The organism is Dehalococcoides mccartyi (genome assembly GCF_001889305.1).
GTDB lineage: Bacteria > Chloroflexota > Dehalococcoidia > Dehalococcoidales > Dehalococcoidaceae > Dehalococcoides > Dehalococcoides mccartyi_A.
On record NZ_CP013074.1, the window covers coordinates 57,672 to 283,048 of the forward strand.

General features: G+C 47.9%; 249 protein-coding genes, 5 tRNA genes, 2 rRNA genes, 3 pseudogenes and 1 riboswitch (2 of these 260 cut by a window edge). Of the genes and pseudogenes, 145 read left to right on the top strand and 114 right to left on the bottom strand.

Translation table 11 applies throughout. The features are described from left to right. Window positions 1-1,633, bottom strand: partial view of a proton-conducting transporter membrane subunit gene (locus ASJ33_RS00275; RefSeq protein ID WP_041331609.1) — the 5' portion only. Its footprint begins 302 nt before the window's first position; 1,633 of the gene's 1,935 nt are visible here — the first part of the coding sequence; its start codon is at window positions 1,631-1,633; the stop codon falls past the left edge of the window. A 278-nt stretch (window positions 1,634-1,911) separates the two neighbouring features. Between ASJ33_RS00275 and ASJ33_RS00280 the strand changes: the two genes are divergently transcribed. Both ASJ33_RS00280 and ASJ33_RS00285 read left to right on the top strand, forming a co-directional pair. After that, on the top strand, window positions 1,912-2,343 hold the full coding sequence (locus ASJ33_RS00280; RefSeq protein WP_023652899.1) for a methylglyoxal synthase: 432 nt from the start codon (window positions 1,912-1,914) through the stop codon (window positions 2,341-2,343). Window positions 2,344-2,478: 135 nt separating this feature from the next. Beyond that, on the top strand, window positions 2,479-2,721 hold the full coding sequence (locus ASJ33_RS00285; RefSeq protein ID WP_023652900.1) for an FmdB family zinc ribbon protein: 243 nt from the start codon (window positions 2,479-2,481) through the stop codon (window positions 2,719-2,721). Between the two features lie 74 nt (window positions 2,722-2,795). Here the strand turns inward: ASJ33_RS00285 and ASJ33_RS00290 are convergent, their stop codons facing one another. From ASJ33_RS00290 to ASJ33_RS00305, 4 genes are all read right to left on the bottom strand, one after another. Beyond that, complete coding sequence (locus tag ASJ33_RS00290) at window positions 2,796-4,163, bottom strand: mechanosensitive ion channel family protein (protein WP_023652901.1); 1,368 nt, start codon at window positions 4,161-4,163, stop codon at window positions 2,796-2,798. A gap of 60 nt (window positions 4,164-4,223) precedes the next feature. After that, a complete protein-coding gene (locus tag ASJ33_RS00295; protein ID WP_411814592.1) occupies window positions 4,224-4,715 on the bottom strand; it encodes a TetR/AcrR family transcriptional regulator in 492 nt (163 codons plus the stop codon). A gap of 194 nt (window positions 4,716-4,909) precedes the next feature. Next, window positions 4,910-5,899, bottom strand: coding sequence for an SDR family oxidoreductase (locus ASJ33_RS00300; protein WP_023652902.1), 990 nt, complete (start codon window positions 5,897-5,899; stop codon window positions 4,910-4,912). Then, window positions 5,896-6,885 carry an NAD-dependent epimerase/dehydratase family protein gene (locus ASJ33_RS00305; protein WP_023652903.1) on the bottom strand — a complete coding sequence of 330 codons (990 nt, stop codon included), beginning with the start codon at window positions 6,883-6,885 and terminating at the stop codon, window positions 5,896-5,898. Before ASJ33_RS00305 ends, ASJ33_RS00300 begins: the two co-directional genes overlap by 4 nt. Window positions 6,886-7,330: 445 nt before the next feature. Between ASJ33_RS00305 and ASJ33_RS00310 the strand changes: the two genes are divergently transcribed. The 7 genes from ASJ33_RS00310 to ASJ33_RS00340 all read left to right on the top strand — a co-directional run bounded on the left by ASJ33_RS00310 (window position 7,331) and on the right by ASJ33_RS00340 (window position 11,191). Further along, window positions 7,331-7,972 (top strand): peroxiredoxin, encoded by a 642-nt coding sequence (locus ASJ33_RS00310; protein ID WP_023652904.1) that lies wholly within the window; start codon window positions 7,331-7,333, stop codon window positions 7,970-7,972. Between the two features lie 9 nt (window positions 7,973-7,981). Next, window positions 7,982-8,203, top strand: coding sequence for a hypothetical protein (locus ASJ33_RS00315; RefSeq protein WP_023652905.1), 222 nt, complete (start codon window positions 7,982-7,984; stop codon window positions 8,201-8,203). Between the two features lie 132 nt (window positions 8,204-8,335). Next, a tRNA-Arg gene (locus ASJ33_RS00320) sits at window positions 8,336-8,412 on the top strand. Between the two features lie 169 nt (window positions 8,413-8,581). Then, on the top strand, window positions 8,582-8,791 hold the full coding sequence (locus tag ASJ33_RS00325) for a hypothetical protein (RefSeq protein WP_023652912.1): 210 nt from the start codon (window positions 8,582-8,584) through the stop codon (window positions 8,789-8,791). 200 nt (window positions 8,792-8,991) lie between these two features. Beyond that, the gene (locus ASJ33_RS00330) at window positions 8,992-9,372 is read left to right on the top strand and encodes a zf-TFIIB domain-containing protein (RefSeq protein WP_041331610.1); all 381 of its coding nucleotides are present in this window, start codon (window positions 8,992-8,994) and stop codon (window positions 9,370-9,372) included. A 41-nt stretch (window positions 9,373-9,413) separates the two neighbouring features. Next, window positions 9,414-9,980 carry a LemA family protein gene (locus tag ASJ33_RS00335; RefSeq protein ID WP_012882700.1) on the top strand — a complete coding sequence of 189 codons (567 nt, stop codon included), beginning with the start codon at window positions 9,414-9,416 and terminating at the stop codon, window positions 9,978-9,980. Between the two features lie 17 nt (window positions 9,981-9,997). Continuing rightward, window positions 9,998-11,191: a M48 family metallopeptidase gene (locus tag ASJ33_RS00340; RefSeq protein WP_041331611.1), complete on the top strand. Its 1,194-nt coding sequence runs from the start codon at window positions 9,998-10,000 to the stop codon at window positions 11,189-11,191. Window positions 11,192-11,272: 81 nt separating this feature from the next. Here the strand turns inward: ASJ33_RS00340 and cysE are convergent, their stop codons facing one another. The 14 genes from cysE to tatA all read right to left on the bottom strand — a co-directional run bounded on the left by cysE (window position 11,273) and on the right by tatA (window position 21,532). Then, window positions 11,273-11,965, bottom strand: coding sequence for a serine O-acetyltransferase (cysE, locus tag ASJ33_RS00345; protein WP_041331612.1), 693 nt, complete (start codon window positions 11,963-11,965; stop codon window positions 11,273-11,275). Window positions 11,966-11,992: 27 nt separating this feature from the next. Beyond that, window positions 11,993-12,337: a divalent-cation tolerance protein CutA gene (gene cutA, locus ASJ33_RS00350; protein ID WP_023652915.1), complete on the bottom strand. Its 345-nt coding sequence runs from the start codon at window positions 12,335-12,337 to the stop codon at window positions 11,993-11,995. A gap of 4 nt (window positions 12,338-12,341) precedes the next feature. Next, on the bottom strand, window positions 12,342-13,250 hold the full coding sequence (gene nadA, locus ASJ33_RS00355; protein ID WP_041331613.1) for a quinolinate synthase NadA: 909 nt from the start codon (window positions 13,248-13,250) through the stop codon (window positions 12,342-12,344). 125 nt (window positions 13,251-13,375) lie between these two features. Next, a complete protein-coding gene (locus tag ASJ33_RS00360; RefSeq protein ID WP_023652918.1) occupies window positions 13,376-14,041 on the bottom strand; it encodes a class I SAM-dependent methyltransferase in 666 nt (221 codons plus the stop codon). Next, the gene (locus ASJ33_RS00365; protein WP_023652919.1) at window positions 14,038-15,111 is read right to left on the bottom strand and encodes an AIR synthase family protein; all 1,074 of its coding nucleotides are present in this window, start codon (window positions 15,109-15,111) and stop codon (window positions 14,038-14,040) included. The genes ASJ33_RS00360 and ASJ33_RS00365 overlap by 4 nt, the downstream gene beginning before the upstream one ends. 225 nt (window positions 15,112-15,336) lie before the next feature. Next, window positions 15,337-15,783 carry an RrF2 family transcriptional regulator gene (locus ASJ33_RS00370; protein ID WP_012882707.1) on the bottom strand — a complete coding sequence of 149 codons (447 nt, stop codon included), beginning with the start codon at window positions 15,781-15,783 and terminating at the stop codon, window positions 15,337-15,339. A 198-nt stretch (window positions 15,784-15,981) separates the two neighbouring features. Next, window positions 15,982-17,016 carry an FAD:protein FMN transferase gene (locus tag ASJ33_RS00375; protein WP_023652921.1) on the bottom strand — a complete coding sequence of 345 codons (1,035 nt, stop codon included), beginning with the start codon at window positions 17,014-17,016 and terminating at the stop codon, window positions 15,982-15,984. A 76-nt stretch (window positions 17,017-17,092) separates the two neighbouring features. After that, entirely contained in the window at window positions 17,093-18,286 is a 1,194-nt protein-coding gene (locus ASJ33_RS00380; protein WP_023652922.1) for a 4Fe-4S binding protein, read from the bottom strand. A gap of 190 nt (window positions 18,287-18,476) precedes the next feature. Further along, window positions 18,477-18,599: a hypothetical protein gene (locus tag ASJ33_RS08595; protein ID WP_023652923.1), complete on the bottom strand. Its 123-nt coding sequence runs from the start codon at window positions 18,597-18,599 to the stop codon at window positions 18,477-18,479. Next, a complete protein-coding gene (locus ASJ33_RS00385) occupies window positions 18,563-19,714 on the bottom strand; it encodes a 4Fe-4S binding protein (protein ID WP_041331616.1) in 1,152 nt (383 codons plus the stop codon). The genes ASJ33_RS08595 and ASJ33_RS00385 overlap by 37 nt, the downstream gene beginning before the upstream one ends. A 154-nt stretch (window positions 19,715-19,868) precedes the next feature. After that, a complete protein-coding gene (tatC, locus tag ASJ33_RS00390) occupies window positions 19,869-20,657 on the bottom strand; it encodes a twin-arginine translocase subunit TatC (RefSeq protein WP_012882711.1) in 789 nt (262 codons plus the stop codon). After that, window positions 20,654-20,941 carry a Sec-independent protein translocase subunit TatA/TatB gene (locus tag ASJ33_RS00395; RefSeq protein WP_023652925.1) on the bottom strand — a complete coding sequence of 96 codons (288 nt, stop codon included), beginning with the start codon at window positions 20,939-20,941 and terminating at the stop codon, window positions 20,654-20,656. The genes tatC and ASJ33_RS00395 overlap by 4 nt, the downstream gene beginning before the upstream one ends. 66 nt (window positions 20,942-21,007) lie before the next feature. Continuing rightward, on the bottom strand, window positions 21,008-21,244 hold the full coding sequence (locus ASJ33_RS00400; protein ID WP_012882713.1) for a twin-arginine translocase TatA/TatE family subunit: 237 nt from the start codon (window positions 21,242-21,244) through the stop codon (window positions 21,008-21,010). Between the two features lie 90 nt (window positions 21,245-21,334). Then, window positions 21,335-21,532 carry a twin-arginine translocase TatA/TatE family subunit gene (tatA, locus tag ASJ33_RS00405; RefSeq protein ID WP_012882714.1) on the bottom strand — a complete coding sequence of 66 codons (198 nt, stop codon included), beginning with the start codon at window positions 21,530-21,532 and terminating at the stop codon, window positions 21,335-21,337. A gap of 226 nt (window positions 21,533-21,758) precedes the next feature. On the opposite strand from tatA, the gene folP reads away from it, so the two are divergent. From folP to ASJ33_RS00450, 9 genes are all read left to right on the top strand, one after another. Beyond that, window positions 21,759-22,607, top strand: coding sequence for a dihydropteroate synthase (folP, locus tag ASJ33_RS00410; RefSeq protein WP_041331617.1), 849 nt, complete (start codon window positions 21,759-21,761; stop codon window positions 22,605-22,607). Beyond that, window positions 22,598-23,128: a 2-amino-4-hydroxy-6-hydroxymethyldihydropteridine diphosphokinase gene (gene folK / locus ASJ33_RS00415; protein WP_023652927.1), complete on the top strand. Its 531-nt coding sequence runs from the start codon at window positions 22,598-22,600 to the stop codon at window positions 23,126-23,128. The genes folP and folK overlap by 10 nt, the downstream gene beginning before the upstream one ends. Continuing rightward, entirely contained in the window at window positions 23,128-23,499 is a 372-nt protein-coding gene (queD, locus tag ASJ33_RS00420; RefSeq protein ID WP_041331618.1) for a 6-carboxytetrahydropterin synthase QueD, read from the top strand. The genes folK and queD overlap by 1 nt, the downstream gene beginning before the upstream one ends. 123 nt (window positions 23,500-23,622) lie before the next feature. Continuing rightward, the gene (recA, locus tag ASJ33_RS00425; RefSeq protein ID WP_012882718.1) at window positions 23,623-24,636 is read left to right on the top strand and encodes a recombinase RecA; all 1,014 of its coding nucleotides are present in this window, start codon (window positions 23,623-23,625) and stop codon (window positions 24,634-24,636) included. Between the two features lie 88 nt (window positions 24,637-24,724). Continuing rightward, entirely contained in the window at window positions 24,725-25,369 is a 645-nt protein-coding gene (locus ASJ33_RS00430) for a regulatory protein RecX (protein ID WP_041331619.1), read from the top strand. A 68-nt stretch (window positions 25,370-25,437) separates the two neighbouring features. Further along, on the top strand, window positions 25,438-27,021 hold the full coding sequence (gene rny / locus ASJ33_RS00435) for a ribonuclease Y (protein WP_023652930.1): 1,584 nt from the start codon (window positions 25,438-25,440) through the stop codon (window positions 27,019-27,021). Between the two features lie 11 nt (window positions 27,022-27,032). Then, window positions 27,033-27,803, top strand: coding sequence for a TIGR00282 family metallophosphoesterase (locus tag ASJ33_RS00440; RefSeq protein WP_041331620.1), 771 nt, complete (start codon window positions 27,033-27,035; stop codon window positions 27,801-27,803). Window positions 27,804-27,805: 2 nt separating this feature from the next. After that, window positions 27,806-28,669 (top strand): PHP domain-containing protein, encoded by an 864-nt coding sequence (locus tag ASJ33_RS00445; protein ID WP_023652932.1) that lies wholly within the window; start codon window positions 27,806-27,808, stop codon window positions 28,667-28,669. Continuing rightward, complete coding sequence (locus ASJ33_RS00450; RefSeq protein ID WP_023652933.1) at window positions 28,666-29,364, top strand: glycerol-3-phosphate acyltransferase; 699 nt, start codon at window positions 28,666-28,668, stop codon at window positions 29,362-29,364. Before ASJ33_RS00445 ends, ASJ33_RS00450 begins: the two co-directional genes overlap by 4 nt. 29 nt (window positions 29,365-29,393) lie before the next feature. Here the strand turns inward: ASJ33_RS00450 and ASJ33_RS00455 are convergent, their stop codons facing one another. From ASJ33_RS00455 to ASJ33_RS00465, 3 genes are read right to left on the bottom strand one after another with little or no spacing between them, the layout of a single operon-like run. After that, complete coding sequence (locus tag ASJ33_RS00455) at window positions 29,394-30,065, bottom strand: endonuclease III domain-containing protein (RefSeq protein WP_041331621.1); 672 nt, start codon at window positions 30,063-30,065, stop codon at window positions 29,394-29,396. After that, on the bottom strand, window positions 30,047-30,490 hold the full coding sequence (gene tsaA / locus ASJ33_RS00460) for a tRNA (N6-threonylcarbamoyladenosine(37)-N6)-methyltransferase TrmO (protein ID WP_023652935.1): 444 nt from the start codon (window positions 30,488-30,490) through the stop codon (window positions 30,047-30,049). The genes ASJ33_RS00455 and tsaA overlap by 19 nt, the downstream gene beginning before the upstream one ends. A gap of 54 nt (window positions 30,491-30,544) precedes the next feature. Continuing rightward, window positions 30,545-31,792 (bottom strand): homocitrate synthase, encoded by a 1,248-nt coding sequence (locus ASJ33_RS00465; protein WP_012882726.1) that lies wholly within the window; start codon window positions 31,790-31,792, stop codon window positions 30,545-30,547. Window positions 31,793-31,952: 160 nt separating this feature from the next. Here ASJ33_RS00465 and ASJ33_RS00470 point away from each other — a divergent pair, with 160 nt between their 5' ends. The 8 genes from ASJ33_RS00470 to ASJ33_RS00505 all read left to right on the top strand — a co-directional run bounded on the left by ASJ33_RS00470 (window position 31,953) and on the right by ASJ33_RS00505 (window position 36,993). After that, window positions 31,953-32,444, top strand: a complete 492-nt coding sequence (locus ASJ33_RS00470; protein WP_041331622.1) for an HIT family protein — start codon at window positions 31,953-31,955, stop codon at window positions 32,442-32,444. A gap of 144 nt (window positions 32,445-32,588) precedes the next feature. Further along, window positions 32,589-32,861 carry an AbrB/MazE/SpoVT family DNA-binding domain-containing protein gene (locus ASJ33_RS00475; protein ID WP_041331623.1) on the top strand — a complete coding sequence of 91 codons (273 nt, stop codon included), beginning with the start codon at window positions 32,589-32,591 and terminating at the stop codon, window positions 32,859-32,861. Continuing rightward, window positions 32,858-33,172, top strand: coding sequence for a YbjQ family protein (locus ASJ33_RS00480; protein ID WP_041331627.1), 315 nt, complete (start codon window positions 32,858-32,860; stop codon window positions 33,170-33,172). The genes ASJ33_RS00475 and ASJ33_RS00480 overlap by 4 nt, the downstream gene beginning before the upstream one ends. A gap of 16 nt (window positions 33,173-33,188) precedes the next feature. Further along, window positions 33,189-33,380 carry a PLD nuclease N-terminal domain-containing protein gene (locus ASJ33_RS00485; protein WP_012882730.1) on the top strand — a complete coding sequence of 64 codons (192 nt, stop codon included), beginning with the start codon at window positions 33,189-33,191 and terminating at the stop codon, window positions 33,378-33,380. 3 nt (window positions 33,381-33,383) lie between these two features. Continuing rightward, window positions 33,384-34,325, top strand: coding sequence for an ABC transporter ATP-binding protein (locus ASJ33_RS00490; protein ID WP_023652940.1), 942 nt, complete (start codon window positions 33,384-33,386; stop codon window positions 34,323-34,325). Next, window positions 34,322-35,083 (top strand): ABC transporter permease, encoded by a 762-nt coding sequence (locus ASJ33_RS00495; protein WP_023652941.1) that lies wholly within the window; start codon window positions 34,322-34,324, stop codon window positions 35,081-35,083. The genes ASJ33_RS00490 and ASJ33_RS00495 overlap by 4 nt, the downstream gene beginning before the upstream one ends. 34 nt (window positions 35,084-35,117) lie before the next feature. Continuing rightward, window positions 35,118-36,458: an InlB B-repeat-containing protein gene (locus ASJ33_RS00500; RefSeq protein WP_041331629.1), complete on the top strand. Its 1,341-nt coding sequence runs from the start codon at window positions 35,118-35,120 to the stop codon at window positions 36,456-36,458. A gap of 91 nt (window positions 36,459-36,549) precedes the next feature. Then, window positions 36,550-36,993, top strand: coding sequence for a PPC domain-containing DNA-binding protein (locus ASJ33_RS00505; RefSeq protein WP_023652943.1), 444 nt, complete (start codon window positions 36,550-36,552; stop codon window positions 36,991-36,993). Window positions 36,994-37,158: 165 nt separating this feature from the next. Here the strand turns inward: ASJ33_RS00505 and ASJ33_RS00510 are convergent, their stop codons facing one another. The 5 genes from ASJ33_RS00510 to ASJ33_RS00530 form a co-directional block, all read right to left on the bottom strand. Then, the gene (locus ASJ33_RS00510; RefSeq protein ID WP_012882735.1) at window positions 37,159-37,326 is read right to left on the bottom strand and encodes a desulfoferrodoxin FeS4 iron-binding domain-containing protein; all 168 of its coding nucleotides are present in this window, start codon (window positions 37,324-37,326) and stop codon (window positions 37,159-37,161) included. 32 nt (window positions 37,327-37,358) lie between these two features. Continuing rightward, the gene (locus ASJ33_RS00515; protein WP_023652944.1) at window positions 37,359-37,568 is read right to left on the bottom strand and encodes a hypothetical protein; all 210 of its coding nucleotides are present in this window, start codon (window positions 37,566-37,568) and stop codon (window positions 37,359-37,361) included. 124 nt (window positions 37,569-37,692) lie between these two features. Further along, window positions 37,693-37,768, bottom strand: a tRNA-Glu gene (locus tag ASJ33_RS00520). A gap of 49 nt (window positions 37,769-37,817) precedes the next feature. Beyond that, entirely contained in the window at window positions 37,818-38,843 is a 1,026-nt protein-coding gene (gene argC / locus ASJ33_RS00525; protein WP_041331630.1) for an N-acetyl-gamma-glutamyl-phosphate reductase, read from the bottom strand. A 55-nt stretch (window positions 38,844-38,898) separates the two neighbouring features. Further along, complete coding sequence (locus ASJ33_RS00530; protein ID WP_023652946.1) at window positions 38,899-40,602, bottom strand: cation:proton antiporter; 1,704 nt, start codon at window positions 40,600-40,602, stop codon at window positions 38,899-38,901. A 154-nt stretch (window positions 40,603-40,756) separates the two neighbouring features. Between ASJ33_RS00530 and ASJ33_RS00535 the strand changes: the two genes are divergently transcribed. Then, on the top strand, window positions 40,757-41,530 hold the full coding sequence (locus ASJ33_RS00535; RefSeq protein ID WP_041331631.1) for an MBL fold metallo-hydrolase: 774 nt from the start codon (window positions 40,757-40,759) through the stop codon (window positions 41,528-41,530). 51 nt (window positions 41,531-41,581) lie between these two features. After that, complete coding sequence (locus ASJ33_RS00540) at window positions 41,582-43,414, top strand: TIGR03960 family B12-binding radical SAM protein (RefSeq protein ID WP_041331632.1); 1,833 nt, start codon at window positions 41,582-41,584, stop codon at window positions 43,412-43,414. A 70-nt stretch (window positions 43,415-43,484) separates the two neighbouring features. Here ASJ33_RS00540 and gyrA read toward each other — a convergent pair whose 3' ends face one another. Both gyrA and ASJ33_RS00550 read right to left on the bottom strand, forming a co-directional pair. Beyond that, a complete protein-coding gene (gene gyrA, locus ASJ33_RS00545) occupies window positions 43,485-45,914 on the bottom strand; it encodes a DNA gyrase subunit A (protein WP_041331633.1) in 2,430 nt (809 codons plus the stop codon). Window positions 45,915-45,917: 3 nt separating this feature from the next. Further along, the gene (locus ASJ33_RS00550) at window positions 45,918-46,724 is read right to left on the bottom strand and encodes a tetratricopeptide repeat protein (RefSeq protein ID WP_023652950.1); all 807 of its coding nucleotides are present in this window, start codon (window positions 46,722-46,724) and stop codon (window positions 45,918-45,920) included. 213 nt (window positions 46,725-46,937) lie between these two features. Between ASJ33_RS00550 and ASJ33_RS00555 the strand changes: the two genes are divergently transcribed. Beyond that, the gene (locus ASJ33_RS00555; RefSeq protein WP_012882743.1) at window positions 46,938-47,156 is read left to right on the top strand and encodes a NifU family protein; all 219 of its coding nucleotides are present in this window, start codon (window positions 46,938-46,940) and stop codon (window positions 47,154-47,156) included. A gap of 56 nt (window positions 47,157-47,212) precedes the next feature. Here the strand turns inward: ASJ33_RS00555 and ASJ33_RS00560 are convergent, their stop codons facing one another. The 3 genes from ASJ33_RS00560 to ASJ33_RS00570 all read right to left on the bottom strand — a co-directional run bounded on the left by ASJ33_RS00560 (window position 47,213) and on the right by ASJ33_RS00570 (window position 49,950). Continuing rightward, the gene (locus ASJ33_RS00560; RefSeq protein WP_012882744.1) at window positions 47,213-48,430 is read right to left on the bottom strand and encodes an aspartate kinase; all 1,218 of its coding nucleotides are present in this window, start codon (window positions 48,428-48,430) and stop codon (window positions 47,213-47,215) included. A 112-nt stretch (window positions 48,431-48,542) separates the two neighbouring features. Beyond that, window positions 48,543-48,746, bottom strand: coding sequence for a hypothetical protein (locus ASJ33_RS00565; protein WP_012882745.1), 204 nt, complete (start codon window positions 48,744-48,746; stop codon window positions 48,543-48,545). A 22-nt stretch (window positions 48,747-48,768) separates the two neighbouring features. Further along, the gene (locus ASJ33_RS00570) at window positions 48,769-49,950 is read right to left on the bottom strand and encodes a cofactor-independent phosphoglycerate mutase (protein ID WP_041331634.1); all 1,182 of its coding nucleotides are present in this window, start codon (window positions 49,948-49,950) and stop codon (window positions 48,769-48,771) included. A gap of 72 nt (window positions 49,951-50,022) precedes the next feature. Between ASJ33_RS00570 and ASJ33_RS00575 the strand changes: the two genes are divergently transcribed. Further along, window positions 50,023-50,100: transfer RNA gene (locus tag ASJ33_RS00575), tRNA-Pro, on the top strand. Between the two features lie 2 nt (window positions 50,101-50,102). Here ASJ33_RS00575 and mazG read toward each other — a convergent pair. Continuing rightward, the gene (gene mazG, locus ASJ33_RS00580; RefSeq protein WP_041331635.1) at window positions 50,103-50,897 is read right to left on the bottom strand and encodes a nucleoside triphosphate pyrophosphohydrolase; all 795 of its coding nucleotides are present in this window, start codon (window positions 50,895-50,897) and stop codon (window positions 50,103-50,105) included. A gap of 112 nt (window positions 50,898-51,009) precedes the next feature. Then, the gene (locus ASJ33_RS00585) at window positions 51,010-51,708 is read right to left on the bottom strand and encodes a zinc metallopeptidase (RefSeq protein ID WP_041331636.1); all 699 of its coding nucleotides are present in this window, start codon (window positions 51,706-51,708) and stop codon (window positions 51,010-51,012) included. Window positions 51,709-51,846: 138 nt separating this feature from the next. Between ASJ33_RS00585 and rpsT the strand changes: the two genes are divergently transcribed. From rpsT to ASJ33_RS00600, 3 genes are all read left to right on the top strand, one after another. Then, on the top strand, window positions 51,847-52,113 hold the full coding sequence (rpsT, locus tag ASJ33_RS00590; RefSeq protein ID WP_010937308.1) for a 30S ribosomal protein S20: 267 nt from the start codon (window positions 51,847-51,849) through the stop codon (window positions 52,111-52,113). A 100-nt stretch (window positions 52,114-52,213) separates the two neighbouring features. Then, window positions 52,214-52,858, top strand: coding sequence for a transcriptional repressor LexA (gene lexA, locus ASJ33_RS00595; RefSeq protein WP_012882749.1), 645 nt, complete (start codon window positions 52,214-52,216; stop codon window positions 52,856-52,858). A 14-nt stretch (window positions 52,859-52,872) separates the two neighbouring features. After that, window positions 52,873-53,454 carry an aldolase gene (locus ASJ33_RS00600; RefSeq protein ID WP_041331637.1) on the top strand — a complete coding sequence of 194 codons (582 nt, stop codon included), beginning with the start codon at window positions 52,873-52,875 and terminating at the stop codon, window positions 53,452-53,454. Here the strand turns inward: ASJ33_RS00600 and fmt are convergent. After that, window positions 53,451-54,398: a methionyl-tRNA formyltransferase gene (fmt, locus tag ASJ33_RS00605; RefSeq protein WP_023652959.1), complete on the bottom strand. Its 948-nt coding sequence runs from the start codon at window positions 54,396-54,398 to the stop codon at window positions 53,451-53,453. The genes ASJ33_RS00600 and fmt overlap by 4 nt on opposite strands. A 283-nt stretch (window positions 54,399-54,681) precedes the next feature. Between fmt and dnaA the strand changes: the two genes are divergently transcribed. The 3 genes from dnaA (at window position 54,682) to nadD (ending at window position 58,223) form a co-directional block, all read left to right on the top strand. Beyond that, a complete protein-coding gene (gene dnaA / locus ASJ33_RS00610) occupies window positions 54,682-56,016 on the top strand; it encodes a chromosomal replication initiator protein DnaA (protein ID WP_041330305.1) in 1,335 nt (444 codons plus the stop codon). A gap of 330 nt (window positions 56,017-56,346) precedes the next feature. Continuing rightward, window positions 56,347-57,621, top strand: a complete 1,275-nt coding sequence (gene obgE / locus ASJ33_RS00615; RefSeq protein WP_041330307.1) for a GTPase ObgE — start codon at window positions 56,347-56,349, stop codon at window positions 57,619-57,621. Further along, window positions 57,609-58,223 (top strand): nicotinate-nucleotide adenylyltransferase, encoded by a 615-nt coding sequence (nadD, locus tag ASJ33_RS00620; RefSeq protein WP_041330309.1) that lies wholly within the window; start codon window positions 57,609-57,611, stop codon window positions 58,221-58,223. The genes obgE and nadD overlap by 13 nt, the downstream gene beginning before the upstream one ends. An 81-nt stretch (window positions 58,224-58,304) precedes the next feature. On the opposite strand, the gene gyrB is transcribed toward nadD, so the two are convergent. Then, window positions 58,305-60,233, bottom strand: a complete 1,929-nt coding sequence (gene gyrB / locus ASJ33_RS00625) for a DNA topoisomerase (ATP-hydrolyzing) subunit B (protein WP_041330311.1) — start codon at window positions 60,231-60,233, stop codon at window positions 58,305-58,307. A 203-nt stretch (window positions 60,234-60,436) separates the two neighbouring features. Next, window positions 60,437-62,623 carry a RelA/SpoT family protein gene (locus tag ASJ33_RS00630; protein ID WP_012881365.1) on the bottom strand — a complete coding sequence of 729 codons (2,187 nt, stop codon included), beginning with the start codon at window positions 62,621-62,623 and terminating at the stop codon, window positions 60,437-60,439. Between the two features lie 110 nt (window positions 62,624-62,733). Between ASJ33_RS00630 and hisS the strand changes: the two genes are divergently transcribed. Continuing rightward, window positions 62,734-64,008, top strand: coding sequence for a histidine--tRNA ligase (gene hisS / locus ASJ33_RS00635; protein WP_236886605.1), 1,275 nt, complete (start codon window positions 62,734-62,736; stop codon window positions 64,006-64,008). After that, window positions 64,005-65,168: a saccharopine dehydrogenase family protein gene (locus tag ASJ33_RS00640; RefSeq protein ID WP_041330315.1), complete on the top strand. Its 1,164-nt coding sequence runs from the start codon at window positions 64,005-64,007 to the stop codon at window positions 65,166-65,168. The genes hisS and ASJ33_RS00640 overlap by 4 nt, the downstream gene beginning before the upstream one ends. Here the strand turns inward: ASJ33_RS00640 and ASJ33_RS00645 are convergent. Beyond that, entirely contained in the window at window positions 65,165-65,803 is a 639-nt protein-coding gene (locus ASJ33_RS00645) for a glycerol-3-phosphate acyltransferase (protein ID WP_072555458.1), read from the bottom strand. The genes ASJ33_RS00640 and ASJ33_RS00645 overlap by 4 nt on opposite strands. 20 nt (window positions 65,804-65,823) lie before the next feature. Further along, on the bottom strand, window positions 65,824-66,744 hold the full coding sequence (locus tag ASJ33_RS00650) for a branched-chain amino acid transaminase (protein WP_041330317.1): 921 nt from the start codon (window positions 66,742-66,744) through the stop codon (window positions 65,824-65,826). A gap of 126 nt (window positions 66,745-66,870) precedes the next feature. On the opposite strand from ASJ33_RS00650, the gene ASJ33_RS00655 reads away from it, so the two are divergent. Beyond that, complete coding sequence (locus ASJ33_RS00655; RefSeq protein WP_041330319.1) at window positions 66,871-67,725, top strand: DUF3800 domain-containing protein; 855 nt, start codon at window positions 66,871-66,873, stop codon at window positions 67,723-67,725. Between the two features lie 7 nt (window positions 67,726-67,732). Here ASJ33_RS00655 and dinB read toward each other — a convergent pair whose 3' ends face one another. From dinB to pyrF, 3 genes are all read right to left on the bottom strand, one after another. Continuing rightward, the gene (gene dinB / locus ASJ33_RS00660; RefSeq protein WP_041331642.1) at window positions 67,733-68,905 is read right to left on the bottom strand and encodes a DNA polymerase IV; all 1,173 of its coding nucleotides are present in this window, start codon (window positions 68,903-68,905) and stop codon (window positions 67,733-67,735) included. Then, the gene (locus ASJ33_RS00665; protein WP_023651688.1) at window positions 68,905-69,093 is read right to left on the bottom strand and encodes a DUF951 domain-containing protein; all 189 of its coding nucleotides are present in this window, start codon (window positions 69,091-69,093) and stop codon (window positions 68,905-68,907) included. The genes dinB and ASJ33_RS00665 overlap by 1 nt, the downstream gene beginning before the upstream one ends. A 71-nt stretch (window positions 69,094-69,164) precedes the next feature. Next, the gene (pyrF, locus tag ASJ33_RS00670) at window positions 69,165-69,977 is read right to left on the bottom strand and encodes an orotidine-5'-phosphate decarboxylase (protein ID WP_023651689.1); all 813 of its coding nucleotides are present in this window, start codon (window positions 69,975-69,977) and stop codon (window positions 69,165-69,167) included. A 147-nt stretch (window positions 69,978-70,124) separates the two neighbouring features. On the opposite strand from pyrF, the gene ASJ33_RS00675 reads away from it, so the two are divergent. Genes ASJ33_RS00675 through ASJ33_RS00685 form a run of 3 tightly spaced genes read left to right on the top strand, consistent with a single transcriptional unit; the run spans window position 70,125 to window position 73,018 of the window. Next, window positions 70,125-70,820 carry a GIN domain-containing protein gene (locus tag ASJ33_RS00675; RefSeq protein ID WP_023651690.1) on the top strand — a complete coding sequence of 232 codons (696 nt, stop codon included), beginning with the start codon at window positions 70,125-70,127 and terminating at the stop codon, window positions 70,818-70,820. Window positions 70,821-70,858: 38 nt separating this feature from the next. Continuing rightward, window positions 70,859-71,653, top strand: a complete 795-nt coding sequence (locus tag ASJ33_RS00680) for a GIN domain-containing protein (protein ID WP_023651691.1) — start codon at window positions 70,859-70,861, stop codon at window positions 71,651-71,653. A 51-nt stretch (window positions 71,654-71,704) separates the two neighbouring features. Next, window positions 71,705-73,018 (top strand): bifunctional folylpolyglutamate synthase/dihydrofolate synthase, encoded by a 1,314-nt coding sequence (locus ASJ33_RS00685; protein ID WP_236886607.1) that lies wholly within the window; start codon window positions 71,705-71,707, stop codon window positions 73,016-73,018. On the opposite strand, the gene ASJ33_RS00690 is transcribed toward ASJ33_RS00685, so the two are convergent. Continuing rightward, window positions 72,998-73,213 carry a hypothetical protein gene (locus tag ASJ33_RS00690; RefSeq protein WP_041330323.1) on the bottom strand — a complete coding sequence of 72 codons (216 nt, stop codon included), beginning with the start codon at window positions 73,211-73,213 and terminating at the stop codon, window positions 72,998-73,000. The genes ASJ33_RS00685 and ASJ33_RS00690 overlap by 21 nt on opposite strands. 13 nt (window positions 73,214-73,226) lie before the next feature. Then, the gene (locus ASJ33_RS00695; protein WP_012881376.1) at window positions 73,227-73,490 is read right to left on the bottom strand and encodes a hypothetical protein; all 264 of its coding nucleotides are present in this window, start codon (window positions 73,488-73,490) and stop codon (window positions 73,227-73,229) included. A 301-nt stretch (window positions 73,491-73,791) separates the two neighbouring features. On the opposite strand from ASJ33_RS00695, the gene dtd reads away from it, so the two are divergent. Together dtd and ASJ33_RS00705 are read left to right on the top strand one after the other, a co-directional pair. Beyond that, on the top strand, window positions 73,792-74,253 hold the full coding sequence (gene dtd / locus ASJ33_RS00700; RefSeq protein ID WP_041330326.1) for a D-aminoacyl-tRNA deacylase: 462 nt from the start codon (window positions 73,792-73,794) through the stop codon (window positions 74,251-74,253). Window positions 74,254-74,304: 51 nt separating this feature from the next. Next, window positions 74,305-74,733, top strand: a complete 429-nt coding sequence (locus tag ASJ33_RS00705; protein WP_023651695.1) for a Fur family transcriptional regulator — start codon at window positions 74,305-74,307, stop codon at window positions 74,731-74,733. Between the two features lie 51 nt (window positions 74,734-74,784). On the opposite strand, the gene ASJ33_RS00710 is transcribed toward ASJ33_RS00705, so the two are convergent. Further along, window positions 74,785-75,537, bottom strand: a complete 753-nt coding sequence (locus ASJ33_RS00710) for a hypothetical protein (RefSeq protein ID WP_041331644.1) — start codon at window positions 75,535-75,537, stop codon at window positions 74,785-74,787. Between the two features lie 102 nt (window positions 75,538-75,639). Between ASJ33_RS00710 and ASJ33_RS00715 the strand changes: the two genes are divergently transcribed. After that, complete coding sequence (locus ASJ33_RS00715) at window positions 75,640-76,026, top strand: PH domain-containing protein (RefSeq protein ID WP_023651697.1); 387 nt, start codon at window positions 75,640-75,642, stop codon at window positions 76,024-76,026. 80 nt (window positions 76,027-76,106) lie between these two features. On the opposite strand, the gene ASJ33_RS08455 is transcribed toward ASJ33_RS00715, so the two are convergent. The 9 genes and pseudogenes from ASJ33_RS08455 to ASJ33_RS08645 all read right to left on the bottom strand — a co-directional run. After that, window positions 76,107-76,247: a hypothetical protein gene (locus ASJ33_RS08455; protein WP_010935833.1), complete on the bottom strand. Its 141-nt coding sequence runs from the start codon at window positions 76,245-76,247 to the stop codon at window positions 76,107-76,109. Window positions 76,248-76,303: 56 nt separating this feature from the next. Continuing rightward, window positions 76,304-78,691 carry a DNA internalization-related competence protein ComEC/Rec2 gene (locus tag ASJ33_RS00720; protein ID WP_041330328.1) on the bottom strand — a complete coding sequence of 796 codons (2,388 nt, stop codon included), beginning with the start codon at window positions 78,689-78,691 and terminating at the stop codon, window positions 76,304-76,306. Then, window positions 78,688-79,188 carry a helix-hairpin-helix domain-containing protein gene (locus ASJ33_RS00725; RefSeq protein WP_023651699.1) on the bottom strand — a complete coding sequence of 167 codons (501 nt, stop codon included), beginning with the start codon at window positions 79,186-79,188 and terminating at the stop codon, window positions 78,688-78,690. The genes ASJ33_RS00720 and ASJ33_RS00725 overlap by 4 nt, the downstream gene beginning before the upstream one ends. A gap of 165 nt (window positions 79,189-79,353) precedes the next feature. Next, complete coding sequence (locus ASJ33_RS00730; RefSeq protein WP_041330329.1) at window positions 79,354-80,019, bottom strand: potassium channel family protein; 666 nt, start codon at window positions 80,017-80,019, stop codon at window positions 79,354-79,356. Between the two features lie 4 nt (window positions 80,020-80,023). Beyond that, a complete protein-coding gene (locus ASJ33_RS00735) occupies window positions 80,024-80,428 on the bottom strand; it encodes a potassium channel family protein (protein ID WP_023651701.1) in 405 nt (134 codons plus the stop codon). 3 nt (window positions 80,429-80,431) lie between these two features. Beyond that, the gene (locus ASJ33_RS00740) at window positions 80,432-80,860 is read right to left on the bottom strand and encodes a universal stress protein (protein WP_012881384.1); all 429 of its coding nucleotides are present in this window, start codon (window positions 80,858-80,860) and stop codon (window positions 80,432-80,434) included. A 76-nt stretch (window positions 80,861-80,936) separates the two neighbouring features. Beyond that, window positions 80,937-82,382: a TrkH family potassium uptake protein gene (locus ASJ33_RS00745; RefSeq protein ID WP_041330331.1), complete on the bottom strand. Its 1,446-nt coding sequence runs from the start codon at window positions 82,380-82,382 to the stop codon at window positions 80,937-80,939. 3 nt (window positions 82,383-82,385) lie between these two features. Then, the gene (trkA, locus tag ASJ33_RS00750) at window positions 82,386-83,750 is read right to left on the bottom strand and encodes a Trk system potassium transporter TrkA (RefSeq protein WP_012881386.1); all 1,365 of its coding nucleotides are present in this window, start codon (window positions 83,748-83,750) and stop codon (window positions 82,386-82,388) included. 322 nt (window positions 83,751-84,072) lie between these two features. Continuing rightward, window positions 84,073-84,305: pseudogene (locus tag ASJ33_RS08645) on the bottom strand (cation transporter); the annotation flags it as partial. A gap of 143 nt (window positions 84,306-84,448) precedes the next feature. Here ASJ33_RS08645 and ASJ33_RS00760 point away from each other — a divergent pair. Next, window positions 84,449-85,078: a DUF47 domain-containing protein gene (locus tag ASJ33_RS00760; protein ID WP_023651703.1), complete on the top strand. Its 630-nt coding sequence runs from the start codon at window positions 84,449-84,451 to the stop codon at window positions 85,076-85,078. Further along, window positions 85,071-86,072 carry an inorganic phosphate transporter gene (locus ASJ33_RS00765; RefSeq protein WP_023651704.1) on the top strand — a complete coding sequence of 334 codons (1,002 nt, stop codon included), beginning with the start codon at window positions 85,071-85,073 and terminating at the stop codon, window positions 86,070-86,072. Before ASJ33_RS00760 ends, ASJ33_RS00765 begins: the two co-directional genes overlap by 8 nt. Here the strand turns inward: ASJ33_RS00765 and ASJ33_RS00770 are convergent. Both ASJ33_RS00770 and ASJ33_RS00775 read right to left on the bottom strand, forming a co-directional pair. Continuing rightward, window positions 86,069-86,686 (bottom strand): guanylate kinase, encoded by a 618-nt coding sequence (locus ASJ33_RS00770; RefSeq protein ID WP_023651705.1) that lies wholly within the window; start codon window positions 86,684-86,686, stop codon window positions 86,069-86,071. The genes ASJ33_RS00765 and ASJ33_RS00770 overlap by 4 nt on opposite strands. Continuing rightward, window positions 86,667-86,957: a DUF370 domain-containing protein gene (locus ASJ33_RS00775; RefSeq protein ID WP_010935846.1), complete on the bottom strand. Its 291-nt coding sequence runs from the start codon at window positions 86,955-86,957 to the stop codon at window positions 86,667-86,669. The genes ASJ33_RS00770 and ASJ33_RS00775 overlap by 20 nt, the downstream gene beginning before the upstream one ends. 208 nt (window positions 86,958-87,165) lie before the next feature. On the opposite strand from ASJ33_RS00775, the gene ASJ33_RS00780 reads away from it, so the two are divergent. Then, a complete protein-coding gene (locus tag ASJ33_RS00780; protein ID WP_041330332.1) occupies window positions 87,166-88,014 on the top strand; it encodes a sulfide/dihydroorotate dehydrogenase-like FAD/NAD-binding protein in 849 nt (282 codons plus the stop codon). Next, window positions 88,007-89,404 (top strand): NADPH-dependent glutamate synthase, encoded by a 1,398-nt coding sequence (gltA, locus tag ASJ33_RS00785; RefSeq protein WP_041330333.1) that lies wholly within the window; start codon window positions 88,007-88,009, stop codon window positions 89,402-89,404. The genes ASJ33_RS00780 and gltA overlap by 8 nt, the downstream gene beginning before the upstream one ends. On the opposite strand, the gene ASJ33_RS00790 is transcribed toward gltA, so the two are convergent. The 4 genes from ASJ33_RS00790 to ASJ33_RS00805 form a co-directional block, all read right to left on the bottom strand. Further along, window positions 89,401-89,613 (bottom strand): hypothetical protein, encoded by a 213-nt coding sequence (locus tag ASJ33_RS00790; RefSeq protein WP_041330334.1) that lies wholly within the window; start codon window positions 89,611-89,613, stop codon window positions 89,401-89,403. The two genes, gltA and ASJ33_RS00790, sit on opposite strands and share 4 nt — an antisense overlap. 110 nt (window positions 89,614-89,723) lie before the next feature. Continuing rightward, window positions 89,724-90,257, bottom strand: coding sequence for a nuclear transport factor 2 family protein (locus tag ASJ33_RS00795; RefSeq protein WP_023651708.1), 534 nt, complete (start codon window positions 90,255-90,257; stop codon window positions 89,724-89,726). 70 nt (window positions 90,258-90,327) lie between these two features. Next, the gene (locus ASJ33_RS00800; RefSeq protein WP_041330335.1) at window positions 90,328-90,936 is read right to left on the bottom strand and encodes a class I SAM-dependent methyltransferase; all 609 of its coding nucleotides are present in this window, start codon (window positions 90,934-90,936) and stop codon (window positions 90,328-90,330) included. Between the two features lie 10 nt (window positions 90,937-90,946). Continuing rightward, a complete protein-coding gene (locus tag ASJ33_RS00805; protein WP_041330337.1) occupies window positions 90,947-91,141 on the bottom strand; it encodes a superinfection immunity protein in 195 nt (64 codons plus the stop codon). A gap of 141 nt (window positions 91,142-91,282) precedes the next feature. Between ASJ33_RS00805 and ASJ33_RS00810 the strand changes: the two genes are divergently transcribed. Both ASJ33_RS00810 and ASJ33_RS00815 read left to right on the top strand, forming a co-directional pair. Then, window positions 91,283-91,654: a metallopeptidase family protein gene (locus ASJ33_RS00810; protein ID WP_023651710.1), complete on the top strand. Its 372-nt coding sequence runs from the start codon at window positions 91,283-91,285 to the stop codon at window positions 91,652-91,654. Between the two features lie 131 nt (window positions 91,655-91,785). Beyond that, the gene (locus ASJ33_RS00815; protein ID WP_041330338.1) at window positions 91,786-92,232 is read left to right on the top strand and encodes a C-GCAxxG-C-C family protein; all 447 of its coding nucleotides are present in this window, start codon (window positions 91,786-91,788) and stop codon (window positions 92,230-92,232) included. Here the strand turns inward: ASJ33_RS00815 and ychF are convergent. Together ychF and ASJ33_RS00825 are read right to left on the bottom strand one after the other, a co-directional pair. After that, window positions 92,229-93,332: a redox-regulated ATPase YchF gene (gene ychF / locus ASJ33_RS00820; RefSeq protein ID WP_023651712.1), complete on the bottom strand. Its 1,104-nt coding sequence runs from the start codon at window positions 93,330-93,332 to the stop codon at window positions 92,229-92,231. The two genes, ASJ33_RS00815 and ychF, sit on opposite strands and share 4 nt — an antisense overlap. A 21-nt stretch (window positions 93,333-93,353) precedes the next feature. After that, a complete protein-coding gene (locus tag ASJ33_RS00825; protein ID WP_023651713.1) occupies window positions 93,354-93,596 on the bottom strand; it encodes a hypothetical protein in 243 nt (80 codons plus the stop codon). A gap of 129 nt (window positions 93,597-93,725) precedes the next feature. Here ASJ33_RS00825 and holA point away from each other — a divergent pair, with 129 nt between their 5' ends. From holA to ASJ33_RS00910, 17 genes are all read left to right on the top strand, one after another. Continuing rightward, complete coding sequence (gene holA / locus ASJ33_RS00830; protein ID WP_041330340.1) at window positions 93,726-94,754, top strand: DNA polymerase III subunit delta; 1,029 nt, start codon at window positions 93,726-93,728, stop codon at window positions 94,752-94,754. Window position 94,755: 1 nt separating this feature from the next. Then, window positions 94,756-95,367, top strand: coding sequence for a VTT domain-containing protein (locus ASJ33_RS00835; RefSeq protein WP_041330342.1), 612 nt, complete (start codon window positions 94,756-94,758; stop codon window positions 95,365-95,367). Window positions 95,368-95,400: 33 nt separating this feature from the next. After that, window positions 95,401-96,405 carry an ROK family protein gene (locus tag ASJ33_RS00840; protein WP_041330344.1) on the top strand — a complete coding sequence of 335 codons (1,005 nt, stop codon included), beginning with the start codon at window positions 95,401-95,403 and terminating at the stop codon, window positions 96,403-96,405. A 121-nt stretch (window positions 96,406-96,526) separates the two neighbouring features. After that, window positions 96,527-99,142, top strand: a complete 2,616-nt coding sequence (alaS, locus tag ASJ33_RS00845; protein ID WP_041330345.1) for an alanine--tRNA ligase — start codon at window positions 96,527-96,529, stop codon at window positions 99,140-99,142. 46 nt (window positions 99,143-99,188) lie between these two features. Further along, window positions 99,189-99,590: a Holliday junction resolvase RuvX gene (gene ruvX / locus ASJ33_RS00850; protein ID WP_052465183.1), complete on the top strand. Its 402-nt coding sequence runs from the start codon at window positions 99,189-99,191 to the stop codon at window positions 99,588-99,590. 20 nt (window positions 99,591-99,610) lie between these two features. After that, a complete protein-coding gene (gene tgt, locus ASJ33_RS00855; protein WP_041330348.1) occupies window positions 99,611-100,789 on the top strand; it encodes a tRNA guanosine(34) transglycosylase Tgt in 1,179 nt (392 codons plus the stop codon). Between the two features lie 91 nt (window positions 100,790-100,880). After that, window positions 100,881-102,023 carry an iron-containing alcohol dehydrogenase gene (locus ASJ33_RS00860; RefSeq protein ID WP_023651720.1) on the top strand — a complete coding sequence of 381 codons (1,143 nt, stop codon included), beginning with the start codon at window positions 100,881-100,883 and terminating at the stop codon, window positions 102,021-102,023. Window positions 102,024-102,288: 265 nt separating this feature from the next. Beyond that, window positions 102,289-105,239: ribosomal RNA gene (locus ASJ33_RS00865) — 23S ribosomal RNA — on the top strand. A 100-nt stretch (window positions 105,240-105,339) separates the two neighbouring features. Next, window positions 105,340-105,457: ribosomal RNA gene (gene rrf / locus ASJ33_RS00870) — 5S ribosomal RNA — on the top strand. Window positions 105,458-105,637: 180 nt separating this feature from the next. After that, window positions 105,638-108,112: an ATP-dependent Clp protease ATP-binding subunit gene (locus ASJ33_RS00875; RefSeq protein WP_023651721.1), complete on the top strand. Its 2,475-nt coding sequence runs from the start codon at window positions 105,638-105,640 to the stop codon at window positions 108,110-108,112. Window positions 108,113-108,234: 122 nt separating this feature from the next. Continuing rightward, window positions 108,235-108,624, top strand: a complete 390-nt coding sequence (locus ASJ33_RS00880; protein ID WP_023651722.1) for a hypothetical protein — start codon at window positions 108,235-108,237, stop codon at window positions 108,622-108,624. 62 nt (window positions 108,625-108,686) lie between these two features. Next, complete coding sequence (gene radA / locus ASJ33_RS00885) at window positions 108,687-110,075, top strand: DNA repair protein RadA (protein WP_012881409.1); 1,389 nt, start codon at window positions 108,687-108,689, stop codon at window positions 110,073-110,075. Beyond that, a complete protein-coding gene (locus ASJ33_RS00890) occupies window positions 110,062-110,745 on the top strand; it encodes a 2-C-methyl-D-erythritol 4-phosphate cytidylyltransferase (RefSeq protein ID WP_023651724.1) in 684 nt (227 codons plus the stop codon). The genes radA and ASJ33_RS00890 overlap by 14 nt, the downstream gene beginning before the upstream one ends. 5 nt (window positions 110,746-110,750) lie before the next feature. After that, window positions 110,751-111,224, top strand: coding sequence for a 2-C-methyl-D-erythritol 2,4-cyclodiphosphate synthase (ispF, locus tag ASJ33_RS00895; protein ID WP_023651725.1), 474 nt, complete (start codon window positions 110,751-110,753; stop codon window positions 111,222-111,224). A 3-nt stretch (window positions 111,225-111,227) separates the two neighbouring features. Then, a complete protein-coding gene (cysS, locus tag ASJ33_RS00900) occupies window positions 111,228-112,601 on the top strand; it encodes a cysteine--tRNA ligase (protein WP_041330349.1) in 1,374 nt (457 codons plus the stop codon). A 107-nt stretch (window positions 112,602-112,708) separates the two neighbouring features. Next, window positions 112,709-112,784, top strand: a tRNA-Ala gene (locus ASJ33_RS00905). Window positions 112,785-112,818: 34 nt separating this feature from the next. Next, a complete protein-coding gene (locus ASJ33_RS00910; protein ID WP_041330381.1) occupies window positions 112,819-113,778 on the top strand; it encodes a tyrosine-type recombinase/integrase in 960 nt (319 codons plus the stop codon). 1 nt (window position 113,779) lies between these two features. Here the strand turns inward: ASJ33_RS00910 and ASJ33_RS00915 are convergent, their stop codons facing one another. Next, a complete protein-coding gene (locus tag ASJ33_RS00915) occupies window positions 113,780-114,301 on the bottom strand; it encodes a hypothetical protein (protein ID WP_041330383.1) in 522 nt (173 codons plus the stop codon). Between the two features lie 197 nt (window positions 114,302-114,498). On the opposite strand from ASJ33_RS00915, the gene ASJ33_RS08385 reads away from it, so the two are divergent. Further along, on the top strand, window positions 114,499-114,672 hold the full coding sequence (locus ASJ33_RS08385) for a hypothetical protein (RefSeq protein ID WP_155760387.1): 174 nt from the start codon (window positions 114,499-114,501) through the stop codon (window positions 114,670-114,672). 84 nt (window positions 114,673-114,756) lie between these two features. Then, complete coding sequence (locus ASJ33_RS00920; RefSeq protein WP_041330385.1) at window positions 114,757-115,179, top strand: hypothetical protein; 423 nt, start codon at window positions 114,757-114,759, stop codon at window positions 115,177-115,179. Between the two features lie 40 nt (window positions 115,180-115,219). On the opposite strand, the gene ASJ33_RS00925 is transcribed toward ASJ33_RS00920, so the two are convergent. The 11 genes from ASJ33_RS00925 to ASJ33_RS00975 form a co-directional block, all read right to left on the bottom strand. Continuing rightward, window positions 115,220-116,371, bottom strand: a complete 1,152-nt coding sequence (locus tag ASJ33_RS00925; protein WP_041330386.1) for a hypothetical protein — start codon at window positions 116,369-116,371, stop codon at window positions 115,220-115,222. A gap of 134 nt (window positions 116,372-116,505) precedes the next feature. Then, window positions 116,506-117,156 carry a hypothetical protein gene (locus ASJ33_RS00930; RefSeq protein WP_041330388.1) on the bottom strand — a complete coding sequence of 217 codons (651 nt, stop codon included), beginning with the start codon at window positions 117,154-117,156 and terminating at the stop codon, window positions 116,506-116,508. Window positions 117,157-117,343: 187 nt separating this feature from the next. Continuing rightward, window positions 117,344-117,889 (bottom strand): AAA family ATPase, encoded by a 546-nt coding sequence (locus ASJ33_RS00935; RefSeq protein WP_041330389.1) that lies wholly within the window; start codon window positions 117,887-117,889, stop codon window positions 117,344-117,346. Window positions 117,890-117,892: 3 nt separating this feature from the next. Then, window positions 117,893-118,219 carry a hypothetical protein gene (locus ASJ33_RS00940; RefSeq protein WP_041330391.1) on the bottom strand — a complete coding sequence of 109 codons (327 nt, stop codon included), beginning with the start codon at window positions 118,217-118,219 and terminating at the stop codon, window positions 117,893-117,895. Then, entirely contained in the window at window positions 118,220-118,798 is a 579-nt protein-coding gene (locus ASJ33_RS00945) for a hypothetical protein (protein WP_041330392.1), read from the bottom strand. Beyond that, window positions 118,791-119,021: a hypothetical protein gene (locus ASJ33_RS00950; RefSeq protein ID WP_041330393.1), complete on the bottom strand. Its 231-nt coding sequence runs from the start codon at window positions 119,019-119,021 to the stop codon at window positions 118,791-118,793. The genes ASJ33_RS00945 and ASJ33_RS00950 overlap by 8 nt, the downstream gene beginning before the upstream one ends. Further along, the gene (locus ASJ33_RS00955; RefSeq protein ID WP_041330395.1) at window positions 119,021-119,317 is read right to left on the bottom strand and encodes a hypothetical protein; all 297 of its coding nucleotides are present in this window, start codon (window positions 119,315-119,317) and stop codon (window positions 119,021-119,023) included. The genes ASJ33_RS00950 and ASJ33_RS00955 overlap by 1 nt, the downstream gene beginning before the upstream one ends. Further along, on the bottom strand, window positions 119,317-120,903 hold the full coding sequence (locus ASJ33_RS00960; RefSeq protein WP_041330397.1) for a hypothetical protein: 1,587 nt from the start codon (window positions 120,901-120,903) through the stop codon (window positions 119,317-119,319). The genes ASJ33_RS00955 and ASJ33_RS00960 overlap by 1 nt, the downstream gene beginning before the upstream one ends. Window positions 120,904-120,981: 78 nt before the next feature. Beyond that, complete coding sequence (locus tag ASJ33_RS00965; protein ID WP_148311288.1) at window positions 120,982-121,344, bottom strand: hypothetical protein; 363 nt, start codon at window positions 121,342-121,344, stop codon at window positions 120,982-120,984. 27 nt (window positions 121,345-121,371) lie between these two features. Continuing rightward, window positions 121,372-121,764: a single-stranded DNA-binding protein gene (locus tag ASJ33_RS00970; protein ID WP_052465185.1), complete on the bottom strand. Its 393-nt coding sequence runs from the start codon at window positions 121,762-121,764 to the stop codon at window positions 121,372-121,374. A gap of 38 nt (window positions 121,765-121,802) precedes the next feature. Then, window positions 121,803-122,060 carry a hypothetical protein gene (locus tag ASJ33_RS00975; protein ID WP_041330401.1) on the bottom strand — a complete coding sequence of 86 codons (258 nt, stop codon included), beginning with the start codon at window positions 122,058-122,060 and terminating at the stop codon, window positions 121,803-121,805. A 159-nt stretch (window positions 122,061-122,219) separates the two neighbouring features. Between ASJ33_RS00975 and ASJ33_RS08650 the strand changes: the two are divergent. The 4 genes and pseudogenes from ASJ33_RS08650 to ASJ33_RS00990 form a co-directional block, all read left to right on the top strand. Then, window positions 122,220-122,360, top strand: a pseudogene (locus ASJ33_RS08650) (helix-turn-helix transcriptional regulator); the annotation flags it as partial. A 9-nt stretch (window positions 122,361-122,369) separates the two neighbouring features. Continuing rightward, entirely contained in the window at window positions 122,370-122,858 is a 489-nt protein-coding gene (locus tag ASJ33_RS00980; protein WP_236886608.1) for a S24 family peptidase, read from the top strand. Window positions 122,859-122,871: 13 nt separating this feature from the next. After that, a complete protein-coding gene (locus ASJ33_RS00985; RefSeq protein ID WP_041330404.1) occupies window positions 122,872-123,777 on the top strand; it encodes a hypothetical protein in 906 nt (301 codons plus the stop codon). Window positions 123,778-124,031: 254 nt separating this feature from the next. Next, the gene (locus ASJ33_RS00990; protein ID WP_052465186.1) at window positions 124,032-127,316 is read left to right on the top strand and encodes a DEAD/DEAH box helicase; all 3,285 of its coding nucleotides are present in this window, start codon (window positions 124,032-124,034) and stop codon (window positions 127,314-127,316) included. A 605-nt stretch (window positions 127,317-127,921) separates the two neighbouring features. Here the strand turns inward: ASJ33_RS00990 and ASJ33_RS01000 are convergent. Then, window positions 127,922-128,854 carry a hypothetical protein gene (locus ASJ33_RS01000; protein WP_041330406.1) on the bottom strand — a complete coding sequence of 311 codons (933 nt, stop codon included), beginning with the start codon at window positions 128,852-128,854 and terminating at the stop codon, window positions 127,922-127,924. Window positions 128,855-129,254: 400 nt separating this feature from the next. Here ASJ33_RS01000 and ASJ33_RS01005 point away from each other — a divergent pair. Then, window positions 129,255-130,094 (top strand): annotated as a pseudogene (locus tag ASJ33_RS01005) (tyrosine-type recombinase/integrase). A gap of 173 nt (window positions 130,095-130,267) precedes the next feature. Here ASJ33_RS01005 and ASJ33_RS01010 read toward each other — a convergent pair. The 6 genes from ASJ33_RS01010 to ASJ33_RS01035 form a co-directional block, all read right to left on the bottom strand. After that, complete coding sequence (locus ASJ33_RS01010; protein WP_012881457.1) at window positions 130,268-130,576, bottom strand: ferritin family protein; 309 nt, start codon at window positions 130,574-130,576, stop codon at window positions 130,268-130,270. Window positions 130,577-130,762: 186 nt separating this feature from the next. Then, window positions 130,763-131,899 carry an NTP transferase domain-containing protein gene (locus ASJ33_RS01015; RefSeq protein ID WP_023651793.1) on the bottom strand — a complete coding sequence of 379 codons (1,137 nt, stop codon included), beginning with the start codon at window positions 131,897-131,899 and terminating at the stop codon, window positions 130,763-130,765. Continuing rightward, entirely contained in the window at window positions 131,900-132,589 is a 690-nt protein-coding gene (locus ASJ33_RS01020; RefSeq protein WP_041330408.1) for a hypothetical protein, read from the bottom strand. A gap of 22 nt (window positions 132,590-132,611) precedes the next feature. Next, window positions 132,612-135,824 (bottom strand): molybdopterin-dependent oxidoreductase, encoded by a 3,213-nt coding sequence (locus ASJ33_RS01025; RefSeq protein ID WP_041330410.1) that lies wholly within the window; start codon window positions 135,822-135,824, stop codon window positions 132,612-132,614. Continuing rightward, a complete protein-coding gene (gene nrfD, locus ASJ33_RS01030; RefSeq protein WP_012881461.1) occupies window positions 135,817-136,998 on the bottom strand; it encodes an NrfD/PsrC family molybdoenzyme membrane anchor subunit in 1,182 nt (393 codons plus the stop codon). Before nrfD ends, ASJ33_RS01025 begins: the two co-directional genes overlap by 8 nt. Window positions 136,999-137,018: 20 nt before the next feature. Then, the gene (locus ASJ33_RS01035; RefSeq protein WP_023651797.1) at window positions 137,019-137,957 is read right to left on the bottom strand and encodes a 4Fe-4S dicluster domain-containing protein; all 939 of its coding nucleotides are present in this window, start codon (window positions 137,955-137,957) and stop codon (window positions 137,019-137,021) included. A 475-nt stretch (window positions 137,958-138,432) separates the two neighbouring features. Here ASJ33_RS01035 and ASJ33_RS01040 point away from each other — a divergent pair, with 475 nt between their 5' ends. Next, window positions 138,433-139,419 carry an Mrp/NBP35 family ATP-binding protein gene (locus ASJ33_RS01040; RefSeq protein ID WP_041330411.1) on the top strand — a complete coding sequence of 329 codons (987 nt, stop codon included), beginning with the start codon at window positions 138,433-138,435 and terminating at the stop codon, window positions 139,417-139,419. Between the two features lie 95 nt (window positions 139,420-139,514). Here ASJ33_RS01040 and ASJ33_RS01045 read toward each other — a convergent pair whose 3' ends face one another. Further along, on the bottom strand, window positions 139,515-139,880 hold the full coding sequence (locus tag ASJ33_RS01045; protein ID WP_012881464.1) for a hypothetical protein: 366 nt from the start codon (window positions 139,878-139,880) through the stop codon (window positions 139,515-139,517). Window positions 139,881-140,026: 146 nt separating this feature from the next. Next, window positions 140,027-140,866 carry a DegV family protein gene (locus ASJ33_RS01050; protein WP_012881465.1) on the bottom strand — a complete coding sequence of 280 codons (840 nt, stop codon included), beginning with the start codon at window positions 140,864-140,866 and terminating at the stop codon, window positions 140,027-140,029. Between the two features lie 193 nt (window positions 140,867-141,059). Between ASJ33_RS01050 and ASJ33_RS01055 the strand changes: the two genes are divergently transcribed. Together ASJ33_RS01055 and ASJ33_RS01060 are read left to right on the top strand one after the other, a co-directional pair. Further along, window positions 141,060-142,364, top strand: a complete 1,305-nt coding sequence (locus ASJ33_RS01055) for a LemA family protein (RefSeq protein WP_041330413.1) — start codon at window positions 141,060-141,062, stop codon at window positions 142,362-142,364. A gap of 68 nt (window positions 142,365-142,432) precedes the next feature. After that, window positions 142,433-144,352, top strand: coding sequence for an endonuclease/exonuclease/phosphatase family protein (locus tag ASJ33_RS01060; RefSeq protein WP_023651802.1), 1,920 nt, complete (start codon window positions 142,433-142,435; stop codon window positions 144,350-144,352). A 72-nt stretch (window positions 144,353-144,424) separates the two neighbouring features. Here ASJ33_RS01060 and ASJ33_RS01065 read toward each other — a convergent pair whose 3' ends face one another. The 9 genes from ASJ33_RS01065 to ASJ33_RS01105 all read right to left on the bottom strand — a co-directional run bounded on the left by ASJ33_RS01065 (window position 144,425) and on the right by ASJ33_RS01105 (window position 153,592). After that, complete coding sequence (locus tag ASJ33_RS01065; protein WP_023651803.1) at window positions 144,425-144,907, bottom strand: HyaD/HybD family hydrogenase maturation endopeptidase; 483 nt, start codon at window positions 144,905-144,907, stop codon at window positions 144,425-144,427. A gap of 2 nt (window positions 144,908-144,909) precedes the next feature. Then, window positions 144,910-146,490, bottom strand: a complete 1,581-nt coding sequence (locus ASJ33_RS01070; RefSeq protein ID WP_023651804.1) for a nickel-dependent hydrogenase large subunit — start codon at window positions 146,488-146,490, stop codon at window positions 144,910-144,912. A gap of 30 nt (window positions 146,491-146,520) precedes the next feature. After that, window positions 146,521-147,585, bottom strand: coding sequence for a hydrogenase small subunit (locus ASJ33_RS01075; RefSeq protein WP_012881470.1), 1,065 nt, complete (start codon window positions 147,583-147,585; stop codon window positions 146,521-146,523). A gap of 53 nt (window positions 147,586-147,638) precedes the next feature. Beyond that, entirely contained in the window at window positions 147,639-148,442 is an 804-nt protein-coding gene (locus tag ASJ33_RS01080; RefSeq protein ID WP_012881471.1) for a 4Fe-4S dicluster domain-containing protein, read from the bottom strand. 787 nt (window positions 148,443-149,229) lie between these two features. Beyond that, window positions 149,230-150,303 (bottom strand): ABC transporter permease, encoded by a 1,074-nt coding sequence (locus ASJ33_RS01085; RefSeq protein ID WP_041330415.1) that lies wholly within the window; start codon window positions 150,301-150,303, stop codon window positions 149,230-149,232. Beyond that, complete coding sequence (locus ASJ33_RS01090; RefSeq protein ID WP_041330417.1) at window positions 150,300-151,358, bottom strand: ABC transporter permease; 1,059 nt, start codon at window positions 151,356-151,358, stop codon at window positions 150,300-150,302. The genes ASJ33_RS01085 and ASJ33_RS01090 overlap by 4 nt, the downstream gene beginning before the upstream one ends. Continuing rightward, on the bottom strand, window positions 151,355-152,221 hold the full coding sequence (locus ASJ33_RS01095; protein ID WP_041330419.1) for an ABC transporter ATP-binding protein: 867 nt from the start codon (window positions 152,219-152,221) through the stop codon (window positions 151,355-151,357). Before ASJ33_RS01095 ends, ASJ33_RS01090 begins: the two co-directional genes overlap by 4 nt. Beyond that, window positions 152,221-152,871: a TetR/AcrR family transcriptional regulator gene (locus ASJ33_RS01100; protein ID WP_041330421.1), complete on the bottom strand. Its 651-nt coding sequence runs from the start codon at window positions 152,869-152,871 to the stop codon at window positions 152,221-152,223. Before ASJ33_RS01100 ends, ASJ33_RS01095 begins: the two co-directional genes overlap by 1 nt. 178 nt (window positions 152,872-153,049) lie before the next feature. Then, complete coding sequence (locus ASJ33_RS01105; RefSeq protein ID WP_041330422.1) at window positions 153,050-153,592, bottom strand: DJ-1 family glyoxalase III; 543 nt, start codon at window positions 153,590-153,592, stop codon at window positions 153,050-153,052. Window positions 153,593-153,885: 293 nt separating this feature from the next. On the opposite strand from ASJ33_RS01105, the gene oadA reads away from it, so the two are divergent. Then, window positions 153,886-155,649 (top strand): sodium-extruding oxaloacetate decarboxylase subunit alpha, encoded by a 1,764-nt coding sequence (oadA, locus tag ASJ33_RS01110; protein ID WP_023651810.1) that lies wholly within the window; start codon window positions 153,886-153,888, stop codon window positions 155,647-155,649. Then, window positions 155,639-157,135 (top strand): acetyl-CoA carboxylase biotin carboxylase subunit, encoded by a 1,497-nt coding sequence (locus ASJ33_RS01115; protein ID WP_012881478.1) that lies wholly within the window; start codon window positions 155,639-155,641, stop codon window positions 157,133-157,135. Before oadA ends, ASJ33_RS01115 begins: the two co-directional genes overlap by 11 nt. Here the strand turns inward: ASJ33_RS01115 and ASJ33_RS01120 are convergent. Next, window positions 157,132-157,419, bottom strand: coding sequence for a 2TM domain-containing protein (locus ASJ33_RS01120; RefSeq protein ID WP_034376909.1), 288 nt, complete (start codon window positions 157,417-157,419; stop codon window positions 157,132-157,134). The genes ASJ33_RS01115 and ASJ33_RS01120 overlap by 4 nt on opposite strands. 132 nt (window positions 157,420-157,551) lie before the next feature. Next, window positions 157,552-159,354 carry an FAD-dependent oxidoreductase gene (locus ASJ33_RS01125; protein WP_041330426.1) on the bottom strand — a complete coding sequence of 601 codons (1,803 nt, stop codon included), beginning with the start codon at window positions 159,352-159,354 and terminating at the stop codon, window positions 157,552-157,554. Window positions 159,355-159,589: 235 nt separating this feature from the next. Beyond that, a riboswitch (cobalamin riboswitch) is annotated at window positions 159,590-159,782 on the top strand. A gap of 113 nt (window positions 159,783-159,895) precedes the next feature. On the opposite strand from ASJ33_RS01125, the gene ASJ33_RS01130 reads away from it, so the two are divergent. Both ASJ33_RS01130 and trpD read left to right on the top strand, forming a co-directional pair. After that, window positions 159,896-160,927: a zinc-dependent dehydrogenase gene (locus ASJ33_RS01130; RefSeq protein WP_041330428.1), complete on the top strand. Its 1,032-nt coding sequence runs from the start codon at window positions 159,896-159,898 to the stop codon at window positions 160,925-160,927. Window positions 160,928-160,939: 12 nt separating this feature from the next. Next, window positions 160,940-162,064 (top strand): anthranilate phosphoribosyltransferase, encoded by a 1,125-nt coding sequence (gene trpD, locus ASJ33_RS01135; RefSeq protein WP_041330430.1) that lies wholly within the window; start codon window positions 160,940-160,942, stop codon window positions 162,062-162,064. Between the two features lie 136 nt (window positions 162,065-162,200). Here trpD and ASJ33_RS01140 read toward each other — a convergent pair whose 3' ends face one another. The 6 genes from ASJ33_RS01140 to ASJ33_RS01165 form a co-directional block, all read right to left on the bottom strand. Next, window positions 162,201-165,389 (bottom strand): PAS domain S-box protein, encoded by a 3,189-nt coding sequence (locus ASJ33_RS01140; protein WP_041330431.1) that lies wholly within the window; start codon window positions 165,387-165,389, stop codon window positions 162,201-162,203. A gap of 79 nt (window positions 165,390-165,468) precedes the next feature. Continuing rightward, window positions 165,469-166,860, bottom strand: coding sequence for a cobyrinate a,c-diamide synthase (locus ASJ33_RS01145; protein ID WP_034376901.1), 1,392 nt, complete (start codon window positions 166,858-166,860; stop codon window positions 165,469-165,471). Between the two features lie 39 nt (window positions 166,861-166,899). Further along, window positions 166,900-167,316, bottom strand: coding sequence for a secondary thiamine-phosphate synthase enzyme YjbQ (locus ASJ33_RS01150; RefSeq protein WP_023651817.1), 417 nt, complete (start codon window positions 167,314-167,316; stop codon window positions 166,900-166,902). Then, a complete protein-coding gene (locus ASJ33_RS01155; RefSeq protein WP_012881486.1) occupies window positions 167,309-167,680 on the bottom strand; it encodes a response regulator in 372 nt (123 codons plus the stop codon). The genes ASJ33_RS01150 and ASJ33_RS01155 overlap by 8 nt, the downstream gene beginning before the upstream one ends. 85 nt (window positions 167,681-167,765) lie before the next feature. Continuing rightward, window positions 167,766-168,158: a response regulator gene (locus tag ASJ33_RS01160; RefSeq protein WP_072555467.1), complete on the bottom strand. Its 393-nt coding sequence runs from the start codon at window positions 168,156-168,158 to the stop codon at window positions 167,766-167,768. Window positions 168,159-168,300: 142 nt separating this feature from the next. Next, window positions 168,301-168,873, bottom strand: coding sequence for a rhomboid family intramembrane serine protease (locus tag ASJ33_RS01165; RefSeq protein ID WP_034376899.1), 573 nt, complete (start codon window positions 168,871-168,873; stop codon window positions 168,301-168,303). A gap of 106 nt (window positions 168,874-168,979) precedes the next feature. On the opposite strand from ASJ33_RS01165, the gene ASJ33_RS01170 reads away from it, so the two are divergent. After that, window positions 168,980-169,939: an ornithine cyclodeaminase family protein gene (locus ASJ33_RS01170; RefSeq protein WP_041330433.1), complete on the top strand. Its 960-nt coding sequence runs from the start codon at window positions 168,980-168,982 to the stop codon at window positions 169,937-169,939. 3 nt (window positions 169,940-169,942) lie between these two features. On the opposite strand, the gene ASJ33_RS01175 is transcribed toward ASJ33_RS01170, so the two are convergent. Both ASJ33_RS01175 and ASJ33_RS01180 read right to left on the bottom strand, forming a co-directional pair. Then, entirely contained in the window at window positions 169,943-170,155 is a 213-nt protein-coding gene (locus ASJ33_RS01175; RefSeq protein WP_023651820.1) for a hypothetical protein, read from the bottom strand. 85 nt (window positions 170,156-170,240) lie between these two features. Beyond that, on the bottom strand, window positions 170,241-170,660 hold the full coding sequence (locus ASJ33_RS01180; protein ID WP_023651821.1) for a type II secretion system protein: 420 nt from the start codon (window positions 170,658-170,660) through the stop codon (window positions 170,241-170,243). Between the two features lie 134 nt (window positions 170,661-170,794). On the opposite strand from ASJ33_RS01180, the gene ASJ33_RS01185 reads away from it, so the two are divergent. From ASJ33_RS01185 to ASJ33_RS01225, 9 genes are all read left to right on the top strand, one after another. Beyond that, on the top strand, window positions 170,795-171,487 hold the full coding sequence (locus ASJ33_RS01185; RefSeq protein WP_041331655.1) for a response regulator transcription factor: 693 nt from the start codon (window positions 170,795-170,797) through the stop codon (window positions 171,485-171,487). Between the two features lies 1 nt (window position 171,488). Beyond that, on the top strand, window positions 171,489-173,234 hold the full coding sequence (locus ASJ33_RS01190) for an ATP-binding protein (protein WP_041330434.1): 1,746 nt from the start codon (window positions 171,489-171,491) through the stop codon (window positions 173,232-173,234). A gap of 211 nt (window positions 173,235-173,445) precedes the next feature. Further along, a complete protein-coding gene (locus ASJ33_RS01195; protein WP_012881494.1) occupies window positions 173,446-173,880 on the top strand; it encodes a methylglyoxal synthase in 435 nt (144 codons plus the stop codon). Window positions 173,881-173,922: 42 nt separating this feature from the next. Then, entirely contained in the window at window positions 173,923-174,780 is an 858-nt protein-coding gene (locus ASJ33_RS01200) for a phosphate ABC transporter substrate-binding protein (protein ID WP_051903720.1), read from the top strand. Between the two features lie 72 nt (window positions 174,781-174,852). Next, window positions 174,853-175,713, top strand: coding sequence for a phosphate ABC transporter permease subunit PstC (gene pstC, locus ASJ33_RS01205; protein ID WP_034376893.1), 861 nt, complete (start codon window positions 174,853-174,855; stop codon window positions 175,711-175,713). Continuing rightward, window positions 175,706-176,557 (top strand): phosphate ABC transporter permease PstA, encoded by an 852-nt coding sequence (gene pstA, locus ASJ33_RS01210; protein WP_034376892.1) that lies wholly within the window; start codon window positions 175,706-175,708, stop codon window positions 176,555-176,557. Before pstC ends, pstA begins: the two co-directional genes overlap by 8 nt. Next, window positions 176,558-177,313: a phosphate ABC transporter ATP-binding protein PstB gene (gene pstB / locus ASJ33_RS01215; RefSeq protein WP_041330437.1), complete on the top strand. Its 756-nt coding sequence runs from the start codon at window positions 176,558-176,560 to the stop codon at window positions 177,311-177,313. An 11-nt stretch (window positions 177,314-177,324) separates the two neighbouring features. After that, the gene (gene phoU, locus ASJ33_RS01220) at window positions 177,325-177,990 is read left to right on the top strand and encodes a phosphate signaling complex protein PhoU (protein WP_023651828.1); all 666 of its coding nucleotides are present in this window, start codon (window positions 177,325-177,327) and stop codon (window positions 177,988-177,990) included. Between the two features lies 1 nt (window position 177,991). Beyond that, window positions 177,992-178,408, top strand: a complete 417-nt coding sequence (locus ASJ33_RS01225) for a low molecular weight phosphatase family protein (protein ID WP_023651829.1) — start codon at window positions 177,992-177,994, stop codon at window positions 178,406-178,408. A 50-nt stretch (window positions 178,409-178,458) separates the two neighbouring features. On the opposite strand, the gene ASJ33_RS01230 is transcribed toward ASJ33_RS01225, so the two are convergent. Beyond that, window positions 178,459-179,010 (bottom strand): GNAT family N-acetyltransferase, encoded by a 552-nt coding sequence (locus ASJ33_RS01230; protein WP_041330439.1) that lies wholly within the window; start codon window positions 179,008-179,010, stop codon window positions 178,459-178,461. Window positions 179,011-179,324: 314 nt separating this feature from the next. On the opposite strand from ASJ33_RS01230, the gene ASJ33_RS01235 reads away from it, so the two are divergent. Genes ASJ33_RS01235 through ASJ33_RS01250 form a run of 4 tightly spaced genes read left to right on the top strand, consistent with a single transcriptional unit; the run spans window position 179,325 to window position 183,299 of the window. Continuing rightward, window positions 179,325-179,792 carry a complex I 24 kDa subunit family protein gene (locus ASJ33_RS01235; RefSeq protein WP_010935950.1) on the top strand — a complete coding sequence of 156 codons (468 nt, stop codon included), beginning with the start codon at window positions 179,325-179,327 and terminating at the stop codon, window positions 179,790-179,792. A 1-nt stretch (window position 179,793) separates the two neighbouring features. Continuing rightward, entirely contained in the window at window positions 179,794-181,047 is a 1,254-nt protein-coding gene (locus ASJ33_RS01240; protein WP_012881503.1) for a complex I 51 kDa subunit family protein, read from the top strand. Then, window positions 181,035-182,756, top strand: a complete 1,722-nt coding sequence (locus ASJ33_RS01245) for an NADH-dependent [FeFe] hydrogenase, group A6 (RefSeq protein ID WP_023651831.1) — start codon at window positions 181,035-181,037, stop codon at window positions 182,754-182,756. Before ASJ33_RS01240 ends, ASJ33_RS01245 begins: the two co-directional genes overlap by 13 nt. Window positions 182,757-182,795: 39 nt before the next feature. Then, window positions 182,796-183,299, top strand: a complete 504-nt coding sequence (locus ASJ33_RS01250) for a hypothetical protein (RefSeq protein WP_041330441.1) — start codon at window positions 182,796-182,798, stop codon at window positions 183,297-183,299. A gap of 175 nt (window positions 183,300-183,474) precedes the next feature. Here ASJ33_RS01250 and ASJ33_RS01255 read toward each other — a convergent pair whose 3' ends face one another. From ASJ33_RS01255 to ASJ33_RS01270, 4 genes are all read right to left on the bottom strand, one after another. Further along, window positions 183,475-184,308, bottom strand: a complete 834-nt coding sequence (locus ASJ33_RS01255; RefSeq protein ID WP_023651834.1) for an alpha/beta hydrolase — start codon at window positions 184,306-184,308, stop codon at window positions 183,475-183,477. Window positions 184,309-184,314: 6 nt separating this feature from the next. Next, window positions 184,315-184,575 (bottom strand): DUF5661 family protein, encoded by a 261-nt coding sequence (locus ASJ33_RS01260; RefSeq protein ID WP_012881507.1) that lies wholly within the window; start codon window positions 184,573-184,575, stop codon window positions 184,315-184,317. A 139-nt stretch (window positions 184,576-184,714) separates the two neighbouring features. Further along, the gene (locus tag ASJ33_RS01265) at window positions 184,715-185,437 is read right to left on the bottom strand and encodes a M48 family metallopeptidase (RefSeq protein ID WP_041330443.1); all 723 of its coding nucleotides are present in this window, start codon (window positions 185,435-185,437) and stop codon (window positions 184,715-184,717) included. Next, window positions 185,434-186,327, bottom strand: a complete 894-nt coding sequence (locus tag ASJ33_RS01270) for a DMT family transporter (protein WP_041330444.1) — start codon at window positions 186,325-186,327, stop codon at window positions 185,434-185,436. The genes ASJ33_RS01265 and ASJ33_RS01270 overlap by 4 nt, the downstream gene beginning before the upstream one ends. A gap of 94 nt (window positions 186,328-186,421) precedes the next feature. Between ASJ33_RS01270 and ASJ33_RS01275 the strand changes: the two genes are divergently transcribed. The 3 genes from ASJ33_RS01275 to ASJ33_RS01285 all read left to right on the top strand — a co-directional run bounded on the left by ASJ33_RS01275 (window position 186,422) and on the right by ASJ33_RS01285 (window position 188,187). Next, window positions 186,422-187,456 (top strand): GntG family PLP-dependent aldolase, encoded by a 1,035-nt coding sequence (locus ASJ33_RS01275; RefSeq protein ID WP_041330445.1) that lies wholly within the window; start codon window positions 186,422-186,424, stop codon window positions 187,454-187,456. Window positions 187,457-187,567: 111 nt separating this feature from the next. Further along, complete coding sequence (locus ASJ33_RS01280) at window positions 187,568-188,056, top strand: carboxymuconolactone decarboxylase family protein (protein ID WP_041330448.1); 489 nt, start codon at window positions 187,568-187,570, stop codon at window positions 188,054-188,056. A 55-nt stretch (window positions 188,057-188,111) separates the two neighbouring features. Continuing rightward, window positions 188,112-188,187: transfer RNA gene (locus tag ASJ33_RS01285), tRNA-Val, on the top strand. On the opposite strand, the gene ASJ33_RS01290 is transcribed toward ASJ33_RS01285, so the two are convergent. The 3 genes from ASJ33_RS01290 to ASJ33_RS01300 are packed head-to-tail and all read right to left on the bottom strand — an operon-like array spanning window position 188,175 to window position 191,081. After that, window positions 188,175-189,728 carry a recombinase family protein gene (locus tag ASJ33_RS01290; protein ID WP_072555469.1) on the bottom strand — a complete coding sequence of 518 codons (1,554 nt, stop codon included), beginning with the start codon at window positions 189,726-189,728 and terminating at the stop codon, window positions 188,175-188,177. The two genes, ASJ33_RS01285 and ASJ33_RS01290, sit on opposite strands and share 13 nt — an antisense overlap. A gap of 24 nt (window positions 189,729-189,752) precedes the next feature. Next, window positions 189,753-190,682: a hypothetical protein gene (locus ASJ33_RS01295; RefSeq protein ID WP_072555471.1), complete on the bottom strand. Its 930-nt coding sequence runs from the start codon at window positions 190,680-190,682 to the stop codon at window positions 189,753-189,755. 3 nt (window positions 190,683-190,685) lie between these two features. Continuing rightward, window positions 190,686-191,081, bottom strand: a complete 396-nt coding sequence (locus ASJ33_RS01300; RefSeq protein WP_012984054.1) for a helix-turn-helix domain-containing protein — start codon at window positions 191,079-191,081, stop codon at window positions 190,686-190,688. A gap of 200 nt (window positions 191,082-191,281) precedes the next feature. Here ASJ33_RS01300 and ASJ33_RS01305 point away from each other — a divergent pair, with 200 nt between their 5' ends. The 37 genes from ASJ33_RS01305 (at window position 191,282) to ASJ33_RS01490 (ending at window position 212,363) form a co-directional block, all read left to right on the top strand. Then, window positions 191,282-191,482 (top strand): helix-turn-helix transcriptional regulator, encoded by a 201-nt coding sequence (locus ASJ33_RS01305; protein WP_236886641.1) that lies wholly within the window; start codon window positions 191,282-191,284, stop codon window positions 191,480-191,482. 119 nt (window positions 191,483-191,601) lie between these two features. Beyond that, the gene (locus tag ASJ33_RS01310; protein WP_072555475.1) at window positions 191,602-192,582 is read left to right on the top strand and encodes a hypothetical protein; all 981 of its coding nucleotides are present in this window, start codon (window positions 191,602-191,604) and stop codon (window positions 192,580-192,582) included. Between the two features lie 49 nt (window positions 192,583-192,631). Then, window positions 192,632-194,827 carry a DUF3854 domain-containing protein gene (locus ASJ33_RS01315; RefSeq protein ID WP_072555477.1) on the top strand — a complete coding sequence of 732 codons (2,196 nt, stop codon included), beginning with the start codon at window positions 192,632-192,634 and terminating at the stop codon, window positions 194,825-194,827. A gap of 242 nt (window positions 194,828-195,069) precedes the next feature. Further along, on the top strand, window positions 195,070-195,291 hold the full coding sequence (locus ASJ33_RS01325) for a hypothetical protein (RefSeq protein WP_072555481.1): 222 nt from the start codon (window positions 195,070-195,072) through the stop codon (window positions 195,289-195,291). A 4-nt stretch (window positions 195,292-195,295) separates the two neighbouring features. Then, window positions 195,296-195,643, top strand: a complete 348-nt coding sequence (locus tag ASJ33_RS01330) for a J domain-containing protein (protein WP_236886610.1) — start codon at window positions 195,296-195,298, stop codon at window positions 195,641-195,643. Further along, complete coding sequence (locus ASJ33_RS01335; protein ID WP_236886611.1) at window positions 195,640-196,566, top strand: ATP-binding protein; 927 nt, start codon at window positions 195,640-195,642, stop codon at window positions 196,564-196,566. The genes ASJ33_RS01330 and ASJ33_RS01335 overlap by 4 nt, the downstream gene beginning before the upstream one ends. Before the next feature lie 57 nt (window positions 196,567-196,623). Further along, a complete protein-coding gene (locus ASJ33_RS08600) occupies window positions 196,624-196,758 on the top strand; it encodes a hypothetical protein (protein ID WP_257786074.1) in 135 nt (44 codons plus the stop codon). Next, window positions 196,740-197,561 carry a hypothetical protein gene (locus ASJ33_RS01340; RefSeq protein ID WP_072555483.1) on the top strand — a complete coding sequence of 274 codons (822 nt, stop codon included), beginning with the start codon at window positions 196,740-196,742 and terminating at the stop codon, window positions 197,559-197,561. Before ASJ33_RS08600 ends, ASJ33_RS01340 begins: the two co-directional genes overlap by 19 nt. Continuing rightward, entirely contained in the window at window positions 197,554-197,832 is a 279-nt protein-coding gene (locus ASJ33_RS01345) for a hypothetical protein (protein WP_072555485.1), read from the top strand. Before ASJ33_RS01340 ends, ASJ33_RS01345 begins: the two co-directional genes overlap by 8 nt. Beyond that, window positions 197,825-198,073, top strand: coding sequence for a hypothetical protein (locus tag ASJ33_RS01350; protein WP_072555487.1), 249 nt, complete (start codon window positions 197,825-197,827; stop codon window positions 198,071-198,073). The genes ASJ33_RS01345 and ASJ33_RS01350 overlap by 8 nt, the downstream gene beginning before the upstream one ends. Next, the gene (locus tag ASJ33_RS01355) at window positions 198,073-198,249 is read left to right on the top strand and encodes an AbrB/MazE/SpoVT family DNA-binding domain-containing protein (RefSeq protein ID WP_072555489.1); all 177 of its coding nucleotides are present in this window, start codon (window positions 198,073-198,075) and stop codon (window positions 198,247-198,249) included. Before ASJ33_RS01350 ends, ASJ33_RS01355 begins: the two co-directional genes overlap by 1 nt. A 240-nt stretch (window positions 198,250-198,489) precedes the next feature. Next, window positions 198,490-198,702, top strand: coding sequence for a hypothetical protein (locus ASJ33_RS01360; protein WP_011928712.1), 213 nt, complete (start codon window positions 198,490-198,492; stop codon window positions 198,700-198,702). Window positions 198,703-198,831: 129 nt separating this feature from the next. Further along, window positions 198,832-199,044 (top strand): hypothetical protein, encoded by a 213-nt coding sequence (locus ASJ33_RS01365; protein WP_041330466.1) that lies wholly within the window; start codon window positions 198,832-198,834, stop codon window positions 199,042-199,044. A gap of 43 nt (window positions 199,045-199,087) precedes the next feature. Beyond that, a complete protein-coding gene (locus ASJ33_RS01370; protein WP_041330468.1) occupies window positions 199,088-199,285 on the top strand; it encodes a hypothetical protein in 198 nt (65 codons plus the stop codon). Window positions 199,286-199,318: 33 nt separating this feature from the next. Then, window positions 199,319-199,906: a hypothetical protein gene (locus tag ASJ33_RS01375; protein ID WP_072555491.1), complete on the top strand. Its 588-nt coding sequence runs from the start codon at window positions 199,319-199,321 to the stop codon at window positions 199,904-199,906. A 17-nt stretch (window positions 199,907-199,923) separates the two neighbouring features. Next, window positions 199,924-200,451, top strand: coding sequence for a hypothetical protein (locus ASJ33_RS01380; protein WP_072555493.1), 528 nt, complete (start codon window positions 199,924-199,926; stop codon window positions 200,449-200,451). Further along, window positions 200,448-200,621 carry a cytosine permease gene (locus tag ASJ33_RS01385; RefSeq protein ID WP_072555495.1) on the top strand — a complete coding sequence of 58 codons (174 nt, stop codon included), beginning with the start codon at window positions 200,448-200,450 and terminating at the stop codon, window positions 200,619-200,621. Before ASJ33_RS01380 ends, ASJ33_RS01385 begins: the two co-directional genes overlap by 4 nt. After that, window positions 200,618-201,172 carry a hypothetical protein gene (locus tag ASJ33_RS01390; RefSeq protein ID WP_072555497.1) on the top strand — a complete coding sequence of 185 codons (555 nt, stop codon included), beginning with the start codon at window positions 200,618-200,620 and terminating at the stop codon, window positions 201,170-201,172. Before ASJ33_RS01385 ends, ASJ33_RS01390 begins: the two co-directional genes overlap by 4 nt. Continuing rightward, window positions 201,172-201,639, top strand: a complete 468-nt coding sequence (locus ASJ33_RS01395) for a hypothetical protein (protein WP_072555499.1) — start codon at window positions 201,172-201,174, stop codon at window positions 201,637-201,639. Before ASJ33_RS01390 ends, ASJ33_RS01395 begins: the two co-directional genes overlap by 1 nt. After that, window positions 201,640-202,032 (top strand): hypothetical protein, encoded by a 393-nt coding sequence (locus ASJ33_RS01400; protein ID WP_072555502.1) that lies wholly within the window; start codon window positions 201,640-201,642, stop codon window positions 202,030-202,032. A gap of 10 nt (window positions 202,033-202,042) precedes the next feature. Further along, window positions 202,043-203,197, top strand: a complete 1,155-nt coding sequence (locus tag ASJ33_RS01405; protein WP_072555504.1) for a choice-of-anchor R domain-containing protein — start codon at window positions 202,043-202,045, stop codon at window positions 203,195-203,197. Window positions 203,198-203,208: 11 nt separating this feature from the next. After that, entirely contained in the window at window positions 203,209-203,892 is a 684-nt protein-coding gene (locus ASJ33_RS01410) for a hypothetical protein (protein WP_155760389.1), read from the top strand. Between the two features lie 9 nt (window positions 203,893-203,901). Further along, window positions 203,902-204,630, top strand: coding sequence for a hypothetical protein (locus ASJ33_RS01415; protein WP_072555508.1), 729 nt, complete (start codon window positions 203,902-203,904; stop codon window positions 204,628-204,630). Window positions 204,631-204,693: 63 nt separating this feature from the next. After that, window positions 204,694-205,950 carry a S8 family peptidase gene (locus ASJ33_RS01420; protein ID WP_072555510.1) on the top strand — a complete coding sequence of 419 codons (1,257 nt, stop codon included), beginning with the start codon at window positions 204,694-204,696 and terminating at the stop codon, window positions 205,948-205,950. After that, the gene (locus ASJ33_RS01425; RefSeq protein ID WP_072555512.1) at window positions 205,950-206,276 is read left to right on the top strand and encodes a hypothetical protein; all 327 of its coding nucleotides are present in this window, start codon (window positions 205,950-205,952) and stop codon (window positions 206,274-206,276) included. The genes ASJ33_RS01420 and ASJ33_RS01425 overlap by 1 nt, the downstream gene beginning before the upstream one ends. A 2-nt stretch (window positions 206,277-206,278) precedes the next feature. Then, window positions 206,279-206,665: a hypothetical protein gene (locus ASJ33_RS01430; protein ID WP_072555514.1), complete on the top strand. Its 387-nt coding sequence runs from the start codon at window positions 206,279-206,281 to the stop codon at window positions 206,663-206,665. 10 nt (window positions 206,666-206,675) lie between these two features. Then, entirely contained in the window at window positions 206,676-207,278 is a 603-nt protein-coding gene (locus tag ASJ33_RS01435; protein ID WP_072555516.1) for a hypothetical protein, read from the top strand. Window positions 207,279-207,286: 8 nt separating this feature from the next. Further along, window positions 207,287-207,757: a hypothetical protein gene (locus ASJ33_RS01440; RefSeq protein WP_072555518.1), complete on the top strand. Its 471-nt coding sequence runs from the start codon at window positions 207,287-207,289 to the stop codon at window positions 207,755-207,757. Then, the gene (locus ASJ33_RS01445) at window positions 207,757-208,431 is read left to right on the top strand and encodes a tyrosine-type recombinase/integrase (protein WP_236886612.1); all 675 of its coding nucleotides are present in this window, start codon (window positions 207,757-207,759) and stop codon (window positions 208,429-208,431) included. The genes ASJ33_RS01440 and ASJ33_RS01445 overlap by 1 nt, the downstream gene beginning before the upstream one ends. A gap of 3 nt (window positions 208,432-208,434) precedes the next feature. Further along, on the top strand, window positions 208,435-208,638 hold the full coding sequence (locus tag ASJ33_RS01450; RefSeq protein ID WP_072555520.1) for a hypothetical protein: 204 nt from the start codon (window positions 208,435-208,437) through the stop codon (window positions 208,636-208,638). Beyond that, complete coding sequence (locus ASJ33_RS01455) at window positions 208,635-209,027, top strand: hypothetical protein (protein WP_072555522.1); 393 nt, start codon at window positions 208,635-208,637, stop codon at window positions 209,025-209,027. The genes ASJ33_RS01450 and ASJ33_RS01455 overlap by 4 nt, the downstream gene beginning before the upstream one ends. A 9-nt stretch (window positions 209,028-209,036) precedes the next feature. Then, window positions 209,037-209,273, top strand: a complete 237-nt coding sequence (locus ASJ33_RS01460; RefSeq protein ID WP_058292349.1) for a hypothetical protein — start codon at window positions 209,037-209,039, stop codon at window positions 209,271-209,273. Beyond that, window positions 209,270-209,572, top strand: coding sequence for a hypothetical protein (locus tag ASJ33_RS01465; protein WP_072555524.1), 303 nt, complete (start codon window positions 209,270-209,272; stop codon window positions 209,570-209,572). The genes ASJ33_RS01460 and ASJ33_RS01465 overlap by 4 nt, the downstream gene beginning before the upstream one ends. 1 nt (window position 209,573) lies before the next feature. After that, on the top strand, window positions 209,574-209,879 hold the full coding sequence (locus ASJ33_RS08655) for a YkgJ family cysteine cluster protein (RefSeq protein ID WP_072555526.1): 306 nt from the start codon (window positions 209,574-209,576) through the stop codon (window positions 209,877-209,879). Further along, window positions 209,872-210,177, top strand: a complete 306-nt coding sequence (locus ASJ33_RS01475) for a hypothetical protein (RefSeq protein WP_072555528.1) — start codon at window positions 209,872-209,874, stop codon at window positions 210,175-210,177. The genes ASJ33_RS08655 and ASJ33_RS01475 overlap by 8 nt, the downstream gene beginning before the upstream one ends. Continuing rightward, on the top strand, window positions 210,177-211,826 hold the full coding sequence (locus ASJ33_RS08535) for a DUF192 domain-containing protein (RefSeq protein WP_236886613.1): 1,650 nt from the start codon (window positions 210,177-210,179) through the stop codon (window positions 211,824-211,826). The genes ASJ33_RS01475 and ASJ33_RS08535 overlap by 1 nt, the downstream gene beginning before the upstream one ends. A gap of 81 nt (window positions 211,827-211,907) precedes the next feature. Next, entirely contained in the window at window positions 211,908-212,363 is a 456-nt protein-coding gene (locus tag ASJ33_RS01490; RefSeq protein ID WP_236886614.1) for a hypothetical protein, read from the top strand. Window positions 212,364-212,418: 55 nt separating this feature from the next. Here ASJ33_RS01490 and ASJ33_RS01495 read toward each other — a convergent pair whose 3' ends face one another. Beyond that, the gene (locus ASJ33_RS01495; protein ID WP_072555533.1) at window positions 212,419-215,733 is read right to left on the bottom strand and encodes a toll/interleukin-1 receptor domain-containing protein; all 3,315 of its coding nucleotides are present in this window, start codon (window positions 215,731-215,733) and stop codon (window positions 212,419-212,421) included. Window positions 215,734-215,999: 266 nt separating this feature from the next. Between ASJ33_RS01495 and ASJ33_RS01500 the strand changes: the two genes are divergently transcribed. The 7 genes from ASJ33_RS01500 to ASJ33_RS01530 all read left to right on the top strand — a co-directional run bounded on the left by ASJ33_RS01500 (window position 216,000) and on the right by ASJ33_RS01530 (window position 220,766). Then, a complete protein-coding gene (locus ASJ33_RS01500) occupies window positions 216,000-216,605 on the top strand; it encodes a hypothetical protein (protein ID WP_072555536.1) in 606 nt (201 codons plus the stop codon). 143 nt (window positions 216,606-216,748) lie between these two features. After that, complete coding sequence (locus ASJ33_RS01505; RefSeq protein WP_072555538.1) at window positions 216,749-218,008, top strand: DNA polymerase III subunit beta; 1,260 nt, start codon at window positions 216,749-216,751, stop codon at window positions 218,006-218,008. Between the two features lie 326 nt (window positions 218,009-218,334). Continuing rightward, window positions 218,335-218,523 carry a hypothetical protein gene (locus ASJ33_RS01510; protein ID WP_072555540.1) on the top strand — a complete coding sequence of 63 codons (189 nt, stop codon included), beginning with the start codon at window positions 218,335-218,337 and terminating at the stop codon, window positions 218,521-218,523. A gap of 68 nt (window positions 218,524-218,591) precedes the next feature. Beyond that, a complete protein-coding gene (locus ASJ33_RS01515) occupies window positions 218,592-218,927 on the top strand; it encodes a hypothetical protein (protein ID WP_072555542.1) in 336 nt (111 codons plus the stop codon). 55 nt (window positions 218,928-218,982) lie between these two features. After that, a complete protein-coding gene (locus ASJ33_RS01520) occupies window positions 218,983-219,300 on the top strand; it encodes a hypothetical protein (protein WP_072555544.1) in 318 nt (105 codons plus the stop codon). A 40-nt stretch (window positions 219,301-219,340) separates the two neighbouring features. After that, window positions 219,341-219,826, top strand: a complete 486-nt coding sequence (locus tag ASJ33_RS01525) for a hypothetical protein (RefSeq protein WP_072555546.1) — start codon at window positions 219,341-219,343, stop codon at window positions 219,824-219,826. A gap of 148 nt (window positions 219,827-219,974) precedes the next feature. Further along, a complete protein-coding gene (locus ASJ33_RS01530) occupies window positions 219,975-220,766 on the top strand; it encodes a DNA-methyltransferase (protein ID WP_072555834.1) in 792 nt (263 codons plus the stop codon). Window positions 220,767-220,884: 118 nt separating this feature from the next. On the opposite strand, the gene ASJ33_RS01535 is transcribed toward ASJ33_RS01530, so the two are convergent. Genes ASJ33_RS01535 through ASJ33_RS01545 form a run of 3 tightly spaced genes read right to left on the bottom strand, consistent with a single transcriptional unit; the run spans window position 220,885 to window position 223,484 of the window. Beyond that, complete coding sequence (locus ASJ33_RS01535; RefSeq protein ID WP_072555548.1) at window positions 220,885-222,342, bottom strand: hypothetical protein; 1,458 nt, start codon at window positions 222,340-222,342, stop codon at window positions 220,885-220,887. Window positions 222,343-222,355: 13 nt separating this feature from the next. After that, window positions 222,356-222,937, bottom strand: coding sequence for an HNH endonuclease (locus ASJ33_RS08510; protein WP_072555550.1), 582 nt, complete (start codon window positions 222,935-222,937; stop codon window positions 222,356-222,358). Continuing rightward, window positions 222,927-223,484: a hypothetical protein gene (locus tag ASJ33_RS01545; protein WP_155760392.1), complete on the bottom strand. Its 558-nt coding sequence runs from the start codon at window positions 223,482-223,484 to the stop codon at window positions 222,927-222,929. Before ASJ33_RS01545 ends, ASJ33_RS08510 begins: the two co-directional genes overlap by 11 nt. 128 nt (window positions 223,485-223,612) lie before the next feature. Here ASJ33_RS01545 and ASJ33_RS01550 point away from each other — a divergent pair, with 128 nt between their 5' ends. Beyond that, window positions 223,613-224,659 (top strand): hypothetical protein, encoded by a 1,047-nt coding sequence (locus tag ASJ33_RS01550; protein ID WP_072555554.1) that lies wholly within the window; start codon window positions 223,613-223,615, stop codon window positions 224,657-224,659. A 287-nt stretch (window positions 224,660-224,946) separates the two neighbouring features. Then, a protein-coding gene (locus tag ASJ33_RS01555) for a hypothetical protein (protein ID WP_072555556.1) crosses the window boundary here: on the top strand, window positions 224,947-225,377 show its 5' portion. The gene runs 379 nt beyond the window's last position; 431 of the gene's 810 nt are visible here — the first part of the coding sequence; its start codon is at window positions 224,947-224,949; its stop codon lies beyond the right edge, outside the window.

A 225,377-nucleotide genomic window follows, 5' to 3' on the forward strand; every position in this document is an offset into this window, starting at 1 on the left:
AGCGGGGGGTGGGGCGGATATATCCGCAAGCCCAGGTCTCACTCCGGCGGCTTTCCCGGGGGGAAAACAGCCTGACCATACCGAAGACCAAAACCCCGAATATAACCAGCACCAGGCCAACCAGTGACATATCCGGTAAGTCAAAACTGTAACCTGCCATTTCGAATATAGGAACAGTAAAAAGACCCAGCACCAGACAGGCAACTGCCAGTATAGCCGGCCCTATAATCATACTTTTTGAAACTTCCTTGGCAGAAGCCGCTTCCTGACTGCGGGGCATAGCCAGAAAGACCTCCCCAAAAGCCTTTACAAAACAGGCTGCCGCCAAAGCCGAAGTAAGTGCCAGTATGGCCAGCACACTGAAAAGAAGTATCTTTATACTGCTTTCGGCCAGAGAGAAGGACTGGAAAAAAGACTCAAAGAGCATCAGCTCACTCATAAAACCATTGAAGGGAGGCAGAGCGGATATGGAAACCGCCCCAACCAGAAAGATAACCGTGGTATAGGGCATAAGTTTCACCAGCCCGCCCATTTTTTCAATATTGCGGTCACCTACCGCAATCACCACCGACCCGGCAGTCATAAACAGCAGACTTTTAAAAATGGCATGGTTCAGGCTGTGAAATAAGGCCGCACCGAGTGCCAGCATAGCCATAGTATCCAGCCCGTAGCAACCAAAAATAACATACAGGCCAATACCCATCATAATAATGCCGATATTTTCTATACTGCAAAAAGCCAGCAGCATTTTAAGGTCATGTTCTTTAAATGCATAGATAATGCCGAGCAAGGCACTTATCATCCCCAGCAGAAGTATTGATACCCCCCACCATATTTCCGGGCTGAGAATATCCGTAAGGAAACGTACCAGACCATAAACAGCCACTTTGAGCATTACTCCGGACATAAGGGCGGAGACGTTGGAAGGACTGGCAGAATGGGCATACGGCAACCACTTGTGAAGGGGTATGATACCGGCCTTTATCCCAAAGGCCAGAAATGCCAGTATAAAAACAAAGCTCTGAATACCGGACGGCGCACCGTCAAGGCTAAGTTCAAAACTGCCGTTTTGGATATACATAACCACAGCCATCATCATCAGGAAAACAGTGCTTAGCTGGGTAAGCACAAAATAATAGACGCCGGCCCGCTGGGTAAATACCCCCTGATAATCATTCATCATCAGGAAAAAGGAGCTAAGCGCCATTATCTCCCAGAAGAATAACAGACTAAAGGTATTGGCTGAGGCCACCACCCCAACCATGGAAAGTATGAAAACACTCATAACAGCTGAAAGCAGGTTGGCACGTTCGTTGGAAGACAGGTGATGGTTGTATCCCAGAGAGTATATTGCTACACAAAGCGAAATAAGGCTGATTATTATGACAAAAAACGATGCCAGATGGTCAAAATGAAAGGCTATGTCCAGCCCGGGTGCGATACTCCAGAGGAGAATATCAAGCGGACTGCCGAAAAATACCGGTAAAGACCCGCAAATCAGGCATACCGCAGCCGTTATAATCAGCCACAGCACCGCCTGCCAAACCTTTTTCCTGCCGTGATTTAACACTATGCCCGTCAGGGCAGCAGCAAGAAGTAACCCCCCGCCGCCAAGCAATAAACCCGCTGTCATTTTAAAATACAAATCCTCGTAAAAAGATAAAGAGCCCCTGTAGGCTCCTCTATTCTATCTCTATGTAAATAGTAGATTTATATTCTAGATATTGCCCTGTCCAAAGTCAAAACACTCCCAAAGCTGGGCTGCCTTAAACTATTTTACATAACGGAATATACCTTAAACAGCCCCTCAAATTTAACACAATCTTAATATCCGCTTAGCAGTGGCTTAATAATGTGATGCTAGAATCACACTTACAGTAAGTGACGAGACACCCTCGGGAGTGATATGAAGTGGAAGAACCAAAGATTACTCTGGGTCTCATTGCCCATAATAACTGCAAGAAAGACATGTTGCAGCTGATTACGTCATATGCCCACTTGATGAAAGGGCATCACCTTATTGCCACGAAAAGCACCGGCGAGCTTATCCGCAAACACACCGGACTGCCGGTGATACTCAAGGAAAGCGGCCCTGATGGGGGTGAACTGCAACTGGGGGGATTTGTAGCCAGCGGTATAATCAAAGCCGTAGTCTTCCTGCGAGACCCGCTGAAACGTAAAAGCCATGAACCGGATGTTACTGCTCTGATGCGGGTATGTGATGCTCATAATATTCCGCTGGCTACTAACAGAGCTACAGCTGCCTGTGTTCTTCATATGGCACTTTTCCACCCCGAAAAGCTGGATGATACACCAACCGAAGAAAGCCGTAATGACCGTTGATTATTTCATCTGCCCGTCATATATACTGCCTGCATGAGATATTTCCCGCACAACCCTGATAGGGGAGGCAGCACTTTACAACCATGTTCTATTTTTCTAAAATACTCTATACAAACGTTCTGGAGAGATATAAGCATGGCAATATATGAGTTTAGTTGCCCCAAGTGCAACCATGTTCTTGAAATAAACCTGAAGGTAGATGACAGGGATACCCCCCAGACCTGTCCGGAATGCAAGACAACCGGGTGTAAACGCAGCTACAGCAGTTCGGTAACCACCCGTTTCCCCGGTGATGCCAGACCAAACAGAAGCGGTACTAAATACAAAACACCTGAAAAAAAGGTCATCCACCTGAGTAATCTGAATAAACCCCGATAATTCCTTCGGGCAAAACGCAAATCAGGCAGTCTTTTGAAGACTGCCTGATTTTTATTTACCAAATAAAACTGTAACTACTCTGATTCGGTATCAATATCCGGGTGTTCTTCATTCGGCACCTTGGGAATTTGAACTTTGGTAGACGGCAAAGCATTGCCGAAAAATACCTTGGTATGCGGCCAGGGTATTTCAATATGCTCACGGTCAAAAGCAAGTTTTATCCGCTTGCGGAGCTCGCCTTTGATTGCCCACTGAGTACCAGGTTTGACATCACCCAAAACTTTTATATCTACCCCGGAATCACCCAGTTTATTTACACGGAGTACCCCGAGTGAATTTTTAACTACGGATTTACTCCATTCGGGCTCACTGGTGAATTCGGCACATACCTTGTTTATAACATCTATAGCGTGGTTTATATCTTCCTGATAGCCGATACTGATATCGAAATTAACACGCGAAAGGTATTTGGTGTAGTTGCTGGTTATCCGTATTTCGCCGTTGGAAACCACGTGAACTACCCCATCCAGGTCACGCACGATAGTACGGCGTAAATCTATAAATTCCACCTCACCCACCACATCCATTACCTTTATGACATCTCCCACTGAATACTGGTTTTCCAGTATTATGAACAAACCTGAAAGGTAGTCTTTTACCAAACTCTGGGCACCGAAACCGATAGCTACACCCAGAACGCCAACCCCGGCCAGTATCGGCCCGATATCCAGCCCCACCTCGGACAGGGCTACAAAAGCCCCCATGGCCACCACTACAACTTCGGCAGTGGAAACAGCCACCCCGATAAGGGTATCAGCCCGCTTTTTAGCCTCTTCTTTAGGTTTGGCAATCCCTCCAAACATTATCCCGCGGATAAGCGCCGGCACACCACGGCTGACGGCATACACACCGGCAATAATAAGACCTATGATAAGTAACAGCTTAACTCCGTGAGTACCCAGCCAAACAGTCAACCCGTCTGCAGCCACTCCGTATACGTTTATACCAGCAACAACCAGCATCAGGAGTGCCAAAAATGGCACGATGAAACGAAGGCTGTCTATAATATGGTCGTTTACCTTTGACTTGGCCTTGCCGGGTATTTCGGTCTTAAGCCAGCTAAGCAACCCCTCTATAAGTCCTGCCCCAATCCACAGGGTCAAGGCCACCATCAGTAATTCCAAAGCTTTGGAAATCTGTTTGCCAAGTTCGACTTCAATAGTCAGGTTTTCAGCTATAATATATAAAGCAATACACCAGATAATCAGCAAAACCGGCCAGCGGATTGATTTAAGCTCATTTCTAAGCAGGCTTAACTTTTTTTCTTCATCTTTACGGATAAATTTAGAAAATAACTTATTCACCAGCAGGAATAACGCCAGAGCCACAGCCGCCACAATAGCCAACATAACCAGACTATCCAACGTAAATTCAATCAGCATAGGGGTTTCTTTCCACTCCGAATTTCTATATCTACAGCCAGATTATACTCCAAAACTCTGCTAACCGCGCAAGCCGTGGATAGCCACCGAGATAACCTCCGGCATAAGATGGGGTTTGTTCAGCATTCTTTCAGCGATATTAGGTATGGCATACACACCCCGTCTGACTATCTGGTAATAAAAGAAAAAACCCTGCAGGCTGAGGTCCGGCCTGATATACCCGCCGGCTTTACCTTCGGCCAAGAGCTTGCCGATAAGATTGTCCCGCTGCTCTCCCCAGTAATCATCAATATACTCCTGCACTACCGGATAACGTTTAGCCGAAGTCTCCATAAGTTCACCCTGATACTGCTGGGTAAAGGCCTCCTGACTGAAAAACAAAGTCTCCAGCTTTTCCTCAAACGGCATCTTTGCCTCTATTATCCTACGGTAACTGTCTAGGAGATTGTCCAGAAAGACTTTAAATATTTCCTTTATCAGTTCTTCCTTGTTTCCGAAATGGTTATAGACCGTCACGGGTGAAACACCCGCCTGCCGGGCTATTTCCGGTATGCAAACCCGGCTAAAGCCGTGCTGCTCAAATAATTCAAGGGCAACCTTCAGGATAGCTTCTTTGCTCTGGGTCTTGCGTTTTTCAAATCCGTCCATATTTCACCGGTTTTTATTATTTTTATTAATAGTATACAAAATATAAGATTAAACACAAGCCATTAAGTATATAAATTTATAAAACTTGTATACCAACTTCAATCACCTAAATAGCCCATAGATTTAAACCACAAATAGGCGTCTGCCAGAGATTCCTCCGCCAGACGGGGGGAAAACCCAAGCACTGTGCGGGCTTTAGCCGAACTGATATTGGCATTACTCTGCAGTACCTCCAGTGAGTAAGAGGTAAAAAGAGGAGAACGGCGGGTTAGACGATAATACGGATAACTTATATAAGCCCCCAGCTTGGCAAGGGTATAAGGAACTTTGAAACGGGGAGGGCTAACCCCGCTAAGCCTGCCCAGTATCTCAAACAAGCCCTTGATGCTGACATACTGTCCAGAAAGTATATAGCTCTGCCCGTTCTGCCCCTTCTCAAAGGCGGCTATCATACCGGCAGCCACGTCCCGTACATCGACAAAATCGTAACCGCCGTCTACATAGGCTTTCAGTTTTCCGCCAGCGTAATCCAGCAAAACTCTGCCCATTTCAGATGGAGTGTAGTCATACGGGCCTATAACCCCGCTGGGACAAACTATAACACCTGAGAGCCCGTCAGATAGCCTCTTAAGCACCTCTAGCGCCCCCTGAGCCATACTGCGATTATATCCCGGCGGGAAATGAGACGGATGATAACCCTGCTCTTCGGTAAAGGCCGCACCCGGCGGAGGTTCAGACAAGGCATGGATTGAGGAGGTGTAAAGCAAGCGGGTTACCCCGCACTCCAGACAGGCATCCGCCATATTGGCTGCCCCGTTTACATTGGTATGGTAAAGCTCTTTTTCCTGCCCCGGCACTATGGAAACTATACCTGCCAGATGAAAAGCTGCCTGACACCCTTTCAGTCCGTCCAGAACAGAGGAATAAACAGTTACATCACCCTCCACCCGCTCAATATCCAGCCCTCTGATAGCCTGTGCGGCATCTCCCGGTTTGATTAAAGCCTTTACCCCGTAGCCTGATTTTATCAGCTCCCTGACCAGTACGTTGCCTATGCGGCCGGAAGCCCCGCTTACTAATACTTTCATTGCGGGGTTTCTTCCGGCGGGATTTCCAGACAGGCATCTACCGTTTCTTTCAGAGCGGTATCCAATCCGCCTTGTCCATATCCCAAGGCTTTTCGCGAAAGAGCAGGGTCAAAGAAGGTATTGCGTGTCTGCAAAGTTATATAACGGACAGGATCAAGCCCTGATTCCCGCCCCTGCAAACGATGCAGGCTTTTGATACCAAAAGCAGCCAGACGCAGAATAAAACCCGGCAAATGAATAACCTTTTTGGGTTTACCCAAGATTACGCCTAACTTGGAAAGCAATGCATCCCAGCTTAGGTTTTCGTCACCCACCAGATAGCTGTGCCCCGCCTGCCCTTTTTCCACCGCTCCAGCTATAGCTTCTCCCACCCTTGCCGCCGAAACACAGTTTGTACCGCCGCGGGGATAAAAAAGCCACCAGCCGGAATTAAGGTATTTTATTAAGGGTCTCCAAAGGGGAATCCGGCCGGGCATCCTCCCGAATATATAAGGCAGACGCAAGCCGCAGATAGCCATTTCATTTCCGCCCAACTTAAAAATAGCTTCTTCCTGTTCAAGGCGGCTTTCAATATACGGGTGGTATTCACCAAGGCGCAAATCCGGCCAGAGTTTGGCAAAGTGGCAGAAATACGAGCCTAAAAACACACCCCTTTTTACCCCGGCTTCTTTGGCAGCAGAGAAAAAATGGAGGCAGTCTTCAACATTAGCCTTGTGGAAAAAAAGATATGCAGGCGATTTGGGAACTATCCGGTCATCAGCACCGGCGGCATAGACCACCGCATCCTGACCTTTAAGCATAGCCAGTAGCATGCCGTGATTAAGATTGCGGATATTTGAAAAAAACACCTCAACCGATGGGGAAAATATATGGTCTGAAGGCATGGGCGGCAAAGCCACTACAGATACCTGATGCCCCCGGCGTACCAATTCCAGTACTGCATGATACCCCAGAAAGCCGGTTCCGCCTACTACAAGCACCCTCATATTTGCCTCCTGCCCAGTTTTTACCAGCTCCGTCTATAACATAACCTATACCTGTCAACCAAGTGCTGCCCCGTCTGGTTTTAACCCACCCGTTATACTTTTAAACACCACTTTTATATCTTCCCCGAGGCATTTCATAAGAAATGCGGCAAAAACTGGAAGGCTAATACCTGTACCAAGTAACTTTAGCAGCCTCCGCAGGGAAATGCAGTGGATTAAGTCTAGCAGAGCCGTAGCTGGGTTAAATACGTGCAACTACGTAATTTTGACGCCGTTTTACCTGATAATAAGTATAAAAGTTCAAGTCACTTTGAGTATGACTTAAACACCCCTCTGTCAGGCAGATGATACCGGTGCTACACTATAAAGAGGGTGTTTAGTAAACACCCTTTAATCTGCAATAGTCTAAGGCAGATATTCAGGTGAACTAAAACAGGAGGACAAGATGGAAGAAGTAACCTACGCCATGCCCCGTATCGGGGATATAGCACCCCCGTTTGAAGCCTTGACTACTCACGGTGTTTTGAAACTGGAAGATTTCAAAGGCCAGTGGCTCATTATCTTTTCCCACCCTGCAGATTTTACTCCTGTCTGCACCACTGAATTTATTGCCTTCTCCGAGATTTACCCAGAATTGAAAAAACGTGAGGTCGAACTGCTTGGATTAAGCGTCGACAGCAATTCATCCCATATTGCCTGGGTAAGAAATATTGAAGAAAAAACCGGAGTAAAGATACCCTTCCCCATTATTGCCGACCTGAACAAAGAAGTGTCTTTTGCTTACGGCATGATTCACCCCGGACAGAGTAAAACCGAAACTGTAAGGTGTGTATTTATACTTGACCCCGGCCAGAAAATACGCCTCATCATGTACTACCCAATGAACGTAGGACGAAATATGCGGGAGATTTTGCGGGTGATTGACGCACTCCAGACTGCTGACGAAAACAAAGTAGCTCTGCCGGCTAACTGGCATCCCGGTGAAAAAGTAGTAGTGCCGCCGCCTTCTACCCAAGAAATGGCTGAAGAAAGAATGGGGCAGGGGTATGAATGCATAGACTGGTATTTGTGCAAGAAAAATCTCTAGGAGAATAAAATGCCCTGTTTTGAATCTGACGGAACTCTGAGCGCCAGCGGCCGACAAACACTGAAAGCCATAAAGGAACATCCCGGCACACCCGAAGAAATAGCTCCTTTTGCAGGTCTGCCTTTGTATCGGGTCAGAAGCGGGGTACGCTCCCTGACTGAAGCAGGTCTGGCCGAAGAAAAAGAAAGCAAATATCACCTGACACCCAAGGGCAGTAAGCTGCTTAGCTAGAAACAAGTAGAAGTTATACATGCCCGTTATTCTCTTGAAGCGGGCATGTATTTTACCTGAATGGACCGACACCTGCTTGCCGGGCAATTGCCCGCCTTGCCAATTTTCAGCTATAATATGATTTTGTTGCGTGCCCCTGTAGCTCAGCAGGATAGAGCAGCGGTTTCCTAAACCGCGTGTCGGGCGTTCGAATCGCCCCAGGGGTACCACTTTCTGAAGCTAAAAAGCCCCTTTTGACGGTGTTTTTCCGCAAGGGACTTTTCTTTTTGCAGGTCTTTTGCTAATCACTTTTCCGAATACAATACTATCTATTGCCAGCAGGCATTTTTTGTGCTTAAATTAGTCACGATAGTGTTTTATTTAAGAGGTCAATCTCAAATGAACAAACTGGCTTTGCTTCTGGCTATACTCGGGGGTATATGTTTGGTGTTGGGTTTCCTGACCGCCTTGGAAATAATTCCGCCGTTGGTTGCCAGCGGGCATTTTTTTGGCCCAATAAGCAACACTACTATCGGCATGGGCGGCATGTCTGTTATCCTGCTGCTAGGTTGTATAGCCTGCCTTATTGCCCGCCGAAACCAAACTTAGCCTGAACCCTGTTTTATAAAAACTGCTGCCGCAGCCTTTTTAAGAGCCAGTCACCCTGTTTATTCTTCAATAACGCCATTTATTATTTAGCCGCATGCATTCACCCTGCTTTCTCCAGCTTTGATTATCAACTATCCGCCCATTGACAAGAACATATGCCTATCCATACACTAAGAGACACGTTATATAAGGAGAAGTCTATGATTTGCCCGGCTTGCTCTAAAGATATGCTGGTAGTAGAGTACCGCGAGATAGAGCTGGACTATTGCCCAGCCTGTCACGGGGTTTGGTTTGATGTCGGAGAACTTGGTTTGCTGCTGAATGAAGTAAATCTGAGTACTGTCCAAAAGACAGAGGAAATAACCGATAGCCATGAGGCAAAACGCCACTGTCCCATCTGCCGCCGTAAGATGAAAAAGACTGCCCTGTTAAAAGACCCCCTTCTCATAACAGACGACTGTCCGTCGGGACATGGCATGTTTTTTGACGGGGGGGAGGTGGACCAGCTTATTACCCGCTTGAGTAAAGATACCAACCAACCGGCAGTGGATTTCTTGAAAGAAGTCTTTAAAGCCAGATAATCAGATAATTTTTAGTATACAAAGAACATAGGGAGGAAAATATGTGGATTGCACTTATAGTTATTCTAGCACTGTTACTGATACTGGGACTGTGGTTTGCCGGTGTATACAACGGACTGGTAGGCCTGCGGAACCAAGTCAAAAACGCCTGGGCACAGATAGATGTCCAGCTAAAAAGACGCTATGATTTAATACCCAACCTGATTGAAACAGTCAAAGGCTACATGACCCATGAACGGCAGACCCTTGAGTCTGTGACCAATGCCCGTAATCTGGCCCAGCAGTTATCCACTTCTACCAGTGTGGAAGCCAGAGCCAAGGCCGAAGGTGAGCTGTCTTCCGCCCTCTCACGCCTGCTGGCAGTAGTTGAAAACTATCCCAACCTGAAAGCTAACCAGAACTTTCTGGCTTTGCAGGAAGAACTGACCTCTACTGAAAACAAGATAAGTTTTGCCCGCCAGTTTTACAATGACTCGGTTATGAAATATAACAACCAAACCCAAATGTTCCCCTCAAACATTGTGGCCGGCATGGCTAATTTCAAGGCCAGCGAATTTTTTGAGGTCAAGGTAGAAGAGGAACGCCAGGCTCCCAAGGTAAAGTTTTAAACAGGATTTAAACCGATATGTGGGAACAGATACAATCCAATAAAACCCGTTCCATTATGCTGGTTATCGGTATGGGGCTTATTTTGGTAGCTCTGGGCTACGCTCTGGGCATGGCCTTTACCGAAAATGGTCTGGTGGGACTGGTAATTGCCCTTGTCCTGTGGGGAATTATGAATCTGGTAGCCCTGACCCAGGGCGACAGTATTCTTCTGGGCATGGCTAATGCCAAGGAGATAAAACCGGCTGACCATCCGCGCCTTTACAACGTGGTGGAGGAAATGAAGATTGCCTCCGGGCTGGATACCATGCCCAAGGTATATATCATTGATGACCCCGCCTTAAACGCCTTTGCCACCGGACGGGACAAAAACCATATTTCAGTTGCCATTACTTCCGGACTGCTGCAGAAGCTGAACCGTGATGAGCTGCAGGGTGTGATAGGGCATGAAATGGCCCATATCAAAAACCGGGATGTCTCACTGATGGTATGGTGCAGTATCCTTTTGGGGACTATAGTTATTTTAGCCCAGTACGGCTCACGGATGTTTATTTTCGGCGGAGGGTCACGCCGTTCTTCCTCAAACGAAGGGGGCGGCGGCGGGGCTCAGGCTATCTTGATGGTGGCGGCACTGCTGCTTATTATACTGGCACCCTTGTTTGCCCAGCTGATATATTTTGCCATTTCACGCAAACGCGAATATCTGGCAGATGCGTCATCTGCCCAGTATACCCGTTACCCGGAGGGGCTGGCTTCCGCCCTTGAAAAGCTGGGGGCTTCTACCGCACAGCTGCGCTCAGCCAACCAGGCTACCGCCCCCATGTATATAATTAACCCCTTCAGGGCCAAGGGAAAAGCCGCCGCTGACCTGACTTCCACCCATCCCCCCATAAGCGAGCGGATACGGATTCTGCGGTCTATGAACGGAGCTTCCTACCACAACTATGATGAGGCCTTTAAACAGGTAAAAGGCGGACATGTTATACCGCCTACCGCTATCAAGCTTGACCACGCCGAGACTATACGGGAGGCTTCGGACGAAGGGCCTTTGGCTACTGAAATCGGCCGCGCCCGCGAAACCTCAAATGCCCTCTGGAATATGAATAAATACCAGACGGTAGATTGTGACTGCGGGGTCAGGCTGCGTATCCCACCCGGCTTAAAGGGGCAGGAAATACAGTGCCCGCACTGCGGCAAAACCCACCAGACCTGATAAATGAGCTGTTAGACCGAAATATTAAAGGGGCGTAAAACCGCCCCTTTTTATTGTATCCGCAAAATCTCTTTTAAAAAGTCAGAGGTTAAACTCTTTCATAATCTCACGTATCTGCCCGCGAAGCTCATCCTGAGGCACTTTCAGCCCGCTGTTTTTTTCAAGCTGGGCAAGCCTGTCCATCAGCTTTTGCTGTTCGGCCAGCACCACTTTTAAGGCATCCGCTACCGGATCCGGCAGCTTGCCGTGTTCCAAATCAAGAACCATACGGCGTGATTCTTCAACTACCCGCCCCGGTATACCCACTACAGTTGCCCCGGCCGGAACGTCCTTGGTCACTACCGAACCTGCCCCGATTTTTGCCCCTTCACCCACGGTAATGCCGCCCAGGACTACCGCACCTGTGCCGATAACCGCATTACTGCAGATAGTAGGGTGACGTTTACCTTTGGATAAACTGGTGCCGCCTAAGACCACGCCCTGGTACATAAGCACGTCATCACCAATTTCAGAGGTTTCACCAATAACTACACCCATCCCGTGGTCAATGAAAAAACGCTGGCCTATTTTTGCCCCCGGATGAATCTCAATGCCGGTGCAGAACCGTCCGCAATGAGAAAGCCAGCGCGCCCAGAAATGGAGCTTGTGCCGCCAAAGCCAGTTTGCCACCCGGTGAAACCAGAGGGCATGCAAACCGGGATAACAAAAAAGAACCTCTGCCACACTTCTGGCAGCCGGGTCTTTGCTGAAAACGTTTCTAATATCTTTTATCATTTAAGCACACATTATAGCACCCATTGGCTATTCCGGAATATCCGGCGGGGCAGAAAGTTCTTTATCCAGCCAGTCCAGATATTCCGGGCTACCCCCGGCTACCGGCAATGCCAATATTTCGGGGTTTTCATAGCTGTGAACCTCATGTACTACCTCTATAAGGGAATCCAGCATGGACTGGCGGGTTTTAACAATAAGCAGGCTTTCGGCTGATTCCTCTATTTTCCCTTGCCACCAATACTGCGAGTTTACCCGCGGAACAATGCTGACGCAGGCCGCTTTGCGCTGGGTAAGCAGCACCTTTGAGATAAGGGCGGCTTCCTCTGCATCTTTGGCGGTTATGAAGACTACCAGGAATGAATTTGCCTTCACCCTTTTAAGTCACCTTCAGCATTCGTTCTACCGCACCCACTGCCTTACGCCGGATTTCCTCCGGCACACTTACCACTGCCTGCATATTTTCCAGACTGGCAAGCAGCTTGGGCAGGGTGGTCATTTTCATATTAGCGCACACAGCCTGTTCAGATACCGGTATAAAGAGCTTGTCCGGATTTTCTTTACGCAGGCGGTAGAGCATACCTATTTCTGTGCCTACAATAAGCTCTTTGACGTCTGCCCGGGCAGCATAAGATACCATCTGCCCGGTAGATAAAACCTGGTCCGCTAAAGCAGTTACCTCAGGCCGGCTTTCAGGATGGACTATTACTTTAGCTTTTGGGTAGTGTTTTCTTAAGTTTAGAATATCTTCGGGCTTTATACGGGCATGGCAGGGGCAATAACCCGGCCAGCTTATTATCTTTTTGCTGGTGCGTTCTTTGACAAAAGCCCCCAGATACTGGTCAGGCACAAACAAAACCGTATCTGATTTCAGGCTTTCCACCACTTTTACGGCGTTAGCAGAGGTACAGCAGATATCAGACTCCGCCTTGACCTCCGCAGTAGAGTTAACATAACAAACCACCGGCAGACCTGGATAACGGGTTTTAAATTCCCTGAGTTCTGCCCCGCTTATCATATCCGCCATGGGGCAGCCGGCCTTTGGCTCAGGTGCAAGGACTGTCTTTTCGGGGCTGAGGATAGCAGCTGTTTCAGCCATAAAGTGAACCCCGCAGAAAACTACCACCTCGGCATCAATATTGGCCGCCTTACGGGCCAGTTCCAGCGAGTCACCCACAAAGTCCGCCGCATCCTGGATTTCTCCAAGCTGGTAGTTGTGGGCCAGTATAACGGCCTTACGCTCTTTTTTCAGCTCCGCTATCTTGTGCGAAATAAGCTCTCTGTACATATATCTGCCCCTTACGGCCTAATTTTACCACCCGAAGGATATAAAAACCTATATTATATGGCAAACCCGGCTAAACTCTATGGTTTGCAGCCGGGCTGGTTTATCTGAAGCAGTACAATTTCAGGCTAAAGCGGTTTACGCGCCTGAATAATCTGGAACATGCCTAAAAGACGCTGGCGGCGGTTAAGGATTTCAAACCCGCCATCCTTTAGTTCACCGCTTAAGACCCCCGGCTGCATCATCTGGTAGGCCGGCAAGCCCTCAAATACACGGATAAATACCCTGATACCCAACCCACCGATACCCTGGGGAAGATTATAGTCCAGCACGTTGAAAACACCCCCCGGTTTGAGCACTTTATAAATCTGTTTAATTGCTTCACGGCGGATAGGGGTGGGCATTTCATGCAAACCGTAAGATACGAAAGCCTTATCGAAAGTACCCTCAAGGAATGGCAGATTGTCACCTGAGGCTTGACGGAAAACCACAGGCATGCCCGTTACTTTTTCTTTGGCTCTGGCCATCATATCCGGGGATAGATCAACACCTGTTACCTGACCGTCTTTTAATTTTCCGGCTACCAGACGGGTAGTTGCACCTGTGCCGCAGCACATGTCTATGATATTGTCACCGGGTTGAATATTGGCCTCATCTACAAACTTGCGGCGAAAGCGTTCTTCGCCGCCGAAGGGTATAAAAAGTACACGTGTTAAAAAGTCGTAAACTTTAGAATAACGTTTCCAGTAATCTGTCTTGTAATAGGAGGGCGGGGTAACTTTGTCCTGCATCATTTTTTGCCTTCCAGTTCATTATACTTTTCCAGAGCATTATAAAAGGCCTTCCAGAACGGGTCAACCTGCGGATGAATAAGAGGCTTTACCTGCCCGTTTTCAACCAGTTTCATACCGCTGCCTGAGGGTGTTATTTCACCGGCTACCGAGGCTTTGATACCCTTGGCAGACATAGCTGAAAGGATTTCTTCCGCCCGGTGGGCACGGCAGGTAAGCAGCAGAGTGCCTTCGCTTATGGAAGCATACGGGTCTATTCCAAACAGGGTGCAGATTTCCTTCACCCCGTCTTCAACCACAATCTTGTCTTTTTCTATGGTAACACCCAGGCCGGCGGCTTCGGCTATTTCATACAACCCCCCCCAGATACCGCACTCTGTGGCATCATGCATGGCAGTTACCCCGTTATCCCGGACACCCACGGAGACAGCTGCCAGAGCATCTTCCACCACGCTCATTTTATAAAAAATACCCTGAGATTTCAGGCTGAAATCAGCCCCGAATTTTTTGGACAGATAACCGGGGAACATGGCCGCAAAAATACCGCAAGCTTCTATAGCCGGCCCTTTGGTAATAATTATTTTGTCTCCGGGTTTTACAAATTCGGGGCCAACATACTGGTTTAGTTCACCTTCGCCGATTACAGTTGCCCCGCCAACGAAAGGGTAATTGCAGTTTTCATATCGGGCGGTATGCCCGGTTACTATAGATACACCATTTTGGGCACATTGGTCATGGATGACCTGCCAGACCAGACTCAGCTGGTCTTTGGTAATACCCATAGGCAAATTAAGGTCTATGGTAAGGTATTTGGGTTTTAAACCTGAGGTAACCGAATCTGAAAGGAGGATATGTATGGCAAACCAAGCCGCTCTCTCCCAGCCGTATTCGGGCACGATAAAGACCGGGTCTGTGGTCAGGGAAACAGCCTTGCCTCCCATATTGACTACAGCGGAATCAACCCCGCTCCTGGGACCTATAAGCACATCCTGTGAAGCCGCCCCAAGCCTGGGATATATAAGTTCCCTGAAGATGTCCGGCGATATTTTACCTATTTCAGGCATTTCAGGCATATTCATTTGCTCCTTTATGATACTGGTTACAGGGGATACAGATATCGGTAAATTATACCTGAAATATCTCCCGAGACCAATTCTGCCCGAAAGACATGAAAAACAGCCACATTTTAATACCCTGAAAACCAAATTTCCGGCAGGTTATTTTAGAAATATCCTTACCGGAAATAGGACACTGTTTTAATTAAAAGGGATACCTGAAATACTAGCTGCAGGGGATTTTTAAATGCTCAGCTCCAGAGGAACTTCAGGTGAACCGCTTTCTTTCCACTGCTGTACCAAATTCTCCAAATTGATAGAATCCAGAATTTCATCTGTGGCTTTTTTAATCTTCAGCCAAACATTGCGGGTAATACAACCTTCACCGCGCCAGCAAACTCTGGGGTCATCCACACACTCTGAAGGGGAGGTAGAGCCTTCGGTAGCTTTTACTATATCACTCAGTCTTATTTCTTTGGGATCTCTGGCCAGTACAAAACCGCCATTTGCCCCGCGGACACTTCTAACCAATCCAGCTATCCTCAAGGGAATAAAAAGCTGGGCCAGATACTGTTCGGATATTTTTCTCCGCTGGGCGACATCACGAATCAAAATAGGGCCTTCACCGTAATGAACCGCCAGGTCAAACATGGCTTCCATGGAATGCCTGCCACGGGCTGACAACTTCATTGCATTAGCCTCCAAAAACTAACCACTAATAGTAGTATTATTTTTATTAATAAGATTAGGAAACACGTTTATGCTATATGAATAATAAATTTTTGTCAAGAAAAAGGCAATTCTGGGATTAAACAAATGCTATAAAAAATGAGGTCTCCCTGACTTTTGGTCAATTGTCCTCATTTTAATAATACCTTTATCAATGAATCAGGTACCGAGATGTTCGCTAAGGACACGGTAACCGCTGGTTGTATAGCTCTTCAGGTCTTTATCTATCAGCAGAGCTTCTGCCCCGTCCAAACTTTCCAGCAGTTTAAGGGTCTCGTCTACCCCCATTACCATAGCAGCAGTAGCTAAAGCATCCGCCAGCAGGGTATCACGGGCAATGACCGTGGCACTGCACAATTGCTGCGGTGAAAAACCAGTGCGGGGATCAATGATGTGGTTATACTTGTAATCCGGAGTGAATGCATTTTCATAATCACCGGAAGTGGCCATGCAGGCATTTGAAGACTGGATAACATCATAGTAACCGGTATACGCTCTGGGGTGGGTGATACCCACTTTCCAAGGCTGGCCGTCTTCGCGCATGCCCTGAAGAGCCAAATCTCCGCCGGCTTCAACTATTATCTGGCTGACGCCGCGTCCGCGCAGATAGGAGGTTGCCATATCTACAATGTAACCCTTGGCAATACCATCAAGAGTAATAGCCATACCGTTCCTGCCCAAGACTATATCTTTGCCCTTGATAGACATTTCACGGTAATCAACCAGGTATTTTACTTCATCAAGCTGAGAAGAAGAGGGAGGCAGCTTGGTTTTAGCGAAGCTGTCCTGACAAAGGTCCAACGCAGGCAGTACTGTGGGATCAAATGCCCCGCCGCTAAGTTCGGCACAATACTGGGCACTGGAAAGGACCGAGACAAATTCGCTTGAAGCGCCTATAGCCTGACCGCTTTTGTTCAGGCGGTAAAGTTCTGAGGTAACATCAAAGCGGTTAAATACAGAAGACAACCGTTCAATTTCAGCAAAAGTATCGTTAACCTTGGCTTTGGCATTGTCCTGGCTACTGTCTATCAGAGTAATTGTGATATATGTACCCAAAAGAGCTTTGGTCTCAGAATACTGACATTCAGCCGCAGAGGTTATCAGCTCTTTAACACCCAAACCTCCGGCAGCCAAAACCCCAGCTCCCACGGCCGAAATCCTGATAAAATCTCTTCTGGTTAATTTATTCTTCACGTTATTATCCTCCACGGCACTAAACATCCAAAAAATCATGTCCGGTGCTGTAAAAACTTATGCTTTTTATTTTTAGCTATTTGCTGGAAAAATTCTTAACCAGCCCAATAGTGCTTTTCCGTATTTTAAGTATTATATCCATGGTAGCGCCTACAGGGCAGAGATAATGACACCAAAAGTCATGTATGAAGAGAGACACGCCCAGAGTAGCTATAACCAGAAGCCACTGGTCCAGCGCACCCTTCAGACTAAAGATGGTATTCCATGGCTCAAATACTGCCATTTGAGGGGACTGGAAAACTAAAACCAACACTACTATCAGCCAGAGAATGACATAGCGGGTGTTACGCATGGCAAGCTGAGTGCGGGTAATGGGACGGGTACGGCCGCCGCCGATAAAGTTAAGGCCTTCCTGGATGGCAGAGAATGGGCACATCCAGAAACACCACAGGTTTTTACCGAAAACGAGCGCAGCCCCGATAATACCGAACACCATAAGATAGAGAAGCATATTGCTCTGCCAGCTGGGAGCAAAGCCGGTGGGGAAGACGATAAAATTCACCAGGCTTAACGGCACAGACAGCCAGATACCGAATACTGCCAGCCCTATCAGCAAACTCATATAACGCAGTACATGTACCTTGCGTAAAGCAGGCACCATCCGCAGGGCAAATACGGACACAATGCCGGCAATAAAGAATACCTCGGCCAGCCCGAAATTAATAGGTTCAGGGGGGACGGGGTAGGGGTTGCCAAGCTGTTCGGAGAGTATCAGACGGCCTTCGCGGACACCAGTATCAACACCGGTTGAGGAACGGGTAGCCCCGGAAACCGCGTTTATATCTTCATTAAGCTGTAAAGGATCCTGATAAGAACGTCCGATAAACTGGGAAAAATAATCATTGGCGGCAAGTCTGTTGTACCAGGCAGGGGTATCGTTGGTTTGGGGTACATCCATTGCCAAAATAACGCCTTCGTTGCTCCAGGCAACTACAACCGTCATAGGGCCAGCATAACCCAAACCCTTGCCGGAAGTAACATAAGCAATCTGATTGCCGGCAGAATCAAGGGCGGCAAAGAGATAAAGATCATCTGATGCACGGTCAGCCAGTTTTTTAAAGCTGGAGGCTTCAGGGATAACTTTTGATAGATACTGCTCAACATCAGGCGAAGCAGAAACCTTGCCTATCACTCCGGCTATAACTACAGAGATAATGGCAAATATTATAAGCGCTTTTTTACCGTGTAGTTTCCAGAAACTGCTCTGCATTTAATGACCGCCTCACTTTCTGAGACACCTTGCTACTCGTCCATGTACCCCAGAAATGAATGTTTATTAACGACTATTATCAGATAAATAATTCACTGATAATAGTACAACTAAATAGTAAGTTTATCACGCATATATTTTGTTGGCAAGCTCAGGCGGGTACCAGAGACTCCCGTTTAAACCTGAAAATTCAGTCTATCAGCCCTGACGCTTTTACAAATATGACTACCAGACTGAACAGCGCACAGAATGACACCATGACAGTCAGAAATATATCTATCGCCTTGCTTTTTTCTTTAACAGGCTTTTCCATTTATTCCCCACCCATTTACGCACCTTGATTATTATATCCAGTGAAGCCCCTACAGGGCAAAGATAATTGCACCAGAAATTGTAGAACAGCAGAGCACCTACCAATGTGGCTATCATGAGTATCCATTCCTGGAAATCCCCTTTCAGGCTGAAAAGTAAATTCCACGGCTCAAAACCTGATATATTTGGCGCTCTGAATATAAACACCAGCATCAATGCCAACCAAAGCAGCGAGTAGCGAACCCACTTAAAACGTTTCTGGGCATTGGCGGAAGGTGAGACACCTTCTCCGATAAAATGAAGACCTTCCTGAACAGCAGAGAAAGGGCACATCCAGTAACAGTAGTAATTTTTGCCGAAGAGAATAGCCAGCCCCAGTATCCCCCAAACTACAATATAAAAGATTATGAACTGCTCAAGGCTGGGGGCATAACCTACCAGAAAACTGGAGATATTGTTCAGGCTAAGGGGTACTGAAAGCCAGATACCCACTATAAAGAAGCTGTAGGCAAGAGCCAGATAACGGGCATATTTGGGGTTTTTAAACGGCCTGAAAGTGCGCACCCAGAAAACAAAGACCAGCCCCAAACATACCAGCAACTCCGGTAAACCGAATTTTATACCGGGCAGGGGGTCTTTATAGTCCGAACCCAGCTCTTTTACTATCAGAAGCCGCCCGGCCTTGACAGCCATGGCTACCCCGTTTGAAGAAACAGTAGACCCTGAAACAGCATCTATATCTTCGTGTATCTGGATAGGTTCTTCGTAACCGCGGCCTATATATTGTTCAAAAAAATGTCTGGCTTCAAGAACCCGCCACCAGGGAAGGTCCTCGTGCTGAACGGGAACTGATATCTGCTGGATAATACCGTCAAGACTCCAGTCAAGGGCAACCAGCAGAGGGCCGCCGTAACCCTGTCCCTGTGAAATAGTAACGTAGCTTTCCATCTGGCCTTCATCGTCCAGTATGCCGTAAAGCACACCCTGACTGGTAGCCATCAATTCGGTATATTCGGAATCTGCAGACACAACCTGAGGAATGTATTCCTTGTAGCCTAAATCCTGGTGGGTAAAACCATACAAAGCGGCAAGCCCCAAGCTTAACAAAGCCAGCAATGTAACTATCCTGCTGCGATTTGAAATAACCCTATTGAAATATTTCAATCATTTACCCTTCAAACCGGGTATATAAGGAGAGAGGCTTTATTCAAACCTCTTTAAATACACCTAGTTTACTCTAATCTATTAGAGAAATTCAAATCGTCAAGGATTACTTAGACTCGCTTACTTCCCTCTTCTTGCGGTAAACCAGTTTGGACAGCCAGATGGATATCTCATAAAGAACTATAAGCGGACCGGCCATAATAGTCTGATTTACAGGGTCAAAGGTAGGTGTAATGAGAGCGGCAATGACAAAAGCGATTACTACCCAGATTTTGCGTTTGGAGGCCAGCCACTGGGGAGATACTACGCCCAGTCTTGCCAGCACCATAATAATGAAGGGGGTCTCAAATATGAGTCCGAGCGCAATAAGTATTCTGGTGACTACATTCATATAGTCTTTTATACCAACCACAGTGAGCACAACATCATCGCCCCAGTGCAACAGTATGTTTAAAGCAGGCGGCAAAGCCACATAGTAGGCGAAAGCCAAACCAGCCAGAAACATTACGGTTACAGCCGGTATGGCAATAAAAATAAACTTCTTTTCGTTGCGGTTTAGTGCCGGAGTAATAAAGGCAATCAGTTGATACAGTATGTAAGGGGAAGCAATAATGAAGCCTGCCCAGAGCGATACGTTAAAAAAGACCGAAGCATATTCCATAACACCCAGCTGGGCCGGTTTGAAATCAGGACCGCCGGGGGCAGTTAAAAAGCCTATTATGGGGGTAGCAAAGAAAAAGGCCACCATAACACCCATCACCAAAGCTATTATGCCGCGAGTAAAACGCTGGCGAAGCTCGTTAAAATGCCCACCGATAGGCATTTTGCCCTTGGCTTTAGCTTCTTCCGGTGGTTCCTCTTCTTCTACTTCAGGAGTCTCGTTTTTGCTGCTCACGCTTTACCACCGCTTCCGGGTCCGTTTAGAAAATTTTCAAGTGATTTGGATTTGCTGGTGGTACTGGTAGAACTGCCGGTTTTCTTTTTACTGGGAGAAGCCAGATTTTCAGCATCTATAGCTCTGGTAAAATCTCTGGTCATTTCACCGGTTACCTTGCGGAACGAATTAACGAACTGTCCGATTTGGCGGGCAAACTCAGGTATCTTGCCGGGCCCGAAAATAAGGGTGGCCACAATAAGCACGATAATAATTTCACCGAAGCCGATTCCCAGAAAATCCATAATTTAACGCCTTAATCCAAATTACTAGCGAATTTTACTTTTTAGCCTTATACAAGATATAAGGGCTTAAGACTCTTTTTTAGTCTCAGCTATCTTTTCATTTATTTTGGCGGAAACTGCATCATCCTCAAGTTTTTTAACAACCTTCGGTTTGGGAGTTTCTTCTTCAAAGTCGTTCTTCTTGCGGATATTGTGCAGGGCTTTACCCAGTGATTCGCCGATTTTGGGAATACGGCTGGCACCAAAAACCACCACAATCAGAAGTACGATAATAAGTATCTCTATTGGGCCAATCTTAGGCATAGCCTACCTCCTATTTAAAACCTTTTAAAGGTTCACAAAACAAATCCCTTCGTACATGCGGGGAAGGGGATTATCATGATTATATTTGGTCTATTCGGATTTTTCAGCAGGCTTGGTTTCTTCCTTGGTTTCTACTTCTTCTTTTTCTTCTTCACCGGATGAAGCTTTTCTGAAATTCCTGATACCTTTGCCGATAGCATCGCCAACCTGAGGAAGCTTGCCTATACCAAACACCACTACAACCAAAAGAACAATGATAAGTATTTCCATAGGACCGATCTTAGGCATGTGTAACCTCCTAAATTAAACCTGAAAATGAGCTTTTGATGAGGCTAATTGCAAGTATAACAAACACTCACAACCAACGTTCTATGATACTCGCTAAAATTTAGCTTGTCAAACTACATAAAAAATTAGTTCAAACCCAGCAATGCTCGAAAATTGCGGCTGGCTTAGAGCTTTTTCTTGCTCCCCGGGGCATTTGCTGAGATAATCATCACAGAGGAAAATGGTGATGAATTTACCCGTTGGAAAACCCGAAAGCAGCTGCTTCGGCACAAAGCGGTTTGGCTGGGGGGAGCGCACCTATATAATGGGCATAGTAAATGTCACCACTGACTCATTTTCAGGTGACGGACTGGGTGCCGACCCCAAAGCGGCACTTGAGCAGGCCCGCCGTTTTGCCAAGGAAGGGGCAGATATACTGGATATCGGCGGTGAAAGTACCCGCCCGGGCAGCCAGCCGGTAAGCATGCGGGAAGAACTGGATAGGGTAATACCGGCGGTCAGGCTTATTTCCCGAAATCTGGATATACCCGTAAGCGTAGATACCTACCGGTATGAAGTGGCGGAAGAAGCCCTGAAAGCCGGTGCCTGCATAATAAATGATGTCTGGGGGTTAAAAAAAGACCCTTCCCTTTTTGAGTTGGCAGCCAAAAGGCCTGCCGGCTGGGTAATAACCTCCAACCAGCGGGAAAACCCGGCAGAAGATATAATGGCGACAGTCACCCGTGAACTAAGAGAAACTGCCCTGAGGCTGCTTGGCTTGGGTGTACCCGCCCAAAATATTATTATTGACCCCGGGGTGGGGTTCGGCAAAACTCTGGAGCAGAATCTGGAAATTGTCCGCCGTTTGTCAGAACTGAGATCCCTTAATCTGCCTATACTGCTGGGCACTTCCCGCAAGTCCCTTATAGGGCAGGTGCTGGACACCCCGCCGGACGAAAGGCTGGAAGGGACGGCCGCCACTGTTGCCCTGGGTATAGGGGGAGGGGCGGATATTGTAAGGGTGCATGATGTCGCCTATATGAAACGGGTCTGCCGGATGAGCGATGCTGTTATAAGAGGTAAAATATGGAAATAATCTATTTGGGGCTTGGGTCAAACACAGGTGACCGGGAAAAATATCTGAAAGATGCCCAGACCCGTCTTTCGGGAAAAATCATTATTAGAGGCCTTTCATCAATATATGAAACCAAACCGCTGGACTGCCCTCCCCAGCCGGATTTTCTGAATATGGTGATAGAAGCCCATACAGAGCTTTCACCTGAAGACCTTCTGGCGTTTATCCAAAAGGTGGAGACAGAAATGGGGCGAAGCCCCAACAGCCATAACCAGCCCCGTATAATAGATATAGATATCCTGCTGTATGGACAGAAGCGCTTAAATACTCCCGCCTTGACTATACCTCATCCACGCCTGACTGAAAGAGCTTTTGTAATGCTGCCACTTCTGGAACTGGCAGCTGATTTTATCTATCCGGGCAGCCGCTTGAGCCTGTCAGACTTGCTTGAAGAACTGCCGCCCGGCCAGTCTATCCGCCTGTTTTCCCGCCTGCCGCAGGATGGCCCGGATAGGGAAGAAGATGATGAGGAGGACAATTAATGTATTACCTGAGCGTAAAAAGGCATTTTGAAGCCGCCCATTTCCTCAGGGGATATAAAGGCAAGTGTGAAAACCTGCACGGCCACCGCTATGAAGCAGCCCTGAAGGTAAGGGTAAGCAAACTGGACGAATGCGGTATGGGGGTTGATTTCAAGTTGCTCAAAACCAGTCTGAGTGAGGTTTTGCAAAGCTACGACCATACCTGCCTGAATGACTTGACACCCTTTGACAGCCAAAATCCCTCAGCTGAAAATATAGCCAAAGATATATATAACAGACTCAAACCGGTTATCACCAAGAATGGCGCAGAGCTTTATGGGGTAGAGGTCTGGGAATCACCGGACAGTTCTGTGCTGTACCAGCCTGACTAACCCCACCCTTGACTAAAGGTCTGGACAAGACCGTTTTCACGCACGCCAAAGGGCTGAAAAGTCAAGGGCTTATTGTAGAATAACTTACTATATGCTATCATTTTGACTAGAAAACGAGGCGAAATGACCACGGAAAAAGATAAGGCACTGGAACTCACTGTCGGTATAATAGAAAAACGTTTTGGCAAGGGTTCAATAATGAAACTGAGTGACCCTTCCTTCCGGCAAACAGTTGAGTTCATCCCTACAAGTTCACTGGCACTTGATATTGCCCTGGGCGTTGGCGGAATTCCCAGAGGACGGATAGCTGAAATATTCGGCCCTGAAGGCTCCGGCAAGACTACTCTTGCCCAGCATATTATTGCCCAAGCCCAAAAAATGGGCGAAAAAGCCGCCTATATAGACGTGGAACATGCCCTTGATCCTAAATACGCTTCAACCTGCGGGGTTAATCTGGATGAGCTTTTAATATCTCAGCCGGATACCGGTGAGGAAGCGCTTGGTATTGCCGAAGAGTTGGTGAGAAGCACCGCCATAGGGGTTATAGTGATTGACAGTGTGGCAGCGCTGGTACCCAAAGCCGAAATAGAAGGCGACATGGGTGACTCACATGTAGGTTTGCAGGCCAGACTTATGTCTCAGGCACTGCGGAAATTGACCTCTTCCATCGGGCAAACCAGAACGGCCGTTATCTTTATAAACCAGTTGAGAGAAAAAGTGGGTGTCATGTTCGGCAATCCCGAAGTCACCCCCGGCGGCCGGGCGCTTAAATTTTACAGTTCGGTGCGTATAGATCTAAGGCGCATAGAAACCATCAAGCAGGGCACCATAGCAGTTGGTACACGCGTAAGAGCCAAAGTGGTAAAAAACAAGGTTGCTCCTCCTTTCAGGACAGCCGAGTTTGATATCATGTTTGACTCTGGTATCAGCCGCGAGGGCAACCTTATTGATTTGGGCGTAACCAGTGAAGTTATAAGGAAAGCAGGGGCTTTCTTTTCCTACGGTGACATTCGCCTGGGGCAAGGCAGAGAGAGCGCCAAAAACTATCTGGCGGCAAATCCAGATCTGGCGCAGGAAATTGAAGAAAAAATACGTGCCTCAGCAGTCACCCTTTGCAGTATTGGCGATGGCGATTAATCCCTAGCTTTACGTAAAAAGGCAGTCGGTTTGTATTTTGGGGCTGAGGCAGAATATGTCTCGGCTTTGTCTTTTTTTGGGGGATTATATGCCAAGCATAACGGCAATAAGAAAAACCCGAGGTACTAACCAGAGGTGCAAAATATCTCTGGACAACAAGGATTTCTTCAGTCTGTCTCATAGTGTGTGTGAAAGGGAAGGCCTGAAAATAGGTCAGGAACTGAGCTTAAGTCAGATTGAAACTCTGAAGCTCATAGATAATTGCCAAAGCTGCTATGAGGCAGCCATGGGCTATTTATCTTATCGCCCGCGCAGCCAGTCTGAACTGGCCCAAAAACTGGTGCGGCGGGGGTTTAGCAGTCATGATATTGATTCCATACTAGCCAAGCTGAAAGAACAAGGATTGGTAAATGACCAGGCTTTCGCCCAGTTCTGGAATGACAACCGCCAATCATTCCGTCCCCGCAGCCGCAGCTTGACTTCACTGGAACTCAAGAGAAAGGGTGTATCCAGCGAGATAATTGAAAACGTGGTAAGCACAGTTGATGAATTGGACAGTGCTTACAGGGCAGCCATAACCAAGGTGAAAACCCTGCCCAAAGATAATTACCACCTGTTCCGCCAGCGCCTCAGCCAGTATTTGCTGCGCCGCGGATTCGGTTATGAGGTAATTAACCGCACCGTTTCCCGTCTGTGGGATGAATATGGAAACGGCTCAACAGACGAATTTTAGGTCTTAGATAGTCACGGCTCTCTGATACCCCCGTTGAAGAGAGCTTCTAAAGAAAGGGGTTTACATATATGTTTGAGTTTTTCATGGAGACAGCGCCGACAACAACTACCGGCCTGCCTTTGTCTGCCATTCTGGCAATCTTTTTTAGTTTTATTATAGGTATTGTATTCGGCGGCATGGCCCTTTTTGTATTCAGGGGCTTTATAATGAACCGCCAGCTCCGCATCGCCCAGCGAAAAGCAACCAAAATGCTGGCTGACTCTAAAACGGAAGCTAAAGATGTGCTGGTGGAAGCCAAACACGAAGCGGACAAGGTCCGCAATTCCGCCGAGTCTGAGCTTAAAGAACGCCGTTCTGAACTGGCTAAACAGGAAAACCGGGTTATGCAGAAGACCGAAGCCCTGGACCGTAAGCTTGAAAATCTTGAACAGCGCGAACAGTCTTTGACCAACCGGGAAAAAAGTATTGACGAAACCCAGTCTCAGATTGAAGAAATACGCACAGCCGAACTGAAACGTCTGGAAGAAGTGGCCAACATGACTACTGAGCAGGCCAAATCAAGTCTGCTTGAAATGCTGGAAGGTGAAATGCAGCAGGAGACCTCCCGCCGCCTGCGTGAGTGGGAGATAAAAATAAAAGCCGAAGCAGATGAAAAAGCCCGCGAAGTTGTTTCCCAGGCTATCCAGCGTTGTGCCTCTGATGTAGTTACCGAAACTACCACCAATGTCGTACCCTTGCCAAGCGATGAAATGAAGGGCAGGCTGATTGGCCGCGAAGGCCGCAATATACGGGCTCTGGAGCAGGCCACCGGCGTAGACCTAATTATAGATGACACTCCGGAGGCAGTTACTATCTCCAGTTTTGACCCGGTAAGGCGTGAAGTTGCCAGACAGGCACTTTCAAAACTTATCATCGACGGGCGTATTCATCCGGCCCGTATTGAAGAAGTGGTAACCAAAGCCAAAGAGGAAGTAGAAGCCGCTATGATAGCTTCCGGCGAACAGGCCGCTTATCAGGCAGGCGTTCACGGACTGCGGCCCGAAATAATCAAAGTAATGGGACGGCTGAAATACCGCACCAGTTACGGACAGAATGTTCTTCAGCACAGTATAGAGGTAGCCCAGATGTCCGGTATGATAGGCAGCGAGTTGGGTGTAAATGTTACCCTTGCCAGACGGGCCGGCTTCCTGCATGACATAGGCAAAGCGGTTGACCGTGACGTGGAAGGCACCCATACCCAGATAGGTGCGGATATGGTTAAACAGTGGGAAAAATCACCCGAGGTTATCAAGGGTGTGGCTGAACACCATTTTGACACTCCCACTGTCTCCATCTGGGGTTTTATAGTATCCGCCGCAGACGCCATTTCTTCGGCCAGACCCGGCGCCCGCCGCGAATCACTGGAAAACTATATCAAACGCCTCAAGGCCCTCGAAGAAATTGCCGACAGCTTCAAAGGGGTTGAAAAATCCTTTGCCATACAGGCCGGGCGCGAAGTGCGCATCATGGTTAAACCTGACGAGATTGATGACCTGGGTGCTATGCGGCTGGCCAGAGATATTGTCAAGAAGATTGAAGACGGGCTGGAGTACCCCGGACAGATTAAGGTTACCGTTATCCGGGAAACCAGGTCCGTAGACTTTGCCAAGTAAAGCGGGTAGTGATGAAAATACTGGTAATCGGTGATGTTATCGGCAAGCCGGGGCGGGATGCCCTGCGGGATATCTTGCCGGGGCTGAAACAGGAATACAAGATAGACTTCACCATTATAAACGGAGAAAATACGGCCGGGGGGATTGGCATAACCCCGGCCACTGCCCAAGACCTTATTTCGGCCGGGGCAGACGTAATCACCACCGGCAACCACGTCTGGAAGCACCGTGACATAGCCACGGTAATGGAGGATGAGAGCCTGCCGGTTATCCGCCCCTTAAACTACCCTCCGGGCGTACCCGGACAGGGTTATGTCCTTAAAGACAAGGTTTTAGTGGTAAACCTAATGGGGCGTACCTTTATGTACGATATAGACTGCCCATTCCGCAGTATTGATGCTTTGCTTTCCAAGCTGAATTTCAAACCGTCCGCTATTATTGTAGATTTCCATGCGGAAGCCACCTCAGAAAAAATGGCCCTGGGCTTTTATCTGGACGGACGGGTAAGTGCCGTTCTTGGCACCCATACCCATGTGGCCACCTGTGATACCCGTTTGCTGCCTAAAAACACCGCCTATGTCAGCGATATAGGCATGGTAGGACCTATTGATTCCATAATAGGGGACGAACCGGATTCGGTTATCCAGCGTTTCCTGACCGGCATACCCGGCCGCCTGAGTGTAGCCCAGGGCAGGGTGATGCTGAATGCCGTAGTAGTCACCGTCAATACCAAAACCGGACTGTCCACAGGTATAGAACGCATTTACCGGGAGATAAGCTAGAAATGTCTTCCAAAGTAGACCTGCATATTCACACCACCGTTTCAGACGGTGTCCACTCACCAGAGAATATTGTTGCCAAAGCCGCCAAAGTTAATATGGAGTATATTGCCATATGTGACCATGATAATCTGGGCGGGGTTGGCATTGCCTTAGAAGCTGCCCGGAAGTACCCCAAACTAAGGGTCATACCCGGCGTAGAGATAAGCACCGACTACAGCGGCGGGGATGTCCATATTCTGGGGTACTTTGTAGATTACAAGGACCCTTTTCTGAATGAGACTCTGACCGAAATGCGCCGCTCCAGAGTGGAACGCGCCCGTGATATGGTAATAAAACTTAACGGCCTGGGTATGGAAATAAGCTGGCAGAGGGTTTCGGAAATTGCCGGCGAAGGCACGGTGGGGCGTCCGCATATTGCCGCTGCTATGCTTGAAAAAGGCTATATCCAGAACATGGGCGAGGCTTTTGACAAGTTCATAGGGCGGGGAGGGCCTGCCTATGTAGAGCGGATAAAAATGAGCCCCGAAGAGGCGGTTCATCTGGTACTTTCCTGCGGGGGCATACCGGTCATGGCTCACCCCCTGACTATAATGGACCACGAACCCATGGTGGAACGGCTGGTAAAGGCCGGGCTGCTGGGCCTTGAATGCCACTACGGGGGTTTCAACCCCCAGCAGATAGACGGGCTGGTAAAGCTGGCAGCCAAACACAACCTGCTCACTACCGGCGGCAGCGATTACCACGGTCTGGACGAACTTACTGAAACACCCATCGGCGAGGCGGAAGTACCCATGCAGGATGCCAAAAAGCTGATTGCCAAGGCCCGCCAAATAAAGGCCAAAGGGCTGGCGGAGGATATGGAATGAGCCTTGTATTTATAATCATGGCTATAGCCGGTTATCTGGTAGGGGCTATCCCCATGGCCTACCTGCTTTCCCGCTGGCGCAGGGGTATAGATATACGCCGTTACGGCAGCGGCAATGTGGGAGCTTCCAATGTGATTACTACTGCCGGCAAGAGACTCGGTCTGGCCGTTTTTGTGTTTGATGTTTCAAAAGGGGCTGTTATGATACTCATGGCCGGCTCTTTTGGGCTGGCACTCTGGCAGCAAATAATAGTCGGCCTGTTTACCATTGCCGGGCACAACTGGCCGGTCTTTCTCCGTTTTAATGGAGGGAGAGGTATTGCCACCTCTTTGGGAGTAGCTCTGGTGATGGCACCGGTTCCGGCCTTAATAGCTTTGGGAACAGCACTTGCCTTCGGCTTTTTCAAAAAAATGGCTCCTGGGGTGTTTCTGGGGGTAGGGGCATTGCCGTTTATGTCCGGGTATTTTTACGAATTCTTTGGAGTACGGGAATACCAGACCATTACCTGGGGTTTCATAGGTATTTTTTTTATTATGATTGCCCGCCGCCTGATGGCACCTGACAGTGAATACTCGCATACCGTTTCCAAAGCCGAACTGGTATTTAACCGCATTTTTCTTGACCGGGATATTAGAAACCGCTCTGTCTGGATAAACCGGAATTCTTCTGTTGCTGAAGAAAGCCCTGGCGCTTAATAATCGCGGGCTTCAACTGCAGAGAAAATTTATCCGCTGGAGCTAAATTTACAGACAGCTTTTAGTACACACCCTTTGCAAACAGGCTTGACCCTGCAATGCTCTTTGGCGTGCCTGACTATGAGAGCATGGTATTCGTTATAAAGAGCGGCATCAGCGGCCAGATTTGACGTAAAAAGCCCTTGAAGACGGTCATAGCCAGCTTCCTTTTCCGCCAGACCCAAACGGCTGAAAATCCTTCGGGTATAAGCATCTATAACAAAAACGGGTTTCCCGCAGGCATATAAAAGAATGGAGTCTGCTGTTTCCTCACCTACACCCCACACTCCCAGAAGTTCCTTGCGAAGAGTAGTGCCATCTGAATATGGCAGTTTATCAGCCTGTCCGCTATAACTGGCCTGAAGCCAAGCTGATAAGGCTTTCAGTTTACGGGCTTTTACATTAAAGTAACCTGATGAACGGATAGCTTCGGCCAGATAGTATTCATCTGCCTCCAATATAGCTTCCGGTGAGAGCAGGTCAGCCGCTTTTAATCTTGAAATGGCTTTTTCTACATTTGTCCAGGCGGCACTCTGGGTAAGTACTGCACCCGCCATCATCTCAAAGCGGCTTTCAGCCGGCCACCAATGCTGAGGGCCGTATTTTTTTAACAGACAGCGGTATATATCAGTAAGACTTGGGGTTAAACTGGCTTGATCCAAGGTGCTATCATCGCCTCTTTATCAGAATCATAATCCATTATAAAAGGTTTGATATCTAAAACCGGCGTACCGTTTATGGCATCCAGCCCTTTGACTTTAAGTACATTGCCTTTATGCTCAAGCAGTCTGACCAGCGTCTTAGCGATAGGATTCGGGCGGAAGGGAGAGCGGCTGGCAAAAACTCCTATTTTACCGAATTCCTTTTGACCTCTGGGATAAACAAGGAGTGTCATACCCTCGGGCTGTGACTGATGGGGAGACCAAATAATATTAAGGTGGGAAAATTCCTCTATACGCTCAAGTCCCTCAGCCAATTCCAGATTTATATGTATTTCCGAAACCACATCCCCCCATTTAAAAGTCTGGGCAGGCTTTGCGGTAATAGTATTTACAATAGTGCCTACAGGTCTCATTTGTATATTCATCTTACCCTCCAAATGAAAAAGGGGATTTAAAATCCCCTTTTTAAATCCGGCTTTTTAGTCATTCATAAGCGGTGTCAGGGTAAGCAAGCGGCGGCTTATCTCCGGATATTTGGCAATAAAGATAAGCTCATCCTCCACCAGAGGTTTATGGGCCTCTACGTTGGCATAACGTACCAGTTCCAGTATCTTGTTAGCCTCATCTTTATCTTCGGGCAGTTCTACAGACATATTGCCCATAACGTGGCGGAAGCCTGAGATGCCGCTGTACTGGCCGGCACATATTTCACGCCCGGTTTCCACCATCAGGGCTTCGCCCCGTCCCAATTCCTCGTAGCCGTAAAGCTCGTAGTTCTGGGAGTCTTTGATAACACCGTCAGCATGTATGCCGGAGGCATGGGCAAAACAGTTGCGTCCCACACCCGGCTGGTTAATAGGTATCTCCACATCAAAAGCATACGAAGCAAAGCGGGCTATCTTCCAGGCTTTGGAAAGGTCTACTTCATGGCCCAGCTGATATTTTTCACCAAAACCCTTGGATTTAAGAACAGCCAGCAAGAAAGCCACCAGATCCGCATTTCCCGCCCGTTCGCCAATTCCGTTTATAGTGGTATTTACGTATACATCCTGACCGCCATCAACCACGCCCTTGGCACCGGCCAGAGAATTGCCTATAGCCATACCCAAATCACCGTGGCAGTGAATCTCTATGGGCATTTCCACTTTTTCTGACAGAGTACGGGCAGTTTCATAGATGGTAAAGGGGTTGTCATAACCCAGAGTATCACAATAACGCAGACGGGCAGCACCCGCTGCTTTGGCGGCCTTGCCGAACTCAATCAGATTTACTATGGAAGTGCGGGAAGCATCTTCGGCATTTACACCCACTGTCTCAGCACCTTTGGCATAAGCGGCATTGACAGCTACAGTCATATCATCAATTATATCGGTAAAAACCTTGCGCCCCTGAAACTTGCCGTTTATCATCTGTTCCGAAGTGGATATGGACAAATTCAGATGTTTAAGGCCGGGTGCCCGGCGAAAAGCCAGATCTACATCAGCCACGATAGCCCGTATCCAGCCTTCCAGACGCAGATTCTTGATAACGCCCATTTTGGCCAGCTCAAGGTTGGCTTCAACATAACCGCGCTCATGTTTGGTGGTGGGAAAACCGAACTCAGACTGGAATATACCCATTTCATCCAGATACATATTTATCAGGGTCTTTTCCAGCTTCGAAAGGCCGAGACGAGCCGTTTGGACACCGTCTCTGTTGGTTACGTCAATTATAAAAATTTTTCCCACGTAATTATACCCCCTGTAATAGATGCGCTAAATAAAACATTTTATCATAGCCTGCTTCACCTCACAAACTCCCATATCTATTTTATTTATTATATGATTCAAAAAACCTTTGACTTAGGTGATTTTTACGTTTAAAATCATAAACAGACAAGGAGCTGGCATGGATAATTTATGGGCACCCTGGCGGGCAAAATATATAGAAAAAGCAGTCAAAAACGAAGATAGCGGCTGTATATTCTGCACTTTTCCGGCTGAAAGTGAAGACCGGAAAAACCTGATACTTTTCCGCGGCAAATACAACTTTGTTATCCTGAATGCCTTTCCTTACAATGCCGGACACCTTATGGTTGTACCCTTTCGCCATACTTCCGCCCCGGAGGAGCTTCCCGAAGAAGAACGCAATGAGCATTACCGTCTGGTCTGCCGGGCGGTCGCCATCCTCAAAAATGAGTACAAGCCTGAAGGCTTCAATATAGGCATGAATCTGGGACGGGTAGGCGGTGCCGGTATAGACAAACACATCCACACTCATATTGTGCCCCGCTGGAACGGGGATACCAACTTCATGCCGGTCATAGGCCAGACCAAAGTCCAGAATGAATCCCCGGCAGATACCTACCGCCGCCTTAAACCCGGCTTCCAGTCCGTTTAAATAAGCCCGTTTTTATAAGCTAACCTTAGCTGCTTTTTAAAAAATCTGCTCATCAGGTATTGCCTTTTAGTAATACTTGTTATACTATTCATACTAGTAGGATATGTATTATTATCCCCAGATATTTAAACGGGAGGCAGTGGAATGAACCCACAACAGATGGAAATTTTTTACGGTTCGGGTTCGGTGGGAGCTAAGGGGCAGATAGTCATACCGGTAAAATTCCGCAAAATATTCAATATCCACCCCGGAGACCAGGTGATTTTCATGGGAAACCCCCAGCAGAATGCTTTTGCGGTCATGAGGGCTGACCAGCTGTCTGCCATGCAGAGCCAGCTGGACCAGGCAAGAGCCCAGATACAACGGGCTAATGCCGAATTGGGAAACGAAACAAAAAAGGAGACCAAAACCAAATGATACTTACCAATACCGAAGATGTAGCCGGACGCAAGATTATCAAAAACCTGGGGCTGGTAAAAGGAAATACTATTCGCGCCAAGCATCTAGGCAAAGATATCATGGCCAGCCTGCGCAGTATTGTGGGCGGTGAAATTGAGGAATATACCCAAATGCTGGATGAAGCCCGGAATGAAGCTTTAAAACGCATGGAGGCTGAAGCCAAGGAAAAGGGGGCTAATGCTATTATCTGCATCCGCTTTTCAACCTCGGCGGTTATGCAAAACGCTTCCGAAGTAATGGCCTACGGCACAGCCGTAATAGTGGAATAAAAGGCGGGAAAATAAAATGGATATTAACTGGGCACTTATTGCACCCTTGATTGTCCTCCAGCTGATACTGCTTATTATAGCGGTAGTGGATTTAGTCAAACGCCCCAAAGTCCGCTGGAATAACAAGTGGGTCTGGGCAGTGATAATTGTATTTGTAAACATTATAGGCCCGATAATCTACCTGACTCTGGGCAGGGAGGAAGACTAAACCTTGGATGCCATACTTTGCCAAAAGCTGACCAAGAAATTCGGTGGTTTTACCGCCCTGGACGGGCTGGACCTTGCAGTTGAAAAAAACCGGGTTTTTGGGTTTTTAGGCCCGAACGGGGCAGGTAAGACTACCGCCGTCCGGATGCTGACCGGTCTTTCCCAGCCAACCTCCGGCAAGGCTTACGTATCCGGCGAGGAGGTAACACCACGAAACCTGTCACTCCGCTCCAAGATTGGCTTTCTGCCGGACGTACCTGCCTTCTACGGCTGGATGACAGGACGTGAATTTATGCTTTTTTCAGGTGAACTCCACAAATTAGCTCCCAAAGATAATAATCTGCGGGCAGATGAACTGCTGGAGCTGGTAGACCTTAAAGAGGCCGGCAAACGCCGGGTGGGCGGGTACTCTCGGGGCATGAAACAGCGGCTGGGTATTGCCCAGGCCCTGGTAAATAAACCCGAAGTGCTCTTTATGGACGAACCCACCTCTGCCCTTGACCCTATGGGGCGGAGAGATGTGCTGAACCTTATTGAGCGCTTAAGCGGGGACACCACTGTTTTCATGTCCACCCATATACTTTCAGACGTGGAAAGGGTATGTGACCGGGTAGCTATTATAAGCGAAGGCAAACTGATAACATCCGCCAGCGTGGAGGAGCTTAAACGCAAATACTCCACTTCGGCTTTTGAGATACAGTTTGAGGAAGAACCCACCCCCATTCTAACCCAGCTTCTGAAAATGCCTTATGTCAAAACAGCCGAGGTACGAACCGAAGGTGACCTGAAGGTGGTGTATGTTCAGGCCAGTGACCTTGCCAAAGCCAAAACTGAAATACCCAGCATAATTGCCCAAAGCGGGCTGACCCTGACCCATTATGAACTTACCACCCCCAGTATTGAAGATGTATTTATCCAGCTTGTAGGGAATGGTGCGAAGGCATGAGCGGACTGATACCTTTATTTAAAAAAGAACTGAAGGAGCAGTGGAAAACCTATAAGGCACTTATAGTAGCCATTGCCTTTGCCTTCTTCGGCATATCCACCCCGCTCATTCTGGCCTACCTGCCCCAGATTATTGAGATGAGCGGGCAGGGGGGCGACATCCCGGTAGTTATGCCTGACCCCACTCCCCTTATGTCCATGCAGGAGTTTGGACAGACCATGCTTCAAGTAGGCGTGCTTATCTGCATACTGATTGCCATGGGTGCAATTTCCGGGGAACGGGAAAAAGGAACTGCCATGCTGACTTTGTCCAAACCTGTCAGCCGCGGGGCATTTGTAATGTCCAAGTATCTGGCCCTTGGGTTGCTGGTACTTGTTTCCATGCTGTTTAGCGCCGGACTATGTTACTGGTACACCGTTATGCTGATAGGAGACTTTGCATTTATGCCATTTTTGGGCAGCACTATGCTTATGACCCTGTTTTTGCTGCTCTGTTTGGCAGTTACCCTGTTTTTCTCCAGTTTCTTTAAAAGCTCACTGGCTGCCGGCGGCACTGCACTAGTACTCCTAATAGCCCAAGGTTTGGCTACCCAGCTGCCCTGGATAGGCAAATATCTGCCCGGCAACCTTTCCAGCTGGTCAGCGCGGATTCTTTCAGACAGCGGCGACCCAGCCTGGGGAGCACTGGTTGTAAGCATAGGCATTATTGGTATTTGCTTGTATTTCGCCCTTATCAGGCTGGAAAGAAAAGAGTTATAATAGGGGGAGAAAATGCGGAGAAAGGTGGAAGGATATGGCTGAAAAAGAGCTTAACCCTGAACCCGAAAATTCCAGAGAACCCCTTGACGAAGACTTTGAGCCTGTAGGCAAAAATATAGAATCTTCCAAAGGAACCCGTGATACCGAAGACGAATATAAAGAACCTCCGCTGGAGCCTGAAACTCCGGCGGAGGTTTCACAATCAGAAAAAATACCCGGCTATTACTTTTATCGCCGCAAAAAGGCTCAAGCCAAGGTAAAGAGCAAGCACTCCAAAATGCCTGCTTGGTTTAACATAAGCCTGGCGGCACTGATTGTACTGGGCATAATATTCGGCGGCTGGGGACTTGCATCCGGGCACTTCCCTCCTTGGGGTATGAGTGTTGATGTCTCCATTTCCCCGGTGGGCGGAGGAAAGGTAAACTTAAGCCCGGACAAATCTTCTTACAGCAGCGGCTCAAACGTAAACTTAAATGCTGTTGCAGCTGCCGGTTACCGGTTTGACCACTGGAGCGGAGATTTGAGCGGCAACAGTCCGTCCGTAAGCCTCAGCCTCAATTCATCTAAAAATATTGTGGCTAACTTTGTAAGGCAGTTTCAGCTTAACATAAGCACATCCCCTCAGGCCGGAGGCAATCTAAGCACAATAAGCGGCAATTTTGATGCAGGAACTATCATAGACATAACAGCTAATCCTATGCAGGGTTACCGTTTTGACCATTGGAGCGGAGACATAAACGGTACCAACCCCACAATCAGCTTCATAATGGACACAAATAAAAATATTGTGGCCAATTTTGTGCCCCTGCTTCTGCTTACCATCAGTATCACCCCGAATGCTGCCGGTATTGTCACTCCCGAAGGGAATTACTTTGATTACGGGGCCAGTATCACCCTGACAGCCCAGGCTGCTCCCGGCTACCAGTTTATAGGCTGGACAGGGGACCTGACCACTAATTTAACTACAATTAACATTACTATGGATAAAAACTATACCTTAACCGCCAACTTTGCACCTGTTATTCAGACAGTATCTCTGGTTATGCCCAACCGTATCGGTGAATCCACCTGGATAAGCTGGAGCAAAGAGCTTTTAAAAGACCAATATATAGTTATCAATTCCAGTCTGGCAGGTGCATTTAATTTATCTGACTCAAGCCACCTCTGGCGGGTAGAGGTATTCCGCCCGGATGGAGAACATATTGAAAACTGGTTTGGCGACTACTGGCTGAACCCGGAACATGTCTTTGCCTTTACCGCCCAGATAAGCGGCACCTATATGCTGAAAGTATCCCATTACAGTTCATTTATAAAAGACTTAAATATGTCGTTCAGTCCCGGAGGCTGGGTAATAACCGGCTATTCCTGGAGCTGAAGCAAAGTTTATCAGTTCATTACTTCAGACCGGTATAGATGGAAAACTATGCCGGTCTTTTCGTTCACATCTATAACCTAAGGAGAGAAGAATGAAAGCCAGTCAGGGAAGTATAGGAAGAGTATTTATAATACGGCTGGAAGACGGTGACAAAGTACCATCCTGCCTGGAAGATTTTGCCCTCACCCAGCATATAAGCCATGCCCAGGTAGTTCTGATTGGCGGTATAGAGGGAGGTCAGGTAGTGGTAGGGCCGCGCCAAAGCCGTGAGTACCCGCCTGAGCCGGTTCTGATACCGCTTGACGGAGCACATGAAGTGGCCGGGGTAGGTATAATAACGCCCGACGAAAGCGGTAACCCCAAGCTGCATATCCATGCCGCTCTTGGGCGAATGGGTAAAACTACTACCGGCTGCCTGAGACCTGGGGTAAGTACCTGGATTGTGGGCGAAGCGGTTATGTATGAAATACTGGGGGCAAAGGCTGCCCGCCGTTTTGATGAAAAAACCCGGTTCAATCTGCTGCAACCCGAATAACCGCTGCCAAAGCCCATACCGGTGTCTTTTCCGTGAAGGATAGATTAACTTGATTTGAACAGCAGGTTATAAAAACATTTGTCTGCCGGTTGTGGCTGGTTGGCAGAAAAGTAGCGGAGACCTGCTGTTCCGCTTGAAAACTTGATAAACACTGAGAATCAAAAGTTATTCACCGCTGGAATCAGGCAGGTTTACCGGGGCTTTATATGAATCTTCTATCCGTTTCATTTCCTGCCCGCAGCAGACCAGCGTACCGCCGCCCACCTTGATAACCCGCACAATATTGCCGCATATATCGCATTTGTAGGTTTCACCCAGCTGTTTTACACCCATTCCCGGAAGCCTCCGTTTCGTTAAGAATACAGCTAGTCTTTTTTAACAGGTTTGATAATTATTTCTTCTTCGTATTCTTCGGGTTCGCGGATAAGTTTGAAACCCAGCAGAAACAGCCCCATGAAAAGTATCCCGCCCACAATAAAGAGCGGCCAGTAAAGTATACCTGCCAGCATGACAAAGAAACACACCAAGAGGACAATAGTATAGGCTACAACATGTGTACGAAAGTATTCCAGCATATCTGTTACCTCCCGTTAAAGGACTGTATGTATATATTATACCAGTCCGCTTAAGAAACATAGCCGGGAAATAAACCATATTTAACCTGCTGTAGGTTAAATATAAGATAACCGAGGAATAAATTGGTACCCCCAAGGGGATTCGAACCCCTGTTGACGGCGTGAAAGGCCGCTGTCCTGGGCCTCTAGACGATGGGGGCACACAGGGTAATCAGTATAGCAAAACTGCAGGTGGCTGGCAAACTGAAGCTATGGCAGGGCTGCCATAGCTTCCAGACCTGCACTTTCATCCAAGCCCAGCATAATATTCATATTCTGTACAGCCTGCCCCGCCGCACCTTTTACCAGATTATCTATGCAGCTTATAACTACCAGCCGTTCATTCAGGGCATCTACCACCGGGTGAATAAAGCACATATTGGTACCGCGGGTATAACGGGTGTGGGGCGGCTCGGCGGTTATCTTCACAAAAGGCTCATCTTTATAAAAACGGTGGTAAATCTCTTTGACTTCTTCGTCTGTAACCGGCCGTTTCAAACGGGCATAGGCACTTGAAAGTATACCCCGGCTCATGGGTATTAGGTGAGGGCAAAAAGTAATCCGCGGGATTACCCCTCCACCAGCGTAAGAAAGTTCCTGAACTATCTCCGGCTGGTGGCGGTGAGAGCCAACAGAATAAGCGCAAACATCTTCGTCTGCTTCACAAAATATATTTTTGGCAGTAGGGGTCCTACCAGAACCGGAAAGCCCGGACTTGGCATCTATAATAGCACTTGGCTCTATCAGATCCATTTTAAAAGCAGGGGTAAGCCCAAGTATGGCAGAGGTGGGGTAACAGCCCGGATTTGCCACCAGACGGGCGCTGGCAATATCCTTACGCTTAAGTTCAGGCAGACCATACACCGCTTCGGGAAGAAGCTCCGGGCAGGGATGCTCAAACCCGTACCATGCCTGATAAAGTGACGGGTCTTTCAGCCGGAAATCAGCGCTGATATCTATTATCCGTATTCCTTTTGCGAGCAAATCCGACACCAAGACCGCCCCTTCCTTGTGGGGCAGAGCCATAAAGACAATATCCACCTGCCCTTCCAGATTTTCGGTAATAGGCAGATTGAGACGGTGAAGGTAAGGAAATGCATCCGAAAGCTTTTTGCCGGCCAAACTCCGCCCGGTTACCGAACAAAGCTCTACCGAAGGGTGACTTGCCAGAATACGGGCAAGCTCCAGCCCTGCATAACCGGTTACATTTATAATACCTGCTTTATATTTCTTCATCTGCTTATCCCTTTAAAAGATGTTAAAAGTATAACATATCCGGCCGAAGCCGAAGCTACTCATTTTTACCCATATTCCGCAGGCTGTTTAAAATGTACTGGATTTCAATGGTAGTCATACCGAAGCGGTGCATGGCATGGCGTGAAAGTTCCAAACCTACCTCAAACTCAGGCTGGACTACCTCGCTGACACCCATTTGTTTGAGTTTTGCAGCCTGAGTGTCACTGGTCACCCTAGCTACTATATCCAGCCGCGCATTTATCTTGCGGGCATTTTTAACCACCTGTTCGGTATCCGCAAAACCAGGCATAGCACAGATGAGCAAACGGGCTTTCTCTAAACGGGCAAACCTGAGTATTTCGGGATTGGCGGCATCTCCGTATATGGCAGGTGCTTTCTGGCGGCGAAGTTCGGCAATGGTTTGGGGGTCTAAATCTATAACCAGAAAGGGGAAATTGCGGCGGTTCATCACCCGGGTCAGAGTCTTGGCAACACCCCCCTGCGAACAGATAACCGCATGGTTGGAAATGTCTAAATCCATAAACTCCGCCTGCCCGGAGGTACGCAGGCTGACCAGTTTGCTTGCCAGCGGCCACTGGCTGACCTTTCTGTAAGCCGCACCGCTGAAACTTAAGGCAAAAGGGGTGATTATCATGGTAATAACGGCACTGCTGATGGTAATGGCATAAATACTGTCAGAAATAACTGATGATGCCAGACCCACCCCGGCCAGTACAAAGCTGAATTCACCTATCTGCATCAGACCGATACCGGTAGTAAATGAGGTCTGGAAAGTATAGCCGAACAGCCATGGCACTACCCCGGCCACCAGACTCTTGATGACCAGCAGGAAGACAACTACCAGCAGAACCAAGCCCATATTCTCCACTGCAAAATTAAGGTTTGCCAGCATACCCAGAGAAACAAAGAACAAAGCCCCGAAAATATCCCTAAGGGGGATTATATCTGCCAGTGCCTGCTTGGCATACATGGATTGCCCAATAAGAAGCCCTGCTATAAATGCACCTACTGCCGGTGAAAGACCCAGCGCAGTTGCCCCCATGGCCGCCCCCAGAGACAGGGTGATAACAGACAGAAGAAAAAGCTCATGGGAATGGGCAGCCACTCTACCCAGCAGACGGGGGAAAACCCAAAATCCCAAAGCAAACATAACCAGAATAAAAGCCGCCGCTTTGGCAAAGGCAACACCTATTGTCAGGCCGACGTCTCCGCCTTCACTCCCCAAAGCCGGTAAAATAATCATCAGGGGAATAAGGCAAATATCCTGCACCAGCAGGATGCCCAGCATCACCCGCCCGTGAGGGGCTTCCGCCTCACCTCTGTCCATAAGTATTTTAAGGACTATCAGGGTAGAGGAAAGCGAGACCATAAACCCGAAGAAGATAGAGGCATTTATATCCCAGCCAAGGCCTCTGCCCAGCAAAAACCCAAACCCGGCGGTAACAATTATCTGGATAAGACCGCCCAGCACCGCCACTTTTCCCACCCGCTTCAGCTCATCCAGCGAAAAATCAAGACCAAGGGTAAAAAGGAGCAGAATAACCCCGACTGTAGCCATGGATTCAATAACGCCCGGAGACTGCACCAAACCGAAACCGTTTGGGCCTATGGCTATACCAGCCCCCAGATAACCCAGAAGAAGCGGCAGTTTGAAACGGCGTGCCAGTAAACCGGCCAGAACGGCCGCTATAAGCACAATAATTAAGTCCAACCCGAAGCTGGAGCCTAATTCTTCCAAAGCCCTCTCCTTATTCGGGGAAAATCAGGGATGCAATATTCTAACACATAGACCCGTACTTTCTACACAAGCTCTTGTAACTGATGTCCCAAGATAACCAAAATATTTTATGAATTGGCATTTGGGGAAATAATGTCTATACTAAGTGTTTGATATGAACTATACCGAAGAAACCAACAGCCTCACTTTTCTGGGTACAGGCGGTGCCAGATTTATGGTCAGCCGTCAGATACTGGCTTCGGGCGGCATCTGGCTGAACCTTGACGGCAAACGGTTCCTGATTGACCCCGGCCCGGGCAGTATTGTGCAGGTATGCCGTTTGGGTTTAAACCCGGAAAACCTGAGCGCTATCCTTTTGTCCCACCGCCATCTGGACCACTCCGGTGATGTAAACGTGATGATAGAGGCCATGACCCAGGGCGGCTTTAACAAAAACGGCCATTTTCTAGCCCCTGAAGATGCCCTGGATAATGAACCGGTTATATACTCGTATCTAAGGCCGTTTTTAAATAACCTGACTGTGCTTGAGGAAGAACACGAATACAATCTGGACGGGATAAAGGTTTTCACTACCCGGCGTCATCAGCACCCGGTGGAAACATACGGATTTATATTTGAATCTTCCAATCACCGCATAGGTTTCGTAAGCGATACCCGCTATTTTGAGGAAATACCCCAAATCTACGCAGGCTGTGACGTTCTGATAATAAATGTTGTTCTTAGGGAATCTATAGAACGTATTTACCATTTGAGCATAGCTGATGCCGCCAGACTGATTACAGGGGCTAAACCCAAAACAGCCATACTTACCCACTTCGGTCTGCAGCTTTTCCGGGCAGACCCGGCCAAGATGGCAGCCAAAGTTGAAACCGAAACCGGTATACCCGTCATAGCCGCTGTAGATGACCTGCTTTTCAAGCTGGAATAATGCCCGTAAACAATTTATTTTTGCCAGAATTCGCCCCAGAGAGGAACGCTTTTGAACTACCCCGAACATATTCTCCATCAGGTTGAAAAACCCGGCCGCTATACCGGCGGGGAATGGAATTCCGTTTGCAAGGAATGGTCTAAAACCCCGCTTAAGGTTGCCCTGAGCTTTCCCGATACCTATGAAATAGGCATGTCCAACCTGGCCATACCCCTGCTTTACGATATTTTAAACCGCAACACCGATATTCTGGCCGAAAGGGTTTTCAGCCCCTGGCTGGATATGGAAAACCTTATCCGTGAGAGAAAACTTCCCTTTGTCAGTCTGGAAAGCGGCCACCCCGTAAAAGAGTTTGATATCTTGGGTTTTTCACTGGGGTATGAGCTTACCTATACCAATATACTGAATATGCTTTCTCTGGCAAGCATACCCATGCTTGCCGCCGAAAGGGGAGGGGATTTTCCGCTGGTGATTGCCGGCGGCAGCTGCAGCCTCAACCCCGAACCTCTGGCAGATTTTATAGATGCTTTTGTAATAGGTGATGCCGAAGAGGCAATACAAGACCTGTGCCAAGCCGTCCTTGATGCCAGAAATTATAACCTTAGTAAAGACCAAATGTTGCGGGAACTGGCCAAAATCCCCGGTATTTACATACCCTGCCTGTATAAGGCCGAATATAACCCTGACGGTACTTTGAAATCCATCACCCCCACCACACCTGAAGCACCTCCCGTAATAAACCGCCGCATTTTGCCCGCTTTGCCGCCGCCAACCGTAAAACCGGTAGTACCGTATATAGAGGTGGTACAGGACAGGGGAGCGGTGGAGATAAGCCGCGGCTGCAGCCGGGGTTGCCGTTTCTGCTCTGCCGGCATTATTTACCGCCCGGTCAGGGTACGCCCGGCGGCAGAGGTTGTAAGTGCCGTTGAAGGCATAATGGATAACTGCGGTTATGATGAAATTTCCTTGCTTTCGCTGAGCTGCTCGGACTACCCGGGTATTGAAAATCTGGTAAAAACCCTGGCGGAAAAATACGCAGACAAACACCTGGCCCTATCACTGCCCAGTTTACGCCTGACCCCAGATTCGGTCGGGCTGGTAAACGTGCTGGCGGGTGGGCGTAAAAGCGGGCTTACCTTTGCACCCGAAGCAGCCAGCGAGCGTCTCCAGCGGGTTATAAATAAACTTACCTCTGAGGAAGAGCTGTGTGATACCGCCTGTACTGCCTTTGAAAGCGGCTGGACCAGCTTCAAGATGTATTTCATGATAGGATTGCCGACTGAAACTGACGAAGATGCCGCCGCTATCTGCCAAATGGCAGGCAGGGTAAATGCCCTATCCCGCGGCGCTCCCGGACGCCGCCCCCAGATACGCCTGAGCCTGGCCTCATACGTACCCAAAGCCCATACCCCATTTCAGTGGGAAGCCCAGCTGGATGAGGAATCCCTCTACCGCAGGGCGGATATAGTAAGGCAGGGGCTGAAACGCTGGGGAATAAAGGTTTCCTGGTCTGATACTAAAATGAGCCTGCTGGAAGCCGTGTTTTCCAGAGGAGACCGCCGTCTGGGCAAAGTGATATATACCGCCTGGCAAAAGGGTGCCAAGTTTGATGCCTGGAGTGAGTGCTTCAATTTTACCCTTTGGCAGGAGGCTTTTGATGAATGCAGTTTAAGCCCCTCGTTCTATGCCCACCGCAAACGCCCGCTTGACGAAACGCTGCCCTGGGGGCATATAAATGCCGGGGTAAGTGCCGAATTCCTGAAAAAGGAATATGCCCGCTCAGTGGAAGGGCAGGATACGCCTGACTGCCGCGAAGGCAAATGCCATGCCTGCGGACTGGAAAAAACGGTAACCGAATGTAACAACCGCCTGCACAGAAAATAAACAGCCAGGTAAAACGCCAATAAAAAAGGGGGCTTTAAAGCCCCCTTTGTGTTTAACAGTAATATTTCAGCTAAAAAGTAGCCACCGCAACCACCCGGTCGCCTTCCTCAAGGCGCATTACCCTGACACCCTGAGTGGCTCTGCCCATGATGGGTATGCCATGAGAGGGATCTTCTTCTTTGACCTGAGTACGGGTAACCATGCCGTCAGCGGAGATAAGCATCATCTGGTCAGTCTCGCTGACTACCTTTGAGGCCACAACCTCACCGGTTTTGTCTACAACCTTGAAGTTTATAACCCCGCTGCCAGCCCGGTGCTGCTGGGGGTATTCCTCTATGGCAGTCAGTTTGCCGGCACCATTTTCGGTTACAGTTATTACCAGCGTACCCTCCTGGGCAACGTCCATACTTACTACTTCGTCCCCTTTAGAAAGGACTATAGCCTTGACACCGCCGGAAGCCCTTAGGCTGGTACGGAGTTCGCTTACCGGGAAACGGATAGACTGCCCCAGACGGGTAGCCAGCAGAATATCTTTTTCCTCAGTAGTTTCAACCGCCGCCACCAATTCATCCGAAGTAGCCAAATCCATGGCTATCAACCCTGAAGAACGGACTGCGGTAAACTCCTGAAGTGAGGTCTTTTTGATTTCACCTTTATTGGTAGCCATCAGCAGGAAATGGTCTGCCGGGAAGCTCTTTAAGTCCAGTATGGCGGTTATCCGTTCGTCCTGTGTAACAGGTATCAGGTTTACGATAGCCGTACCCTTGGCAATGCGGGAGGCATCATCAGGTATATCAAAACAGCGCAGGCTGAATACCTTGCCCCGGTTGGTGAAAAAGAGCAGGGTATCATGGGTATCTGAAACTGAAAGGAAACGGACTGCATCTGCTTCGCGGGTGGGCATACCCATTATGCCGGTACCGCCGCGGTGCTGCAGGCGGAATACATTAGCCGGCACCCGTTTGATAAAGCCCCTTTCACTCAAAGTAACTATAACATCCATATGGGGTACCAGATCTTCCTCACGGAATTCTATAACACCCTGATTGGAAATCTCGGTGGCACGGGACTGGCCATAGCTCCCTCTAAGGTCTTTGGCGTCTTCTTTTACCAGAGCATAAATCTTTTCAGGGTGAGACAGCAAATCTTCCAGATAACCTATGCGTTTCATAAGCTCGGCGTATTCGTCCAGTATCTTCTGGCGTTCCAGATTGGCCAGACGGCGAAGCTGTAAATCCAGAATAGCTTGAGCCTGGATTGCTGAGAAATCAAACTCAGCCATCAGGTTTTTGCGGGCTGTATCACCGTTTTCGGAACTGCGGATAATGGCAATAATACGGTCAATAAAATCCAGCGCCTTTTTAAGACCTTCCAGTATATGGGCGCGGTCTTTGGCGGCTTTAAGTTCAAACTGACTCCGACGGGTGATAATAAGGTGGCGGAAGTCTATAAAGTTTTTAAGCACTTCTTTCAGGCTGAGTACCTGCGGCTGACCGTCTACCAGCGCCAGCATGTTTACAAAGAATGAGGTGCGCATGTTGGTATGTTTGTAGAGGCTGTTTAAAACCTGCTGGGGTTCGGCATCACGTTTAAGTTCAATAACTACCCGCATACCCTGCCGGTCAGATTCATCCCGCAAGTCAGAAATGCCTACCAGCTTTCGGTCCTTGACCAATTCGGCAATCTTGGCTACCAGTTCGGCCTTGTTTACCTGATAGGGAATTTCGGTAACAAATATAGCCTTGCGGTTGTCCACTTCGCCGATATGGGCCTTGGCTTGTATAACAATTTTGCCTTTACCGGTAGCATAGGCACTCTTTATACCGTCAGTGCCCAGTATAGTCCCGCCGGTAGGGAAGTCCGGTCCGGAAACAAACTGCATCAGTTCATCTACGCCGCAATCAGGGTTGTCAATAAGGTAGCAGATGGCCTGGCAGAGTTCCGCCAGATTGTGGGGAGGTATATTGGTTGCCATACCCACCGCAATACCTGAACTGCCGTTCATAAGCAAATTGGGTATACGGGCCGGAAGCACAGTGGGTTCTTCCAGCGAGGAATCGAAGTTGGGCATAAAGTCTACGGTATTTTTATCTATGTCAGTCAGCAGCTGTTCAGCTATCTGAGCCAGGCGGGCTTCGGTGTAACGCATTGCAGCCGCGGGGTCATTATCCACGCTGCCGAAGTTTCCCTGACCATCTACCAGCGGATAGCGATAGGAAAATGGCTGGGCCATACGTACCATAGCGTCGTAAACAGAAGAGTCACCATGGGGATGATATTTACCTAAAACTTCACCCACGATACGGGCACTCTTTTTATACGGGGTATTATGCTTCATGCCCAGGTCATTCATAGCATAGAGAATGCGCCTCTGTACCGGTTTCAGACCATCCCGCACATCCGGCAAGGCACGTGAAACGATTACACTCATAGCATAATCAAGGTACGAACCCTTCATTTCATCTTCTATATTTATCGGCCTGGTGTTACCTGTTACCATATTCTAAACCTCCAGATCACCCTCGTTTTCATCATCAGTATATGTCTGGCTTTCAGCCTCAGCTTCTTCTGCCATCAGTTCAGTTTCATCTACTTCTATCTCGTATCCGCCTTCTTCCTTGTCACTCTCATCAGGCTCGGTGCCGGCAGAGCTCTTGGAAAGCCCTCTGGACGAGAATGAAGGTATACCCATCTGCGAGGGATGCTGGAAGGTTTCCCTGATAATAACCACCAGTTTTTCTTCATTGGAACTGATGACGGTGGCTGAATATTTATTGCCGCCCTTCATCAGTTTTATCAGCCGCTTGGAAGTAGGTATATCAACCATACCCAGCACTTCCCCGCCGCAGTTTTCCACCCACAGATTCGCACCGTCTATCCGCAGACAAAGCTGGTCACCAGCTACGATTCTGGCCAGTACCCCTTTGGGAGCCAGACGGGTCAGGTTTATTACCCCGGCTTTGCCGATTTCTTCAAGAAAATCCTGGGGCTGAACCCGGTGAATGACCGGCCCAGCCGTTGTATTTTCCTTGCTGAGTACTTCCAGCCGGTGCAGATTTTTTTCAGCTATTACATTATAAGGATCTATTTCTCTGGCACGGGTATAGGCAGCAATAGCCTCCGGATAAATAGCCAGCTCCAGATAGGCCCGCCCCAGACGGTTAAATGCTTCCACATCATTCGGGAACTGGTCAATAATTTTTTTATTAACCTCCACCGCCTCTTGCCAGCGTCCTTCCATGGCTAAACTTACAGCCTGTTTACTGCTCTGGCGCTTGAGTCTTAGCTGTTCCTCTTCTTGATATGCCATAGATTCCTCATTTTTAGTTATTTGCTAAACGAGTAGTTATTTTACTGTATGCTAAACCCGTCTACAAGTATGAGAAACCCGTTATCTGGTTATTATACTCCAAATAGCTTAAAAATTCGCTTTTCAGGCGGGCAAATTGACACCATTTCTATGCTATGGTACTGTAATTTATAGGTGTTTTAATAATTTTTATACTGCTGGAAGGAGCTACTAATGCTGGAAAAAGTAGAAGCCGTTCTGGATAAAATCAGACCGGCCCTGGAAGCCGACGGCGGCAATGTTGAACTGGTAGATGTTGTGGACGGAGTAGTAAAAGTAAAACTGGTTGGCGCTTGTGCCGGCTGCCCCATGTCTACAATGACCCTGAAAAACGGCATTGAGCGTATCCTGAAGCGCGAAATACCCGAAGTCAAAGAAGTAGTGGCTGCCTAAAGCAGCCACTCTCTTTTTATACAGATTAAATCTTTCGTTTATATCCTTTGAAACCTCTAGTCTTTTTCCATCTCAAAGGCTTTGTGTATAGCCCTTACCGCATCTTTTACCTTGTCTTCTTCTATAATGCAGGTTATGCGAATTTCCGAAGTGGAAATTAGCAAAATATTTATACCGGCATCTGACAAAGCTTTGAACATGCGGGCGGCATAACCGGGGGCATTTAACATACCCGTACCGATAATACTGACTTTACCTATCTTGGAATCACTCAGCACTTCTCTGGCCTGAATTTCCTTGGCAATAGGACCTATAACCTCCAGCGCCTTGCCCAAATCTGACTTGGTTACTGTAAAGGTGAGGTCTGTTATATGGTCCTGGCTGGAGTTCTGGACTATTGTATCCACGCTGACTCCGGCTTTGGCCAGAGGTGCAAAAAGACCGGCCGCTATGCCCGGCTTGTCAGGCACCCCTAGTATGGTTATCTTGGCAACCTCAAAATCATGGGCTATACCGCTGACCTTGTTTCGTATTTCCATATTTTCCCCTCCATGTATCAGTGTGCCGGGATTTTCATTAAAACTGGAAGCTACCAGAATAGGTATATTGTACACCTGACCTATTTCCACCGCTCGCGGGTGCATTATTTTTGCCCCGTAAGACGAAAGTTCCAGCATTTCTTCATAACTTATTTCCGAAAGACGCCGGGCATCCGGTATCAGGCGGGGGTCAGCGGTATAAACGCCATCCACGTCTGTATAACGTTCGCATCTGCTGGCACCCAGACTAGCCGCCAGAGCAACCGCAGTGGTATCAGAACCGCCACGCCCCAGGGTGGTAATATCCTGGCAGTCCGAAATACCCTGAAAACCGGCCACGATGACAACCCTGCCTTTGTCCAGCTCTTCATGAATACGCTTGGGGTCAATGCCGGTGATTCGGGCTTTTGAATGAGCCGAATCTGTGCGTATACCCGCCTGCTGGCCTGAAAGGCTAATCGCATCCTGCCCCATATTTTTAAGCGCCATAGCCAACAGGGTGCTTGAGACTATTTCACCGGTAGAAAGCAAAACGTCCATTTCCCGCGGTTCGGGACAGTCATTAAGCTTGTGGGCAAGGGCAATCAGGTCATCTGTGGTGTCTCCCATAGCCGAAACCACCGCCACTACATCGCTGCCCTTCTGGCGGGCGGCAATAATCCGCTTGGCTACGTGTTTAATTCTTTCAGCATCACCAACCGAAGTGCCGCCGTATTTATGAACTACAATTGCCATACTAAACCCCAAACAATCTGTTTATATTTTGCCTGTCCGTTTTGTTGACTGCGCAGGCTTAAAAGCCGGATTTTGTCCTATATTATAAACCTTTAGCCTGAAAATAAAAGGCTCAGGCGCGGCTGCCCCACCAAAGAACAAACATGATTATCACCAAAACCACCGCCCCGACTATAATCCAGGTAAAAAGGCTGCGTTCCACGCTCTTGCGGCGGGCATTTCCAGCCAGCCGCCTGCGGGTGCAATCCACACAGGTACAGGCCGGGGGATGCCCGTTGTACATGGCGTTCCGGTATCTGTCATCTTCTCTGGGCATATTTATCTACCTCTAACTAAATCTACTTGAGAAAAGTCTGCATCAGATTGCAGCCCTTTTCAAATATTATACCTGTTTTAGCCGCTTCTTTCTCTGTAAAGCGGTAGACACCGTTAGAGGCAAAACCTTTGCCCCACATCAGGAAGGGTACCGGCTCTGCCACATGGGTTTTAAGTTCAAGCGGGGTAGGGTGGTCCGGCGTAACCAGCACCCGTATATCTCCGGGATAAGCCAGAAGCTGGCCAACCATAAGCTCATCTATAAGCTCTATTGCCTTTACTTTATCTGCCAGGCTGCCGGCATGACCGGCTTCATCCGGCGCTTCTACATGGATTACCGCCAGGTCATTATCCCCAAGTGCCAAAAGGCCGCCCCGCATCTGGCCGGAAAAATCATTGTTAAGGCCGTCTGTTATGCCGTTTAATTCCAGTATTTTCATATTCATCATAATACCCAGCCCCCGCAGCAAATCCACACCTGAATTTAAAACTGCATCCAGCCCGTAAGCCTTTTTGAAAGAGGGCATGGGCGGGATAGGGCCGCTGCCCCAAAACAGCCAGATGGAATTAGCCGGCAGTTTACCCTGACTCTGGCGGCGGAGGTTTAGCGGGTGGTCTTTGAGTATCTGCTGGGAGGAGCTGATAAGCTGGTTTAAAATAAGGCTGCCCTCACCCTGCGGCAAATACGGGGATACCTCACGGTCGGAAATATCGTGGGGAGGGGTGCAGAGCGCTTTGGCCGTATCACCCATGCCCTTTAGTTTAAGCAGGTGGCGGTAATTTACCCCGGGGTAAAACTTTACCCGCTCACTGCCAAGCTCTTTGGCTACTGCCTCAAGCAGTTCGGCAGCCTCTTCGCTGGAAATATGCCCGGCCGAGTAACTGGCCATTTTGCCGTCTATTACAGACACCAGATTACAGCGGAAAACAACCTCGTCAGGGGCAACATCTACCCCCATGCTGACCGCCTCTATAGCCGCCCGCCCTTTATAATATATTTCGGGGTCATACCCCAGCAGGGACATGCAGGCACAGGCAGACGAAGGCTCCATTCCATGCGGCACATTGGCACTTTGGCCCATAAAGCCGTTTTTGGCCATTTTATCCAGATTGGGGGTGCGAGCCAGTTCCAGTGCGGTTTTGCCGCCCTGTTCCTTAAGCCCCCAGCCGGAAGCACCGTCAGTAATAAGTACGCAATATTTCATTTTATTTAACCCCTGCTTGCTTTAGCTTCAAGTTGCCCTTATAAGCAATTGTCTCTATAATAGTAAATCTGGCGGGGCGTAGCGCAGCCTGGTTAGCGCGCAGCGTTCGGGACGCTGAGGCCGGAAGTTCGAATCTTCTCGCCCCGACCATTCTAATCTGCTTTTTCCCCGTTTTCTTTCTTTTTAGCCGCCTGCCAGAGTTCATTCTGCTCGGTAAAGCTCAGTTTAGATATATCTTTGCCCATGTTCCGGCAAAGTTCTTCCATGTGTTCAAAGCGGCTGTAAAAACGTTTATTCGCCCCCCTGAGGGCAGACTCCAAATCTATACCCTGTCTGCGGGCATAATTGGCCAGGGTAAAGAGTATATCCCCGAATTCCTTTTCTTTTTCAGAAAGGGTAGGGGCAGAGCCGTATTCGGCTATTTCTTCTCCCAGCTTTTCCAGCACCCCTTCGTCTTCTTTCCAGTCAAAACCCACTCTGGCCACCCGTCCCTGTATTTCCTGACTGTAACTCAGAGCCGGCAGCTGTTTGGGTACACCGGAAAGCATGGGCTTGTCATGACCGCGTTCAGTCTTTTTAATCTCCTCCCAGTTATGCAGAACTTCAGCCGGAGACGTAAATTTAGACTGACTGAATACATGGGGATGGCGGCGGATAAGCTTGGTATTTATAGCCTCTATCACGTCACCCATGTTAAACTCTTTGGCTTCAGCGCCGATTTCAGCATGGAAAACTATCTGGAGGAGCAAATCACCCAGCTCACCGCAAAAACGCCCCGTGTCTTCTGCGTCCAAGGATTCCAGCACTTCATAGGTTTCTTCAAGCAGGCTGTCCCGCATGGATTTATGGGTCTGCGCCCTGTCCCAGGGACACCCCTCCGGACTGCGAAGCATATGCAGAATCTCCTGCAAACTTTCAAAACTGCGCAGGTCTTGCGGCTGTTTCATGGCATACCCCCTAAGACTACTGGTGTGATTATACGTTTATAACCCTTAGCTTGACAAGAAAAAGCCCCGCTTTAGGGCGGGGCTTTGAATGGATAAGCGTCGGATTAAATATTTAGTCTCTCCGCCCGAACCCTACCAGCATAAGCACAAAATAAAGCAGCTGGCCTACCGCCTGAAGCAAAGCCGCCACGTAAGTAAGGGCTGCCGCACCCAATACTGCTTTGACCCCAGCTGACTCTCTGACCGAAACCAGTGAGCCGCCGCTAAGCATAGCCATGGCCCTGCTGGAAGCGTTAAACTCCACCGGCAGGGTAATGAGCGAAAATATTACCGCCACCGCAAATAAAGCAACCCCCGCCCAGGCAACCGGAAGCCCGAAGGACAAAGAGAAGCCATACAGGAACAAACCCACCAGTACCAGAATGAAACCGAACTGACTGCCGAAACTGGCCACCGGGAAAAGGGAATTACGGACTTTCAGGGGGGCGTAAAACTCCCTGTCCTGAACGGCATGGCCTACTTCATGGGCAACAATACCTATAGAAGCCACCGAAGCGGTATTAGCTACTTCGGGAGACAGCCTGAGTACCTTGGCTCTGGGGTCATAGTGGTCTGAAAGCTTGCCCTTGGTAAGCTCCACCTGAACATTTCCCAGCCCGTGTTCGTCCAGCAGCCGTCTGGCCGCCTGAAGACCGCTGAGACCGGCCAGATTGCCCACTTTGGAATATTTTTTAAAAGAACTGCTTACCCGCCACTGGGCATACAGCATCAGCGCCAGGGGAGGCAGCATAAACAGCAGATACAAAAACATGATATGCTCCTTAGGTTACATAAATATATTATATTTTAACAGAAATATCCCAGCCGATAAAGGCGGTGTGCCTGCGGTTGCATTTGGGTTGCATATTTGCTATATTCCATAGGTACATTTTATTGGAGGTAGACTCACTTGCCTAACACAAAATCTGCGGAAAAAGCTTTGCGCGTAGCAGATGCCAACCGTCAGGAGAACCGCCGGGCCAAGAGCCAGGTAAAGACCAGCCTGACCAAGGTCAAGAAACTGGTTGACGCCGGTTCGCTAACCGAAGCTGAAGCCGCTGCTGTGTCCGCTCAGAGCACTTTAGATAAGGCTGCCGAAAAGGGCATTCTTCACCCCAAAAACGCCGCCCGCCGCAAAAGCCGCCTGATGAAAAAGCTCAACCAAGCCGCTAAATAACTCCGCTTTTTATTTGCGTTTTTCACCTTCCTTTGTGTATTGACAGGGAAGGTGTTTTTGATTTATTATGTAGAACAAGTGTTCTTATGCGGGGACAGAGTTGACTTTGAAACTGACCACCAGACAGCGGGCTATGATAGATTTTATTGCCCGTTTCCGCCGCCGTTACGGATATCCCCCCAGCATACGGGATATTGTAAACGGCTGTAATATCAGCTCTACCTCTGTGGTTGATTATAATCTGAAAATCCTGCAGAAAATGGGGCTTATCCGCCGTCAGGCTGAGATATCCCGCGGGATTGAGCTGGTGGGCACGGAAGAAACCGAAGAAGGGCGTATAAGCATACCGGTTATCGGCCAGATTGCCGCCGGCATCCCCATACCCGTTCCCGAATCAGACAGCTTTGCGGTAGTCACTTCTGACGAAAATATAGAGGTGACCGAAGACCTTACCCGCGGCCGGGAGAATATCTACGCTTTGCGGGTTAAGGGCGTCTCCATGATAGAAGATTTGATAAATGACGGAGACCTGGTAATAATGCAGCACACCCAAACAGTGGACAACGGCGAAACGGCTGCTGTCTGGCTGAAAGACCAGAAAGAAGTCACCCTGAAAAAGGTTTATATGGAACCGGGCAGGGTGCGCCTGCAACCGGCCAACCGCACTATGCCGCCCATATATACCCAGCCGGATAATGTTGAAATACAGGGGCGGGTTATAGCTGTAATCCGCCAGATGGATTAGGGGACAAGCCGGCTTTGAATAGACAAATACCCCCTGAAACCCTGAACTGGTTTATACAGGCCGGAAAACTGCTTTTCAGCAGGGGGCTGGTTTCTTCGCACTCCGGCAACCTTAGCCAGAGACAGCAGGACGAGCTTTACATAACCAGAACAGGCAGTTCGCTGCCCCTCTTTGCCGAAACAGACCTGATACTTACAGGTATAGATTATGATGACCAGTTTACCCCACTTGCTTCAAGTGAACTGCCGGTACACCGGGCTATTTACCGCCGCACTTCCGCCAAAGCCATAGTCCATGCCCACCCGCCGTATGCGGCCGCCCTTTCCCTGCTTGAGGCGGAAATAATACCGGACTGCGGTGAGGGACTTTATTGTATGGGGGCTATACCGGTTATCGGTTTCGGGGAGAGGGTTCACCCCGGCGGTATGGCGGAAGAAGCAGCCCAGGCACTTGAAAATCGCAAGATTATAGTAGTAGCCGGGCATGGCAGCTTTGCCATAGGGGAAACTATTGAAGAAGCCCTGAAATACACCTTTGCTTTGGAAGAAATGTGCCAGGTGACTTATTTAGCCCGCCAGCTGAAGCGGGCTTGCTAAACCCCCAGATAAGCCCCGTCAAAGTGGCGCTGACCGCGCAGGAAATCTGCCGCAGAGCAGGCGGCTTTGCCCTCCAGCTGAAGCCGGATTATCTCAAGCTCTCCCGAAGCTGAGCCGACCATTATTCTGTCACCTTCATAAACCCTGACCTGAGACGACTGTAAGCCCAAACCCAGATTTTGGGGGCTTGCTTCCAGTATTTTCAGGGTCTTTTGATTATATAAAGTAAAAACACCCGGCCAGGGGAAAAAAGCCCTTACCCGCCGTTCAATTTCCGCTGCCGGAGTCTGCCAGTTTACCTGCCCCATTTCCTTAGTGACCATACCGAAATAAGTGGCCTTTGCATTATCCTGAAGCTCCGGCTGGGGCAAAGAGGGAATCCGGCTTAATAACTCTAAAAGCAGACAGCCGCCGATAAAGGCCAGTTTGTCAGCCAAAAGCGGTGTGGTATCTTCCGGGCGGACAGGTATCGCAGCCCGGGAATAAACCGGCCCGGTATCCAGCCCGGCTTCCAGTTTCATCAGGGAAACGCCGGCCCATTCGTCACCCCCCAGCAGAGTTGCGGCCACCGGGGTTGCCCCTCGGTAACGGGGCAGCAGGGAGGGGTGGATATTTAAGACCCCGTATGCGGGTATATCCAGCACCGTCTGGGGCAAGATAAGGCCATAAGCCGCCACTACTATTACATCCGGCTTAAGCTCACTTAAGACTGCCTGCTCTTCAGGTTTCTTAAGGCTTTGGGGCTGGTAAACCGCCAGTCCGTGTTCCAGTGCCAGTGCCTTTACCGGGGGAGGACAAAGCTCACGCCCCCGCCCGGCCGGACGGTCAGGCTGGGTATAAACCCCGCAGATATCATATCCTTCGACAAGGAGCATCTTAAGCGGAGTAAGGGCAAATTCGGGGCTGCCCATAAAAACAATCCTGAGTTCATTCATCACCGCCATTGTAACACCGCCTAATTACCATAACAACTTTATTTTGATTTATGCACCTATGAGGGCAGAAAGAGGCTAAAAACAGACATATCAGTGAGATTTGGAGAGTAAGGGAGTGTCAAGTGACCTTCTATCCCTGCCACAGGCACCTTGCTTGTTGTCAACCGCCATTGTTACTATTTATCTAGTCTTTAACAGATTGGTACTTATTCTTACAGGGGTGGATCATTTTCATGGTAGAGTGCTTACCCCCTTGATTTCAAACACGGTTTAATTACTGGGAGGGATATTTTTGTCTATTCGGCCTGCACAAGAACTGTGGGAAACAGCCCTGGGGGAAATTGAACTTCAGGTAAACAAGCCCAATTTCCGCACCTGGTTTGCCAAAACTGTCGGCCTTAAGTACGATGGCAGTGAGTTTATTATAGGCGTTCCCAATACTTTTGTAGCCGAATATCTAGAGATCAATCAGCGTTCGCTGATTGAAAAAACCCTGATAAATATTACCCACAGCCCGGTTGAGCTGGGTTTCCAGCTTGTCCAGTCCGCTCAGGTACAGGCTAGCGCTCCCCAAACAGCCAGAGAGAAAACTGTTTCGCCCTTTAACCCCCGTTACACCTTTGAATCCTTTATAGTGGGCTCCTGCAACCGCCTGGCTCATGCCGCTTCGCTGGCCGCCGCCCAGAATCCCGGCAAGAGCTACAACCCGCTTTATATCTATGCGGCAGCCGGTTTAGGCAAGACCCATCTTTTACAGGCTATCGGCCATCTGGCAAACTTAAACCGCCGCAAGGCCCTGTATGTCAGCGGGGAACAGTTTACCACTGATTTTATATCATCTATCCGAAACGGCCAGACAGAAGAGTTCCGTGCCCGCTACCGGGATGTAGATTTATTGCTGCTGGATGATGTCCAGTTTATCGGCGGCAAGGAGCAGACCGAAGAATGCCTGTTCCATACCTTTAATGACCTGCATAACTCCAACCGCCAGATAGTTATTTCAGCGGATTCACCCCCAAAGTCACTGCCCCAGCTGGCCGAAAGATTGCGTTCCCGTTTTGAGTGGGGGCTGACTATTGAGATTGAACCGCCTGATGAAAAAACCCGCTTTGAGCTTTTACAGCTTAAAGCCGAGCAATCCGGTGCCGAACTTAATATGGATACCCTGGAGTATCTGGCACAGGAAGTAAAGCATAATATCCGTGAATTGGAAGGCAGCCTTAACCGGGTGCTGGCTTATGCCCGCCTGTTAAGGGCAACCATTACCCCTGATCTGGCCGCCAGAGCCCTTTCAGATATCGGCTCACGCCCGATCAGGGAAAACAGCCCTCTCCGTCCCGGTAATATAATTTCAGCCGTATCCCAGGTATTTCAAGTACCGACAACCGAACTTTTGGGTGCCGCCCGTGACAAAGATACGGCTCTGGCCCGTCAGTTTGCCATGTTTATGCTTAAGCAGCAGAATTCGGCCTCTCTGGTAGAAATAGGCCAGTCTTTGGGGGGAAGAAGCGCTTCCACCGTCAGCCACGCCTGCGATAAAATCCAGCTGGAGCTGGAAAACAGCGCTTTTCTTCGCCTGAAAATGTCTGAGGTTCAAAACCACCTTTCCCAGCAGCGTCTTCCTTGATACCTGTAATCCGCTGTTTCTTGCCGCCCCTTCCGCAGTTGATAGTTTCCCCTTAATAACAGGCTGTTTGCCAAACGCTTTTGCCGGTTTTTCTATTATTTTTAGACAGTAGTTCTATAACTTTGTTATATTTTTCGATAACTGGACTAAATTTTCTATAACTTTACGGGAACTCTGCTTTGGAAAACGCACTCTGTGCTTAAAATAGAGTTTTTACTCGTAAAGCCTTATTATTAGTATTTCTGATATACTTAAAAAACAAACAAGTTAAAGTTAATGGGATTTCGATAACCGAAGAGTTTGATAACTTTTTAGATAAGGTGTTTTGATATGTTTGACAGAGTAGAGATAAGGATAAAGGCTGGAGATGGCGGCAGCGGCAAGGTCAGTTTCCGCCGTGAAAAATTCGTTCCTTACGGCGGGCCGGACGGGGGCGATGGCGGGGATGGGGGCAATGTATATCTGGAAGCTGATTCCGGGCTTTACAGCCTTTTAAATTTTAAGCATAAACGGGTGCACAAGGCGGCCAATGGCGAGAATGGTATGGGCAGCCGCTGTACCGGCCACAACGGGGCTGACCTGGTGATAAAAGTGCCGGTTGGTACGGTTGCTACTATTGTGGAAGAAAACGGCCAGAAACGGGTTCTGGCTGATTTGGCCGCTGACGGAGACTGTACTCTGATAGCCCGCGGGGGACAGGGCGGACTGGGTAATACCCACTTTGTTTCATCCACCAACCAAGCCCCCATGCTGGCTCAGAAAGGCCAGCCGGGCGGCGAATATGAGCTGATATTGGAACTGAAACTGATTGCCGATGTGGCTATTATCGGCTATCCGAATGTGGGTAAGTCTTCACTGCTTTCACTGCTTACTGCGGCCAAACCCAGGGTGGCTAACTACCCGTTTACTACACTGTCACCGGTGATGGGTGTAATTCAAAGGCCGGAGGGTGCCTTTGTTATGGCGGAAGTACCCGGCCTTATTGAAGACGCCCATCTTGGCAGGGGGCTTGGTCATGACTTTTTGCGTCATATTTCCCGTACCCGCATGGTTATCCACCTGCTGGACGGGACTTCGGATAACCCCATAGACGATATGATAAAGGTCAACAGCGAGCTGTACCTTTATGACGCCTCTTTGTCGGAACGTCCACAGGTGGTGGCGGTAAATAAAATAGATGACGAACTGGTACAGCTTAGACGGGAAGAGTTGACAGAGATCTTTAAAGAAGCCGGGCTGGAGGTATTTTTTATTTCTGCCCTGACAGGCGAAGGGGTGGAGGTGCTTTTAACTAAAGTAGCTGAAAAGCTGGCTATTCTTAAAGCGGCAGATGCACCTGAAACAGAAATTGACCATGAAATCAAGGTGTTCAGGCCTGCCCCCAAGGGAAAAATGGGTTTCCGTATAACCCGCCTGGAAGACGGCTGGCAGGTTGAAGCGCCTGAAATTGAACGTATTATTGAGCACTCTGATATTGAAGATTTGGAGGTCAGGCGGCAGATAATGGTGCTTCTAAAACACCGGAATGTCCAGCAGGCTTTAATAAAGGCCGGGGCAGTTATCGGCCAGAAGATTATAACCGGCAGGATGGAATGGTATCTTTAAAAACAGGCATATTGGGGGGGACTTTTGACCCCATTCATACCGGCCACCTGATACTGGCAGAAGAGGTAAAAAAGAGGCTGGGGTTGGATGAGATTATTTTTATACCCACCGGCCAACCATATTACAAAGCGGACAAGACTATCAGCCCGGCAACAGACCGCCTAAACATGGTTAAACTGGCTATATCCGGCAAGCCCTATTTCAGGGTTATGGATATTGAAATAAAACGAAGCGGGCCTACCTATACGGCAGATACTTTAAACGACCTGAAGCTTATTCTGCCCGAAAAGACCGAACTTTACTTTATATTGGGCTGGGATAATCTGGAGGCTTTGCCGCGCTGGCATAAAGCTCCGGAAATAATACGGCTCTGCCAGCTGGTGGCTGTACCCCGGATAGGGCAGGTGAAACCGGATGTAGACGAACTGGATGATAAACTGCCCTGTTTGCAGCAGAGCCTTATTATGCTGTCCAAGCCGGAGGTAGATGTCTCTTCGTCTCTGGTAAGGGAAAGGGTGGAAAACGGACAGGGCGTGGAACATCTGGTGCCTGAGGCAGTGGCTGCTTATATCAAAGAGCACGGTCTGTACCATAGGCAATAAAGCCGCTATTTTAACGTCAGACAAAAAATAAGGGGCGTCTTAAGACGCCCCTTAGCTGTTTTCAAAGGCTTTATTTCAGCCTTAGATATCCAGATTCTTAACTGTTTTGGAATGGGACTGGATAAAGGCCTTGCGGGGAGCCACTTCACCGCCCATCAGCAGGTTAAAAATCTGGTCAGCCTTGGCGGCATCTTCCACTTTTACTTCAAGCAGGGTGCGGCTTGCGGGATCCATGGTAGTCCTCCAGAGTTGTTCGGCACTCATTTCACCCAGACCTTTATACCGCTGGATATCTACTTTGGTGCTCTTGGTTTGGGAAAGCAAAGTTTCTTTTTCGGCATCATTGTATACCCAGTGTTCGGTGCTGCCTATTTTTATTTTGTAAAGAGGCGGCTGGGCAATGAACAAATGGCTTTCGGTGATAAGGCGGGGCATATGGCGGAAGAAAAAGGTCAAAAGGAGTGTCCGTATATGTGAGCCGTCCACGTCAGCATCTGTCATGAGTACCAGGCGGTTGTAGCGCAATTTTGCGGGGTCAAAATCATTATCTATGCCTGCAGCCAGAGCGGTAATGATAGCCCTGATTTCTTCGTGGGCCAGCATCTTGTCCGGTGAGGCCTTTTCTACGTTTAAAATTTTACCCCGTAATGGGAGTATAGCCTGGAAGCGGCGGTTACGGCCCTGTTTGGCTGAACCACCGGCCGAGTCACCTTCTACCAGAAAGAGTTCACACAGTGAAGCATCCCGTTCCGAACAATCCGCAAGCTTGCCCGGCAGGGTGCCTGTATCCAGAGCACTCTTGCGGATAATAAGATCGCGGGCCTTGCGGGCGGCTTCACGGGCCTTGGCGGCGGTGATACATTTTTCTAATATGCGTTTGGTATCATCAGGGTGTTCTTCCAGATAAAGGGAAAGCTGTTCGGCAACGGCGCTTTCCACGAAGCTCTTTATTTCAATATTGCCCAGTTTGCCTTTGGTCTGTCCTTCAAACTGGGGTTCGGGCAGTTTGACGCTGACAATGGCTACTATGCCTTCGCGCACGTCATCACCCATCAGGTTCGGGTCTGTGTCTTTAAGGAATTTTGACTTGTGGGCGTAGTCATTGAAAGCCCGGGTCAGGGCGGAACGGAAACCGGTAAGATGAGTGCCGCCGTCAATGGTATTTACACAGTTGGCAAAGGTAAGGGTAGAATCCGAGTAGCCGTCATTGTACTGGATGGCTACTTCCAGAATGGTGCTGTCTGATTTTTTGGTTATATAAATGGGCTGGCGGTGGCGCACTTCGCGATTGCGGTTTAAGTGACGGACGAAGCCGGTGATACCGCCCTCAAAATAATACGTACGCTCCTGGTCAGATTGTTCGTCATAAATATATACTTCAAGCCCTTTGTTGAGGTAGGTTATTTCCCGCAGGCGGTCGGTTAGGATCTCAAAGTCATATTCCGTAGTGGAAAATATCTGTGAATCCGCTTTAAATATAGTGGTGGTGCCGGAACCGTCTGATACACCTATTTCTTCCAGCGGGGTGCTGGGCTTGCCGCGTTGGTAGCTTTGCTGGTAGATTTTGCCGTTGCGCCTGACCTTGACCGTAGTCCATTCGGCCAGAGCGTTTACTACTGACGCACCTACCCCGTGCAGACCGCCGGATACCTGATAGGTCTTGCCGCCGAATTTGGCACCGGCGTGGAGTACGGTCATAACCGTTTCCAGGGCGGAAATCTTGGTTACGGGGTGAATGTCCACCGGGATACCGCGGCCGTTGTCTTCAACGCTGACGCTGCCGTCTTTAAACATGATAACCTTAATCCGGTCGCATACCCCGGCCATAGCTTCATCTACGCTGTTATAAACAATTTCATAAACCAGGTGATGCAAACCGCGCTGGTCAGTAGAGCCGATATACATGCCCGGTCTTTTGCGGACAGCGGCCAGACCTTCAAGTACCTGGATATCACTGGCGGTATAGTTTTCTGAATTTGCACCCGGTTTGGCTTTATTTACATCTAACATAATTTCATTTCATCCTGTGGCTTAAAATACATAAAGGAGAGGAGGCAGAGATAAAGGCTCCGTGAAAAGAGACAAAAAAAGAGAGGTTTCAGAGGTGGATTTTGACAGACTCTAAAAGCTTTCATTAGATATCCAATTATAGCACAGAGGGTTAAAGGGGTAAAGAAATCAGCTACAGGCCAGCTTTGGACGGCAGCTGAAAATCAACCGGACCTTGAGCCGTCAGTACCCACCCGGTTGATACTGATTATGCCGCGTATACCCTCCAGTTTGGCCATTAATCTGGTCAGCTGGGAAAGGCTTTTTATCTGGGCTGTCATGGAAAGAGTGGTAGTTTTATCGTCATTTTCAGTTACGGTCATGGAAAGGATACTGATTTTCTCTTCGGCTACCACAGTAGAGACATCCCGTACCAGACCTACCCTGTCCCATGCCTGAATACGCATAGATGCCGGATAAAGTTCCTCTTTGGGCATACCCCAGTCTACGCTCACCAGTCTCTCCCTTTCTTCCTCGTGGAGAATATTGTGGCAGTCTTGGCGGTGTACTGTAACACCCCGGTTACGGGTTACATAACCTATTATATCGTCACCGGGTACAGGGTTGCAGCATTTGGCAATATTGGTTAAAAGAGAACCGGTGCCCATCACTGAAACACTGCTCTGGGAGGAAGGCTTGGCCGTCTGGAGAGGGGGTGCGACCACCCGCGGCTGCTCCTGCTGGCTGAGGAGTTTCATGGATACCTGATGGACTGAAACTGCTCCGTAGCCTATAGCTGCCAGAAATTCATCTGCATTTTCGTATTTGAAGGCTTTGGCCAAAGCCTCACGGTCAACTGTTTTTATGCCGATATGCTTAAGCTCTTTTTCCAGCAGCTCCCGTCCGCGTTCCAGGTTTTCAGTCCGTTCCTGTTTCTTGAACCAGGCCAGTATCTTTTCGCGGGCGTGATGGGTTTTTATATAACCCATATTGGCATTCAGCCAGTCACGGCTTGGGCCGCGGTCCTTTTTGGTGGTGACTATTTCCACTACCTCACCGTTTTTAAGCTGGTAGTCCAGCGGTACCAGCCGCCCGTTTGCTTTGGCACCTATACAGCGGTTGCCCAGTTCGGTATGTATACGGTAGGCAAAGTCTATGGGGGTAGCCCCTTTGGCCAGGTCTTTTATTTCGCCTTTGGGGGTAAAGACAAAGACCTGGTCGTTGAAAATATCGGTCTTGACGGATTCCAGAAATTCTTCGGCACCGCGCATATCCCTATGCCACTCAATAAGCTGTCTCAGCCAGCCGATACGGTCTTCAAAGTTTACGTCTTCTTTACCGGCGGTTTTATAACGCCAGTGGGCGGCCACACCGTATTCGGCAATATGGTGCATCTGGTAAGTGCGTACCTGAACTTCAAGCGGGGTAGTGCCTAAACTCATAACGGCGGTATGCAGGGACTGATAGCCGTTCGGTTTGGGGTTGGCTATATAATCATCAAACGCACCCGGTATGGGGTGCCACAAACTGTGCACAATGCCTATGGCATGGTAACAGTCCGGGATGTCATTTACCAGCACCCTCAGGGCGAGTACGTCATAAATATCTTCAAACTGTTTGCCCTGGGAGGCATATTTTTCCATTTTCTGATAAATGCTGTAAAGGTGTTTGGGGCGGCCGGAAAGTTCCACCTTCAGCCCGTTTTTCTCAAATTCGCTCTGGAGAATGGCACTTACATGTTCAATATAATTTTTACGCTGGGCAAGTTTTGAATCTACCAGATTGGCTACCTGGCGGTAATGGCGGGGGTCAAGGTAACGGAAGGCCAGGTCTTCAAGCTGCCATTTCAGCTCCCATATGCCTAGGCGGTGAGCAAGGGGGGCGTAGATTTCCATAGTTTCTTTGGCAATACTGCGGCGTTTTTCAGCCGAAAGTGCCTGAAGGGTGCGCATATTGTGAAAGCGGTCTGCCAGTTTTATAAAGACCACCCGCAAATCTTCGGACATGGCCACCAGCATTTTGCGCAGGTTTTCAGCCTGACGCAGACTGGCATTGCCGCCGGGGCGGCGGGCGTCTTCTATAGCCGGACCAAGTGCCAGCTTGCTCAGTTTGGTTACCCCGTCAACCAGTTTGGCTACGTCTGGACCAAACTTTTTATCTATCTGCTCCAGACTGATGTTGGCATCTTCGGGTACGTCATGGAGCAGGGCAGCCGAAAGGGTAGAAACGTCCAGCTGGAGGTCAGCCAAAGTCAAGGCTACATTTAAGGGGTGTTCAATAAAGGGTTCGCCGGATTTGCGCATCTGGCCGGTATGGGCTGCGGCGGCATAGTTATAGGCTTCCTCCAGAAAAACCAGTTTTTCCGGGGGAAGGTATTTGGATGCCTTTTCTTTAAGATCGGCGAATTCCATCTTGAAATACCGCCCTTGGTTTAATAACTAAAAGTATAGCGCACTGGCAGCGGTGTGTACAAAATCTGGCGTCAGACCTAACTAAAGGCTATAATAGAGAACACTTACAGTTGAAGGAGACAGATAGCTTGTACCAGTCACCCAGAGGTACAGAAGATATACTGCCTGAAGACCAGCCTTACTGGCATTTTGTCAGGCAGCAGGCCGCCCGTATTGCCGCTCTTTACGGCTACCAGCAGACAGATACACCCGTTTTTGAAGATGCCGGGCTGTTTGTGAGGAGTGTTGGCGAGGGGACAGATATTGTTTCCAAGGAAATGTATACCTTTGAAGACCGGGGCGGAGACAAACTGACTTTGCGGCCTGAAGGGACTGCCCCCATTTGCCGGGCTTACCTTGAGCATGGCATGCAGACCCGCACCAAGCCGGTCAAGCTTTATTATCTTAGCTCTATTTTCCGTTATGACCGCCCCCAGGCCGGGCGTTACCGCCAGCACCACCAGTTTGGTTTTGAGGCTATAGGCGAGGCTGATGCTTCGCTGGATGCCGAAGTTATAGAAATGGCCTGGCGTCTTTACAATCTGCTGGGTATCAATGACCTTTCGCTGGAGTTAAACAGCATAGGCTGCCGTGAGTGCCGCCCTGCCTATATTTCGGCACTTAAAGCTTATTACCAGAGGTATGAGGGCAAGCTTTGTTCAGACTGTAAAACCCGTCTGGATAAAAACACCCTGCGTCTGCTGGACTGCAAGCGGGAGGAATGCCAGTGCGTGGCTGAAAATGCTCCCCGCAGCGCAGATTACCTTTGCCCGGACTGCCTTGCCCACTATAACCGTCTGAAGGAGTGCCTGATGGTAGTGGATTTGCCCTTCCATGAAAATTTCCGTCTGGTAAGGGGTCTTGATTACTACAGCCGCACTGTTTTTGAAATCCAGCCCAGTATAGAGGGCGCCCAGAGTACCATTGGCGGCGGCGGGCGTTATGACGGGCTGATAGAACAGCTTGGCGGAGAGTCTACCCCGGCCATAGGTTTTGCTACCGGTATTGAGCGGATTATTTTAAATCTGAAGCGGCAGGGTATTACCCCGCCGTCATTGCCTTCCCCTTCGGTTTTTCTGGCCTATATGGGAGAGGCCGCTTCTCTGGCTTCGGTTGCTTTGGCATCAGACCTGCGTAAAGCGGGTATAGGTATATATCAGACATATGCCCAAAAGAGTATCAAAGCTCAGCTCAGGCAGGCCAACAGTCTGGGTGCAGATTGGGCTGTGATACTGGGTGAAGAAGAACTGAAACAGGGTTGTGCCGTCCTTCGGAATATGAAAGAGGTCGGTCAGGCAACCATACCCCTTGACCAGCTGATTTGTGAGATAAAAAAGCAGATATGACAAAGAATATACTAATTATAGGCGGTTACGGCAATGCCGGCAGCTGTATAGCTATGCTCCTCCTTCAGGAGACAGATGCCCGTATTTTTCTGGGAGGCAGGAATCTGGAGAAAGCCAAGTATATAGCCGAAGGCCTGAACCAGTTGGAAAACATCCAGCGGGTAGAGGGTGTAAAGCTCAATGTGGAAGACCCCCAGAGCCTGAAAGAGGCTTTCTGCGGTATGGACATAGTGGTGGTGGCTTCCAATACGCCCGAATATGCCCGCCAGATTGCTTTTGCCGCTTTGGAAGCTAAAGTTGATTATATTGATATCCAGTATTCAGATCGCAAGCTGCATCAGCTGAAGCTGCTCTCCCAGAAGATAAATAATGCAAATCTCTGCTTCATAACCGAGGCCGGCTCGCTACCGGGTCTGCCTTCGGCTTTGGTGCATTTCAGTCACCAAGATTTTACTACCCTGGAAAAGCTTTCGGTGGGGGCTATTATCTGCCAGAACTGGAAATCAGCCATATCTGAAGAGCGCACCAACGAAGTGATGCGTCAGCTTTCCGATTACCAGCCGTATGTTTACAAGGATTACCATTGGAAACGTCTGGGCTGGTTTCGCCCCGGCACTTCGCGTACCTTTAATTTCGGGCCTTTCGGTCGTTTTTCCTGCGGCCCTATGACACTTGAAGAAATGCGTTCGCTGCCCGGTATGTATCCAAATCTCAAGGAGCTGGGTTTTTATCTGGGCGGATTTAACTGGTTTACCAACTGGATAAGCATACCCCTTTTGAACCTTGGGCTTCGCTTTTTAGGCAAAGAGGCCAAACGCTCTTTGGGCAGACTGGTGGTCTGGGGACTTCGCAATTTTGACAGCCAGCCTTACGGTATGGCTATTAAAGTTTCCGCCAGAGGCGAACGGGGCGGGGTAAGGGAACGGCAGGATATATTGCTTTCCCACAAAGATGCATATATGTTTACGGCTATACCTCTGGTAGCCTGCCTTAAACAGTATATAGACGGCTCTGCCCGCCGTTCCGGCCTGCATTATATGGGACATCTGGTAGATTCCAAGCGTCTGGTGGCAGATATGGAAAAAATGGGTATGACCATCCGTTTTCAAACCCAGCTGATGGACAAACCTCCGGTAGAACGCCCCCGGGTAGAAGCCTAACTGCCCTTATCCGGCCGTTTCCAGTGGTCAACTATCAAATTGCGGCGGTTAGCCGGGTCACGCAGGCTTTTCCTGTTGTCCAGTACGAACTTGATGCCTATCATCAAAAAGAGCAAAACGGATATCAGGGTAGCAAATTCGGAATAGCTGCCGTACCAGACTAAAAATGGCAGGCTGAAAAGAGCTATTCCTGTGGCCAAAGCTACGTTTCGGGTAATGGCTAAAGGTATAAAAACTAAAAGTGCCAGTATAAGCAGTTGTTGGGGAAGCCCGTACACAGGCAGTAAAAAGAGCATTGCCCCGAAGGCAGGCCCCAAACCTTTGCCGCCTTTGAAATCCAGCCAGATAGGCCAGTTATGGCCGATTACCGCTGCAAAGCCGGTCAGGATAACCCACTGGGTGTTTTGGGCAAGCAGGTAATAGGAAACTGAAACCGCCAAAGCGCCTTTGGCCATATCCATCAGCGCTACAGTAATGCCGGCTCCCGCGCCTACTTCGCGGAAGGTATTTAAGCCGCCCACATTCCCCCCGCCCAACTGGCGTATATCCCGCCCGGCTATGCGGCGGGTGATCAGATAAGCAGAGGGGATGGAACCCAGCAAATATCCTATCAGGAGTGACAGAACGGTATACATAGTGCCCTCCCAAGGGTTATTTACAGGTTATAAACCGGGGTGCACCAGCTTGAATATTTGGCTATATTGCCCTTTATGGCTTCAAAATATAAATCTTTAAGTTTAGCGGTTAAAGGCCCGATTTCGCCGTTACCCACCTTACGGTGGTCAATTTCGGAAACGGGGGTTAAATGGGCAGCTGTGCCGGTAAGGAAACATTCCTCCGCCATATAAAGCTCTACCCGGTCAATGCTTCTTTCAAGCACCTCCAGCCCCAGCTCTTTTTCGGCCAGTTCCATAACAGAGTTACGGGTAATGCCGTCCAGTATGCTGTCACAGATGGGCGGGGTGATAAGCTTTCCCTTTCGGACTATAAACAGGTTTTCGCCGCTGCCTTCGGAGACATGCCCGTCAGGGGTCAGCATGATACCTTCGTCAAAGCCGTTTTCCACGGCTTCGGTCTTGGTAAAAGCGTTATTCAAGTAGATGCCGGTTGATTTCAGCTGGGGAGGCATGACGTTATCGTCAGGGCGGCGCCAGGTGGAGACACAGCAGTGGCAGGTGTCCTTGTCTATATATCTGCCCCAGGGTATGGCCACAATCAGCAAATCACATTCCAGATTGTGCAGCCTGACCCCGAAGGTTTCGGAACTTTTATAAGCTAAAGGGCGGATATAAATATCTTCCTTGAAGCCGCACTTTTTTATAAGGTCAATAGTTATCTTGCAAAGTTCGTCCACAGTATAAGGCAGGTTCATCTTGAGCACTTTGGCACCGGTCAGCAACCGGTTATAGTGCTCCTTCAGGCGGAAAATGTACATCTGCTTCTTTTCATTATTCCAGTTGCCGCGGATACCTTCAAATACCCCGGTGCCGTAGTGCAGGGCGTGGGTCATTACCCCTATCTTGGCATCCTCCAGCGGTATTATCTGTTTTTTAAAGTAAGCATATGACGTTCCCATATTGCGGACTCCTTTCTTTGAAAATAGATTATAGTCCGCCCGGTATTAAAGGACAAGCCGCGTTTGGCTATGGGATTAATCAGGGGAAGTTGAAAGTATTTGTTAGATTGCAAATTAGGACATATAATGGTTTCCATGGAAACTTGTTTGATATTTTCTGATGAAGCAGGCACTTGTGGTGGTAATGACAGCAATATTCATTGTAAAAATACGCCTTTTTATGTGAGAGCTAATTTAATTGTTAATACCAATAATTGGAAAAATATTTATGCTGGATACGAACAATTATTTAAGGAAATGGGTTTTCCATCGAATAAAGAGGTTAAATGGTCAGAGATAAGTGAATATATTACTCAAACAAAGAAAAAATCTTCGGCTATTAATAAATCTCTAGAGTACTTAAAGAATTATAGCTATGATAGTTTATTGGGTTTTACAATAAGTTGCTTAAATTTACTCAAAGACAATGATGTAAAAGTAATATTAACAATAAGTTCCAATGAGAATGTGAAATTTAGTACAGCAGACATGATAAACTATCATATTATAAATGCAATGGAACGGCTGGAAATGGTACTTACTAATAAGGATATTCTTGGATTGTTGTTTTGTGATTCTCTTAATAAGAATGATGCTAATGGTATTAGCGAGGCTTATAAAAACCAATTTGAGAATCCCCAATTTATTAAAAAATATCGACATATATTTGACAGTATTATGTTTCTAGATTCGGACAAAAACTGTTGCATACGACTTGTGGATTATATTTGCGGAATAACTAATGGAATGCTTAAGGGATTTGAAACAAGTCAAAAGTTATTCTTAAAAAATATTTATCCTTTAGTTATTAAGAGCCCAGTTAATAACCCTTTTGGTTATGGTATAAAAATTATTCCTGATGACTCGAAAATGAAAATAAAACAAATTTTTGTTAAGTGCGGCGTTGTATCGGATAATATTTCAAACTCACAAATGCTTTAGGCATAACTTAAAACATATCTTTCAGCTTGTAAGTCCGCCCTGTTTGGACTGAACCAAAGCCGTATTTCTGGCGGATTTTATCCAGAGAGGCATCCAGTTTTTCCAGCCGGGCTCTGGCCGGGTCTATTTCCAGCTGTTTTTCCGGGCCGCAGAAATCACTTATGCCCACTCCCAGCAGCCTGACTGAGCGGCGGTCTGAATCCAGTATGCCGTTCATCAGTTTGAGGGCGGTTTGGAATATTTCCTGATTGCCTGAGCAGGGGTGATTAAGGTGTTTTTGGCGGGTAAGGGTTGTAAAGTCTGCGAAGCGTATTTTTATCTGAACTACCCGTGTTTGTTTGCCACGTTTACGCAGGGTGGCGGCAATTTTTTCAGACAGATAACCCAGCTTTGCTTCCAGAAAGGTAAGATTTCGGGTATCAGTCTCAAAGGTGGTTTCACGGCTGATAGATTTGGCTTCGGCAGGCATTTCAACCGGGCGGTTGTCTATTCCCTTGGCGGCATTTGAAAGGTATGGGGCGTATGCACCCAGACTGCTTTTTAAAAATGAAGCAGGCAGCGCAGCCAGCTTACCTAGAGTATCTATACCCAATGATTTCAGATGCTGTTCGGTTTTTTTGCCTATGCCCGGCATTACGGATATATCCAAATGGGCTAAGAAAGCAGCTTCTTCACCTGCAGGTACTTCACACTGTCCATTGGGTTTGGCATGTTCGGTGGCTATTTTGGCCACTACTTTGGAGTTGGCAATGCCGATACTGGCGTTTATACCCAGTTCAGCTGTGATGCGGCGGCGGATTTTACAGGCCATTTCGCCAATACTGCCGTGCAGGGATTCAAAACCGGTTACTTCAAGATAGGCTTCATCCAGCCCCATCGGCTCAAGAAAGGGTGAGAAGTCTGAGAGTATTTGCATGAATTTTCCCGAATACTCACGGTAAAGCTGGTGGGTGCCTTCAATAAATATAGCCTGAGGGCAGAGGTGTTTGGCGGTAAGAAGCGGCATTCCCGAATGGATACCGAGTTTGCGGGCTTCATATGAAGCGGCCGCCACCACGCCCCGCCGTTCGGGTTTGCCTCCTACGATAACCGGTTTACCTTTGAGCTCAGGGCGGATGGCCTGTTCCACTGAAACAAAAAAGGCATCTAAATCCGCATGCATTACCCGCCGGATGGCCATCATTCACCGCGCTTTATCAGACATTTAACCTTTTTTTCAAATAAGGGACGGGGTAACAGCAGATGGTGGCTGCAACACAGACAGGTAATACCTATGTCCGAGCCCGCAAAATCCACCTTCCAGTCCGTGCCGCCGCAGGGGTGGGGCTTACGCAGCTTGTATACATCTCCGGGGAGTATTTCCAGCATTTTACTTCCATGGGGCAGGTGCATTTATCCGGTGTACAGATTGATATAAAAGCAGCTGCCACTTCCGTATATTAAAAACGTTTCCTGTAATGATTTATGGCATCACGCATCTGGTTGGCGGCTTCGGCTGCTCCTTGGGCGAATTCACTGCCGCTTCGGGCATAAAGTATGCCGCGGGAAGCACAGATAAGAGCCAATTCGCCGTTGGGGTTAGTTCCGTTTTCTACGGTAGCTTTCAGATCTCCGCCCTGAGCGCCTATGCCCGGTATAAGAAAAGGCAATTTGGGGTAGCTGAGGCGGAGATTTTTCAGCTCTTCCTGCTGGGTTGCACCCACTACCAGCCCTATATTCTCATAGCGGTTCCACTGTAAGGCCTTGTCTGCCACTACTTCATACAGAAAGCGTTTTTGTCCCAGATATTCGGTTTTGAGCATCTGAAAATCTGTTGAGCCCTGGTTGGAAGTGCGGCAAAGAATAAATATGCCCTTATCCTGATATTCAATAAACGGTTCAAGGGAGTCATATCCCAGATAGGGGCTGACTGTTACGCCGTCACAGCCCAATTCGTCAAATACAGCTCTGGCATAGGCTTTTGAGGTGTTGCCTATATCTCCCCTTTTGGCATCCGCTATGGTCAGAAGTTCCGGCGGAATAAGATTGCAGGTTTCGGATAACATTTCCCAGCCCTGTTTGCCCAAAGCTTCGTAAAAAGCCAGATTTAGTTTGTAGCCGCAGACAAAAGGTGCGGTGGCGGCGATAATCTCGCGGTTAAATTCCAGTGCCGTCATGCCCACCGGCATAAGTTTCGGGTCAGGGTCTAATCCCACGCAAAGAAGGCTTTTATTTCTGTTTCCAGCCTGTTTCAGTTTTTCTAAAAACTTCATGTGTTAAGTCCTCTGGAAAGGATATTATCAACAGTGATGCCTTACAGTCAAGAGAATAAAGTCAGTAACTTTGTTCTCCGGTATATTTAAATGCCCTTTACAGGGTGGTAACATAAAACGGGAGAATAAACATGGAGGTATATGTCCATGAAGAAGGAATTTGCGAATAAAGATTTTCGGCGGATAGAGGCCGGGCATGGTTTTGAGATAAACCTGATACGGGCAGATAGTTTTGAAATATGGCTGGACGCACCTGAGGACGGGTTTAAGAATATTGAAATAAAACAGGAGGGTGATAAACTGTGGCTGATGTACAGCCCCAGTATTTTCAGCCTGAAAAACCTGCTGCCGGGCTGGTATCTGCCCAGAGCTACGGTAAAGATGCCCCTGTTAGGCGGGCTTTACGTAAACGGGGCAACCCGAGCCAGACTGGAAGGCTTTGATACCGACGGAAAACTGGAAATACGGCTAAGCGGTGCCAGTCAGCTTGAGGGTGAAGTGAGGGCCGGAGAAGCCTTGATAAATGCTGAAGCGGCTAGCGAGATAAAGCTCAAGGGTGTTTTCAAAAAACTGAAGCTGGAACTGGAGAGCGGCAGTAAGGTGCAAATGGAAGGCTGGGCGGAGGAACTGGAGGCAGAAGCCATAGGAGTAAGCCGTATTGCACTGGACGGTATGGTCTGTAAGCATGCCAAAGTAAAACTGGAAAATGCCAGTCAGGCAGAACTGCGGGTTGAAGAAGTGCTGAACGTGAAACTGAATGGTGCTTCCGAATTAAAATATGCCGGAAGCCCATGCTTCAACGAAGTGGAAATAAAAGGTTCATCCAGCCTGAGCAAAAACTGATAAAATGGTATAATCAATCTCCTTCAAGGAGGTTTCAGGTGAAAAAAGCAGGTCTGTTGTGGTTGTCTATATTTCTTGTATTAACACTTGCTTTGCTTGGGGGAGGGTGTATTCCGGGGGTTGACGGATTTATTACGGGCAACGGTGCGGTAGAGAGCCGGGCCTTTGATTATACTGATTTCAACCGGGTAGAAATATCAAATGTTATTACGGCTGATATCTCCTGTTCAGATTCTTTTGAAATATCTGTTTCAACCCATGAAAATATTTTTGAATATCTGGAACTGGAGAAAAGCGGTCAGACTCTTAGGATTGGTCTGAAAGACCACTTCAGCTTTACAAATGTAAAAATAGAGGCCAGTATCTGCCTGCCGGAGCTGGTGGGGCTGAATATTTCAGGTGCTTCCGAGGCTGTTGTAAGCGGATTCAATTCAGTGAATGATTTTACGGCTCTGGTTACCGGCGCTAGCCGCCTTGCTCTGCGTAATATGAGGGTAGGGCAAAGCAGTTTTTACATAAACGGTGCCAGTGTTGCCAGCGGAGATTTGGTTTGCGGCAATGCCGGTATAGAGGTGTCCGGGGCTTCCCGCTTGGAACTTTCGGGGCAAGGCGGTGATATAAATGTGCTGGCTGAGGGTGCCAGCACTGTTAATCTGGAAAAGTTTCTGGCGGCAAGTGCCATAGTTGAGGCTGCCGGTGTAAGCAATATACGGGTATACACCAACGGTGATTTGTACATAAAGGCCAGCGGTGTCTCTTCGGTAAAATATTTCGGTACTCCGGTTATCAAAAATATAGATATCTCGGATATTTCTTCAGCAGGCAAAGGTTAGGGGGATACTCTGGAAGAGAGTTACCGGCAGGCTTTAAACTTTATACTGGGGTTGACAGATTATGAATCTGCCACCAGCCGGGCGGCTGCCAATTATGATCTCAGGCGGGTGGTGGAGCTTTTAATGAGGCTCAGAAACCCTCATATGGGTATTCCGGCTGTTCATCTGGCCGGTACCAAGGGCAAAGGCAGTACGGCTGCCCTGATTGCTTCGGTTATGTCTGTGGCCGGTTACCGTACCGGTCTGTACACTTCGCCCCATCTGCTGGATTTCCGCGAACGTATTCGTCTGGATGGCAAGATGATTTCCAAAGCCCATTTGGTGCGGCTGATGGCTTCCATCAGCCCTCTGGTAGAAGAAATGAATGACCATGCCTATCTGGGTAAGATAACTTCGTTTGAGGTTATGACTGCTCTGGCGTTTGAATTTTTCCACCGCCAGCAGGCTGCTTTTCAGGTAATTGAAACCGGGCTGGGTGGCAGGCTGGATGCTACCAATGTTATTACTCCCAGCCTTTCTGTTATTACCCCCATAAGTCTGGACCATACCGAAGTGCTGGGTGATAGCTTGGAAAAAATATCTGCTGAGAAAGCCGGCATTATTAAACAATCTGTGCCGGTGGTGTCTGCCGCCCAAAGACCGGAAGTTATGGCAGTTATCCGCGAACGCTGCTGTAAAACCCAGTCACAGCTGATTGAAGTGACTGACGGCTACAAGGCCGAACTGTTAGGTTACACTGCCCAAGGTCAGTCACTCAAACTTAGCGGTCGTCAGGCTGAATACCGGCTGTGTCTGCCGCTTTTAGGGCATTACCAACGTCAAAACGCCCTTACCGCCCTGGCATCTCTGGAGACGCTGGTAGAAGAGGGCTTTAAAATAAGCCCCGAAGATATAACCGAGGGGTTCAGGCGGACTAAATGGCCAGGGCGGTTTGAGGTCATCAAGGGAAATCCGCTGCTTGTTATTGACGGCGCCCACAATCAGGAAGCTGTTGCTGAATTGCTGCTTTCGCTCGAAGAATATCCTGCTGCCGTTAAAATAGAAAAAGAAAAAAGGGTGCTGGCTTTCGGCACTTCCTTTGATAAAGATGCCGGTGCTATGGCGGATTTGCTTTCCGGGTATTTCGGAACAGTGATACTGACCCATTCCCTCCACCCGCGGGCTATGAAACTGGATTTGCTCAGAAAAGCCTTTGAAGGACAGGGCATGAAAGTGCTGGAAGCAGGCGGAGTGACAAAAGCTCTGGAAACGGCGGGGGAGATAACCCCGTTGGACGGCCTTATATGTGTTACCGGGTCTCTCTTTGTGGCCGCTGAAGCTTTAAAAGGGCAGAGCCAGCCCTGCTTAGGAACTGGCTCTGAGTAACTCTATCAGTTTACTTTTCTTGTCCGGATAGGGGATAACCTCTTCCTTCAGTTTTTTCCAGGTCTCCGGGCAGCTTTTGTATTCTATTCCCAGAAACTGGTGGATTATTTTATCCAGTTCCTCTCGTTTTTCTCCCTGCGGGTCTACCCCGGCGGCCAGAAAAATATCCCCTATATGCCTGAAATAGCAGGACATGGTTTGCTCCTTGTTAAGGCAGTTCGGCAAATACGTTGCTTAATGCCTCGTCCGGCAGCATATTCTCCAGTACTTTTTCCATAGCCATAGTATGGCTGCACATACCCCAGGCGGCAAAGAAATTACAGGTGCAGTGCCATTTACCGTTAATATATTCGGTGGTGTGGATATCGTTTTCTCCGCGGAACTGGACGGATAGCTGGTTAAACCTTATGCGGTCTTTCTCTTGGGCATAGCGTTTGGCTTTTTCTATTTTGCCTATCAGGCTAGACTGCATTTCGCCACCTCCTAAAATATTAAAGGCACTGGTCAAAGCTGACCGGTGCCTTATACCCGAAGTTTATTTAAATGATAAAAAATGAGAATTTTCAGCATCTGCTCTCACTCTCGCTTTTACTATATACATTGTAATCCCTGCGTGTGCCGGAAGTCTATAAGTAATAACACCAGATGCCGTCTTATAGCGAGTTTGTTTGTGCCTGATAGCTCTCTGTAAATAGTTATTTCTCCATTATACTTCTTATTTCGTTTTTGCCAGCTACATGGTTTAAAATAGAACGGCAAGGAGGCAGGAGTGCATGAAAGCGGTAATCCAGAGGGTTAGCCGGGCATCTGTAATGGTAGGCGGAGAGACCGTGGGCGAAATAGGGCCGGGTTTGGCGGTGCTGCTGGGCGTGGCCGAAGGGGATACGGAGGCAGATGCCGAATACCTGGTATCCAAGATAATAAACCTGCGGATATTTGCTGATGGCGAAGGCAAGTTTAATCTGTCTTTAAAAGACCTTTGCCGTGAGCTGTTGGTGGTCAGCCAGTTTACCCTTATTGCCGATACCCGAAAGGGCCGCCGCCCCAGTTTTGTTGAGGCCGCCCAGCCAGAGGAAGCCGACCGTCTATATAACTTGTTTATCCGCCTTTGCCGTGAAGAAGGTGTGCAGGCGGCAACCGGGAAGTTCGGGGCTATGATGATGCTGGAAATCCATAATGACGGCCCGGTGACTATTATTCTGGACAGCCGTGACCGTTTGAACCCCCGCCAGTAGAGGCAGTTGCAAGCAGTTGCAATAATAAGCTCTAACTGCTAAACTAGCTGTATGCATAAACAAAATTCTATAGCCGGTGAACTGGCAAATGACGGTTTTCGCCTGACCCCCCAGCGGGTGCTTATTCTGGAAGCTCTGGATATGGCTGAAGGGCATATGAGTGCCGAAGATATCTACGCTGAGGTGGGGCAGGAATACCCCAATATAAATATTTCCACTGTTTACCGCACCCTGGAGCTTTTAAAGGGGCAAGGTCTGGTGCTGGAAACAGACATGGGTGACGGGCGTTTACGCTACCATAGTGTCAATAAGGGTTCACGCCATTATCTGGTTTGCCGTAAATGCGGAAAGATAACCGACTTGAGCGAAGATATGGTCAGAGAGCAGGAGCAGAGTATCTTAAAAAAGTATGGCTTTGCGGCTGATTTTAAAAATCTGGTTATTTACGGACAGTGCCAGAAGTGCGGTGATTCGGCCTGAGAGCCGGGTTTTTGGTATCGGATATATTCACCGCCTTTAAAAGGCGGTTTTTTATTCGTGTATAACCGGGTTGGGGCTGGGCTGGAAGGGGTGGGTGCGTAGCACCAGTGAGTACAGATGAGGATACTGGGATTTTAGGTGGATAAGGTATTTTATCCACTGGTTAAGCAGCAGGGCATACATACGCTTTACATCATTGGCAATATGGGCTTTGTCAGTTTCCGGCAGATTTTCAAGACTCTGGCGGGCATCCAGTTCCTCTCCCAGATGAAAACTTGCCCAGAGCAGGTCGGTAAAATCATCTTTTTCCAGCAGGTTAGGGTTTTCAAGCAATGTCAGCATAAAAGAGCGTTTGGCGTCCAGCAGGTTTTTAAGGTGCTGAAGGTCCAGTTTGCCGGGGTTCGGCATATGGCTGAAATGGGCAGAGTAAGTAAGCGCTTTTTTAAATTCGGCATTTGACCAGTTTTTATCTACTGCCATCTGGGAAGAAATCTGCTCAGGGTTATCAAAGCTGTCCAGCAGTTTTCCCAGCAGGGCATTGCCCAGTTCGCTGTAAAAAGCCCCCACCACCATGTTCATTTTTTGGGAAAGGGCGTGTTTTTCCCGGCTGGTAAGAATACGCTCAATCACAACTACGACCAGAAAAACTTCCAAAGGGATAAAAGCCAGATCCCCCAGCATATAGATAAATATATGGTGGCTGTCCTGAAAAATAAAGTAATGGAGAAGGTACAGCATGGTTGAAGCCGTAAAGCTTATTATGGCTACGGCAATGATAAAACGGCTGAGCTTACGGTTTTCCATAGGGTTATTTAACTTGATAGCCGCCTGCTTGTCAATATATACAGGATTGACCGCCCTTACCCCCTCAATTACAATGTTGCCAGACCAAAAAAGGAGGCTGATATGGCAAAGCATGCACCCGATATGGCGGTGGATAAAAAAGAACAGCTGGAGCAGATTGAAGGTATCTGCCTGCCGGATGAGCTTATTCATGCTGTTTTTGACCTTAAAGGGCAGGGCACCGGATTTATCGGCCTGACCAGCAAGCGGATAATTTACTATGATAAGGAGTTTGCCAAAAAGGCTAAGGCTATTGTTAGTATACCTTACAGCCGGGTGACAACGGTGGGCAGTGAAGACAAGGGCGGGTTTATATTCCGCAAGGGTTTTATGGTGAGTGACAAGCTCTATGTGGGTGTATCTGGGCAGGAGGTCAAAGAGTTTGAATTTCGGGGCGGGGACAAGGCCCATCAGGCTCACGATATTATCATGACCTATGTGCTTGATTAAAAAAATAGGCAGGGCGAACGTTCACCCTGCCATATAATAAACTTGCCCGCATGCAGGACAAGCAGACCAGGCTAAAGCGGTTATCTTAAGCCGTAATAGTCGGCCTGCAGGCTTGCACGGCTTCTGTTCCAGAGGTAGGCATATTTGGCCTTGGGGGGCATAAAAAGCCACTTGAACTGGAAAATGGTGCGTTCAATTTGCTCAGCAATTCTGTTAGCCATTTCATTTCTCCTTTCCGGTGTTCGTTACTTAATATAACGCAACGGGCAGGGAAAGGTTACGGCTGAAAAATATAAAGGCTTTGGCCGTCAGTGGCAAAATCCAGGCTGCCCCATATATCTGTGCTGTAGATACGGTTTTCGGCTATGACCAGGCTCAGGCGGGACAGGGTTTCGGGGTGGGGGTGTCCGTAGCGGTTGTCCGCACCAGCTGAAATCAGCCCGAAAACGGGCGATGTTACATTTAAAAACTCTGTACTGGAAGAATATTTTGAGCCATGGTGGGTTACCTTCAGCACAGTAGTATTCTCAAGCAGGCGGTTGGTTATTAGCTGGTATTCTGCGGGGGTTTCAATATCGGCACAAAAAAGGTAGTTTATCTGCCCGCAGCTTAAGGTCAGCACGGTGCTTTGGTTGTTGTCCCTATCCGCTTCTTTACTGAGTAACCCTTCAAACGGGCTTATTACTTCCAGAACCGCTTTGTTCGCCAGAGTTATCTGCATACCTGTTTCGGCAGTTCTGGCCGGAATAGCCTTTTCTTCAATCAGGTTTTGATAGTTTTGGTAAAGGGCGTCCTGACTTTGAGTTTGAGGCAGGAGTACCTCAGTTACGCTGTAACGTTCCAGCACTTCCAAAAGCCCGCTTAGGTGGTCTGAATCAGGGTGGGTCAGGATAACCATTTCTATATTGCGGTCAAAAAACGGCAGGTGTTTATCCAGTTCATTGCAGAGGGCTTGGGGGCTGGGGCCGCCGTCTATAAGTATATCCTGATTCTGGTACTGGATAAGTATGGCATCACCCTGCCCCACATTCAGAAAGTAAACGTGCATTTTCTGGTCAGCTGACGGGTTCAGGCCGAAAGAAAATACCAGCACCGGTACGGCCATGCCTGCCAGCACCCAGCGCAGTTTAATTGCCAAAGACGGGTTGGCATGTAGGCGGGCGGGGATTTTCAAAAAGTGTTTGTATGCCCGGTAAAGTACCACCAGCAGGAAATAGTAAATACCCATCAGTATTGCCCCCGGGCGGATACCGGCTAAGAGCATGCCCGGAAGTGAGGCGGTCAGGGATACTACTGTAAGCATATAGCGGCAGGGCAGCCAGGTCAGGTAGCCCATAAACACCGCCCCGGCCGGAAAGACCAGCCCCAGCAGGGCAGTTAGAAAAGACAGTACTATAATAAACGGCATGGCCGGCATGGCCAGCAAGGTAGCCACCGGCCCAATAAGGGATATATTTTCAAAATAATAAAGCAGCACCGGCCAGATACCGGCAATAGCGGCCAGGGAAACCCCCAGCCCGTCCAGCACTATACCCAGAGCTGTCCTGAGTATGCCTTCGGAAAGGCCGAAACGCTCTAGCAGCCTGAGGTTGAGTTCCTTTAGCACAGGGTAAACCAGTATCAGCCCCAGCATAGACATGAAACTGAGCTGGAACGAAACAGACCACAGGATGGAGTGTGAAAAGGCCACCATAACCGCTGCCGCCAGGCATAAGGCGGGCATGGCATTTTTCTGCCGCCCCAGCAGCTCGGCGGAAAGAAATATACTGGCCATAATCACTGCCCTGACTACCGGCGGGTCAAAACCGCTGAGCAGGGAGTACCCCCAGATAAGTATCAGGGTCAGGTATATATAAATATAGCCCCTTTTGCCCAGTACCCAGCCCAGAGCCGTAAGGAGTATGCCGGAGAGTATGCTTAAGTTAGCCCCGGATATAGCCAGCAGGTGGGTAGTGCCGGATATACTGAACTCTGTCTGGATATCTTCGGGTATGCCGCTTCTCTCACCCAGCAGTATTCCCTTAGCTAGCGAGGATTCAGGTTCGGGCATAGCTTTGCTAAGGCTGTCAGAGAGGCTCTGGCGAAAGCTGAATATAGCTGCCATTACCGGGTTTCCGTTCCCCTCTGACAGGAGGGTTATTTCAGGGTAGACCATGACCGAGTATATCTGCTGGTTTGCCAGATAGGCTTTGTAATCAAACCCTTCAAAGTTTTCCGGGGTTTTTAAATATCCGTTTATCTGAATTTCTTCGCCGTAGTTGTATTCGGAGTAGCTTGGCAGGGTCAGAAGGATATTTCCGGATACATTCTGCCAGCCGTACGTGGTTGCAATGCTGCTTACGTTCAGTACTATCAGGCTGGTGCGGTCACGGTTGTCAGGGTTTTCGGTTATTACGCCCTTAAGTTCCAGTTTACCGCTGTCATTATAGTAGCTCAGCTGGGAAGGGTCTGAATTGGTGTTAATCTGGCTGTCCGAAAGTAAAATCCCGCCGGAAAGTGCCAAAACACCCAGACTAAGGCCCAGCAGCAGGCGGTATCTTTTTCTAAAGATAAGCCAAAACCCGCCTAGCACTGCTGCCAGCATAATAAACGGCAAGACAGGCAAACCCAGGCGGCTTAAAGCCACCCCGCCAATTAGCCCCAGACTGATAAGGCTGATAATCACGGCATATCTGCCGTTTCAAAAACACATATCAGGTCTTTTATCTGGTCATAAAGGCTCTGGCTGAAGCCGGGAATCAGCATCAGTTCCAGAGTATTTTTAAAGCCCCCGTTTTGGTTGCGGTAGGTGATAATATCGTTTGCCCTTGCTTCGCCTATGCCTGGCAGGGCAACAAGCAGCCAGATTTCCGCCCGGTTCAGATCTATTTTCTGGGTTGAAGATACTGATGCAGGCGGATTGAAACTGAGGTAGATAGTTGTAAGCTCTGAGTTATCCATTAATCCGCCTGCGGCTTCAAGCAGGCTCTGAAGGGTATCCCGGGTGTTTCCGGGGTAAATACCCGGCAGCTTTATATTGCCCGAAATACTTATCTCAAGCTGGTTCTGGCTAATCTGGGAGGGAGTGTATACTTCAAGCGGTGCAGTTTCCGAACATCCCTGGGCGGTTATAAGTGAAAGGGCAAGTCCCAGTAGCAGAGCAAATTTTTTGGTTACCTTCATATGTCCTCCCGAAGCTGAAAAGAGATATAAATGTTTCTAGGCTATACCAAAAGGATTTGCCCGTCAATATATCCGGATAGAAAGCCGGAAAGGCCTGAGGTTGAAATTTGGGATGAACAAAAAAGCAAGGTTTGAAATGCTCAGAGCAGAAAAATGAGGGAGGCTTTAGGCGGTGGAGGTCAGGATATCACGTATCTCAGCTTCGTTAACAGCCGAAGTGACTATCATAAACTGGTCACCTGCCTGAATAGTGGTTTCGGGACGGGGCAGTATCGGCTTGCTGTCCTTGCGGACTATCAGAGAGATAATGGTTTGGGGTGGCAGTACCAGATCGTGTATCTGCTTGCCTACCGTTAAGGCATTTTCAGGTATGCGTATATCTATAATTTCAAGGTCTTTGCCGTGTAAGGTTAAGAGGTGGGTCATGGCATGGCTGGGAACTTCATGTTCAATATGCTCCAGGATAATATTGGTGGAATTTACAGTGGAGTCTACTCCCAACTGTTTGAAAACAGACTCGTTCTTGGGGTTTCTGACCCTAGCAATAGTGCGGGGCACATTAAACTTGTATTTGGCAACCTGACAGGCTACCAGATTGTCTTCGTCATCTCCGGTTACGGCAATAAGCAAATCAGCTCTGGAAGTACCGGCCTCGGTCAGAACAGCGGTTTCGCAGCCGTCACCGTGCAGGCAGACACTGCCCATTTCTTTGTTGATACCGTCACACAGGGAGGAGTTTTTTTCGATAAGAAGCACCTCGTGCCCGTCATTAAGGAGGGCTTTTAAAAGGTAATAACCCAAACGTCCGCCGCCAATTACTACAACATACATAGATTTATTCCTTGCCTTCTATCTTGTCTTTGAGCATTTGGGCGAAGATAGTGGTTGGGCTTATGGCATCCAGCCCAAGCAGGGTGTAAAGGTCACGGCGGAGGGGGTCATATATGCGGCATACCACTTTTGGTACGTTGAAAATCTTTTTGGCTATCTGGGCGGCCATAATATTGCGGTTGTCACCCTGAGTAACGGCTACAAAGGCATCTGCGGTTTCAATGCCCGCTTTCTTCAGGGATTCTTCATCCATGCCATTGCATAAAAGGGCTGTACCCTTGAAATCTGCCGGCAGGCGGCGGAAGCTATATGCGTCTACATCCAGCGAGATAACTTCGTTGCCTTCTTTATCCAGCATGGTGGCCAGCTGGGCGCCAACCCGCCCGCAACCCATTATGACTACTTTCATCTTCTACACCTTGCGCTGATGATAAACTATTACCCGGCAGGGAGCGTTTTGGAGTATATAGGGCAGTACATCGCCCATGCAAAACTCCCCGAAACGGGTTTTATAGCTAAGACCTATCAGTATAAGGTCTATTTCTTTTTCTACAGCTTCGTCAATAATGGCATTGGCTACTTCGCGTGCCTGAAGAAGGTCTGTTTCCAGTTTTACACCCTGTTTTTCAGCTATTTCTTCGGCTTTGGCCAAAATGCCTTCAGCCTTGGTTATGGCAGATGAAAGCTCGGCGTCGAGAGGTAAAGCCCGTTCAACCGGAATAATATGAACAGCAAATACCCTGGTTTTGCCGGAAACTTTGGATATAGTGCAGGCTAAGCTTATAGCCTCTTCGTCAGTTTCCGTGCCGTCTACAGGTACCAGTATACGTTCAAATTCCATAGTTTATCGGATAGCCCCTCATTTCCATAAAGTCCATTATAAACTGCAGTTTAATACTTTACAACTAAGGGGGTACTTAACGCCAGCGCCAGAAGGCCGGTACGAATAAAACCAGCAGGGTGAAAAGCTCTATTCTGCCCACCAGCATGGCTGTAAGCAGCACCACTTTGCCGATGCCGGGTATATCCGCATAGCTGGCCATGGGGCCGACAGTGCCCAGCGCCGGACCTATATTTCCCAAACAGGAGGTAATGCTGGATAGGGCGGTAACAAAGTCCAACCCTATAGCACTCATTATCAAAAAGCCTGCCCACAGGGTGGCAAAGTAGAGTATAGTCAGGCCTACCGAACGGGAGATAAGCTTGTCCGAAATAACATTACCGCCTATTTTAATTGGTATAACGGCGTTGGGGTTGAAGGTAAGCAGGATACGGCGGTAAGTGTATTTAAATAAAACCAGCAGCCGGATTACCTTGAGGCCGCCCCCGGTGGAACCGGCAGATGCGCCTACTACCATAAGCACCAGTAAAATAGCCTGCGAGAAGTGAGGCCACTGGGCGAAATCGGCGGTAGCAAACCCGGTGGTAGTCATAACCGAGGCTGTCTGGAAGCTCGCTTGGCGCAAGCCCTCAAAAATATTTATGCCGGCATTAGCTACCAAGTCCCAGTTTATAAGGAGTATGCAGCCTACCAGAATACCTATGTATAACTTGAACTCCGGGTTGCCGAAGAATTTGGCGGGACGGCCTTTCCAGAGCAGGTAGTAATAAAGTCCGAAGTTTACCCCGCTGGCTACCATGAAGAAAATGAGTATAAGCTCAACTGCCAGATTGTTATACACTCCGATACTGCTTACGGGTGCGAAACCGCCGGTAGGGGTAGTAGTCAGGATAATATTAAAGGCATCAAATCCAGGCAAGCCGGCAATCACAAGGGCTATAAAGCCGGCTACCGTAAAACCCAGATAAAGCAGCCACAATGTCCTTGCGGTATCACGGATACGTGAAGTCAGCCGTTCCTGCTGACCGGGTGTTTCGGCTTCCATAAGTTGGGAAGCACCGATACCCAGCATGGGCAATATGGTCACAAACAGCATGATAATGCCCAAGCCGCCTATCCATTGGGTCAGGGAACGCCAGACAAGTATGCCCTGAGGCAGGTTTTCTACATTGATAAATACACTGGCACCAGTGGTAGTCAGACCGCTCATAGCTTCAAAAATACAATCTATGACACTGGGCAGAACCCCTGAAATGATAAAGGGAAGCGAACCGAAAAGAGCGGCCATAATCCAGCTTCCGGCTACGATAGCCAGAGATTCACGCAGGCTGATACGCCTTTCGGTTATAGGGGTGAAACGCCACATCAGAAACCCGGCGCTAAGGGTAACTATAATGGAAATGCCGAATGCCAGCTGGTCCGGCCCTGCATTTATCAGACTGAAAATAAAGGGGATAAACATGAAGCCGCCCACGATGGCAACAACCAGCCCCAGGTAATGGAGAACGTTATTTATTTTCATGGCTTATTTAAACAGCTTCTCCACGTCATGCAGAACATTTAGCTGGGAGACAACAATAACATGGTCTCCGGCATGGATAACAGCTTCATCAGGAGGGATGATAACCTGATTGTTCTGGACAACCGCCCCTATGGTGGCTTCCTTGGGTATATCCAGCTGGTTAACCTTTTGGTTTATAATGCTGGCCTGCGGGCTGACTACAAATTCCACCGCTTCCAACTGGCCGCTTTCCAGCAATGCGGCGGCAATAGCTCCGCCGGAAAGTACAAAGTGGGCTATTTTGCGGGCGGTAATAATCGCCGGAGAACCGGCAACATCTATATCTACAGCTTCGGCCAGCGGTATATAGGAAGGTTTGTTGATAACGCTCAGGCTTCGGTCCACGCCCAGGTTTTTAGCTACCAGACAGCTTAAAATATTGAATTCGTCATTTTCGGTAGTGGCTACAAAGGCATCTGCTGAAGGTACGCCCTGTTCGGTCAGAAAATCCCGGTCGGTAGGGTCTCCCCTCAGGACCACTGCTTTTTCCAGCCGGATAGCGGCTTTCTGGCTTTTTTCCTCATCAGGTTCTATCAGCTTTACATCAACGTCATGGTCTGCCAGTCCTTCGGCTACCAGCAAACCTATCTGGCTGCCGCCCAGTATGAAAACGCTATGGGCAGGGCGTTGAATAGCGCTAAACATCCGTCCCAGATAATCCATATTGTCACGTTCGGCAACTAAGTAAAGAGCATCTTCATTTTCTAAAACCAGTTCAGGTTGGGGTACGAGGAGGGCTTCTTTACGGGCGATGGAAGCGACCACGCAGGGTTTAATAAAATTTAACTCACCAAGGGTTTTACCGGCCATGGGTGAGCCTTCAATAGTAAAGTTCCGTATCTGAACCAGACCGTTAGCCAGCTGTTCCACCGGAGTCGAATAAAAACTGGACAAAATACCCAGTATCTCACGGGCCATTTCAACTTCGGGATTTATAAATACATCTATCCCCAGTGACTTGGGGCGGATAATCCGTCTGGCAGACAGGGTGGACTTGGCGGGAGGTATAAAATAACCGGTGTATTCGGAATTGCGGATTCGGGCGGCTGTAGTGGCGGCACCCATCTCTTTGGCAATGAAGCAGATAACCATATTGGTTTCGTCACGGTCTGTTACCGCTAAAACCAGATCTGCCCTTTGAACCTCGGCATCACGCAGTATGCGGGGAATGGCGGCATTGCCGAAAATAGTTTTAATGTCCAGCTGCCGGTTAAGGTATTCAACAGCTGTTTCAGACTGTTCAATAACTACCACTTCGTGGTCTTCTACGACCAGCATGGAGGCTATATTAAAACCTACCGTGCCGCCGCCGGCAATCACAATATACATTTTCTAGTCTCGCTGTTTGCTTATAGAGTTTCTGAATTGTTTCAGATGGCTTATAAGCGAACTAATCCGGCTTTTCTGTTTTCTCTCCACCCGGAAAACCTGATGATGACAATGTTCACGGCGAGAGATGGGTTTAAGTATTTCTTCTTTTAGCATATTCTCAAAAATATATTTCTATAATGGCACCTAGGTTACCTAATGGTCAAGTGTATTTTTCAGGCTTAGGCATTTTAGGCAGTTGCAGGGCTGCTGTCAAATAATAGATATTTTCAGCTTTGAGTGACATTTTAATGGTGTTTATGAGAATGAGGTTGCTGATATATTTCCAATTGGCAGGGCGTTTTGCCTGCATTAAAGCAAAATAACTCAGGGAAAGGGCTAATACATCCGTCAGGACATTTCCGGCATCGCTTAGCAGAGCTAAACTGTTAGATGCCAGCCCTCCGATAAATTCGGCGAAGAGGATAATGCTGGAAAAATAATTCCCAGTCTCAGCTTATTACTGACCGGCATGGGGTTTTCAGAGGCAATTTTATTACTTGAGATGAAGGGCATAAGTCAATAATAGCAGAATTATTATAAACCTTAGTGTTGGCGGGATTTGAGCTTTTTCTTGATTTTGACCACCCAAGACCCTATCATATATATCGTAATGAAAGAAAAAATAAATGAGATGCCGTGTTGGCATAGGAGGACAGTTGCCTAAAATCAGTATTATTCCAAGGGAGGAAAAGTTCTTTGACTTGCTTGAGATGAGTGCAAAGAACATGGTAAGTACTGCCCATGAATTAGACGAATTGGTTAATAACTGGGTAGATGTGGATGACAAAGTTGCCCGTATAGCAGATTTGGAACACGAGGGTGACAGTATTGCCCACCAGATTATAAACCTTCTCCACCGAACATTTGTTACCCCTTTTGACCGCGAAGATATTGCTTTGCTTGCTCACACTATGGATGATGTTACCGACTTTATTCATTCGGCAGCGGATTTCATGTTTATTTACAAAACCGGGCGTCCCGGTGAACGTGCCAAAGAATTAGCTGGCATTATTGTGCTGGCAGCCAAGGAAGTTTCACTGGCTGTGCCGCATCTTAGGTACAAGTCTGAGATGAAGCAGGTTATTGCCCATTGCGTAGAGATAAACCGCTTGGAAAATATGGCGGATGTGGCTTTCAGGGCAGCTTTGGGAGAGCTTTTCACGGATTCAAAGGACATGGCAAACATTATCAAGTGGCGTGAGATATTTGAACATATGGAAACGGCCACTGACAGGTGTGAAGATGTAGCCAATGTTCTTGAGGGGGTTGCTCTGAAGAATGCCTGATGCCTCGTTTATTCCTTATCTTCTTATTATTCTTTTAGCTATAGGCTTTGCTTTTGTAAACGGTACTAATGATACGGCCAATGCTATTGCCACTGTGGTAGGTACGCGTGTTTTGTCTCCACGCAAAGCCATAATAATGGCAGCGCTTGCCAATCTTGTGGGTGTTTTTACCGGTACGGCTGTTGCCCGGACTATCGGCAAAGGCATACTGGGGCCTGAGTCACTTACCTACGAAACAGTTATTGCCGGACTTGTAGCCGCAGTCATTTGGTCTACTGTGGCTACTCGCAAAGGTCTCCCGGTCAGCCTGACGCACTGTCTGGTGGCTGGTCTAGCCATGGCCGGGGTTGCTATGGCCGGGGTTGGGGCGGTAGATTGGGGCATTCTTTTAAAAATTATTGCAGCTGTGGGTATTGCCCCCATTATGGGTATGGCAGGTGGTTACCTGCTTATGGTTGCTCTGCTCTGGATATTCAGGCGGAGTGTTCCCTCCAAGACGCATGGCCTTTTTTCTCATCTGCAGATATTTTCAGCCGCTTTTATGGCTTTCAGCCACGGGCGGAGTGACGGACAGATGCCGATGGGTATTATTGCACTGGGCACGGTGCTTTATACCGGCAATGCCGGTCTCTGGGATGCGATACCTCTTTGGATTATTGTTCTTTCGGCTTTGTCCATAAGCGCCGGAACGGCTATTGGCGGCTGGAGGGTTATCCAGACAGTAGGTGTGCGGATGACCAATTTGCGGCCAATAAACGGGTTTGCGGCTGAAACTGCTGCTGCTACCGTTATCCAGATAGCCGCTTCAATCGGCATTCCTGTTTCCAGCACCCATGCCATTTCTTCGGCTATCATGGGGGTGGGAGCTACCCGCAGGCTTTCAGCAGTGCGCTGGGGTGTGGCGGGAAATATAGTGGGAGCATGGCTGCTCACCTTTCCTATTTGCGGCGCTTTAGGCTTTCTGGTAGCCGGTTTGTTTAAGCTTGTGTTCTAGAGTTCAATAGAACGGGGATGTATGCGGCAGTGTTCGGCTGCAATAATAGACATAATTTCCCGGACAGCATTATCAATCTCCCCCTCTGGGTTGACTACCACGTAGTCAAAGTCGGGGAGTTTTTCTATTTCAAGCGGGGCTGTAGCCAGCCGCCGCTTGAGGGATTCGGGTGACTCCGTCAGGCGTTGTTCCAGACGGCGGGTAAGCTCTTCCATATCCGGGGGCATCAGGAAAATAAATACCGCATTCGGGACTATTTTTTTAATGCTGGCCGCACCCTGTACGTCCACCTTTACAATAACGTCAAAACCGCGGGATAAAGCCTGCCTGATAGGTGCTTTGGGTACACCGTAAAAATTTCCGTATACATTCGCCCATTCCAGCAATTCATTCTGCCCGATAAGCTGCTGGAACTCCGAAGGTTTGATAAAATTATAGTCAACTCCCTCAGTTTCGGTTTCCCGTTTGGGGCGGGTGGTAGTAGTGACAACATAAGTCAGAGGCAGTTTACGTTCTTTCATGCGGGCCAGAACTGCATCTTTGCCTACGCCGGAAGGACCGGAAACAACTAACAGCAGGGGTTTTTCAGCCTTATTAAAGTTCCAGTTTGTCATCAACCAGCTCAGGCTTTACCGCACCGCCGCGGCTAATAGAAAGGCGTCCGGTAATGGTTTCAGGGGCAAGCGCCGCCAGTACGATATGCCCGCTGTCAGTAAATATAACCGCCTTGGTCTTGCGGCCGTTGGTCATGTCTATTAAAAAGCCTTTAGTCCGGCTTTCCTGTATAATACGTTTAATAGGGGCGGAACTGGGCGGGGAAATGGCAATAACCCTGTTCATGGCCAGAATATTGCCGAAGCCGATATGGACAAGTTCAATAAACATGCTATTTCCTTAATGCTTAATAAGGCAACCAGAGGTAAAACGCTTAATATATTATAACTTTATCAAGCTAAATTCAACTGGGTCTGGTTTGAAGTAAGGCGTCATTTAATGATAAATTATCATAGGTTTTTATATTTACCTGTAAATCGGCACTAATACTCATAGATGCTTCTGGGTTTTGTCCAGCGGTATACTGGCAAGGAGAGGTATGTATACGATTGTTGAGCGGCAGGATTTGTTGCCCAAGGTACACTTGCTGAAGATACAGGCACCTAAAGTAGCGGCTGCGGCTGCTGCCGGACAATTTGTGATTTTAAGGATTGATGCTGAGGGAGAGCGTTTCCCTCTGACTATTGCGGACTGGGACGTTAAGGCGGGCACGGTTACGGTTATTTACATGGAGATAGGGGCATCCACCCGCAAGCTGGCCAAACTGGGTGCTGGTGATGCCATACTGGATTTTGCAGGCCCTCTGGGCAAACCTACCGAGATTGAAAATTTCGGGACAGTGGTCTGCGTAAGCGGCGGCTTTGCCATGGCTACTATTGTACCCATTGCCAGGGCTATGAAAGAAGCGGGCAACCGGGTGATAAGTGTGGTGGGTGCCAGAAGCAAAGATTTGTTTTTCTGGCATGACCGCCTGGAAAAATATTCGGACGAAATGATAGTCTGCACTGATGACGGTTCTGCCGGTATCAAGGGGGTTGTTACCGAACCCCTGCGTGACCTCCTTGCCTCCAGTACTAAAGTGGACCGGGTAATAGTGATAGGCCCCAGTGTCATGATGAAATTCTGCTCAAAAACCACTCAGCCTTTCGGGGTTAAAACTATTGTGAGCCTAAACCCCATAATGATAGACGGAACGGGTATGTGCGGCTGTTGCCGGGTAAGCCTGGACGGGCAGACCCGTTTTGCCTGTGTGGACGGGCCGGAGTTTGACGGACACAAGGTAGACTGGGATGGGCTGCTGGTACGCCAGAAATCTTACGTGGCCGAAGAGGCTGTGGCCGCCGAGAGATGCCGCTGTAAGGAAGAGGGGTGCGGAAGCCATGGCTAAAGCTGGATTGAACAGAATGGATATGCCTAAACAGGCAGTTAGCGACCGTATTCAAAATTTTTCCGAAGTGGCCACCGGCTACACCCCGGCTGATGCCCATACTGAAGCTGCCCGCTGTTTGCAGTGCAAAAAGCGTTACTGCGTAGAGGGTTGTCCGGTGAATATAGATATTCCGGAATTTATTTTGGCTTTGCGGGATGGGGATATGCCTGAAGCTGCCCGTATACTTAAAAAGACCAACAGTTTACCGGGGGTCTGCGGCAGGGTATGTCCCCAGGAAACCCAGTGCGAACAGGCCTGCATACTAAATAAAAAAGAAGCCTCCATAGCTATAGGCCGTCTAGAGCGTTTTGTGGCTGACTGGGAACGTGAACATTCGGCTGAAGTTAATTTGCCTAAGAGCCTTAAACCAAAGAGCGGTAAAAAGGCGGCGGTGGTGGGTGCAGGCCCGGCCGGACTTACGGCGGCGGCTGAGCTTGCCCGTTTAGGGCATGATGTTACCATGTTAGAATCTCTGCATACGGCAGGCGGGGTGCTGATGTACGGCATACCCGAATTCCGTTTGCCCAAAAACATAGTGCAGGGTGAGATAGAATACGTAAAATCTTTGGGAGTAAAGCTGGAGTTAAACTCGGTGGCAGGGCGGCTGTTTTCTCTGGATGACCTTTTTAAGCAGGGATTTCAGGCTGTTTTTCTGGCAACCGGGGCAGGCTTGCCCCTTTTCCTGAATGTACAAGGTGAAAACCTAAGCGGGGTATATTCGGCTAACGAATTTTTGACCAGAGTCAACCTGATGAAGGCTTATAATTTTCCATCCTCAGATACGCCGGTTAAAAAGGGCAAAAAGGTGGCGGTGATTGGCGGCGGAAACGTGGCCATGGATGCCGCCCGCTGTGCCTTGCGTCTGGGGGCGGAAGAGGTAAGTATCATCTACCGCCGTTCGGAGCTGGAACTGCCGGCCCGCAAAGAGGAAGTGGACAATGCCCGCGAAGAGGGTATCAAATTTCATTTTCTGACCAGCCCTGTCCGCTTTTTGGCTAACGAACAGGGGCAGGTGCGGGCTATGGACTGCCAAAAAATGGAGCTTGGCGAACCTGACGCCAGCGGCCGTCGCCGTCCTATACCGGTGGATGGCAGTGAATTTGAAATGGATATAGATTTGGCCGTTATTGCCTTGGGTACACGCCCCAATCCACTGGTCATGCAGTCCGCCCCGGATTTGCAGGTAAACTCAAACGGTACTGTTCTGGCTGATATAAACGGACAGACTTCGCACCGGGCAGTTTGGGCCGGCGGAGATATCGTAACTGGCTCTGATACTGTTATAAGTGCTATGGGAGCGGCCAAACGTTCAGCGGTTGTTATAGACGAATATCTCAGAAGCCTTTAATTCCGGCGGCTCAGCAGTAACATAATAAATATTACCAGTACCCACTTCCAGACATACTCCAAAGGGTCAGATGTAAGTTTGATTACCAGACTCAGGTTTTGGTCAAGTGAGGCTGTAATCTGGCTGATAAAGCTGTGCCAGGCCGGTATAAAGCACAGCACCAGCATGGCAAATACATAACAGAGCAGGGCAGAGCGAAACACGTTCATACCCCAACCGCCTTTCTTTCGGGCAGAGGCTGTCTGCCTGTCTGCCGTACCGTTTTAAAGAAAAACCCCCGCCTTTGTGACGAGGGTTTGATTTGTCCACAAAGGTTGGTTTACATATAGTTCCATTCGGGAGGGGCATCTTCGCCCTGTTCGGGTTTTGCAGCTTCATTTTCAGCTGCGGGTTTTGGTTCTTCGGCCGGCTTTTCGGCTTCAGGCTGGGGGGGAGGTCCTTCGGGGAATTCAAGTTCCGTAGGAGCAGACAAATGCATACCGCTCCAATGCCAACCGTTGTCTGCCTTTTCCATAACTCCGCTTAAGTAAAAATCAAAATCCTTCTGGTTTTCCCCGTTTTTACAGGTATAGGTTACATGGGTATCCAGCCAGGCAACCGGGCCGTTGCCTTTGATAGTAGTAAACCCATATTTAAATTTTACCGGAGTGGCTTTGTCCAACAAGGTTTGCATCCAGCGTTTAAAACCATTCTGCCCAAGGCCGACATTGTCAGGGCAGGGCCCCACGGTGAGTACATTGGGTTCGCTTTCTACCAGTGCTACCAGTGCTTCCATGTCTTTGGTTTCAATGGCTTCTTTCATGGCATCCAGTACCTGGTTAATCTCTTTGCGGACTTCGGGGTCTATCTTCATGTTAAGTCTCCTTGGATATTATACGGCTCTGATACTCGGCCATTATTTTTATAGCATTTGACTGTTTCTGTCAACTGATTTTAGCTTTGGTAACTGTTAACAGACCATAACTGATAGATTGGGTATCTTCGGTTTTGATATTCAGTTTTTCAAGCAGGGCGGGCACGCCGCCGTTTTTCAGATAGTGGCGGAAATTACGGTAGTGGTCGCCGCCGGCTATACGTTCTATAGTTCTTATCACCCAGCCGGGAAAACTGGCCGGTAGGGGGCAGGTGTAGTCAGCTATCAGTATATAACCTTCGGGTTTGACCACCCGTTTCATCTCAGCCAGTATCTCCATGCGGGTTTGGGCGGGTTTGTCATGGAGTGCCAGTGTGGTAGAAGTATAATCAAAGCTGGCATCTGTAAATGGCAGGTGGCGGGCATCTGCCTCGGTAAAATAACTGGCCGCGGGTGGGGCAGGGTCATAAAGGCGGCGGGAGAGACTCAGCATATCAGGGCTGAGGTCCAACCCAAAACCTAAAATACCCCGTCTGCGGTATTCGCCTACCTGGGCACCCGAACCGGAACAAACGTCCAGCACCCGTTCGCCCGGTTTTATGCCGCCGAATTCGAGTATAAAACGTCTCACGCCCCGCAGAAAAGGGTCTATGACAGTTGAGTAGTTTATTCCCAACATAACGCAGGGGCTACTTTTTTACTGACCAGACCAGGGCGATTACCCAGCCGATAAAAGTCCAGCCGAGGAGGAAATTCAGCAGGAAGATGGCCAGAGTATTGCGGCGGTGATTGGCTAGGGAGATTATGGTAGGCAGGAAATAAAATGCCAGACTGATTGCAAAAGAGATAAGCCCGAAAATTCCGCCAAAGAAAAAATCAAACACTTTAATACTCCTTGATAATTTAAAATAGTTATTATGAAAAGATTAGCCTAAAGAAGGGTTATTTACAAGACAGGGGGCAGCTTTTGACCGGAGCGGCGTTTCGGGCTGTTATTTCGGTTGAGTTCGGGATATTATAAAAATATGGATACTGAACAGTTTAAGCACATAGTAGCCGAAGCAGTGGATAGCCTGCCGGAGGAATTTTTAGAGTTGCTGGATAATGTTGAAATAATGGTGGCTGACCGCCCCAGCCGTATCCAGCGCCGTAATCTGGATATGCACCGGGGTGAAGAGCTGCTGGGACTTTACGAGGGCGTTCCCCTGACCGAACGCCATGCCTCTTATGGTATGGTTACCCCTGACCGCATTACTATATTCCGGCTAGCCATACTGGATATGGTTAAGACTGAAGAAGACATAAAAAATGAAGTCCGGCGGGTGGTCAAGCACGAAGTTGCCCACCACTTCGGCATAAGTGACGAACGGCTGGAGGAAATGGGCGGCCCGGTTTAGGTTTCAGCCGTTTTTTAATATGATAGTGCGGTGAAGATCTGCCCGGCGAAGTGTTTTTAAGTTGCCTGCAAAATAAGGTATATTTATATTTTATGCTCTTTACAGACATATATTTCAGGAGAATAAAATCCATGAGTGATACAGCCGCTTCAGCCCAGAGCCTGCATGAGCAGGGTTTTAACTGCGCCCAGTCTATTTTAGGTGCTTTTGCCCCGTCTCTGGGTATTGAAACCGGGATAGCTTTTAAACTGGCTTCTGCTTTCGGCGGGGGCATGGCGGCGCGGGGAGACAGCTGCGGGGTAATCAGCGGCGGGCTGATGGTAATAGGGCTGAAATTCGGGCAGACTTCGGCTGAAAATAAAGCGGCCAGAGAAAAGTGCAACCGCCTGGGCCGTGAATATATAAAGCAGTTTGAAGCCGAATTTGGGGCAACGGCTTGCCGTGACCTTATCAAGTGCAATATCGGTACTCCGGAGGGGGCAAAACTGGTAAAAGAAAAAGGCCTTCGTGAAGGCCTTTGTTCAAACCTGGTTTACAGCGGGGCGCAAATGCTTTCCGCCCTTATAGAGCAGGCTTAGACATTAAACAGGAAGTTGGCGGTGTCCCCGTCCTGTACTATATAGGTTTTACCTTCCAGTCTCAGCTGACCGCGTTTTCTGACCTCTGCCAGTGAACCGGCCGCAAGCAGGTCATTTACGTGGACAATTTCCGCCCGTATAAACCCCCGCTCGATATCAGAGTGGATTTTACCGGCGGCTTTCTGGGCTATAGTCCCGCGGGTAATAGTCCAGGCGCGCACTTCGTCAGGACCTACGGTAAAAAAGGATATAAGGTCTAAAAGCTCATACGAAGCCCTTATGGTGCGGTCCAGCCCGGTCTCTTTAAGCCCGTAGCTGGAGCGGAACTCGGCGGCTTCGGCCTCGTCCATGTTTATCAGCTCGGCTTCCAGTTTGCCGCACATTACAATCACCCTATAGTTTTTGCCTCCGTAGCGGCCGTTGAGTTCGGCCTCCATTTCGGCGGCTTTGGGCAGGTCATCTTCGCCTATATTTATCACCATAAGCACCGGTTTACTGCTTAGAAACTGGTATCCGGAGAGTATTTTGGCTTCTTCTTCGTCCAGTTCAATATCACGGGCGGGGATATCTTTCTCCATGGCTTCTTTGATTCTGGCCATGAGCTCTTTTTCCCGCTCCAGAGCGGCTCTTTCCGGGGGTTTGGCACCTTTCATCTGGCTGCCAATGCGGTTAAGCCTTTTTTCAATAATGGTCAGGTCTGAAAAAATAAGCTCGGCATTCATGGTGGTCAGGTCACGCTCTGCGTTCAGGCCGCCGGCGGGCAGGGGAATGGCGGTATCTTCAAATGCCCTAATAACATTCAGCAGGGCATCCACGTTTTGCAGCTGGGTTAAAAGTTCACCTGAAAAAGAGCTGTCTTTGGTGCCGCCCTTAAGGGAAGCCCCCACGTCAAAATATTTTATTTCAGCCGGGGTGAGTTTCTTGGGGTGAAACATCTCCTCTAGCGGAGTCAAACGGGCATCGGGCACTTTCACTATGCCTACGTTGGCCGAACTGCTCTGAGAATAAGAGCCGGTGGCGGCGTTACTGCGGGTGGCGGCGTTGAAAATGGTAGTGCGGCCGCTTTTTGCCAGACCTATTATACCTATTGTTACTGCCATATATTACTTTCGCTTTTGCTCCTAGATATCGTTCTTGCGGCTGTTTTTAAGTACGTCCCGGGATACCTTCAAGGCCAGGTCACGTTCACCGTAGCTTGCCTTGGTATTGCAGGCTATGTCCAGCAGGGCGCAGAGAGCCTCGTAGGAACCAAAGCGGGCAATATGTTTAATGGTCTGTTCCCTTATTTCAGGGGCTATTTCCATATCATTGGCAATGGCAATATGTTTGCGGAGTTCGTAGGGCATTACAACTTCTTCGGGCATTGTTTCAAATCCTCCAAGTGTAGCTTACGGGCAGATTGTAACATAATGCAAGGCAGTTTTGCACTAAACTTCAAAGGTTACGTACCTGCTTTCTTGTGCTACAATATCAGCCGAAGGTGGCTGTTAAATTTGCTGTATATTTTTACCGGCAGTGATGATTTTTCCCTGAAAGAACGCCTGAAGCAGATAAAACTGGCTTTGGGTGATGAGTCTTTGTCCTCTGCCAATACCACCATGCTGGAGGGCAAAAACCTGACGGCTGCTGAACTTCAAAACTATGTGCAGACGGTTCCCTTTTTAGCCCCTGCCCGGTTGGTCATAGTAAATGGCCTGCTGGAGAGGTTTGAAGGCTCAAAAGGTAAAGCTGCCGCTAAGGATACCGCAAGCAAAACCAGCCCGGATGAATTTGCCCGGGCGCTGTCTAATCTGCCCCCCACAACCCTGGCGGTGCTTCTGGACTATACCTCCTCCAAAGACGGTGACTACCGTGAAAAAGAAAAAGTATCCTCTTTGGCCTCAAACCCCCTTTTTAAGCTGGTAAGCCCCGGTGCCGAGGTAAAGCACTTTGCACCTTTATCCGCTCAAAATTTGCCCGGTTGGGTAATGCAGCGTGCCAAACAGTCTTCTATCCAGATGTCTGTTCCGGCTGCCCGTTTGCTGGCCCGTTTTGTGGGGGCGGATTTGTGGGCACTTTCCTCCGAGATTGAGAAACTGGGGTTGTATGCCCAGGGGCGGGTGATAGAGGAAGCAGATGTTGAGAATATGGTGGGTTATGCCCAGGAAGTAAATATATTTGCTCTGGTGGATGCCGTACTGGACCGCAAGGTTAAAGACGCCCAGCAGTCTCTGGCGGCTTTTACTGCCGGCGGCGGGTCACCCGGTTTTTTGCTGTTTATGCTGGTACGCCAGCTGCGGCTGATGGTGCGTTATACCGCCCTTAAAAAACGGGGGCTGAAAGAGGCCGAGATTTTTAAAGCTATGGGCGGCTCTGAGTACGCCCTTAGGAAAACAGCCTCTCAGGCGGCCTGCCAGAACATGGACAGCCTTAAATCTATGTACTTCAAACTGCTGGAAACAGACTTTAATATAAAAACCGGCCGCTTTGAACCTGAGCTGGCCATGGGTTTGCTGGTTGCCGAACTTTGCGGGAGAAAATAGCTTGGAAGAAAAACGAAAACAGTCACTGAAAGAACAGTTGAAAGCCGTAAACTGGGGCAGCCTGCTGCTGACCTTCGGGGCTCTTATAGCACTCAGCTTTCTGCTGGCTTGGGGGCTGAATTCGCTGGTGGACAGTCTGGAAATACCCCTTGATGAATATGCCTGGCTGACCTATCTTTTGGTTTTTGTTATGTCTATACTGGCCAACGCTACCGTAATAGCCCCGGTGCCATTTGCCATTTCCATCATGGTTGCGGCCGCTACCAATTTTAACCCGGTGATGGTAGCCCTGTTTGGTGCTTTGGGTGGCAGTCTGGGTGAAATGAGCGGTTATTTTGCCGGCCGTCTGGGCAAGAAACTGGCTATTCCCGAAGGGCTGGTGGGTTACAGCCGGGTGGAAAGCTGGATACAAAAATACGGGGCTTGGGCAATTGCCTTTCTGGCTGCCCAGCCGGTAGTGCCTTTTGATGTGGGCGGGCTTATTGCCGGGTTGGCACGCATGCCCGTTCACAAGTTTTTGCCAGCCCTTTTTCTGGGTAAATTCCCCAAGTATATTGTGATGGTGTATGCCGGAATAGGCCTGATAGACTGGCTGCCTTTCCTGAAGAGCTAGGTGCTTATTTAGCTTTAAAAGTAAGGGGGCTTTGTGAACCAAAGTAATTTAGAGGTCATACTTAAGCCCTGTTTGTGCCTGGATATAGGCGGCAGTAAAATCCGCTCGGCGGTAGTGACCCATGACGGACGGGTGGTGGCCTGGGAACAGGAGCCTACCTGCGCCCGGAACGGGGCGGAGGGTGTATTTGAGAATATATGCCGGGTGTTTGAGCGCCTGCTTGAGCGTAACAACCTTTGTCTTTCCCAGTTTGAGGCCCTTTCTGCGGCGGTAGCCGGGGGCATAGATATGCCAAACGGACTAGTTACCCAGTCTCCCCATCTGCCCGCCTGGCGGGATGTACCCCTTCGGGATATGCTGGCAGAGCGTTATCTTAAAACATTCCTTATAAATGATGCCTCCGCCGCTGCTTTGGCCGAACACAAACTGGGAGCGGGGCGGGGGGTTAAAAACCTGGTTTACCTGACGGTCTCCACCGGTATCGGGGGCGGTATTATTATAAATGATGAGCTTTATCTGGGGCAGAGCGGCTGTGCCGGTGAAATAGGTCATATGTGTCTGGATATAAACGGCACTGAAGATGTCTGCGGCAATGTAGGCTGTCTGGAAACGCTGGCTTCGGGTACGGCTATTGTCCGCAGGGTTCAGGCTGAACTTGCCGGGGGTGGGTTTTCCCTGCTTTCAGAGCGGTTTAGGGCGGATTACTCTGCTTTGACGGCCGAGGATATCGGCCTGGCGGCTTCCGAAGGTGACAGGCTGTGCCAGGGGGTTATCCGCCGGGCAGGTGAATACTTGGGAATAGGGCTGGCCGGTATTGCCAATATATTTAACCCTGAGCTTATTATACTGGGGGGCGGGGTTTCCAAACTGGGGGAGATTTTTATTGAACCTGCCCGCAAAATGCTTTTCAAACGGGCCTTCCGTCTGGCGGGGGATGATGTCCGGCTGGTTGCTTCGTTTCTGGGGGATAATGCCGGGGTGACCGGGGCGGCACTTTATGCCTACGGCTGTCTGGGGGACGGAAATAAAACCCCTTAGGGCTGAACGGGTATTATATATAATATAGAAGACCCCCTGTCTATTTATTAAAATTGACAGTATAACGGGCTTAAATTAAAATCGTATTTATCTTATCTATCTTGAAATGGCAGGTGCGGCTTTGTTTAGCAGTGATGAATTACGCGAAAATTATCTGAAATTTTTTGAGGAGAAGGGGCATAAAAGGATTGCCAGCTCTTCTCTGATACCCCACAATGACCCCACCCTTCTTTTAACTACCGCCGGCATGGTGCAGTTTAAGCCCTATTATCTGGGGGTGGCCAAGCCGGAAAACCCGCGTATGATTTCCTGCCAGAAGTGTTTCCGCACTACCGATATTGAATCCGTGGGGGATGCCAGCCACCTGACCATGTTTGAAATGCTGGGCAATTTCAGTATCGGCAATTACTTTAAAAAAGAGGCTATTGCCTGGGCTTGGGAATATGTGACCCAAAGGCTTAATATACCTGCCGAAAGGCTCTGGGTGACAGTTTATCTGGATGATGATGAGGCTATTGCCCTCTGGAAGGAACAGGGAGTACCCGAAGGGCGGATAGTCCGTCTGGGTGCGGCTGATAACTTCTGGGGGCCGGCCGGGGATTCAGGCCCCTGCGGCCCGTGCAGTGAAATCCATTATGATTTCGGGCAGGAAATGGGCTGCGGCAAGGCTGATTGCAATCCCTCCTGCAAGTGCGGCCGTTTTTGTGAAATATGGAATCTGGTATTTGTCCAGTTTAATCAGGATAAAAGTGGCAAACGCCAGAATCTGCCTGCCCCCAGCATTGACACCGGGATGGGGCTGGAACGCTTAACTATCCTGATGCAGTCCAGGAAAAACGTATATGAAACCGATATATTTGCCCCCGTTATAGAAAAAGCCTGTCAGCTTTCGGGTAAGAAATACGGGTGTGATACCGCAACGGATAGAGCTTTACGGATAGTCTCCGAACACAGCCGGGGCATTACCTTCCTGATTGCAGACGGGGTTATCCCGGATAAGGCAGGGCGGGGGTATGTGCTTCGCCGCCTGCTTCGGCGGGCAGTCCTTTTCGGACGCAGGCTGGGTCTTGAAAAACCCTTTCTGGTGGACATGGCCGGGGCTGTTATTGCCCGCATGAGCGGCATTTATCCCGAACTTAAAAAACGCCAGACCTATGTACTGGAGATGATAGCCAGTGAGGAGGCTCGTTTTTCGGAAACGCTGGCTACAGGGCTTGAGCTTCTGGAAGAAATAGTCCGCCAGACCAATGGCGGGCAGATTTCCGGTCAGGATGCCTTTAAACTGTATGATACTTACGGTTTCCCGGTGGAAATGACCACCGAAATAGCCGCCGAGAGGGGCTTGAGTGTAGACCTTGGCGGGTTTGAAGCCGAAATGGAAGTCCAGCGTACCAAAGCCCGTTCCAGCCGCAAGTTCAGTTTTGATGCGGCGGCTACTGCCGAGGCAGTCAAGAATATGCGCCACGGGGAAAAGACCTGTTTTGTGGGTTACGAACTTACCCGCCAGAAATCAACTGTTATGGATATTTTGACCGAAGGCGGCAGTGTTGACAGCATAGAAGAGGGTGATGAGGCCAGTATAGTGCTGGATGAAAGCCCTTTTTATGCCGAGATGGGCGGACAGGTGGGTGATACCGGTGAGATTATAACCGGCGGCGGGCGTTTTGAGGTTAAAAATACCCTTCACCTGCCTAACGGGGTTTTTCTGCATCAGGGCAGGGTAATAAGCGGCTGCCTGAAAATATCTGAGTCAGCCGCTGCCCATATTGACGAAGAACGCAGGCGGGATATTGCCCGTAATCATACCGCCACCCATATACTCCAGACAGCTCTCAGACAGGTGCTGGGTGAGCAGGTTCAGCAAAGGGGTTCGGTGGTGACGCCTGAGCGCCTCCGCTTTGACTTTTCCCATTTGAGACCCATGACCAAAGACGAAATCCGCCGGGCAGAGGAATTTGTAAATGACAAAATCCGCCGCAACCTGCCCGTTTATGCCGAAGAAATGCCCTACCGCCATGCCCTGGAAGAGGGTGTAACCGCTCTTTTCGGGGAAAAATACGGTGACAGGGTGCGGGTGCTTAGAGTAGGGCGTCCGGCTGTTTCAGCCGAACTTTGCGGCGGTACCCATGTGAGTGCCAGCGGCGAAATAAGCCTGTTCAAAATAGTCAGTGAGAGCAGTGTGGGGGCAGGCCTTCGGCGGATTGAAGCTGTAACCGGGCGTGAGGCCGAGGCTTATATTAACCTTCAGCAGGACAGCTTATCCGAGCTTTCAGGTATGCTGGAAGCTGCGCCTGAGGAATCTCCCCGCAAACTGGCTGAACTTAAAGAAGAAATAGATACGCTTAAGAAAACAGTCCAGAATCTGGAACGCCAGATGTCCCGCGGAGAGGCGGAAGAGCTGCTTTCCAAAGCTGAAGATTATAAAGGGATTAAACTGCTGGTCAGCCGCATGACTTCGGTCAATGCGGATACCCTGCGTGGAACGGCTGATTTCCTGCGGGACAAGCTGGGCAGCGGGGTAATAGTGCTGGGTACGGTCAGCGAGGACAAGCCCTTTTTCCTGTGCATGGTAACGCCGGACCTTATTGAGAAAGGTTATCATGCCGGCAATATAGTCAAAAAACTTTCCCAGATAGCCGGCGGCGGCGGCGGCGGCAAGCCGAATATGGCTCAGGGCGGCGGGCGTGACAAAGCCAAACTGGACGAAGCCCTGCAGGCTGTAAAGGGAATGCTATAAAGAACTGCTGCGGAGGGCTAAAATAGGCCGTATACTGGCTCTGGACGTGGGCGACAAGTGGATAGGGGTGGCTTTGAGCGACCCCTTGCGGATACTGGCTTCGCCTTTGGTTATCCTCCGGCGTGACAATGATGTAAAGACAGTGGAAAACATTGAAGCTTTAGTCAAAACCCACCAGCCGGATTTGCTTGTTGTCGGCTTGCCGGTATCTCTGAACGGGACTATCGGGCCTCAGGCGGAAAAGGTAAAGGCCTTTAGCGGGCTGCTTTCGCAGAGTTTAAATACCGAAATTGTTTTTCGGGATGAACGCTTCTCCACAGACGAAGCCCGCCGCAAAATGAATGACAGCGGCAAAAATAATAAAACTGTCCGGGATGATGCGGCCGCGGCCGCAGTTATTTTGCAGGACTATCTGGACGAGACTAATCCGCCCTGCTTCCAGCCTTAAATATTCAAGGAGCATAATTTTTGGATAAATCCTTTATATTAAATAAAACCAGCCCCCGCAGTTCTGCCCGCCGCGGCCAGCTGCTTACAGCCCACGGCAAGGTGGAGACGCCTGTTTTCTGCCCGGTAGGCAGCCAGGCCACTGTAAAAACCCTTACCCCCGAAGACTTAAAATCTGTTAACGTAGATATGATATTGTCCAATACTTACCACCTGTATCTCCGCCCCGGCATACCCGTAGTCAAAGAAATGGGCGGTTTGCACAAATTTATGAATTGGGACGGGGTTATCCTGACTGACAGCGGTGGCTACCAGATATTTTCACTGGCCAATCTGCGCAAGCTGGATGAAGGCGGGGTCAGTTTCCGTTCCCATATAGACGGCAGCACCCGTTACATCACCCCCGAAGATGCGGTCAGCTTCCAGCAGGACTTGGGTTCGGATATTGCCATGGTGCTGGACGAATGTCCCCATTCCGAAGCCTCCGAGAATGAGGTTTTGGCGGCTATGGAACGCACCCACCAGTGGGCAAAACGCTGTCTTGCCGCCCATACCCTGAAAAGCCAGCACCTTTTTGCCATTGTTCAGGGGGGGCTTTCCCCCGTACTCAGGCAGCAGTCTGCCGAATATCTGGCTTCGCTGGATTTCCCCGGTTATGCCCTGGGCGGGCTTTCTTTGGGTGAGCCTAAGGATATTACCTTTGAAACAGTCCGCCATACCCTGCGTTTTCTGCCCGGAAACAAGCCCCGCTACCTGATGGGAGTGGGTGCGCCGGAAGATTTGCTGGAAGGGGTAAGCTGCGGGGTAGATATATTTGACTGTGTATTGCCTACCAGAGTGGCCCGCAACGGGGCTTTTTTCAGCCGCCTGGGCAGGCTTAATATCCGCAATGCCTCTTTTGCCACCCAAAAAGGGCCGGTTGACCCGGAGTGTAACTGCTATACCTGCCGCAATTATTCGGCGGCCTACCTGCATCACCTGTTCCGCTGTGAAGAAATTCTGGCCTACCGGCTGGCTACTATACATAACATTGCCTTCCTGAGCAACCTTATGCAGGAGGTGCGTACTTCTATTGAAAAAGATTGTTTTGAAGAGTTTAAAGGGGATTTCCTGGCCCGCTATCAGCCTACCAACGAATCTGTCCGTATTGAGCAGAAACAGAAATGGCTCTCCGCCCGCAGCGGTGAAACCCCTTCCTAGTTATTAACTGATGGCTGTCTTGCGGCAAGGATAAAAAACGGGAGGTCAGGGGAGCTGTTTTAACAGTGCTGTTTTCTGTTATTATATTTTTATGATAACAACATTTGAGCTATCCACCCGCATTATCTTCGGGGTAGGCAGTATAAGCAGCCTTAATCACGAAGCTTCATTGCTGGGCAGACATGCCTTGCTGGTTACTGGTAAAGAAGCGGTACGCCGTTTAGGCATACTGGAACGGGCTACATTTTTGCTGAAAGAGGCCTGTATTCAAACCACCCTGTTTGACAGGGTAGAGCCCAATCCCCGCTCTTCTACAGTCGACGCCGGTATTGCCTTAGCCAGAGAAAAAGGGATAGACCTTATTATTGCTCTGGGCGGCGGGAGTGCCATGGATGCCGCTAAGGCTATTGCTTTCGGTCTGGCCTGTGAAGGGCCTGTCTGGGATTACATAAAACAGGGAGAGTACCCTGAGGGTGATTTTCTGCCCCTTATAATGATACCTACCGTTGCCGCCAGCGGCTCGGAGGCAAACGGGAATGCGGTTATTTCAAACTGGGAAAAACATGAAAAAAGGGTTATTTCCGATAGTCGCCTTCAGCCTAAAGTGTCTCTGGTAGACCCCCTGCTGACACTCAGCCTGCCTCCCCGCCAGACAGCCCAGGGAGGAGTGGATATTTTTTGCCATATAGCAGAGCCTTATCTCACCGCCGCAGACTCCTCCCCTTTGCGTGACGGTCTGGCCGAACTTGCTATGCGTCTGGTGGTGGAGTATTTGCCCAAGGCGGTTAAGACCCCGCATGACCTTCAAGCCCGCACCCAGCTTAGCTGGCTTTCAACCATTGCCTGTTCCCAGTTCATGTCACTGGGCGGCAAAAGCGGCAATATGACCATGCACGGTTTGGAGCATGCCTTAAGCGGTTACTATGATATTGCCCACGCTGACGGTTTGGCTGCCCTTTTGCCGGCTTACATGAGAAACCTTTACCCTGTTCGCCGCCACCGCATAGAAATGCTGGGGGAAAAAGTATTCGGGCAGACAGACGGGATAGCGGCAGTTGAAAACTGGCTCAAAAAAAATAATATGGGTTTCAGTCTGAAAGAGCTGGGGGTTTCCGAAGCTAAAATAGATGAAATAGCGGCGGCTGCAATCGTGATGTCACCCTGGGTGAAAAACCACCCCGGTCTCCTTGACAAGAGGGTAGTCACAAGTCTATACTCTACTGCTTTTAATTAAGCGCCTTTTAAATAGCTTAAAAATCTGAAAAAATCTCTGAGGTTTTTCCCGCTGAACGTGGGGTCGCCCTTGACAGTGGCTAAAGCAATGAGATATAATACCCTTCGCCTCTGAATGAGGCAGAGAGATAAATGATAAAAATAGCTACATAGAAATTAGTTTAAGGTGAATCCAAGCTCGCGGCTTGGTAATGTTACCAAGCCGCTTTATATTTGTTACGCACTTTAAAAACTGAATACTACGGGTTAATATCAATTCCGAAGCAGGTCAAGCAGGTAAGGGCACATGGTGGATGCCTTGGTATCAAGAGCCGATGAAGGACGTGGTAAGACTGCGATAAGCCTCGGTCAGCTGTCTAACAAGCTTAGCCGGGGATTTCCGAATGGGGCAACCCGCTCAGGCAAAACCTGAGTACTCCCAGCTCAACACATAGGCTGGGTAGAGGTAAGTGGGGGAAGTGAAACATCTCAGTACCCCGAGGAAAAGAAATTATTCTCCTAGTAGCGGCGAGCGAACGGGGATGAGCCCAAACCTTGTAATCTTAGTGGTTCTGTGACCTATGTTTACAAGGGGTTGAAAGAAGAATCTGGTTTGTGCAGAGCAAGCCGAGAAGTTACAAACCTAACCCTATTAGAAGGTCCCTGGAACGGGCAACCACAGAGGGTGAGAGTCCCGTAAATTAAAGGGTGTAGGCTTCTGATTCTTTCTTAAGTACCACGAGACTCGTGGAATCTCGTGGGAATCCGCCGTGACCACATGGCAAGGCTAAATACTCTTGATGACCGATAGTGAACTAGTACCGTGAGGGAAAGGTGAAAAGCACCCCGAGAGGGGAGTGAAATAGAACTGAAACCGTGTGCCTACAAGCAGTCAGAGGAGCGTAAGCTCTGATGGCGTGACTATTGAAGAATTATCCGACGAGTTACTCAGTGCAGCTGGTTAAGCAATTAAGTTGCGCAGCCGAAGCGAAAGCGAGTCTGAATAGGGCGTTTTAGTTGTACTGAGTAGACCCGAAGCCGGGTGATCTATCCATGGCCAGGGTGAAGTGAAGGTAATACTTCGCGGAGGCCCGAACCAGTCAACGTGGCAAAGTTGTTGGATGAGCTGTGGATAGCGGTTATATGCCAAACGAACCCGGGGATAGCTGGTTCTCCTCGAAATGCATTTAGGTGCAGCCTCAGGCGTTCATTAATGGAGGTAGTGCACTGGATAGACTAGGTGGGAGAGATCCTGTCAACTCTAACCAAACATCGAATGCCATTAATCAAAGCCTGGGAGTGAGACTATGGGGGCTAAGCTCCGTAGTCAAAAGGGAAACAGCCCAGACCATCAGCTAAGGTCCCTAAGCGCAGGCTAAGTGGGAAAGGAAGTAGCATTGCCTAGACATCCAGTAGGTTGGCTTAGAAGCAGCCACCCTTTAAAGAGTGCGTAATAGCTCACTGGTTGAGTGGTGTTGCGCCGACAATCCAACGGGGCTTAAGCCTGTCACCGAAGCTATGGATCTACCTATATGGTAGATGGTAGAGGAGCGTTCCCTCGGCAGTGAAGCAGGAGTGTAAACAACTGTGGAGCTTAGGGAAGTGAGAATGTCGGAATGAGTAGCGCAAGGCGTGTGAGAAACACGCCCACCGTAAACCTAAGGTTTCCTACGCAAGGTTAATCCGCGTAGGGTTAGTCGGACCTAAGCCGAGGCCGAAAGGCGTAGAGCGATGGACAGCAGGTTATTATTCCTGCACCACCGTTGTGGAGGTAAAGGGGGGACACAGGAGGATAGATCAGGCATGTCCATTGGACATGGCGTGTCGCTGAACCCTAGACGTTTCAGAATAGGCAAATCCGTTCTGGAGTTAAGTTGAAGTTCAGTGGAAGGTGCGGAGAGATCCAAGCCAATCTGGTTGAGTCCAAGCTGTCGAGAAAAGCCTCGTTACTGTTGAAGCAATGGTGACCGTACCGCAAACCGACACTGGTAGGTGGGGGTAAATGTCCCAAGGTGATCGAGATAACCCTCGTTAAGGAACTCGGCAATCTAGCCCCGTAACTTCGGGAGAAGGGGTGCCCTCGCGAGAGGGTTACAATAAAGTGGCTCGAGTGACTGTTTAACAAAGACACAGGTCTCTGCAAAAGCGAAAGCTGAAGTATAGGGGCTGACACCTGCCCAGTGCTGGAAGGTTAAGGGGAGGAGTTAGGGCAACCGAAGCTCTGAACCGAAGCCCCAGTGAACGGCGGCCGTAACTATAACGGTCCTAAGGTAGCGAAATCCCTTGTCGGGTAAGTTCCGACCCGCACGAAAGGTATAACAACTTGAGCGCTGTCTTAACGAGGGACTCGGTGAAATTGAATTACCCGTGAAGATGCGGGTTTCCCGCGACTGGACAAAAAGACCCCGTGGAGCTTTACTATAACTTGCCATTGAGTCTGGGTTTATCATGTGTAGGATAGGTGGGAGGCTGAGAAGCCAGGGCGCTAGCCTTGGTGGAGCCAACGTTGAAATACCACTCTTGATGGATCTAGCCTCTAACTCTAGAACAAGCTAGAGGACAGTGGCTGGTGGATAGTTTGACTGGGGCGGTCGCCTCCTAAATTGTAACGGAGGCGCCCAAAGGTTCCCTCAGGGTGGATGGAAATCACCCTAAGAGTGCATTGGCATAAGGGAGCTTGACTGCGAGACATACAAGTCGAGCAGGGACGAAAGTCGGGCAAAGTGATCCTACGGCACCGAGTGGAAGGGCCGTGGCTTATCGGATAAAAGCTACCCCGGGGATAACAGGCTTATCTTGCCCAAGAGTTCACATCGACGGCAAGGTTTGGCACCTCTATGTCGGCTCGTCGCATCCTGGGGCTGGAGTAGGTCCCAAGGGTCCGGCTGTTCGCCGGTTAAAGCGGCACGCGAGCTGGGTTCAGACCGTCGTGAGACAGGTCGGTCTCTATCCGTCGTGGGCGTCTGGAGATTTGAGAGGGTCTTTCCATAGTACGAGAGGACCTGGAAGGACAGACCAATGGTGTGTCAGTTGTTCTGCCAAGGGCATTGCTGAGTAGCCAAGTCTGGTTTGGATAAGCGCTGAAAGCATCTAAGTGCGAAGCCGGCCTCAAGATTAGATCTCCCATCCCGGGCAACCGGGGGTAAGACCGCAGGTAGACTACCTGCTTGATAGGCTGCATGTGTAAGTACGGTAACGTATTAAGCTGAGCAGTACTAATGGTCGAGGGCTTGACCTGTTTCTGAATTGATATAAACCCATGTATTCAGTTAATATAGTGTAGACAAATATCGCTTGGATCAAGGTTAACAAGTGAATTAATAGCGTGCATCCGCTCCCCTGGTGGTTAGAGCGGGGTGGTACCACCCGTTCCCGTCCCGAACACGGTCGTGAAACGCCCCAGCGCAGACGATACTTAGGAGGCAACTCCTTGTGGAAAATATGCCACTGCCCGGGGAGCTTTGCTTTTTTCTTCACTTGAAAGCAGAGCTCCATTTTTCCCTCTGATATTTAGTTAAAAACTAGGCCCGTTAAGGGTCTTTTTTTATTTCAAAGCTAATGCACCCTATTTGCCTTTACACTTTCTTTTTGGCTGAGCTATAATAAGAGTACTAACCGAGTGAAAGTAAAAAAATTATGTCTAGTAGATTTGATAAATTTTCTGAAAGAGCGCGCCGGGTTCTTACCTATGCACAGGAAGAGGCCCAGAGCCTTAACCATAACTATATCGGTACCGAGCATATTCTGCTGGGGCTGGTAAGGGAAGAAGAAGGCGTGGCTGCTCGAGTACTGGTCAACATGGAAGTAAATTTGGCCAAAGTACGTTCTGCCGTTGAATTTATACTTGGGCGGGGCGAACACCCGGCTACCTCTGAAACCGGTCTTACCTCCAGAGCCAAAAAGGTAATAGAACTGGGTATTGATGAAGCCAGAAACTTGGGGCACAACTATATCGGCACTGAGCACCTGCTTTTAGGTTTACTGCGCGAAGGCGAAGGAGCAGCTGCCGGTGTGCTTGAGAGTTTCGGGGTTACTGTTGAAAAGGTACGCACCGAAGTGGGGCGTATTTTAAATCAGGGCTTAAATAAACCTAAAACCAGCCGTACAACTCCCAGCCGGACCCCCCAGCTTGACCAGCTGGGCTTTGACCTTACGGCTGCTGCCAGAACCGGCAAGCTTGACCCGGTTATCGGTCGTGCCAAAGAAATAGAGCGGGTCGTTCAGATTCTTTCCCGCCGTACCAAAAATAACCCCGCACTTATCGGCGAACCCGGTGTCGGCAAAACCTCCATTGTAGAGGGGCTTGCCCAGCGGATTGTTTCGGGTGACGTGCCGGAAACTCTGGAACAAAAACATATAATTTCTCTGGACGTGGCCTCACTGGTAGCCGGTACTAAATACCGGGGTGAATTTGAGGAACGGCTCAAGAAAGTTATTGAAGAGATTAAAACCGCAGGCAATATAATCCTGTTTATAGACGAATTTCATACCATGGTGGGTGCCGGTGCCGCCGAGGGTGCGGTAGATGCCGCTAATATCCTCAAGCCTTCGCTGGCCAGAGGTGAGGTACAGGTAATAGGGGCAACCACTCTGGATGACTTCCGCAAGTATGTTGAACGGGATGCCGCACTTGAGCGGCGTTTCCAGCCGGTGCTGGTGGAAGAACCGGCCATAGAAGATACCCTGAATATTCTTCGCGGCATAAAAGAGCGCTACGAAGAGCATCATAAGCTTATCATCAGCGAAGAAGCTATTGCCGCTGCCGCCAATATGGCTGCCAGATATATACCTGACCGCTTTTTGCCGGACAAGGCTATAGATTTGGTTGACGAAGCTGCTTCACGGGTGCGGATAAAGAAGCGCACCAAGCCGGTCTCTCTGAAAGAGATGAAAGCCATAGAAGACAGCTACCGCCGGGATAAAGAAGCCGCTTTGGCTACCCAGCAGTATGACTATGCCTCCGAATTGCGTGAGCGGGAGCTTCAGATAGCTGAAAAGATACGCCGCATGGAAGACGAGTGGCAGAACGAACAGGCTATGGACAAGCCGGTAGTGGGCGAAGAAGATATTGCCCAGGTGGTCAGCATGTGGACGGGTGTTCCGCTGGTACAGCTTACCGGTGACGAAACCGAACGTCTTTTACATATGGAAGAAGCCCTGCATGAGCGGATTATCGGCCAGGAAGAAGCTATTGTTACCATATCCAAGGCTGTCAGGCGGGCACGGGCCGGTCTTAAAGACCCCCGCCACCCCATCGGCAACTTTGTTTTCCTCGGGCCTACCGGCGTGGGTAAAACCGAGCTGGCACGGGCGCTTGCCCAGTTTATGTTTGGTTCGGAAGATGCTTTGGTTCGGCTGGATATGTCCGAATTTATGGAAAAATTTGCCGTATCCCGTCTGGTGGGTGCACCTCCCGGATATGTGGGTTATGATGAGGGCGGTCAGCTGACTGAAGCCGTTCGCCGCAAGTCGTACTGCCTGATACTGTTGGACGAAATAGAAAAAGCTCATCCTGATGTTTTCAACATACTTCTGCAGATATTTGATGACGGCCACCTGACAGATGCCAAGGGCAGAAGGGTGGATTTTCGGAATACCATTATTATCATGACCTCAAACATTGGGGCTGAGCTTATCCGCAAGGGCAGCGGGACTATCGGTTTTGCTACCCAGACAGATGAATCAAAGGCTCAGCAAACTAACTTTGAGCATATGAAAGACAAGCTGCTGGGTGAGCTCAAGAAGAGTTTCCGTCCGGAATTCTTGAACCGCATTGACAGCGTGGTGGTTTTCCACTCGCTGAACAAAGAGCAGATTCGCAGCATTGTTGACCTGATGCTTAAGAGTGTTATCAAGCAGATGTCTGAAAAGGGTATCGGGCTTGAAGTGACTGAATCTGCCAAAGACCTGCTGGGTAAGAAAGGTTATGATGAGGTTTATGGTGCAAGGCCGCTGCGCCGCACTATACAAACCATGATAGAAGATCGTCTGTCCGAGGACCTTCTGCGGGCTAAATTTAAAGCCGGGGATAAAGTGATAGTGGATACTGCTGAAGATGAAATAATTGTCCGTCTGGCAGAGCCGGCTGAGCTTAGTCAGGCTACTTCGTAAAGGCTGGGCAGGGTGTAATTGATTATTTAAAAGGGGAGCTTTTAAAGCTCCCCTTTTTATTTTCTGGTAGAAAATAGGGCTTTGGCAGAAAAACTAATAGGACGCAGGGAGAATGCAAAACGGTGGCGTGTCCTTTACCCGAAGAGTTAAAAAGGAAACTGAATAACGGTTTGCTTCTCATGCGGACAGGCATGTGGGTTACCATATTCCTCAGCCTGCTGCATGGGTTTATTCTGCTGGAGTACCAGGCTTTTCAGATTGCCCTGATAGTTGCTTTGGGGGCTGGGTTTATAATGTGGTTGGGTATTATGCTGACTATGCGGATGCCTATGGCTGGCGGAGTGTTAGGTCTATGCTTTTCGCTTCCGCTTGCGGTGCTTACCGGGTATTATCTTTTCCAAGGGGTGTTGGTGGCGCCTTTGGCCGGGCTTTTATTCGGGAGTATATTTTATCAGGGCGGCTGTCTGGTAGTTATCGGTTCTTATGAATCATATCTCCGCCGGAATATCTGAAACTATTTTAAGCATCAGGGTTATCCTTGCTTTAGCGGATTAAATTGTGTAGTCTTTTGTATATGGAAAAAAGCCGTAGAGTTTATGTTTGTTCCAACTGCGGGCGTGAGAGCCTGAAGTGGCTGGGGCGCTGTCCCGGCTGTCAGGAATGGAATACCCTTGAAGAAACAACGGTTGTTTCACCTGTAGGACGTAAAAATGAACCTGCCCGTGTTATCAGCCCGGCGGCTGAGCTTTCCAGTCTGCAGGCAGCCGAAACCACCCGGCGGAGTTTATCTATTTCGGAGTTCAACCGGGTATTAGGCGGCGGCATAGTGCCGGGTTCGCTTATGCTTTTGGGTGGTGAGCCGGGAATCGGCAAATCCACTCTTCTTCTTCAGGTGGCGGCTTCGGTAGCACAAAGCGGCGGTAAGGTAGTATATGTTTCAGGGGAAGAAAACCCCGCTCAGATAAAAATGCGCGCCCAACGTCTTGGTATCAGCGGCGAAGGGCTTTTCCTTATGGCTGAGACCGACCTTAATGCCATTCTGGCTCAGCTTTCAGTCCTCAGCCCGTCATTGGTCGTTATTGACTCTATCCAAACTGTATTCCTGCCGGAGCTTGAGGCCGCACCCGGTGCTATAAATCAGGTGCGTGAATCAGCCCTCCGCCTTATGCAGTGGGCTAAAAGCAGCGGTGCCAGTGTATTTATAACAGCCCATGTTACTAAAGAAGGCAATATAGCCGGGCCGCGCATATTGGAACACATAGTAGATGTAGTCATGTACTTTGAGGGAGAGTCCCAGAGTGCTTACCGTTTAGTGCGTTCTGTCAAAAACCGCTTCGGTTCCACTAACGAAGTGGGTATATTTGAAATGAAAAGTGAAGGTCTGGTAGAAGTAGCTAACCCTTCCCAGATATTTTTATCAAATCGCCAGACAAACACGGTAGGCTCGGCTGTAACCGCTGTACTGGAGGGCAGCCGTCCTTTGCTGGTTGAGGTGCAGGCACTTACCAATACCACCAGTTTCGGCCAGCCGCGCCGCACTGCCAACGGGGTGGATTTTAACCGCACCCTTATGATAGCTGCGGTCCTCTCCAAACGCCTGTCCATGCGTTTAGGTACGCAGGACATTATTGTAAACGCCACCGGCGGTATCCGTTTGGATGAGCCGGCTGCAGATTTGGCTATTGCACTGGCTATTGCTTCCAGTTACCGGGATATCGGCGTATGCCCCGAAACTATCGCTCTGGGAGAGATTGGTCTTTCTGGGGAAATGCGGACTATTTCCCATCTGGAAAGGCGTCTTTCCGAGGCCAGCCGTTTGGGTTTTAAAAGGGCTTTGGTACCGGCCGGTGCTAACTGCCACAATGTACATAATATCCAGATAATTCCGGTTTCAACTGTCAAAGAGGCAGTGAGGCTGGCACTTACCGGGGTGAAAACGGAGACGGAAGATGTTTTTGAATGAAAAAGTCGGGGCAGTTATTGTAGCTGCCGGTCAGAGCCGCCGCATGGAGGGACAGGACAAAATATTTGCCTTGCTCGCCGGGAAACCTGTTCTGGCTCACACCCTTTCGGTTTTTCAAAAATCCCCGGAAATAGATGATATTGCTCTGGTTATGGCCGAACACAATATTGAAAAAGCTAAAGAGCTGATCAAAGAATATAATTTCAGCAAGGTAATTGCCGTATGCCCGGGCGGCGAACTCCGTCAGGACTCTGTCTGTTCGGGGCTGACTGCCTTGTGTGATTGCGGTTGGATAATAATTCATGACGGGGCGCGTCCCCTGCTTGATACTGCTTCCATACCCGAAGGACTGGAAGCTGCTAAACTCTGTGGTTCGGCTATTGCGGCCGTACCCCTCAAAGACACCATTAAAGAAATATCCCCGGAAGGGCTGGTAGAAAAAACCCTGCCCAGAGAAAAACTGATATCTGTCCAGACGCCCCAGGTATTCCGGGCAGACATTATCCAGAAAGCCTATCGCAGAGTGGGTGTAACCGCAACGGATGATGCCCAGCTGGTAGAAAAATTGAAGCTCCCTGTCAAGATATTCTCTGGTGCATATGCTAATATAAAGATAACCACACCCGAAGACCTGCTTATGGCAGAAATACTGCTGAAGAAAGGACGGTGAGCATAATGCGTGTTGGAAACGGTTATGACGTACATCGTCTGGCACCGGGGCAGAAACTGGTGCTGGGCGGGGTGGAAATTCCTTTTGAGTGTGGGCTTATCGGCTGGAGTGATGCGGACGTGCTTACCCACGCCATTATGGATTCGCTTCTGGGGGCGGCGGCGCTGGGGGATATAGGGCTTTACTTCCCTCCGGGTGACCCCAAGTTCAAGGGCATATCTTCACTAAAGCTCCTTGAGCAGGTAACAGCCTTGCTGGCTGAAAAAGGTTTCGGGATAATAAATATAGATTCAGTTATAGTAGCGGAGGAACCAAAGCTACGTGGCCATGTAGATACCATGCGTAAACACCTTGCCAAGGCCATGGGGATAGACCCGGGGCGGGTAGGGATAAAAGCCAGCACTTCGGAGCAACTCGGCTTTGTAGGCCGCGAGGAAGGCATGGCAGCCTGGGCAGTGGCCCTCGTAGACGAAAAATAGACTATGAAAATATATAACACTTTATCCGGCAAGCTGGAAGAATTTATTCCTCTGGAAGATGGCAAGGTAAAAATGTATGTCTGCGGCATAACCCCGCAGTCAGAGCCGCATATCGGCCATGCCATGAGCTATATAAACTTTGATGTAATCCGCCGTTACCTCAGCTACAAAGGTTACCGGGTAAAATATATCCAGAATTTCACAGATATAGATGACAAGATAATTGCCAAAGCCAACGCTCAGGGCATAGAGCCTTCTACCCTGGCCGAAAGAAATATAGGGGTGTTTCTGGATGCCATGGCCGCACTCAACATAACTCCGGCAGACTACTACCCGCGGGCAACTCAGGAAGTGCCCAAGATAATAGAAATGGTCTCCGGACTTATAGAAAAAGGCTATGCATACGAGGCAGGCGGCAGTGTCTACCTGCGGGTGCAGCAGGTGGAAGGATACGGCAAACTGTCCCACCGCACTCTGGAACAGATGATGGCCGGTGCCCGGGTGGAAATTGATGGAGAAAAAGAATACCCTATGGACTTTGCCCTTTGGAAAGCCACCAAGCCTGGTGAACCTTCCTGGGAAAGTCCCTGGGGATTGGGACGCCCTGGCTGGCATATTGAGTGTTCGGCCATGTCTCTGCGTTATCTTGGAGAGCAGATAGATATACACGGCGGCGGGCAGGACCTTATCTTTCCCCACCATGAAAATGAAATAGCCCAGTCAGAGTGTTTTAGCGGGGTCAAACCCTTTGTAAAATATTGGCTGCATAACGGCCTTCTCAAGCTTGGCGAAGAAAAAATGAGCAAGTCACTTGGTAATCTGGTTACCATAAAAGAAGCCCTCAGCCACTATTCGGCTGATGCCCTGCGTATTTTTGTGCTTAGCTCCAGCTATCGTAATCCGCTTACTTATTCTGAAGAAGCCCTGGAAGCGGCCGAAAAAGGGGCGGAACGCCTGCGTCAGACAGCCGCCAGACAGGATAATCCCCAAGCCAATGAAACAAATGTAGATGTTAAGACATACCGTGAGCGGTTTACCCAGTATTTGGACAATGACTTTAATACCTCAGCCGCTTTGGCTACTATCTTTGACCTCAGTAGGGAGTTAAACCGTATTGAAGCTGAGGGTGGTAAAAGTACGGACGGACAAAAACTGTTTAAAGAACTTGCAGATATTCTCGGGCTGAGTCTAAAAATAGCAGAACCCGAGACTGGGACCGATTCCGTACCTTTTATAGAGTTGTTGATAGAACTCAGAAAAGACCTGCGTCTGGCAAAGCAGTACCAGCTGGCAGACAAAATCCGTACCAGTCTGGATTCTGCCGGGATACTTCTTGAAGATTCTGCCGGTGGCACTGTCTGGAAAGCAAAAAAGTAAAGTAAAACACGGAATCTTGGGGTTAAATAATCGCCCCGAGGTTTTATTATAAAGCTAAAAAAAGTTGCACTTGGTGTCTATTTGTGATAGATTATCTATCTGTTGCTGGGGCCGTAGTTCACTTGGGAGAACGTTTGACTGGCAGTCAAAAGGTAGAGGGTTCGAATCCCTCCGGCTCCACCATAAAGCTAAAAGCACCGCCGGTAGCCAAAAATGAATGCTTTTAGACCATTTAACTAGTTCCAGTTCCAACGAACAGTCCAAAGCTGAAACCTACCATTTAACTGATTTCAAAAACCTCTCCGGCAGGCTGAAAGCCTTTATCCTTACGTGCAAAGTTGCCCGATTATCTCCGCATACTATCAAATACTACACTTATGCCCTTACTTCATTTTTAGGCTATTGCTCTACCTTGGGCATAAATGCAGTTGAGGAGATAGAGGCAAACCACGTCAGGCTTTACTTAGTCAAACTACAGGAGAGGAATAACCCGACCTCAGTACTTGATTACTACAAGGCTGTAAAGCGCTTCTTTAACTGGCTTATTGAGGAAGGCGTGCTTTCAAAAAGTCCCCTGGCCACCATTAAGCCGCCCCGGACAGAACAAAAAGTAATCCGGCCATTTACCAAACAGCAAATAGAAGATCTGCTTAATACCTGCGGAGATAGTCCAACCGGGTTGAGAAACCGGGCCATGATACTCACTATGCTGGATACCGGGCTGCGTGTTTCTGAAATGGCAGCTATCCAGCTAAAAGACGTAGATTTTGATAAGGAAACCATAATCGTAATGGGTAAGGGCGCTAAGCAACGTATAGTTCGCATTGGACATAAAACCCAGGAATCTATCCTACGTTACCTGCTTACCAGGCAAGACGAATGCCCGGCACTCTGGCTTTCAACTACAGGCACTGGTCTTTCAACCGAAGGGATAAAAGTAGTAGTACGGGAATTGGGTAAAAGATCAGGAATTACTGGCGTAAGGTGCAGCCCCCATACTTTCCGGCATACCTTTGCTACTCAATCACTTATAAACGGGGCAGGAGAATTTGAAGTTCAATCTTTGCTTGGCCATAGCACCTTAACCATGACAAAACGCTATACAGCGAGCTTAAGAAGTGAATATGCTGTTCAGGAACACAAAAAATTCAGTCCAGTGGATAATATGAGACTATAATTTATTGATTGTTATCGATTCCTTTGTTACCAAGTAATTCAGCAGCTAAAGCTACTCCACCAAGTAGTGCTAGGCCAACAACTATAGTATTGGCTATCTCCATTTTTGTATTTGTATATTCTTTATATAGTTTTATCTTTCCCGAATGGCCATTTGGACATTGTTGATAAGCAAAATGATACAAACTTACTGGTACACCACAATCACATTTGCCTATTTCTGTTTTTAATATTCTTTGTAGATGAGCTCTAGCACGTTCTGCCACAGTTAATTTCTCTTGTGCTACTCTAAGCTCAGTTTTTTCTTTCTCTAATTCAATTTGAAGATTTCTATTTATATTTTCTTGTTGTATAAATTTATTCCGAATTTCTCTTAGTTTTTGTTGATTATCTGGTAATAATAGTCCTTGATTCAGTAAATCGACAATTATATCGCCTTTCTGTTTTCCGGATAATTGAGCTAATTCAGTGATCTTTTCTTTAATTTCTTGGGGTATTCTAGCATAAATTGCAACGGTACTCATTTTCGTGATTTCCTCCAATATAGTAATATCTATATCAATATAATATCATAATGTCAGAAATTAACAAGCATTAGCCTAATAACTACTTATTAAATATTTAATATGTTATGAAAAACACCCACTGTGTTGACAATTTACAAATATAATATATAGTATGTCGGTAATTAATTATATTTCTGATAAGAAGGGAGAGAGAAATGCCTCTTATCATTACGAAAAGTTCTAATCAAGGATTAGGCGATATTGAACGCAAAGCCCGTATTAATGATTGGATTAATTCTAATGGTTCAAAGCAATGTGTGATTGATAAGCCCGTTAACTGTAAAAATTCTAAATCTCCAACAGTTTTAGTTAGATGTTCAGCAAAGTGAGTTTTTAGATATTTGTTTCTAAAATTCAAACCTTCCTCAAAGAAAGCTTCCAGTAGACATGGCCCAAACAGGTTAAACGATTATATGTTCCAACATGAACGTCGGTTAGATGATTATGATTATTTCATCAATGATTATAATATTAACTGGGATACATTAAGTTTTCATGATGGAATTAAGTTAATAATGCATTTAGAATGCACAAGTAATTTAGTGATAACTATTGAAAAATTCGCAAAAATAACATCTGATATGATTGCTGGACAATATATTTATTTTGCTCAGACTCATACTTATTCTTATAACGTTTCAATAAGAGACATTGGAAATTGTTTTAGATACGATAACTGCCATAAGCATCGTAACCACCAAACTGAACACCATTTGCATGTATATTCACAGCCAGGTAAAGGTGAAAAAGATGGCAGCCCAATTTGTTTAGGAGATGACTGGCCGCATATGCATGAGGTAATAGAAGATTCTATACATTACTTAGCTAGTATATAGGCGCTATTTAATTCAAAAATAAACAGAAACCATCAGCTGACTATTTTATTAATTCGCCACCCAACTTAATCGCTTCTTCTACTATCCGTGGCAACTTCTCGTTATTCATACCGCCAACTTCTATCATCCGGTTTTGAACTTCAATTCTGAATTCATCCGAGTTAAACCATTGTGCTGCTTCCTGATTTACCTGATTGGCAGCATGAATTGTGCCAGTTGATACACAGCAGAGGGCCGCAGCTGTCAGAAGTACACCTCTGGCTTGTCTCATAAGGTGATCATACCTACACTTTTTCTGTTTATATCTCAGTACTCCATAGAGTTCTCCGAAGAAGCTATAACCTTCTTCTATTACATTCCACCAGTCTTTCACTTTCCACCTGTGGCGGTGACTATCATTACCCGGGGTTCTAATAGTAAGCCAGTCCTGGACGCAGTATCGCCAAATATCGCTTATACGTTCTGTAAGAGACCAGAAATCATCAACACTCATTTCCTTGAGAAAATCACGCCTGCATTGAAATTCAACCCGGGTTACTGCGCTTACACCGTCCCAGCCATTGGCTGACCAAAGTGTTTGAAACCACTCTTTTTGTGAGATAATAACTTCCAGGCTTTTATCATATATCCGACTAATAATTGCACCCTGGCCGAAACGGTAGCCAGTATCCCTCTTGCCATTTACATAGTGTTCAGCCGGTAGGCTGCCGTAGTATTCAGTCTTGCCTCTGGCCCGGGTTACTACATCATTAGCCAAGTTTATTTGGGGCATATCCATTTGCAGATCTATACACAGGTCACACCGGGAGACTTTATCACCGGTTATAATGGCCCAGGTGCTTAGCCAGTGTTTAAGGTCATATACAACGTTGCGTGCGTTGAAAGACCAAAGATATTCGGCCCTGAAGGTTACATATAATTCAGGATAGATCCGGCCATTCTCTGGCTTTCTGGCAATACAGATGCTTACATCGGCGTTTTCAAGCACCCATTCGTAGCCCTTAGCGCCTCTGGCATGGACTACAAAAGGCTTTCCGTACCAATCTATACCTGTGCCTTTGCCGCCAAAGAGCTTTTCGCCGGCTTCTTCTTTGGCTTGCTCAAGGATTTTAAAGCTTTCGGGGTCTCTGTATCCTGCTACGTTAAAACCTATTACCAGACTATCTATTCCAGAACCAATAACTGTATACATTTTGCTGCCTGCCTTTATCCGGGTGTATTCGTATGGCGTTTGCGACCTCCCTGTTAGTAGGTGAGGGAGGTCGCCGGTCTTCCCGGCTATATTGAATTTTTGATGTTGTTAAATTGGTGCCGGCATTTATTCTTCTATGCTGGCACTAATTGGGCTTGCCGCACTGCCCTTGCTATTGCTAATCCCATACATAAAGGCACACCATTACCTACAGCCTTTTCCTTAGATGCAGCCAGTAAGTCCGGCAAATCAAAATCACGGGGCAAACCCTGTAACTCGCACATGTCAGCGAAATAATAAGAAGCTAAGCCTCTTCTTACAGTACCCTTACTACCTGAACGGTTTGCAGCTCTTACTGCATAAGCGAATTCCCTATGTTCAAACAAGGCTACCTCTATAAATGGCTTCAAATCCAAATTACTATGAAAATATCTGACTCTACTCTGTTTCTCCCCCAGATACCGGGGAGATAATTTGACTACATACGGCGCATCATGTTTTACAACAGCTTCCAGCACCCACCATAAAGGCTGTGCTTCGTCTTTAATACGCATAGCCTCGTCCCATAGTGAGTAACCTACCATGCTATTAAGATGTGCCAGTTTACTTTCCCCAACACAAGGTGGACCACCAATCAATCCGGCAAATACTCCGGCCTCAGGATGAAAACTTTTAATATCTCCGCCCCAAAGCAGGTCTGGTCCGCGCACAACACAATACCCTTCCTGCTCAAAGGCTTTACCGAATAAATCGACTCCAGGAAATATTGATAACACTGTATTCATGCTTTTACCTCTGGCGTTATTCTTAACGCCCTTTTTAAACTGTTCCCCCGACCTGAGTTTTCCAGTTTAGCCCTTGGTCAAGGCCTCGCCGCCCGGACCGGCTCTCGCCGGATCTTGCGGCTTGTTGCACAGCCTTGACTGGCAGGGCAACAGTAGAAACTGTTCAAGTCGGGGGATGTTTTCATTTTTAATAGACTGTCTGCTTCGTGTCATATAGCTTGAACACTTCAGAGGCCGGTGCGATTTCAAGCAAATAAGGGTCTCCGCCAAACCGGCCATCTATGGTATAGACGACTATCCGGTCTCCGATTATTTCGGGCAGAAGTGACATTATGGTTGCTTCACGGAATATCAGGTCTACGCCCAGGCCTTCGTGCATGGTGTAAATAATCAGATTATCCAGTTTCATGGTCTGCCAGATGTTGACCAGAACCTGGCTTTGCTGCTTACCGGTGTATCCCCGGTGGCTGAACAGCTGGTCTGCTTCGTCTATAAGTATCAGCCAGCCCCGCAGCTCTTCTTCTTTCATCCGGGCCAGGAAGTCTATTATTTCCGAGTTGCGCTGCTGCTCTATGCCGTAAGAGGGAATAGAAACGTTAGAGATAACTTTGTCAGGTGTGAAATGGCCAAGTTTTATCTCATTAACAGCCAGGGCTACCATGCTGGCAGTCTTGCCGCAACGCATATAGCCCCGGATTTTTACTACTCCCTCTATTAGGCGGTCAGTTTCCATTTTTTAAACCTTGCCGATTCCGAACTGGAAAAATCCCTGCTTCCGTTTTTCTTCCAGGGCTACCGCTTCATATTTGGCAACTGTGGCCGCCTGGTCTCTTACCAGAGTGTCAGCTGTATGGGCGTATCTTTCGCATTGGTCTGCAATCTGGTGAAAGCAGGAAATGCCAAGTACCTTAGATGTCATATGGCAAAGCTGTAGAGTCCTGGCCAAAGCTACCGGACAGTTGCGGTTAGTGGGTGAATATTCCAGCATCTGGCTGGAAACATTTTTATTCCCCAGCTGGCTGGGATGAATCCCGATTTTCTCCTGTTCTTCTAAATATGACATTTAACTGCCTCCAGCCGGGGGATTAGTCGGTATATAATCCCCTTCGGGTATTTCCGTGCCGTCAGAAGGATTGTCTGCCGGATTGTCAGGATAGACCGGATTATCCGGTATGGTTTGTTCAGTGGCAGGCTCATTACTGCCGAGATTGAATATTTTGTCCTTGTTCTGAAGTACAAATAAGCCGCCTACAAAGATAGCCACTACCAGGAGAATGGTCATAAAGTTGATGGACATCTTCTTGTTAAGCCCTTTTATCTCCTTGAGGGCGTCAGAAGTAATCTTGCCGTTTACTGCCTGGTCAAACATATTACCGTCAAACATGGCTTGTCCGGTTACTACATCGTAATCCACCGCCGAGCCAAAGACATGGGCGAATAGCGGCCTATTCCATAACTGAGGCACCCGGTATTCTTCGGCGTGTTCATGATAAACATGATGCTTGCCATTGAGACGGTATTCAAAATGCACACCCTTGTCTGTTACATCGGTAACCAGCCCTTTTTCCAACAGCCGTCTATCCATATAATTCACCAGTACATAACACCGGTTTGAGGGCCGGAATATTTCCAAATCACGCATTGTCTTCACCTCTTATTAAAATCATCATGGCCCAGACAAAACACCAGGCCATGCCAACCGCTATGCCTATCTTGGCAAACTGGGGTATAGCTTCATTGGGCAGCAGTGACATCAGGAGAAAGCCGCAGGCACTCAGCAGAAGCCAGCTGCCCCTTGCCAGTACTGCCCCGATAAACAGCACCGCGAATACCACCAGGGTTATTATGAGTCCGATATCTATCATTACTCTGTACCCCTCAGCAGTTTGAGTACGATATAAACCAGGATATAGCCGATAGGAGTAAAGAGTATGATGTTAAACAAAACGGGCACGCCTTCCAGCTGGAAGGTTACAGCGCCCCACAGGAAGGCTACGCTGTCTCCTATTTTGGTAAAGGCATCGACTATACCCGTTGGCTGTTCTATGGGTACTCCGCCGGTGTAAGAGCCAACTCCGCCAATGCCGAAGTGGGCGCCCACCAGGCTAAGCAGCATAACCAGCAGTACGGATAAAATCAGCAGCCCGTTATTGCTGAACATTACCCGTCACCACCCATCAGCCGCTTGCCGCTGCCCATCTGCCAGACTACAAACGCACCCAGGGCAGCCAGTAAAAGCACCAGCCAGATATCTATCCACTGCATGGCAATAAATGCCCCAACCACCAGCAGGGGAGTTACGATTGCCATTATGCGTACTTTCCAGCACAGGGCTATGGAAGCAGCTACGCAGGTAAGCATAATCAGCCAGCGGACACCGCTATCCTGCTCACCGATTTTACCTATCGTATCGGGTATTATCTGGAGTAAGTCACCGATAGTGGGAGTTTCAGGCGGAGGTACATAGAAAGCCCCATTTACATAAGTAACTATGATATAAGGCTCTATCTTTACCGTATCTTCGCCCAGTGTTATATCTGAACAGCCGGGGCTTACCCATTCGTCAATATAGGCTTCACCCGGATTCCAGAGTACATTATTGCTGCTGTCATAAGAGGGATAGCCCAGCATGGCATCTTCCAGAATTACCCCTATGCGTAAATTGTCATTGTCATCTAAATAGGGGGTAAGCCAGGAGACTTGATTAGCCGAATCCCATTCTGTGGGTACTAAGTCCCAGCTGTGCAGGCCGTTTGCCCCTTTATCTGCATCTGTTTGACCTGCCGGGTAATATTGGGTTGAGTTATAGGCATTGGCCATAAACCAGCGCCCGTCAGTCTGGCTTTCCAGATTTGCCGGGTTAAATACCAGTACCGCTTTGGTCTTATGGTAGATAGTGCCTCCCTGGTGCAGGACTACCTCAATACTGCGTATCTTGGAGTTATCCAGCAGCCCTTCAAGGTTGAAGTACAGAATATTTCGGTAATAATCATCTAAAGACATCAAACCGGTCATTCTGGTTACGCTGAAATACAGGTCATAAGCGCCTGTTTCCCAGACAGTACTGCCATCATCATTTATTAAAGTACCGCCACTGTAAGGGTTATTGGTGGCACAATAAAACTTGTAGTAGTTTGAGGATGTGCCTGTACTGCACTGGCCTACTATCACATACTTAAGCCCTTGTTCTATGGGTAAGTTGCTCATAGCCCAGGTGTAGTTTGTGGTAGAGGTGCTTATTTGTGCCTGGGGTATGACTACGCTGCCTATCAGCGCACCTAATGAGGTAGACGTATTATAGGAATACAGCTTTAGTGTCAGGTCACCCGGTGTGCCTGTTTTAGACACCTTTAAAGTTATATACTGCAGTCCGCCCGAACCTAAAGCGGTAAAGGATTGCCCCCGTTTATATTGCCCGTATATCATGACGCTGTCTGAAGTACTGGCCGTATTTTGGGCATCAGTTACACTGCCGGCTGTAGAGCAGGTATAGCCGTTATAAAAGGTACTGCCCCCTTCACCCAGCATTATTGAACTGGCTATTGAGGTCTGGAAAGGGTTGCCGGATACGGCCAAATCAGACCAGGTAAGGTTCAGATTATCTGCATAATATTCATAGGCCGAGGTTGCTGTAAACGTCTTGGTTTGCAGCGTTTCAGCAGCAGATACCGTACCGGGCAGCATGCTAGCCAGCATTACCGCCAGGCTGGATATTACCCTGATTATTCGTTTAAGGTTTGTCTTCATTCCATTTGTCCTTTCTGTTTAATCTAACTATCTCTGCCCTGAAAACTACCTTATCGTCTTCAGGGCAGGGGAGAGAGATTAGTCGTGGCGGAACAGATTTACAGCCGCCATGATGATGCCGGCGCCGCCGCCCAGAGGAATAGCCCAGACAAGCAGGTCCATAATGGTTTTAACCATGTCGCTGGAACTGACATCGGCCTGAATAGTGGCATTGGCACTTACCAACGCCGGGGTGAGGGCCATCAGGAAGAAGGCAGCCATGAACAGCATTATCAGGCCGCCTACATTTACGTTCCCAAGCTGATTACAAGCAAGGCTGGTAATGAAGCTTTTGGCACGGCCCTGCAATACTTCTACCCGGGCAGGGTCAGGGATGATTACGTGTTTTATCATTGAAAACAATTTGCCCATTTTCTTTTTCACCACCTTTCTTTTTCGCATATCTCAAAGCTGCGCAGGCTTTAAAACCTAGTGTTTGCCGGCTTTTTCCTTATTGTTGCTTTCAGCTAGTAGCTGGCGTTCGCCGGTATCAAGTTCTATTTGGATATCTTCGGCCGTTAGGGAGTCATACTTTTTGCCCTTGTATTCACTGGTGTCTTCTATTCCTTCCAGGTAGACAAACTGACCTTTTTTCAGCTCGCGGTAAGTGTTTTCGGCCAGAGTTCCCCAGCATTTAATGTTCTTCCAGGTAGAGGCTACGGTTTCCTCTTTCTTTTCCTTGTCCCAATAACCGCCGTAACTTACCGAGAACCTGGTTACGGCCTTGCCGGTGGGTGTATAGGTCATTACCGGCTCTTTGGTTACCCTTGCCCTGTGGATTTTCATCTCACAATAAGATTTGCGTTCATACTTCTGATCCATGTGTTTTCCTTTCGTTTTTAAAAATTAAGCCGCACCACTTACGCAGTACGGCTTGCCCACATCAGCTTTAGCTCCTTTAATGAATAACCGCCGGTAGCCACTCCTTTGTTATTTTCTATATTTGAAGCTTTCGCTTTGCGGTCTCGTATCTCCTGAAGGGTAGGCAGCCGGGGTCTTCCCCCAAGCTTGCCCAGTTCCTTCATATGTTCCCGGCCGTACAGGGCTACTGTTTTAAGTCCACCCAGGCGGCCAGCCTCTTTATTTGTTAGTTTATTATGTTTATTTTTAATAACCATGACGATATTAAAACTTAATAACTAAAAACAGTCAAAGATGTTGGTAAGGCGTAAGGACTAAATAACGTCATAATGACTACAAGAAGGCTACTTTTATCTTTCGTTTTCATTTAATATCTTGTTATTACTTCGTAATAAAGATAAAATCTCGTCATGGAAATGAACATTGGTGAAAAAATTAAGTCATTAAGGCAAATCCGTGGTCTCACGCAAGGACAATTATCAATAAAATCAGGATTACCCCGGACAACTATTGCCAGTATTGAGAATAAAATTTCGGCTAGACCAAGTGCCGCAGTATTGGTTAAGTTGGCTACAGCATTGAACGTTGATGTTTCTGAACTATATGAAGCAGCTGGAATATATGCTACAGAAAGCGGTAAACGTCACATAGAAACGCCTGATGAGATTTTGGAACGCCTAAGATTGGCTTCGCCCATAGCCGTACCGGTTTATACAGATTTCGTCATTCATGCCGGTGATAATGTTGAAGCCCCGATTGAATATATCTACCTGGCCCGGCCTAAAGCCACTGGCAAGAATATAGAGGCTTACCTAATAAAAGGGCAGTGCATGGAACCAGATATCCGGGACGGGGATATTGCCATTGTTGACCGCGACACAGTCCCGGAAAAAGGCAATATAATCCTCTGCCTGATAAACAATGAGATTGTTATCGGCCGCTACCTAATGGACAAAGAAGGCAAGCCCTATATCCAGAATGGCCACGGCAAACATGACCTGAAAGAGTGCCAGGCCACAGCCGTAGTTATTAACATATCCAGAAATATGAGATAAATAGGATTCTTAAATGACCAATTCTAAAAGTGATAATAGGGAATACTCAGCTACAAGTCTAGCTAAAGAGCTCAATATTACACCTCAAGATACATTTAATAATCTCCAGGCACTTGGCTTTATAGTAAGAAAAGATAGCACTTGGGAATTAACTCCTTTAGGTATTTCTAAAGGTGGAATATATAAGCATAGTGAAAAATTTGGGCGCTATATTTCTTGGCCAGAATCTATTAAAGACTTTTTGTCAGATGATAAGCCAGGACAAAGCAATTCAGATATTACTTCCACAATTATAGGTAAGCATTTCAATGTCCCTGTCACCAGGATCAATTCTATCCTTTCAGAATTAGGTTGGATAAAAAAGCACCCCGTAATGGGTTGGGAAATCACTGCTCAAGGTAAACGCTTCGGTGGTGTGCAGCATAAATTCAGCGCTACCGGCGCTCCCTTCGTTAAATGGCCAAATGAAATTCTCAACAACAAAATACTTGTTATGAACGTTGAAGAAACGCAAGGCCAAGTAAGTAAAGTAGGTAGTGATAATAGTCATTCCACAGATGATCAGAGCTTTAGAGAAAAATTTAAAGCGGAATTCAGAGTCAAAGACGGGCATTACGTTCGTTCAAAATCTGAAATGATTATTGATAACTGGTTATACGATTCTAAAATTATTCATGCCTATGAAAGAAAACTTCCAATAGAAGAAGATCTTTATTGTGACTTCTATATTCCTACAGAAAAAGTCTATATAGAATATTGGGGATCAGAAGAAGCCGCTTATTTAACTAGAAAGAAGAAGAAGCTTGAAGTTTACAATAAATATAACTTTAAGCTAATTGAATTGACTGAAAAAGATATAGCCAATATTGATGATGTATTGCCTGCCAAGTTACTGGATTATGGTATTGCGGTTGAATAAAAACGATTACACGATATCATTGTGAATAGCATATCTCCTAAGCATCATCAATTAGAGATAGATGGTTGTTTTAGAATTGTATCAGAACAATATGTTGGCTTGGTTATTAGAATTATTAAGGTCTATTTGTAATACCTAAATATCAAATTGATATGGTAAATTTATAGTAGCAAGCGAAGTTAGAAGATATTGTTTATTGTGTTGAAATAGTATAACGAAATACAATCGGTATATTTATTTTTGAGGAAGGAATATTGGAGACAGCATATCGATTCCCCGAAATATTCGCCATCAATGAATCGCACAATGGAAACTTGATACAGCAGTTACTATCGCCTGGTTTTGAAATTCTAGTTGGTATTGAGCCATTAGAAGATTCTAGAGTAAAAGGTTTTGTTCTTAAACCTAGAATATCTGGTGCTAGCGAGATCCTTGTAATTACAAATGCAGCTAAGGTACCTGAGAGATTCGATAGAGTTTTGAGAGTTAGACTAAAAACTCCGACAGCCTCTTCTACCTTGTCTAGTGAATATAAATCAGTTAAATGGATAAAGCATCCTAAATTATCACAGGTTCCTGCTTCCCCTATAGACTATCAATCTAGAATACACAAGACATTGGAATCTTGGCAGGGAAAATTCCAGTATATACAAGAGGTTAGAGAAAAGAATATTAGAGGTCTTCGTTTGCCCCAAATTGGAGCAATTCATGCAGTTCATTCTCACTGGGCTGTAAGTAATCGCCCAGCCACTATTGTAATGCCAACAGGAACAGGAAAGACAGAAACAATGCTATCAGTTCTTGTGTCAACTCCGTGTCAAAGATTATTAGTAATTGTACCCACAGATGCTTTAAGATCCCAATTATTTGATAAGTTCTTGACTTTAGGCAAGTTGAAAGAAATCGGTGCAATTTCAAATGATGCTTCCTATCCTATTGTTGGTCTCTTAAGACATAAACCAAGAAATTTAACTGAAATAGATGATTTCTTTAGCAAATGCAACGTAGTTATCACGACCATGAGTATAGTTGGTCAATGTTCCAATAAAATGAAAGAGCAAATCGCAAGCCATTGCAAAGTTTTGTTCATCGATGAAGCGCACCATATTGCAGCAGAAACTTGGAGTGAATGTAAAGAAAAATTTGCATCAAGAAAAATAATTCAATTCACTGCGACACCTTATCGAAACGATGACAAACTCGTTGGGGGAGACATTATTTTCAATTATCCATTAACAAAAGCTCAAGAAGAAGGATATTTCACGGCAATCAATTTCAAATCCGTGATTGAGTACGATCCTTCTAAATCAGATTTGATCATTGCTGAAGCAGCTATTCAACAGCTTATTGAGGATCGAAAACATTTTGATCATATTTTGATGGCTCGCGTAAAAAGTGTTGATAGGGCAAAGCAGGTTTTTAAGTTATATGAAAAGTATTCGGAGTTTAATCCGGTTCAGCTACACACGGGTATAAAATCTGTCAAGGAGCGGGAACTAATCCGAAACAAAATAATTGAGGGGAAATCGAGTATTGTAGTATGTGTTGACATGTTGGGAGAAGGATTCGATCTCCCTCGATTAAAAATAGCAGCATTTCACGATGTTAAGAAAAGCTTGCCTATTACACTTCAATTAGTGGGGAGATTTACCCGTTTTATGCCTGATCTCGGAGAGGCAACTGTTATAGCAAATACTGCGCAATTGGACGTTGAAGAAGAACTTAAAAAGCTTTATTCTCAAAATCCCGATTGGAATGATATCCTAAGAAGAACTAGCCAAGGATTAGTGCAAAAACAAATTGATTTGCAAAAATTCATCAGCAATTTTGGCACTGATTGTAAGCAGATACCGTTGCAGAATCTTCGTCCTGCGATGAGTGCGGTCATTTATCATACAAAGTGTGAAGATTGGAAACCAGAAGATTATTGTTCAGGAATTCCGGGTATTGGCTCACTTGAACATATTCACCATGAGATCAATAAATATGATGATACACTTGTCATTGTGACCGCGAAAAAGGTACCTATTGATTGGATAAATGTTGGAGATATTTTTAGCTGGGAATGGGAACTTTACATTTTATATTGGAACAGAGAACAAAAACTTCTTTTCATACATAGCTCAACGAACAATGGTTATTTTAAAAAATTAGCGGAAGCTGTAGCCGGTGAAGTGGAACTAGTTAATGGACCGAGAGTATTTCATTGCTTTTCTGGAATAAATCGTTTAAGGCTCCAGAATGTAGGCCTAATCGAGCAACTTGGACGACTTATTAGATATACAATGAGAGCTGGTTCTGATGTTGAGTCTGGATTGACTGAAGCACAGACACGAAATGTTATTAAATCTAATATTTTTGGAATTGGTTATGAAGATGGTAGTAAAGTAAGTATTGGGTGCTCGTACAAAGGTAGAATTTGGTCCAGGAACATCACAAACATTGAGGCATTAACTAAATGGTGTAGCCATATTGGAAGCAAGATCTTAGATAATACCGTAAATGCAGAAAGTGTGTTGAAAGGTACATTAGTGCCTAAATCTATTTCTCAGAGACCTAATATTATGCCTATTGCTATAGAATGGCCTCTAATTATGTATAAAGAACCAGAAACGACATATGATCTTATTTTTGATAGTGAAACCATACAACCTTTATATAATTTTGATATAAGATTAACAAATCCAACAGAATCAGGGGAATTAAAATTTGAAGTATGCTCAGACAGTAAGCGATTAGAATTTTTGCTCAGGTTATATAGTAAAAACGGTTTACCTGATTTTGCTATATCGGTTATTGGAGATCAAAAAATTCTTATCAGGCAAAGAGGTGGATATATTCCTTTGAAGGATTATTTTAATACTAATCCCCCTGTAATATGGTTTGCGGATGGTTCATCTTTGGAAGGTAATAGCTTTACAAAATTGAATAGTGAGTATGCTCAGTTTCCATCTCAAAACATACTGACATGGGATTGGGAAGGCACCACTATTACAAAAGAAATCCAAGGGATTTCCAAAGAACAAGATTCTATTCAGTATAAAGTAATTCAAAAATTAATAGAAGACAATTGTTATGAAGTCATTTTTAATGACCACGGCACCGGTGAATGTGCAGATGTTGTGGCTATTAAGTCAAAAGATAACACAATTTGTGTAGAGTTTTATCATTGTAAACACTCAAAATCATCCAGGCCGGGTGCAAGAATTGACGATTTATATGAAGTATGTGGACAGGCTCAGAAAAATATTCATTGGATGGAAAATCCGACTTATTTATTCTCACATCTTTTAGCTCGTGAACCTATAAAAAATAGGGGGACGGAAGTAAGTAGATTCGAATTTGGTAATAAAAATATACTCCTAGAATTCAAAGAAAAAATTAGTAGAACTCATGAAATGAAATTAGAAATATTTGTCGTGCAACCAGGGTTATCAAAATCACAAGTATCGAATATTCAACTAGGACTATTAAGTGTAACTGAAAATTATTTGATGCAAACTTACAATTTATTCTTTAAGGTTATCGCAAACTCTTGATAATTAAAACCTAATAATTCTAGTTTTGTCTATTGAGTATTAGGTATATCGAAAATGCTAAAGTTGCTATTGTTACCCATAAAATGGGTGGTCCAAGTGGTTCTAATTTAAAGGATAAAATACATAGTGTAATCACTAAAGATATAAAGCATACTGTTTCCATTATGTGTAGGCTTGTGGCCCTTTTACCTATTGATTTACAACTTAGTCGAACTTTATTGGTAAAATCTACTATTTCCCAAATTAAGAACACTATACTAACTATAGGTATTATCCATAAGATGCTATATTGTTTTGTTGTATCAGCTATGCTTATAGTCGCACTAAGAAATGCGACTAATGAAACTATATATAGGGGTGTCAGAAAAAGGTCATTTATTTTCGCGTATATTTGCCTAAGTAATCTTATTGGTAATTGCCCTAAAATTGATATAAAACCTACTGCAAGAAAGGCTACTCCCGCTACTTTTATACTACTATTAATTAATTGACTCCCCTGATCAATAAGAAATATTCCAGACGAAATATATGCTAATATTGTTAATCTTATGTCTATAATGGAATTATTCAACTTATTATGTGCTCGATTTTCATTAAAATAATTCTTATATTATTTCGGAAAGTAGAGAGAGTATAGAAGCAGATTGGTGTATAGCAAACCGTGCATAACTGCGATTACATTGGTATTCTCCTGGGTGATTTGCGCCTGAGAAAGAGCCCCACAGTGTCGTTAATATTTTGGCTACACGTTGTGAATTATCTTCCCCGATCGTTGGCATCAGTATTTGAGTTTGCATCGTTTTTATTTTAGCTGAAAAGCTATTATCGTTTGGACTCGCATCTTTTTTATGTAATTTTAAAGCTAATTTATCTACTACTGCCTCAAGAGCTTTTCTTGAATGCACTATTATGTTTTTGTAATCTTCTTCAGTATCGGCTGTTTCAAAAATTTTTACTGCACGTGTTAGTTCTGTTATTGCGTAACTAAATTCTTGTTTGAAATTGTTCGGAATTTGAATTGTAACTGAGTATAGGTTTTCTAATCCCAAGCCAGATAATACTCTTTCTTCCCAAATAGATTTAGGTAGAGATAACACGATTGCTACATTTCTAGCAACAGTACTATGTAAATATGAGGCGATTTCGGTTGTATAACCTGCTCCTCCAACAGCTAATATACAACTAATGTCTAATATAAACTCAATATTTTTGCCTTTGCGTTGGTTTTCTATGAAATTTAATTTTTCCTCTGAAAGAGGAACATCGAAAGAGGAACAAGCATTATTATTATAAATCATGCTCGTTTCAGATATTTTCACCCATTTAGATTCATGATAGATTTTAAGGTTCACATTGAAAAATAGCGGAGTGAAATATATATTCATTGAAGAAAATTCAGGATTATTTTCAATTATAAATGGAATTCGAATATTGTTATCATAATCATTCAGATTATTTGAACATATTTCATTCTCATTTATTTTGATTCTTTTTATAAGCTTTCCTTGGTCCCCACTAGTATAAAAATTTGCGTCCATCTTAATCCCTTCATATATGTTTTAATGCGAATAAGAGCTTAACATAATAACATTGTCGTATATTTTACTAGAATTTCGTAAAATATCAAGATTATTATTCATCTCAATTGAGTAAAGATTAAAAGGAGTTAGTGCTTCGGTTGCTTAGTGCTTCTATAGCTGGCAGTCAAAAGGTAGAGGGTTCGAATCCCTCCGGCTCCACCATAAAGCTAAAAGCGCTGTCGGTAGCTCGAAATGGCGCATGAATGACCATTTAACCCACAAAAATTCTTACGATTATCCAATCGTAGCTAGTGACCTTTTGACTACACCTGATGACCTCAGATTATGTCTTTCCACATATATTCTGATGGCCAAGGTAGGGCAGCTTAGCCCGGCTACAATTTCAAATTACAGATATATGTGCGGCAAATTCGTTGATTTTTGCCAGGAGCATGGCGTTACTAAGCCGGTCCAGATTACTTCGATATACCTCGGCTTATTCCTTCAGCAATTACAGTTAACCAACGGTCCGCAATCTGTCACTGATTATTTCAAGCAGATACGCCCATTTATCAACTGGCTCAAGGAAAATGGACAGATTACCGTAGATCCATTAAAGCAGGTACGTTTACCCAAAGTACCCCGCAAAGTTATACAGCCGTTCACTCAGGAGCATTGCCAGCGGCTGCTGTCCTTAGTGTCAGGGGAGACATTCGAGGATAAGAGGAATAAGACACTTATTTTATTGTTGCTGGATACAGGCCTCAGGCTACGGGAATGTACAGATCTGAAATGGAGTGATATCAATTATGATAGCGAATTGGTTAAGGTTATGGGCAAGGGTGCTAAAGAACGGGTTGTACGTATAGGTCCTAAAGTTTAAAGAGCATTACTGGAATATCAATACCTTAAAATTCAGTCATTTCCCGGAGATAAAACCCCTGATGTTTGGGTTAGCCGGCACAAAACCCGCTATAGTGATAAAGAGTGCCACCCTTTAACTAAAAATGGCATCATGCAGACAATCATCACATTAGGCAAGCGGGCAGGCATTACAAATATACAGTGCAGTCCCAATACATTTAGACACACCTTTGCTACTATGTGCTTACGTAATGGAGCAGGTGAGTTTGAACTTCAGTCATTGCTGAGGCATGGTACTCTGACACAGACTAGAAAATACGCTGCCAGTTTGAATTCTGAAGTAGCAGTTCATGGGCATAAGAAATTTAGCCCGGTTGATAATTTAAAGCTGTAAAAAAATTTGCAGAGCTAGGTATAATTAAATTAAGGGACATTGCCCGACTACAGACAGCGAGGTATATGAACGGGCGGTATTTGGGATTAGGCCCGTTCATATACCCCATTTGTTTAGAAACAAGCGTTTAACTGTTCTGCAGTACAGAATACTCCGAAGCAGATAAAGTCAGACTACTTGTTTTTGCGTTTTTCTATTTCCTCTTCTACTTCTTTAGCTCCGTCAGCGTAGAAAGATTCTTCGTCGGGGGCAAGCTCCTTCAGAAGCCTGAGGAATTCACCTGCGTGTACTTTTTCTTCATTGGCAATATCTCTGAGTACTTCTATAGCCAGCCTGTTTGTTGTAGATTCGGCTAACTGCATGTATAGCTGGATAGCTTCATATTCGGCTGCTACCATAAACCTTATCGCACGGATAAGTTCTTCATTACTCAGTGGCTGGCTTTTGGCCATGCCGGAAAAGGGTGATCCAAACTCTGGCATTGTATCCCTCCTGACCCAATATTTTTGTCACTATTTAATTATAATATATTTTTTGTTCTTAAGGGGATGCCTCTTTGGATTTCACGCTGTCTTTGGGGGTAAGAAATAGTTTCAATCGGTGTGATGTTTCGGGAAGGGGGATGGCGGGTAACGAGAAATAGGGTATACCTGAATAGCTATAGCTGTTTAGGTATCTGCTATGTTTCTGGCCTTTTCCAAATCTTCCGGGCGGTTGATATTGAAAAAACTGCGGTGTTCAGGGTCGAAGCCGTTTATCTCGTCTTCTTCGATATAGCGTGTTTTCAGGCAGGCAAGTAGGTCACTTACCGCAGATTTGCCCTCTTTTATCAGGCGAAGGGCTTTTTCGCCGGCTGATTTAGAGTAGATTGCATGGAGAGGTTCAGGCTTTTGCCCGAGTCTGGGTACGACAGCCTCAAAACCTGTTATCTGGTCTTTCATGTACTCAAGCAGCGGGCGGTTGATAAAGGGCATATCACAGGCTATTACCATATTAAATGGGGATTTTGATGCCGTAAGGCCGCTGTAGATACCGGCCAGAGGCCCTTTTCCCGGCAGTATATCTTGTATTATTCTTACACCGGGTGGTGGCTTTATTTTTTCATCTGCTTGGCCGTAAGCGGTAACCACCAGAATTTCACGCCCGTAACCGCTAAGGTTAGATACAGCCCGTTCCAGCAGTGTTTGTGAATTTAAGGTGGCGGTAACTTTATTGCTGCCTAAGCGGGTGCTTTTGCCGCCTGCCAGTATAATGCAGCTGATATCAGCTTGGTCAGGCTTATTTTTAAAAAAGGCGGGGTGTATGTCTGCATCAGTATCTATATCATGTATGATGAAGATATTGCTGGATTCCTCCGGTGCAAAGGCGGTCAGAAATTTTGGCAAAAGAGATTTGCGGACTACGGATATAGTATGGGGTGCTTTTTGGTAAGCCAGACGGGCCTGTTCAGAGAGCCCTTTGCCGGCTATTTCCAGATGCCCTATTTCATCAAGAAAAATAACCTCACAACCTGTCTTGAGAGCTTCCCTGATGGTGTTACAGGCAAAAGCGAGGCCGCTTTGGAGGATAGAGTACTTGCCAACCTTTTCACCTTGAAAATCAGCCTGGGGGTCAGTCAGGCTGAAAACTGCCTCTGCAGAAGTGCGGATATCAACGGCACTGTAACCTACTTTAATACCTCCCTGAAATACAGGGCGGCAGATTACACCGCCGGTTTTAAAACCGCACTCCTGCAGGTGTCTGGCATATCTCTGGCAATGTGAGCTTTTTCCGCTGCCCACTTCTCCGGTGACAATAAGGTTCACCTAACCTCCCAGATGAAATACTGCCGGAATAACCCAGCATGACACCACTGTCACAGCCGAAGTTATGTAGTATGCGCGGGGATAACTGGTCTTGAAATTTGCCAGTTTTGGCATACCGAATTTACCCAGATAGTAGCCGGCGGCAAGGGTGATAGTACCGGCCAGTGCAACCGGCAAACCGGTAGTTACGATAGTATCTATCTTGCCGGCCATATCAAGCATAGGCCATTTGCCCAAACCGAACACCGAGGCTATAACGGCATATAATACTATACCCAAACCACCTGCCAGAAAGCCGGTGGTTATTTGAGCTAAAAGATGTTTTTCCATAGCCTTTTTGAAGATAAAGGCTACCGCTCCGAAGGCAACTGCTTCCATTATGATGGCTATGGCGGGGTTTATTACATAAGCCGAAAATACCGGTTCGCCGAATATAAACGCGGAGAAGGGTTTGAAAGCGGCTGCAATGACACCCAGCAGGGGAATCAGGGCAGGTTTTTTTGTAATGCTCAGGAATATAGCCATAAGGGATATAGCCAAACCGCCCATAACTGCCCCTTGATTGGCAAAATGAATTGCGTGCAGGAAACCTCCCAGTGCCATTTCCAGAAGCCCCCAAACAGAGCCTGCAACTGCCAGGGTCAGTACGGCTGGGATACGGTTTTTTTCAGGGTTTAAATATGTACTCATAATCAGTCTCCTCTTGCTTTAGTTAGATATTAACTTTTTCCAGTCTGACCTTGGTATCGTAGAAAACTGCACTGCCTCCAATGGTATCAATCAGGCAGGTATTTTTCAGATAGGGGTCTACTCTCATGGCAGCGTTGGCATTGACACCCTTGGTACGTTTTGTCTCACCCGGAATCAGCTCACCGTCAATGGTGATATCCAACCCACCGTAGGCAAAGTGGCCGTACCCCAGTGAGAAGGCTACTACCCCGGGGCGGATACCCTGCATAATGCTTAGTTTGGCGTTCATGGGCCATTCCTGCCCGTTACGCAGATTCCAGACACCCCTGGGGTTGCTTTCGGATACTACCCTGACTATATCTGTTTCGGTCAAGCCAAGCCTGTCCGCATCAGCTTGATTAATAAGTATCGTATTTTCAGGCAGCAGGGGGTTCAGATAATAGTTGCTGGCGGTGGTGGGAGTGCGGGCAATCTCTCTGTAGGTGATTAAGTTCAGGTCATACCCATTCTTTTCGTCATTCAGTTCCTGCCCGTAGCAATCACGCCCGGCGGTAATATAACAGGCATGGCCGGTAATGGGCGCACCCGTTTGCGAGTTTTTAACTTCGGTGGTTTTTTCCAGAAATACATTGAGCAGACGGCCGTATTTGTTGCCCAGCTGCTGATTAGCCGGGTAGCCACCCTCATAGTCCTGGAAGCGGCCGCCTCTGTTCAGCATGTATACAACCTTTGGCCAGTTTTCACCCGCCAGGCTTCGCCAGCGTTCAAGATTGTAAATGTTGTTTGGCATATGGCGTCTGGCTTGGGTAAATATCCGTATTTCTTCTTCGTCTGCATCAGGCACAGCATCAGAGCCGTCAGCTTTTTCACCGAAAGCCAGATTTGCTGCCATCCTAAGGTAAAGGTCATCAAAATGGCTAAGAGGGATACCTGCGCCCAGTCCGTCCGGCCCGAATCCCGGCAAGCCTATTTTTTCGGCCAGACCCAGCAGCATGGCTTCCATTGAAAGGGGAATATCCTGCCCGAATACTTTTACTATTTCCACCAGCGGGGCAATAGCGGGCTGTCTGACCGGCTGGGATTTGAACGGGATAGTATTCTGGCTGCCGGCAAATTCCCAGCGTTCCATATTGGTCAGGTCCGGGAAAATATAATCTGCATACATGGATGTTTCACTGACCACTATATCCGTAACAACCAGCAGGGGCAATTTCGCCGTATCTGTCAGAAACTCCAGAGCGGTATGGCCGGCCGGGACTACGTAAACAGGTGAACCCATGTGCAGGAAAAGAGCCTTGATAGGGTAGGGATAAGCATCTCCTGCCGAAGGGATAACCTCTTGATAAATATCTTCCGAAAGGGGATACCAGTTCCGCTTGGCCGGGTAGCCCTGACTCTTAAATAGGGTGGTATCCTCGTATACATTTCCGTGCCTTACTATATTTACACCGGATGGTGTGAGTGCGCCGGGTTTCATCTTGCCCAGATTAAAGGGGCCACCGGCTTTGCTGCCGCTGATGTCATAGGCAGAGCCTTTGAGCATGCCTCCCTGCCAGTCATAGTTGCCTATAAGCATATTCAGATTCCACCAGGCAAGGGCGTTATAAAAGCCGTTTGTATGCTGGCTGACTCCTCGGTGGACATCCGCCGCCGCTTTTTTGCCGTGGCTGGTAAATTCATAAGCTATTTCGGCAAGGTCATCTGCCTTGACCCCGCAGATATCGGCCCATTCCTCCAGAGTGTGGCTGGAAGCTTCGTCACGGAGTATCTGCAAACTGCTTTTCACCCGTACACTATTTATAACAGTATCAACCAGCAGTTCGCCTTCAGCCGCATTTACTGTGTCATTTGGGTCAAACCGGGTAGGCTCTCCATTTTTCATAATAAGCGGAGTGTCAAAGCTGAAGCTGCCCTGTTCCAATCCTATATCCGAAGCTCGAAGAAGCCTCTCAGCCTTGCCTTTGTCATCTATCTTTACCAGCCAGGTGGAGCCGCTCCAGGTAGGTTCTCCATCTGCATTAGCCGCGGCTTTATTGGCATTTGCCAGATATCTGGCGTCATAGCGGTTGTTATCAAATATCCAGCGGATTAATGCCAGCGCCAGTGCCCCCTCGGTGCCGGGTTTAGCCGGAAGCCATTTCCAGGCCTTTGAAGCAGCCTTGGAGAAGCGCGGGTCTACTACGGCGTATTTCATCCGTCCGCTGTCTAGTCCGTCTGCTATCCGCATGGCGCGGCTGGTCGGGCCGAAGCTGGCCTCGAAGGGGGATGCGCCGGTAAAAATAACAAATTCGCTTTTGCCTATGTCTGCCATCCAGTAAAATTTATCACCTTCAAGAAATGCGCCGGTTGAGGAATCAAACCTGGCACTTAGGGCTTTTGATGCCTGAAACAAACTGCCCTGACAAACTGTTGTGTGCCCGTGAGCGTTTATAGAGCCCATGGCGTCATGGGTAAACCGCTTGATGAAGTCCACCCGTCCGCCCTGAGTCCGCCCGAACATAAAGCAAAAACCGTTGTTCTTAGTGCCCAAATCAGGGTGGTCGGGGTCTATAAATTTGTCCAGATAATCCCGGTGTTTTTCTTTAAAAGCCTCTACCAGAGCTGATTTTTTAGTTTCATCTTTTTCAGCCCAGATAGCCTTTATATCTGTGCTGATAGTCTTGGTGATTTCGGGTGAACGCAATGCCCAGATATCTTTCAAACCTTCAACTGTGCGGTTTTCTTCACCGGGAACGTTTGAAAAGAGTTTGCCGCCGCTGGCTATTTCTTCTACTGCCTGGTCAAAGGGAATGCTCTTCCATTTGTTGGAGCCGCGGGGACCGTCACGTTTTATCACTTTGACCAGTCGGAACGGGTCATATGATGTTTGGGCACCCGAATGTCCTTTGGGGCAGATGCTGGCATCTGTCAGGGCAGATGTTGTCACCGGAGTTTTATAGTCCAGCTGGGGCATCATATTCCAGGGGCTGAACGGGTTTCCGTCCACTTTGGCAATGACGCCGTCAATCAGCTTTACTTTTATACTGCACTGAGTGGCACACTGCTGACAGGTGCTGTAGATGATATCCTCAGGCTTGGATAGGGTATAGTCGTTGTTGCCCAGTATCTTTCTGGGTTGGGTTACCAGTTCGCAGCCGGACAGCAGGGCGGTTCCTCCCAATAAAGCGGAAACCTTTATAAAATTGGCCCGGGTTATACCCCCGGAGGGATTTTTTGCTGCTCTTTCTTTATTCATCACCGGCTTCCTCATTTCCAATTCTGATAGGTATCAGTTTCATCATCTTGGCTACAATGTAAAATACCAGAATGACGGCGGCGGTAATACCCGCTGAAAGTGCCCATTCGGGCAGGCTGGGGATATAACTGTCTATGTATCGGCCATCTACTATGGGGCTGGATAAGAAATCTGCCCCGGCCACTATCTGAGCCGGAATGATAAAATTTAAACGGGCAACAGCCGCCCCAATCAGTACCAGAACGCCTACGGTAAGTCCCCAAGCCGGTTTCTTAGATAAACCGGGTTTGGACAGGATTTTTATCAATGCACCCAGAGCTACCACAATACCCAGACCCATCTGGACTATCCAGAAGCCGTACCAGTACTGTCCGAACATTATATAGTTGGCGGCCTCAATAGTAGGCGGGGTAGCGTCATATATGCCCACAAACAGCACTGAGCCTATTATGTAGGTAATGGCAAGCAGCAGGGTCATGGTGGAAATAACCATAGTCTTGGCTAGACGGGGATAGCCGGGGCTGGTTTTATCCCCGTACAGGGCAACTATTATACGTGAAAGGGCGAATCCGGCGGACATACCGAAGATAGGGAAGAGTACAGGGAAAAGTCCTACGCTCCAGAATGAATGGGAAGATTGGGTGGAAAGGGTAAAGCCGACCGCGCCGCTGGCAATGACTGCTACCGGAAAGCCCAGAATCATCAGCCATTTTATTACCGGTTCTTTGCGGAAAGGCAGGCGTTTCTGAGGCATAAACAGAACAAACAAAATTGCGGCTGTAGCCAGTGCAATCAGGGTATAAATCCAGACGGACCAGGCCAGCACCGAATCAAAATTCGGGTGCAAAAATACGTTCATAACCCGTTCGGGTCGGCCTTCATTGATAAGAATATGTACCAGACCGGCACCCAGGCTGGTCAGTGAAGCCAGCATGAATATTTTACCCGTGCCGGCAAAAGTTTTAACTTTAAAAAGAAGATCAAGCGATGCTATGAAAAACATACCGGCTGCGGTACTGGCAAAAAACACGTAGAGTGCCATCCACAAGCCCCAGACTACGAAACTGCCTAGGCCGAGCATTTGCTGACCGTTGTTGAGGAGCATCAGAAACCCCCAGACTCCGGCAGCAAGGGAAAGGATTAATATGCCCAGTGCTATCCTTTTCCAATTCATGGTTTACCGTACTCCTCCCGCTAAAATAAATAATAAACTGAGGGGTCAGTGCCCAACTCTGATTTAAGTTGGATAATGCCCGGGTTTGCTATAAGCTCCGAAACCAGACTGTCAGGGTCATTGGCGTCACCGAAGTAATTCACCCGGCCGATACAGGTGGTAACACAAGCCGGCAGCATACCCTTTTCCAGACGGTGCAGGCAGAAATGACATTTACGGGCGTTGCCGATAGGCGAATCCCGCTTGGGTGTGCGTGAATGCGCGTTGCCGTATTCAAAATTGGTCGTACTCTGCCAAACTCCGCCTTGTTCATAACCCAGCACCAGACCGGAGTCCTCAGGTTCGTCTTCTAGATAGTTGTCACCGTAATCCATAGTGCGGGCGGTATAGGGGCAGGCTACAATGCAAAAACGGCAGCCTATACAGCGCTGGTAGTCAATAACCACTATCCCGTCCGGCTGTTTAAAGGTGGCACCTACCGGGCAGACTTTGGTGCAGGGGGGGTTATCACAGTGCATGCAGGGGCGGGGAGTAAAGCGTCTGGAGACATTGGGGTACTGCCCCATTTCCTCGTCCATAACAAAACGGTAAATTACTCCCGGAGGTAATTTGTTTTCCGAGACGCAGGCTTCGGTGCAGGCATGGCAGCCGACACACTTCCTAAGGTTGATTACCATAGACCAGTGGCGTTCTTCAGCCGGTTTCTGCATGGCCCGGCGAAGGTCTGCCTGCATACGGATCAGGGGGTCTTCTTTGGTAGAGCCGGGGACAAATGCTGTTTCTTCCAGCGGGAAGCTCACCGTAGATGGGGGTGCCACAGCCGCCGAAAGTTTTTGGGCACGTTCGTCCAGCTTTAGTATTGCCGCCAGTCCCAGCACGCCTCCGGAACTTTTTATAAAGTCTCTGCGTGTCGGGGGCGGGATTGACCGGTTAGTCCCTTTTTTGCCTTTATCTGTCATCGCTTACTCCTGCCATAGTTGATACTTATCTAACAAGATACCTTGTGTAGTTAGGCTGTTTCGGAGGTTAATGGGTGATAGATATTGTGAGGCTTGCTTATTTAGTTGCCGGTATTAGGGGGGTATTAGTCCTAAGGTACTAGTACCACTTGAGTAAAGTATAATAAATAAATTACCTCGTTGTCAATTTATTCAGGTTTACGTTTATTGTCAGAAATAATATAGCACAGACTTCAGACATATTGGGATATGACTATAAGATGTACCCGTTTATCGCTCTAGATATTTGCGTTGACGCTTTTTTTATATTGGTATAATATTACTTATGGGCATATGCCCATAATAACAAAGCAAGTTTCGGACTGCAAATCAATATTTACCAGCCGGATTATTTTTTCTAAAGGATCGGAATTTGGTCAGTACACTTGTCAGTGTTAATATATGTCAAAAAAATATACAGGGGAATGTATAAATTATGTCTATTGAACCTGAAATAAGAGAAGCTCTGGGGAAAATATATGTGGCTGCTGCCGGGCGTATTTTGGCAGACCTGAATCTGCTGAGGAATGTAGAGGTAGAGCCGGATAAGATAAAGCTAAGCTTGGCCGGAGCCGGTTTATCTGAAGACAGCCGGAAAGTATTGCAGCAGGAAATAGGTCTGGCGCTGAAACCGCTGCTTGATAAACAAAAGCTTGAGATTGAGTATATTACCGTGCCGCTAAATGAACTCAACCGGGTTAAAAAAGTAGTGGCTGTTATGAGCGGCAAGGGCGGGGTAGGCAAATCACTTATAACCGGTTTGTGTGCGGTAGCACTAAACAGGCAGGGATATAGGGTGGGCATACTGGATGCTGATATCACCGGTTCAAGCATACCCAAGATGTTTGGTGCCAACAAGCACCTTTCGGGCAACGAGGAAGCCATTTTACCGGCTAAGTCACCTGCGGGCATTTCACTGGTTTCCACCAGTCTGCTGCTTAGCAACCAGAGTGATGCCGTCATCTGGCGCGGGCCGCTTATTTCCAAGATGATTAACCAATTTTGGGATGACGTACTTTGGGGAGAGCTGGATTATATGATAGTTGATCTGCCGCCCGGCACCAGTGATGCCGCACTTACAGTCTTACAGTCGTTGCCCATTTCGGGTATTGTGGTGGTATTTACTCCGCAGGGATTGGTGGAAATGGTAGCCCGAAAGGCGGTCAGTATGGCGGGGAAAATGGGCAAATCCATTATCGGTTTAGTGGAGAATATGGCATATTTGAAAGTTCCAGAATTGGATAAAAAGATAGAGGTTTTCGGTGCTGGACACGGCGAAGAGTTGGCAAAATCAATAGGTATACCGTTTATAGGGCAGATGCCATTGGATCCCGCACTGGTGGCTTTATGTGATAACGGGGATATTGAAAAATACAGCCATCCTCTGCTGGATGAATTGGAAAAAGCTATTTCTCGTTCATAATTAAGTAATAACAGAAATAAAAGGGCAGATTTTTAAGCTCTGCCCTTTTATTATATCCGGTTTAAACTGCGGCTCAGCTATTTTTGACTATGGTTTTACAGGAACAGTATTATTCCAAGTATAGCCAGTTCCAAAGCTATGGCATAAGCAGCCACTACCGACCAGTTTTTTTGCTGAACAAAGTAACCGGGGCTATTTACCGCTGAATAAATGAACATGCCGGTTGCCAGCAGGTATATGCTTTCCCCCCAGCTCTGTTCAGACAGCAAGCCGGTGCCTGCCAGAATAAGCATAAGGGCGGTGGCAAATTCGGCAGCTGAGCGGAGTATAAGCTCATAGGTACCCCATCTGACCTTGTAACCTTTGTTGGGGTCTTGAATTGCCCGCCGGTTAAGGTTTTCCCTCCACTGGAAAATCACCAGTGCGCCCACAATTATTGAAAATATAGCTGCAAAGCTCATTTGGCCCTCCCTGTGTGTTGGGTAGCTCAGGGGGTAGGAAAGAAAACTCCCCGTATATAAAGTATAGCATGTACCGATCTTTGGGATAATACAAAAAGGGGGGATTACGCCCCCCTCAATTAAATACAGTATCTATTATATGATTATCAGGCTTCTTTATATGCTACCCATAGAGTGCCGGGTCCGCCGTGAGTACCCAGAACAGCTCCCAGCTGGGCAATGATGGTCTGGTCTTTGGGGAAAATATCACTAAGCATTTCGGCCAGTTTATGGGCGGTCTCCGGAGTGGTGGAATGAATTACGCTAAGATCTACGATATTTTTCCCTGTTTTGGCAAATTCTACCAGCCGTTCCAGACCTTTGGCGGTGTTGCGTACCCGTCCGCAGGGCTGGTACTCTCCGTCCGCCACTGTAAGTACGGGTTTAACCCCCAGTAGGGAGCCCATCAGTATTTTGGCTTTGCCCAGCCGTCCGCCTACCTGAACGTAACGCAGGGTATCAAAGAAGCCCATCAGTTTTATCTTGGGGATATTGTTTTTACAGTCTTCAACAATATCGCCCAGCTTTTTGCCTGAGCGGGAAGCTATGGCGGCAGCTTTGATAATAAGCCCCATCCCCATGGAGAGCAGGCGGGAATCTATAACCTCTATAGGGCAGCTTACCCCTGAGATTTTGGCACCTTCCATGGCGGATTGGTAAGTGCCGCTGAATTTGGATGAAATATGTATGGATACAATACCGGTGGCGTTGTCTTTGGCCAGCTCACGGTAGACATTTGCAAAATCTTCGGGGCTGGGCTGGGAAGTTTTGGGGTGAATGCCGCCGTTTATAAGCCTGTCAAAAAAGGTTTCCTTGTTTATATCCACTCCGTCACGGAATACTTCATTTCCAAAATGCACATAAAGAGGCACAACCGTAATACCCAGATTTTTTACTATATCAGCCGGTAAATCAGCTGTGCTGTCAGTTACTATCTTGATAGTCATCAGGACCTTATTAACTCCTTGTTGAAATTTTCGGGCAGTGCACACAGTATACTTGTATAATCCTGTTGTGTAAAATTTTACTAATGCAATTAAACAAATGGTAATATTGTAAATATTAATTCGGGGGTTATCCGTCTGAAAGGCGGGTATGTTATTATAAAGACCCTGTAACCTTTGCATAGGGGAGTGGCAAATGGAACTTCAGATTTGGGGTTATCCGGTTTTTGCACTCGGTCTGACAGCTCTGGTGCTGGCATTCCGGACCATGCGCCGTAAACGGCTGGTAGATGATATCCCCACCTCGCGTACCCGCGGGGTTTTTATTGGTCTGGTTGAGCTTAAAGGCACTGCCGAAAGCGAAAAACCTTTTACCGGCTTTCTTTCTGCCGAGAAATGTGTTTATTACCATTACAAGGTGGAGGAACGCTGGTCACGCATGGTGACTGAAAGTTATACCGATGCCAAAGGGCATGTCCAGTTCCGTACCCGCCAGGAGAGCGGCTGGACACAGGTGGCTTCCGGTAAAGAGATGCAGCCGTTTTACCTTAAAGATGAAACGGGGATTATCCTGATTCAGCCGGAAGGTGCGGATATTCAGCCCAAAAACCTGTTTAACAAAACCTGCGGGCGTAATGACCCGCTTTATTATGCCAAAGGTCCGCAAGGGAGTGTAGCCAACTCGGACCACCAGCGCCGTTTTACCGAAGAAGCTATCCCTTTGCATGCAGAGCTTTACATAATGGGTCAATCTAGAGAGAGACAGGATGTGGTTGCCCCTGAAATAGCCAAAGACAAGTCTGCCCCCCTGTACGTAATTTCCACCCGGACTGAAAAACAGATAAGCCGCAGTTACAGCGGCTGGTTCTGGTTTTGGATAATACTGGGTTTGCTGATATCTTTGGGCAGCGGGTTACTTTTGTCTCAACGGGATACGGAGAGCTTTAACTCGGACTGGGGAATTGTGGCTTTGTGGTCTGGGTTTTACCTGCTCAGCTGGCTGCTGGGTTGGCTGTGGGCGGGTTATAACAGTCTGGTTGGGCTTAGAAACAGGGTTTGCCAGGGATATGCCCAGGTGGATATTCAATTGAAACGCCGTTTTGATCTGATACCCAATCTTGCAAAGAGTGTGGAGGGATTTAGCAGGTACGAGCGTGAACTTCAGGAGATGCTGGCCGAAGTACGTACTGTCTCAAAGGTAAACGGCCAGGATACTATGGATATCAAGGGTGCATCGGCCATACTGGTTTTTAATATGGAAAAATACCCCGAACTCAAAGCGGATACAGTGTTTCTGAAACTGCAGGAGGAACTGGCGGCTACCGAGTCACGGATAGCTCTGGCCCGTGATTATTATAATTCTATAGCTACTTTTTACAATACCCGTCGCGAAATATTCCCTGACCATCTGCTGGCCGGTATTTTCGGTTTTAAAGAACGGGTGCTTATAAATGCCAGTGATTTGGAAAGAGCGGCGCTTAAAGTAAAGCTGGCTGAATAAGTAAACAACTTTTAAACATAAATGTTTTCAACGGGTCAACCTTGGTTAGAGAGTGAGGTACGGCAGGTATGAGGGGATTTCTTCAGGCAAAGCCGGGTGCAGTGGAATTTTTATTGCCGGCAATGGTTTTGACCCTGGCGATAAGTTTGTTTCCTCTATTCAGTTCGGGTATGACCTGGATACTGGGTGACCGCTTCGGGCAGGGGGCAGGGGTGCTGGGACTAATTGCCCTTGTTATTTTCGGTCTGTCCTTTCTGGCAAAGCCCCTTCGCCGGTTTTTGTGCAGTTACAAAGCCATTATCTTCAGTGCAGGCGGAGTGGCTATATTGAGTCTGCTTGCCCAGATAGGCTTTGCCGAGCCTCTTATAAACTTTATCTGCTCTGCTTTGGGGTTGTCCCTGTTTGCTGTTTTCTTAGCTGTTTATCTGGATAGTGCCCGGGTGCGGGGGGCATCTTCAGTGGGGCATTTCGGGGCGGGTGTTGTCTTCGGCTTGCTTCTTAATACCGCTTTGTCTGCCGGATTTGGTACTTATGACCAGATAAATCAGCCTTCGGTTTTTCCTTTGCTGATTAGCACCGTAATAGCGGTGTTTATATTATTTTTGCTTGGGGTGCATATGCCTCTGGCTGAGGGGCCGGCTGCTAGTAACAACGGCCTGGGCTGGCTGGTGATAGGGCCATTCCTGTTTTTAGAACTGGTAGTTTTCGGCAATATTGCCCGCTTGTCTGCACTCAGCGGATTTTCCAGCCCGGTTGCCTCGATATTTGTGCTGGGGGCTCTTTCACTGGGATTGGTGGGTATACTCTGGGTATTTTCACTCCACCAAAGGCATATCAGGCTGCTGACCCTGATTGCCAGCTTGTGTCTTATACTTTCACTGACAAGTATTTCTGAAGAGGTGGCTTTTATGAGCCTTATCCAGCAGATGCTTGGGCAGCTGGCAGTGATACTCCTGTTCGGGGTGATTCTTCGCTATATTGGCGGCAGAAAGGCTGATGGAGTGGGTGAAAGCCTGAATCTGCCTAACGGGCTGGGTATGATTTTATTCGTTATACTCCTGCTGGGGTATTATGCGGTGTATCAGGTGGCTGTGCCGTATGATAATACAGTCTTAGAGCTTGTGGCCGGGCTTATAGTGGTGGGTTTGGGTTTGTATTCGGGGCGGGAGTGCCTGCCTTTGCTGGACTTTAAGGGTGAACGCTTTATTTTGCCGGCTATGTCCATACTGCTTTTGACGCTGCCCCTTTTAGGTTTGCTTACCTATAAAACGCCTCCGGCTGCACCTCAGTTTAGCGGCACTCTGCGTATTATGACTTATAATTTACATAACGGGTTTAACACCCAAGGCAGATTGGATATGGAAGCTCTGGCAAGAGTGATTGAAAATAGCGGGGCGGATGTGGTGGCTTTGCAGGAAATTTCCCGTGGCTGGGTGATAAGCGGGCGGGTGGATATGCTTGAGTGGCTTTCCCAGCGGCTGAATATGTACTCTGCTTTTGGGGCTACCGCCGGTGAATACTGGGGGAATGCCATATTATCCAAATACCCCATACTGGATACCCATAATGTTAGTCTGGAAAGTGACGGGCTGCCTATAAAGCGGGGCTATCTGAATGCGGTGCTGGATTTGGGGGGCAGGTATTTGTATCTGGCGGCCACCCATTTGCATCACGTACCTGAGGAAGGGGATGTGCGGCTTATTCAGGCAGGTGAACTGGCAGATTTCTGGGATAATGCTCCCTCTACCATAATGCTGGGTGATTTCAATGCCGAACCGAACTCTGCGGAGATAGGTTTGCTGCGTCAGGCAGGTCTTTCGGATAGTCTGGAAGGACAGACATCTGTTCTTACCTACCATTCAGCAGATTTATACCAGAGGATAGACTATATCTGGGTTTCACCTGATATAGTCTATGTAGATTCGTTTACTATATTTAATCTGGCATCAGACCATCTGGCTGTTATAGCCGATATACGTCTTTCCTGAGGATATTTTAGTAATAAAAAATGGGCGGTGAAAAGCCGCCCATTTTATTTTCAGTTTTTACACTTAAGGGGGTTATTTAATGCCCAGCTCTTCCTTCATCATTTCCACTACTCGGTTTACTGCTTTATCTACTGCCGGGGTCAGCTCAAATCCCGGTGCCATGCTGCCGGGCTGGATGCCGTAAATAATAATATCTTTGGGCATAGCGTCATGATATTTGGCCAGATTAAGTATTTCCATCAGCCCCATCTGGTGGAAAGAGATATCAATTTTTTGCTCGGTCTTGATATCCTCGGGGCGGAAGCGGTATATCATGCCGGGTTCGTCTCCGCCGTGAACCGCATCCAGTATGAACATTTTTTCGCGGCCGGATATAACGTCCAGCAAATCCATGGCAGCAGTGCCGCCGTCATACAGCTCTACATCTTCAGGAATAGGAAACCGGGATAGCCGCTCTATGCAGCGTACCCCGGCACCTTCATCACTTAAGAGTATATTGCCTGTACCCAGGACCAATATAGGTTTGGGAGATTCATCTCCCGGATTAAAAAACATACTTAGTAAACGCGGAAGCGGCTGATTTCATTGCCGGTGGGTGAGACCAGATGAACGGCACAAGCCAGACACGGGTCAAACGAGCGGACAATGCGAACCAGCTCAAACGGATTATCGTTATCACGTACCTTAGTACCGACAAGAGCCTGCTCAACAGGACCGTAAACACCCTGATTATCTTTGGGTGAACAGTTCCAAGTGGAGGGCACTACGCACTGGTAGTTGCTTATCTTGTGGTTTTCAATCTTTATCCAGTGGCCAAGAGCACCGCGGGGAGCTTCCCAGAGACCCATGCCTTCGGCACTTTCGGGTATTTCGTAATCAGCGCACACAGGTTCGCCAATCTTGAGTTCCATAGCCCACTTGACCATTTCATCAGCTACGATCTTGCATTCAAGGGCACGGGCGGCATGTCTGCCGAGTGTGCTGAAAAGGGCGGCAGGGCCGGCACCGAAATGAGCCAAGGTATCGTTTACCATCTTCTGAACCACGGGGTCACCGGCTACGTAGTTAACCACCATACGAGCCAGAGGGCCTACTTCGTAGGGGGTATTCTCGTATCGGGGGGCTTTCAGCCAGGAATAGCCGTCCGGCTTGGTAAATTCAGGTTCGGTTACTTCGTTCAGGGGGTATTCATTGGTTTCACCGCTGAACCAGCTGTATTTGATTGATTCGGTAATCTTGTTGGGATCAAAGGTGCGGAGTTTCAGGTCAGAAGCGGAGACCACACCCTGAGTGAAGAGTCTCTGGCGGGTAGCCAGATTAGTGCCGTTTGCTTCAAGATCAAACACACCATAGCTGAGCAGATTGCCGCAACCCACACCGATACCGAAGTAATCAGGATAGGTTTCGGCTACTGCAATAACGTCAGGCAGATATACATTGTCAATAAAGTGACGCAGGGTATTCAGCTTGCTCATAAAGTTTGAGATGCTGTCTATGCTGGGGTGTGAAGTAACACCGCCGGCTACCACTGCTACACTGTGCGGCATGCGTCCGCTGTAAATAGCGGAAAGTTCGTGAGCCAGACGGCGCATGTTCAAAGCTTCAACATAATGGGCAACTGCGGCCTGGGCAACCTTCTTGGGAAGGCGGTAATCACCTTCGTATCTGGGGTAGAAGGGAGCCAGCATGGACATATCACCGGCAGCCAGAGCCCGGGCAATAAAATCCTTTACTTTTAAAAGTTCAGGATCAGTACCATCATAATCGGCTACTTCGGTTACGTCTACGAAATCCAGAGCGGCCAGATGGTAAAAATGAACTATATGGGAAGCAATATAGTTAGCACCCTGAATAAGGTTGCGGAGTATCCGCCCGTTATTCGGTATTTTGTCAGCTACGCCAAAGGCGGAGTCCAAGTTTAAAGCGGCGGTAGTGCCGTGGGATGTGGGGCAGACGCCGCAGATACGCTGGGTAATATGAACAGCATCACGCGGGTCACGGTCTTTCATAAATATTTCAAAGCCGCGGAACAGAGTGCCGACACATTTGGCATCTTTAACCTCACCGCCGTCTACGGTGGCTTCGATTTTTAGATGACCTTCAATCCTCGTTATGGGATCAATTACTATCTTCTGCATTTTCTTCTCCAAAGGTAAGATTACGGTCTACTAACCCTTTTTCGCGGCATTCCGCTTGGCTTTTTTAGCGAGCTCTACAGCAGCCACACCGGCAGTCAGTACCACGGCAGTGCCGGCAATACCGATAGCCAGTTTGTCAGTACTATTGATAACAGGCGGGGCTTCAAACATGGGAGAAACCTCATCCGGGAAGCCGGGGTGAGCACAGCCGATACACGGCGAATCAGCTTCCACGCACCAACGGGTTTTATTGTTCCAAAGCCTGTCAGAACAATCAGCATATGTCACCGGACCTTTGCAGCCTACAAGGAACAAACAGTAAGGCTCAGACAGCTTGGTGGCAAATAAACCCTTTTCATAGTGGCCGCGGCGCGGACACTGGTCATGAAGCAGTTTGCCGTAGTAAGCCTTGGGGCGACCCATGTCATCAAGGTCAAGTGCATCAAGCCCGCTCATAAGTACGGTAGCCAGAGTGCCCACTACCCAATCCGGGTGGGGGGGGCAGCCAGGCAGATTTACAACCGGGGTAGTTATATTGTGCTCTTTAAGAATCTCTGAAACGGCTTTGGCGCCAGTGGGGTTGGGGGCAGAGGCAGTGATGCCTCCGAAGGCGGAACAAGTACCGGCAGCTACCACGGCCAGTGCCTTGGGAGCAAGGTTCAGTACATGCTCAAGCATGGTGATACCTTCGCCGTCTTTTTCGCCGATTTCAGCGTAAACTCCGTCATCTTTAAGAGGTACAGAACCTTCGATTACCAGTACAAACGGTCCTTTGGCGGCAGTATCGGTAATAGTGCTCATGGCCAAATCACCCTGAGCGGCCATAATGGTGGGGTGGTACTGCATGGATACATGAGTACCGGGCACTACCGAAGTCAGCAGTAAGTCCTGGATAGTGGGTGAGACAACGTTGATAGTAGAGATAGTGCAGCCATTGCAGCCTGCACCCTGCAGCCATATAACCGGGATTTCTTTCAAAGCCTCGGCGAACATTTTTTCAAACTCGGGGAGCTTTAAAGCACCCAGACTCAGGGCGGCAGTAGAGCCGGCGGCTAGCTGTACAAAATCCCGTCTAGTAAGTTTAGTATTAAACATTTTTCCTACTCCATTCCAAAGTGGTTCTTTTGTCTAAACCCGCTTACGCCGGTCTAGTGCTTGCCAGCCTTATTTTCAGCATGCTCGGCATCGTGTGCCTGAGCCTGAATTCTGCGGCCGCGGAAGTACCATACACCAACCATCAGCGAAGCTACTATGGAGATTTCCAAAGGTATATTGCCAAGGAATTCTCTGGTAAAGCTGGGGAAGAACTCATGCTCGTGCATGTCAAAGCCGAGTTTTTCGGGATGGACGCTGCTTAAGTATAAAACATGAGTACCGCCGGCTTCTTTTTCGCCGTAGACATAGGGGTAATATCTGTCAGGGTTGTTTGAAAGTCTTTCATAGGCTTCGGCAAGCAGGTCAGCCCGTTCGCCGAATTTAATAGCGCCGGTGGGGCAGGTAGTTGCACAAGCCGGTTCCATGCCTTCATCTACCCTGTTCCAACACATAGTGCATTTGGTGATTTTAGCCCAGTTGTCATCCCACTCAAATTTGGGGATTTGGAAAGGGCAGGCATTTTGACAATAGCGGCAGCCGAAGCATTTATCTTGATCCCAGACTACTGCGCCGTTAGGCCGTTTGTGGAGGGCACCGACCGGACATACTGAAACACAGGCCGGTTCATAGCAGTGTAAACATCTTTTATGAGCGAAGATCCATTGAAGTTTTCCGTCTTCTTCAATCTCCCTGCACTCCAGCAGGTTGTAGTTGAATGCATTCTGTTCCAGGGGATTGGTCACTTCAGGACTGAAAGTTGTCTTGACAGCGGGGTTTTCGTTCCACTGTTTACAGGCTACCTGGCAGCCTCGACAACCAGTACATCTAGTGGTATCAATCAGCATTCCATTAGGCATTCCTGTTGCCCCCCTTGTGCTTTAATCTATAAAGGGCATCGCCCTGTATTGCATAAACCAAATGCCATTGTGCAGGCATTTTGCAAAAGAGGTATAGAACCCATATTGTCTAGAATACCTCTAAATGCTACTCACGTGCAACTTGCAAAGTTCTAATACTTTCCTTCTGCCTTAAGTCCGTTGGCACTAGGCCTTTTTTCGGCCAATAGCAGACGGAGTTCTGATTGGTAATTGATGTATTGTAACATACAGGTTTTTACATCGTCAAAGGGGTATTAGTACTTTGATACTAAGTCTTAATCGTAAAGTAAAAAATATTGTATATATTTTTACAAAAGATTATAAGGAACTAATATTTTTGGAAGTTATCTGTAATAGAGCAGGCGGAATACCTTGCGGTTTGTCTGCTAAGCGAGGCATTTTAACACCCTTAATACTGAGTGTCAAACAGGTTCTTTGCTTTATAAATACGGTAGGCTGAACACCTGTTCAGTTTGCTTAAGGCGGTACGGATGCAAAAGGATGCTGTTTTCTTCTATGGAAGAGTGTATGGCAAGGAAAAGCTGACGCAGGAGGTTTTAACTTATCTGGTTGAGTAAACTTAGCCAGAGATGGTATCTAGAGAGTAACAGCATCTGACATGGCTAATACGATAAACCTGATGTGATTTGAATAAATAGCCAGGTTTTTCCTCTATAGTATTCTGTTTGCAGCAGTATCTGGATAAGCATAAAAAGCCGCCCGGTTCTGGATAGAGCGGCTTTATGTTTTAACCCCAAGAATTTTGTCAGGTATAAAGGCGCAGGGCAGAGTTTGACATGCGTTTGACTACGTTGGGAACCACTGCCAGCAGTATAGCCACCAGTATCATGGTTATCCCTGCGTTCAGGGCTATATCAGACCAGCTGGCATCATATATGCTCAGGTCTACTACCGGTTTTAAGATGTAATAGGTGGGGAAGAAGTAGCCTATCCACTGGGGTATCTGGGGGAAGAGGTAGATAAAAGCCGGCCCGAAAAGGAGCAGCCCGCCAAACTTCCAGACGGCAAAAAGGGTGTTCATATCCTTTATAAAGGCACCTGCCAGAAGCCCCAGCAAAGAGGCCATTAGCGAACCCAGTACCAGCATCAGTACCAGCGGCAGAGGGGCATTGCCGAAAGCTGAGTTCATACCGAGTATAATAAGCCCCATAATTAAGCCCAGCAGAGTGCCTATGGCCCCCTTGGCGGTAAATATTTCGCCCAGAGTGGCCGGGGTGATATTGACTGCTTCCAGAGTGCGTTTTTGTTTTTCATCTATAAGGGAACTGGCCGGCAGCATCAGCCCGCTGAAGAACATGGCCATGAGTACCACGAAGGGGAATAAGCGGTCAGACCAGGGTACGTTTTGCTCATCTCCAAGTGAGATGGAGTTTATTTCCACCGGCACTTCTGCCCCGGTAATCTGTCTGGCGGTGTCAGCCAGCACCGCCGGGATAATCATGCGGTTTTTAGCCAGACTTTCCCCCCAGACATAGGCACTAGACTTAAGGGTATTGGTCTGGAGAAGGGTGGTATCAAAATCCGCCGGCAGTACCAGCCCCATGTCTACCGCACCGCTTGTGGCCGCTTCTTTAAGGGCGGCTTCGTCAGGGTATTCCTTAATAAGCAGGGTATTATTGTCTTTTAGCAGGCTTACAAGCTGGGAGTTGCCCAAATCAGTCAGCCCCAGCTTGGGTTTTTCCGAAAAAATATTACCGAAAGCCAGAGATATAAAAAGGGAAATAAGTATGGGGGTTACCACTACCATTATAAAGGTAACGTCCTTAGGGCCGTGGATTACTTCGCGGTTAAAAAGGGTGATTATATGCTTTATGCTCATTGGTAACGCCTCCGCAGGACAACAATACCGGCTGCTACTATTACGGCGGTAAAGCCCAGCAGGATAAGCAGGTTTCCGCCCACTACGCTTAGGTCTGCCCCGTAGTTAACCACCCGGTTTACGGTATCTGTCAGGTAGTACGAGGGTATTACCTTAGCCCAGCTGCTTATCAGGCCGGGGAACATTATGCCCATGCCGGGTATAGCCAGAATGATAAACAGCAGCATACCCCAGGCGGTTACCGACATAAGGCTCTTGGTAAGCGAGGCTAGCAGGAAGCCCAGCCCGGTTACCATAAGGCTGCCCAAAATAAGCACGCTTAAGGTTATAAGCGGCTGGGAGCTGAACCCGCCGACCAGCAGCATAAAGAGCACCACCTGCCCCAGCGCCATGCCAACCCCTATTATACCTTTGGCGGCAAAGAGTTCGGGTACGCTCATAGGGGTTACCAGCAGGGCTCTGGCCGTACCCTGTTCGTTTTCTTCGGCTATCAGGCTGGCCAGACTGAGTATTTCCATCATAAGTATAAATATGGCCAGCAGGGGTACCATCCGGTTGCGCATGGGTATCTGTTCACCCAGCATATCCTGTCCCATTACCTGCTCGTTGGTATCGAATGTAAGAGACTGGCCGGTCTGAGCGTAGGACAGCTCTTTTACCAGGCTGATTATGGCATCCCGCAGCTCAAGCGGGGCGGATGAGGAATAATATATTTCTATTTCGGGTTTGCCGCCTGAAGCCCAAACCTGCATGATATCTTCCGGCAGGGCAATAACTGCCTGGGTATCCCCGTTTTCCACTGCGGCTTTAGCTTCATCAAGCGAGTCATAGCTGGAGAGGCTGTTTGCCGGGTCTGCCACCAGTACTGAAAATGCCGGCGGCATGACTGGGGCGTATATACCCGCTTTAAGCTGTTCGTCCACTTTGTTGGGCATGATAAAGAAGATAATGATATAAAATACCAGCCCGACAATAGTCATCAGCATATAAAAGCGGTTTTGTAGGAAAAGGGAAAAATCCTTTTTCAGCAGGGCTTTTATAATGCGAAAGTTCATTCGGTCAGCCTCCGTCCGGTTATCTTTATAAAGATATCCTCCAGAGTGGCTTCTTCGCTGTGCAGGGTCAGCACCTGTTCGCTATCAAGGAGCTTGCTGACCTCTGCGGAGGTTTTACCGGTATCCAGGGCAATCTCTCTGTTTTCCAGTTTTCCGTCCGGGGTTTTTATCTTGGCTACCAGGGAACGTTTGCCGTACTGCTGTTTTAAGTTAACCGGGGCATCCAATGCGGCAATAGAGCCTTCGTTTATGAAAGCAACCCGGTCACACAGTTTGTCTGCTTCCCACATGTCATGGGTGGTTAAAAATATGGTTGCCCCCCGCTTGCGTTCTTCCAGTATGATGTCCCGGATAGATTCTGAAGATACGGGGTCAAGCCCGGAGGTGGGTTCGTCCATAAAGAGTATGCTTGGGGTGTTTACCAGAGAGCGGGCTATCATAAGGCGCTGTTTCATGCCCTTGGAGTAACCGGATACTTTGTCTTTTTCCCGTCCGCTCAGTCCCACCCTTTTTAAAAGAGCATAACCGTCAAAGTTTTTCACCCCGAACAGGTCTGCAAAAAGCTGGAGGTTTTCCAGAGCGGTCATTTGTTCGTACAGATTGGTCTGTTCAAAACAGATGCCTATCCGCCGGTGGATTTCCTCGGTATCTTTAGCCACATCAAATCCCAGCAGGGTAGCCCGGCCATCCTTCGGTTTGAGCTGGCCGGTCAGCATTTTCTGGGTGGTGGTTTTGCCTGCCCCGTTGGGGCCCAGAAAACCCAGAATTTCACCTTGTCCAACCTCAAAGCTTATCTGGTTTACCGCTTTCAGGTCTCCGTACCAGTAGCTCAGTTTTTCTACCGAAATTGATATTTGACTCATCAATTACTCCTTAAGCCAGTTTTTGGGTGCCTGTTATTGATATCCGGTATCAGGCAGGCATCGTTTTTAAAGAAGCCGTACATCATTATCCGGGAAAGTTCCATCATAAGGTTTATTTTGTCTTTGGCGGGTTCAAACAAGGCGGCGTTGGCATTAAAACCATCACGGACCACTTTCAGGTAAATAAATACCGCTTCTTCGGAAAGAGACGGGTCTACATATCCTTCAGCTTTGCCGTCCGCTATCAGTTTCTGCCACATGGGCTGGATTTCTTTCTGGTAGATTTCCTGTATCAGGGCGGCTACCTCCTCATCCATGTGCACCAGTTTTTTCAGTATCTCTTCCGGCATTTTGCCGGCCATATCGTTTTTGTTGGAGAGTATCAGCTGTATTTTACCGGGAAAGGGCAGGGGACGGGATATGATATCTTTTGCCTGTATCAGGCTGTTGTCTATTATTTTTTCCACCACCACGTGCACCAGTGCTTTTCTGCCCCCGAAATTGTTGTAAATGGTAGTGGGGGAAACCTTGGCCTTGCGGGCAATATCTTCAATACTTACTTTGCCGGCATCATGTGAGTTCAAAAAAAGGTGGGTAGCGGCCGAGATTATTTTGTCACGGCTGGCAGTGCTCTGTTTGGTTCTGGTCAAGGGAATTTGCTCCCCCTTTGGAATATAATACTGTAGTAATGCTATAACTTTACTACAAGTAAGTCAATATCTTTCGGAAAATATTTTTTGCAAACAGGTGATGCTATGTGGAATAGTCAAGCTGTTTAAATACAAAAGGGGGCTTTTAGCCCCCGTTTTATTTCAGATGGTGCGGTATCTAAACCAGCATTTCGTCACGTACCACCTTAGCGGCCTGGGGTTTGGCAAACATATCCATCAGGGTCAGGGCAAAATCCATGGCGGCCTGAGGGCTTCGCCCGGTAATAAGTTTGCCTTCCGCCTTTACCCGCAGGTCACAGGCAGTACAGTTTTTTAGCAGGTGTTTAACCCCCGGATATATGGCAACCTCTTTGCCGTTTATCACCCCGGCTCTGGAAAGGACTGCCGGACCGGCACAGATAGCCGCCAAATATTTGTTTTCGGTATGGGCAGTGCGGATAAGCTCAAGCACCCGCTGGTCTTTGCCCATATTTATAAAGCCGGGATTACCTCCGGGCAGAACTAGTACTTCGTAATCTGTGGTCTTTAGGTCATCTATATACATATCCGGCATGATGCGGATTCCCCTTGAGCCGCCGGTAAGACCGTTTTTAAGCCCCACTATCTTAACCTCAAGGTCTGCCCGCCGGAGGATATCCGTAATGGTGCAGAACTCTATTTCTTCAAAACCCTCGGCTAACAAAACGGCAAAGCGGCTCATAGTTTCCTCCGAAAACAAATAAAAATAGTGATACCCGCACTCGGGAGCTTAGCCCATTTGGAGGATTAATATTATAGCCCAGAAATTTGCCGAAGTGAAATGTGCCTTTTTCAGCTACAAAGTCACAGGTTTGCAGGCCTTTGGAGTGAACGGCTAATGCTTGCCGTTTCTTGACAGTACAGTAGGGCTAAGATAGAATAAACTTCATTTCTGTCTTTTTGCCTCAGTATTTTCATATGTCCTGTCTGAGCGAATAGCAACCGGATTACTAATATAGACGGTAGGTTAATAATATGGGTATAAAGATAACAGATACAACTCTGCGGGATGCGCACCAGTCACTGATAGCCACCCGAATGCGTACCCGTGACATGATTGATATTGCCGCCAAACTGGATAAGGTTGGCTTTTATTCACTGGAAGTCTGGGGCGGTGCTACATTTGACTCCTGTATCCGTTTTCTGAATGAAGACCCCTGGGAACGTCTCCGACTGATACGCCAGAAAGCGCCCAATACCCCTCTTCAGATGCTTCTCCGCGGGCAGAATCTGGTGGGATACCGCCACTATGCAGATGATGTGGTGCGTGAGTTTGTCCGTTTGTCCGTTAAAAACGGCATAGATATTTTCCGGGTTTTTGATGCCTTGAATGATACCCGAAATATGGAAGTTTCCATCCAGACGGCCAAAGAGCTTAAGGCCCATGTTCAGGGTACTATCTGTTATACCACCAGTCCCATTCATACCGTAGAGAAGCTGGCCGAGATGGCAGTGGAACTGGAAAAAATGGGCTGTGATTCCATATGTATCAAAGACATGGCCGGGCTTATCACTCCTACCGCTGCCGCCCAGCTGGTCAAGTCTATAAAAGCCAAGGTCAAACTGCCGGTGGACCTCCACTCACACTGCACCAGCGGCATGGCGCCTTTGGCTTATTATGCTGCGGCCGAGGCCGGGGTGGATATAATAGATACCGCCTTTTCCGCCTTTGCCTGGGGTACTTCCCAGCCCACCACCGAAAGTTTCGTGGCCGCTTTTCAGGGTACGAAACTGGATACCGGGCTTAATCTGGAACTTATGAGCGAAATAGGTGAGGAATTTAATAAAATAAGTTCTACTTACCGCTGCCTTTATACCTGTGAAGCCACCCAGCCGAGTATCGGCGTGCTTCTCCATCAGATACCCGGCGGTATGATTTCCAATCTGGTCAGCCAGCTTCGCCAGCAGAATGCCTTTGACAAACTGCCGCAGGTATTGGCCGAAGTACCCAAAGTAAGGGCTGATTTGGGCTATCCCCCGCTGGTTACCCCGTCAAGCCAGATTGTAGGTACGCAGGCCATTTTGAACGTGCTGAGCGGCGCCCGCTACAAACAGGTAACCAAAGAAACTAAAAACTATCTCATGGGGTACTACGGTAAAATACCCGGTGCGGTAAATGAAGAAATACGCAAAGCTATTATCGGTGATGAAAAACCCGTCAGTGTCAGGCCGGGGGCTTTACTTGAGCCGGAACTGCCCAAGATGAAAGCCGAAGGCGAAAAGCTGGGTATACTTAAAACCGAGGAAGACCTTTTGACTTATGCCATGTACCCTGAGGTAGCTGCCAAATTCCTCAAGGGTGAGTGCAAAGAAGAGTGTCTTCTGCCGTCTACGCCTGAAGCTGCCAAATCCGCCAAGACTGAAGTGAAAGCTGAAGCCAAATCCGCTCCTGTTCTTAGCGGTACGGCTGAATATAGTGTAGAGGTAGACGGAGAGGTCTTTACGGTCAAGGTTTCTTCCAAGGCCGGTATAGTTGGTGAAGCCCCCAAGGCTGCTAAACCTACTGCTTCGCATCCAGGTGCGGTTGTTTCTCCCATGCAGGGTATGCTTCTTTCACTGAAGGTGAAGGAAGGGGATAAGGTAACCGAGGGTGAAGTAGTGGCTACCATAGAAGCTATGAAAATGGAAAATGATGTCACTGCCGCTGTAAGCGGGGTGGTTTCGGAAATATATGCCTACGAAGGCGAAGTGGTAGGCAGTAAAGACGTTATCATGGTGATTGAGCCAGATGCTAAATAAAATACTGGTTGCCAACAGGGGTGAAATAGCCATACGCATTATGCGTGCCTGCCGTGAGCTGGGCATAAAGACTGTTGCCGTCTATTCCGATGCTGATAAAGGTGCTCTCTTTGTAAAGTATGCAGATGAAGCTTATCATATTGGTCCTGCCCAGCTGTCTGAGAGCTATCTTAATATTAAAAAGATAGTTTCTGTTGCCAAAAAAGCGGGGGTAGACGGGGTTCACCCCGGATATGGCTTTTTATCAGAAAACCCCGGTTTTGCACTGGCTCTGGAAAAGGCCGGCATCAAATTTGTAGGTCCCAGCAGCCGGGTTATAGAGTTGATGGGCAACAAGATTGCCGCCAGGCGTGAAATGAAAAAAGCGGGTGTGCCGGTACTCCCGGGTACCGAGGGTTGTGTTTCCGGTATTGAGCAGGCCACCGAAGCGGCAGCAGCAATTGGATATCCGGTTATTATAAAACCCAGCGGCGGGGGTGGCGGTATAGGCATGCGGGTGGCCAACGGTCCGGATGAGCTTAAAGATGCCATAGAATCCTCCCAGAAAGTAGCCGGAAACACCTTCGGTTTGGCCGAAGTTTATATTGAAAAATATATATCCAAGCCACGTCATATAGAAATCCAGATAATGGGTGATTCCCAGGGCAACGTGGTTTATCTGGGTGAGAGGGAATGTTCTATCCAGCGGCGTTATCAGAAACTGATAGAAGAAGCCCCTTCGCCGGTTATTACCCCCGAACTCCGCAAGAAAATGGGTGAAGTGGCTATCAAGGCCGGCAAGTGGGTTAACTATGAAGGTGCCGGCACTATTGAATTCATCTTTTCAAACGGCCAGTTTTACTTTCTTGAGGCTAATACCCGGGTGCAGGTAGAACATCCGGTTACCGAAATGGTTACCGGCATAGATATAGTCAAAGAACAGATAATGGTAGCTTCGGGCAACGAGCTTTCTTTCAAACAGGAAGATGTTCAGATGCGGGGCTGGGCTATAGAGTGCCGTATCAATGCCGAAGATCCCTTAAATGAGTTTGCTCCCTCAGCTGCCAAGCTTAAGGGTTACCGTTCACCCGGTGGTATCGGGGTACGGGTAGACAGCGGTGTTCATACGCGTTATAACATACCCTACCTGTATGATCCTATGATATCCAAGCTTATTGTTTGGGGCCGTACCCGTGAAGAAGCAATAGCCCGTATGCGGCGCGCTCTTTACGAATACATTATAGTAGGTGTGAAGACCAATATCCCCTTCCACAAAGCGGTTATGGTCAATCCCAATTTTGTGGCCGGTAATCTGCATACCCATTTCATTGAGAAAGAAACAACCCTGCTTGATGAAATGAAACGCATTATGAGCGAAGAACAGCCTCTGGAAGAGAAGCTGTCTGAGATATTTGATGATACCCGGAGAATTGCCGCTATTGCGGCGGTTACTGCCCTGACCCAGCTTCCGGCTGAAATTGATGAAGATGAGATAACCGGCGTTTAGAGGTTTTTCTTTAAACGCCCTATCTCTTTCTGGATTTCCTTGTTTTCCCAGTCACTTTCATCGCGCATAAAGCCGAAAACACTCAGAAAGTGGAAAATCAGCCCTATACCCCAGCCGCCCAAAGGGAAAATAAACCAGGGGTATGAACTGCCGGTAAATGCCCAGATACCTATAAGCATCAGGTTTATCACTATGTATACTGAAAGGTGATTGTAAAATTCCTTCTTTTCCTTGACCCTTTTCTGGGCAACGCGGTAGATTTCGTCGTCAGTCAGCTGTTTCATCTTGTATGCCTTCCTTCATTTGGAATTATGATTTATTTCCCCGGTGTAATCAAGCCCTCCGCGGGGCAAATCCGGGCATAAAAAAACTGCCGGGTTTTAAAGCCGGCAGTTTGCAAGTGCTAACAGTTATTTTTACTTGAAAAGTTTGGCAACAGCGGCAGCCAGTATCATAAGACCTATGGCAATAGGCAGAATACGGATAGCGTAGTTGTAGACGCTGTGCTTTTCTTCCAGAGCGGCTATTTCAGTCTGTCGTTTTTTGGCGGCGGCTTCATAACCGTAACCGCTGGTAATGGCATCCCAGTAGCAGGCATTTACGCACCGTCCGCAGTAGGTGCAGCTGGAGGTATCCAGACTATAGTCATGTACCTGGTGGACAATGTCACACCGCAAACATCTCTGGGCTTCTTTCTTGGCAGCAGCGGGGGATAGAGTTTTTTCAATTTCTACCTTATCACCACCGGCTTGTTTAACCAGATTCAGCTCTATCTGAGAGCGGTTTTGTCCTTTGGGTTCGCTAAGGGGTTTGATATCTTTTTCAGGCGGGGCCAGAGTCTCATCCAGATTGCCCTCACCCTCCAGATATTTGTCAATCAGACCGGCTACCGAACGCCCGGCGGCCATAGCCTCAATGACCGAGCGGGCGCCGCTGATGCCGTCACCGGCGGCAAATACGCCGGGTTGGACTACGGTCAGGTAATCCGCACCGGGTTTTTCATCGGGAGCGACCGTGGTGATGATGGTATCTGCCGGTATAAAGCGGCGGGTATCATTTATTATCTCATAATGGAGTTTATTTTCTTTGTCATATCCGTAAGAGCGGATACGGAAGAGTTCCACTCCCTCAATTTTGTCATCAGATTTAACCAGCTTTACAAAATCCAGTGAGGGGTGAACGGTTACGCCTGCATCTATTGCGCGGTCAACTTCTTCGGGGGAAGCTTCCTTGCTGCCGGTATGGCGGCTGCAAACCAGATGCACCTCTGAGACCCCTAGGCTCTTAGCGGCAAAGGCACTATTATAGGCTTCACTGCCGCCGCCTATTACAACTACCTTGTCGCCCAGGCTTTCTTTGGTGGTTGATTTTATACTCTTCAGGAAGTCACTGCCTTTAATCAGGTCTGACTCAACAGTTTCGTCGCAGGGGAGAAGAAGACCTTCGTCCAGGCCAAGTACGCCTGTAGAAAGCAGGACCGAGTTGTAACCCTGTTTGAACAGGGTCTGTACGGACTGCACCTGGCAGGAGGTATGTATGGTGACGCCCAGGTCGGTTATAGTTTTAATCTCTTTATTAAGTATATCTTTGGGCAGCTGGTGTTCCGGTATACTGTAAAACATCTTGCCGCCGGCATACTCCATTGATTCAAATATAGTTGCCTCATGTCCCAGCAGGGTTAAAAAGTAGGCTGAGGTAAGTCCGGCCGGGCCGGAACCGATAATAGCTACTTTTTTGCCGGTGGGCGGGGCAATTTTAAGGTTATTTTTCCAACTGCCGTCATCATTTTCAGCGGCATATCTCTTCAATGCCCGAATGGCAATAGGTTCGTCAAATTTCTGGCGCTGACATTCAAGTTCGCAAGGGTGAAAACAGACATAGCCGCACACGGAAGGGAAGGGTATTTTTTCTCTCATAACAGCAGTTGCGGCTGAAGCATTGCCGTCAGCTACGAAACGCACATAGCGGGGGATATCTAATCCAGCAGGGCAGGCACGTGTGCAGGGGGAGGTGCCAACCCGTTTGGTAGGTGTTTTATCCCTGTCCAGTTTGATAGCATCTACCGGGCAAACGCTGGCACACCGGTTGCACCCTGTGCAGCGGCTTTGGGTCCAGAAAAATTCACTGCCCTTGGTACGCTTGGTAGAGACTACCTTGCCGTCCTTTTGAATTTCTTCGGCTGATTCCAGTTTTTCTACAGGTGCTTTTGTTTTGGCCATATATGTCTCTTTTTTAAAATATTTACGCCTATATTTAAAAGACCTAGTTCCTGATATTATACTTGCAACATATAGTACATTGTCAATCCGTGAAGCCCGCTGTCGGGACAAGCAGGTTAATTCTACCACCCCTTCGGTTCTTTGGCCAACTTGGTGTCCGGTATCGGTGTGCAGGGATAAAAGAGTCTCAAACAGGGGATTGACAAAACAGAAATAACTAATTAAAATCAATTCTAATTGAATAAGGTCTGCCGGTGCTTTGTAACAAAAGCTTAAAAGGGAAGCCTGTTAGAATCAGGTGCGGTCCCGCCGCTGTGTACGGGGACGAAAACTGGAGTACGCCACTGTTTCATTGGAATGGAGCGGGAAGGCCCGGTGAGTAGGTTGAGCCGTAAGCCAGAATATCTGCCGGCATAGAGTTTCGCGGAAAATGGCCGTGGGAAATGGTAAATCCCTGAGCCGAAAGGTTTGGGGTTTTATTTTTTGTTTGAATCCTCAAACCTTGGTGGTTTGGGGATTTTTTTATTACGCGGGGTGAAATATGAAAGCGGTCTTGCTGGAAAAACCGGGAGAACTCCTTCTTGCGGAGGTGGCTACTCCATCCTGCCCGAAAGGCGGGGTACTCTTAAAGGTTTCCTGTTGTGCAATCTGCGGGACAGACGTAAAAATGTTTCGGCGGGGGCATCGTGACCTTAAGTACCCCCGCGTGCTGGGGCATGAAATAGCCGCCGAGGTAGTCTGCTCCGAACACCCTGATTTTAAGGCAGGTACTCGGGTGCAGGTTTATCCGGGTATTGCCTGCGGGGTTTGCCCGCTTTGCCTGCAGGGTAGGGAGAACCTGTGCGGGCAGGTGAAAATAATCGGTTTTAATTATGACGGGGGCTTGGCCGAATATATGGCACTTCTCCCTGAAAGCCTGCCTGGCGGGCTTAACATAATACCTGAGAATGTTTCAGATGAAGAAGCCTCTCTGGCAGAGCCGCTTGCCAGCTGTATTCACAGCCAGTATGTTTGCCGGGTGGGGGACGGAGACCGGGTGTTGGTATTGGGGGCTGGACCTTTAGGGTTGCTGCAGACCATGCTCGCCAGATATAACGGAGCGGAACAGGTGCTTGTGGCTGAAATCCTGCCGGAGAGAGTGTGCGGAGCGGAACTGGCCTGCCCGGACAGGGTAATAGATTTGGGTAAGACCAGCCTTAAGCAGGGGGTTTTTGAGCAGACCGGCGGGGTTGGTGTGGATGTAATCTTAATTGCCAGTTCGGGGGTGGAAGTGGGAGAACTGCCCTCTGTTTTAAGCCCCGGCGGGCGGATAAATTTCTTTTCCGGCCTACCCAAGGACCGTTCTGGATTTACCATTGATGCGAATTCCATCCATTATCAGGAATTGATTTTGAGCGGCTCTTACGGCTCTACCGCAGCGGATAATGCTGAGGCTGTCCGCCTGATAGGGCAGGGAATTATACCCGTAAAGAGGCTTATCAGCCGGGTGACAGGTATTTCATATATAGAGGAGGCTTTTCTGGGAGTAGAAAGGCTGGAAGGTCTTAAAACCGTAATCAAATTTTATAAATGAAGGACACAAAAAATGGATGAAAACAGGGTTAAAAATTTTGGGGCTGTCATAAGCCGCCTTATCTCAAAGGAAAATCTGAGTCGTGAGGAAGTAAAAGACTGTTTTTCCCAGATAATGCGGAATGAACAGCCTGATCTTCAGCAGGGTGCATTCATGGCCGCCCTAACTGCCAAAGGCGAAACGGCAGCTGAGATTGCCGGTGTCTGGGAAGCTATATATGAGCAGGATACAATTCGGGTGAGGCCTCTGGTAGATAAACCTGTGGTGGACAACTGCGGCACAGGCATGGACAGCCTGAAGACCTTTAACATCAGCACGGCTGCTTCCATTGTGGCGGCGGCGGGCGGGGTGGTACTGGCAAAACACGGCGCCCGAGCCCTTTCCGGGAGCTGCGGCACTATTGATATGCTGGAATCACTGGGTGTTGATGTGGAAACAGACGTTGAGACAGTCAAACGGAGTATTGAAACTGTGGGTATAGGCATTTTTAACGGTATGAGTGCTAAGGTTCACCCGCAGGCTCTTTTCCGTATTCTTTCCCAGATACGTTTCGGGACTACCCTTAATATTGCCGGTTCACTAGCAAATCCGGCTTTGCCCCATTATGCGGTTAGGGGTGTATATTCGGCTGAACTATTGCAGCCGGTGGCTGAGGTGATGCGCGAGATAGGCTATAAAAGAGCTCTGGTTATATACGGGTCTGCCCCAGGCGGACGCGGCATGGATGAGCTTTCAAATCTGGGTGAAAGCCATATTGCCGAACTATGTGAAGACGGGCAGATTATTAAGTACAGCTTGTCTCCGTCGGATTTCGGTTTGACGCCCTGTCTGACTGAGGAAATCGTAACTTCAGGTGACAAACAACGTGAAACTCTGAGGCTGCTGCGGATTCTTTCAGGTAACGACGAAGGGGCTGCTTTTGAAGTTGTTTGTTTAAATGCGGCGCCTGTTTTTTATATAGCAGGTATGGTTAAAAGTCTTCAGGAGGGTTATGCTAAGGCGGCAGAGATAATCCGTTCCGGTGCGGCTATTGCCAAGCTTCGGCAGTGGATAGAGGCACAAAACACCAACCCTGAAGCGGGTATTGCCCGGCTGGAGAGTCTGTTGGGTGAACTGGATGGGGCTAAAATCAGCTAAGGCTGTAGATATATGTGTTTGAAAGTGAGGTTGCCGGGGAGTAAGCTTGGGCGGCACTTCCGGCAGCCTTATTTCCCTTTTAAGATTGTAATTGGAAAATATGCTCTGACAAACGGGCGGGGTATAGGTAAGAAAACTAACCTGCTGTTTGGCTGGGGGTTTCAGCCGTGGACAGCGGCTGAATATCTGCAACCGGCAGTTCTATACGGAAAGTAGCCCCGTTTCCCGGGGTGCTTTCTACAGATATTCTGCCGTTGTGTTCCTCAATAATACCATGGCAGATGGAAAGCCCCAGTCCGGTGCCTTTGCCGACCTCTTTGGTGGTAAAGAACGGGTCAAAAATACGTTTTATATTCTCAGGGCTGATACCGGGGCCGTTATCGGAAATACTGATTATTACGTGCTTGTTGTGCTGGCTGGTCTTGATAATTATCTGGGGGTGCTCTTTCAGCCGCAGGAAAAACTCTGCGTTGATAATAATATTTATAAGAACCTGCTGAATCTGGAAGAAGTCCAGCATCACCCGGGGCAGATCAGGATCAAGCTCAGTGATGCAGCGGATGTTATTAATCCGGTGGTCATGTTTGCGTAATTCAAGCACCTTATGGATACTCAGATTGATATCACCGGCTTCGCGGGTAGGTGGCTGTTGGCGGGCAAAGGTCAGTAGATTACGTACTACTTCGGCTGCCCGCAGGGCTTCACGGTGAATAGTCTGGATATCTTCCTTTATAGATTCTTCCAGTTCGTTCATCAGTAAAAGTTCGCTGAAACCTACAATACCGGTAAGGGGGTTGTTTATTTCATGAGCCAGACCGGAAGCCAGTTCACCCACGGAAGCCATGCGGTCAGTCATAATAAGCTGCTGTTCTATCTGCTTGCGTTCGGTAATATCTACGCTGAGTATTATTATGCCCTTAATCTCACCGGCATATCCGCGGAGTACAGCCCCGCTTATCTGGCTGAAATATTCGGTTCCATCCGGGCGTAAACACCGGAGCTCCAGATTGCGTATTTCATTCAGGCTGTCCGCCTGATTCATATATGACCTGGCCATATCACGGTCTTTAAGGGAAACAAACTCCAGTGCGTGTCTGCCTATCAGCTGGTCTTTACTGGTGCAGTTGTTCATTTTCAGCATGGTTTGGTTTATTTCGGTGACATATCCGCTGGTATCCATGACCGCTATGCCTTCATTAACCCCGTTGAACATGCTGCGGATTTTTTCCTCCGAAGCTATCAGGGCGTAATGTGTTTGTTTCTGCTCAGTCATATCAGAGATAATGCAAATAGCGTTCAGTACACTGCCGTGTTCATCAAGCAGTGTAGAGCAGTTTACCATGACATCACGGTACTGTCCGTCCTTGTGCAGCATGCGGCAGTCTTTGTTGTAAATGATATCTCCGCGGTTCAGGCTGGCAATATGGTTGCGGACTTCGTCGCGGAAAGATTCATGAATAATATCCAGAAAGTTTGTACCCAGCATTTCGGCCGGGGTATACCCCAGAATTTCCTGAATACGCATATTGCAGTCGTTGATAATACCGTTCCGGTCAAATGAAATAATTATACTGGCGGCGGTTTCAAATATTGAACGGTAACGGTTTTCACTGCGGGTCAGGGCATCCCGGGCATTTTTCAGGCGGCTTATATCTGTAAAAGTGGTGTAAACCATATATGAATTTTCCTGATTTATGCGGAAAAGGGGAAGGGCGAACAGGTTTACCCAGCGGATTTCACCGGAAAGGTTGTTTTTTATACCCATGAAAACATTGCGTATGGCTTTCCCTGTTTTCAGGGCTGCTATCACCGGGTTTTCACCGGGCGGCATGATTGAGCCGTCCTCATGTACATATGTCCAAATGGGGTCGGCAATATTTACACCCAGCAGTTCGCTCTCGTGCCTGCCGAAAATGGTATTAGCTGCAGGGTTAGTTTCAATTATGATACCTTTATTATCAACATAAATAGCACCCTGAGCCATGGTTTCAAACAGGGTATGGTACTTTTCCTCGGACATGCGCAGGGCTTCTTCGGTATGCTTCAGTTCGGTTACATCTTCACCTGAATACAGTATGGAACTCATCTGTCCGTTTTTGCTGCGGATAGCGGTAGAATGCCAAAGAATTACTTTTTCCTGGCCGTCTTTAGTCAGGACTACATCCATATAGCGTTCGGGCAGTTCGGTTTTACCGGATATAATCTGTTTATACATGGAACGTTTTATCAGGCGGCGGTATCCGGGTATAAAATTTTCAAACCAGTTTTGCCCCAAGATATCCTGATACTCATACCCCAGTATCTGACAACCCCGCTTGTTAATCTGGGCAACAGTCTCATCTTCATTCAAGACAACTATAATTACTCCTGCGATATCCAGATAAAGCTGGGCTTTGTCCCGTTCTTCTTTAAGCCGTATTTCTGTCCGGGCAAGTTCCCTGCGCCGGCGTATTTTTTCTACCCCCAGTGATATATCTTGGGAGACTTCACGCAGCAGGGAGATTTCTTCCCTTCCGAATACATCCGGTTTATTTGAGCAAACGCATAATATACCCAGCAGTTCCTCTCCGAAATCTATGGGTGAACAAAGCAGACTGCGGCAATACTGGCAGTGTGTTGCATAGTTTTCAATTGGCTGGCTGTGAATATCTGGCACTACTATCAGACTGCGGCTTTTAATGGCCTGTTGTATGGGTTCACCCGGCAGGTGCAGGCAATGATGTGCGGGGCACGTTTCGGCTGAAAGATGGGGTTGCCCGTAGACAGCGTGGTAACGGGGTTCAACCATCTGCTGGTCAGGGGTTGCATAACCTATCCAGGCTACCTGATACCGTCCAGCATAAACCAGCCTTTCACATATCCTTTCCATAAGCTCTTCTTCATTATCTATATGGGTAATATGGTGGCTTATATCCCGTATCATGGACAGGATCTGATTAAGATTTTCTTCGTGGCTGATTACTCGGCGGTGGTTGTTGATTATCAGGCTTACCAGACTGCTGGCGCCCAGGGTTATTAAGACAAGTAAAAAAGTAATTGGCTTAAACAGGTTCAGTGTAACTAGCACCAGCATACCCGGAATAAGTATGCCGCTGGCCCAGAACATGGAAACTTTAAATCCCCAGCGCCAGGTGGCAATGGCAATAATAATTATGGTAGTGGCTGCTTCTACGCTGGTGGTGAAAAGTTGCCAGTTGGAATTTTGGACGAGGTCCGGAGGGGAAAAAACTGTATATAATCCCAGAACGATTACCAGTACGGATAAACCAGCGACGTATGTGAAGTATTTGTCCTTGAAAAGTGGAGGGAACTGTTGTTTTGTCACTGCTCCGTTCTTCCCTTCCCTTTTGCTGGTTTATATTAAACCAGAACCAATTTAATTATTCAAAAGAATAGTAAAAGAGCTAAATTGTACAGAATTTTTTGGAAACGCGTATGAAATGCCTTGCCAGATTTGGATTTGTGCCGAAATGCAGGTGCAGGTAACTGGCAAGTACATTAGTACTGTTCCCTATAATAAAGCCTTCGCTTTGACCAACAAATTCGGCTGGCTCCAGCAGGGTGTAGGCGGGTTTGGTCTGAGGGGAAGGTAATTTTGACCAATGGAAGATATGACCGCGGAGTTCGGTGCCCTTGGCAGAAAGGATATTATCGTTCTGTACTGCTGCTCTGGTATATGCCAGACGATGGAGTTTCTTTTGCATAACGGATATGCCGGGAAGCAGCCCCAGCATCAAGTATTTTGTGCCGTCAAAGTCCTCTATTGCTTCGGATAAATACATAAGCCCGCCGCATTCGGCGTAAATGGGCATGCCGCTCTCTGCTGCTTTGGTCAGGGCGGTCTTCATGAGTTGATTGGTACTTAGTTCAGCGGCCATTATTTCCGGAAAGCCGCCCCCTATATATATGCCGCCGATATTTTCAGGCAGGCAGGTATCATGTAATGGGCTGAAATAACAAAGTTCCGCCCCCCAGTCTGACAGCATATCCAGATTGGCTTGATAATAGAAGCTGAATGCTTCATCTTTGGCTACAGCTATGCGGGTAACCGGGCAGGCAGGGGTTTTGGGGAAGATGTGCGGACAGGGTTTTTCAGGCAGGGGCGGGGCATTTTGGGCAATTTCCCAAATGCGGTCAATATCTATAGTACTTTCAATATGGGTAGCCAGGTTCTGGATAAAGGTTTCCAGTTCACCGCCTTCAGAGGTAGTCTTCAACCCCAGGTGGCGTTCCGGTATAACCAGGTCTTTATTGCGAAGCAGATAGCCTATTACCGGGGTAGAGGCATATTTTTCAATTGCGTTCCGGCAGATTTCATAGTGGCGCATACTGCCTGCCTGGTTGAGTATCACGCCGGCAATATTTATACGGGGGTCCAGATTTTTGTAGCCTAGAACTATGGCAGCGGCACTTTCAGCCATATGCGAGATATTGACAAGCAGTATGACAGGGGACGAAAGCAGTCTGGCAATCTCGGCGGTAGAGCCTCCGGGGCGTTCCCCGCTGTATCCGTCATAAAGCCCCATTACGCCTTCCACCAAAGCTATCTCTCTGTTTTTCAGGCCGTGGAAAAACACTTCCGCCATGGCATCTTTGTCCAGCATCCACGAATCAAGATTATGGCAGGGGTTATGCGAAGCCAAAGTAAGGTATCCGGGGTCTATATAATCAGGGCCGCACTTGTAGGCGGCTACTTTATGTCCGCGTTTGGTAAGGGCGGCGGTAATGCCGCTGCTTATAGTGGTTTTGCCGCTGCTGGAGGATACTCCGGCTATAACGATGCGTGGGAAATTCATATTGCAGAGTATATCACTCGGAGTTTATTTGCGTAAAGCTCACTTTTCTTTGAGGATTTTTATATTTACAGTGCGTTTGCGCGGACCGTCAAACTCCGCGAGGTAAATACCCTGCCAAGTCCCCAGCAGCGGCCTTCCTGCTTCTATAATAAGGTTCAGGCTGTTTCCTGTCAGGCTGGTTTTTACATGGGCGGCCGAGTTGCCTTCCGCATGAAGAAAATGGGTGACAGAAGGGACTATCCGTTCAAGCTGGGCTTTGATATCGGTAATAACGTCAGGATCGGCATTTTCATTTATGGTTAATCCGGCAGTGGTGTGGGGGACAAATATATGGCACAGGCCGGAGGTAACGCCGCTTTGGCTTATAACCAGACTAATCTGACTTGTAATATCTATAAATTCGGTTTGGCTGCGGCTTAGTATTTCAAGACAGTACAGGGGTGTGGCATCAGTCATGTTTGATAAATTCACTCACCTTGTTTCGCAGCTCCTGCGGATTAAATGGTTTGGTAATATAGCCGTCAGCACCCAGTTGCTGGCTGAGTTTCTTGTTCAGTTCATAACCCACTCCAGTCAGCATAATAATGGGAGTGGAGCTGGTTTGTTTATCCCCTTTGAGCATGCAGCAGGCTGCCAGCCCGTCCAGCTTGGGCATCATGATATCCATGAGTATCAGGTCAAAGTTCTGCTCGCGTGATTCTTTTACGGCTTCCTCGCCGTTTTTAGCCTGAACTATCTGATAGTTTTTGTCCAGTATACTGCAAACCAGCTGCCGGATATGCTCTTCGTCATCAGCCACCAGTATCTTTATTTTGGACATCACTGCCTCCCTAGGATACTTCAGATAATAATGAATAATAGTATATCATTAGGGGTAAAAAAATAGATAGAGTTCTTAAAAAACCTTAGTTACAGTTCTCAAGTTTTCCCAGCGTTTCGGTGATTATCTTCTTGAGATCGCTCGGGGTGAAGGGTTTGGGTAAAAAAGGCTGACCGGCGGCATCCAGAAAACCCTGGGTGGTTTCGTCCATCAGGTCACCGGTAGTGAATATAATCCGTTTGGCAATATCAGGATAGTGGTTCAGTGCGTATGCGTACAGGTTTTTACCGTTCATGATAGGGGTGCGTATATCTACCAGGCAAAGATCAAAAGTTTCCTGCTGAATAAGTGCCTGACCTATCTGGCCGTTTATGGCAATAGTTACTTCAAGCCCCATGCCTTCCAGAGTGCGCAGGCACACCTGACATATGGAGGGTTCGTCTTCAACTGCCAGTACCCGGTATTTTTTGTCTGTCATAGAGTCCTGTTTTCGGTAGGAGAATTTGGGTTATTAGAATGGGTAATGAATTTATACTAATGGTATTGTATCACAGAGTTGACAGCTGTCAATAGAGGGGTACAGTAAAGTGTTAAAAAAGCAAAAAAGAAGTCAAAAATACTTAGAATCTAAATTTACCCTGCTTGATAAGGTAACCGCAGGCAGCTCCTACGAGTAACCCTCCCAAATGTCCCTGCCAGGCGACTGACGGCAGGAAGGACAGGATAATAAAACTGCCTATGACTGCAATCCACAAGGGGATGGGTACAGGCAGAGGGAAGACCATAACCTTGGAGTTCGGGCGGAGTACTGCCAGGGTTCCGCCAAGTGCAAAAACCGCCCCCGAAGCACCTATGACATATCCGAAAGAGCCTGCATTGAGGAGTATAAACAGCAAACTGCCCGCCAGGCCGCCCCCGAAGAATATTATCAGCCAACTGCGCTGGCTTATCATCTGGAGCAGGGCGTTGCCGAAGAAATACAGAGTAATCATATTGGCAAAGAGATGCCAAAGGTCTGCATGAACAAACAAACTGGTTATAATGGTCCACGGGTGGCTGATAGCTGTTGCCGGCTGAAGTGCCAGATAAGGCCCAATCTGGGGGGCAAAATTAACCCCGAAAAACACAATAACACAGGTGATTATTACAAGGAGTATTATATCCGGCTGGTTACGGTAGCTGGTATATCTCATACAGCGTAATTCTGACAGTTTTATCCAAGGTGTGTCAAATTTTTATTGACAGCCGGATTTGAGCGGCACTAAAGTCTTATAAGAAAGGTATTAAAGAGGTGAAATCATGCCCACTCTTATTCTTTCGCGCAAAGATATTTCCGGATTGATTTCCATGCCGCCGGTTATACAGGCTGTGGAGCAAGCATTCAGGGATTGGGCAACGGGATTAGGTGATATGCCCTCTAAGGTTTATTTGACGCTACCTAAAGGGGACTTCAGGGCTATGCCGGCCTCTCTGCCGGGTGCCGCCGGAATAAAGTGGGTAAATGTTCATCCGGGGAACAAGGCTTTGCAGATGCCTACTGTAATGGGACTTGTGATTTACTCTGACCCGGATACCGGTTATCCCTTGGCGGTTATGGACGGCACGGATATTACCGCTTACCGTACCGGGGCGGCTGCCGCCATAGCCTCAAAGTATCTAGCCAGAGCTGATTCTGCCACGCTGGGGATTGTGGGTGCGGGCAGACAGGCTGTTACCCAAATAATGGCTCACCAGGTGCTTTTTAATCTGAAAGAAATACGGGTATATGACATATTTCCCGATTCGGTTCTAAGGTTGAATAAGTATTTTCCTGAGCTAAATATAAGGCAGGCCAGCCTTGCTGAGGCTGCTGCTTCGGATATTATTTGTACTCTTACTACCTCAAACAAGCCAGTGTTACTCTTAAAAGACCTTAAACCCGGCTGTCATATCAATGCGGTCGGGGCGGATGCTCCCGGCAAACAGGAACTTGATTCCCGTATTCTCCGTCAGGCGGTAGTGGTGGTAGATGATATGGAGCAGGCAATTCATGCCGGCGAGCTGAATGTGCCGGTTCGGACAGGGGTTTTCAGTAAGGAAATGGTGAAAGCCAACCTGGGACAGATAATACAGGGTAAAAAAAGCGGACGCGGCTCAGCCAGTGATATAACGGTGTTTGATTCTACCGGGGTGGCTATTGAAGATATTGCGGTAGCCAAAATGCTGTATCAGATGGCAAGCGAACTCGGAACCTTCCGTAGCCTTGGGCTGGTGGATTAGGTTTCAGGATTTCGGTTTTTTAGAGGGCATTTCTTTGGGGGCTTTGAGGTTTACTTCTTCGGCTGAGAAGGGGGAGTAGCCCTGAATGACTTCATCTTCAGTGGTTATCTCCAGTTTACCCCCGCATTGGGCGCAACTTTGATGACGGGCATTTAAAAGTGCCCATCCGTGATAATGCCCTCCGCACTTGGTACATCTTGCCTCTGGTATCTGCATGCTATTATATTACCATTAAGGTAGATATAACCTGTCAACTACTTTTTAGTTACTATTTTAGGGGGAAAACAATTTTTAGCAGTTTCTACTGCCATGCCCCGTTTACGAAAGTAAGACCTTCCCAGTCACTGCCTTCGGGCATCTCGGCACTCACTATCAGTCCCTTTTCGTTCAAAGTATATATACCGATTACTTCGCCCATAATAAAACTGTAAACCGGTAAATCAGTAGAGGGTGAGCCGTAGGTTACGTTTGAGGTATGGCCAGGACCTACCGTTCCGCCATCATTCAGTGTATTCGTTTCCACATCTACCATAGCGGACAGGACAGCCAGACGGACATTCGCCAGTTCGGTATTGGCTGACTCTACCTTGCCTTCGTGCATAAATTTGATTACATTTGGGATTATTACTCCTGCCAGTGCTCCCAGTATGGCCACAACTACCAGTATTTCAATCAGTGTAAAACCGTTTTCGCGCTTGAAAATGGTTGCCGGTATTTTCATAAATTTCCCCCTGCGGCTGCACTTGTGCACATTTATATATCCAATAGTACTAAAATATGGTAAAAGGTTGCAATACCCCCGGGTATTTACCCTCCTGTCTTGCCGAAAATACCCTCCGGCTTTATACTTTAGCCATGCCTGAGCATAAAATACTGGTAGTTGAAGATGACGCCACTCTGAGGGAGCTTTTGTGTTATAACCTTGCCAAGGAGGGGTATACGTTGGAATGTGCCGAAGACGGGCTGAAGGCACTGGGTATTTACCGCCTGCTTAAGCCGTCATTGGTTATACTGGATGTGATGCTGCCGGGTATAGACGGCTTTGAACTTTGCCGTCTTATCCGTACAGAGAGCAGTGTTCCCATACTTATGCTGACCGCTCGTTCAAGCGAGTCTGATAAGGTAAACGGGCTGGAAGCCGGGGCGGATGATTATCTGTCCAAACCCTTTGGCATGAGGGAATTGCTGGCCAGAATGAAGGCTCTCCTTCGCCGCAGCCAGACGCAAAACTCCCAAACAGAGACAACAGGCGGGCTGAAAATAGGTGATTTGGAGATATTTATTGAACGCCATCTGGTCATGCGGAACGGGGTGGCTCTGGATTTTTCACCTAAAGAATTTGATCTGTTTAGTTTTATGGTGCAGAACCGCTGCCGGGTTTTCAGCCGTGAACAGCTGCTGGAAAAGGTCTGGGGTTACGATTATCCCGGAGGGACCCGCACTGTAGATGTGCATATAAGCTGGCTTCGCCAGAAGATAGAGGCCGACCCCTCCAGTCCCCGTCATCTTATAACGGTGCGGGGAACTGGTTACAAGTTTGAGGAGTGATATGACCAGAAGCCTTAAATGGCGTTTGATAACCCTGTTCTGCCTGCTTATTGCCGGTTGCGTGGGTATACTCAGCATATTTCTTTCCAATCACCTGGAAGATTCGTATATGGACAATCTTCAGTCACGCCTGATACAGGAGGTTACTCTGTTTTCGCGGGTAGTGCCCGAACATATTACCGAAAGTGCTGACAGTTTTGATGCCTATATAAAGAAGCTTGGGGCTTCGCTGGACATACGGCTGACGGTGATTGCCCCTGACGGACAGGTGCTTGCAGATTCACTTCAGTCTCCCTCCGAAATGGAAAACCACTCTACCAGAGTTGAGTTTATTGATGCCCTGAAAGATGGTATCGGTATAGACATGCATCAGTCTGCCAGCTTGGGTTACGAAATGCTGTATGTGGCTGCGTCTATTAAAGACGGGACAGGTGTGCTGGCGGTAGTGAGGGTGGCTTTGCCGGTGGAAGAAGTGTACGCCGCCGTAGGGGATGTAGACCGGACTATTTTGCTGGGTGCGGTGGTAAGCATACTGGCGGCCGGACTTTTGGCGGTTTGGGTAGCGGCTAATGTCAGCCGCCCGGTTAAAGAACTGACAGCAATTTCCCGGCGTATTGCCCAGGGGCAGATTGATACCATTCAGATAGATGTAAGCGGCAAAGGCGAAATGGAAGAATTGGCACACGCCTTCCGCCTGATGACAGAGCGCCTGCGTGACAGTATTAAAGCAGTCAGTTCGGAGCGTGACCGCCTTTCGGCGGTGCTGCAGCGGATGGGTGACGGCATATTCCTGCTGGACCGTGAGGGGGTAATAAGTCTTTTAAACCCCGCCTCCGAGAGGATATTTAAGCTGGAAGCAGAAGGGATAATAGGGCATAGCTTTGTGGAAGCGATACGTGACCATGAAATCCACTCTGTTTTTGAGCATGCCAGATCCTCGGGTAAACAGGAGATGGGCTTTGTCGAGCTTGCCGCCGGCAGGCGTTTTCTGGGCATTATTGCCACTCCGCTGGTCAGCCAGTCAGGTTATCTGGTGCTGGTGCAGGACCTTTCAGAGCTTCGTCGGCTGGAAAAGGTAAGGAGGGATTTTGTAGCTAATATTTCCCATGAATTGCGCACCCCTATCAGCTCTTTGAAACTGTTGACCGAAACTTTGCAGGAAGGTGCGGCGTCTGACCCAGCGGTTGCGGCCGGGTTTATTGATAAAATTCACCTTGAGGTAGATAAATTGGCTCAGCTGGTTACCGAATTGAGTGACCTTTCAGCTATCGAGAGCGGGCAGGCGGTTTTACGCCTTCAGCCGGGAGATATTTCAACCGCAATCAAGCTTGCGGCGGAAAGGCTTAGGCCTCAGGCTGAACGGGCAGGTATAAGCCTTGGGGTAGAACTGCCCGAAACTCTGCCGCAAGTAAAACTGGATGAAAACCGGGTTGAACAGGTGTTGGTCAATCTGGTGCATAATGCTATCAAGTTTACCCCTAAAGGCGGCAGGATAAAGATTGGGGCCCGCACCCAAGGGCAAACACTGGTAATCTATGTATCTGACAGCGGTATAGGTATACCCGAAGAGGACCTTACCCGGGTGTTTGAGCGTTTTTACAAAGTAGACAAAGCCCGTTCCAGCGGGGGTACAGGTTTGGGTTTGGCTATTTCCAAGCATATAGTGCAAGCGCATGGCGGGACTATTTGGGCAGAGAGTGTTTATGGCAAAGGGGCTACATTCAGCTTCGGTTTACCCCTGACCTGAGTAATTCTAAGTGCAGTTAGTGGATAAGCCGGTTTGAAAAACCGGTTTTTTTATTTTCCGGGAAGCCCGGAGCTCAGGCTTTTATCTTACGGGTTACTTTAAAATTTTTACACAACCTTAACATGTTCTTTATACAGCCTTAATCTTGTGGCTTTAAACTAGTAATGTGAATAAGGAAAGAGGAAAAGAAACAAGAAAGGAGGTGAATATAATGGAAAGAATAACTTTAGCTCTGGTAGCCCATGATAACAAGAAGCAGGAAATGGTTGAACTGGTAAAAAAGCATGAGACGGATCTGGGAAGCCTTAATCTGGTAGCCACCCGCACCACCGGTAAGCTCATTCAGGCCAGCACCAGTTTGAATGTAAATCTGCTGCAAAGCGGCCCTCTGGGAGGTGACCAGCAGATTGGTGCTATGGTAGCCAGCGGGGTAGTAACCGCTATCATATTCCTTCGTGACCCCCTGACCGCCCAGCCCCATGAACCTGATATTTCCGCCCTGATGCGAGTGTGTGACGTACACAATGTACCCTTGGCTACCAACATATCTACTGCTGAAGCCGTGCTGCACCTTATATTCGAGCATCCGGAGGAACTTAAGGAGCATAGGCTGAAGAGCCAGCTTTTAAATAGTCTGAACAGCTGATATACAGGCTTTGCAAAGAAATAAAGAGAAAAGGAGGAAAAAGTGAACAAGATAGTAAATAAGAAAAAAATTATGCTGCCTGCGACTGCCGTAATGCTGCTGGCATTGGGTATGGCAGGGTGCAGCAATGATACAGATAATACAGATAACCCGGACAATACTTCCGCTCTCTCAGGAACTATCAACGAGGCCGGTTCTACTACTGTTCAGCCTCTGGCTGAAAAACTGGCAGCCGCTTTCAAAGTTCTGTACCCGAATGTTAATGTGGTAATAGGCGGCGGCGGTTCATCAGTTGGGGTTAAATCTGTAACCGAGGGGACTGTAGATATCGGGGCGGCTTCGCGTGACCTGAAAGACACCGAAACAGGCCTGACTAAACATCTGCTGGCCAAAGACGGTATTGCCATAGTGGTTCACCCTGATAATACCGCGGTAAATAACCTGACTATAGACCAGGTACGGGATATCTTTGCCGGCGTAATAACCAACTGGAGCCAGGTGGGCGGCCCGGACAAGACAATCCATGTAATGGCCCGTGAAGAGGGTTCCGGCACCAGAACCGCCTTTGAGGAACTGGTCATGGGTGCTGATGTGCGGATTGTAGCCAATGCAGTCCTCCAGAACTCCAACGGTGCTCTTAAGACCGCTCTTTCCGGTGACAAAGATGCCATCGGCTTTATCTCCTTCGGCTATATAGATTCAAATGTAAAAGCCCTGAGCATAAACGGTATAGCTGCTACCTCCGAGAATGGTAAAAACGGTACTTACCCCATTATCCGCCCGCTCTACTTCCTGACCAAAGGCACTCCCAGCGAACTGGTACAGGCCTTCCTGGACTACTGTATGAGCGATGCAGTCCAGCAGATAATAACTGAAGAAGGTTACTTATCTGTAAACTAAGTCCGGGTCGGGTAAATCAGACCATCTTAATGGGCAGAGACCGACACTCTCTGCCCGGACTGGTTTAGAAAAATGTTGCCCAGATATCTTACTGATAAATTAGCCAAATACGGGGTTTTTATTACTGCTCTTGTTTCCATACTGGTACTGCTGGCTATTGCAGTATTTATTATAAAAGGCGGTTTGCCATTATTCGGCGAAGTAAACCCGCTGGATTTCCTGTTCGGGGAGAGCTGGAGCCCCACCTATGGCGAATACGGCATACTATCCATGATAGTGGGCTCTCTGCTGGTTACTCTTGGCGCTATGCTGATTGCAGTGCCGCTGGGTATTGCCTGTGCTATTTTGCTGGCAGAGGTTGCACCCCGGAAGGTGCGTAATCTGCTTCGTCCGGCAGTTGAACTACTGGTGGGTATTCCCTCTGTGGTTTACGGTTTGGTAGGCATAATGGTAATTGTACCGGCTGTAAGAAGCCTGGGAGGGACAGGTTATTCCATACTGGCGGCAGTGCTGGTACTCTCAATTATGGTTTTACCAACTATTATCAGCATCTCCGAAGATAGTCTGCGGGCTGTACCCCGCACCTATCGGGAAGGGTCCCTGGCACTGGGTGCCAGCCATTGGCAAACTATCTGGCATGTGCTGCTGCCGGCCGCCCGTTCCGGGGTAGGGGCAAGCATAGTGCTGGGCATGGGGCGGGCTATCGGTGAGACTATGGCTATGATTATGGTTATAGGGAATGCGGTTATTATTCCCTCTTCCCCTCTTGACCCCGCCAGAACACTCACAGGTAATATTGCGGTAGAGATAAACTATGCGGCAGGTCTGCATGAAAATGCCCTTTTTGCCACCGGTTTGGTGCTTCTCATCTTGATACTTATACTAAACAGTCTGGCTACTTTGGCGTTGAAGCGGGGTGAACAACATGCTTAGATTTACTTCCCGCAGTACCCAGAAAGTGGCATTTGTGCTGTTGTGGACAGCAGGTATTATCACTCTGCTGGTTCTGCTGCTTATCATAGGTTATATAATTATCAGGGGATTGCCCGGTTTCTCCTGGGATTTTCTGTTTACCCCGCCGGCTGGCGGTCTGGCAGGAGAGGGAGGTATTTCCTCTACAATTGTGACTACTCTTTATCTGGTCGGGCTGACCCTGCTGATACTGGTACCGGTGGGTATCGGGGCGGCTATATACCTGGTGGAATATGCACCAGACAACCGCCTGACCCGTTTTATACGTTACGGAGTTCAAACTCTGGCGGGTGTGCCTTCTATCCTGTTTGGTTTGTTCGGGTTTGCCCTGTTTGTTACTGTTTTGCATTTCCGTTTTTCCATACTTTCGGGCGCGCTTACACTGGCATGCCTTCTGCTTCCTGTGCTTATCACTGCTACGGAAGAAGCGTTGAAGACAGTTCCCCGTTCTTACCGGGCAGGGGCAATGGCTTTGGGGGCTACCAAGTGGCAGGCGGTGACTCACGTGATACTGCCGGCGGCTTTGCCGGGTATTGCAACCGGGGTAATTTTATGTGCCGGGCGGGCACTGGGTGAAACCGCCTGTTTGTATGTTACTATGGGAGGGAGCGCTGCCATGCCGGATTCACTCCTTTCAGGCGGGCGCTCACTGGCACTGCATGTCTTTTATCTGGCTACCGAAACTAATGCCATAGATAAAGCCATGGCGACAGCCGCAGTTTTAATAGTGATTATTGTGGGATTAAATGCCTTGACCAATTTCATTTCCCGGCGTTTCCAGAAACGCATAAGCGGAGGAGTTTAAATGGAACCTAAAATCAAAATCCGCGGTGTAAATTTCTTTTACCACCAGCACCAGGTACTTAAAAATATAAATATGGATTTCCCCGACCGCCAGATAACCGCCATTATAGGCCCTTCGGGATGCGGCAAAAGTACCCTTTTACGTGCTCTTAACCGGATGAATGACCTGGTCAGCGGAGCCAGGCTGGAGGGTGAGATATTGCTGGATAATGAAAGTGTTTATTCCCCCAGCCTGGACGTGGTCAATCTCCGCAAACGGGTTGGTATGGTCTTTCAGCAGCCCAATCCCTTTCCAAAGAGCATTTTTGACAATGTGGCTTTCGGTCCGCGCATGCTGGGTACTACTGCCCAGTCACGTCTGGATGAGATAGTGGAAAAAAGCCTGCGGCAGGCGGCACTTTGGGATGAGGTCAAGGATAATTTGCACAAATCCGGTCTGGCACTTTCCGGCGGGCAGCAGCAAAGACTGTGTATTGCCAGAGTGCTGGCGGTAGAGCCGGAAGTTATCCTAATGGATGAGCCCTGTTCCGCACTTGACCCTGTGAGCACTATGAGAATTGAAGAATTGATGCAGGAACTCAAGCAGAACTATACTATCGCTATCGTAACCCACAATATGCAGCAGGCAGCCCGTGCCTCAGACTGGACAGGGTTTCTGCTGACGGGTGACCTGGTTGAATACGGTCGTACCGGTGAGATTTTTTCCCGACCCAAAGACAAGCGCACTGAAGATTATATTACCGGCCGGTTCGGTTAAAGGAGGATATCATGCCGCGAATGGGATTTGACCGTCACCTTAGGGAACTTGAAAATGACTTGCTCCTGTTGGGAAGCATGGTAGGCAAGGCTATTGACCGCTCTATGCAGGCTATGAAAGAGCGGGATTTGGAACTGGCCAAACAGGTTATAGAAGAAGACAAATATATTAACCAAAAACGTTTTGAGATAGAAGAAAAAAGCATAGAGCTTATGGCTACCCAGCAGCCGATGGCCCGTGACCTGCGGATAATCGTAGCTGTGCTTAACATAATAGTTGACCTTGAACGTATTGGCGACCATGCCGAAGGTAATGCCAAAATAGCCCTTATGCTAGGTGAAGAGCCTCCTCTTAAACCGCTTATTGACCTGCCCCGTATGTCTCTGAAAACAGAGGAAATGCTCAACCGGGCACTGGGGGCTTTTGTCAGGCGTGACTCTGCTGAAGCTCTGCGGGTAATAGACGAAGATGATGAAGTAGACGGCCTGTATAATCAGGTTTTTCGGGAGCTTCTGGTCTTTATGGCTGAAGACCCCCATACTATCTCACGTGCAACCCGTCTTATCTGGGCGGCCCATAATCTGGAAAGAAGTGCGGATAGGGTTACCAATATTTGTGAAAGGGTGCTCTTTGTGATTACCGGTAAATCTGAAGAGTTTGGTTCATCAAAGTACTGATATGAAAGACAAAAACCAGGTCTTGTTTGTATGTTTGCATAATGCCGGCCGTTCTCAGGCAGCCGAGGCTATTTTTAATCATCTGGCCGGGGACAAAGCTCTGGCACTTTCCGCCGGGACAGAACCTTCTTTAGCTCTTAATGCGAAGGTAGTGAAAGTGCTGAAAGAGGGCGGCATAAATACAGATGGTCTCAAACCTAAACTGCTTAATCCGGGTATGCTGGATAGTGCCAGCCGGGTTATCAGTATGGGGTGTGATGTTACTCTGTCCTGCCCGGGGCATCTGTACGGCAAGGAAGATTGGGGCATAACCGATCCGCGGGGTAAAAATCTGGCGGAAGTTCGCCTGATAGTGGAAAGTATCCGCCAAAAGGTGGAAAAACTGCTGGATGAGCTTGGTATAAAATACGGGGTATAAAGTTGGGGGATTTACGGGGTAAAAGCCGCATCTTCCGAATGCCAAGCGGTTTATTTTGACAGCAGATAATCGTTGCGAAGTAGCCCGCAGTATTCCACATCTTCAAAAACGCCGTTTTTCAGCAGATGCTTGGGGAAACTGCCTTCGTGTTTTAGCCCGGCTTTGGCCATTACCCGGCCGGAAGCAGGGTTTCTTTTAAAATAGTAGGCATACAAGCGGTGCAGATTCAAGTCCAGAAAAGCGTAATCAACTAAAGCCTTCAGTGTCTCGGTAGCATAACCTTTGTTCCAGTAGGGTTTGCCAATCCAGTAACCCAGCTCGGAACGCTGGTGGGGAAAGCAGAATATCAGCCCGCAGGCACCCAGCAGTGTTCCGTTACCCTTTTCGGTTATGGCAAAGTGCTGTTCAGTATCGGTGGCCAGTTTTTCTGCATGGCCGGATATCCACTTTTCAGCCATTTCCGGCAGGTAGGGGTGGGGAATATTAAGGGTAGTATCGGCTATCAGGGCATCTCCTGCCAGTCCGGCAACTGCAGCCGCATCTGCCAGGCTGAAAGGCCGCAGTACAAGACGGGGTGTTTCCAGTACAGTTTTATATAACATGCCGTTACCGTTCTGAAATATTTTTTACATTATATCAGGGTTAAGCCTGTTAGGGGATAGCCAAGCCTTGTATTATATGGTAGTATATATAAAGTACTAGTACCTTTCTTTACCCAATACGGCAATAGCGTATACATTCAGTAACTTACCCACGAATGGAATACGGTGCTTAATGGCAAACATTTGCCTATTGTTTTATTAGTTTGTAGCTATAAATATTATTATAATCCACTAATTTGATATTGTTTGCCGTTATATGCTAGTATGTACAGGTCTTTTACGCCCCCTATTAAAATAACCGGAGTTACTTCAATATGGAAAGTATCTGGAAAGAAAAAGTAGACGGCGTCATTACCCAGAGCGGAAGCTCTCGGCTCTCCCTCCTTCCATGTTTGGAAGCGGTTCAGGAAGAGTGTGGCTACATACCCCACGAAGCTGTAAATTATTTGAGGGAATGCTTAAGCATTCCCTCAATTGATATTTACGGCATGATTACCTTTTACAGCCTGCTCTCCACTAACCAAAAGGGAAAGTACGTTATCCGCCTGTGTAATTCGCTACCCTGTTACCTGAACGGTACGGAAAACATTCTGGATACCCTGGTGGACAACCTGGGTATAGAACCGGGCCAAACCACTCTGGATCAACGTTTTACCCTGGAGCTGGTACCCTGTCTGGGATTATGTGACCAGTCACCGGCTATGGTAATTAACGGGGTGGTTTACGGTAAGCTAACTGCTCAGTTGGTAACCGAAGTCCTGGACGAATTGAGGACTTACTAAGATGAAAGACGTGAAGATTATTACCCGTCATCTGAACACTGCCAATTCAGCTGATATTGATGTATATCTGGCTGACGGCGGTTACCAGGCCCTTAAGAAAGCTTTGTCTATGACCCCGGAGGAAGTGATTGCCGAGGTCAAACGCTCAAAGCTGGTGGGCAGGGGGGGAGCGGCCTTTCCCACTGGGCTCAAATGGGAGCTTACCCGCAAGGAAAAGGCCAACCCGAAATATATTGTCTGTAATGCCAGCGAGGGCGAACCGGGCACTTTTAAGGACCGGTTGATACTTAAAAATGACCCCCATATGGTACTGGAAGGTTTTATTATTGCCGCTTATGCGGTGGGCACTTCCCAGGGCTTTATTCACGCCCGTGAGGTTTATACTGAAGAGATAGAGCTTTTCCAGAAAGCCATAGACCAGGCAACCGAACGCGGTTTTCTGGGGCAGAATATCATGGGGAGCAATTTCTCGCTGGATATTCAGTTTTACAAGAGTGCCGGTGCTTATATCTGCGGTGAGGAAACTGCCCTTTTTGAGTCCCTTGAAGGGCACAGAGGTATTCCCGCCGCTCGCCCGCCGTATCCGGTGCAGGTGGGGCTTATGGATAAACCCACTACGGTTAACAACGTAGAAACTCTCTGCAATGTTCCTGCCATTATAAATAACGGGGCGGACTGGTTCGCTTCAATAGGCCATCCGGACTATCCCGGTACCAAGCTTTTCTGCCTTTCCGGCAACGTGAAAGAACCGGGTGTTTTTGAAATGCCGCTGGGAACCAACCTGAAGGACTTGCTTGAGGCCGGGGGGGGCGTAGACGGCAAGTTCAAGGCGGTTTTACCGGGCGGCATATCTTCCAGCCTGCTGACCGAAACTGATATCAGTCTGGATTTCAAGACGCTGGCCAAGGCCGGTACTATGCTTGGGTCAGGCGCGGTTATTGTTATAAACTCCGACACCAGTATGGTCAATGTAGCCTCCAACGTAGCCCACTTCTTTGACGAAGAGGGTTGCGGCAAGTGCTCTATCTGCCGCGAAGGTACTCGCCGGGCGGCTGAAATCCTGAGCCGCTTTTCCCGCGGGCAGGGTAACCGCAATGAACTGGAGTGGCTGCTGGAACTGCATGAGGTAATGAAAGATACTGCTTCCTGCGGTCTTGGGCAGGTGGCCCTGAATGTGGCTGCCAGTGCTATCCGTAACTTCAAGGGTGAATTCTTGGCGCAGGTGCGTAAGGAGGAAGGCGTATGGTTACGCTAAATATTGACAACAAGCAGATAAGCGTACCTGAAGGTACGACTATTATGCAGGCCGCCAAACAGGCCAATATTAATATTCCCCACCTGTGTTATTTCGAAGGCCTGAAAAGTTACAGCGGCTGCCGGGTATGTGTGGTGGAAATAGAGGGTGAACCCCGTTTGGCTACATCCTGCTCACGTAAGGTAGCCGAAGGGATGAAGGTTAATACCCATTCTGCCAGAGTCCGCCGCGCCCGCCGCACTATACTTGAAATTTTGCTGGCCAATCACCCACAGGACTGTTTTAATTGTGAACGCAACCAGAACTGTGACTTATTGCGGCTGGCGTTTGAATGCGGAGTTAAAAAGCTGCGCTTTGAAGAAAGCGAAAAGCGGGTACTGCCTATAGACAGTACCAGCCCCAGCATTATCCGTGATCCCAATAAATGTATTGCCTGCGGACGGTGTGTCCGCGTCTGCCACGATATACAAACAGTAAATGCCATAGGTTTTATAAATAAAGGTCCGGATACCATGGTGGCAACCTCTATGGATAGGGGTATGGGCAATGTTGCCTGTGCCAACTGCGGCCAGTGTATACTGGTCTGCCCGGTGGGTGCTATCAAGGAACGCTCGGCGGTGGATGCTGTCTGGGCGGCCATAGCAGACCCGACCAAACACGTAGTTGTTCAGGAAGCCCCTTCGGTCAGGGTTTCTCTGGGTGAAGAGCTGGGCTTGCCGGCAGGTACGCTGGTTGCCAAAAAGATGTATGCCGCTTTAAGGCGTCTGGGTTTTGACGCCGTATTTGATACCAACTTTACCGCTGACCTGACCATTATGGAAGAGGGTTCGGAACTGGTGGAACGGGTTAAGGATGGTGGGGTGCTTCCCCAGATAACCTCCTGCTGCCCCGGCTGGGTCAAGTTTATGGAACACTATTATCCTGAGCTTGCGCCCAACGTTTCCTCCGCCAAGTCCCCCCAGCAAATGTTCGGGGCGGTCTGCAAGACCTATTATGCTGAAAAGGCCGGTATAGACCCCAAAACTATTATTAATGTTTCGGTTATGCCCTGTACGGCCAAGAAGTTTGAGTGCCAGCGTCCCGAAATGAATGATAGCGGTTTTAAAGACGTGGATTATGTCTTAACTACCCGCGAGCTGGCCCGCATGATAAAAGAGGCCGGTCTGGACTTTGCTTCGCTGGAAGAAGAGCCTGCCGAAGACCTGCTGGGTCTTTACACCGGTGCGGCCACTATCTTCGGAGCTACCGGCGGTGTTATGGAGGCGGCTATCCGCAGTGCCTATACGCTGATAACCGGACGTGAACTGGAAAATCTGGACATAGAGCCGGTGCGCGGGCTGGAAGGCATAAAGACAGCCAGTGTTAATATTGACGGGTTAGAGGTTAAAGTGGCGGTGGCTCACGGGCTGGGAAATGCCCGGCACTTGCTGGAGGAGATAAAAGAGGGTACTTCACCGTATCACTTTATAGAAATTATGGCTTGCCCCGGTGGTTGTGTCGGTGGCGGAGGCCAGCCCATACGCTTTGATTCCAGCTTGAAGAAAAAGCGCGGCGAAGCCCTTTACGAAGAGGACAGAAATATGCCCAAGCGGTGTTCTCATCACAACACCTCCGTAGAGAAGATATATGCCGATTATCTGGAAAAACCGCTCGGCAAGCGTTCTCACAAACTGTTGCATACCGAATATACAAGTCGCCCGGTGGTTTAAGGGCAAATAATAAAACAATACGCGGGAGGAACAAAACATATGTTCAATGTCCAGAGTATTAGCCTTAGGAAAGAGCTTGTTATTGCCTTTTTGGTTATGCTGGGGCTGGCTACCGCTGCTCCGCTGCTAGGCAACCAGTATCTGACCGGTTCACTGGTAAACGCCGTTTTGTTTATCAGCGCTGTTACACTCGGCTGGAAAAATGCAGTAGCTATTGGTCTTATTTCCAGCAGTATCGCTTTGGCTACCGGTCTTTTACCCGTAGTTATGGCTCCCATGGTGCCCTTTATCATGGCGGCTAATGCTCTGCTGGTTGCAGCTTTTAGTACGCTTCGCGGCAAGAGTTTCTGGCTGGGTGCCGGAGTGGCTGCGGTTTTGAAGTTTGCTTTCCTTTGGGCTACTTCCAGCCTTGTTCTGAACCTCTTTATAGAACAGAATGTAGCTGACAAGATTGCCGGAATGATGGGTTTGACCCAGCTCCTCACCGCCCTGATGGGTGCGGTTATGGCTTATGGTGCTCTGCGTCTGGGCAAGAAGATATAGTTTTTTAGTAAACCCTGTAGTAAACGTTAAGGGGGGCTTCAAAGCCCCCCTTTTTATTTGGATAAATTTCAGATACTCCGGTTCAGAGGAACTCTTTAACAATATCTGGGCAAATTGCCTCTAATAAAAAACGCCTGCTGACATATGTCAGACAGGCGTCAATTACCAAAGAACCTTAAATATGGTTTTCAAGCCAGAAGAAAAGGTCATTCCAGACCTGGGGGCAGTCAGGCTCATTAAATACCTCGTGATACATACCGGGGTAGGTTATCAGGGTTTTATCCTTGGAACTTATCCGTTGCACCAATTCACGGCTGCCGTTTATATTTACCAGATGGTCTTCTTCGCCGTGAATAACCAGACTGGGCAGGCTGATTTTCTTCAGAAAATCGGGCAAATCCTGACAAATGCGCAGAAATTCGGCTGCCATGTGGGCACTCATACGGTGGTGCAGTACCAGCGGGTCTTCATTGTACGCTTTGACTATATTTTTATTGTGGCTGATAGTGGAAGCGTCAATTTTGCGTACGCCAAGCATCGGGGCTATTTTGGACAGGGGTTTAACAATCTGATTTAAAATACCCGGCATGCCGGTATACGGTTTGAGGGCTATGCTGGAAAAAATAAGGCCGCTGGCATCATACTGGTGCTTGCTGGCATAAGCCGCGGTAACCAGGCCGCCCATGCTGTGGCCGAAAATGAATATTTTAGAAGTAGGATGTTTAGCCTGCACCATGCTGAAAGCGCTGATGAGGTCATAAATATATACATCGTAACTGGATACATAACCGGCCTTGCCGTCTGTTTTGCCGTGTCCGAAATGATCATAAGCATAAACGGCATAACTTCGGTCTGCCAGATAATGGGCCAGCTCGCTGTAACGGCCGGAGTGTTCACCCAAACCGTGAACTACCAGCACAATGGCTTTGGGACTGCCGTTTGGCAGTAAGGCTTGATAGTAACAATTGTAGTCCTGACAGCCTTTGAAATGCCCTTCGGTGAACCTCATCTTGTTTTAGTCTTCCACTCCTGCTTCAGCTTCCATTTCAGCCAGACGGGTATAGTAATCTTCTATTTCATTCAGGTGGGCCAGGGCTATTTTACCGGTCAGTACCGGGTCATCATTGGTGACGTTGGTGTGCGGGTCTCTGGTGCCGTGTTCCAACTCTACGTCCATGCCCATGCGGAACTGTTCTATGTTGTATTTGTTAAAGGTGATACCCAGTATTTTGGCTACTGCTTTAGCTTCGTCGGTTGAAAAACTTTTCTTAGACATTTTCAAGTTTCCTCCCCTGCATAATATTAAAGCTATTCTGAAGGTAAATTGAAAATATGTCAACCTGTTTCACCCCCCAAAATGGCAAAGGCTAAACGGGGTAGAAATAATTTATGACGGGCGGGTGGCTGGGGGTATTTTATTCGTAGGTTTTCAGCTGCTTACGCAGAGTTTTCCAGTTTGGGCAATACTTTTCCACCACTGCCCAGAATCTATCTGTATGGTTCATTTCCACCCGGTGGGAAAGTTCGTGAATTATCACGTAGTCTATGAGCGGCTGCGGCATGGTTGCCAGTTTCCAGTTAAAATTAAGATCGCCCTTTGAGGTGCAGCTGCCCCAGCGGGTTTTTTGAGCGCGTATAGAGAGCTTGCCAAAGGTTAATCCCATAGCGGCAGCATTTTTTTCAAGGCTGACTTTAATAGCCTCGGCAGCCTGATGGCGATACCATTTTCCCATCACTTCGACTGCAGATTTACTGCCGGTAAGCAAGTGAATTGTATTTTCAGACAGACTAACGTGGCCTCTTTCTCCGCCTTCTCTTATCCGCAGGGTATAAAGTTTGCCCAGATAGGGGACTTTTTGTCCGTCATGCAGTCCGTCTTCAAGTATAAAACGGTTGGCATTCATTTTAGTCTGGTGTTTCAAAATCCAGGCTGAACGCTGCAGCAGGATATCGTCCAGCCCGTTCATATTGTAGTGGTGGGGAACAGTAACTACCAAGCCGGTGGCAGAGCGTATAGCCAGGCGGATGAGGTCTGAAAAATGGCTTTTTCTCAGTGTATAGTGAACCTCTTTGCCTTCCAGGACTATGCTTTTCTTGCCGATAACCTCAGGACGGGAATAAATATTACGGGGACTCAATGCGGTGTCTCAGCCTCCATTTTTTCGGTGCGGGGCTGGTTTAACATAACAACAAGTATGCCGGCTAGTACCAGCATACCTCCCAGAAATTCATTAAGGGTAAGACCTTCCCCCAGAAAAATATATCCCAGTATAATAGCACCTACCGGTTCACCCAGTATGGCTACTGAAACTACCAGAGCAGGTACCAGCCGTAAAGCCATATTCAGAGACGAGTGGCCTACCAGTTGGGAAATCACTGCCAGCAGGAAAATCATCAGGTAGGTAGTGCCGGGATATCCGCTGAATTCTTCACCGCTGATAAACGCACCCGCCAGCAGTATAAAAGCGGCACTCCCGTAAAGAAGAGTGATGTAAGGCAGAAAATCTATACGGTTACGCATCTGGCGGCCGATAATCAAATATCCTGTAGTAGGTATAGTAGCCGCTAAGGCCAGTATGTTGCCCAAAAATGCCTGTTCACCTACCTGAGCGGTGGCTAGATTTATTAACGCCATGCCTCCGAAGGCTGCCAGTACACCGCCTATGGCTTTCGGGTTTAGCCGTTCACGCCACATTATATAAGACATAACGGCTACCAGCACCGGGTGTGAAGTTACCAGAATAACCGAGCTGGCGATGGAGGTGTATTCAAGAGAACTTACCCAGAAAAACTGGTCAATACCTACCAGAAAACCGGCCAGTATGATAAGCAGCAGGTTTCGCCGTGATAGGCGTTTTACAGCCTGATATACTGGTCCTGCGGCAAACGGCATAAGCAAAAGGGTAGCCGTAAGCATGCGCAAACTGGTGATTATAACAGGCGGAGCATCTGCCAGACGGGTAAAAACCGAAGCCGCAGCAATGCCAAACACCCCGAGAAGCAACAGGAGATACGTCTTAGCTTTCATGTGAAGAACCCAGCATACCCTAATTCCTTAAAAAATACCAGTTTACGCCTGTCCTTATGGATTATAATATTATCAGCAAACAGGGGAGGCAGATATGAAAATTATAGACCTTAGGAGTGATACTGTTACCCGTCCCACCCCCGAAATGAAAAAAGCCATGTGTGATGCCCCTCTGGGAGATGATGTATTCGGGGAAGACCCCACCGTAAACCGTCTGGAGGAAATAGCAGCCGTGAAAACTGGTAAAGAAGCGGCTTTGTTTACTCCCAGCGGTACCATGAGCAATCTGCTGGCAGTTTTATCCCAAACCCGCCCGGGTGATGAAATAATACTGGGGAGCGAATCTCATATACTCTGGTACGAGGTAGGCGGGGCATCAGCCGTTGGTGGAGTGGTTATGAGGGCTGTGCCAAACCAGCCTGACGGAACTATTCACCTCGCGGATATAAAAGATGCCATCCGGAGTTCAAATCTTCATTTCCCGCCGACCCGCCTTATCTGTCTGGAAAATACCCATAACCGTTGCGGAGGAGCGGTGCTAAGCCCATCCTACACCGCCGGGGTGGCAAATCTGGCCGGGGCGCGGGGTATCAAGGTGCATCTGGATGGTGCCCGCCTGTTTAATGCCTGTGTGGCTTTGGGTGTTTCGGCTAAAGAGCTCTGTTTGGGTATGGATACAGTCAGTTTTTGCCTGTCAAAAGGGCTGTCGGCACCGGCAGGTTCGCTTTTGTGTTCTGACAGAGAAACCATAAATCGGGCCAGAAAATTCCGTAAAATGCTGGGCGGTGGTATGCGTCAGGCCGGGGTATTGGCAGCCTGCGGTATTGTGGCTCTGGAAACTATGATAGATCGTCTGGCTCAGGACCACGCCATGGCAAAAACTCTGGCTGAGGGTCTGTTTAGTATAGACAACCATACGCTTGATAAGAATACAGTTCAAACCAATATAGTTATCTTTAACCCGCCGTTTGGTTTGGATGCCGATAAATTTCTGGTACAAGCTAAACAGGCAGGGATGCTTTTTACCACTGGTAGTCACGGGCGTGTCAGGGCAGTTTGCCACCATGACCTGAGTGAATCAGATATACAAACAGCTCTCAGCCGTATTGCTGCTATGAAGGGTTGCTAGCCGTATAAAAGCAGGGTTTTATTAAGTGCGGCGGATGCACTGTATGGCTATTTTATCGCTAAAGGGGTGATTATTTGTGAAAAAAAGGTTATTAAGTTAAAATTAGATACGATGAAAAAATTCCCCAAGCGTACATATTCAAATCCCGTCCAGTTTTTCTCCGATATAGGTTTTATTCTGAAAAACCGCCGAAAGTTAAAGGAATCCCGCATAAGCGGATTTCCATCTGCGGCTTTTCGTGAAAGGTTGATGCTGGCGGTAACCGGGGTTAATGCGTGCCGTTTTTGCACTTACGCCCATACCAAGATGGCACTGGAAAGCGGTCTTTCCCAGCAGGAAATAAAAGCTTTGCTGGATGGTGATTTCGGGAATTGCCCTCCGGGCGAATTAAATGCAGTTCTTTATGCCCAGCATTGGGCGGATACTGTCGCCAAACCATCGGCGGATATGAAGCTTAAGCTTGAGGCAGATTACGGGGCTGAAAAATCTGGTTTTATACATCTGTATCTGCGTCTGATACGTGTTGGCAACCTTAGCGGCAACACCGCTGATAAATTTCTGTATTATCTTTCCTTCGGCAAAATGGGGCTGGACCGCTAGCTGTAGCTGCATTGAATTTAGCTTACCTATAAGATATAATCGGCCTGAGTTGTTTGGGCGGTTAGCTCAGTGGTTAGAGCACCTGCTTCACACGCAGGGGGTCAGTGGTTCAAATCCACTACTGCCCACCATACTGTACGATAGGCAGAACTCCTATCCTTTCTTCCAATACACCATTGATCGGTAACCAATAATGGATTGTCCCCTGTCGGTCCTTTACTTCGATTTTTTTAATGAAGCCCTTGAGAAATGCTCGTTTACCTGTTAGCTCACTTTCTTGCAGTATTTGGCGCATATCTTTCACGTAACTTTTAACTATCTCTGGACTGGCCAGTTCAACTTTCCTGTCAGACAAACTGTTTGTGATCTGTATTTTTCTTTCCTGCAACTTTTCGATGCGTAATTTAAGGTCATGGATTCTGGGGGCTAAGTCCGCCAGCGGAATTTTGCCTGTTTCAACCGCGTCATAAAGCCGTTCTAATCTACGGTTAGTTTCGTTCATCTCTTCCAGCACAGCATCGAGCTCTTCTTGGTAACCCCTCGAATTAACATCCATTTCCTGATTAACCATTTCAACCAGTCGCTTTAGATGCTCTTCAGTTAATATATTTTCTCTGATTACTTTTACAACCGTTTCTTCAAATGATCTGCTGTTGAAGTAATGGGAAGGACATGAACCAGCACCTTTTTTGTTGAGAGTGCCACAAACATAGTAAGAATACTTTCCACTCTTTGCATCCTGACCAATCATAGCTTTACCGCAGTGGCTACAAAAAGTAAAACCACTCAACAGGAAGCGGCTACAAGTTCTTTTGGGATGAGTTAATTTTGGAGCTCTCTCCCGGATCAATTCCTGTGCACTATCGAAAACTTGCCGACTCACGATCACTGGGCAGGCATTCTCAACCCTGACGGGAGCCAATCCGCGCTTACTATTACGTCCCCAGACAAAAGAGCCGGCATATGCTTCATTAGACATGATAGTGCGTACTGCAGTTTTACCCCATCCTTTGCCTCGAGGCGAGGCGATACCCTTGTGATTTAACTCCTTGGCGATTTCAGTAAGTCCCTTTCCTTTCAGGGCATCAGTAAACATTGAACTTACAATGGCAGCCTGGTTTGGTTCGATTTCCAGTTTTGTGTGTTCTTTCTCTCCGTCCTTGAAACGAACTTTTCGATAACCATAGGGTGGTTTACTGGATAAATAAAACCCGCGAGCGGCACTCTCCCGCATTCCCCTGGTTACCTCCTCCCCAAGGTTGTCCGAATAGAATTCATCAAGACTTTCGATAATTGCCTCAAGAAGGCGGCCAGTAGGAGTATCATCGAACGGCTCATTTATCGAGATTACATGGACATCGCTTTTCCGCAGCATGGCTTTATAAACAATGGAATCTTCACGACTGCGAGCAAATCGGGAATATTTCCAGACCAGAATAATATCGAAGGGTTTCTGGGGGTGCCGGGCCAGGGAAATCATCTCACGGAATGCTGGACGTGCCGTAGTTCTGCCGGTCTCGGCTTCATCCACAAATTCACGCACTACTTCATACTCGTTGTTTTTAGCATACTCACGGATTGCTTTCAGCTGAGCTGAAATAGACAAGTCTACGTCTTGTTTATCGGAAGAAACTCGAGCGTATATAGCTACTTTCTTAACTCGATTATCCATTCCAACACCTCTCTTGTAAACATATTACAAATGCTTGTGAAATTCTTCCACTTCAACTGGATTATTATGGTCTATTTGTGGTTGTAAAAGCCCGATACTATGTGCTAATACCACTACTAACACCACTTTAACAAGATCTCCGGCAATGACTAATGGTCTGGCAATAGCTACGAGTCCATCATCTTCTCTGGTATCAAGGATAGTGATTCTGCGAACCATATGTGGTTTTTTAGTTTTAATTACCATGTCTATTATCGAACCCGGGGCAACAGATCTTCCCTTTCTCGGGAACAGTCCATCCGCTCCATAGACATTAGCGTCCGGATCATCGTTGTTGGCACTTCCGGTCCAGTAACTTACTATCCAACTATCGACCTCGGGACCCGGTTCATAAAGAGCGCTGTATAGAAATACACTTCCTTGTATCACTTCACCCATTCTGAGAAGTACCTGAGAGCAACTCTTTGAATAAAGCTTAGATAGAGCGATGACATCAAACCCTAACTCGTATACTTTATCCCGAAATTCCTCTTTCGGTAACAGAACAGCCGTGGCGAATTTATTGGCCGCCATGTGAACAGCATTTGTTCTCAATGGACTATAATCTGTGTACAACTCGGCAAAAACCGGTTCTATCATCTCCCTGAATTCATGAAGAACGGTGTTTTCTATGCCACTTTTTGTATCGCCTTTTTTGTAATAGATGTTTCTCTTATCATCAAAGACGTCATGATAGCCCCTTATATTTTGGGGGAAATTCTTACTTTCGACGCCATTAACGTAAACACCGCATGCCGAAGCGATAGCTCGAAGTGTTCTTATGTCCGGCGGTAAATCCCGCAGGTAAATCTTGCGAAATTCTTGAGCCTTATCTTCCTCGGATGCATTTGAGGGTGAGCCGTATTTTTTTACAATGTACTCACAAAAATAGCGCAGGTCGCTAAAACTTTTCAAAGACTATCCTCCAGGTAAAAGCTTCTTACCGGTTGCTTTCTCGTACATCTCGACAATGAAACGCTTCACATCGGTAGTAAGCCCACCCTTGATGCGGGTACCTGATTTATACCTGGGATCGTTCATTACGTAGTTGAAGGCCATCTCGATTTCATCATTCTCACTTATAGAGATGTCTTCATCTTTCAGGTACCCGGCAGCCTTGAGTAGATCCCTCACCGGCACATCATAGACAGGAGCGAGCTTCTTCAGGATATCTGCGCCCGGTATAGGTCGCTGGCCGCGTTCGATGAGTCCCAGGTATGAGTTCGAGACGCCGGACTGCTGTTCAACTTCCCGCAGTGATAGCCTCTTCTCAACCCTCAAGGTACGGAGATATTCACCGAAGTTCTCCACCATAGCTCCTCACCTCCTTTTAAAACATAATAGCACTTTTTGTATACCAAGTCAAACACTAATGTCATCAATATGCTATCTACAGTGACATTTATCTATTGACAATATATGAATAGCCTTTGGTATACTACAGAAAGCGTAATGAGTTCTGAGGTATCTCTATGGTTAAGGTAAAGTTGAACCGGGTCGCTTTTGAAGTTGCCATGTCGAGGAAAAACCTCTCTCAGCGTGACCTCGCAGAGAAGATAGGCTTTTCCCGTAGTCATTTGTCTCACATCATCAACGGGAGACGAGAGCCCTCGCCGGTTTTAAGACGCCTTATCCTAGAGCATTTACCCGAATACACTTTCGATGACCTGTTTGTCATTGAGGAGAATGGCGGCAATGTCCGAACCAACGATTAGCGATTTCGATAATAGTCTGCGGATCCTAGCACGGATAATTGCCCAAGCATATTTGAAAGATTTAGCTAAGAAACCAGTAAAAACGTCATGCGATTCAAATATTACGAAGGAGGACGACAATGCCAATCAAAGGTGTGACCGGAGTGGTGAGGCTTCCCCGCCTGGGAAAATTAAGGCTGGGAGTAAAGAAAGAAAATGCTAGCGGAATATCTTACCCCTGCCCGACGGATCATTTTGTCTGCCCGGAAGAGGTCAAGAAGGTTTTTGGTGAAAAGCCTAAAGAGTTGCGAATTATGTTCCCTACCGATGACCAGACTCAATGGGCTAGCCAGTATTTAAGATGTTACTCGGCATCGAGAGGACTCGTTTGCCGCGGCGACGGTGAAACGGCAGTCGCCAAGGTTGACACCCGTACCGGTGAGATTGCCAACAGAGATTCTGTTGAGACGGAAATGAAGGAAATCACCTGTAATCCGGCCAAGTGTACCTTCTATCAAGTAGCACGGTGCCGCCGAGTAATGAACCTACAATTCCTTTTGCCTGACTGTCCCGGCTTCGGCGTTTACCAGCTCGATACCAGCTCCTTTTATTCTATTGTAAATGTTAATTCCAGCCTTGAACTGATTCGCGGTACCTGCGGCAGACTATCAATGATCCCGCTGTCACTCAAACTTGTTGAACAGGAAGTACAGCCGGAAGGAAAGAAAAAGACGGTCCGGGTCCTCAGCATGACAGCGCCGTTTTCATTGGTCGAAATCCAACGATACGCACAAATTCCACCCGGGCAGGTCTTACTCCTACCTCCGCCCGACAATGAAGCACCTGATGATCTTTTTCCGGACGAAATCCTGGGTAAAGAAGAACCTGCGAAGACAATTTTGGGTTCGGACAAAGATTTAATGCTGCTCTGGGACCGTGTCAAGAGTAAGGTCTGGCAAATGAACATGCAGGATTACCAAGTATCAAACTGGTTTCAAAAGAACTGTAACCTTGATGTCCATATAACCGATTTTGATCTTTTGACACCTCCGAACAGGATTAAGGCCGAGTACTTGGAAAACTTCTTGAAGACCTTGGAACGATATACAGATCGCAGCTAGAACACAGGATTCTAATCACCTCGTAGAAAAGCGTTCCTGAAGGATTGCCATGACTGAACTTGTTTTTTCAGAAGCTGTTCCGCAACTCCTGGCTGAGCATCTTACTCATCTAAGTGAAGGAAGCGGTATTAGTCTCGATGTCATCAAAGAAAGAGGCTACCGGAGCATACTCGGTAAAGACGAGCTTGCCAAAGCGGGGTTTACCTCGTCTCAGCAGAGAACTACCGGTATCCTCATTCCCCTGTGGGGAGTTGATGGCGGGGAGGTAGGCTATCAGTACCGCCCGGATAACCCCCGTTCGGATTCAAGGCAACGGCCAGTAAAATACGAGTCTCCTGTCGGCTCATCGAATCATTTAGATTGTCCTCCTCGTTGCAAACAGATGCTCGGGGATCCAAAAACACCGCTGTGGATAACTGAAGGCTCCAAGAAAGCCGATGCCTTGGCTACACACGGTGCCTGCGTGATTTCGCTTACCGGTGTCTGGGGCTTCAAGGGTAAAAATGAGTTCGGTGCTATTACTATACTTTCGGACTGGGACCGCGTTGCTATTAAAGATCGGTTAGTCTATCTCGCCTTCGACTCTGACATTGTCTCCAAGGAGATGGTACGAAAAGCCCTCGAACACTTGGGCGAACATCTCAACCGCAAAGGTGCCACTATTCTGGTCGTTTATCTTCCTCAAGAAGGTAATCAGAAAGTTGGCATCGATGATTATCTGCTTAACCATACACTTGAAGAAGCCCGGAAACTGGCGACTGATTTCAAGATTGATGATACAGCGAGCAGAGAGCGATTCGTCCCGGGCTTTGTCCTGCATGACGGCACCGTAGGCGAGATGGTAGTTAGCAAAGAGGATGAGCGTGCCTTTATCATTGTTGTCAACGGCTCGGTGCGCAAGGTCTTTCGTTACGAGACACCCAAGGCTATATATCTTCCCACCGACGATCCCCTAGTAACCGAGGTCGTCCACTTTGCCCCCACTGCCACCCCTTATGATTCACAGGCACGTTTGTTTGAAGAGATACGGAGTTTTGTTCACAAGTATCTCGAATTGCCGGCTGACTTCGAAGAAATCTCTTCTCTCTACGTGCTTCTTACCTGGGTATATGAGTTTGCTCCCTCAATACCTTACCTACGGGTAATAGGCGATTGGGGTACCGGCAAGACACGGTTTCTACAGGTGGTAGGCAGTATCTGCTTCAGGCCGACATTCGCGTCGGGAGCTACCACGCCAGCACCGATATTCCGCATTCTGGAGCAGTTCCGGGGGACTCTTGTCTTGGATGAAGCCGACTTCAAGGATTCTTCATCCTGGGTGGAGATGGTCAAACTCTTGAACAACGGTTACCGGCCGGGTATGCCCGTACTCAGGGCAGACAAAGAAAATGGCAAGTGGTTTCCTCGGAGCTACCAGGTGTTTGGTCCGAAACTTATCGCTACCCGCTTCCCTTTCAAAGACGAGGCGCTGGAAAGCAGATGCCTAACCTCCGAGATGATGTCGCTGACGCGCGATGATATTCCCAGGGTACTACCGCCGACTTTCGATAAAGAGATAGATGATCTGAGGGCGAAATTATTGACCTTCCGGCTGGCGAACCTGATTAAGCTCAAGGGTAAAACCTTCGGCAATGACCTGCTGGAACCTAATCTTCAACCCCGCTTACAGGAGATTCTCATACCGCTCAAAGCGATGCTTAATGGCGACCGCTCCATGGTCGAAGCAATCACCGGCTTCGTTCACCGTCTCCAGGACAGCCTCTTTATACGAAGAAGAGAGAGCGCCCCAGGCCGAGTACTGGCGGCGCTGATGGAGCTTCATGAAGAAGGCAAAGAACTAACGTCTGAAAACGTGGCCAGGAAAGCCAATGAAACTGACGATGAAGTAGAGCAACTCAGTGCGGAAAAGGTTGGCAGAATGACGAAGCGATTGGGTTTTGCCAAAGAGCGGACTGGGAAGTCACGGCAACGCCTTATCTGCTGGGATGAGAACAGAGTTACCAAACTAATAGGGTCCTACGGGTTGCAGATGGCTCTTCCATTATCCCAGGAAAAACCGTCCGAACCGTCCTTACTGTCCGCTTTAGCTACAAAACAGGCGGACAGTAATAAAGGGGGCTCCGTATACCGTCCGCCATACTGTCCGCCAAAAACTGAAGCTGACTCAAGCGTGGGGGCGGACAGTAGGACAGAGCGGACAGTAACTGACGATAGATTAACAAAGGAGGCAAGTGGCGGTGAGTAAAAAGGAAAAGAGGACGCTCTATGAATGTGCTCACGCGCGAGTGAGAAACGGAAGAATTTGTTGCGATAAAGAATACCCATTATCGCAGGCATCGCCAGACGGTAGCTTGGACATCCAGCACTTAGCGGAGGGGAAGGCCTTGGCGCCAAAAATCTGCCAGCAATGCCTCAACTTCGACCGCATTGGGCCACCGGTGCCTGAAGAGGAAAGAGGCTGGCTCAAGGTAAAGGGGGTAGGGAAACATGATAGGAATCATCGGCAAGCTTTACGAGAAGCTTTGGCGTAAGGTGGGCGGTAAGCCCTGGACGGAGATCGTCCGGGAAGACCAGAAGGCTTCACCACTTTTGTATTTACTCATCTTCATGGGGTTGGGAATACTGGTGGCCAGACTGGCAGGTAAAAACTGGTGGCAGATACTGGTCGGGTTTTTGCTTGGCATAATTTGCGGACATTTCTGGTGGTAAAGCCGTGGAAGACCAGGTAAAGAAAGCACAAAAGAGGATGGCAGAAGCAACGGCAGATATGATGTCGGGATGGTTAAACCAGATGTTGCAAGGAATGTGTAACGATCCGGTATTGGGAGAGCTTTGGTCAGCCATGAAGATGGGTAATCAATCTTCTCGTTCTGTCGGTATAGATTCCTACCAGGTGCTTGGTCTGGACAAATCTGTTCCCGATGGCCAGGTTAAAAAGCGGTACCGGGAGCTGGTAGTAAGGCTGCATCCCGATACCGCCGGAGTACAGGGAACCGAGTTTCTCTTCCAGCTCGTGACAGCGGCCTATCAGCAAATTTCGAAAGAAAGGGGGTGGCGATGATGAAAGATGGTGACATGGAACTGATTATGGAGATAGCCAGGTTTGAGGCGTCAGTTGACATGGAGAAGGAATACCGGATTGGCTGGTCGTGGCGTCACGTTCGCATCTGGCCGGCAACGCTGAGCAGGTTATTTAAGGACGGTTATCTCGACAACGTCTTTCGTTCCAACTCCTTTACCGGGTACAAGCTCACGGAAAAAGCCAAAGCCATTATTCTAGCAAACCAGCAAGAATCTTCCGCCGGGCCTCAGCCAGAGCCGATGGTAAATCTTGGGGATGACCTCTTTACGGATATTATCGGGCATGAAGACGTTAAGGCTTTGCTTAAGGCTACCCTTCTGGCAGAAAAGCCTGTGCACGTCATGTTATCGGGGCCGCCTGCCCTGGCCAAGACTCTCTTCCTCTGGGACATCGAGCAGACCTTTGTTGAGCAAGCCATCTGGCTGGTCGGTTCAGCTACTTCCAAGGCGGGATTATGGGACCTAGTAGCCGAAAGAGAGCCGAAGATTTTATTGATTGATGAGATGGACAAAATGAACGCCGTTGATATGGCAGCCTTACTGACGATGATGGAAGGCGGCAGACTGGTCAGGGCCAAGAGAGGTCGAGAGCTCGACATCAACAATCCTCTCAAGGTCATTGCCGCCAGCAACCGGCTGGAGAAGTTATCCCCGGAGTTGCGTTCCCGTTTTGCTATCCGCAAGCTTAATCCCTACAGCCGCAGCGAATTCTTGACCGTGGTGAAAGGTGTAATGGTACATAAGGAAAACTTAACCAACGAACTAGCCGAGGAAATTGCGCGAAAACTGGATGGTCGAAGTCAGGATGTCAGGGACGCGATCCGCATCGCCCGGTTGGCGCCGCAAGTCGGTGTAGATAAAGCAATCAATCTGTTACTGGGAGGTGTAACGGATTCAAGTTAAGACTAGACCGGTGACCGGTCGGGAGACAAATTAGCTACGATTTCAAGGCTGGCAAGCGTGGTAAAAACCAGACCATTTAGCTTCAAGTGGTCTGACCAGACAATAACCATCTCAGATATAAAGAATAAACCAGTGATAACCACCCTAGCTTTGGTGGTTGAAAAGGAGGAAATGTGGATGACCAGTTTTTAGAAGAAGTTAAGAAACGCAAAGAGCAGGGGCAATCGGAAAGGCAGATGGCAACAGAACTCGGGGTGAGCCGCAGTAAGGTCCACAATGCTTTACAGGATCTCAAGCTATCGGATACAGGCACTTCCCTGGTGCCGGAAGACAAGCTGCGGGTAATTATCCGGGAAGAGCTGGAGCGGGTCCGTAACGGGGAGGAAGAAGAGGCAAAAACCAGCAGTGAGTTTCCCATCATACGCAAGATGGGCGGCGGCATGGAAATGATTGCTCCTGAAGCGGTGCTCAAGCACTACATGGGAGGCACTCCCGAAGGTGAGGTTGAGCTACGAGCCATCATGAAGTTCCGGGCAGCCATGCTCATGGTGATGGACCTGGTGAATATTCAGAAGGGTTCGGCTGAGGCTGACGCTAGACGTATGGAACCTATTCTAAGGCTGATGAAAGAGACACGGGAAGAGCAGGATGCGGCGGCAGCCAGGGCAAAGTCTTCCAGTGAGGAGATCGCCGAGCGAACCGCTCAGGCAACAGCGGGTCAACTATTTGGAGCAATCTCGCAGAGCAACACCCAGGTAAACAGCACACTGGCTCAGATCAAGCAGATGGTTGGGGGACAGGCGAACGACCCCTTCAGCCAGGTTGTAAGTATGCTCCAGTCCATGCAGCAGATGTCCCAGATGTTCGGTATGCCAATGCCCGGCATGATGCCGGGAGTGCCGCAGGGGGGCGGAATGCCCGGCAGTCAACCGCCGTCGGACCCGCAGCCGATTGAAAAACACACCGCTAAAGAATGGGAGGAAAGAAATGTTTGATTTTATGCAAATGGCCAACTCACCCCAGGCAAGGGAGATGCTCTTCAAAATGATGAGCCGCCAGATGGGACAGTCTCCGCCGGACGTAAAAGAAGCGATCTCAAAAGTAGAGATTGCCATCAAGAGAAATGAGCGGGGTTTTGAGCTACGTCTCGGGAAAAGCGAGCATCAGCAGGTCGAGAAGATGCTCCAGGAATCAACCGACAGCTGGATTGAAATGCTCAGCCGTGGCTTTCAGGCTGTCGGCTATAAGGTAAAAATCTATGAATAGCTGGTTTGCGCCTCTCCAGTGGCTGATATTCCTGTCACTCTGGAGAATGTCCTACGAGACTGCCAACGTTGGCAAACGCTCTGCAGTAGAGAAGAGCTTTCTGATCGAAAGGAATCCCACAGAGGAGGTGCAAAATCCCCGCGAGAAAGAATGGACGGAAAAGGCAGTCAAAAAGTATGCCGCTGCCCAAGAAAAGAAATGGCAGCGATGGAACGAAGCCATGTTTGAGAGGTCTGATTAATGCCACTCCTGGTAGAACGGAAGCTTTTCAAGATTGGTGAAGGTGGCTTTGCAGTCACCTTGCCTAAAGCCTGGATAAACTATCACCGGCTTAAACCCGGTGATGCGGTCGAGGTCGTGGTAGACGGAGATCTTATTATCCGGGTCAAGGTGAAGCGGGAAGAGAAGCTTATATAAGCGTTTATAGACTTGTCAGGCGAGCCATGACGCGGTACGCTCTTAATGAAGCCCTGCGAGCTTGCCGGTGAAAGTCGGCTCGCAGGGTTTGCTTTTTACCGGTAGCTTCAGGGCTTCAGAAAAGGGGTTAGCAACCTGGACCGGAAGGGTTCAAGGCTAACCCCTTTTTCCTTTTCGGACAGGTTGCACCCCGCCATTACCCGGCCGCGACCGGGTACGAACGAAAGAGGAGGTGCTCACATGGGTAAGTACGCAAGCTGGAACGAATTCGAGAAGAATGTCCCCATCACCTACAAGGAAAAAGCCACTCCCGAGGCTTTCCGCACCGGAATGAACGGTATTGCACCGTCCGGGCTGAAGGTCAAAGAGGGGCGGGTAAATCACTACCGCGATGGTGTGGATGGTAAGGGTGAGGTCATGGTCTCCGGCTACAAACGGGCCATGTTCGAATAGCAATCTGGCCGCTTGATGTCTATCCAGACGAGGGCACAGCCCCAATTGGTTTAACCGCTGTCGCGGCAGCGGTAAACCTGATAAAGCGGACCGACATCAGGCTCCAACTTAGAAATTGAGGAGGAAAAGATGTTCAAAACACAGCAACTGACCGGGCCGGTGGCACCAGGACAATTTAACCCAGCGCAGGTGAGTGGTCCTTCTAGTTATTATCCGACCCAGACGACTGGGACCGACTGGACGAGTATGTTCTCGGCCATGATGCCAATGATCATGATGATCATGATGATGGCCATCCTTATGCCCATGTTGAAGGGCGTCACCGCGTCTGCCAAAGACTAAAAATCTGACTTATCGTAAAAGACTTTGAGGAGGTAATCGAAAAATGTTCACAGCACAGCAGTTCGCCGGCCAGCAAATAAGGCCGCAGCAATACCAGTATGGCACCGTCTCGGGTTATTACCCGGCACAAACCACCGACATGACCAGCATGTTCTCAGCCATGATGCCAATGATCATGATGATCATGATGATGGCTATCCTTATGCCCATGATGAAGGGCATGACCAGTTCCAGCAAATAGCAGGCGCTTGAAATCTAGTAAGGGGGTTTTAATATGACCGAAAAAATTGTAACACAACAATATCCGGGGTATCCCGGCACGCGGCCTCCGAAGGGATGGGTGCCTCCCCTGGGACAATCGCTGACCCTGCTCGGAGTCTATGACAACGAGTCGGGCTACTGGATGGGCTTGCCTCTCCAGGTGCTCAGGGAAGCTTTGCTTAATGCTGAGGCTCTTCAAACCGAGGACCGCATCGACGAACGGGATAAAATTGAAGTCACTGTGCCGAATGTTTCCGCACAGGATGTGGTAAAAACCACCGAATTTGAGGTACCTTCCGGTGAGGTGTGGTTCCTTAACCGTCTCAACCTGATCACCGAGGCCGAAGTATCTGGCAACGTCCGTATCTCCAAGTTCCCGAAGGTCAGTGACATCGACAAGAAATACCTGGGTACCGACCAGGCAGCCGGCGCCGATACTGACTATGACCTTGCTTCTCCAGGGCAACTCGGAGCTGACCTAAGATTAGTAGGTGGGGACAAGATTACCGTTGTAGCCACGGTGACAGCGGTCGGCGGCACCACGGCAGATCGCAAGGTCACCCTCAATCCCTATGGTCGCAAAGCGAAGCGGCTGGTATAAGCCATGGGAGGTGCGGGATGCCCTATGCCATGGCACCAGAGGGATACAGGGCTGTACTAATAGGCTCAGCTACAAGTATTGAAGACCTGGGCACCTTCGCTACGCTTGAAGAAAGTTCGGCTGAAGGTGCTCTTTTTTTAATGCGACTCGATTTTACCGAGTTTCCTTCCGAGGAAGCACTAAACCAACTGGAACAGGCGTGCTTTGACGCCGGAGTCGAATTGTGGCCGGGCTATAGCCACGTTGTCTATGCCGATGTAAATCAGCCTGCAGTCTACTTTGCCTGGCAAAAAGGATTTGCCTGGTTGCCGATTATTATCGGTCTGCTGGTTACTACTGTTTTGCCGCCGCTGTTGGGTTCACTGGTTTGGTGGCTCATGCCGGAAGACTTGAAAAACCTGATTAGCGGTATCGTCAACCTGGGAATCATGCTGGTTGTCATGATCCTCGTTACCAAACTCGTGCCTTCGTTCACACCTGAGAAAGAAAAGGTGAAGAAGGTAAAGCAGGTGGAGCCGGAGAAATTAGAAGGGGCAGCAGCATGAATCAATACCCGCAAGACTATTACTACACACTGGCAGAGTATCAGGCTGCCCAATGGCAGGGTGTCCTGGGTACTTTAATGGGAGTCGCCGTGCTGGTAGCCATGGCTGCCTGGGCTTTTTCACTGGTGAAGAAAGCTATCAAGGGTGAGGAGGTGAAGTACCCGCTATGACCACTTCACTTTCAATCTTGAGCGGTGAATTGGGCGATATCTTCTGGGACCTGCCTCCGGTAGTTTCCTATGTAACCGGAATGGATCTCGGATGCAGCATCTATGTGGCTAATCCAACAGAAGTCGAAAAAGAATACGCCCTGATGGCTCGACTTACCAGGAACGAGACTTTAATCAGCGAAGAAGCGCTGCCGGTATTTGGTTATACCTGGTTCAAGGTCGCACCGGGAGAATTTATCAAGCTTAATGGAGCGTTACGCTTTGAAGAAAGTGACGCTAGCCTCGCGGTACTACTTGTCGAAAAGGAAACCGAGGAAGTTACCGATTCGGTATCAACATATTTAGCGCAGGTATCGAGCAGTGTTCTCCCACCCTGGTTGGGAGGCTCAACCACAACTACAACAGATTGGAGTTCACTACTGGGGATGATGTTCCCGTTCCTGATGCTGGGGATGATAGCGGTTGCTTTGAAACCACAATCTGAAAAGAAGGAAAACATCTCTCAGCCCAAAGAAGAAAGGAAGCTATTACCCGCAGGGAGGCAAAGTTAATGCCGGGCGAGTTCTACATTGAGAACAAAGCAGAGAGGCTCAGCCTTCAAAGCATAGAGGATGCGATAGCTACACTTGAAGGAAAACTGGATGCAGTTAAGAGCCAGATAGACAAGCTGGCAGGACAAAGTCCTATGGAAGGATCTTTCGCCGCAGGCTGGCAAGTTTCAGAGTCAGATGTTGTCTCCATAGGTGCTGTAGGGACCAGAAATAAAATACACGATCTCACCCTTAGCATCCATAATCTGGCAGGTACCCAGATAACGATAAGGCTATATAAGGCAGTGAATGGTATTGAACGGAAAGTATATGAGCAGGTTTTCGATGCCGGTTCCGATCCACCTGGTATACCGGTCATCAACGGAAGCTGGGCGGTACATAACATTTTGCGAGTAACCCTCCAAAGCAATGAGGTTACCGATAACGGTAAAAGTGTGGATTACGACTACATGCTGGAAGCGATGTAAATGAGTTTACTTATTAAAAGTAGTGTTACCAGGTTGTTAGGAAATAAAGGAACAACAAACGCAAACTGGTATGCAGGGATCGGAACTTCCGGAGAAACCGGTAGTGATGTTGTGACCATCGGGATTCTCGGCAATTTCAAAAAGGTTCAGGCTTTATGGCTGAACATAGAAAATTTGGTGGATGGAGCAATCGTTACTGTGAGGTTATATCACTCGATTAACAATATCGAAAAAAAGGTGCACGAGCAATCGTTCACCCGCGGAATAGATCCCGATGGTCTATGGATAATCAGTGGTGCAATGGCGATTAGTGGGACACTCCGCTGTGAATTAAAGAGCGATAACTCCGGCGATACTGCTAAAGACATCAGCTGGGAGTGGGTTACCGAATAGGAAGGATGCAATGAGTCTGTTGTATGGGAAATCGGGAGAGCCGGTTCAAATCGGGCCGTTGATTGGTCGACCCGGGAGTGGCGATATTGCCAAGTCAGTGCTCAAGACGCTTGAAATCGACTTCTTCCCGGCTGTTGCTCATGAAGAAAATATAAGTGACCCGGGAGAAGCAGCGGCAGAGGAAGAAGGTTTGGTAGTACCTATACCTCTACTTGAAGAAGACAGTGTTGTAACAGCACCGGATGATCCGGATAAAGTTTATAAACACGATGATGACCTGCTGATAGAGACGGATGTTACGGCAGACGCATTGGATTCACCTGAAATTGCCGATGAATACACATCCGGGGCAGATAATGCCATTGGAGGCACTTCGACAACCTGGTTGGCGCAGACATTTACTACTGATGGAATCGGTTACACCGTACTGGGTGTTCGCGTCATGTTATACCGTACCTCGACCATCGGAACGATAGCCGTTGCGATTAAAGCTACTGATGTTAATGGCCATCCGACAGGAGCGGACCTGGTATCGGCAACCATCGATGGCTCAATAACGGACGCCATTCAAACTGAAAATTCGGGTGATTTCTATGACTTCATGTTCACTGCGGGCTATGCTCTTACCCCGGCGACAAAGTATGCCATCGTCGTAACCGTATCTTCCGGAACTATTTACTGGAGATATAACTCATCCGGCTCATTTGCGGGCGGTAACCGGGAACACAGCACCAACTCCGGTGGCAGCTGGACAACTTACACTGCCCACGATTATATGTTTCAAAATATTAAAACCGAAATGGGAGACGTTGAGCCATTTCCGACAGTACCAGCTGTGGGCGACGGGTTATATGTGGGAAATGCTTCTCAGTTTGATACGGTACGGTTGTGGGTGAACCGGCAAGGGCTTGGGACGTTCACCATCACCGCCAAATACTACAACGGCAGTACCTGGATTGCTCTGACGCTTTTAGGTAGCGGAGACCAGATATTCAGTTATAAACGCACGGGACATCGCTGGCTTTCGTTTATAAGGCCAGCGGACTGGGCAATGTTCACCGTAGACGGGAACAGTCTTTACTGGGTCAAATTTGAAGTTGCTACCTATTCGAGCATGACCCAGATGCCAAAGATTGGGAATGTCTCGATAGGAGTGTACTCGTGATAAGACGATTTGTGGATGAAATTCAGGGTTGGCTACTGAAGAAATCCAGTTTACAACTGCATGTTCCGCACATGGCGATGTATCTGGATATCGAACTCAAGATGCCTGATGGAAGAATTACGGACCATCGATACCAGCGCAGCAAGAGCTTTGTCAGAAATGCCTATAACCTGTTTTTCCATACTATTGCAGGTTATCCGATGAGTGATGGGACATGGGGAGATGGCTATGTGAATTTGAAAAACACCAACGGATCCTTAAGTTCCGGTTCCTATCGGGGTTTTTGTTTTTCTACCGATAACAACGGGCAGGGATTTCTTTCACCCGGCAGTGCGAACGATTTTGGTATCGTCGTTGGTACGGGAACAGGGGCAGAATCTTTTGATGGTTACGCATTAGGCACCAAGATCGCCATTGGCAACGGTGTAGGGCAATTATACACATTGAGGAGTGAGGATCCTGTCGATTCATATAGTAGCCTTACCAAGAAAAGAACCTTGGTACGCTACTTTAATAATAACTCCGGGGCGACTATTAGCCTTGGAGAAATCGGACTGATAGCACGCATTATCACCGGTGGAGATAGCTCTATGTATGCGTTGTTCAGCCGTGACCTCATTACGCCGGTCGTGGATATTTTGGACAAAGCGCAGTTGAAAGTTACTTACACCATCAGTCTGGTATATCCGTCATAGGGGGAAGGGATGATAGATTATATCGCCGATAAAATAGCCAGGAAAACAGCTCATAATCTCCATCTGCCATATATCGAAGCTCATCTGGAAGTTGAGATGACGAGAGATGGAAAGAGCCTGTTGCATAGATGCCAGCGGAGTAAGAGTTTCGTCCGTAACGCCTACAACATATTGTTTTCCCAGGCGGCGGCGGCTGAAGCTGATGATACGACTTTCGGACCGGGCTTAATCAACGCGAAAGATGTCGCCGGCACTATCGCTAAAAGAGATACGCCAATCAGCTGGATACCCAATGATGTCTCTTCGTTAGGAAGCGGATTTCGGGGAAACGAGGGCATATCTAACCACGGGATAGTATTGGGACTGGGAACCGGCGCCGAGAGTATTGAAGATTATTATCTGAGTGGTGCGTTAATTCCTAACGGTAATGGCTCAGGACAGATTAACTACAACCCAACTGAGGCTCTCATCAAAGTATGGTCGGCTGGAACCAAGACGCTATCGAATTCCATCAAACGGTATTTCAACAATAACAGCGGTGCCCAGATCAATGGTTGGGGAGAGATTATTCTAATTGGCAAGATTAACTTCGCCTATTCGTACGGCAGTCTAACCGGCTGGTGGTACGACACTTATAACGCAGTTTTTAGCCGGGATTTATTACCAGCACCGGTAAATATACCCGATAAAGCCCAGGTCAAAGTAATGTACACGATTTCGCTGGTTTATCCCTCATAAGGAGTATGAAGTGATAAATTGCATAGATTTACGCTACCGGAAATGGTTAATAGGAGCAAGACGATGAGATATGCGTTGATATCGAAAGGGCTAACCCTTTCTGATCTTATAGCGGAAGCAAAGAAAGTTGGCGCTCGTGATATTACCAGGACGAAGCTTGTTGAGCAGGTCTTTTGCGAGATGGATGAGAATCAGGCAAAAGCTCTGGCGAAAATTTCCGGTCTGGTAGTAAAACCTGTTAAAGCATACCTTACCAACCAGGTCGTTTCCGTAGCGCAACCTGTCGAGACCATCTCTGATGTATTTTATCTATTGCGTTCCTACTTTTCACCGCCGCTCACTGGTACTGGTTTAACCGTAGCGGTGTTGGACAGTGGTATTCGTAAGACCCACGAATCACTTCAGAACAAGGTGATTTACGAGGCTAACTATACTGATTCGCCTTCCGCTAGCGACGTCTTCGGACATGGGACACAGGTAGCTTTCATGATTGCCGGTGGCATGCATGCGCTGGGATATAAAGCTGGCATCTCACCAGGTGCGACCTTGATGAATATTAAGGTTATCAGTGACGAGGGTATCGGCAACGATGAAGACATCGTAATGGGCATCGATCGTGTTTGCGAACTCGCGGAGCAAGCCAGAAGTAAAGGATTTTGGGCGACTGATGAACTCTATCCCAATGTTATCAACCTATCTCTGGGTGCCGAAGACGACGGCGATCCTGATAATCCGGTAAGAGCTGCTTGCCGCAAAGCCAGTACGGTATATGGATTAGACGTTATCGCTGCTGCAGGTAACTCTGGTCCCAATATGACCACGATAATGCTACCAGCTTGCGATCCGGAAGTGATCGCGGTAGGAGCAGTAGAAACTACCGGCGATCTGATCATCTGGGAAAAATCTTCCCGCGGCCCAACTGTGCAGGGAGAAACCAAGCCTGATTTCGTTATCTGGGGTACTAACCTGGAAATGGCCAGCAACAAGGCTGACGATGAATATCTAACCAAATCAGGGACTAGCTTTGCAGCTCCTATGCTGGCTGGACTTACCGGACTTCTCTGGGAAAGCGGGCGGCGGGCTTATGGTGAGAGTTGGTCGTTCCGCTGGACGGATGCCCGCCAGTATGCTCTCTATTTTTCGACCAAACCATCGGATGCACCCGTTAATAAGGATAATGCTTATGGTTATGGTCTACCGGCTATGGGAACGATGTTGGGAGAAGTAGCCCAGGTGAGCTCTTCGAACCTGCAAGGAACCGAAATGTTCCCGATGATAATGATGATGGCGCTGATGTCGGCTCTTACGGGAGGTGTTTAATGGATAGATTTTATGTGGGACTAGTGGCTTTGGCGGGAGGTCTAGTTGCTGCCCTTTTAGGATGGCTCGATTCGAAAGAGCCGTTTGATGGACGTAAGTTTAGCGGCTCAGCCATTCGTTCTCTGATTGCAGCTGCTGTGTTTACGGTCGGCTACCAGCTATCGGACGGTATAAATGCGCTGGATTTGTTTTATGCCTTTCTGGGCGGGGCTGGTATCGACGTTATAGGGAACCGGGTTGCAGGCAGTTTCGGCAATGGGAACTTCCCTTTATCTAACGGCAAAGATACCAATAACACAGAAGAGCCGCAAGAACTCAAGGAGTAATCATGGCGCTATATGCAGATATCATCGAGATAGTCGCCCCCAGCCAGGCTGCTGCAGGGAACAAGGTAGACATTACCATTAAGGTAAAGAATACCTACTCTGCGGTTATAAGCATCATGATAGGCGGCGCTTTAGAATACGGCGTCTCACCCTGGCCGGGGATCAATGTCCCTGAGAACTGGGCGAACGTCAACGGCGGTGCCACATATTCATCTAGTGCTTCTTTTGTAATGCCGGACCGACGAGTAACAATACACGCTTATAGCTACTGGTATGGTTCCGATGGCTACTGGTATTTCGATGACGAGTTTACCAAATCGGTGGAAATTACCGCATTATCAGAGCCATCGATCTCGGATTTCCGTATCGCTGACTTTATCAAGGTTTAGGAGGAAAACTATGGCACTCAAAACATTGGATTTAAATCTGGGATGGTTCAAGCTGCTCGAAGATGATTCTGTCCAGCAGATGGAAGATCCCGCTGTATCAGGCTGGTATATTGACTCAAGAACAGGACAGCGTGTCTTCTATGATTCCACTGCCGGGAAATTCTTTACTCTCGCGGGTGGTGTTTATATTCCGCTGGGATACATGAATCCCGCACCGAAGCAAGTAGCCGTGGCCCCTGGCGACCGGCTTAAAATTACTTTGTCTTTCAAATACACCGGACCAGCGATAACAGGGATCACCGGATACTACAGCATTGGTATCAACGGGATATTCGGTTTTGACGAGAGGCTCACACAGAGGACTTCGTTTAATGTTCCTCAGGTAACCACCCCTCCGTCATCTCCGAACGTGAGTGATTCCTATACTTTTACTATTCCGACCGGTATTGGTACCAACTGGGATGACATCTACGTTAAGATTTTTGGTGGCAGCCCCAGCATCGGTGGAGAAGCAACCACATCATTCCTGTTTGGCTACGAGAATGCCTTGACTATTGCCGGTGTTGATCCCAGTATCACGGAGTTCAAGATTAGCGACTTTGCCAAGGTCTAGGAGGAAACATGACCCTGGATATAGTCCTGGCGCCGATGGCGCTGGAACAGAAAACATTTAACGTTGGGGATACTGTCAGGGTGACCGTCTCCTTTAAATATATCGTTGGTGTAAATAAGACGGTAAGACTGATGGCAGGTCCTTACTATACCAATCTATTCGGTAAGCACATGGTTGATCAGTGTGTGGGGGACGCCGATGTAGCGTTGGTTCCTGCCTCGACTCCAGCAGAACAAACGGCTACAGTCGACTTCATCCTTATACCGAAAGCGACCGGCGGTATTGATGATGGCACTTACGGCTTAAGGGTTTGGATCGAGGATACTAATGCTTTGGCTGAGCAGGATAACGTGGTTATAGTAACCGGCAATCCCAGTAGCAGCGATATGTTCAGCTCCATCATGCCCATGATAATGATGCTCATGATGATGGGAATGATCATGCCGATGACCCAGCAGATGGGTGAGGGAGCCGAATAATGGTGAAAGCCTACCTCGAAATACAGGAGATTGAACAGCTCGAACAGGCTGCAGAATATTTGCGGGATAAGCTGCTAATTCGCCTTTTATTTCATTTGGGTTGTCGGGTATCCGAAGCGCTGGGAATTAAAACGAGCGATATTGATTTTAAGCAGGGTTTAGTTACAATCCAGTATCTTAAGCAACGAATCAAGCTTTCCTGCCCGGAGTGTAATGCCAGGCTAGGAAAAGAGCACAAATATTGCCCGGTATGCGGGAAAAAGGTAGACAAGGCCTTATCTGATGAAAAAGAGCACCGTAAATTCCGTACTCTGCCCTTGGATGAAGATACATTGAAGATGCTGAAGGAGTATATAGGTCGGGGAGGAGCTAATCACCAAAATAAATTGATATTTGCTTTAACTCGTCACCGAGCTTGGCAGATTATCCGGGATTGTGCTGAAAGAGCTCAACTCCCGCACCTGGTAAATTCTGAAACCGGTAAGGAGCACAATGTAAGTCCTCACCGCCTTCGAGATGCCTTCGCCGTCCATGCGGTCAAACTGGATGATTCAGGTGATGGTATCAGGCTGCTTCAAGAACACTTGGGACACCAGAGCATTGTTACGACGATGAAATACCGGAAGGTATCCGGTGAAGAGCAGCGTGAGTGGTATGAAAAATTATGGAATTGAGCCATGGAAGAAGAATTTGAAGACGAGGTACTCACTTTCATGATGAAGGCTATTATCGTAACTGGTTGTATCGCGGTGCTTATGCCTTCACTAATGAATGCTTTCGCAACCGGGCAAGCGGTTGCTCCATTATCGAACAGGTTGTACCTTGATCCTGATACCGGAAACTACTGGGTGTATGTACCTGAAGAGGAGGCAAGCAAATGACTTGGAAAAAGGTGATGCTCGAGGGTGATGTAGCTGTCCTATCTGATACGGTACCTGAAAATGTCGACTTCAACGCTGCGTCGGCAGGTGTAGCTGCCGGGGCATCACGACAGGATCATAAACACGATGTCCCTGAATCTCTGGTCGGTGATTTGGCGGCGGTCGATGGCCAGGCGGCAGCAGTCGGAACAGCAAACAAGTTTGTTAGGGCCGATCACCGGCACGCACTGGGTCCGCTACAAGCTAATCTTGACTGTAACCAGAAGCAGCTTGTTGGCCAGGTGATACATGTTGCCGCGGCAGCTCCTAATTCTGGAACCGAGGTCGAGGGGCAAATCTACTATAACTCCACTGGTGGTGACAAACATCCCTATATTTGGGTGCCTTAAGGAGAAAAGATGAAAACAAAAGACCTTTTAGAACAGTTTGAAAAGACCTACCGTGAGGAGAAACAAAAAGAAGCGGAAGAGTTGCATAATGCCCTGGTTTCCGTTTTATCCGAGCATAAGGCCGAAATACAAACTGTATTGTACGTCCTTGAGATGGTTAAGTTCGAACTGCTTGAGGATAGATTTAAACAGTTGTTTGCAAGTGCGCCAAAACCTGGAGAAATACGTTTCGGGAAGCCTGAATGAGCTGGAAGAAGATGATGCTGGACGGTGATGCTGGAGGTGGACCCGCTTTGAAGGGAACGGTGGCTGTCGATCCGCCTAGTATTACCAAGGCTTCGACAGAAAACGTGGATGTCAGTGTGAGCGGGGTATTGACCACCCACAAAGTCTACGTCCAATGTCAGTCGGACCTTGAGAACGGTCTAGTCTGCATTGCTGCTTACTGTCCGACCAATGGAACCCTCAGATTCCGGATCAGCAACTGGTCTTCTTCAGCTATAGACGGAGCTCAAAGAACATGGGCTTATCAGGCTTATACATAGAATGGCATGGAAGAAATTGATACTGCAAAAATCAAATCAATCAGGACGATTTGAGGTAATCGGCCAATGTAATCGTTGTGGCCAGTGCTGCATTTGCTGGATTTATAACCAACCTGATCAGCCGGCAGAGGTATTACCAAAAAAAGGTTGGTGCCCTGATTTGGATCAAGAGTCGGGACGCTGTCGGATATGGGAAAACAGACCTGAAGGGTGCCGTAACTTTCCAACTCTGAGAGATTTCGACTTGGGAGCGGTACCCGACAAGTGTGGATTCAGGCTGGTATCAGGAGGTAATGAAAATGGGTAAATATGCGAATCACGAAGAATTTGGGATCAACGCTCCGATAAACTACCGGGAAGATTCTACTAGCGAGTCTTTCCTTAAAGGTATGTCGGTAATTGCTCCATCGGGTATGAAGCCGAAGGTCTTGCGAGGTAAAAAGTTCGAGGAGAAAACCGATTTCAAGGCTTCCGCACGGTGGCACAAGAATTTCGATTTAGCGATGTTCGGTGGCTCAGATATCGGGACGTCAAATTATGAATCTAATCAAATGAATTTAGAAGGAAAAATCAATGGCGTAAAAAGAATACCCGGGAGGCAATGATGGCAGGACAGGTCAAAATAACGATTGGAGATAAAGAGTGGTTAGCTTCCCTATCCAGCACATACTGGGAGTTGGTGCAAGGACTTGGCGGTATTCCCGAGATGGAGGCCGGTACGGGAATGCTATTCGATTTGGGTTTTACTCAGGATATCACCGTAACCACTGAGCCGATGCTTTTCCCGCTGGATATTGCCTTCTTATCCGAGGACATGGTAATTACCGAGATCTATCGCAATGTTCAGCCGGGATATCTTGTACATGCAACGATACCTCCTCGTTATTTCATTGAGGTTAATGCCGGTGAGCTTGAAGGTATAGAAGAAGGCGCCCAAGTATCGTTTGAATTACTGACCCTTGTAAGCACCGTAGAAGCCTCTGATTGGATGACTCCGATGATTTCCCTTATGGGTTTTACTCTAATGGGTGTTTTCGCAGTAAGCCTGGTACGTGACTTGGTGAAAGAACAACCGGAGGAGGTCAGGCATCTACGGTTGGTTAAGTCCAGTCGATCTGATGCTGGCTTGCTAGATCCCCGACGTTTTCCAAAAAGGACCGAATCACTGAACAGGCTCGGAGCTTATGATGTGGTTCATGTACACGATGATGGCGATCTAACTGTCCTCAGCCGCGGCAAGCTGTATGTAGTAACTACCGGAGGTGAAGTCTTCAAGCAGGAGCCCGATTCTTATGACAGCCCAAACCAGGTAGCTGGAGCATGTGAGAGGATTTCGCCACAATATTACGGTCTATTGAGGTGGGTTGGTGTTCCGTTGCCGGACTACAGCTTCGCGATTGAATCCGAAGTCAAAGAACGCAAGATTGACGATGTTTTGAAACGGCTCAAGGAAGGGGTCGATGGTATCCAGCAAAGCGACAACTTTAGGACATTCTTGCTTACCATGTCCAAGTTTCACGATTACAGCATCGGTAACTTGATACTGATCATGCTCCAGAACCCTGACGCTACCCGGGTCGCCGGTTTCAGTACTTGGAAAGGTTTATATCGTTGGGTTAAAAAAGGCGAAAAGGGAATTGCTATTCTGGCTCCGTGTATGCCTCCTAAGAAAAAGATACTTGAACCTTCTGAAACTGAGACTGCACAGGATGAAGAGGAAACGGAGATCCGACCGATCTATTTCAAAGTGGTCCACGTTTTTGATGTTAGTCAAACAGAAGGGAAACCTCTTCCCGAATTTGAAGTTCCACCTCTTACCGGTGAAGCAAATGAAAAATTATTTGAGCAAGTTATGCATCTGGCAGAATCACAAGGCCTTGAGGTCAGTTTTGAATCAAAGCCGGATCAGGATCCGGATATCAAGGGTTACTACACGGGCAAAAGTATCTGGGTTCGACCGGAAGAATCACGAGCTCAGCAATTAAAAACACTGTTGCATGAAGTTGCTCATTATTACTCTGAGGGGGTATTTCGCATACCACGGAGTGATGCCGAAACCATTGCCGAAAGCGTGGCATTTACTATCGGCGCTCATTATGGTTTTGACACCGGTGCCCGCTCATTCCCCTATGTAGCAATCTGGTCCAAGGATAAGAAAGTTCTTGAAGCTAACTTGGCTGCTATACGCAAAGTAGCAGACAAGATATTCGATGGTCTTGAGCAAACCGCCAGAAAATTGATAGAGGTAGCCTAACTCATGGTAATCCGACTAGCACCTACAAGAGGTGGATTCCTCCGTCCATTTGGCTGCGGGTGGTTTATTCGGGAATACCTTATGGGTAAAGGCCCTGAAGGTTCAAGGAAAATAGATCCTGAGCGAGGTGCTCCCCAGGCTGACATCAACTTCGAATACAAGGAGGCTTTAGCACGTGCTACAGCCAGGGAGCGAGCTGAGCGAATCATAAGTAACATGGTGGTCAAAGGTGCTGATGTTTCCGAAGAAGAAGCCGAGAAAATTTACCAGCGTGAGTTGAAACGAGTCTCCCGCAAGTTCACGCATATGCGGTATCATTCTTTTCTCATGTATTTTGGGGTACTAAAAAGGCTGGGATGGGTTGAAGTCACTCATAAAACTGAAGCTTCAACAATCCAAGATAACTATTCCCCGGCTCCGGAGCGGACTTACTACCGACTTACGAAAACTGGCATAAAAGCCGGTGATGATCTCTGGTCTAATCCACTCTTCACATTGTATCCCGAGGTCGGCCCCAGCCACACGAAGAGAGCTTAACAACCAAAAGAATCCCACAAAATCTCAGCGCATAAATTTGAAAAATCTCTTGACTTCATGAGTTGTATTGCTCATAAATATCGCGAAGAAATTCTATGTTCCGTCCACCATAAATATTACTTATCTTGTTGGCGGCATCAACTTGTCCTGACTCATAAAGCTTGGTCACTGTAGCCCTGATAATTTTTTGATCAAATACTGGGGTTGAGCTATCAAGCATCGCGATGTATACCTCACCTACTTGAGACGGACTCGTGTCACACAATCTCAAAAGGTATTCAATGAAGAAGGAGCTGTTGAAATTCTTATCTGCGAATTTTGCTGAAAATATAATCATTTCAAATGTATCGGGATCAAGAACTTTGATATAACAAGTCAGCCTGCAAAGATCCGATGCGAGCTTTTTTTCACTTTCCGTTAGGGTATTTTTGCCCTTTAGAATATCGTAGATATATCTCCAAAATTTTAAAATCCTAGCCGTTTGTCTCTTAACTATATCCTGCTGGTCGGTTTGAATTTCTTGAGTATCCTTATCAACGAGGTGCTCTCTTTGAATCCAGAAAAACCAGATGATTTCAGTTAGACTTTCAGTGTTCCAAGGAGCTAAACAAGCATGGAATGGGCTTGCTTGATCGTCGATTTCCTCCTTTTCCAGCAAGTACCCAATACTGAGGTGCTGTATGAGATGCTTTCTCGCTTCTTTGTCACGAAAGGTAGTTTCAACTGCCTTTTGGTAGTGTTCGTTGCTTCTCAATAGGTCATAAATAGTGGAATACACTTTTCCATGCAAAAGATACCCTTCCATGGTTGCTTGCCAATGCTCTTCTATGTTTTTCGGTAATATTAGGTTAATGTTGCTTTCAACCCATTGCTTGTCTAAGTAGTAGAGATTTGGCAGATATCTTCCAAGTGTCAGTGAGAATCTCGGATCAGGTTCAATGGTTCGGTCAAGGCGTTTGGTAAACTCATCCTTAACTTTTCCTGACCACTTTGTAGTAGTGCTTTGATTACTCAACCTTGCAACACGTAAAGAGTAGTTAATTAAGGCTGTTAGAACGCGCCCTTTAGCTGAATTAAGCACTTCAAAAAGTAGATCATCAGGTCTTTCTAACTTAGATTCTACCTTAATCAACAAGAATAGGAGTAACTCCTCAGCCTGTGGCAATAGATTCTGAGGGAAAGCCCTGCTATCATCTCTCGTTCCATCGGTTATGATGTCTGCAATCTCCGAAACTATTATGTCTCGGAGATTGCTTTCTCCGTTCTGTTCGGATTTTACCCAGAATTCATTGGGCATGACTATCTGGGTACAGAAGGAAATTATCTTCTCCCAATCAAGGTCAGTTTTTTCTTCCCATGCCTTTCGGAAGCCACCAATAATTCGGTATTGGTAGTCGATAGGCACCTGGGTAAACGGATGGAGATCAACGTAGAACTTTTCAGCGTGAGTCCTAACAGCTTCGGAAAGAGCTCCCTGTAATCCTTCTCTCGAAGGGCCTTTCCATGTTATTCCCGATTGTTTATAAGAAGAAAGATAATTCGCGATATCGGAGTTATTCTTTTGGACTAGAATGTCTACCGATATCGGACTGAGGTCAGGCCCCCATCCCATCTCCATCCAAGAGCTGAAATCCGGATGATCAGGTTCAATGTTGGTCAGAGTCTTATACTTTTCATATAATTCTTGTGCCTTTGGATAACCCGATGGGGCAACAGCGGAGAGCCATCCCTGTTTCCAGTATGCTTGCCGTTTTCCCTCTACATCTTCTTTGTCCTCTTTCTCCGGACCTGATTCAATCCAATCGATAACCCTATCCTTTTCCTCTTGCGGGAAAGCGCTAAAATTCTGCTTCAGAAAGACATATACCTCATGCTTAATGTTGTAGTCATTAAACATGCGACGATTAGCCAACAATTTGTATAATGGAGAACATACCTGCCAGTTCATCGAAATAACAGAAAAAGCAAGGCGCCGGAATATCGGATGCTCTCTCTTAAATAATCCAGCTAGCATATTAAGAGCAGATTCTTTATCTCTGGTCACTGAAGCATTCAGCAAATCTCGAGTGCCTCTGACTATAACGTTTGGAAGCCTTCCTTTATGAAGATCATCCTGAGAGTGATCTTCAATAGCAGCAACCTCAAATATATTGAATTCTGATGGCTTGCGTTCAATTATCTCCTGTATTCGGTTTATAAGTATTTCGGCAGCCTCCAAAGGACAGGCACTTGCTAAGCTTCCGATATTCCGTTCGAAAAGGTCATTAAGCCAATAAACATCAATAATCGAATCAGGCGAGGAATCTCCGACTTCATTAACCCACTTCACGGAAGTAGCGATATTAAAAAGCTTAAGTGATTTTTCTATTTGACCACGTCTTAGGATGGCAGGTAATAATTTGCTGCCGATTTCTGGTCCGATAAGAGTACTTTTCCAGCGGGATTCCAAATATGTTGCGACCAGATCAACATCTTCGATAGTAAGGAACTGATCAGGGAGGTTTGCCATGATTTTGATGAATACCCAGTCCGTAATGTAATTATCATTCCTCTTACCGTTTGGATCACGATACTTTGAAACAGAACGAACAATATCCATTAAAGCTTCACCGAAAGCGGAGTTTTCATTTTCCGTGATCTGAGTAGAGCACCATTCCAGATAATCGAGAACGCTCCAGCGAGGCATAGTATAGCTTCCAGGTTGATTTTCAACCTCAACAGGCCATGGATTACGGTCAAAGAAGCCGTAAAGCTTGAGAAAAGCCAGCCAATTCAGCTGTTTCAACCTTGAAAAAAAATAGTGCTGATAACCATCTTTTAAAAGGAAGACATCAATCATGATTTTAATTTCAGAAGGGGACGGATTTTCGCGTGCGATAATTTTGTCTATATGCTCAACGTCATGGTAAAAGAATTCATCCTTCTGGAATATATTGAGTTGAATCAATTTGTCTTGGATTGCTTTGAGTAGATCCTGTGTACCCAATTCCCATCGGTGTTTATCTGAAAAATCGGTGCAAATTAGACCATCTACTTTGTCTGGAGTCTTAAATTCGATCTTGATTCCAGCAGACAGATCGCTGAAGTTCAAGTCAAGCTTGATTGGGAAGATATTCGTATTAAGACTACCTTGAGCTGCAGCCAATTCGTTTCGAAGGAATTCACTGCCTTGCCATTGTTTTGAAAAGATAGGGATGAACACGACCGATCGCTTTGCCTCGTCAATCATATTCTGAGCTTTGTCGCCAGTCTTGTTTCTCTTGTGGTCAACGAAGATATCAAGACCAAGCTTTGCTCTTTCCAGCTTTTCGTACAAGTAGTCTACGAAAGCATCATCTTCTTCAGCATGAGAAATCATCGTTTTTATCATTTTGTGCTTCTCGGTTTTATGTCTATTATAACAATCTGCGATCTATCTGTCCCTTTCCCTTCTAAGCGTGAAATTATTTGTGAAACGTTTGCCTCACTCGAGTGGATAGGGGACGGTTATATAGCTAGTTCTTGAAATTTTACCTTATGTATTTTTGTTGGAAAATGAAGCTAAATACACACAAAACATGAAGCACATTAACAACAGAATACAGAGGACAAAGACCTTGACCTGAACGCTTGCCCGAATAAAAAGGGGGTTTAAGCGTGGTAACTACTTTATGCTGTCCGCAAGACGATAATTCCCTATCCTATGACCGACTTAACGGCGAATGGGCACAATGGTTTCGCACCGCCCAAAGGTTTGAACACAAAGTGCCTACACAGGATAGGGAAGACATCCGACATAGTATCATACTTGAATTGGCTTTGACCAGAGCCAGAGACGGCAACAAACCGTTTAGTGAAGCGATGATGTGCCGTATCGCAAGTTGTATGGTCGCTCAATACTGGCGAAAGCAATACAAACTCACCAATGGGCTTGATTGTGGTAGCTGTAGCCAGAAACAAAGAGCGAAATGCAAAGCAGACTATCTTTATTCCCAGTGTCCGAAAGCTGTAAAGATTGAAAGCCTAAATAAGCCGATAACCGATGAAAAAGGCAACGTCACCGAGCTTGGGGATACCATAGCCGATGATAAGGCGATTGACATTGGAGCTTGGCTAGACGCCCGAACTTTCTTACTCAGCTTTCCAAACAGACTTGTCTATATAGCTCACAAGAGGGTTGACGGCATACCGCTAACTGGTGCTGAAATGAAATACCTTTGCAAGTGGCGGAAACGGGAACAAAAAATACTTGTTGCGGGGTAAGGTTTTCACCCTCTTTACCAATATATATAGTGGGAGCACCGATAATGCCAGCGAATTGCGGGTTATCGGTAGCTTACTACTAGATGAAGCCGATAGCCTTGCCCACTGTCGGATAGTCAAAAGGGGGTGTTCCAATAGAACAATTGAATATTGAGGGCAAGCGTTCAGGTGAGGGCTTTTGTGCTCACAAGGCGATACTGGTAAACGCTCTATCAAGAGCACTAGCCGAAAGGGTAGTGCTTATGGACTTCACGATAGGGCGTAAAGGCTTTCTTACCTACATTAAGTCATTAGGCGGGAGTAATGTCGTTAAAGTCGTTCCCTCGTCTAACGGCAATGCCAGCGGGTTGCGGGTTGCCGATAAAAGACTGAAGGTGGTCTGCGGAGCTAATACCAGTTACCTTGACGATATGGCTTGGGTAGGTGATAAAACACCTCTAACACTCTGCGATGTCAGGGTAAGCCCATCAAATACTGTCAAGCCTAACCTCGGAGCACTGGAGCTATCGGAAGCACTGTCAAGAGTAGTGCCGTTCACCGCTAAAGAGGATAACAGACCAGTTTTACAGTGTGTCCTCTTTAAGGTGGCAGACGGCAAGCTCACGATGGTAAGCGCCGATGGTTACAGGCTGGCGATGGTGAAGTTGGACTTTGACGGTGATGAGGGGCAAGTCCTGATAAATCGGGATGAGCTAAGGGGGGTAATTAGTGCCCTGCGAAGGGCATACAGGGTGAGGGTGGGCTTTGAGAAAAGCGGGGAAAGCCTTGACGGAATGAGCCTTGTTCTGGACACGGAGCTAATCCGCTATAAATGGCGGGGGGCTGATGGGAACTTTCCCGAATACGAGAAGCTGATACCCGCCGACTTCAACACCTTTGTTAGCTTTGACACTAACGAGGCAATCAGGGCGGTAAGCTCACTCAAAGTCCTGTCCGATAGCAAGGCATACCCGATAGACCTCACAATCGGCAACGGCAAGCTCACAATGTCCAGTCCCGATGATAAGGGAATGGCAGAGATACCCGCCGATACACAGGGCGATGGCAAGATAAGACTGGATGGCAGTTACCTTGCTGACGCCTTAAGAGCTTGTGGCGGGATGGTAGAGCTAAAGCTGGTCAATAGCCAGTCTCCAATGCTTTTTACCAGTCCCGACTATGAGCTTGTGGTAATGCCGATGTTTGCTGGTGAAAGTCAGAAGCCGAAAGGTGAGGCACAGACCGCCGAGCCAGTCAAGGCAGAAACCGAAACCACCGAGGATACAGAGCCAACCGAGCCAGAAGCCGAAATGGTAAGCGAAGCCGAGAAAGCCAATGCTGTAGCCGAAGCCGAAGCAATTACCAAAGCCGAGAAGCCGAAGCGGAAGCGAAGCAAGGCAAGAGAACCAGTCGCCGTAGCATAAGCCTGAACTGAACGCTTGAACTCAGAAAACAGCCAACGCAGGAAAGCGGGGGAGACCCCGCTTTTTTGCTTTTTTAGGGGTATTCGTTTCCCCAATGCGTGGGAACGGATACCCCTTTTTTCGTAGTTAAAAGGGCAGGGAGCACCGATGCCCGATGGCAGAGGCAGACCTCGATAGACGTAAGCCCTCGATGGCAGGGACAGCACCGGAGGTTGCGTACTTTTTGGAAGTCCACAGGGACAGCTGCACAGTACGAACCACAACCAAAGTGAGTAGGTACTCCCAGATATTTATTCGTAATTCATAAAGAAAGGAGGAAGACGACTATGGCGGATACGGACACTATCTTTGTCCTCAGCAAGGTGGATGTCGTTGATTGCGCCAGGGAGATGGGTATCCCTGAAGAAGCGATAACCGATGACATACTCGCCCAGGTTAAGAAGGGCGTGGAATGGGGACTGGAGTGCTGGTCTGATGTCGTCAAGGAAGCCATCAATATGGCTCTCAAGAGTTAGACAGCCGCACATTACCCATTCTTGCAGGGGTAACTATGCCTAAAAACTGAATAAAAGGAGGTGAATCTATGCCTATCAAGTGGAATGCTCTGATGGTTAGTGAGGCTATGGACATGGTCGAGGAATACGTCAGCCAAGCTATCGAACCATTGGAACAGGCGAGACTCGTAGCAACTGAAGCGCGGAAAATCCCGAACCTGCCAGGATACATTGACCAGCACCTGTCTCGTCTCATTGGCGAAATCGAGCGGGTTACCGGCGGAATATCGCCATGGAACCAGCAACCACATCCGGGAAATGTCCGTTCTGCGATTAGCTCTGTCCGTGAATCTATACCAGGGGGAACGGTAGAGGCAGAACGACAGAAGGTAAACAGCGGCAAACAGCTCAGTTTGGTGAGCTAATGCCAGCGATACCGGTAATTGAAGGGGTTAGTATGCCCTAAAAAGGAGAAATACGATGAATACACTATTCGTTATCAACGCTGTTTTTAACACCGGCCAGATTGTGGCCACGAGAGGGGTTTATGACCTCGCGTGTGAGAACTCCGACTTCGCCAAATTTGTCCAGAAATCCCTTAATCGCCACGTCAAGGGAGATTGGGGAGATGTGGATGACGAGGATAAGCAGAGCAACTGCGAGGCGCTCAAAGAAGGCACCCGTTTACTCTCGGCTTACAACGATGATCGTTTCTCTAAGAACGGGGTGGCGAACATCTGGATAATCACCGAAGCTGACCGGAGTGCAACCACCATTCTCTTTCCTGATGAGTATTAGCCAATCAACATACAACAAATACGAATAAAGGAGGGTTACCATGTCTAAAAATGCTGACTCGATGATAGATGATCTTGTCGGGACATTAACCGACCCGATTGTCGTCTACCCAGGAGGCTGGGGAGATAGCCTCCCCGGATGGCTAAAGAACGCCATTACACTGGAGAGGTTGACTGAAAACATGAAGGAGACTAAGGGGGAGCAGCCTACGGGCACCGATGCAGAAGCCTGTGCCTATCTCAATACGGCTTCGCTGACTACGCCGATGGATAGCGACTGGAGCCAGATTTACCTCTATGTGGCAGGTAAAACTTACAGTCGGTGGCAGAAGAATAAAATGCCTGATGATATTCGGGTAGAATCGCTCACAAGCCAGCAAACGGCTGACTTGAACCGGCTGAAGGAATGGCTATATCGGCGGCGTACCACAGCGAGGCAAGAATCAGAACGAGCAGAAAGACGACAACAAAAAGAAGAGGAAGTGACCAAGAGAAAGGCGGAACAGCCAGCATTGTTTGAGTTCTAAGTAGATTTTAAAGGTAGCAATCGAGAGGGCTGTAACTCTTCACTGGCTTGGCATCAGCACCTTAAGGTGCTGATGCCAAGCTTTCCTAATGAATGGATTAAAGGGTATAATGAGAACGAAATTAAGTAACAAAAGGCAGCAACATAAAATGAGCGAATATTTTAAGACTGAAAGCATATCAATTTATAAAGACGATGTCTTGACCACTAAAGAAATTCCGGGAAATACTATAGACCTCATCGTCACTTCACCACCATACAACGTCGACATAAAATATAATTCCCACGACGATAAGATGTCTTACGAAATATATTTGGAATTCTCTGAAAAATGGTTGGGCAGATGCTATGAGTTTGTAAAGGAAGATGGAAGGTTGTGTCTGAATATTCCCCTGGACAAGAATAAGGGCGGTCAGCAGAGTGTGTATGCTGATCTCACTACGATTGCCAAAAAGGTAGGATGGAAATACCATACTACTGTCGTTTGGAATGAGCAGAATATCTCAAGGCGCACCGCTTGGGGCTCATTCCGTAGTGCTTCAGCGCCTTTTATCATTGCACCTGTAGAAATGATAGTAATTTTATATAAGGAACGCTGGAAGAAGACCAGCGGAAGCTGTGAATCCGATATTACAAAAGAGGATTTCATGGCATGGACAAACGGGGTTTGGACTTTTGGTGGCGAAAGCAAGAAACGGATAGGGCACCCAGCACCATTTCCTCTAGAACTTCCCATGAGGTGCATTAAATTATTCAGTTTCGTGGGTGATGTAGTCCTTGACCCATTTGCTGGAAGCGGAAGCACTTTAATTGCTAGTGCTCTGGCTGGAAGAAAAGGAATCGGTATCGAAATTGACGAAGGTTATTGCAAACTCGCACATCACAGGCTTTTAACAGAAGCAAAACTTAATCAATACAATTTTGAGTCAATATTAACCTAGTCTTAGCTTAATCGTCTGCGAAATACATTTAAACCGATGCCGGGGCGGCGAATTCGCCGCCCCGGCATTTTTTATTGTTAGAGATAACAATGTTAATCTTGTCGCTATATCATGGAAGCTACCAATCGTAGACCAATATCGGTCTACGCACAGATAGGTCGTTGTAACTAGCAATATAGTTGAGCGTCAACGGTTCATACCCGCGGGAGATTATTACTGGGTTTATTGCTCTGAAATTGTAAGAAGTGATAGGAGCTACTTCCTCGTACAATATTTTCATAAAATCGTGAAACGTTGAAGTAGAAAAAACCTGATCCCATACAAAAGCATAGCATAGCGAGATCACCCGACTAGTCAACGTATTCTTCTCTTCGATAATAAAGCTGCTATTGGTTGGTTGTTTGATAAGGTTACGAGAGACATAGCCATTATTGGGACAGCATGGGAGTCCGTAAGTAACATTTGCGATTATGTCTTTTATCGGCGATGGAGTTCCCCAAGGTATTGGTGTTATGGAAGGATTCTGAGGCAGTGATACAGTACCAGGTAACTCAGCAAACAGAGCATCTTTGGATTGACCAGCAGACTTGTATTCTATCAAGATTACTGGGTCGTAGGGTGAAAAAGTATTATGCATGTTCCTGAATTTTACCGTATCAGGTGCGAATTTAGCTGCAAGAGCACACGCTGAGATCTTATCTTTGCCAGGATGGAAAATGGCTCTTTGTCTGAATAGATCTATATACAACATAAGTTGCCGTAGTTCCCCCAGCTTGAAATTCGAATTCTTTGCTTCAATGATGTAATAGTGGCGGTCGTCTTCATTTATTGTCGATACTACAAGGACATCCATCAATTTTCGCGTTGTTGGAGCAACGAATGTTTCATTCATATAATCGACGTAATTTGGGAATATTGCTGTAAGAGAAGGATGCAAATCCGCCAATTTATCCATCAAGAGGGCTTTTACTGCATTCTCATATCTTCCTACATTACCAACCTGTGTCCTCATGGGAATAATATTTGCAGGAACAGGTGATATAACACTCGATGAAACTTTGTGACCGCTTAATCTGAATTCACGTAGGAAAATGTTCAGGATAGTCTGTGCATCGGAGAAGGAGATTTTTCTTACAGCCCTTCTTTCAATATTGCGTTCGTTTTCAAGAGTAGCAAGAGACCAAATTTGGTGAGCTTCTATCGCTTGATAAATGTCTGAGACTCTTACTGACATGTCGGCGTCGCAAATAGCCTCGTAGCCAGGGTAAGGTTTGAATAAAAACCTAAAAGGAAAGACTTCTTTTTGGTTCTTCCATACGGGAGAGTTATCATAAAATGGATTTGAGCTAGGTGTATATGGTCCGTGTAAGCCAGATATCCCAAATTCCTTACCGATCACGTGAAAGAATATGAGATCGCCAGGGCGAACTGCAATCAAGTCTCTTATTACAGACAATTGGTCCTGAGGACGTAATTGGGTTGTGGAATCCGGCTTGTTCTTTCTATTACCGTATATACCCTTTACCCTAGATATTGGCCAGTCGGTATCTGATACTTGGCAAACAAAACCTCCCATATCATTCTCCCAATTAATCTGGTCTTTGTATCTGGGAATCGATGCCGTATTGGTCATATAGGTTAAATATACTTGAGCAGAATTCAATCATGTTTTCGTCATCAGTCCGGACGGCGTCTTCATACATCTTAATAAAGAACCTCTTCCCTGCCTCGGTCATGGAATACCGCTTCTTTAATAGATTATGCTGTGTGCAAAGCGTCTGTCCATTCTCTGCAGTATTAGTCCCACCCTTGTCCTTAGCTCTTTTATGGTCGGCACAAATTTCCACCCCATTTTCTCTACCCAGTCCGCAGACAACACATCTGTAGTGATCGCGCTTAAATATTTCTTCTTTAACATCTGCTGGAAAGTCATATAAATCTACATCGTGGACGTAATTGGGATCGTATCTATATACCCCTTTTCTGACCTGAATTAGTTGACCTTGCTGGTATAAACTCCTAATATTTCTCCATATATCACGAGGTTTTTTGCCATACATAGACATATATTGTTCTTCAACCCAGTCCACTACGGGTGCGTGGTTCAAATCTTGTTTCGGGTGTGACTTGAAGTACGCCATAATGAGTTCACCAATTGTTTTATGTTCCATTTTTAGATTCCTTTGGGTATAGTCTTTTATCCCATTCATCCCATTTAATTGGATTTAGTGTATCTGTCTCAATAAGCGTTATCCTATCTGGGCGTCCCGGTCGATTATAGACACGATATTTCGCTTCTCGGGAACTATGTACAAGGGTTTTGTTATCAACTAGTCGTTCAACTAACTCTATCAGGTCAGTACGCTTGACGATCACGAACGAAGTCATTTTCTCGAAACTTATGAGATCGGCTTTGCCATGATAAAGCCATCCTTGATCTTGAGACCTAACCCCATGCAACTCTATCCATATCCATCTATCCTGAACGTCTAAATCACCTCGGTTGAGTCTTTTCATCGCTTTAACGTCAATCTTAAAATTATCGCTACCCCTCTGCATCAAGAAGTCCCAATGCTCATTGACATTACAATCAAAAGAAGCCTCGGTTAATTCCCAACCGCGCTTTTCAGCCAATCGCCTGAAGACAAGTTCAGCTTTGTCGCCTAATTCAAGGGAATCCTTAGTATCATATTTGTTACGTCTGCTGTCGTTATTCATTGAGTAGAGCATACAACAAGTGGGGACCAAATTCAAAAGTTTTCTGCGTTGTCCTTTAACATCCTTACTGATATTATGTCTATAGTTGACGCGACAAAGGTTTCGTAGGGTCAAATAGAGAAGACAGAATGTGGGACATAAGAGGATGGAAGAACCTGACTGTGCACGATGACCCACCACTCGTGGTGGCGAAACAGGAGTTCCTATCATGGCTTGCTGAAGTACCAGAGCCCAACCGGTCTGCATGGGAGGAAAGGCTTAAAAGCGGACTGGACCACCCCCACTTTTCTGTTCGACTTGAGCTGTATCTCCACCATTACTTTAGAAGCAACGGTTGGCACATAGACATTGAACCGGACATGCTTGGAAGCCCGAACAAACCTGACTTCAGGGTCAGCCACGGCGAAGATTGCATCCTTGTGGAAGCGAAAGCGGTTCTAGAAGAGAAGAGTACCGCACAACAGACTCAGAGATTAAGACAACTGGCTGATAATCTGACTAACAATTTATCAAGATACATCATTATTCAGCCATTATCCGACCTTCCTACAAGCCTTCCCACCAAGAAAATCCGAAATATAGTTGAACAACACGCAAAAACCCTAGCAGACGAGGTTTTGGAGTTTGACCTAAGGGACGTGCATCTGAAAACGCCATACTCACTCAAAGTAGTCATCCTTCCCACGGGTTCTGAACCAGATGAAGCAGGAGGCGTTGGCGGAACGGTCTCAGGCGTGCATACGCTAGCTATTGGCAGACGAATTCGTGATGCTCTAGAACAAAAAGCAGGCAAGTACGGTGACATCGACGTGCCCTTTCTTATAGCTGTCTATGGCAAAGGTGAGTTCCCGGTTAAAACTAGAGATGAAGTTGATGCTCTTTTTGGGGACAGAGTATTTCTGGTTCCCACAAAAGGGAGAGGTGCTGTTACGGAGAGTCGAAAACCTAACGGATTCTTTACGTCAATGCAAGATGGGACACATCGTCATGAACAAGTGTCAGCAGTACTCTTCTATCGTTTTAAATGGCTTGAAGACAACCACGTTCATCAAATACACATCTACCATAATCCCTTTGCACAAAAAATAATAAATACAAGCTTGTTCCCTGAAGTACAACAGATGGTCCCACATGACGACGAAAAGATGATATGGATAAATGGTGAGCCTGAATAACGCAAATCGTCAAGACTGCCTAACTTAGTTGACGAAGATTATTCGATGTAATAAACATATGCAGCTGGTCCTGGATAGGATATGATGCTAATGGGGTTTGCAGTTCTGGAAAGGCCATGGAAAGGTTATTGAAAAGACTCTCCCTGAACAGTCTGTTTTGATGCCCGGGGAGTTCTAGATATCGTCCCCTTGGTGGACCTCGAGATTTAGGAATTTGATGAGAATAATAAAAAAGCTGATACTATTGAAATCAGCACAATTCATAATAGTTAATTGGAGAAAAAGTTGTGGAAGGAATCCAGAAACAAGAATCTCCTATAATTCGTGTGACACGTTGGTCAGTAAAAATGTCTTTTCCAAAGAAAGGAAACAAGGAACCCGAGACGCATGGTGATACGATTATTTATGGAGTTGATGCAGAAGGAAAAGAGAAGGTCTACGCGGAGATCCCATCCATAAAGTGGGAGGAATGGTCGAAAAAAGACCCATTGTGGAACCAAGCTCATAACGCAATGCTTGATAATCTGTTGTCCGATCCAAAGACTCGAGATTTTGTGATCCAGGTTAATATACAAGCAGCTTTAGATGATGGTGATGAAGAGATGGCGATTAGACTCTGGAATGCTCTATCCGAATCGGCCAAAGCAGAACTGAAAGCTAGATCGGAAACTAATTCCAGTACAGAGAAGTCTGATAAGAGTTATAGCTTATCAGATGT

Coding starts and splice junctions, on each gene's coding strand:
- ASJ33_RS00285 (WP_023652900.1), top strand. CDS start 2,479: ATGGCAATATATGAGTTTAGTTGCCCCAAGTGCAACCATGTTCTTGAA.
- ASJ33_RS00290 (WP_023652901.1), bottom strand. CDS start 4,163: ATGCTGATTGAATTTACGTTGGATAGTCTGGTTATGTTGGCTATTGTG.
- ASJ33_RS00300 (WP_023652902.1), bottom strand. CDS start 5,899: ATGAAAGTATTAGTAAGCGGGGCTTCCGGCCGCATAGGCAACGTACTG.
- ASJ33_RS00305 (WP_023652903.1), bottom strand. CDS start 6,885: ATGAGGGTGCTTGTAGTAGGCGGAACCGGCTTTCTGGGGTATCATGCA.
- ASJ33_RS00310 (WP_023652904.1), top strand. CDS start 7,331: ATGGAAGAAGTAACCTACGCCATGCCCCGTATCGGGGATATAGCACCC.
- ASJ33_RS00315 (WP_023652905.1), top strand. CDS start 7,982: ATGCCCTGTTTTGAATCTGACGGAACTCTGAGCGCCAGCGGCCGACAA.
- ASJ33_RS00325 (WP_023652912.1), top strand. CDS start 8,582: ATGAACAAACTGGCTTTGCTTCTGGCTATACTCGGGGGTATATGTTTG.
- ASJ33_RS00330 (WP_041331610.1), top strand. CDS start 8,992: ATGATTTGCCCGGCTTGCTCTAAAGATATGCTGGTAGTAGAGTACCGC.
- ASJ33_RS00335 (WP_012882700.1), top strand. CDS start 9,414: ATGTGGATTGCACTTATAGTTATTCTAGCACTGTTACTGATACTGGGA.
- ASJ33_RS00340 (WP_041331611.1), top strand. CDS start 9,998: ATGTGGGAACAGATACAATCCAATAAAACCCGTTCCATTATGCTGGTT.
- cysE (WP_041331612.1), bottom strand. CDS start 11,965: ATGATAAAAGATATTAGAAACGTTTTCAGCAAAGACCCGGCTGCCAGA.
- nadA (WP_041331613.1), bottom strand. CDS start 13,250: ATGTACAGAGAGCTTATTTCGCACAAGATAGCGGAGCTGAAAAAAGAG.
- ASJ33_RS00360 (WP_023652918.1), bottom strand. CDS start 14,041: ATGATGCAGGACAAAGTTACCCCGCCCTCCTATTACAAGACAGATTAC.
- ASJ33_RS00365 (WP_023652919.1), bottom strand. CDS start 15,111: ATGCCTGAAATGCCTGAAATAGGTAAAATATCGCCGGACATCTTCAGG.
- ASJ33_RS00370 (WP_012882707.1), bottom strand. CDS start 15,783: ATGAAGTTGTCAGCCCGTGGCAGGCATTCCATGGAAGCCATGTTTGAC.
- ASJ33_RS00380 (WP_023652922.1), bottom strand. CDS start 18,286: ATGCAGAGCAGTTTCTGGAAACTACACGGTAAAAAAGCGCTTATAATA.
- ASJ33_RS08595 (WP_023652923.1), bottom strand. CDS start 18,599: ATGGAAAAGCCTGTTAAAGAAAAAAGCAAGGCGATAGATATATTTCTG.
- ASJ33_RS00395 (WP_023652925.1), bottom strand. CDS start 20,941: ATGGATTTTCTGGGAATCGGCTTCGGTGAAATTATTATCGTGCTTATT.
- ASJ33_RS00400 (WP_012882713.1), bottom strand. CDS start 21,244: ATGCCTAAGATTGGCCCAATAGAGATACTTATTATCGTACTTCTGATT.
- tatA (WP_012882714.1), bottom strand. CDS start 21,532: ATGCCTAAGATCGGTCCTATGGAAATACTTATCATTGTTCTTTTGGTT.
- folP (WP_041331617.1), top strand. CDS start 21,759: ATGAATTTACCCGTTGGAAAACCCGAAAGCAGCTGCTTCGGCACAAAG.
- folK (WP_023652927.1), top strand. CDS start 22,598: ATGGAAATAATCTATTTGGGGCTTGGGTCAAACACAGGTGACCGGGAA.
- queD (WP_041331618.1), top strand. CDS start 23,128: ATGTATTACCTGAGCGTAAAAAGGCATTTTGAAGCCGCCCATTTCCTC.
- recA (WP_012882718.1), top strand. CDS start 23,623: ATGACCACGGAAAAAGATAAGGCACTGGAACTCACTGTCGGTATAATA.
- ASJ33_RS00430 (WP_041331619.1), top strand. CDS start 24,725: ATGCCAAGCATAACGGCAATAAGAAAAACCCGAGGTACTAACCAGAGG.
- rny (WP_023652930.1), top strand. CDS start 25,438: ATGTTTGAGTTTTTCATGGAGACAGCGCCGACAACAACTACCGGCCTG.
- ASJ33_RS00440 (WP_041331620.1), top strand. CDS start 27,033: ATGAAAATACTGGTAATCGGTGATGTTATCGGCAAGCCGGGGCGGGAT.
- ASJ33_RS00445 (WP_023652932.1), top strand. CDS start 27,806: ATGTCTTCCAAAGTAGACCTGCATATTCACACCACCGTTTCAGACGGT.
- ASJ33_RS00450 (WP_023652933.1), top strand. CDS start 28,666: ATGAGCCTTGTATTTATAATCATGGCTATAGCCGGTTATCTGGTAGGG.
- tsaA (WP_023652935.1), bottom strand. CDS start 30,490: ATGAATATACAAATGAGACCTGTAGGCACTATTGTAAATACTATTACC.
- ASJ33_RS00470 (WP_041331622.1), top strand. CDS start 31,953: ATGGATAATTTATGGGCACCCTGGCGGGCAAAATATATAGAAAAAGCA.
- ASJ33_RS00475 (WP_041331623.1), top strand. CDS start 32,589: ATGAACCCACAACAGATGGAAATTTTTTACGGTTCGGGTTCGGTGGGA.
- ASJ33_RS00480 (WP_041331627.1), top strand. CDS start 32,858: ATGATACTTACCAATACCGAAGATGTAGCCGGACGCAAGATTATCAAA.
- ASJ33_RS00485 (WP_012882730.1), top strand. CDS start 33,189: ATGGATATTAACTGGGCACTTATTGCACCCTTGATTGTCCTCCAGCTG.
- ASJ33_RS00495 (WP_023652941.1), top strand. CDS start 34,322: ATGAGCGGACTGATACCTTTATTTAAAAAAGAACTGAAGGAGCAGTGG.
- ASJ33_RS00500 (WP_041331629.1), top strand. CDS start 35,118: ATGGCTGAAAAAGAGCTTAACCCTGAACCCGAAAATTCCAGAGAACCC.
- ASJ33_RS00505 (WP_023652943.1), top strand. CDS start 36,550: ATGAAAGCCAGTCAGGGAAGTATAGGAAGAGTATTTATAATACGGCTG.
- ASJ33_RS00510 (WP_012882735.1), bottom strand. CDS start 37,326: ATGGGTGTAAAACAGCTGGGTGAAACCTACAAATGCGATATATGCGGC.
- ASJ33_RS00515 (WP_023652944.1), bottom strand. CDS start 37,568: ATGCTGGAATACTTTCGTACACATGTTGTAGCCTATACTATTGTCCTC.
- argC (WP_041331630.1), bottom strand. CDS start 38,843: ATGAAGAAATATAAAGCAGGTATTATAAATGTAACCGGTTATGCAGGG.
- ASJ33_RS00535 (WP_041331631.1), top strand. CDS start 40,757: ATGAACTATACCGAAGAAACCAACAGCCTCACTTTTCTGGGTACAGGC.
- gyrA (WP_041331633.1), bottom strand. CDS start 45,914: ATGGTAACAGGTAACACCAGGCCGATAAATATAGAAGATGAAATGAAG.
- ASJ33_RS00550 (WP_023652950.1), bottom strand. CDS start 46,724: ATGGCATATCAAGAAGAGGAACAGCTAAGACTCAAGCGCCAGAGCAGT.
- ASJ33_RS00555 (WP_012882743.1), top strand. CDS start 46,938: ATGCTGGAAAAAGTAGAAGCCGTTCTGGATAAAATCAGACCGGCCCTG.
- ASJ33_RS00560 (WP_012882744.1), bottom strand. CDS start 48,430: ATGGCAATTGTAGTTCATAAATACGGCGGCACTTCGGTTGGTGATGCT.
- ASJ33_RS00565 (WP_012882745.1), bottom strand. CDS start 48,746: ATGCCCAGAGAAGATGACAGATACCGGAACGCCATGTACAACGGGCAT.
- ASJ33_RS00570 (WP_041331634.1), bottom strand. CDS start 49,950: ATGAAATATTGCGTACTTATTACTGACGGTGCTTCCGGCTGGGGGCTT.
- mazG (WP_041331635.1), bottom strand. CDS start 50,897: ATGAAACAGCCGCAAGACCTGCGCAGTTTTGAAAGTTTGCAGGAGATT.
- ASJ33_RS00585 (WP_041331636.1), bottom strand. CDS start 51,708: ATGTTTTTGTATCTGCTGTTTATGCTGCCTCCCCTGGCGCTGATGCTG.
- fmt (WP_023652959.1), bottom strand. CDS start 54,398: ATGGCGGTGATGAATGAACTCAGGATTGTTTTTATGGGCAGCCCCGAA.
- obgE (WP_041330307.1), top strand. CDS start 56,347: ATGTTTGACAGAGTAGAGATAAGGATAAAGGCTGGAGATGGCGGCAGC.
- nadD (WP_041330309.1), top strand. CDS start 57,609: ATGGTATCTTTAAAAACAGGCATATTGGGGGGGACTTTTGACCCCATT.
- gyrB (WP_041330311.1), bottom strand. CDS start 60,233: ATGTTAGATGTAAATAAAGCCAAACCGGGTGCAAATTCAGAAAACTAT.
- ASJ33_RS00630 (WP_012881365.1), bottom strand. CDS start 62,623: ATGGAATTCGCCGATCTTAAAGAAAAGGCATCCAAATACCTTCCCCCG.
- ASJ33_RS00640 (WP_041330315.1), top strand. CDS start 64,005: ATGACAAAGAATATACTAATTATAGGCGGTTACGGCAATGCCGGCAGC.
- ASJ33_RS00645 (WP_072555458.1), bottom strand. CDS start 65,803: ATGTATACCGTTCTGTCACTCCTGATAGGATATTTGCTGGGTTCCATC.
- ASJ33_RS00650 (WP_041330317.1), bottom strand. CDS start 66,744: ATGGGAACGTCATATGCTTACTTTAAAAAACAGATAATACCGCTGGAG.
- ASJ33_RS00655 (WP_041330319.1), top strand. CDS start 66,871: ATGGTTTCCATGGAAACTTGTTTGATATTTTCTGATGAAGCAGGCACT.
- dinB (WP_041331642.1), bottom strand. CDS start 68,905: ATGGCCATCCGGCGGGTAATGCATGCGGATTTAGATGCCTTTTTTGTT.
- ASJ33_RS00665 (WP_023651688.1), bottom strand. CDS start 69,093: ATGCTGGAAATACTCCCCGGAGATGTATACAAGCTGCGTAAGCCCCAC.
- pyrF (WP_023651689.1), bottom strand. CDS start 69,977: ATGAAGTTTTTAGAAAAACTGAAACAGGCTGGAAACAGAAATAAAAGC.
- ASJ33_RS00675 (WP_023651690.1), top strand. CDS start 70,125: ATGAAGAAGGAATTTGCGAATAAAGATTTTCGGCGGATAGAGGCCGGG.
- ASJ33_RS00690 (WP_041330323.1), bottom strand. CDS start 73,213: ATGTCCTGCTATTTCAGGCATATAGGGGATATTTTTCTGGCCGCCGGG.
- ASJ33_RS00695 (WP_012881376.1), bottom strand. CDS start 73,490: ATGCAGTCTAGCCTGATAGGCAAAATAGAAAAAGCCAAACGCTATGCC.
- dtd (WP_041330326.1), top strand. CDS start 73,792: ATGAAAGCGGTAATCCAGAGGGTTAGCCGGGCATCTGTAATGGTAGGC.
- ASJ33_RS00705 (WP_023651695.1), top strand. CDS start 74,305: ATGCATAAACAAAATTCTATAGCCGGTGAACTGGCAAATGACGGTTTT.
- ASJ33_RS00710 (WP_041331644.1), bottom strand. CDS start 75,537: ATGGAAAACCGTAAGCTCAGCCGTTTTATCATTGCCGTAGCCATAATA.
- ASJ33_RS00715 (WP_023651697.1), top strand. CDS start 75,640: ATGGCAAAGCATGCACCCGATATGGCGGTGGATAAAAAAGAACAGCTG.
- ASJ33_RS08455 (WP_010935833.1), bottom strand. CDS start 76,247: ATGGCTAACAGAATTGCTGAGCAAATTGAACGCACCATTTTCCAGTTC.
- ASJ33_RS00725 (WP_023651699.1), bottom strand. CDS start 79,188: ATGAAGGTAACCAAAAAATTTGCTCTGCTACTGGGACTTGCCCTTTCA.
- ASJ33_RS00730 (WP_041330329.1), bottom strand. CDS start 80,019: ATGTATGTTGTAGTAATTGGCGGCGGACGTTTGGGTTATTACCTTTTA.
- ASJ33_RS00735 (WP_023651701.1), bottom strand. CDS start 80,428: ATGAAAGTAGTCATAATGGGTTGCGGGCGGGTTGGCGCCCAGCTGGCC.
- ASJ33_RS00740 (WP_012881384.1), bottom strand. CDS start 80,860: ATGGAATTTGAACGTATACTGGTACCTGTAGACGGCACGGAAACTGAC.
- ASJ33_RS00745 (WP_041330331.1), bottom strand. CDS start 82,382: ATGAAAATAAATAACGTTCTCCATTACCTGGGGCTGGTTGTTGCCATC.
- trkA (WP_012881386.1), bottom strand. CDS start 83,750: ATGTATATTGTGATTGCCGGCGGCGGCACGGTAGGTTTTAATATAGCC.
- ASJ33_RS00765 (WP_023651704.1), top strand. CDS start 85,071: ATGCCTGATGCCTCGTTTATTCCTTATCTTCTTATTATTCTTTTAGCT.
- ASJ33_RS00770 (WP_023651705.1), bottom strand. CDS start 86,686: ATGACAAACTGGAACTTTAATAAGGCTGAAAAACCCCTGCTGTTAGTT.
- ASJ33_RS00775 (WP_010935846.1), bottom strand. CDS start 86,957: ATGTTTATTGAACTTGTCCATATCGGCTTCGGCAATATTCTGGCCATG.
- ASJ33_RS00780 (WP_041330332.1), top strand. CDS start 87,166: ATGTATACGATTGTTGAGCGGCAGGATTTGTTGCCCAAGGTACACTTG.
- gltA (WP_041330333.1), top strand. CDS start 88,007: ATGGCTAAAGCTGGATTGAACAGAATGGATATGCCTAAACAGGCAGTT.
- ASJ33_RS00790 (WP_041330334.1), bottom strand. CDS start 89,613: ATGAACGTGTTTCGCTCTGCCCTGCTCTGTTATGTATTTGCCATGCTG.
- ASJ33_RS00795 (WP_023651708.1), bottom strand. CDS start 90,257: ATGAAGATAGACCCCGAAGTCCGCAAAGAGATTAACCAGGTACTGGAT.
- ASJ33_RS00800 (WP_041330335.1), bottom strand. CDS start 90,936: ATGTTGGGAATAAACTACTCAACTGTCATAGACCCTTTTCTGCGGGGC.
- ASJ33_RS00810 (WP_023651710.1), top strand. CDS start 91,283: ATGGATACTGAACAGTTTAAGCACATAGTAGCCGAAGCAGTGGATAGC.
- ASJ33_RS00815 (WP_041330338.1), top strand. CDS start 91,786: ATGAGTGATACAGCCGCTTCAGCCCAGAGCCTGCATGAGCAGGGTTTT.
- ychF (WP_023651712.1), bottom strand. CDS start 93,332: ATGGCAGTAACAATAGGTATAATAGGTCTGGCAAAAAGCGGCCGCACT.
- ASJ33_RS00825 (WP_023651713.1), bottom strand. CDS start 93,596: ATGCCCGAAGAAGTTGTAATGCCCTACGAACTCCGCAAACATATTGCC.
- ASJ33_RS00860 (WP_023651720.1), top strand. CDS start 100,881: ATGATAACAACATTTGAGCTATCCACCCGCATTATCTTCGGGGTAGGC.
- ASJ33_RS00875 (WP_023651721.1), top strand. CDS start 105,638: ATGTCTAGTAGATTTGATAAATTTTCTGAAAGAGCGCGCCGGGTTCTT.
- radA (WP_012881409.1), top strand. CDS start 108,687: ATGGAAAAAAGCCGTAGAGTTTATGTTTGTTCCAACTGCGGGCGTGAG.
- ASJ33_RS00890 (WP_023651724.1), top strand. CDS start 110,062: ATGTTTTTGAATGAAAAAGTCGGGGCAGTTATTGTAGCTGCCGGTCAG.
- ispF (WP_023651725.1), top strand. CDS start 110,751: ATGCGTGTTGGAAACGGTTATGACGTACATCGTCTGGCACCGGGGCAG.
- cysS (WP_041330349.1), top strand. CDS start 111,228: ATGAAAATATATAACACTTTATCCGGCAAGCTGGAAGAATTTATTCCT.
- ASJ33_RS00910 (WP_041330381.1), top strand. CDS start 112,819: ATGCTTTTAGACCATTTAACTAGTTCCAGTTCCAACGAACAGTCCAAA.
- ASJ33_RS00915 (WP_041330383.1), bottom strand. CDS start 114,301: ATGAGTACCGTTGCAATTTATGCTAGAATACCCCAAGAAATTAAAGAA.
- ASJ33_RS08385 (WP_155760387.1), top strand. CDS start 114,499: ATGCCTCTTATCATTACGAAAAGTTCTAATCAAGGATTAGGCGATATT.
- ASJ33_RS00920 (WP_041330385.1), top strand. CDS start 114,757: ATGTTCCAACATGAACGTCGGTTAGATGATTATGATTATTTCATCAAT.
- ASJ33_RS00925 (WP_041330386.1), bottom strand. CDS start 116,371: ATGTATACAGTTATTGGTTCTGGAATAGATAGTCTGGTAATAGGTTTT.
- ASJ33_RS00930 (WP_041330388.1), bottom strand. CDS start 117,156: ATGAATACAGTGTTATCAATATTTCCTGGAGTCGATTTATTCGGTAAA.
- ASJ33_RS00935 (WP_041330389.1), bottom strand. CDS start 117,889: ATGGAAACTGACCGCCTAATAGAGGGAGTAGTAAAAATCCGGGGCTAT.
- ASJ33_RS00940 (WP_041330391.1), bottom strand. CDS start 118,219: ATGTCATATTTAGAAGAACAGGAGAAAATCGGGATTCATCCCAGCCAG.
- ASJ33_RS00945 (WP_041330392.1), bottom strand. CDS start 118,798: ATGCGTGATTTGGAAATATTCCGGCCCTCAAACCGGTGTTATGTACTG.
- ASJ33_RS00950 (WP_041330393.1), bottom strand. CDS start 119,021: ATGATAGATATCGGACTCATAATAACCCTGGTGGTATTCGCGGTGCTG.
- ASJ33_RS00955 (WP_041330395.1), bottom strand. CDS start 119,317: ATGTTCAGCAATAACGGGCTGCTGATTTTATCCGTACTGCTGGTTATG.
- ASJ33_RS00960 (WP_041330397.1), bottom strand. CDS start 120,903: ATGAAGACAAACCTTAAACGAATAATCAGGGTAATATCCAGCCTGGCG.
- ASJ33_RS00965 (WP_148311288.1), bottom strand. CDS start 121,344: ATGCGAAAAAGAAAGGTGGTGAAAAAGAAAATGGGCAAATTGTTTTCA.
- ASJ33_RS00970 (WP_052465185.1), bottom strand. CDS start 121,764: ATGGATCAGAAGTATGAACGCAAATCTTATTGTGAGATGAAAATCCAC.
- ASJ33_RS00975 (WP_041330401.1), bottom strand. CDS start 122,060: ATGGTTATTAAAAATAAACATAATAAACTAACAAATAAAGAGGCTGGC.
- ASJ33_RS00985 (WP_041330404.1), top strand. CDS start 122,872: ATGACCAATTCTAAAAGTGATAATAGGGAATACTCAGCTACAAGTCTA.
- ASJ33_RS01000 (WP_041330406.1), bottom strand. CDS start 128,854: ATGGACGCAAATTTTTATACTAGTGGGGACCAAGGAAAGCTTATAAAA.
- ASJ33_RS01010 (WP_012881457.1), bottom strand. CDS start 130,576: ATGCCAGAGTTTGGATCACCCTTTTCCGGCATGGCCAAAAGCCAGCCA.
- ASJ33_RS01020 (WP_041330408.1), bottom strand. CDS start 132,589: ATGAGTACATATTTAAACCCTGAAAAAAACCGTATCCCAGCCGTACTG.
- ASJ33_RS01025 (WP_041330410.1), bottom strand. CDS start 135,824: ATGAATAAAGAAAGAGCAGCAAAAAATCCCTCCGGGGGTATAACCCGG.
- nrfD (WP_012881461.1), bottom strand. CDS start 136,998: ATGAATTGGAAAAGGATAGCACTGGGCATATTAATCCTTTCCCTTGCT.
- ASJ33_RS01035 (WP_023651797.1), bottom strand. CDS start 137,957: ATGACAGATAAAGGCAAAAAAGGGACTAACCGGTCAATCCCGCCCCCG.
- ASJ33_RS01040 (WP_041330411.1), top strand. CDS start 138,433: ATGTCTATTGAACCTGAAATAAGAGAAGCTCTGGGGAAAATATATGTG.
- ASJ33_RS01045 (WP_012881464.1), bottom strand. CDS start 139,880: ATGAGCTTTGCAGCTATATTTTCAATAATTGTGGGCGCACTGGTGATT.
- ASJ33_RS01050 (WP_012881465.1), bottom strand. CDS start 140,866: ATGACTATCAAGATAGTAACTGACAGCACAGCTGATTTACCGGCTGAT.
- ASJ33_RS01055 (WP_041330413.1), top strand. CDS start 141,060: ATGGAACTTCAGATTTGGGGTTATCCGGTTTTTGCACTCGGTCTGACA.
- ASJ33_RS01060 (WP_023651802.1), top strand. CDS start 142,433: ATGAGGGGATTTCTTCAGGCAAAGCCGGGTGCAGTGGAATTTTTATTG.
- ASJ33_RS01065 (WP_023651803.1), bottom strand. CDS start 144,907: ATGTTTTTTAATCCGGGAGATGAATCTCCCAAACCTATATTGGTCCTG.
- ASJ33_RS01070 (WP_023651804.1), bottom strand. CDS start 146,490: ATGCAGAAGATAGTAATTGATCCCATAACGAGGATTGAAGGTCATCTA.
- ASJ33_RS01075 (WP_012881470.1), bottom strand. CDS start 147,585: ATGTTTAATACTAAACTTACTAGACGGGATTTTGTACAGCTAGCCGCC.
- ASJ33_RS01080 (WP_012881471.1), bottom strand. CDS start 148,442: ATGCCTAATGGAATGCTGATTGATACCACTAGATGTACTGGTTGTCGA.
- ASJ33_RS01085 (WP_041330415.1), bottom strand. CDS start 150,303: ATGAGCATAAAGCATATAATCACCCTTTTTAACCGCGAAGTAATCCAC.
- ASJ33_RS01090 (WP_041330417.1), bottom strand. CDS start 151,358: ATGAACTTTCGCATTATAAAAGCCCTGCTGAAAAAGGATTTTTCCCTT.
- ASJ33_RS01095 (WP_041330419.1), bottom strand. CDS start 152,221: ATGAGTCAAATATCAATTTCGGTAGAAAAACTGAGCTACTGGTACGGA.
- ASJ33_RS01105 (WP_041330422.1), bottom strand. CDS start 153,592: ATGAGCCGCTTTGCCGTTTTGTTAGCCGAGGGTTTTGAAGAAATAGAG.
- oadA (WP_023651810.1), top strand. CDS start 153,886: ATGGGTATAAAGATAACAGATACAACTCTGCGGGATGCGCACCAGTCA.
- ASJ33_RS01115 (WP_012881478.1), top strand. CDS start 155,639: ATGCTAAATAAAATACTGGTTGCCAACAGGGGTGAAATAGCCATACGC.
- ASJ33_RS01120 (WP_034376909.1), bottom strand. CDS start 157,419: ATGAAACAGCTGACTGACGACGAAATCTACCGCGTTGCCCAGAAAAGG.
- ASJ33_RS01125 (WP_041330426.1), bottom strand. CDS start 159,354: ATGGCCAAAACAAAAGCACCTGTAGAAAAACTGGAATCAGCCGAAGAA.
- ASJ33_RS01130 (WP_041330428.1), top strand. CDS start 159,896: ATGAAAGCGGTCTTGCTGGAAAAACCGGGAGAACTCCTTCTTGCGGAG.
- trpD (WP_041330430.1), top strand. CDS start 160,940: ATGGATGAAAACAGGGTTAAAAATTTTGGGGCTGTCATAAGCCGCCTT.
- ASJ33_RS01145 (WP_034376901.1), bottom strand. CDS start 166,860: ATGAATTTCCCACGCATCGTTATAGCCGGAGTATCCTCCAGCAGCGGC.
- ASJ33_RS01150 (WP_023651817.1), bottom strand. CDS start 167,316: ATGACTGATGCCACACCCCTGTACTGTCTTGAAATACTAAGCCGCAGC.
- ASJ33_RS01155 (WP_012881486.1), bottom strand. CDS start 167,680: ATGTCCAAAATAAAGATACTGGTGGCTGATGACGAAGAGCATATCCGG.
- ASJ33_RS01160 (WP_072555467.1), bottom strand. CDS start 168,158: ATGACAGACAAAAAATACCGGGTACTGGCAGTTGAAGACGAACCCTCC.
- ASJ33_RS01165 (WP_034376899.1), bottom strand. CDS start 168,873: ATGAGATATACCAGCTACCGTAACCAGCCGGATATAATACTCCTTGTA.
- ASJ33_RS01170 (WP_041330433.1), top strand. CDS start 168,980: ATGCCCACTCTTATTCTTTCGCGCAAAGATATTTCCGGATTGATTTCC.
- ASJ33_RS01175 (WP_023651820.1), bottom strand. CDS start 170,155: ATGCAGATACCAGAGGCAAGATGTACCAAGTGCGGAGGGCATTATCAC.
- ASJ33_RS01180 (WP_023651821.1), bottom strand. CDS start 170,660: ATGAAAATACCGGCAACCATTTTCAAGCGCGAAAACGGTTTTACACTG.
- ASJ33_RS01185 (WP_041331655.1), top strand. CDS start 170,795: ATGCCTGAGCATAAAATACTGGTAGTTGAAGATGACGCCACTCTGAGG.
- ASJ33_RS01190 (WP_041330434.1), top strand. CDS start 171,489: ATGACCAGAAGCCTTAAATGGCGTTTGATAACCCTGTTCTGCCTGCTT.
- ASJ33_RS01195 (WP_012881494.1), top strand. CDS start 173,446: ATGGAAAGAATAACTTTAGCTCTGGTAGCCCATGATAACAAGAAGCAG.
- pstC (WP_034376893.1), top strand. CDS start 174,853: ATGTTGCCCAGATATCTTACTGATAAATTAGCCAAATACGGGGTTTTT.
- pstA (WP_034376892.1), top strand. CDS start 175,706: ATGCTTAGATTTACTTCCCGCAGTACCCAGAAAGTGGCATTTGTGCTG.
- pstB (WP_041330437.1), top strand. CDS start 176,558: ATGGAACCTAAAATCAAAATCCGCGGTGTAAATTTCTTTTACCACCAG.
- phoU (WP_023651828.1), top strand. CDS start 177,325: ATGCCGCGAATGGGATTTGACCGTCACCTTAGGGAACTTGAAAATGAC.
- ASJ33_RS01225 (WP_023651829.1), top strand. CDS start 177,992: ATGAAAGACAAAAACCAGGTCTTGTTTGTATGTTTGCATAATGCCGGC.
- ASJ33_RS01230 (WP_041330439.1), bottom strand. CDS start 179,010: ATGTTATATAAAACTGTACTGGAAACACCCCGTCTTGTACTGCGGCCT.
- ASJ33_RS01235 (WP_010935950.1), top strand. CDS start 179,325: ATGGAAAGTATCTGGAAAGAAAAAGTAGACGGCGTCATTACCCAGAGC.
- ASJ33_RS01240 (WP_012881503.1), top strand. CDS start 179,794: ATGAAAGACGTGAAGATTATTACCCGTCATCTGAACACTGCCAATTCA.
- ASJ33_RS01245 (WP_023651831.1), top strand. CDS start 181,035: ATGGTTACGCTAAATATTGACAACAAGCAGATAAGCGTACCTGAAGGT.
- ASJ33_RS01250 (WP_041330441.1), top strand. CDS start 182,796: ATGTTCAATGTCCAGAGTATTAGCCTTAGGAAAGAGCTTGTTATTGCC.
- ASJ33_RS01255 (WP_023651834.1), bottom strand. CDS start 184,308: ATGAGGTTCACCGAAGGGCATTTCAAAGGCTGTCAGGACTACAATTGT.
- ASJ33_RS01260 (WP_012881507.1), bottom strand. CDS start 184,575: ATGTCTAAGAAAAGTTTTTCAACCGACGAAGCTAAAGCAGTAGCCAAA.
- ASJ33_RS01270 (WP_041330444.1), bottom strand. CDS start 186,327: ATGAAAGCTAAGACGTATCTCCTGTTGCTTCTCGGGGTGTTTGGCATT.
- ASJ33_RS01275 (WP_041330445.1), top strand. CDS start 186,422: ATGAAAATTATAGACCTTAGGAGTGATACTGTTACCCGTCCCACCCCC.
- ASJ33_RS01280 (WP_041330448.1), top strand. CDS start 187,568: ATGAAAAAATTCCCCAAGCGTACATATTCAAATCCCGTCCAGTTTTTC.
- ASJ33_RS01290 (WP_072555469.1), bottom strand. CDS start 189,728: ATGGATAATCGAGTTAAGAAAGTAGCTATATACGCTCGAGTTTCTTCC.
- ASJ33_RS01300 (WP_012984054.1), bottom strand. CDS start 191,081: ATGGTGGAGAACTTCGGTGAATATCTCCGTACCTTGAGGGTTGAGAAG.
- ASJ33_RS01305 (WP_236886641.1), top strand. CDS start 191,282: ATGTCGAGGAAAAACCTCTCTCAGCGTGACCTCGCAGAGAAGATAGGC.
- ASJ33_RS01310 (WP_072555475.1), top strand. CDS start 191,602: ATGCCAATCAAAGGTGTGACCGGAGTGGTGAGGCTTCCCCGCCTGGGA.
- ASJ33_RS01315 (WP_072555477.1), top strand. CDS start 192,632: ATGACTGAACTTGTTTTTTCAGAAGCTGTTCCGCAACTCCTGGCTGAG.
- ASJ33_RS01325 (WP_072555481.1), top strand. CDS start 195,070: ATGATAGGAATCATCGGCAAGCTTTACGAGAAGCTTTGGCGTAAGGTG.
- ASJ33_RS01335 (WP_236886611.1), top strand. CDS start 195,640: ATGATGAAAGATGGTGACATGGAACTGATTATGGAGATAGCCAGGTTT.
- ASJ33_RS01345 (WP_072555485.1), top strand. CDS start 197,554: ATGTTTGATTTTATGCAAATGGCCAACTCACCCCAGGCAAGGGAGATG.
- ASJ33_RS01350 (WP_072555487.1), top strand. CDS start 197,825: ATGAATAGCTGGTTTGCGCCTCTCCAGTGGCTGATATTCCTGTCACTC.
- ASJ33_RS01355 (WP_072555489.1), top strand. CDS start 198,073: ATGCCACTCCTGGTAGAACGGAAGCTTTTCAAGATTGGTGAAGGTGGC.
- ASJ33_RS01360 (WP_011928712.1), top strand. CDS start 198,490: ATGGGTAAGTACGCAAGCTGGAACGAATTCGAGAAGAATGTCCCCATC.
- ASJ33_RS01365 (WP_041330466.1), top strand. CDS start 198,832: ATGTTCAAAACACAGCAACTGACCGGGCCGGTGGCACCAGGACAATTT.
- ASJ33_RS01370 (WP_041330468.1), top strand. CDS start 199,088: ATGTTCACAGCACAGCAGTTCGCCGGCCAGCAAATAAGGCCGCAGCAA.
- ASJ33_RS01375 (WP_072555491.1), top strand. CDS start 199,319: ATGACCGAAAAAATTGTAACACAACAATATCCGGGGTATCCCGGCACG.
- ASJ33_RS01380 (WP_072555493.1), top strand. CDS start 199,924: ATGCCCTATGCCATGGCACCAGAGGGATACAGGGCTGTACTAATAGGC.
- ASJ33_RS01385 (WP_072555495.1), top strand. CDS start 200,448: ATGAATCAATACCCGCAAGACTATTACTACACACTGGCAGAGTATCAG.
- ASJ33_RS01390 (WP_072555497.1), top strand. CDS start 200,618: ATGACCACTTCACTTTCAATCTTGAGCGGTGAATTGGGCGATATCTTC.
- ASJ33_RS01395 (WP_072555499.1), top strand. CDS start 201,172: ATGCCGGGCGAGTTCTACATTGAGAACAAAGCAGAGAGGCTCAGCCTT.
- ASJ33_RS01400 (WP_072555502.1), top strand. CDS start 201,640: ATGAGTTTACTTATTAAAAGTAGTGTTACCAGGTTGTTAGGAAATAAA.
- ASJ33_RS01405 (WP_072555504.1), top strand. CDS start 202,043: ATGAGTCTGTTGTATGGGAAATCGGGAGAGCCGGTTCAAATCGGGCCG.
- ASJ33_RS01415 (WP_072555508.1), top strand. CDS start 203,902: ATGATAGATTATATCGCCGATAAAATAGCCAGGAAAACAGCTCATAAT.
- ASJ33_RS01420 (WP_072555510.1), top strand. CDS start 204,694: ATGAGATATGCGTTGATATCGAAAGGGCTAACCCTTTCTGATCTTATA.
- ASJ33_RS01425 (WP_072555512.1), top strand. CDS start 205,950: ATGGATAGATTTTATGTGGGACTAGTGGCTTTGGCGGGAGGTCTAGTT.
- ASJ33_RS01430 (WP_072555514.1), top strand. CDS start 206,279: ATGGCGCTATATGCAGATATCATCGAGATAGTCGCCCCCAGCCAGGCT.
- ASJ33_RS01435 (WP_072555516.1), top strand. CDS start 206,676: ATGGCACTCAAAACATTGGATTTAAATCTGGGATGGTTCAAGCTGCTC.
- ASJ33_RS01440 (WP_072555518.1), top strand. CDS start 207,287: ATGACCCTGGATATAGTCCTGGCGCCGATGGCGCTGGAACAGAAAACA.
- ASJ33_RS01445 (WP_236886612.1), top strand. CDS start 207,757: ATGGTGAAAGCCTACCTCGAAATACAGGAGATTGAACAGCTCGAACAG.
- ASJ33_RS01450 (WP_072555520.1), top strand. CDS start 208,435: ATGGAAGAAGAATTTGAAGACGAGGTACTCACTTTCATGATGAAGGCT.
- ASJ33_RS01455 (WP_072555522.1), top strand. CDS start 208,635: ATGACTTGGAAAAAGGTGATGCTCGAGGGTGATGTAGCTGTCCTATCT.
- ASJ33_RS01460 (WP_058292349.1), top strand. CDS start 209,037: ATGAAAACAAAAGACCTTTTAGAACAGTTTGAAAAGACCTACCGTGAG.
- ASJ33_RS01465 (WP_072555524.1), top strand. CDS start 209,270: ATGAGCTGGAAGAAGATGATGCTGGACGGTGATGCTGGAGGTGGACCC.
- ASJ33_RS08655 (WP_072555526.1), top strand. CDS start 209,574: ATGGCATGGAAGAAATTGATACTGCAAAAATCAAATCAATCAGGACGA.
- ASJ33_RS01475 (WP_072555528.1), top strand. CDS start 209,872: ATGGGTAAATATGCGAATCACGAAGAATTTGGGATCAACGCTCCGATA.
- ASJ33_RS08535 (WP_236886613.1), top strand. CDS start 210,177: ATGGCAGGACAGGTCAAAATAACGATTGGAGATAAAGAGTGGTTAGCT.
- ASJ33_RS01490 (WP_236886614.1), top strand. CDS start 211,908: ATGGGTAAAGGCCCTGAAGGTTCAAGGAAAATAGATCCTGAGCGAGGT.
- ASJ33_RS01495 (WP_072555533.1), bottom strand. CDS start 215,733: ATGATAAAAACGATGATTTCTCATGCTGAAGAAGATGATGCTTTCGTA.
- ASJ33_RS01510 (WP_072555540.1), top strand. CDS start 218,335: ATGGCGGATACGGACACTATCTTTGTCCTCAGCAAGGTGGATGTCGTT.
- ASJ33_RS01515 (WP_072555542.1), top strand. CDS start 218,592: ATGCCTATCAAGTGGAATGCTCTGATGGTTAGTGAGGCTATGGACATG.
- ASJ33_RS01520 (WP_072555544.1), top strand. CDS start 218,983: ATGAATACACTATTCGTTATCAACGCTGTTTTTAACACCGGCCAGATT.
- ASJ33_RS01525 (WP_072555546.1), top strand. CDS start 219,341: ATGTCTAAAAATGCTGACTCGATGATAGATGATCTTGTCGGGACATTA.
- ASJ33_RS01530 (WP_072555834.1), top strand. CDS start 219,975: ATGAGCGAATATTTTAAGACTGAAAGCATATCAATTTATAAAGACGAT.
- ASJ33_RS01535 (WP_072555548.1), bottom strand. CDS start 222,342: ATGGGAGGTTTTGTTTGCCAAGTATCAGATACCGACTGGCCAATATCT.
- ASJ33_RS08510 (WP_072555550.1), bottom strand. CDS start 222,937: ATGGAACATAAAACAATTGGTGAACTCATTATGGCGTACTTCAAGTCA.
- ASJ33_RS01545 (WP_155760392.1), bottom strand. CDS start 223,484: ATGAATAACGACAGCAGACGTAACAAATATGATACTAAGGATTCCCTT.
- ASJ33_RS01550 (WP_072555554.1), top strand. CDS start 223,613: ATGTGGGACATAAGAGGATGGAAGAACCTGACTGTGCACGATGACCCA.